The 230,686-nt window shown below is 37.7% G+C and carries 212 protein-coding genes, 1 tRNA gene, 1 other RNA gene, 17 pseudogenes and 1 riboswitch (2 of these 232 running past the window's edge); of the genes and pseudogenes, 103 read left to right on the forward strand and 128 right to left on the reverse strand.

Annotated elements, in window-relative coordinates; all coding sequences use genetic code 11:
• Nucleotides 1–1,101, forward strand: the end of a protein-coding gene (locus tag J0J36_RS04880; protein ID WP_165719031.1) for an excinuclease ABC subunit UvrA. 1,101 nt of this gene lie to the left of the window's left edge; only the last 1,101 of its 2,202 coding nucleotides appear in the window; its start codon lies beyond the left edge, outside the window; it ends in the stop codon at nucleotides 1,099–1,101.
• A 14-nt stretch (nucleotides 1,102–1,115) separates the two neighbouring features.
• A complete protein-coding gene (locus J0J36_RS04885) occupies nucleotides 1,116–1,451 on the forward strand; it encodes a DsrE family protein (RefSeq protein WP_019292332.1) in 336 nt (111 codons plus the stop codon).
• Nucleotides 1,452–1,568: 117 nt separating this feature from the next.
• On the opposite strand, the gene J0J36_RS04890 is transcribed toward J0J36_RS04885, so the two are convergent.
• Nucleotides 1,569–2,729: a hypothetical protein gene (locus J0J36_RS04890; protein WP_153924799.1), complete on the reverse strand. Its 1,161-nt coding sequence runs from the start codon at nucleotides 2,727–2,729 to the stop codon at nucleotides 1,569–1,571.
• A gap of 425 nt (nucleotides 2,730–3,154) precedes the next feature.
• Between J0J36_RS04890 and J0J36_RS04895 the strand changes: the two genes are divergently transcribed.
• The 10 genes from J0J36_RS04895 to J0J36_RS04935 all read left to right on the forward strand — a co-directional run bounded on the left by J0J36_RS04895 (nucleotide 3,155) and on the right by J0J36_RS04935 (nucleotide 9,628).
• On the forward strand, nucleotides 3,155–3,397 hold the full coding sequence (locus J0J36_RS04895) for a hypothetical protein (RefSeq protein WP_040087420.1): 243 nt from the start codon (nucleotides 3,155–3,157) through the stop codon (nucleotides 3,395–3,397).
• Nucleotides 3,398–3,599: 202 nt separating this feature from the next.
• A complete protein-coding gene (locus J0J36_RS04900) occupies nucleotides 3,600–4,907 on the forward strand; it encodes a PTS sugar transporter subunit IIC (RefSeq protein WP_153924803.1) in 1,308 nt (435 codons plus the stop codon).
• A gap of 54 nt (nucleotides 4,908–4,961) precedes the next feature.
• Entirely contained in the window at nucleotides 4,962–5,297 is a 336-nt protein-coding gene (locus tag J0J36_RS04905) for a hypothetical protein (protein WP_019292328.1), read from the forward strand.
• Between the two features lie 18 nt (nucleotides 5,298–5,315).
• The gene (locus J0J36_RS04910) at nucleotides 5,316–6,404 is read left to right on the forward strand and encodes a DUF871 domain-containing protein (RefSeq protein WP_153924806.1); all 1,089 of its coding nucleotides are present in this window, start codon (nucleotides 5,316–5,318) and stop codon (nucleotides 6,402–6,404) included.
• A 9-nt stretch (nucleotides 6,405–6,413) separates the two neighbouring features.
• Nucleotides 6,414–7,307 (forward strand): BadF/BadG/BcrA/BcrD ATPase family protein, encoded by an 894-nt coding sequence (locus J0J36_RS04915; RefSeq protein ID WP_029346179.1) that lies wholly within the window; start codon nucleotides 6,414–6,416, stop codon nucleotides 7,305–7,307.
• A gap of 143 nt (nucleotides 7,308–7,450) precedes the next feature.
• Nucleotides 7,451–7,699 (forward strand): VOC family protein, encoded by a 249-nt coding sequence (locus J0J36_RS10505; RefSeq protein WP_230318194.1) that lies wholly within the window; start codon nucleotides 7,451–7,453, stop codon nucleotides 7,697–7,699.
• On the forward strand, nucleotides 7,624–8,298 hold the full coding sequence (locus tag J0J36_RS04920; RefSeq protein ID WP_019292326.1) for a VOC family protein: 675 nt from the start codon (nucleotides 7,624–7,626) through the stop codon (nucleotides 8,296–8,298). Before J0J36_RS10505 ends, J0J36_RS04920 begins: the two co-directional genes overlap by 76 nt.
• Nucleotides 8,288–8,485, forward strand: a complete 198-nt coding sequence (locus tag J0J36_RS04925) for a hypothetical protein (RefSeq protein WP_019292325.1) — start codon at nucleotides 8,288–8,290, stop codon at nucleotides 8,483–8,485. Before J0J36_RS04920 ends, J0J36_RS04925 begins: the two co-directional genes overlap by 11 nt.
• 44 nt (nucleotides 8,486–8,529) lie before the next feature.
• A complete protein-coding gene (locus J0J36_RS04930; protein WP_019292324.1) occupies nucleotides 8,530–9,105 on the forward strand; it encodes a TMEM175 family protein in 576 nt (191 codons plus the stop codon).
• A gap of 103 nt (nucleotides 9,106–9,208) precedes the next feature.
• On the forward strand, nucleotides 9,209–9,628 hold the full coding sequence (locus tag J0J36_RS04935; protein WP_019292323.1) for an N-acetyltransferase: 420 nt from the start codon (nucleotides 9,209–9,211) through the stop codon (nucleotides 9,626–9,628).
• Nucleotides 9,629–9,663: 35 nt separating this feature from the next.
• Here J0J36_RS04935 and J0J36_RS04940 read toward each other — a convergent pair whose 3' ends face one another.
• Both J0J36_RS04940 and J0J36_RS04945 read right to left on the reverse strand, forming a co-directional pair.
• Nucleotides 9,664–11,139 (reverse strand): amidase family protein, encoded by a 1,476-nt coding sequence (locus J0J36_RS04940; RefSeq protein WP_040087423.1) that lies wholly within the window; start codon nucleotides 11,137–11,139, stop codon nucleotides 9,664–9,666.
• A complete protein-coding gene (locus tag J0J36_RS04945; RefSeq protein WP_019292322.1) occupies nucleotides 11,126–11,974 on the reverse strand; it encodes a transporter substrate-binding domain-containing protein in 849 nt (282 codons plus the stop codon). The genes J0J36_RS04940 and J0J36_RS04945 overlap by 14 nt, the downstream gene beginning before the upstream one ends.
• A 140-nt stretch (nucleotides 11,975–12,114) precedes the next feature.
• Between J0J36_RS04945 and J0J36_RS04950 the strand changes: the two genes are divergently transcribed.
• From J0J36_RS04950 to J0J36_RS04960, 3 genes are all read left to right on the forward strand, one after another.
• On the forward strand, nucleotides 12,115–12,561 hold the full coding sequence (locus J0J36_RS04950; protein ID WP_019292321.1) for an SACOL1771 family peroxiredoxin: 447 nt from the start codon (nucleotides 12,115–12,117) through the stop codon (nucleotides 12,559–12,561).
• Nucleotides 12,562–12,670: 109 nt separating this feature from the next.
• Entirely contained in the window at nucleotides 12,671–14,932 is a 2,262-nt protein-coding gene (gshAB, locus tag J0J36_RS04955) for a bifunctional glutamate--cysteine ligase GshA/glutathione synthetase GshB (protein WP_019292320.1), read from the forward strand.
• A gap of 201 nt (nucleotides 14,933–15,133) precedes the next feature.
• The gene (locus J0J36_RS04960; RefSeq protein ID WP_029346176.1) at nucleotides 15,134–16,291 is read left to right on the forward strand and encodes an MFS transporter; all 1,158 of its coding nucleotides are present in this window, start codon (nucleotides 15,134–15,136) and stop codon (nucleotides 16,289–16,291) included.
• 56 nt (nucleotides 16,292–16,347) lie between these two features.
• On the opposite strand, the gene J0J36_RS04965 is transcribed toward J0J36_RS04960, so the two are convergent.
• Nucleotides 16,348–16,878, reverse strand: a complete 531-nt coding sequence (locus tag J0J36_RS04965) for an HdeD family acid-resistance protein (RefSeq protein WP_014024733.1) — start codon at nucleotides 16,876–16,878, stop codon at nucleotides 16,348–16,350.
• A 145-nt stretch (nucleotides 16,879–17,023) separates the two neighbouring features.
• On the opposite strand from J0J36_RS04965, the gene J0J36_RS04970 reads away from it, so the two are divergent.
• From J0J36_RS04970 to J0J36_RS05010, 9 genes are all read left to right on the forward strand, one after another.
• Nucleotides 17,024–17,464, forward strand: a complete 441-nt coding sequence (locus J0J36_RS04970; RefSeq protein WP_019335830.1) for an Rrf2 family transcriptional regulator — start codon at nucleotides 17,024–17,026, stop codon at nucleotides 17,462–17,464.
• 88 nt (nucleotides 17,465–17,552) lie between these two features.
• Nucleotides 17,553–18,182, forward strand: coding sequence for an SDR family oxidoreductase (locus J0J36_RS04975; protein ID WP_019292318.1), 630 nt, complete (start codon nucleotides 17,553–17,555; stop codon nucleotides 18,180–18,182).
• 159 nt (nucleotides 18,183–18,341) lie between these two features.
• The gene (gene clpB, locus J0J36_RS04980; protein WP_019292317.1) at nucleotides 18,342–20,945 is read left to right on the forward strand and encodes an ATP-dependent chaperone ClpB; all 2,604 of its coding nucleotides are present in this window, start codon (nucleotides 18,342–18,344) and stop codon (nucleotides 20,943–20,945) included.
• A 141-nt stretch (nucleotides 20,946–21,086) separates the two neighbouring features.
• The gene (ndk, locus tag J0J36_RS04985) at nucleotides 21,087–21,503 is read left to right on the forward strand and encodes a nucleoside-diphosphate kinase (protein WP_019292316.1); all 417 of its coding nucleotides are present in this window, start codon (nucleotides 21,087–21,089) and stop codon (nucleotides 21,501–21,503) included.
• A gap of 109 nt (nucleotides 21,504–21,612) precedes the next feature.
• Nucleotides 21,613–22,830: an MFS transporter gene (locus J0J36_RS04990; protein WP_019293348.1), complete on the forward strand. Its 1,218-nt coding sequence runs from the start codon at nucleotides 21,613–21,615 to the stop codon at nucleotides 22,828–22,830.
• A gap of 128 nt (nucleotides 22,831–22,958) precedes the next feature.
• The gene (locus tag J0J36_RS04995; RefSeq protein WP_153924809.1) at nucleotides 22,959–23,690 is read left to right on the forward strand and encodes a bifunctional 2-polyprenyl-6-hydroxyphenol methylase/3-demethylubiquinol 3-O-methyltransferase UbiG; all 732 of its coding nucleotides are present in this window, start codon (nucleotides 22,959–22,961) and stop codon (nucleotides 23,688–23,690) included.
• Between the two features lie 112 nt (nucleotides 23,691–23,802).
• Nucleotides 23,803–25,752 (forward strand): sodium:proton antiporter, encoded by a 1,950-nt coding sequence (locus J0J36_RS05000; protein WP_019292314.1) that lies wholly within the window; start codon nucleotides 23,803–23,805, stop codon nucleotides 25,750–25,752.
• A 130-nt stretch (nucleotides 25,753–25,882) separates the two neighbouring features.
• Nucleotides 25,883–26,398 carry a hypothetical protein gene (locus J0J36_RS05005; protein ID WP_019293345.1) on the forward strand — a complete coding sequence of 172 codons (516 nt, stop codon included), beginning with the start codon at nucleotides 25,883–25,885 and terminating at the stop codon, nucleotides 26,396–26,398.
• A 94-nt stretch (nucleotides 26,399–26,492) separates the two neighbouring features.
• Entirely contained in the window at nucleotides 26,493–27,191 is a 699-nt protein-coding gene (locus tag J0J36_RS05010) for a TIGR00266 family protein (RefSeq protein ID WP_019292312.1), read from the forward strand.
• Nucleotides 27,192–27,226: 35 nt separating this feature from the next.
• On the opposite strand, the gene J0J36_RS05015 is transcribed toward J0J36_RS05010, so the two are convergent.
• From J0J36_RS05015 to J0J36_RS05025, 3 genes are all read right to left on the reverse strand, one after another.
• Nucleotides 27,227–28,783, reverse strand: coding sequence for an Nramp family divalent metal transporter (locus J0J36_RS05015; protein WP_153924812.1), 1,557 nt, complete (start codon nucleotides 28,781–28,783; stop codon nucleotides 27,227–27,229).
• A 71-nt stretch (nucleotides 28,784–28,854) separates the two neighbouring features.
• Nucleotides 28,855–29,550, reverse strand: a complete 696-nt coding sequence (locus J0J36_RS05020) for a metal-dependent transcriptional regulator (RefSeq protein ID WP_019292310.1) — start codon at nucleotides 29,548–29,550, stop codon at nucleotides 28,855–28,857.
• A gap of 148 nt (nucleotides 29,551–29,698) precedes the next feature.
• Nucleotides 29,699–30,412, reverse strand: a complete 714-nt coding sequence (locus tag J0J36_RS05025) for a GntR family transcriptional regulator (protein WP_019292309.1) — start codon at nucleotides 30,410–30,412, stop codon at nucleotides 29,699–29,701.
• A 177-nt stretch (nucleotides 30,413–30,589) separates the two neighbouring features.
• On the opposite strand from J0J36_RS05025, the gene J0J36_RS05030 reads away from it, so the two are divergent.
• The 9 genes from J0J36_RS05030 to J0J36_RS05070 all read left to right on the forward strand — a co-directional run bounded on the left by J0J36_RS05030 (nucleotide 30,590) and on the right by J0J36_RS05070 (nucleotide 40,937).
• Entirely contained in the window at nucleotides 30,590–31,930 is a 1,341-nt protein-coding gene (locus J0J36_RS05030; RefSeq protein ID WP_019292308.1) for a PTS sugar transporter subunit IIC, read from the forward strand.
• Between the two features lie 30 nt (nucleotides 31,931–31,960).
• A complete protein-coding gene (locus J0J36_RS05035) occupies nucleotides 31,961–34,585 on the forward strand; it encodes a glycoside hydrolase family 38 C-terminal domain-containing protein (RefSeq protein WP_019292307.1) in 2,625 nt (874 codons plus the stop codon).
• The gene (locus J0J36_RS05040) at nucleotides 34,563–35,882 is read left to right on the forward strand and encodes a glycoside hydrolase family 125 protein (protein ID WP_165719033.1); all 1,320 of its coding nucleotides are present in this window, start codon (nucleotides 34,563–34,565) and stop codon (nucleotides 35,880–35,882) included. Before J0J36_RS05035 ends, J0J36_RS05040 begins: the two co-directional genes overlap by 23 nt.
• 35 nt (nucleotides 35,883–35,917) lie before the next feature.
• Nucleotides 35,918–37,090, forward strand: coding sequence for an endoglycosidase (locus tag J0J36_RS05045; RefSeq protein WP_165719034.1), 1,173 nt, complete (start codon nucleotides 35,918–35,920; stop codon nucleotides 37,088–37,090).
• Between the two features lie 121 nt (nucleotides 37,091–37,211).
• Nucleotides 37,212–38,645 carry a glycoside hydrolase family 1 protein gene (locus J0J36_RS05050; RefSeq protein ID WP_019292304.1) on the forward strand — a complete coding sequence of 478 codons (1,434 nt, stop codon included), beginning with the start codon at nucleotides 37,212–37,214 and terminating at the stop codon, nucleotides 38,643–38,645.
• The gene (locus tag J0J36_RS05055; RefSeq protein WP_153924821.1) at nucleotides 38,645–39,517 is read left to right on the forward strand and encodes an ROK family protein; all 873 of its coding nucleotides are present in this window, start codon (nucleotides 38,645–38,647) and stop codon (nucleotides 39,515–39,517) included. The genes J0J36_RS05050 and J0J36_RS05055 overlap by 1 nt, the downstream gene beginning before the upstream one ends.
• Nucleotides 39,518–39,624: 107 nt before the next feature.
• Nucleotides 39,625–39,921, forward strand: a complete 297-nt coding sequence (locus tag J0J36_RS05060; protein WP_019292302.1) for a rhodanese-like domain-containing protein — start codon at nucleotides 39,625–39,627, stop codon at nucleotides 39,919–39,921.
• Nucleotides 39,921–40,244 (forward strand): rhodanese-like domain-containing protein, encoded by a 324-nt coding sequence (locus tag J0J36_RS05065; RefSeq protein WP_153924824.1) that lies wholly within the window; start codon nucleotides 39,921–39,923, stop codon nucleotides 40,242–40,244. The genes J0J36_RS05060 and J0J36_RS05065 overlap by 1 nt, the downstream gene beginning before the upstream one ends.
• A gap of 66 nt (nucleotides 40,245–40,310) precedes the next feature.
• On the forward strand, nucleotides 40,311–40,937 hold the full coding sequence (locus J0J36_RS05070) for a hypothetical protein (RefSeq protein ID WP_019292300.1): 627 nt from the start codon (nucleotides 40,311–40,313) through the stop codon (nucleotides 40,935–40,937).
• Nucleotides 40,938–41,068: 131 nt separating this feature from the next.
• On the opposite strand, the gene J0J36_RS05075 is transcribed toward J0J36_RS05070, so the two are convergent.
• The gene (locus tag J0J36_RS05075; protein WP_117517600.1) at nucleotides 41,069–42,427 is read right to left on the reverse strand and encodes an MFS transporter; all 1,359 of its coding nucleotides are present in this window, start codon (nucleotides 42,425–42,427) and stop codon (nucleotides 41,069–41,071) included.
• A gap of 352 nt (nucleotides 42,428–42,779) precedes the next feature.
• Here J0J36_RS05075 and spx point away from each other — a divergent pair, with 352 nt between their 5' ends.
• The 11 genes and pseudogenes from spx to J0J36_RS05130 form a co-directional block, all read left to right on the forward strand.
• Nucleotides 42,780–43,175, forward strand: a complete 396-nt coding sequence (gene spx / locus J0J36_RS05080) for a transcriptional regulator Spx (RefSeq protein ID WP_019292298.1) — start codon at nucleotides 42,780–42,782, stop codon at nucleotides 43,173–43,175.
• A 44-nt stretch (nucleotides 43,176–43,219) separates the two neighbouring features.
• A pseudogene (locus tag J0J36_RS05085) lies at nucleotides 43,220–44,317 on the forward strand (lactate oxidase).
• A 200-nt stretch (nucleotides 44,318–44,517) separates the two neighbouring features.
• Nucleotides 44,518–46,311, forward strand: a pseudogene (gene spxB / locus J0J36_RS05090) (pyruvate oxidase).
• A gap of 18 nt (nucleotides 46,312–46,329) precedes the next feature.
• Nucleotides 46,330–46,590, forward strand: a complete 261-nt coding sequence (locus J0J36_RS05095; protein WP_019292296.1) for a (4Fe-4S)-binding protein — start codon at nucleotides 46,330–46,332, stop codon at nucleotides 46,588–46,590.
• Between the two features lie 18 nt (nucleotides 46,591–46,608).
• Nucleotides 46,609–46,881, forward strand: coding sequence for a GNAT family N-acetyltransferase (locus J0J36_RS05100; protein ID WP_153924826.1), 273 nt, complete (start codon nucleotides 46,609–46,611; stop codon nucleotides 46,879–46,881).
• 77 nt (nucleotides 46,882–46,958) lie between these two features.
• Nucleotides 46,959–48,281 carry an NAD(P)/FAD-dependent oxidoreductase gene (locus J0J36_RS05105; protein ID WP_019292294.1) on the forward strand — a complete coding sequence of 441 codons (1,323 nt, stop codon included), beginning with the start codon at nucleotides 46,959–46,961 and terminating at the stop codon, nucleotides 48,279–48,281.
• 152 nt (nucleotides 48,282–48,433) lie between these two features.
• Nucleotides 48,434–49,417, forward strand: coding sequence for a LacI family DNA-binding transcriptional regulator (locus J0J36_RS05110; RefSeq protein WP_040087449.1), 984 nt, complete (start codon nucleotides 48,434–48,436; stop codon nucleotides 49,415–49,417).
• A 1-nt stretch (nucleotide 49,418) separates the two neighbouring features.
• Complete coding sequence (rbsK, locus tag J0J36_RS05115; protein WP_040087451.1) at nucleotides 49,419–50,327, forward strand: ribokinase; 909 nt, start codon at nucleotides 49,419–49,421, stop codon at nucleotides 50,325–50,327.
• A gap of 11 nt (nucleotides 50,328–50,338) precedes the next feature.
• Nucleotides 50,339–50,734 carry a D-ribose pyranase gene (gene rbsD / locus J0J36_RS05120; RefSeq protein ID WP_019292291.1) on the forward strand — a complete coding sequence of 132 codons (396 nt, stop codon included), beginning with the start codon at nucleotides 50,339–50,341 and terminating at the stop codon, nucleotides 50,732–50,734.
• Between the two features lie 25 nt (nucleotides 50,735–50,759).
• Nucleotides 50,760–51,647, forward strand: coding sequence for a ribose/proton symporter RbsU (gene rbsU, locus J0J36_RS05125; protein ID WP_019292290.1), 888 nt, complete (start codon nucleotides 50,760–50,762; stop codon nucleotides 51,645–51,647).
• A 179-nt stretch (nucleotides 51,648–51,826) separates the two neighbouring features.
• Nucleotides 51,827–52,216: pseudogene (locus J0J36_RS05130) on the forward strand (ribosome small subunit-dependent GTPase); the annotation flags it as partial.
• An 11-nt stretch (nucleotides 52,217–52,227) separates the two neighbouring features.
• Here the strand turns inward: J0J36_RS05130 and J0J36_RS05135 are convergent.
• Nucleotides 52,228–53,385 (reverse strand): annotated as a pseudogene (locus J0J36_RS05135) (IS3 family transposase).
• A gap of 107 nt (nucleotides 53,386–53,492) precedes the next feature.
• Between J0J36_RS05135 and J0J36_RS05140 the strand changes: the two are divergent.
• From J0J36_RS05140 to J0J36_RS05190, 11 genes and pseudogenes are all read left to right on the forward strand, one after another.
• Complete coding sequence (locus tag J0J36_RS05140; RefSeq protein ID WP_206886692.1) at nucleotides 53,493–54,683, forward strand: phage tail spike protein; 1,191 nt, start codon at nucleotides 53,493–53,495, stop codon at nucleotides 54,681–54,683.
• Nucleotides 54,684–54,716: 33 nt separating this feature from the next.
• Nucleotides 54,717–56,297 carry a phage tail tip lysozyme gene (locus tag J0J36_RS05145; protein WP_242520572.1) on the forward strand — a complete coding sequence of 527 codons (1,581 nt, stop codon included), beginning with the start codon at nucleotides 54,717–54,719 and terminating at the stop codon, nucleotides 56,295–56,297.
• Nucleotides 56,298–56,312: 15 nt separating this feature from the next.
• Nucleotides 56,313–57,257, forward strand: coding sequence for a BppU family phage baseplate upper protein (locus tag J0J36_RS05150; RefSeq protein WP_153924832.1), 945 nt, complete (start codon nucleotides 56,313–56,315; stop codon nucleotides 57,255–57,257).
• A 4-nt stretch (nucleotides 57,258–57,261) separates the two neighbouring features.
• A complete protein-coding gene (locus J0J36_RS05155; protein ID WP_206886693.1) occupies nucleotides 57,262–58,002 on the forward strand; it encodes a fibronectin type III domain-containing protein in 741 nt (246 codons plus the stop codon).
• A gap of 17 nt (nucleotides 58,003–58,019) precedes the next feature.
• Nucleotides 58,020–58,421, forward strand: coding sequence for a hypothetical protein (locus J0J36_RS05160; protein ID WP_153924837.1), 402 nt, complete (start codon nucleotides 58,020–58,022; stop codon nucleotides 58,419–58,421).
• A gap of 13 nt (nucleotides 58,422–58,434) precedes the next feature.
• Nucleotides 58,435–58,665: a hemolysin XhlA family protein gene (locus J0J36_RS05165; RefSeq protein WP_019292914.1), complete on the forward strand. Its 231-nt coding sequence runs from the start codon at nucleotides 58,435–58,437 to the stop codon at nucleotides 58,663–58,665.
• A 3-nt stretch (nucleotides 58,666–58,668) separates the two neighbouring features.
• Entirely contained in the window at nucleotides 58,669–58,929 is a 261-nt protein-coding gene (locus J0J36_RS05170) for a phage holin (protein WP_153924840.1), read from the forward strand.
• Nucleotides 58,926–59,975, forward strand: a pseudogene (locus J0J36_RS05175) (LysM peptidoglycan-binding domain-containing protein). The gene J0J36_RS05170 and the pseudogene J0J36_RS05175 overlap by 4 nt, the downstream one beginning before the upstream one ends.
• A gap of 122 nt (nucleotides 59,976–60,097) precedes the next feature.
• Nucleotides 60,098–60,634, forward strand: coding sequence for a Panacea domain-containing protein (locus J0J36_RS05180; RefSeq protein ID WP_052729032.1), 537 nt, complete (start codon nucleotides 60,098–60,100; stop codon nucleotides 60,632–60,634).
• Nucleotides 60,619–61,359 (forward strand): hypothetical protein, encoded by a 741-nt coding sequence (locus J0J36_RS05185; protein ID WP_046401295.1) that lies wholly within the window; start codon nucleotides 60,619–60,621, stop codon nucleotides 61,357–61,359. The genes J0J36_RS05180 and J0J36_RS05185 overlap by 16 nt, the downstream gene beginning before the upstream one ends.
• Before the next feature lie 648 nt (nucleotides 61,360–62,007).
• Nucleotides 62,008–62,081: transfer RNA gene (locus tag J0J36_RS05190), tRNA-Ile, on the forward strand.
• Nucleotides 62,082–62,353: 272 nt separating this feature from the next.
• Here the strand turns inward: J0J36_RS05190 and J0J36_RS05195 are convergent.
• The gene (locus J0J36_RS05195; protein WP_153924843.1) at nucleotides 62,354–62,536 is read right to left on the reverse strand and encodes a hypothetical protein; all 183 of its coding nucleotides are present in this window, start codon (nucleotides 62,534–62,536) and stop codon (nucleotides 62,354–62,356) included.
• Nucleotides 62,537–62,819: 283 nt separating this feature from the next.
• Between J0J36_RS05195 and proB the strand changes: the two genes are divergently transcribed.
• The 11 genes from proB to J0J36_RS10520 all read left to right on the forward strand — a co-directional run bounded on the left by proB (nucleotide 62,820) and on the right by J0J36_RS10520 (nucleotide 73,594).
• Nucleotides 62,820–63,644 (forward strand): glutamate 5-kinase, encoded by an 825-nt coding sequence (proB, locus tag J0J36_RS05200; protein ID WP_019292282.1) that lies wholly within the window; start codon nucleotides 62,820–62,822, stop codon nucleotides 63,642–63,644.
• Entirely contained in the window at nucleotides 63,641–64,897 is a 1,257-nt protein-coding gene (locus J0J36_RS05205; protein ID WP_019292281.1) for a glutamate-5-semialdehyde dehydrogenase, read from the forward strand. Before proB ends, J0J36_RS05205 begins: the two co-directional genes overlap by 4 nt.
• Nucleotides 64,898–65,058: 161 nt before the next feature.
• Nucleotides 65,059–66,000 (forward strand): alpha/beta hydrolase, encoded by a 942-nt coding sequence (locus J0J36_RS05210; RefSeq protein ID WP_019292280.1) that lies wholly within the window; start codon nucleotides 65,059–65,061, stop codon nucleotides 65,998–66,000.
• 52 nt (nucleotides 66,001–66,052) lie between these two features.
• On the forward strand, nucleotides 66,053–66,187 hold the full coding sequence (locus tag J0J36_RS05215; RefSeq protein WP_080569913.1) for a teichoic acid D-Ala incorporation-associated protein DltX: 135 nt from the start codon (nucleotides 66,053–66,055) through the stop codon (nucleotides 66,185–66,187).
• Nucleotides 66,188–66,199: 12 nt separating this feature from the next.
• Nucleotides 66,200–67,702, forward strand: coding sequence for a D-alanine--poly(phosphoribitol) ligase subunit DltA (gene dltA, locus J0J36_RS05220; RefSeq protein WP_040087459.1), 1,503 nt, complete (start codon nucleotides 66,200–66,202; stop codon nucleotides 67,700–67,702).
• Nucleotides 67,702–68,916, forward strand: coding sequence for a D-alanyl-lipoteichoic acid biosynthesis protein DltB (dltB, locus tag J0J36_RS05225; protein ID WP_019292278.1), 1,215 nt, complete (start codon nucleotides 67,702–67,704; stop codon nucleotides 68,914–68,916). Before dltA ends, dltB begins: the two co-directional genes overlap by 1 nt.
• 27 nt (nucleotides 68,917–68,943) lie before the next feature.
• Nucleotides 68,944–69,186, forward strand: coding sequence for a D-alanine--poly(phosphoribitol) ligase subunit DltC (gene dltC, locus J0J36_RS05230; protein WP_004257293.1), 243 nt, complete (start codon nucleotides 68,944–68,946; stop codon nucleotides 69,184–69,186).
• Entirely contained in the window at nucleotides 69,173–70,462 is a 1,290-nt protein-coding gene (gene dltD, locus J0J36_RS05235) for a D-alanyl-lipoteichoic acid biosynthesis protein DltD (protein WP_040087463.1), read from the forward strand. Before dltC ends, dltD begins: the two co-directional genes overlap by 14 nt.
• A gap of 353 nt (nucleotides 70,463–70,815) precedes the next feature.
• The gene (locus tag J0J36_RS10510; protein ID WP_242520573.1) at nucleotides 70,816–71,784 is read left to right on the forward strand and encodes a hypothetical protein; all 969 of its coding nucleotides are present in this window, start codon (nucleotides 70,816–70,818) and stop codon (nucleotides 71,782–71,784) included.
• 39 nt (nucleotides 71,785–71,823) lie between these two features.
• Complete coding sequence (locus J0J36_RS10515) at nucleotides 71,824–72,954, forward strand: Spy0128 family protein (protein WP_242520574.1); 1,131 nt, start codon at nucleotides 71,824–71,826, stop codon at nucleotides 72,952–72,954.
• Nucleotides 72,947–73,594: a Spy0128 family protein gene (locus tag J0J36_RS10520; protein WP_242520575.1), complete on the forward strand. Its 648-nt coding sequence runs from the start codon at nucleotides 72,947–72,949 to the stop codon at nucleotides 73,592–73,594. Before J0J36_RS10515 ends, J0J36_RS10520 begins: the two co-directional genes overlap by 8 nt.
• A 56-nt stretch (nucleotides 73,595–73,650) precedes the next feature.
• On the opposite strand, the gene J0J36_RS05245 is transcribed toward J0J36_RS10520, so the two are convergent.
• Nucleotides 73,651–74,316 (reverse strand): NAD(P)H-dependent oxidoreductase, encoded by a 666-nt coding sequence (locus J0J36_RS05245; protein ID WP_019292273.1) that lies wholly within the window; start codon nucleotides 74,314–74,316, stop codon nucleotides 73,651–73,653.
• 81 nt (nucleotides 74,317–74,397) lie between these two features.
• A complete protein-coding gene (locus J0J36_RS05250) occupies nucleotides 74,398–74,970 on the reverse strand; it encodes a TetR/AcrR family transcriptional regulator (protein ID WP_153924846.1) in 573 nt (190 codons plus the stop codon).
• A 265-nt stretch (nucleotides 74,971–75,235) separates the two neighbouring features.
• On the opposite strand from J0J36_RS05250, the gene J0J36_RS05255 reads away from it, so the two are divergent.
• The gene (locus J0J36_RS05255) at nucleotides 75,236–77,878 is read left to right on the forward strand and encodes an HAD-IC family P-type ATPase (RefSeq protein ID WP_019292271.1); all 2,643 of its coding nucleotides are present in this window, start codon (nucleotides 75,236–75,238) and stop codon (nucleotides 77,876–77,878) included.
• Nucleotides 77,879–77,953: 75 nt separating this feature from the next.
• On the opposite strand, the pseudogene J0J36_RS05260 reads toward J0J36_RS05255, so the two are convergent.
• Nucleotides 77,954–78,402: pseudogene (locus tag J0J36_RS05260) on the reverse strand (GNAT family N-acetyltransferase).
• A 191-nt stretch (nucleotides 78,403–78,593) separates the two neighbouring features.
• Between J0J36_RS05260 and asnA the strand changes: the two are divergent.
• The 6 genes and pseudogenes from asnA (at nucleotide 78,594) to J0J36_RS05290 (ending at nucleotide 85,421) form a co-directional block, all read left to right on the forward strand.
• Nucleotides 78,594–79,598: an aspartate--ammonia ligase gene (gene asnA, locus J0J36_RS05265; protein WP_019292270.1), complete on the forward strand. Its 1,005-nt coding sequence runs from the start codon at nucleotides 78,594–78,596 to the stop codon at nucleotides 79,596–79,598.
• A 343-nt stretch (nucleotides 79,599–79,941) separates the two neighbouring features.
• Nucleotides 79,942–81,980 (forward strand): annotated as a pseudogene (locus tag J0J36_RS05270) (ATP-binding cassette domain-containing protein).
• Nucleotides 81,981–82,053: 73 nt separating this feature from the next.
• The gene (locus J0J36_RS05275) at nucleotides 82,054–82,203 is read left to right on the forward strand and encodes a hypothetical protein (protein WP_019292269.1); all 150 of its coding nucleotides are present in this window, start codon (nucleotides 82,054–82,056) and stop codon (nucleotides 82,201–82,203) included.
• 90 nt (nucleotides 82,204–82,293) lie between these two features.
• Complete coding sequence (locus tag J0J36_RS05280) at nucleotides 82,294–83,124, forward strand: LPXTG cell wall anchor domain-containing protein (RefSeq protein ID WP_019292268.1); 831 nt, start codon at nucleotides 82,294–82,296, stop codon at nucleotides 83,122–83,124.
• Between the two features lie 948 nt (nucleotides 83,125–84,072).
• The gene (gene xerS / locus J0J36_RS05285) at nucleotides 84,073–85,134 is read left to right on the forward strand and encodes a tyrosine recombinase XerS (protein WP_019292267.1); all 1,062 of its coding nucleotides are present in this window, start codon (nucleotides 84,073–84,075) and stop codon (nucleotides 85,132–85,134) included.
• 65 nt (nucleotides 85,135–85,199) lie between these two features.
• Nucleotides 85,200–85,421, forward strand: a complete 222-nt coding sequence (locus J0J36_RS05290; protein ID WP_019292266.1) for a hypothetical protein — start codon at nucleotides 85,200–85,202, stop codon at nucleotides 85,419–85,421.
• A gap of 73 nt (nucleotides 85,422–85,494) precedes the next feature.
• On the opposite strand, the gene trmFO is transcribed toward J0J36_RS05290, so the two are convergent.
• The 7 genes from trmFO to J0J36_RS05325 all read right to left on the reverse strand — a co-directional run bounded on the left by trmFO (nucleotide 85,495) and on the right by J0J36_RS05325 (nucleotide 94,771).
• The gene (gene trmFO, locus J0J36_RS05295) at nucleotides 85,495–86,838 is read right to left on the reverse strand and encodes a methylenetetrahydrofolate--tRNA-(uracil(54)-C(5))-methyltransferase (FADH(2)-oxidizing) TrmFO (protein WP_153924852.1); all 1,344 of its coding nucleotides are present in this window, start codon (nucleotides 86,836–86,838) and stop codon (nucleotides 85,495–85,497) included.
• A 48-nt stretch (nucleotides 86,839–86,886) separates the two neighbouring features.
• A complete protein-coding gene (gene topA / locus J0J36_RS05300) occupies nucleotides 86,887–89,037 on the reverse strand; it encodes a type I DNA topoisomerase (protein WP_153925516.1) in 2,151 nt (716 codons plus the stop codon).
• A 188-nt stretch (nucleotides 89,038–89,225) separates the two neighbouring features.
• Nucleotides 89,226–90,095, reverse strand: coding sequence for a DNA-processing protein DprA (dprA, locus tag J0J36_RS05305; protein WP_019291673.1), 870 nt, complete (start codon nucleotides 90,093–90,095; stop codon nucleotides 89,226–89,228).
• 86 nt (nucleotides 90,096–90,181) lie between these two features.
• Complete coding sequence (gene budA, locus J0J36_RS05310; protein ID WP_019291674.1) at nucleotides 90,182–90,880, reverse strand: acetolactate decarboxylase; 699 nt, start codon at nucleotides 90,878–90,880, stop codon at nucleotides 90,182–90,184.
• Between the two features lie 145 nt (nucleotides 90,881–91,025).
• Nucleotides 91,026–92,750, reverse strand: coding sequence for an ABC transporter permease/substrate binding protein (locus J0J36_RS05315; RefSeq protein ID WP_153924855.1), 1,725 nt, complete (start codon nucleotides 92,748–92,750; stop codon nucleotides 91,026–91,028).
• Nucleotides 92,743–93,945, reverse strand: coding sequence for a glycine betaine/L-proline ABC transporter ATP-binding protein (locus J0J36_RS05320; protein WP_014024780.1), 1,203 nt, complete (start codon nucleotides 93,943–93,945; stop codon nucleotides 92,743–92,745). The genes J0J36_RS05315 and J0J36_RS05320 overlap by 8 nt, the downstream gene beginning before the upstream one ends.
• 205 nt (nucleotides 93,946–94,150) lie before the next feature.
• Nucleotides 94,151–94,771: a GntR family transcriptional regulator gene (locus tag J0J36_RS05325; protein WP_019291676.1), complete on the reverse strand. Its 621-nt coding sequence runs from the start codon at nucleotides 94,769–94,771 to the stop codon at nucleotides 94,151–94,153.
• 224 nt (nucleotides 94,772–94,995) lie between these two features.
• On the opposite strand from J0J36_RS05325, the gene J0J36_RS05330 reads away from it, so the two are divergent.
• Nucleotides 94,996–95,832 (forward strand): DUF368 domain-containing protein, encoded by an 837-nt coding sequence (locus J0J36_RS05330; protein ID WP_019291677.1) that lies wholly within the window; start codon nucleotides 94,996–94,998, stop codon nucleotides 95,830–95,832.
• 50 nt (nucleotides 95,833–95,882) lie between these two features.
• On the opposite strand, the gene hpf is transcribed toward J0J36_RS05330, so the two are convergent.
• The 18 genes and pseudogenes from hpf to J0J36_RS05420 all read right to left on the reverse strand — a co-directional run bounded on the left by hpf (nucleotide 95,883) and on the right by J0J36_RS05420 (nucleotide 113,703).
• The gene (hpf, locus tag J0J36_RS05335; protein ID WP_019291678.1) at nucleotides 95,883–96,440 is read right to left on the reverse strand and encodes a ribosome hibernation-promoting factor, HPF/YfiA family; all 558 of its coding nucleotides are present in this window, start codon (nucleotides 96,438–96,440) and stop codon (nucleotides 95,883–95,885) included.
• Between the two features lie 110 nt (nucleotides 96,441–96,550).
• Nucleotides 96,551–96,992, reverse strand: a pseudogene (locus J0J36_RS05340) (FMN-dependent NADH-azoreductase).
• A gap of 163 nt (nucleotides 96,993–97,155) precedes the next feature.
• Nucleotides 97,156–98,685, reverse strand: coding sequence for an alkyl hydroperoxide reductase subunit F (gene ahpF / locus J0J36_RS05345; protein ID WP_019291679.1), 1,530 nt, complete (start codon nucleotides 98,683–98,685; stop codon nucleotides 97,156–97,158).
• A 58-nt stretch (nucleotides 98,686–98,743) separates the two neighbouring features.
• On the reverse strand, nucleotides 98,744–99,307 hold the full coding sequence (gene ahpC / locus J0J36_RS05350) for an alkyl hydroperoxide reductase subunit C (RefSeq protein WP_019291680.1): 564 nt from the start codon (nucleotides 99,305–99,307) through the stop codon (nucleotides 98,744–98,746).
• Between the two features lie 280 nt (nucleotides 99,308–99,587).
• Nucleotides 99,588–100,961, reverse strand: a complete 1,374-nt coding sequence (locus J0J36_RS05355) for a Xaa-Pro peptidase family protein (protein WP_019291681.1) — start codon at nucleotides 100,959–100,961, stop codon at nucleotides 99,588–99,590.
• A gap of 67 nt (nucleotides 100,962–101,028) precedes the next feature.
• Nucleotides 101,029–101,310 carry a hypothetical protein gene (locus tag J0J36_RS05360; protein WP_019291682.1) on the reverse strand — a complete coding sequence of 94 codons (282 nt, stop codon included), beginning with the start codon at nucleotides 101,308–101,310 and terminating at the stop codon, nucleotides 101,029–101,031.
• A complete protein-coding gene (locus J0J36_RS05365; protein ID WP_019291683.1) occupies nucleotides 101,311–101,859 on the reverse strand; it encodes a DUF6036 family nucleotidyltransferase in 549 nt (182 codons plus the stop codon).
• Nucleotides 101,860–101,967: 108 nt separating this feature from the next.
• Nucleotides 101,968–103,122, reverse strand: a complete 1,155-nt coding sequence (locus J0J36_RS05370; RefSeq protein ID WP_019291684.1) for a cystathionine gamma-synthase — start codon at nucleotides 103,120–103,122, stop codon at nucleotides 101,968–101,970.
• A 147-nt stretch (nucleotides 103,123–103,269) separates the two neighbouring features.
• A complete protein-coding gene (locus J0J36_RS05375; protein ID WP_153924858.1) occupies nucleotides 103,270–104,628 on the reverse strand; it encodes an FAD-dependent oxidoreductase in 1,359 nt (452 codons plus the stop codon).
• 1 nt (nucleotide 104,629) lies between these two features.
• The gene (locus tag J0J36_RS05380; protein ID WP_004257197.1) at nucleotides 104,630–104,989 is read right to left on the reverse strand and encodes an iron-sulfur cluster biosynthesis family protein; all 360 of its coding nucleotides are present in this window, start codon (nucleotides 104,987–104,989) and stop codon (nucleotides 104,630–104,632) included.
• A 19-nt stretch (nucleotides 104,990–105,008) separates the two neighbouring features.
• A complete protein-coding gene (locus J0J36_RS05385) occupies nucleotides 105,009–105,581 on the reverse strand; it encodes a TetR/AcrR family transcriptional regulator (protein ID WP_014024790.1) in 573 nt (190 codons plus the stop codon).
• Between the two features lie 186 nt (nucleotides 105,582–105,767).
• Complete coding sequence (locus J0J36_RS05390; RefSeq protein ID WP_004257193.1) at nucleotides 105,768–106,607, reverse strand: undecaprenyl-diphosphate phosphatase; 840 nt, start codon at nucleotides 106,605–106,607, stop codon at nucleotides 105,768–105,770.
• A 13-nt stretch (nucleotides 106,608–106,620) separates the two neighbouring features.
• Nucleotides 106,621–107,499: a DUF4097 family beta strand repeat-containing protein gene (locus J0J36_RS05395; protein WP_153924861.1), complete on the reverse strand. Its 879-nt coding sequence runs from the start codon at nucleotides 107,497–107,499 to the stop codon at nucleotides 106,621–106,623.
• Nucleotides 107,496–108,116 (reverse strand): DUF1700 domain-containing protein, encoded by a 621-nt coding sequence (locus J0J36_RS05400; protein ID WP_153924864.1) that lies wholly within the window; start codon nucleotides 108,114–108,116, stop codon nucleotides 107,496–107,498. Before J0J36_RS05400 ends, J0J36_RS05395 begins: the two co-directional genes overlap by 4 nt.
• Complete coding sequence (locus J0J36_RS05405) at nucleotides 108,109–108,435, reverse strand: PadR family transcriptional regulator (RefSeq protein WP_014024794.1); 327 nt, start codon at nucleotides 108,433–108,435, stop codon at nucleotides 108,109–108,111. The genes J0J36_RS05400 and J0J36_RS05405 overlap by 8 nt, the downstream gene beginning before the upstream one ends.
• Nucleotides 108,436–108,680: 245 nt before the next feature.
• Nucleotides 108,681–110,717, reverse strand: a complete 2,037-nt coding sequence (locus J0J36_RS05410) for a copper-translocating P-type ATPase (RefSeq protein WP_153924867.1) — start codon at nucleotides 110,715–110,717, stop codon at nucleotides 108,681–108,683.
• 162 nt (nucleotides 110,718–110,879) lie between these two features.
• Nucleotides 110,880–112,847, reverse strand: coding sequence for an N-acetylglucosamine-specific PTS transporter subunit IIBC (gene nagE / locus J0J36_RS05415; RefSeq protein WP_153924869.1), 1,968 nt, complete (start codon nucleotides 112,845–112,847; stop codon nucleotides 110,880–110,882).
• A gap of 370 nt (nucleotides 112,848–113,217) precedes the next feature.
• A complete protein-coding gene (locus J0J36_RS05420; protein WP_019291690.1) occupies nucleotides 113,218–113,703 on the reverse strand; it encodes a TspO/MBR family protein in 486 nt (161 codons plus the stop codon).
• 284 nt (nucleotides 113,704–113,987) lie between these two features.
• On the opposite strand from J0J36_RS05420, the pseudogene J0J36_RS10685 reads away from it, so the two are divergent.
• Nucleotides 113,988–115,469 (forward strand): annotated as a pseudogene (locus J0J36_RS10685) (glycosyl hydrolase family 18 protein).
• Between the two features lie 31 nt (nucleotides 115,470–115,500).
• Nucleotides 115,501–116,135 (forward strand): annotated as a pseudogene (locus J0J36_RS05430) (lytic polysaccharide monooxygenase); the annotation flags it as partial.
• Nucleotides 116,136–116,199: 64 nt separating this feature from the next.
• On the opposite strand, the gene J0J36_RS05435 reads toward J0J36_RS05430, so the two are convergent.
• The gene (locus tag J0J36_RS05435) at nucleotides 116,200–116,928 is read right to left on the reverse strand and encodes an alpha/beta hydrolase (RefSeq protein ID WP_019291692.1); all 729 of its coding nucleotides are present in this window, start codon (nucleotides 116,926–116,928) and stop codon (nucleotides 116,200–116,202) included.
• A 406-nt stretch (nucleotides 116,929–117,334) separates the two neighbouring features.
• Between J0J36_RS05435 and J0J36_RS05440 the strand changes: the two genes are divergently transcribed.
• Entirely contained in the window at nucleotides 117,335–118,579 is a 1,245-nt protein-coding gene (locus J0J36_RS05440; RefSeq protein WP_153924872.1) for an S-layer homology domain-containing protein, read from the forward strand.
• A 59-nt stretch (nucleotides 118,580–118,638) separates the two neighbouring features.
• Here J0J36_RS05440 and J0J36_RS05445 read toward each other — a convergent pair whose 3' ends face one another.
• The 16 genes from J0J36_RS05445 to J0J36_RS05520 form a co-directional block, all read right to left on the reverse strand.
• On the reverse strand, nucleotides 118,639–119,439 hold the full coding sequence (locus tag J0J36_RS05445; protein WP_153924875.1) for a PhzF family phenazine biosynthesis protein: 801 nt from the start codon (nucleotides 119,437–119,439) through the stop codon (nucleotides 118,639–118,641).
• A gap of 141 nt (nucleotides 119,440–119,580) precedes the next feature.
• Complete coding sequence (gene alsS, locus J0J36_RS05450; RefSeq protein ID WP_019291695.1) at nucleotides 119,581–121,248, reverse strand: acetolactate synthase AlsS; 1,668 nt, start codon at nucleotides 121,246–121,248, stop codon at nucleotides 119,581–119,583.
• A 198-nt stretch (nucleotides 121,249–121,446) separates the two neighbouring features.
• The gene (locus tag J0J36_RS05455; protein WP_019291696.1) at nucleotides 121,447–122,688 is read right to left on the reverse strand and encodes a lipopolysaccharide assembly protein LapB; all 1,242 of its coding nucleotides are present in this window, start codon (nucleotides 122,686–122,688) and stop codon (nucleotides 121,447–121,449) included.
• Entirely contained in the window at nucleotides 122,688–123,869 is a 1,182-nt protein-coding gene (locus tag J0J36_RS05460; RefSeq protein ID WP_019291697.1) for an AI-2E family transporter, read from the reverse strand. The genes J0J36_RS05455 and J0J36_RS05460 overlap by 1 nt, the downstream gene beginning before the upstream one ends.
• A gap of 116 nt (nucleotides 123,870–123,985) precedes the next feature.
• On the reverse strand, nucleotides 123,986–124,603 hold the full coding sequence (locus tag J0J36_RS05465; protein ID WP_019291698.1) for a class I SAM-dependent methyltransferase: 618 nt from the start codon (nucleotides 124,601–124,603) through the stop codon (nucleotides 123,986–123,988).
• A gap of 26 nt (nucleotides 124,604–124,629) precedes the next feature.
• The gene (rlmD, locus tag J0J36_RS05470) at nucleotides 124,630–126,018 is read right to left on the reverse strand and encodes a 23S rRNA (uracil(1939)-C(5))-methyltransferase RlmD (RefSeq protein ID WP_019291699.1); all 1,389 of its coding nucleotides are present in this window, start codon (nucleotides 126,016–126,018) and stop codon (nucleotides 124,630–124,632) included.
• Between the two features lie 6 nt (nucleotides 126,019–126,024).
• Complete coding sequence (locus J0J36_RS05475) at nucleotides 126,025–126,789, reverse strand: HAD-IIB family hydrolase (RefSeq protein WP_019291700.1); 765 nt, start codon at nucleotides 126,787–126,789, stop codon at nucleotides 126,025–126,027.
• A 163-nt stretch (nucleotides 126,790–126,952) separates the two neighbouring features.
• The gene (locus J0J36_RS05480; RefSeq protein WP_019291701.1) at nucleotides 126,953–127,723 is read right to left on the reverse strand and encodes a Nif3-like dinuclear metal center hexameric protein; all 771 of its coding nucleotides are present in this window, start codon (nucleotides 127,721–127,723) and stop codon (nucleotides 126,953–126,955) included.
• The gene (locus J0J36_RS05485) at nucleotides 127,720–128,400 is read right to left on the reverse strand and encodes a tRNA (adenine(22)-N(1))-methyltransferase TrmK (protein ID WP_153924878.1); all 681 of its coding nucleotides are present in this window, start codon (nucleotides 128,398–128,400) and stop codon (nucleotides 127,720–127,722) included. Before J0J36_RS05485 ends, J0J36_RS05480 begins: the two co-directional genes overlap by 4 nt.
• On the reverse strand, nucleotides 128,393–129,037 hold the full coding sequence (gene nth, locus J0J36_RS05490; protein ID WP_004257144.1) for an endonuclease III: 645 nt from the start codon (nucleotides 129,035–129,037) through the stop codon (nucleotides 128,393–128,395). Before nth ends, J0J36_RS05485 begins: the two co-directional genes overlap by 8 nt.
• Nucleotide 129,038: 1 nt before the next feature.
• A complete protein-coding gene (locus tag J0J36_RS05495) occupies nucleotides 129,039–129,713 on the reverse strand; it encodes a DnaD domain-containing protein (protein WP_019291702.1) in 675 nt (224 codons plus the stop codon).
• Between the two features lie 238 nt (nucleotides 129,714–129,951).
• A complete protein-coding gene (locus J0J36_RS05500) occupies nucleotides 129,952–130,791 on the reverse strand; it encodes an aldo/keto reductase (protein WP_019335883.1) in 840 nt (279 codons plus the stop codon).
• Nucleotides 130,792–130,934: 143 nt separating this feature from the next.
• Nucleotides 130,935–131,378 carry a peptide-methionine (R)-S-oxide reductase MsrB gene (gene msrB, locus J0J36_RS05505; RefSeq protein WP_019291704.1) on the reverse strand — a complete coding sequence of 148 codons (444 nt, stop codon included), beginning with the start codon at nucleotides 131,376–131,378 and terminating at the stop codon, nucleotides 130,935–130,937.
• A gap of 238 nt (nucleotides 131,379–131,616) precedes the next feature.
• Nucleotides 131,617–132,318, reverse strand: coding sequence for a helix-turn-helix domain-containing protein (locus J0J36_RS05510; protein ID WP_242520576.1), 702 nt, complete (start codon nucleotides 132,316–132,318; stop codon nucleotides 131,617–131,619).
• 400 nt (nucleotides 132,319–132,718) lie between these two features.
• Nucleotides 132,719–133,996 (reverse strand): 2-hydroxycarboxylate transporter family protein, encoded by a 1,278-nt coding sequence (locus J0J36_RS05515; protein ID WP_017371074.1) that lies wholly within the window; start codon nucleotides 133,994–133,996, stop codon nucleotides 132,719–132,721.
• 17 nt (nucleotides 133,997–134,013) lie between these two features.
• Nucleotides 134,014–135,636 (reverse strand): malolactic enzyme, encoded by a 1,623-nt coding sequence (locus J0J36_RS05520; RefSeq protein WP_040087496.1) that lies wholly within the window; start codon nucleotides 135,634–135,636, stop codon nucleotides 134,014–134,016.
• 163 nt (nucleotides 135,637–135,799) lie between these two features.
• Between J0J36_RS05520 and J0J36_RS05525 the strand changes: the two genes are divergently transcribed.
• Both J0J36_RS05525 and J0J36_RS05530 read left to right on the forward strand, forming a co-directional pair.
• A complete protein-coding gene (locus J0J36_RS05525; protein WP_153924892.1) occupies nucleotides 135,800–136,693 on the forward strand; it encodes a LysR family transcriptional regulator in 894 nt (297 codons plus the stop codon).
• A 152-nt stretch (nucleotides 136,694–136,845) separates the two neighbouring features.
• Entirely contained in the window at nucleotides 136,846–137,499 is a 654-nt protein-coding gene (locus tag J0J36_RS05530) for a redox-sensing transcriptional repressor Rex (RefSeq protein WP_004257122.1), read from the forward strand.
• Nucleotides 137,500–137,554: 55 nt separating this feature from the next.
• On the opposite strand, the gene radC is transcribed toward J0J36_RS05530, so the two are convergent.
• The 11 genes from radC to J0J36_RS05585 all read right to left on the reverse strand — a co-directional run bounded on the left by radC (nucleotide 137,555) and on the right by J0J36_RS05585 (nucleotide 148,013).
• Nucleotides 137,555–138,238 (reverse strand): DNA repair protein RadC, encoded by a 684-nt coding sequence (gene radC / locus J0J36_RS05535; protein WP_019291707.1) that lies wholly within the window; start codon nucleotides 138,236–138,238, stop codon nucleotides 137,555–137,557.
• 99 nt (nucleotides 138,239–138,337) lie between these two features.
• On the reverse strand, nucleotides 138,338–140,155 hold the full coding sequence (glmS, locus tag J0J36_RS05540) for a glutamine--fructose-6-phosphate transaminase (isomerizing) (protein ID WP_153924895.1): 1,818 nt from the start codon (nucleotides 140,153–140,155) through the stop codon (nucleotides 138,338–138,340).
• Nucleotides 140,156–140,309: 154 nt separating this feature from the next.
• Nucleotides 140,310–140,948 carry a deoxynucleoside kinase gene (locus tag J0J36_RS05545; RefSeq protein WP_004257113.1) on the reverse strand — a complete coding sequence of 213 codons (639 nt, stop codon included), beginning with the start codon at nucleotides 140,946–140,948 and terminating at the stop codon, nucleotides 140,310–140,312.
• A 41-nt stretch (nucleotides 140,949–140,989) separates the two neighbouring features.
• Nucleotides 140,990–142,276: a folylpolyglutamate synthase/dihydrofolate synthase family protein gene (locus J0J36_RS05550; protein WP_117517892.1), complete on the reverse strand. Its 1,287-nt coding sequence runs from the start codon at nucleotides 142,274–142,276 to the stop codon at nucleotides 140,990–140,992.
• A 1-nt stretch (nucleotide 142,277) separates the two neighbouring features.
• Nucleotides 142,278–142,766 carry an NUDIX domain-containing protein gene (locus J0J36_RS05555; protein WP_019291710.1) on the reverse strand — a complete coding sequence of 163 codons (489 nt, stop codon included), beginning with the start codon at nucleotides 142,764–142,766 and terminating at the stop codon, nucleotides 142,278–142,280.
• Nucleotides 142,766–143,839: a dihydropteroate synthase gene (gene folP, locus J0J36_RS05560; protein WP_153924898.1), complete on the reverse strand. Its 1,074-nt coding sequence runs from the start codon at nucleotides 143,837–143,839 to the stop codon at nucleotides 142,766–142,768. The genes J0J36_RS05555 and folP overlap by 1 nt, the downstream gene beginning before the upstream one ends.
• A gap of 1 nt (nucleotide 143,840) precedes the next feature.
• Entirely contained in the window at nucleotides 143,841–144,890 is a 1,050-nt protein-coding gene (gene folE, locus J0J36_RS05565; RefSeq protein ID WP_019291712.1) for a GTP cyclohydrolase I FolE, read from the reverse strand.
• A 55-nt stretch (nucleotides 144,891–144,945) separates the two neighbouring features.
• Nucleotides 144,946–145,293, reverse strand: coding sequence for a dihydroneopterin aldolase (gene folB, locus J0J36_RS05570; protein WP_004257097.1), 348 nt, complete (start codon nucleotides 145,291–145,293; stop codon nucleotides 144,946–144,948).
• Nucleotides 145,286–145,873, reverse strand: coding sequence for a ribosome biogenesis GTP-binding protein YihA/YsxC (yihA, locus tag J0J36_RS05575; protein WP_004257096.1), 588 nt, complete (start codon nucleotides 145,871–145,873; stop codon nucleotides 145,286–145,288). The genes folB and yihA overlap by 8 nt, the downstream gene beginning before the upstream one ends.
• A gap of 184 nt (nucleotides 145,874–146,057) precedes the next feature.
• Nucleotides 146,058–147,296, reverse strand: coding sequence for an ATP-dependent Clp protease ATP-binding subunit ClpX (clpX, locus tag J0J36_RS05580; protein WP_004257095.1), 1,239 nt, complete (start codon nucleotides 147,294–147,296; stop codon nucleotides 146,058–146,060).
• A gap of 201 nt (nucleotides 147,297–147,497) precedes the next feature.
• The gene (locus J0J36_RS05585) at nucleotides 147,498–148,013 is read right to left on the reverse strand and encodes a dihydrofolate reductase (protein WP_019291714.1); all 516 of its coding nucleotides are present in this window, start codon (nucleotides 148,011–148,013) and stop codon (nucleotides 147,498–147,500) included.
• Nucleotides 148,014–148,513: 500 nt separating this feature from the next.
• Here J0J36_RS05585 and J0J36_RS05590 point away from each other — a divergent pair, with 500 nt between their 5' ends.
• Complete coding sequence (locus J0J36_RS05590) at nucleotides 148,514–149,017, forward strand: tRNA (cytidine(34)-2'-O)-methyltransferase (RefSeq protein ID WP_004257093.1); 504 nt, start codon at nucleotides 148,514–148,516, stop codon at nucleotides 149,015–149,017.
• Nucleotides 149,018–149,094: 77 nt separating this feature from the next.
• Here the strand turns inward: J0J36_RS05590 and J0J36_RS05595 are convergent.
• From J0J36_RS05595 to J0J36_RS05650, 12 genes and pseudogenes are all read right to left on the reverse strand, one after another.
• Nucleotides 149,095–151,203, reverse strand: a pseudogene (locus J0J36_RS05595) (MucBP domain-containing protein).
• Between the two features lie 290 nt (nucleotides 151,204–151,493).
• The gene (locus J0J36_RS05600) at nucleotides 151,494–152,795 is read right to left on the reverse strand and encodes a nucleobase:cation symporter-2 family protein (protein WP_019291717.1); all 1,302 of its coding nucleotides are present in this window, start codon (nucleotides 152,793–152,795) and stop codon (nucleotides 151,494–151,496) included.
• Between the two features lie 17 nt (nucleotides 152,796–152,812).
• Nucleotides 152,813–153,406: a xanthine phosphoribosyltransferase gene (locus J0J36_RS05605; RefSeq protein ID WP_014024832.1), complete on the reverse strand. Its 594-nt coding sequence runs from the start codon at nucleotides 153,404–153,406 to the stop codon at nucleotides 152,813–152,815.
• Between the two features lie 158 nt (nucleotides 153,407–153,564).
• Nucleotides 153,565–153,662, reverse strand: a riboswitch (purine riboswitch).
• 86 nt (nucleotides 153,663–153,748) lie between these two features.
• Nucleotides 153,749–154,465, reverse strand: coding sequence for a pseudouridine synthase (locus J0J36_RS05610; RefSeq protein WP_004257079.1), 717 nt, complete (start codon nucleotides 154,463–154,465; stop codon nucleotides 153,749–153,751).
• Nucleotides 154,452–155,021 carry an SMC-Scp complex subunit ScpB gene (gene scpB / locus J0J36_RS05615; protein ID WP_100205809.1) on the reverse strand — a complete coding sequence of 190 codons (570 nt, stop codon included), beginning with the start codon at nucleotides 155,019–155,021 and terminating at the stop codon, nucleotides 154,452–154,454. The genes J0J36_RS05610 and scpB overlap by 14 nt, the downstream gene beginning before the upstream one ends.
• On the reverse strand, nucleotides 155,014–155,754 hold the full coding sequence (locus tag J0J36_RS05620; RefSeq protein WP_019335889.1) for a segregation/condensation protein A: 741 nt from the start codon (nucleotides 155,752–155,754) through the stop codon (nucleotides 155,014–155,016). The genes scpB and J0J36_RS05620 overlap by 8 nt, the downstream gene beginning before the upstream one ends.
• Entirely contained in the window at nucleotides 155,751–156,461 is a 711-nt protein-coding gene (xerD, locus tag J0J36_RS05625; RefSeq protein WP_004257070.1) for a site-specific tyrosine recombinase XerD, read from the reverse strand. Before xerD ends, J0J36_RS05620 begins: the two co-directional genes overlap by 4 nt.
• On the reverse strand, nucleotides 156,436–156,900 hold the full coding sequence (gene cbpB, locus J0J36_RS05630; RefSeq protein WP_014024836.1) for a cyclic-di-AMP-binding protein CbpB: 465 nt from the start codon (nucleotides 156,898–156,900) through the stop codon (nucleotides 156,436–156,438). The genes xerD and cbpB overlap by 26 nt, the downstream gene beginning before the upstream one ends.
• 20 nt (nucleotides 156,901–156,920) lie before the next feature.
• A complete protein-coding gene (locus J0J36_RS05635; protein WP_004257065.1) occupies nucleotides 156,921–157,430 on the reverse strand; it encodes a metallophosphoesterase in 510 nt (169 codons plus the stop codon).
• A 35-nt stretch (nucleotides 157,431–157,465) separates the two neighbouring features.
• Entirely contained in the window at nucleotides 157,466–158,878 is a 1,413-nt protein-coding gene (racE, locus tag J0J36_RS05640; RefSeq protein WP_019291720.1) for a glutamate racemase, read from the reverse strand.
• 27 nt (nucleotides 158,879–158,905) lie between these two features.
• Nucleotides 158,906–159,145, reverse strand: a complete 240-nt coding sequence (locus J0J36_RS05645) for a YneF family protein (protein WP_004257058.1) — start codon at nucleotides 159,143–159,145, stop codon at nucleotides 158,906–158,908.
• Between the two features lie 120 nt (nucleotides 159,146–159,265).
• On the reverse strand, nucleotides 159,266–160,288 hold the full coding sequence (locus J0J36_RS05650) for a branched-chain amino acid aminotransferase (protein WP_029343514.1): 1,023 nt from the start codon (nucleotides 160,286–160,288) through the stop codon (nucleotides 159,266–159,268).
• Nucleotides 160,289–160,425: 137 nt separating this feature from the next.
• Here J0J36_RS05650 and J0J36_RS05655 point away from each other — a divergent pair, with 137 nt between their 5' ends.
• The gene (locus J0J36_RS05655) at nucleotides 160,426–161,172 is read left to right on the forward strand and encodes a mechanosensitive ion channel family protein (RefSeq protein WP_004257051.1); all 747 of its coding nucleotides are present in this window, start codon (nucleotides 160,426–160,428) and stop codon (nucleotides 161,170–161,172) included.
• Nucleotides 161,173–161,191: 19 nt separating this feature from the next.
• On the opposite strand, the gene J0J36_RS05660 is transcribed toward J0J36_RS05655, so the two are convergent.
• The 9 genes from J0J36_RS05660 to J0J36_RS05700 form a co-directional block, all read right to left on the reverse strand.
• Entirely contained in the window at nucleotides 161,192–161,953 is a 762-nt protein-coding gene (locus tag J0J36_RS05660) for a ribonuclease HII (protein ID WP_019291722.1), read from the reverse strand.
• Nucleotides 161,940–162,794, reverse strand: coding sequence for a ribosome biogenesis GTPase YlqF (gene ylqF, locus J0J36_RS05665; protein WP_153924904.1), 855 nt, complete (start codon nucleotides 162,792–162,794; stop codon nucleotides 161,940–161,942). Before ylqF ends, J0J36_RS05660 begins: the two co-directional genes overlap by 14 nt.
• A 94-nt stretch (nucleotides 162,795–162,888) precedes the next feature.
• On the reverse strand, nucleotides 162,889–164,142 hold the full coding sequence (locus tag J0J36_RS05670) for a site-specific integrase (protein WP_153924907.1): 1,254 nt from the start codon (nucleotides 164,140–164,142) through the stop codon (nucleotides 162,889–162,891).
• Nucleotides 164,143–164,220: 78 nt separating this feature from the next.
• Entirely contained in the window at nucleotides 164,221–164,469 is a 249-nt protein-coding gene (locus tag J0J36_RS05675) for a DNA-binding protein (RefSeq protein WP_138491699.1), read from the reverse strand.
• A gap of 57 nt (nucleotides 164,470–164,526) precedes the next feature.
• Nucleotides 164,527–165,384, reverse strand: a complete 858-nt coding sequence (locus J0J36_RS05680) for a hypothetical protein (protein WP_153924910.1) — start codon at nucleotides 165,382–165,384, stop codon at nucleotides 164,527–164,529.
• Nucleotides 165,385–165,509: 125 nt separating this feature from the next.
• Nucleotides 165,510–166,310, reverse strand: a complete 801-nt coding sequence (locus J0J36_RS05685) for a hypothetical protein (RefSeq protein ID WP_153924912.1) — start codon at nucleotides 166,308–166,310, stop codon at nucleotides 165,510–165,512.
• Nucleotides 166,300–166,953, reverse strand: a complete 654-nt coding sequence (locus tag J0J36_RS05690) for a hypothetical protein (protein WP_153924915.1) — start codon at nucleotides 166,951–166,953, stop codon at nucleotides 166,300–166,302. The genes J0J36_RS05685 and J0J36_RS05690 overlap by 11 nt, the downstream gene beginning before the upstream one ends.
• 2 nt (nucleotides 166,954–166,955) lie before the next feature.
• Complete coding sequence (locus J0J36_RS05695; protein ID WP_153924918.1) at nucleotides 166,956–167,135, reverse strand: hypothetical protein; 180 nt, start codon at nucleotides 167,133–167,135, stop codon at nucleotides 166,956–166,958.
• Between the two features lie 31 nt (nucleotides 167,136–167,166).
• On the reverse strand, nucleotides 167,167–167,598 hold the full coding sequence (locus tag J0J36_RS05700; RefSeq protein ID WP_153924921.1) for a hypothetical protein: 432 nt from the start codon (nucleotides 167,596–167,598) through the stop codon (nucleotides 167,167–167,169).
• A 165-nt stretch (nucleotides 167,599–167,763) separates the two neighbouring features.
• Between J0J36_RS05700 and J0J36_RS05705 the strand changes: the two genes are divergently transcribed.
• Nucleotides 167,764–169,029: a hypothetical protein gene (locus J0J36_RS05705; RefSeq protein ID WP_165719056.1), complete on the forward strand. Its 1,266-nt coding sequence runs from the start codon at nucleotides 167,764–167,766 to the stop codon at nucleotides 169,027–169,029.
• Nucleotides 169,030–169,096: 67 nt separating this feature from the next.
• On the opposite strand, the gene J0J36_RS05710 is transcribed toward J0J36_RS05705, so the two are convergent.
• The 5 genes from J0J36_RS05710 to J0J36_RS05730 form a co-directional block, all read right to left on the reverse strand.
• Nucleotides 169,097–169,678: a hypothetical protein gene (locus J0J36_RS05710; protein ID WP_153924930.1), complete on the reverse strand. Its 582-nt coding sequence runs from the start codon at nucleotides 169,676–169,678 to the stop codon at nucleotides 169,097–169,099.
• Nucleotides 169,675–171,396, reverse strand: coding sequence for a DNA methyltransferase (locus J0J36_RS05715; protein WP_153924933.1), 1,722 nt, complete (start codon nucleotides 171,394–171,396; stop codon nucleotides 169,675–169,677). Before J0J36_RS05715 ends, J0J36_RS05710 begins: the two co-directional genes overlap by 4 nt.
• Before the next feature lie 190 nt (nucleotides 171,397–171,586).
• On the reverse strand, nucleotides 171,587–173,275 hold the full coding sequence (locus tag J0J36_RS05720; RefSeq protein ID WP_153924936.1) for a GTPase domain-containing protein: 1,689 nt from the start codon (nucleotides 173,273–173,275) through the stop codon (nucleotides 171,587–171,589).
• A gap of 12 nt (nucleotides 173,276–173,287) precedes the next feature.
• Nucleotides 173,288–175,393, reverse strand: coding sequence for a GTPase (locus J0J36_RS05725; protein WP_165719057.1), 2,106 nt, complete (start codon nucleotides 175,391–175,393; stop codon nucleotides 173,288–173,290).
• A gap of 117 nt (nucleotides 175,394–175,510) precedes the next feature.
• Nucleotides 175,511–175,651: a hypothetical protein gene (locus J0J36_RS05730; protein WP_242520589.1), complete on the reverse strand. Its 141-nt coding sequence runs from the start codon at nucleotides 175,649–175,651 to the stop codon at nucleotides 175,511–175,513.
• Between the two features lie 125 nt (nucleotides 175,652–175,776).
• On the opposite strand from J0J36_RS05730, the pseudogene J0J36_RS05735 reads away from it, so the two are divergent.
• A pseudogene (locus J0J36_RS05735) lies at nucleotides 175,777–176,934 on the forward strand (IS3 family transposase).
• Nucleotides 176,935–176,964: 30 nt separating this feature from the next.
• A pseudogene (locus J0J36_RS05740) lies at nucleotides 176,965–177,938 on the forward strand (IS3 family transposase); the annotation flags it as partial.
• A gap of 459 nt (nucleotides 177,939–178,397) precedes the next feature.
• Here the strand turns inward: J0J36_RS05740 and J0J36_RS05745 are convergent.
• A complete protein-coding gene (locus J0J36_RS05745; RefSeq protein ID WP_019291727.1) occupies nucleotides 178,398–178,781 on the reverse strand; it encodes a VOC family protein in 384 nt (127 codons plus the stop codon).
• Nucleotides 178,782–179,126: 345 nt separating this feature from the next.
• Here J0J36_RS05745 and J0J36_RS05750 point away from each other — a divergent pair, with 345 nt between their 5' ends.
• Complete coding sequence (locus tag J0J36_RS05750; RefSeq protein ID WP_019291729.1) at nucleotides 179,127–180,578, forward strand: Y-family DNA polymerase; 1,452 nt, start codon at nucleotides 179,127–179,129, stop codon at nucleotides 180,576–180,578.
• Nucleotides 180,568–180,750 carry a hypothetical protein gene (locus J0J36_RS05755; protein ID WP_004257029.1) on the forward strand — a complete coding sequence of 61 codons (183 nt, stop codon included), beginning with the start codon at nucleotides 180,568–180,570 and terminating at the stop codon, nucleotides 180,748–180,750. The genes J0J36_RS05750 and J0J36_RS05755 overlap by 11 nt, the downstream gene beginning before the upstream one ends.
• Nucleotides 180,751–180,761: 11 nt before the next feature.
• Here the strand turns inward: J0J36_RS05755 and J0J36_RS05760 are convergent, their stop codons facing one another.
• A complete protein-coding gene (locus J0J36_RS05760; protein ID WP_019291730.1) occupies nucleotides 180,762–181,142 on the reverse strand; it encodes a VOC family protein in 381 nt (126 codons plus the stop codon).
• A gap of 295 nt (nucleotides 181,143–181,437) precedes the next feature.
• On the opposite strand from J0J36_RS05760, the gene J0J36_RS05765 reads away from it, so the two are divergent.
• Entirely contained in the window at nucleotides 181,438–181,836 is a 399-nt protein-coding gene (locus J0J36_RS05765; protein WP_004257024.1) for a phosphate-starvation-inducible PsiE family protein, read from the forward strand.
• A gap of 40 nt (nucleotides 181,837–181,876) precedes the next feature.
• Here J0J36_RS05765 and ppdK read toward each other — a convergent pair whose 3' ends face one another.
• Nucleotides 181,877–184,495, reverse strand: coding sequence for a pyruvate, phosphate dikinase (ppdK, locus tag J0J36_RS05770; RefSeq protein WP_019291731.1), 2,619 nt, complete (start codon nucleotides 184,493–184,495; stop codon nucleotides 181,877–181,879).
• A 200-nt stretch (nucleotides 184,496–184,695) separates the two neighbouring features.
• On the opposite strand from ppdK, the gene J0J36_RS05775 reads away from it, so the two are divergent.
• The 3 genes from J0J36_RS05775 (at nucleotide 184,696) to J0J36_RS05785 (ending at nucleotide 186,851) form a co-directional block, all read left to right on the forward strand.
• Nucleotides 184,696–185,328: a helix-turn-helix transcriptional regulator gene (locus J0J36_RS05775; protein WP_019291732.1), complete on the forward strand. Its 633-nt coding sequence runs from the start codon at nucleotides 184,696–184,698 to the stop codon at nucleotides 185,326–185,328.
• Nucleotides 185,329–185,337: 9 nt separating this feature from the next.
• Nucleotides 185,338–186,141, forward strand: coding sequence for a pyruvate, water dikinase regulatory protein (locus J0J36_RS05780; protein WP_019291733.1), 804 nt, complete (start codon nucleotides 185,338–185,340; stop codon nucleotides 186,139–186,141).
• Nucleotides 186,142–186,254: 113 nt separating this feature from the next.
• Complete coding sequence (locus tag J0J36_RS05785; protein WP_019335899.1) at nucleotides 186,255–186,851, forward strand: lipoprotein BA_5634 family protein; 597 nt, start codon at nucleotides 186,255–186,257, stop codon at nucleotides 186,849–186,851.
• Between the two features lie 74 nt (nucleotides 186,852–186,925).
• On the opposite strand, the gene J0J36_RS05790 is transcribed toward J0J36_RS05785, so the two are convergent.
• Both J0J36_RS05790 and J0J36_RS05795 read right to left on the reverse strand, forming a co-directional pair.
• Entirely contained in the window at nucleotides 186,926–187,405 is a 480-nt protein-coding gene (locus J0J36_RS05790) for a VTT domain-containing protein (RefSeq protein ID WP_004257007.1), read from the reverse strand.
• Between the two features lie 195 nt (nucleotides 187,406–187,600).
• Nucleotides 187,601–191,077 carry an LPXTG cell wall anchor domain-containing protein gene (locus J0J36_RS05795; protein ID WP_242520590.1) on the reverse strand — a complete coding sequence of 1,159 codons (3,477 nt, stop codon included), beginning with the start codon at nucleotides 191,075–191,077 and terminating at the stop codon, nucleotides 187,601–187,603.
• A gap of 176 nt (nucleotides 191,078–191,253) precedes the next feature.
• On the opposite strand from J0J36_RS05795, the pseudogene J0J36_RS05800 reads away from it, so the two are divergent.
• Nucleotides 191,254–192,411 (forward strand): annotated as a pseudogene (locus J0J36_RS05800) (IS3 family transposase).
• A 216-nt stretch (nucleotides 192,412–192,627) separates the two neighbouring features.
• Here J0J36_RS05800 and J0J36_RS05805 read toward each other — a convergent pair.
• Nucleotides 192,628–193,062: a universal stress protein gene (locus tag J0J36_RS05805; RefSeq protein ID WP_004256982.1), complete on the reverse strand. Its 435-nt coding sequence runs from the start codon at nucleotides 193,060–193,062 to the stop codon at nucleotides 192,628–192,630.
• A 245-nt stretch (nucleotides 193,063–193,307) separates the two neighbouring features.
• Entirely contained in the window at nucleotides 193,308–193,733 is a 426-nt protein-coding gene (locus J0J36_RS05810; protein ID WP_153924942.1) for a universal stress protein, read from the reverse strand.
• 220 nt (nucleotides 193,734–193,953) lie between these two features.
• Here J0J36_RS05810 and J0J36_RS05815 point away from each other — a divergent pair, with 220 nt between their 5' ends.
• On the forward strand, nucleotides 193,954–194,109 hold the full coding sequence (locus J0J36_RS05815; RefSeq protein WP_016170924.1) for a hypothetical protein: 156 nt from the start codon (nucleotides 193,954–193,956) through the stop codon (nucleotides 194,107–194,109).
• Nucleotides 194,110–194,294: 185 nt separating this feature from the next.
• Nucleotides 194,295–194,732, forward strand: a complete 438-nt coding sequence (locus tag J0J36_RS05820) for a DUF1398 family protein (protein ID WP_019292578.1) — start codon at nucleotides 194,295–194,297, stop codon at nucleotides 194,730–194,732.
• A 434-nt stretch (nucleotides 194,733–195,166) separates the two neighbouring features.
• On the opposite strand, the gene J0J36_RS05825 is transcribed toward J0J36_RS05820, so the two are convergent.
• A complete protein-coding gene (locus J0J36_RS05825; RefSeq protein WP_019292579.1) occupies nucleotides 195,167–196,042 on the reverse strand; it encodes a cation diffusion facilitator family transporter in 876 nt (291 codons plus the stop codon).
• Between the two features lie 216 nt (nucleotides 196,043–196,258).
• Here J0J36_RS05825 and J0J36_RS05830 point away from each other — a divergent pair, with 216 nt between their 5' ends.
• The gene (locus J0J36_RS05830) at nucleotides 196,259–197,002 is read left to right on the forward strand and encodes a hypothetical protein (protein WP_019292580.1); all 744 of its coding nucleotides are present in this window, start codon (nucleotides 196,259–196,261) and stop codon (nucleotides 197,000–197,002) included.
• Nucleotides 197,003–197,082: 80 nt separating this feature from the next.
• On the opposite strand, the pseudogene J0J36_RS05835 reads toward J0J36_RS05830, so the two are convergent.
• Nucleotides 197,083–197,217: pseudogene (locus J0J36_RS05835) on the reverse strand (YxeA family protein); the annotation flags it as partial.
• A 73-nt stretch (nucleotides 197,218–197,290) separates the two neighbouring features.
• Between J0J36_RS05835 and J0J36_RS05840 the strand changes: the two are divergent.
• Nucleotides 197,291–198,448, forward strand: a pseudogene (locus tag J0J36_RS05840) (IS3 family transposase).
• 193 nt (nucleotides 198,449–198,641) lie between these two features.
• Here the strand turns inward: J0J36_RS05840 and J0J36_RS05845 are convergent.
• The gene (locus tag J0J36_RS05845; RefSeq protein WP_019292335.1) at nucleotides 198,642–198,992 is read right to left on the reverse strand and encodes a YxeA family protein; all 351 of its coding nucleotides are present in this window, start codon (nucleotides 198,990–198,992) and stop codon (nucleotides 198,642–198,644) included.
• A 444-nt stretch (nucleotides 198,993–199,436) separates the two neighbouring features.
• Between J0J36_RS05845 and J0J36_RS05850 the strand changes: the two genes are divergently transcribed.
• From J0J36_RS05850 to J0J36_RS05860, 3 genes are all read left to right on the forward strand, one after another.
• Nucleotides 199,437–200,990, forward strand: coding sequence for a glycosyltransferase family 39 protein (locus J0J36_RS05850; RefSeq protein WP_040087534.1), 1,554 nt, complete (start codon nucleotides 199,437–199,439; stop codon nucleotides 200,988–200,990).
• A 110-nt stretch (nucleotides 200,991–201,100) separates the two neighbouring features.
• Nucleotides 201,101–201,640 (forward strand): DUF1440 domain-containing protein, encoded by a 540-nt coding sequence (locus tag J0J36_RS05855; RefSeq protein ID WP_206886694.1) that lies wholly within the window; start codon nucleotides 201,101–201,103, stop codon nucleotides 201,638–201,640.
• 105 nt (nucleotides 201,641–201,745) lie between these two features.
• Nucleotides 201,746–201,904 (forward strand): hypothetical protein, encoded by a 159-nt coding sequence (locus tag J0J36_RS05860; protein WP_165706996.1) that lies wholly within the window; start codon nucleotides 201,746–201,748, stop codon nucleotides 201,902–201,904.
• A gap of 93 nt (nucleotides 201,905–201,997) precedes the next feature.
• On the opposite strand, the gene ssrA is transcribed toward J0J36_RS05860, so the two are convergent.
• From ssrA to J0J36_RS05885, 5 genes are all read right to left on the reverse strand, one after another.
• Nucleotides 201,998–202,354: a transfer-messenger RNA gene (gene ssrA / locus J0J36_RS05865) on the reverse strand.
• A 45-nt stretch (nucleotides 202,355–202,399) separates the two neighbouring features.
• Nucleotides 202,400–203,149, reverse strand: coding sequence for a hypothetical protein (locus J0J36_RS05870; RefSeq protein ID WP_019292338.1), 750 nt, complete (start codon nucleotides 203,147–203,149; stop codon nucleotides 202,400–202,402).
• Entirely contained in the window at nucleotides 203,146–204,033 is an 888-nt protein-coding gene (locus J0J36_RS05875) for an ABC transporter ATP-binding protein (RefSeq protein WP_019292339.1), read from the reverse strand. The genes J0J36_RS05870 and J0J36_RS05875 overlap by 4 nt, the downstream gene beginning before the upstream one ends.
• Entirely contained in the window at nucleotides 204,026–204,214 is a 189-nt protein-coding gene (locus tag J0J36_RS05880; RefSeq protein WP_017370945.1) for a PLDc N-terminal domain-containing protein, read from the reverse strand. The genes J0J36_RS05875 and J0J36_RS05880 overlap by 8 nt, the downstream gene beginning before the upstream one ends.
• Nucleotides 204,215–204,238: 24 nt before the next feature.
• Entirely contained in the window at nucleotides 204,239–204,574 is a 336-nt protein-coding gene (locus J0J36_RS05885; RefSeq protein ID WP_004256834.1) for a putative DNA-binding protein, read from the reverse strand.
• Nucleotides 204,575–204,749: 175 nt separating this feature from the next.
• On the opposite strand from J0J36_RS05885, the gene J0J36_RS05890 reads away from it, so the two are divergent.
• Nucleotides 204,750–205,448, forward strand: a complete 699-nt coding sequence (locus J0J36_RS05890) for a response regulator transcription factor (RefSeq protein ID WP_004256833.1) — start codon at nucleotides 204,750–204,752, stop codon at nucleotides 205,446–205,448.
• The gene (locus tag J0J36_RS05895) at nucleotides 205,417–206,997 is read left to right on the forward strand and encodes a cell wall metabolism sensor histidine kinase WalK (RefSeq protein ID WP_019292340.1); all 1,581 of its coding nucleotides are present in this window, start codon (nucleotides 205,417–205,419) and stop codon (nucleotides 206,995–206,997) included. Before J0J36_RS05890 ends, J0J36_RS05895 begins: the two co-directional genes overlap by 32 nt.
• A gap of 39 nt (nucleotides 206,998–207,036) precedes the next feature.
• Here J0J36_RS05895 and J0J36_RS05900 read toward each other — a convergent pair whose 3' ends face one another.
• From J0J36_RS05900 to J0J36_RS05930, 7 genes are all read right to left on the reverse strand, one after another.
• A complete protein-coding gene (locus tag J0J36_RS05900; protein WP_004256827.1) occupies nucleotides 207,037–207,744 on the reverse strand; it encodes a GntR family transcriptional regulator in 708 nt (235 codons plus the stop codon).
• 90 nt (nucleotides 207,745–207,834) lie between these two features.
• Nucleotides 207,835–208,887, reverse strand: a complete 1,053-nt coding sequence (locus tag J0J36_RS05905; protein WP_019292341.1) for a BMP family protein — start codon at nucleotides 208,885–208,887, stop codon at nucleotides 207,835–207,837.
• Between the two features lie 171 nt (nucleotides 208,888–209,058).
• Nucleotides 209,059–209,451, reverse strand: a complete 393-nt coding sequence (locus tag J0J36_RS05910) for a cytidine deaminase (RefSeq protein ID WP_004256817.1) — start codon at nucleotides 209,449–209,451, stop codon at nucleotides 209,059–209,061.
• Nucleotides 209,438–210,100 (reverse strand): deoxyribose-phosphate aldolase, encoded by a 663-nt coding sequence (deoC, locus tag J0J36_RS05915; protein ID WP_004256814.1) that lies wholly within the window; start codon nucleotides 210,098–210,100, stop codon nucleotides 209,438–209,440. Before deoC ends, J0J36_RS05910 begins: the two co-directional genes overlap by 14 nt.
• A 71-nt stretch (nucleotides 210,101–210,171) precedes the next feature.
• On the reverse strand, nucleotides 210,172–210,366 hold the full coding sequence (locus tag J0J36_RS05920; RefSeq protein ID WP_014024941.1) for a hypothetical protein: 195 nt from the start codon (nucleotides 210,364–210,366) through the stop codon (nucleotides 210,172–210,174).
• A complete protein-coding gene (locus tag J0J36_RS05925; RefSeq protein WP_153925078.1) occupies nucleotides 210,366–211,658 on the reverse strand; it encodes a pyrimidine-nucleoside phosphorylase in 1,293 nt (430 codons plus the stop codon). Before J0J36_RS05925 ends, J0J36_RS05920 begins: the two co-directional genes overlap by 1 nt.
• Nucleotides 211,655–212,260, reverse strand: coding sequence for a class I SAM-dependent methyltransferase (locus J0J36_RS05930; protein ID WP_153925081.1), 606 nt, complete (start codon nucleotides 212,258–212,260; stop codon nucleotides 211,655–211,657). The genes J0J36_RS05925 and J0J36_RS05930 overlap by 4 nt, the downstream gene beginning before the upstream one ends.
• 233 nt (nucleotides 212,261–212,493) lie before the next feature.
• Here J0J36_RS05930 and coaA point away from each other — a divergent pair, with 233 nt between their 5' ends.
• Nucleotides 212,494–213,414 carry a type I pantothenate kinase gene (gene coaA, locus J0J36_RS05935; protein ID WP_019292344.1) on the forward strand — a complete coding sequence of 307 codons (921 nt, stop codon included), beginning with the start codon at nucleotides 212,494–212,496 and terminating at the stop codon, nucleotides 213,412–213,414.
• A gap of 116 nt (nucleotides 213,415–213,530) precedes the next feature.
• Entirely contained in the window at nucleotides 213,531–215,072 is a 1,542-nt protein-coding gene (gene guaA / locus J0J36_RS05940; RefSeq protein ID WP_017370164.1) for a glutamine-hydrolyzing GMP synthase, read from the forward strand.
• A gap of 214 nt (nucleotides 215,073–215,286) precedes the next feature.
• Here guaA and J0J36_RS05945 read toward each other — a convergent pair whose 3' ends face one another.
• From J0J36_RS05945 to J0J36_RS06000, 12 genes and pseudogenes are all read right to left on the reverse strand, one after another.
• Nucleotides 215,287–215,637, reverse strand: coding sequence for a YxeA family protein (locus J0J36_RS05945; RefSeq protein WP_153925085.1), 351 nt, complete (start codon nucleotides 215,635–215,637; stop codon nucleotides 215,287–215,289).
• 134 nt (nucleotides 215,638–215,771) lie between these two features.
• Nucleotides 215,772–216,197 (reverse strand): universal stress protein, encoded by a 426-nt coding sequence (locus tag J0J36_RS05950; protein WP_014024946.1) that lies wholly within the window; start codon nucleotides 216,195–216,197, stop codon nucleotides 215,772–215,774.
• Nucleotides 216,198–216,330: 133 nt separating this feature from the next.
• Nucleotides 216,331–216,924, reverse strand: coding sequence for a flavin reductase family protein (locus tag J0J36_RS05955; protein ID WP_019292346.1), 594 nt, complete (start codon nucleotides 216,922–216,924; stop codon nucleotides 216,331–216,333).
• Nucleotides 216,911–218,134 carry a VOC family protein gene (locus J0J36_RS05960; RefSeq protein WP_019292347.1) on the reverse strand — a complete coding sequence of 408 codons (1,224 nt, stop codon included), beginning with the start codon at nucleotides 218,132–218,134 and terminating at the stop codon, nucleotides 216,911–216,913. Before J0J36_RS05960 ends, J0J36_RS05955 begins: the two co-directional genes overlap by 14 nt.
• Nucleotides 218,135–218,173: 39 nt before the next feature.
• Nucleotides 218,174–218,868 (reverse strand): annotated as a pseudogene (locus J0J36_RS10715) (hypothetical protein).
• Nucleotides 218,869–218,889: 21 nt separating this feature from the next.
• Nucleotides 218,890–220,008 (reverse strand): 5-(carboxyamino)imidazole ribonucleotide synthase, encoded by a 1,119-nt coding sequence (purK, locus tag J0J36_RS05970; RefSeq protein WP_206886695.1) that lies wholly within the window; start codon nucleotides 220,006–220,008, stop codon nucleotides 218,890–218,892.
• A 122-nt stretch (nucleotides 220,009–220,130) separates the two neighbouring features.
• Nucleotides 220,131–220,616 (reverse strand): 5-(carboxyamino)imidazole ribonucleotide mutase, encoded by a 486-nt coding sequence (gene purE / locus J0J36_RS05975; protein WP_019292351.1) that lies wholly within the window; start codon nucleotides 220,614–220,616, stop codon nucleotides 220,131–220,133.
• A gap of 2 nt (nucleotides 220,617–220,618) precedes the next feature.
• On the reverse strand, nucleotides 220,619–221,851 hold the full coding sequence (purD, locus tag J0J36_RS05980) for a phosphoribosylamine--glycine ligase (protein WP_019292352.1): 1,233 nt from the start codon (nucleotides 221,849–221,851) through the stop codon (nucleotides 220,619–220,621).
• Nucleotides 221,852–221,954: 103 nt separating this feature from the next.
• On the reverse strand, nucleotides 221,955–222,647 hold the full coding sequence (locus J0J36_RS05985; protein ID WP_019292353.1) for a YjjG family noncanonical pyrimidine nucleotidase: 693 nt from the start codon (nucleotides 222,645–222,647) through the stop codon (nucleotides 221,955–221,957).
• Nucleotides 222,648–222,733: 86 nt separating this feature from the next.
• Complete coding sequence (treC, locus tag J0J36_RS05990; RefSeq protein ID WP_019292354.1) at nucleotides 222,734–224,344, reverse strand: alpha,alpha-phosphotrehalase; 1,611 nt, start codon at nucleotides 224,342–224,344, stop codon at nucleotides 222,734–222,736.
• A 19-nt stretch (nucleotides 224,345–224,363) separates the two neighbouring features.
• A complete protein-coding gene (locus J0J36_RS05995) occupies nucleotides 224,364–225,908 on the reverse strand; it encodes a PTS transporter subunit EIIC (RefSeq protein ID WP_019292355.1) in 1,545 nt (514 codons plus the stop codon).
• Nucleotides 225,909–225,920: 12 nt separating this feature from the next.
• Nucleotides 225,921–226,406 carry a PTS glucose transporter subunit IIA gene (locus J0J36_RS06000; protein WP_019292356.1) on the reverse strand — a complete coding sequence of 162 codons (486 nt, stop codon included), beginning with the start codon at nucleotides 226,404–226,406 and terminating at the stop codon, nucleotides 225,921–225,923.
• 129 nt (nucleotides 226,407–226,535) lie between these two features.
• Here J0J36_RS06000 and treR point away from each other — a divergent pair, with 129 nt between their 5' ends.
• Complete coding sequence (gene treR, locus J0J36_RS06005; protein WP_019292357.1) at nucleotides 226,536–227,252, forward strand: trehalose operon repressor; 717 nt, start codon at nucleotides 226,536–226,538, stop codon at nucleotides 227,250–227,252.
• An 85-nt stretch (nucleotides 227,253–227,337) separates the two neighbouring features.
• On the opposite strand, the gene J0J36_RS06010 is transcribed toward treR, so the two are convergent.
• Both J0J36_RS06010 and purH read right to left on the reverse strand, forming a co-directional pair.
• Nucleotides 227,338–228,945 (reverse strand): hypothetical protein, encoded by a 1,608-nt coding sequence (locus J0J36_RS06010; RefSeq protein ID WP_153925088.1) that lies wholly within the window; start codon nucleotides 228,943–228,945, stop codon nucleotides 227,338–227,340.
• A 365-nt stretch (nucleotides 228,946–229,310) separates the two neighbouring features.
• On the reverse strand, nucleotides 229,311–230,686 hold the 3' portion of the coding sequence (gene purH / locus J0J36_RS06015; RefSeq protein ID WP_019292359.1) for a bifunctional phosphoribosylaminoimidazolecarboxamide formyltransferase/IMP cyclohydrolase. It continues 175 nt past the right edge of the window; only the last 1,376 of its 1,551 coding nucleotides appear in the window; its start codon lies off the right edge, out of view; the stop codon is at nucleotides 229,311–229,313.

Here is a 230,686-nt window from a genome sequence, read left to right on the forward strand (position 1 = left end):
AAGCTGCGAGATAAAGGAAATACTGTGCTTATTATTGAGCATGATCCGGATGTCATCAAAATTGCTGATTGGGTGATAGAAGTTGGACCTGGTGCTGGTGTACATGGTGGTGAGATCATGTTTGAAGGAAGCTATGAGCAGCTTCTTCAGTCTGATTGTTTAATGGGGAAATATCTTTCTAAGATGACAACCATTAACAAAAAACCAAGACATCCAGTTCACTTTTATCAAGGAGAAATTTCAAACGCTAACAACCTTAAAAATGAACATCTTGATATTCCTCAAGGGCTTCTCACCGTTTTGACCGGTGTAGCTGGTTCAGGAAAATCAACACTTGTAGAGCATTCTTTACGATCAACTTATCCAGAAGCTATTATGGTGACACAAGCAAGTCTAGCTGCCAACAGTCGTTCGAATCCAGCGACTTTTATAGGCATTATGGATAACATCAGAAAAGCCTTTGCAAAAGTGAATGAAGTTAAGCCTAGTCTATTCAGCTACAACTCCGAAGGCGCGTGCCCCGCTTGTGAAGGTAGAGGTTATATCGAATCTAACTTGGCATTTATGGAAACAGTGAAACAAACCTGTGAAGTTTGTCAGGGGAAACGTTACAAGATGGAAGCTCTAGCCTTTAAATATCAAGGAAAAGATATTACGGAAGTCCTAGACTTAACGATTGAAGAAGCTTTGGATTTTTTCAAGTCTGCTCCAGCGATTAAGAAAAAAATAAAAGCTATGAACGAAGTAGGACTTGGTTATCTGACATTGGGACAGCCAACGAGTACTTTATCTGGTGGTGAACGTCAGCGCTTGAAGTTGGCTAATGAGTTTTATCAAAAAGGAAATCTTTTTATTCTGGATGAACCATCAACAGGTCTGCATCTGTCTGATATTAGCCGTCTGATGAAGATTATGAAACATTTTGTTGACCAAGGCAATACCTTGGTCGTGATTGAACATCAGTTAGATATCATTCGCCAGGCGGACTGGATTATTGATATAGGTCCAGAAGGTGGCTCAGCTGGTGGCCAAGTGATTTACGCAGGACCGCCAGCTGGGTTACGAAATTGCTCAGCTTCACTTACTGCCCAATATATCTAATAGGAGACATAAAGATGTTACAAGTTATTCTGCATATTGATGAAAACAACAAATGGAATACACTCCTCTCTAACGTAAAGAATCTCAAAGAATGGCTCACTCAGAATAAAGAACCAGGCAAGATTGAGATTTTAGTAAATGGAGAAGCAGTAGAAATGGTACTGAAGTCCTCACCAGTGGATCTTGTGGAAGTCTTCAAAAGAGACGTCAAAGTTGCCGTTTGCCAAAATTCTTTAAACATGAGAGGATACAAAGTAGAAAGCCTACAAGAAGGTTGTACAGTTGTGCCCGCTGGTATTGTGGAACTCGTCCAAAAACAGAACTCAGGCTTTGCATATGTTAAACCATGAGATATTTTACTTTCAATATAGAGCATAAAATCATTCCAAACTATCAGGATGATTTTTTTTAGCTATATAGTATATTTGAAATAAAAAAAGACCTCCTATGAGATCTTTTATTTTTAATTATTCAGCAGTTTTCACAGCAACTTCGCCAGAAACTTTAAATTGGTTAGCGGCATCCAATTCTTTGTATGCGTCCAATTGTTCTTGAGTTGCGAAGTAAAGGTTACCATTGATTTCAGATGGGATTGTTTTGCCATCTGTACCTTTCATATCGCGAGCTTTGATTGATGCATTTTCTGCAACGTAAACATCACCTTTAATGTTACCACCTTCGAGGTCAAAGCCAGGTGATTTAATGATCAAACGTTTTGTAGTCAAAGTAAATGAATCTGTGACTTGGTGTTTGTCGTTTTGGGCGATCAATGCCAATGTACGTTGAATTTGGCCGCTCTCGTTCATGAAGATACCATCAACAGTGATGTCTTTATCAGCCGCATCGATATCTGAGTTACCAGATACTAACCAAGCACCTTTAGCGCTCAAGCCTGAAGCTAAGACATCAGCTGCATCTGTACCAGTTGTTGCACCAGTTTGAGTATCAGGTCCGTTACCTTCAAATTCGTGAGTTACTTCACCGTGTTCACCAATAGTGATTGCACCCATAGGGAACTCAAGAACTTCACCTTCGACAACTTTAGTTTCACCTGTTACTTTTGGTTTTTGCTCATCAGGAAGTTTATTATAAGCATCCATGAGGTCTTGACTTGCAAAAGTCAAGTTACCGTCGATAGTTGCTTTACCTTCAACACCTTTACCGCTTTGTGCACCGAATCCAGGTGCGAAGACAGCTACATCACCTTTAATTGTACCATTAGAAAGCTTGAAACCAGGTGATTTTACTTCAACTTTATCAACAGTCAAAGTGTAACGGTCAGTCACAACGTGATCAGCATCTTGTGCGTAAGCTGCAAATTTACGTGCGATTTGGTTTTTGCTAGCATAAACACCCTCAACAGTCAAAGTTTTACCTGAAGAATCCATGTCTTTTGTGATTGCTGCCAACCATGAACCGTTTTTAGACAATCCTTTTTGTAAATCTTCGAAACTGTTTGCTCCAGCAGTTGCTCCTGTGAAGGCATCAGCTGATTTGCTGCTGTCAGATTGTTCAGTTTTCGCATCGTTGTTGCCGTTTGCTGAGTCATTGTTGTTGCCACATGCTGCAAGCAAGAAGATTGAAGCTGCTGACAAAGTTACGATTGAAGCCAATTTAGTGGTTTTCATTTAGATTCTCCTAAATAATAAATTTGAATTGAGTTTGAGAGTGGTTATGAAATCGCTCGCAAACCTCGACACTTTAATTCTAACTTAAAAAAAAATAAAAAGCAAGAATTTGCCGGTTTATTCACAAAATTAAAAAGTGCATCTTTTCCATACAAATTGTGAGATACGAATGACAATTACTGCATTGTATATCTTAATTTATGACATCTATCTGCAATAGATTGCTTAGGGTTTCTGTGTGTTTAATTGTTTTTCATCCTAAAAAATAAACCTTAGAAGAAGAGATAACATCAAAAATTTAATTGTGCTCAAATGTGGATGTCTCAGGGATGGGCCAACACTTTAATTCTATCTATTTAGACAGTAGAATTAAAGAATATTACTATAAGTTATGCCGATGTAGTCTAAAGAAATAAACAGAAGCGATGGAAACAGAAAAATTAAAAGACAGAGTTGAAAAGTTGGAGAGCAAACATAAAAAGATGACTATTGGATTATTTGTTCATGATATTATCCTGATTGCTTTATCTGTGGCGGTGAGTTACTTTTTTTTGGATGAAGGTAATTTCTATAGAAGAGAAAGTTTTAACAAGAGGGTTAAAGCTTTTTTATTAAAAATGTCATCCAGAGATAAAAAAGTGCAATCTTGGTTATTGATTGAAATATAATTTCAATTAATATATAATGAAAGGGTATTCAAAGAAATATTGTTCTGTTGAATAGACATGTACGTTTTGCTGATTTCCTAAAAGAAGGAGTCAATCGCTAGTGGCTGAGCCGATGAACGTGCGCATATTTTATTTAAACAAGTGATCATTATTAGCTGGATTTACAGTTGATATGAAATAAAATTTACTTAAAGGAGTAAACATGCAAAAATTTCTCAAGTGGATTGAAACAAGATTGATGCCACCTATGACCAAAATTGGGATGCAACGCCATATGGTTGCTATACGTAACGGGGTTATCTCTACACTCTCCCTTATCCTGATAGGCTCTTTCATAATGGTTTTCGCCAATTTTCCGATTCCGGCTGTGGCGGAATGGTTAGCACCACATACAGCCAACTTAACAATTCCTTTTCGAATTACAATGGGTTTAATGGCAATCTATGCCTCTTTTGCCATGGGGGATTCTTTGGCTAAGTCTTATGATTTAGATGGTGTCACAGGAGGCGTTCTCTCATTAGCAGCTTTTTTGACTTTAACAATCCCTTTAAATGTCGATACTGTACTGACTGAAGCAGGCGAAGCGGCGATTGGTTGGGTCCTGCCTATGCAATACTTAGGTGGTGCAGGAATGTTCTCTGCGATTCTAACAAAGATTTTCGCCGTGGAAATTTATCGTTTCTTCATCAAATGGGATATCACGATTAAAATGCCTGATGGAGTACCACCAGCAGTTGGTCGTTCATTCGGAGCATTATTACCAGGAGGATTTATTATTATCTTTCTCTGGATAGTACGTGTAATGCTCAATTTTGATATTAATGCCTTTATCATGAGCATTTTCAATCCAATTGCTGGTATGATGGGCAATAATATGTTTGGTGCTTTATTACCTATGATTTTTATCCATTTGCTTTGGGCGGCTGGTGTTCATGGAATGAACATTATCGGCTCCATTGTTCGTCCGATGTGGCTCATGATGCTCGATGCAAATATGGCTGCTATGGCAGATGGAACTCCGTTGACACAACTTCCTTATGTCGCACCAGAGCAATTTTATCAATGGTTTGTCACAATGGGCGGTGCGGGTGTAACATTGGTTCTTGTTTTCCTGCTCTTTACTTGTCGTGCCAAATATCTGAGAGATATGGCAAAACTGACCTTTGTACCAGGGCTATTTAATATCAACGAACCTTTAATCTTCGGTATGCCTTTGATGATGAATCCGGTCTTTACGATTCCTTTTGTTTTGAATCCCATAATCTTAACGATTGTTTCTTACAGTGCTGTCAGATTAGGATTGGTAAATGGTTTTGTGGCCAATGTGCCATGGACCTTACCTGCTCCAATTGGTGCTTATATGGCAACGGGGAATGACTGGCGTGCAATTATTCTTGTTTTAGTCAACCTCTTTATTGCTGGCTTAATTTATTATCCATTTGTAAAAATGTATGACAAGCAAATGCTTGAAGAAGAAAAGAAAGCAGCTGCTGAAACTGAAGGAGCTTAGATTTAAGTGCTCATTATTTAAATAAAAGTTCACATATAGAAATTGTATAGACTTATGTTATATTCGATTCTCTTTTTTATCGCTACAGTAATTGTTATCCTTCGCGCGCGCCATTTCTCTATCAAAGCAGAAAACTTTAAAAATAAATATTTGCGAAGCCGTTGGTTTTGGGGGATTATGAGCATGCTTGCTCTGGCAATTGGTATTTTACTGCTCCCAAGTTTCCTTGTGCTACTAAAAACCCCTCTTATCATTTTTGCGGTATTCGCAGCAATGGTTTTCTTTGAAATGACACGACATGCGATTGAACGGGCTATGACCATCTATAATAAGAAAAATATAAATACATATGACAGCAAAGATATTCACGAAGTGAACAGTTTGAATTAATTTTAAAAGGAAGAACATATGAAACGATTAGGAATCTCGATTTATCCAGAACATAGTACACTTGAACAAGATAAGGGTTATATTGACCTTGCCCATAAATATGGCTTTAGCCGTATCTTTACCTGTTTATTGTCCGTCAATGGCGAAAAGGAAGAAATTTTACAGAATTTTAAGGAAACGATAAGCTATGCCAGAAGCAAAAATTTTGAAGTGACGGTTGATATTGCACCACGTATTTTTGATGAGTTGGGGATCTCATATGATGATTTATCATTTTTTGCGGAGATGGGTGCGCATGGGATACGTCTAGATGTAGGTTTTACAGGTAAAGAAGAAGCCTTGATGACTTACAATCCCTATGGGCTCAAAATCGAGATCAATATGTCCAATGCGACAAAGTATATGGAAAATATTTTAAGTCATGTACCCAATCGCGACCTTTTAGTCGGCTGTCATAATTTTTATCCCAAGCGTTTCTCAGGGCTTTCTTATGATTTCTTTGTCAAATGCTCAAAAATGTATAAGGAAAACTACATTCAGACGGCAGCTTTTGTTAATTCTCACGATGCAACTTATGGTCCCTGGCCAGTGATGGAAGGTTTGGCAACTCTGGAGATGCACCGTGATTTGCCCATCGAAGTTCAAGCCCAGCATTTATCAGCTACAGGGTTGATTGACGATATTATTATTGGCAATGCTTATGCTTCAGAAGCGGAGATACAAAAGCTTGCTGCTCTCAACCGTCAGATGATGACTTTTGGTATTGAGCTTGACGAAGCAATTACAGAGTTAGAGCGTGTGATTGTAGAAGAAGAGCCGCATTTTTACCGTGGTGATATTTCTGAGTATATGATTCGCTCCACGCAATCACGGGTAAAATACAAGTCTGAAGCCTTCCCTAAAGGAAATACACGTGATATTAGACGGGGTGACATTATCATTGAGAACGAAACATATGGTCAATATAAAGGAGAGCTGAACATAGCACTTAAGGACATGAAAAATTCAGGTAAAACAAATGTAGTTGCCCGAATCCGGGAAGAAGAAATCCTTCTTTTGAATTATTTACAAGCTTGGGAAAACTTTCAATTTCAAGTTAAAGGATAATTGAAAGATATGAAGATTATTATTGGCGTGGATGCTGGTGGAACAAAAACAGAAGCTGTAGCTTACGATAGAGATGGAAATTCTATAGCGCAGGCATATTCTTCCTTTGGAAATGTATTGATTGATTTTGCAGCAGCTTGTCAGCATATTCAGCAAGCCATCAAAAGGTGCTTGAATGTATTACCTGATGCGGAGTTAGTTGCCCTTTCTTTAGGTGTGGCTGGAGTTGGTTCAGGAAAATATAACGCAGAGCTTCAGCAAGCTTTATCATCCTTTGGAGTTCCTATCCGGATAGAGACTGATGCACGTATCGCACATGCGGCCTATTTCCCTAAGGGTGATGGTATTTTGACAATCGCAGGGACAGGTGCTGTCAGTTTTGGTCACAGAGGAGAAAAGCAAGTAATGACTGGTGGTTGGGGGCATCTGATCGGAGCCGATCGTGGCTCTGGATATTGGATTGCTCTTCAGGCTATTGAAAAGATGGCAAACGACGAAGACCAAGGGAAACCTTTATCCCAACTTTCAAATGCGATTCTCCATTATCTTAACCTTCCTGATTCATTCGCAATAAAACGATTTGTCTACGGCGCACCTAAGAAAGAACTTGCAGCACTGACACCTATTATTGTTGCCGAAGCAAATAAGGACAGCTTTACAGCTCAAAATATTCTGAGAGAAGCAGGACAGTTTTTGGCACAGATAACAATTGATAACTATAACAAATTAGATCGGCCCCAAGACATAGGCATTGCCTTAAAGGGCTCTGTCCTTTTGAAAATACCTCAAGTGCAGACAACATTTATACAAGAAGTAAAGAAATTTGTGCCAACAGCCTCTATCATAACAGAAGAAGTATCCTCAACCAAAGGTGCCTTTTACTTGGCTTTGGCTGAATTATAAAAGAATATTTCGCAATATTCTTTGTGATTTAAAAAAACACTTGAGCAATATTCTCAAGTGTTTTTATTATACGTTCTTCTCAACATTTATTCTTGACATATCAAAAAGATAGGTTTACAATTGTAAACATAGGAGGCGGGCATATGGAACTACATCATATATCTCTACTTACAGCTGACTTTGAGCAGAATTTTGATTTTTATGTTAATATTTTAGGCTTGCGTTTGGTGAAAAACTCTATTAATCAAGGTAATATCTATATGCGACATGTGTATTACGGTGATTTTATGGGGACTCCTGGAACTGTAGTGACTATTTGTCCGGTATCCAATTCAAAATTCCTAAGGATTCTACTGAATACTGGGCGAAACGTTTTAAGAAGTTCGGCTTAGAATATCAACACACAGACAATACTTTACAGGTTCTTGATTTTGACAAGATTTTACTTGAGTTTATCGAAGTAGAAGAGCAAAATCAAGATGCCCACATCAATGTGCTGTCAGATGTACCTGCAGCTTTCCAAATCACAGGGCTCTGGGGGAGTCGTCTTTACAGCTCAAATCTTGAGCAGACAAGGCTCTTTCTCCAAGAGATACTTGGGAGTGAGGGAGGTATTACGCTTCTTCCCGCAACATCTAAAGAAGGCAAACGAGTCTGGGGGAGAGGGTCAATTGACCATATCGCTTTTGCAGTTCCTAACAGTAAAGCGCTCGATAATATATGGGAAAAAGCGCTAAGCTTAGGTTATGAGAGAGAATTATATGCGGATCGTGGTTATTTTCGATCGGTATATCTTAAAGAGCCAGGCGGTGTAAGGATTGAGTTTGCGACCCTAACTCCAGGCTTTACTCTGGATGAATCAATTCAAGATTTGGGAAGCGATTTAGCTTTACCGCCACGTTATGAAGCAAAACGTCAAGAACTCTTGCGCTATTATAAAAAGCAAGGTGTTCATTTTAAAAAAAAGAAAGAAGAAAATCATGAAAATTAAAGTACAACATCTTAACGGCCGTCAAGAAAGTAAAGAATTCGCTAACGTAGAAGAATTTGTTCTCCTCCAAAATCGTGAAATTCCTGCTTTAGAAGATTCAGCGAAAGTATTAGAACTCGAAATTGATGGTCAAAACCGCGAATTTGAAGGAAATATTGCTGCGCTTTATTTTGAATTGAGCAAATAATAAATTCCCGCCTGCTTGGCGATAATAATATATGGAGAAACAAAATGACAAGTGGACGTTTATCTGCATTTACAGATGGAATTGTCGCCATCTTAATTACTGTTATGGTTTTAAACCTGCGCATTCCTAAAGGTCCAAATTGGACAGACTTATTTGATATGGGATTTATTTTCTTAACCTATCTTGCAAGTTTTTACTTGTTGGCCATCTATTGGAATAACCATCATCACCTTTTCCATCTGGCTGAACGTGTTTCAGGAAGAATTCTGTGGTGGAATGTCGTGCTCTTATTTTTTATGAGTTTCATTCCCTTTACCACAAACTGGCTGTCTGAATTTTCAGGTTCAAAAACGCCTGAGATTGTTTATGCTGTAAATAACTTATTTATTGATATTATTTTCAATATCTTAAGCTACGAAATTTTTAAATCGAGAAATTATAAACTAAAGGACATGCATTGGGTTTGGAAAGGCGGTTTCTCCATCCTCATTTTAATGGTCGGAATTTTACTGACCGTTTTACTGCCTGTAGCTCAGATTTCATTAGTGGCAACAATCTTGAGTATGATTCCGTGGGTAATTCCAGATAAGCAGATTGAAAATTATGTCAATAAAACTTAAACAATCTATTGTCAAAAAAAGTGGCTCAACACAGTGTTTGGTCACTTTTATTTTGTTGAAAGAAACATAAATTGTGTTAAGATGAAGTGAGAGGAGAAGAAGCATGATCAGAAAAATGAAGGCTGAAGACCTGCAAAAAGTTGTAGAGCTTTGGCTGAGAGTTAATATTGCTAATCATCGGTTCATCAAGCGTGAATACTGGTTGAAACAAGCTGCAGCTGTTGAAGAAGCTATGAAAGATGCTGAAATATATGTTTACGAAGAAAACCAAAAAATCATTGCTTTTGTCGGTTTGATTGACCAATATATTGCAGGCATTTTTGTGAGTAATAGCAAGCAGTCTAAAGGTATTGGCAAATCACTTTTACAGCATATTAAAGCTTCAAGTCAAACGCTCTCTTTAAAAGTTTACCAGAAAAATGAAGGTGCTCTTCGTTTCTACCAAAGGGAAGGCTTTAAAATAGTGGCTGAAGGCTTAGATGAAGATAATAATGAAAAAGAGTTTTTGATGACTTGGAACTAAAAAGAACCATATTTTGGTTCTTTTTTGATTTTTACTCAATTGTTATAAAACTCAGGTAAGATGAACTGGTCATTATTTTCAAATTGTAAAGCGAGACTTAGCATCAATACTTCCGAGTTTTTCTGGCCCCAAAGTTGAACACCTTGTGGTAAATGTGTTTCTTCCTCCAAGTAAATTGGAAGTGACAAGGCAGGTTGTCCTGTGAGATTACTGATAAAGTTGTAAGGCGTGAAAGCTAAGGAGTTTTCGAATGCTTGTTCTATGGTTGAGATTTGTTCAGAAAAGTCGTATAACTCCATGTGTTTCATTTTTTCCGTAATGTTAGGATGGATGAGTTCTTCGTCCACTTTGGGGGCTGTTTTGGCTGTTGTCGGCGTTAAGAAGAGGTCAAAATTTTTGAAAATTTCTTCATCCAATGTGGCACATGCGCTATCCCACTTATTTAAAGCTTGAACATAAGAAGCAGCATCCGCATTACGACCAGCTTCTAACAAGGCATAAGTTAGTGGCTCTACATCACTGTTAATTATCTTGCGGTCATTAGCAATTTCCCAAGGTTTAAGCATAGCATATGTTTCAGCAGCATTCATTTGATAATATGTTTGAATCAAAGGGCGAGCATCGAAAGGAAAAGAAACCTCAGTTAGTTGATGACCTTGAGCATTTAGAAAGTCGACGGCTTTTTGAAGGGCGGCCTTAGAAGTCTCCGAAAGCATTATTCCCGATACCGGTGATTCAAAGGAATAAGCAATGTTTAAAGCTTTGTTTGGTTCTGTGAGATGATGCAGTGCCTTCTTATCTAATAACTCTGTTTGATAAGGATCAGCTTCTTGTTTAAGTTGCATTTCGGCCACAAAACTTGCTGTATCACGTACAGAAATAGTTAAAGCTCCAGTAGTTGCTGCACCTTGCCAACCTCGGTAGTTTCCTGGGCCCTGTGGCATAAGACCTCGTGTCATTTTCAAACCAATAAGACCTGAAAAAGAAGCAGGAATACGTATGGAGCCACCACCATCAGAGGCGCCAGCCATAGGGAAAATCCCAGAAGCTACAGCGGAAGCAGCTCCACCTGAAGAGCCACCAGAGTAATAAGCTGTATTCCAAACATTACGTGTGTCGCCATAAAGAGCTGAGTCTGTAATATTTTTAAAACCAAATTCAGGAGAATTTGTTTGTCCGAAAGGCGTTAAGCCAGCTTTAAGAGCAGCTTTGACAAAGTTATCGTCTGAATGGGCCATATTGTCTTCAAAAAGTTTTGAACTCGAAGTTGACGGAAGTCCTGCATGATCTTGCCCCAGCATCTTTAGTGGAAAGGGAAGACCTGCGAAATAACCGTTTTCTGTTTTTGATAAATCAGCTTGAGCCTGATGCAAGTCATAGGCAACGACGGCATTGTATTGCGGATTGATTTTTTCCAGTTTTTTTTGAGTGTTTTGGAGTAATTCAGTAGCACTGATTTGACCAGCACGGATTTTTTCTGCCCAATATGTAGCGTCTTTAATCTTTCTCATCTTTCATATCTTCCTCTCTAGGAGTAAAATCGCCACCGAGGTATTTTTCAGAAAGTTTTTTCATCGTTCCATTTTCTTGAAGTTTTACCAAGGCTTTATCGACTTTCTGTTGTAGGTCTTTGTCTTCTTTTTCCTTACCAAAAATGAAATAGCTAAATCCTGTATGTTTATCTGTCTCGCCTAAATCAATTGGTTCGACTTTTAAATTATAAGCATGTTGCTGGATGATTTGTGTGAGGGAAATTTGATCGTAAATCACAAAGTCACTTTTTCCTGAGTCAACATCAGCAACATAAGAAGCTAATGGATAGCTGGCGTCCATATATTTTAAATTCATTGCTTTGTCAGGATTTTCCTTGTTCCAGTTTTCCAGCATTGTTGCGACTTGAACACCAGATAAGACTTCGGTGGTTTTACCGGCTAAGTCATTCAAAGATTTGACTTGTAAATCAGGTTTAACTGCTACCGATGTTGCTGACTTAGATAGAGGTAGTGAGTAATTGTATTTTTCTGCACGTTCAGGTGTCCAAGAAAGAGCATTTGCAGCCATTTGAAAACGTCCATTATCAATTCCAGAAAGCACGGAATTAAAATCAATGACTTGGAATTTTAATTTGTATTCAGGAAGTTCTTTGAAAACAGCGCGTGCAAGTTCGACATCATAACCTGTTAACTTATTATCCTCCATATAAGTATTAGGTTTTGAGTTGGCATTTGTGGCCACGATAATTTCCTTTGGCTCAGGCTTAACGCTTTCTTTTTTGCTGCAAGCGGTCAAAACCCCAAAAGAAGTGAGAGAAAATAAGGCTAGACCTAAAACTAATTTTTTATTCATTTATATATATTGGGTTTTTGCAAACCCTTCCTTTCTGTATATTTTTATTTTAGCAAATTTTAAAAATTCAGAAGCTTTTTATGTTTGGAAATTTTTGGTATGATCAAAAAGAACAAAAGAATAGGATAGAGGAGATAAAAATGGCAAAACATATCTTTACATCGCAAATTAATTGGCCCGGTGGACGTAATGCTATCGGAAAGCTAGAGACAGGCGCTTTGCAAGAGAAAATTTCGATTCCATCTGTGATGGATGGTCCAGGTGTGGGGACGAATCCAGACGAAATGCTCTTGGGAGCTGCAAGTACTTGTTATACGATTACACTGGCAGCTTTACTTGAACGCAATGAGATTACAGTACTTGATTTTAAGGTTGAATCTGAAGCAACAGTTAGTGTTGAAAAAGGAGTTTTTGCTTATGAAAAAATTGTCCACGACCTTTATTTGAAAATTGATGAAAAAGCAGATTACGACAAGACTTATCGCCTTGCTCAATATGCCGAAACTTCTTGCATGATTTCGAGAGCCGTGCAAGGTAATGTTGCAATCGAAGCTAACATCCATCTAGAAAAGGAAAAAGCAAGTTAAGCAGATATTCCATTTTTATTTTGGTGGAGGGTAAGTACTAACATGATATAATAGCAGTAAAAGTTTCAAAAAATTCAATTCGAGAAAAAATAGAAATCTGGAAATAAAAATGACGATTGCTTATCCTAAAATACTCTCAAGCTCACAAGTAAAACCTTATCTTTTTCAAGCGCGGTTTGGCTTAGAAAGAGAAGGTCACCGCGTGGATTCATCGGGAAACTTAAGCCACTTAAACCATCCGGCAGCACTTGGTTCTCGGAGCTTTCATCCTTATCTTCAAACTGACTTTTCAGAAACACAAATGGAAGCCATTACTCCAGTTTTTGAAGAGCCAAAGCAAGCTCTACAATTTATGGAGGCTCTTCATGACGTGATGATTCGCTCTCTTGAACAAGATGAGCTCCTCTGGGCCCAATCCATGCCTCCCGCTTTGCCGGAAAATGAATCAAATATCCGTCTTGCCAATCTAGAAAAAAAAGAAGATGTCCTTTACCGTGAAGGTTTAGCAGAAAAATATGGCAAAAGAAAGCAAATGGTTTCTGGTATTCACTACAACTTTGAGTTCGGTGAGGATTTGCTAGAAGCCATGTGGAAGCATCAACGAGCGACTGATTTTAAAGCCTTCAAATCTGAAATTTATATGAAGCTCTCACGACAATATTTGCGCTATATGTGGATTATTACATATTGTTTAGGGGCTTCGCCACGTGCCAATGCTGGATTTTTTACTGATAGAAATGAAAAATTACAGGAACCTGTACGTTCTATTAGAAATTCTAAATTTGGCTATCGGAACACGCCAGATATTTTCGTAAGCTATCAGAGTCTTGAACAGTATTATGATGACTTGCAAACTTACGTTAAAAAGGGTGCACTCTCTGAGATGAAGGAGTTTTATTCTGCTGTTCGTTTACGTGGTGGAAAGCGGGCGGAAGAGTTGCTGGACGTGGGCGTTCAGTATGTCGAGTTTCGCAATTTTGACTTGAATCCTTTTGTGCGTGTCGGGTTGGATGAAGATACTGCTCGATTTATTCACCTTTTTAGCCTTTATCTGATATATAAAGAGGAAGAAGAGACGCCAGATGCTGCTCAAAGATTAGGTTATACAATAAATGATGTTGTAGCTTTAGAAAATCCTTTAGAAAAAACAGCTTATTATAATGAAGGCAAGCTCTTTTTCGATCAGATGCGCTGGTTTGCCCAGAACTTAGAGTTTGCCCAAGATGATTTGGCGCTTATTGATAAGTTTGCTCAAATGCTGGAAAAACCAGAAACCACAATTGCTGGACAGATGGAGCTGGCTTATCGTCAAGACAAAGCTTTTGCTTTGGACTTGTCTCGCAAATACCATCAGCAATCCTATAAACGTCCTTTTCAATTGGCAGGCTTTACTCATCTCGAACTTTCGACGCAAAATTTGCTTTTTGATGCTATTCAAAAAGGCTTAAAAGTTGAAATTTTAGATGCACAAGACCAGATGATTGCTTTAAGTTATAAATCTCATACAGAAATTATCGAAAAAGGGAATATGACTTCGAAAGATTCCATGGTCGCTTATGCCATTATGGAAAATAAAGTGGTCACGAAAAAGCTGCTCGGTCGGGCACATTTAAAAACCCCGCAAGGGCAAGAATTTAGCAATTTAGCAACTGCACAGGCTGCCTTTCCACTTTTTGAATCGGCCGCAATTGTTGTCAAGCCTAAATCAACGAATTATGGCATAGGAATTTCTATCTTTAAAAAACCAGCGACACAAGAACAGTTTTATAAAGCTCTAGAAATTGCGTTCCGAGAAGATAAAGAAGTTCTTGTTGAACGATTTGTTTCTGGTACCGAATACCGTTTCTTTGTGCTGGATGGCAAGACAAGGGCAGTCCTTCGCCGGGATGCCGCACATGTTATTGGTGATGGAGTATCCACGATCAGCCAACTGGTCGCACAGAAAAATGAGAATCCTCTACGTGGCCATGATCATCGTTTTCCCTTAGAAAAAATCCAGATTACTGCCACCGAAAAACTTATGCTGGACGTCCAAGGTTATACGGAACAGAGTATCCCTGAAAAAGATGTAAAGGTAAACCTCCGAGAAAATTCTAATGTATCGACAGGTGGAGACTCTATCGATGTCACTGATGAGATGCCTGAAATCTATAAGAACATTGCTGAAAAAGCTGCTGATGCTCTGCAAGTCAAGATCACTGGAGTGGATATACTGATCGAAGATCTCAATAATAGCTTGGGTGAAAAGTACAGCATTATTGAAGCTAACTTTAATCCTGCTATGCTTTTCCATCTCTATCCGTTGAAAGGGAAAGGTCGTCGGGTAACTATGGACGTTTTGCAATTCCTCTTTCCGGAAATTTTTGCCTAATAAATAAAATTCCTCTACCTATGAGGGATTTTATTTATTGTACGGTATTTATGAACATTTGATATGAAAAAATTGATAATAAATTTATACTTTTTTATTTTTGTGCAGAATATGATAGAATAGACTTAACAAATAGAATAGGATAAAAAGGCGGTTTCAAATTTTTGAATCTGTCTTTTTATCGGGTATTGGGGTATAGTTATGAAAAACAAACAATGGATGATTAACCTAGCAATTTCAAACTTATTGCTTGTGTTCTTAGGTGTAGGTCTCGTTATTCCTGTTTTGCCACAACTGAAAGAGCAAATGCATTTTTCAGGAACAACAATGGGAATGATGATTTCGATTTTTGCTATTGCCCAATTGATTGCTTCTCCGATCGCTGGGCATTTATCGGATAAGGTTGGACGAAAAAAGCTCATTGCTTTGGGTATGATTATTTTCTCCTTTTCTGAACTTTTATTTGGTTTAGCACAAGTTAAAGCTCTTTTTTACGTGTCTCGCGCTTTGGGAGGCATTGCAGCAGCTTTATTGATGCCTTCTGTTACAGCATATGTAGCAGATTTGACAACATTAGGCGAACGTGCCAAAGCCATGGGTAAAGTTTCAGCAGCAATCAGTGGAGGTTTTATCATTGGTCCTGGTGTCGGAGGATTTTTAGCGACTTTTGGTATAAGGGTTCCTTTTTTTGTGGCTGCACTATTAGCCTTTATCGGATTTATTTTGAGTATGACTGTGTTAAAAGAGCCAGAAAAAACAATGGATATTAATCCTGACACACCAAAAGCATCTTTCTTGGATATCCTCAAAAATCCAATGTTCACATCGCTTTTTGTCGTTATTTTAATTTCTTCGTTTGGTCTGCAAGCCTTCGAATCAATTTATAGCATCATGGCGACAATCAATTTTGGCTTTACTACAAGTGAAATTGCTTTAGTAATTACAGTAAGTGGTATTATCGCCCTTTTCTTCCAACTCTTCCTATTCGACTGGATTGTTGGAAAGATTGGTGAAATGCATTTGATTCATTTGACCTTCTTTGCAAGTGCGCTCTTTATTGCTATTATTGCTTTCACAGGTAATCGCATCACTGTTGCTATTTCTACATTTGTTGTCTTCCTCGCTTTTGACTTATTTAGACCGGCAGTAACAACTTACTTGTCAAAACACGCAGGAGACCAACAAGGAGCAATCAATGGATTGAATTCAACCTTTACAAGTTTTGGCAATATTTTAGGTCCATTGGCTGCAGGAGTAATGTTTGATATCAATCATTTCTTCCCTTACTATATCTCGGCGATTATCTTGTTTGGTACCGGTGTATTGTCAATGCTTATGAACCGTAAATCGAAAAAATGAAAAATTAAAAAAGAGTTCTTTAAGAAGAACCCTTTTTTATTTGGCATTCGCAAAGATTACCAAGTAAAGTAACGAATCAATTTGAAAATACCTAAGATAAGAACAACAACACCAAGAAGTGTCCAAAGTGCCATTGCACCCCATAAAGGTGTGAGCAAGAGCATGAAGCCCGCAACGACACTGAGAAGTCCTGAAAGAATTGTCCAAGGTTTAGATGGAGAATATGGAACAAACCCAAAGGAAACAAAGCCTTCAGTAATCCATGTGAAACCAACTAAAATACCAATGATGATAAACAAGGTAGCTGTTGCAGCTGCCAAGTTAATTAAAGAGAAAATCCCCGCAACCAAGTAAACCGTACCTAAAAGAAGATGTCCAAAGCGTGACCACGGATTTTCATTCATCAAGGCAAAGATAGAAACAAGATAAGAAACTCCAATTAAAATGAAGGAAATCCCAATCAAAACAGTTCCAACTTGTGCTGTACGTCCTGGCCAAAATAAAATGAGTAATCCAATAAGTGTGGAAATAAGACCATTAATTCCGACGTTGTTACGTAATTTTTTCGAAAAGTTTTCAGAAAACATATTTATACCCCTTTCTTTTCTGATAATTTAATTATAACTTATTTTGGAGAGAAGTGCCCATAATATATTTGCCTAGTTATTATAATTGACATTCTGAAAAAGGACATTTATACTTAAGGTAAAATGAGAGTCGAAGGAGAAAAAAATGCAAATATCAAGTCGCTTTACGATTGCACTTCATATTTTTGCCTGTATCCATACCTTTGAGGGAGAACATAAGATTACTAGTGATTTTTTAGCTACAAGTATTAATGTAAATCCCGTGATTATTCGAAGAGTATTACAGCAACTGAAAGCTAACGAATTAGTGCATGTTGTGCGCGGGAGCGGTGGAGCTGCAATCGCTAAACCAATTGAAGACATTAGTTTATTCGATATTTATAGTGCGGTTGAAGTCATTAATAAAAATGGCTTATTCCATTTTCACGAACATCCCAGCCCTGACTGTTCTGTCGGGAAAAATATCCATCAAGTACTGGATGATAAACTTGATTTAATTCAAAAAGCGATGGAAGACCAAATGAAGGCGATGAGTTTACAAGAAGTAATTACGGATATTGATCATTATGTGGCGATAAATCCTTAAGAAACCAAATCGTTGACATTTAATAAAAGCTTATGTAGAATTAGTTGTAACAAAAAATATTACAACGGAAAAGACATGGAGGTCTAATATGAAATTAGCAGTAGTAGCAGCAAATGGTAAAGCCGGTCGTCTTATTGTACAAGAAGCGGTAGACAGAGGCTTGGATGTAACAGCAATTGTTCGGGGCGAAAACAAAACAGTAGCTCCGTCTTCTATCGAGAAAGATTTGTTTGATTTAACTAAAGAAGACATCAAGGATTTTGATGTTATTATTGATGCTTTTGGAACATGGGCAGAAGATAGCTTGGAGCAACATACTACTTCAATCCAACATCTTGCTGATCTTGTTGAAGGTACGGACAAGCGCTTGTTGATTGTTGGTGGTGCCGGAAGTCTTTACCTTAATCCAGAACATGATTTAGCACTTTATCAATCAGAAGGTTTCCCAGACGCTTTCAAACCTTTGGCAACAGCTATGTCTGATTCATTAACTGCGTTGAGAAAACGTCAGGATGTGAAATGGACTTATGTAAGCCCTGCTGCAGATTTCCAAGCAGATGGTGAAAAAACTGGAGATTATGTTGTTGCGGGAGAAGAGTTTACGGTTAATGACAAAGGCGAAAGTGTGATTAGTTATGCAGACTATGCGAAAGCGATGATTAATATTGCACTGGAAGGAAATTATGTCGGACAACGTATCAGCGTTTTTCAAAAATAGTAAAAATAAGAGGGATTTTCTCAAGAAAACCCCTCTTATTTTTATATGTAAATTTATGAGCAAATAGTTTGACCTTTACTGACCAAAAGAGTATAATTAAGAGGTAGTAAGAAAAATGAGAAAAATACTACATTACTATGAAATGAATCGAGGTGCATTATGGACATCGAAAAAATGACAACAAGTATGCAAAAATCGCTTTATGAAGCGCAACAAATTGCGCAGACTCGCCATCATCAAGCGATTGAAATTCCACATTTATGGCGAATATTTGTGCAACCGAACAGTTTTGCCTTTAATTTTTACAAAGATTCAGAAATTAACATTGAAGAATTTACAAAAATTATTGAAAAAGAAATAGACAAGATTTCTTCTGTTGAAGGTAGCAATATTACCTATGGTCAAAATATTAGCGCAGATCTCTTTAATCTGTTCAATGCAGCAGATAAGATTGCCAAAGATATGGGTGATGAATATCTCTCAACTGAAATTGTACTCTTGGCCCTTTTTGAGTTAAAGAAAAATCCTTTAACAGAATATCTGGTTAGCCATGGAATGAATAAAGAAAAAACGAAATTAGCAATTGAAAACCTACGAGGAGGTGATAAAGTGACAAACCAAAATGCTGAAGATACATATAAAGCACTTGAAAAATACGGCGTCGACCTTGTTGCTCAAGTGAAATCAGGAAAACAAGATCCTGTAATCGGACGTGATGAAGAAATTCGTGATATTATTCGTGTCTTATCACGTAAAACAAAAAATAACCCGGTTCTAATTGGTGAACCTGGTGTAGGTAAAACAGCCATTGTTGAAGGACTTGCGCAACGTATTGTCCGTAAAGATGTACCTGAAAATCTAAAAGATAAAACAGTATTCTCTTTGGATATGGGGGCACTTATTGCAGGTGCTAAATATCGTGGTGAGTTTGAAGAACGTCTGAAAGCAGTACTGAATGAAGTTAAAAAGTCTGACGGACAAATTATTCTCTTTATTGATGAGTTACACACGATCGTCGGTGCTGGTAAGACTGAAGGTTCAATGGATGCTGGTAATCTTTTGAAACCGATGCTTGCACGTGGTGAATTGCATTTAATTGGTGCAACAACTTTGGACGAGTACCGTAAATATATGGAAACAGACAAAGCTTTGGAACGTCGTTTCCAAAAAGTTCTAGTTACTGAACCAACAGTTGAAGATACTATTTCCATTCTGCGTGGTTTGAAAGAACGTTTTGAAATTCACCACGGTGTAACAATCCACGATAACGCATTGGTTGCAGCAGCAACACTTTCTGATCGTTATATTACAGACCGTTTCTTGCCAGATAAAGCGATTGACTTAGTCGATGAAGCCAGCGCAACAATTCGTGTTGAAATGAATTCTCTGCCAACAGAACTCGACCAAGCAAACCGCCGCTTGATGCAGTTGGAAATTGAAGAAGCAGCGCTCAAAAAAGAACGTGATGATGCTTCGAAGAAACGTTTAAATATCATTCGTGAAGAAATTGCAGAACTTCGTGAAGAAAACAATCAACTTAAAGCCCAATGGGAAGCTGAAAAGAAAGAAGTGGGCAATATTTCTGATAAACGGAATGAACTGGAACGTGCACGCCATGAATTAGAAGAAGCACAAAATGAAGGTGACTTTGAAAAAGCAGCGGCCTTACGTTACGGTAAAATTCCAGAAATTGAACAATCACTGAAAGAGCTTGAAAGCAAAGCAAAATCAGATGATCTCAGTCTTGTTCAAGAATCTGTCACTGAAGAACAAATTGCGGAAGTTGTAGGCCGTATGACAGGTATTCCTGTGACAAAACTGGTGGAAGGTGAACGTGAAAAACTCCTTCATTTACCAGAAACTCTTCATCAACGTGTAGTAGGGCAAGATGAGGCAGTTGAAGCTGTGTCTGATGCTATTATTCGTGCTCGAGCAGGAATTCAAGACCCTAATCGTCCTTTAGGTTCCTTCCTTTTCTTAGGACCTACAGGTGTTGGTAAGACAGAGTTAGCTAAAGCCTTGGCCGAAAATTTATTTGACTCCGAAGAACACATGGTTCGTATTGACATGAGTGAATATATGGAAAAACACAGTGTATCCCGTCTTGTCGGAGCTCCTCCAGGATATGTTGGTTATGATGAAGGTGGTCAACTGACTGAAGCTGTGCGCCGTAACCCATATACAATTATTTTGTTGGACGAAATTGAAAAAGCACATCCAGATGTCTTCAATATCTTGTTGCAAGTCTTGGATGATGGTCGTTTGACGGATTCAAAAGGCGTTTTGGTTGACTTCAAGAATACTGTTTTGATTATGACATCAAATGTCGGATCACAATATTTGCTAGACAATGTTGATGATCAAGGCGAAATATCTGAAGAAACAACTGAAGAAGTGATGAAACAATTGCGGATGCATTTCAAACCAGAATTCCTCAACCGTATTGATGATACTATTCTCTTCAAACCATTGTCATTGAATAATATTAAAAATATTATTGTGAAGATGACCGGTCAATTGACACAACGTCTTGAAGAAATGTCTGTTGAACTAGAACTTAGTGAAGAAGTCAAAGCATGGATTGCAGAAAATGCTTATGAACCAGCTTATGGTGCACGTCCATTAAAACGTTACTTGACAAAAGTTATTGAAAATCCACTTGCTAAATTAATTATTGCAGGTAAAATTCCACCAAAAACTAAAGTTCTTGTTAAACTTGTCGACAATAAAATTGACTTTGATATCTTACCCATCGAAGAATAAGTGAAGAAAAAGAGAAAAGCCCGGGTTATCTCGGGCTTTTTGTATATAAAAATAGTGTTTTGTCGAAATTTACAGATAATTCTTGACAACTTATAGCTTTTAGATGTAAAATATAAACACGATATATAGGAGGAGTCAATCATGGAAAAAACTTTCTTTATTATTAAACCTGACGGCGTTCAACGTGGTCTTGTAGGTGAAATATTGAAACGAATCGAGCAGCGTGGTTTTCAACTAGAAAAACTAGAGCGACGTTCTGCTCCAAATGGAGACTTGATTGACAAGCATTACGAAGCATTAGTTGATAAAGATTTTTATCCAAATATTCGTTGTTATATGACTTCTGGACCAGTAGTTGTTGGTGTGATATCTGGTGTAGAAGCTATTTCTTGCTGGCGCACAATGATGGGGACAACTAATCCTAGTCAAGCTCAACCAGGGACTATTCGTGGAGATTTTGCTCAATCACCTGAAAAAGGTAAAGCCATTAAAAATATTGTCCATGGATCAGACTCACCGGAATCTGCAGAGCGAGAAATAGCACTCTGGTTTTCATAAACAGAAATAAGGTCAAGGACAAAGGCTTTCCATGGAAGTTTGAGCGACAAAGCTCCAAACATTAAAGGGAAGTCTTTTTTTGTTTGCTATTTTATTCAGGGAGAAGAATATGAAAGAATTTTGGGGACTTCATCCGACCATTAAAATTAGGTTAGTGATGAATTTTTTAGGAGCACTATGCTTTAGTACAGTTGGTGGCTCCATGACAATTTACTATAATAAATATATGGGTGCTGGTATCACAGGACTCTTGCTTATTGTGAGCTCTATTATGGTTTTTTTGGTTGGCCTTTATGCGGGACATTTGACAGATTTAAAAGGTCGTCGGCCTGTCATGCTTTTTTCAACTGCAGTAACTGCAGTTGGAGCAGCACTGGCAACTTTTTCTAACTCGGGATTTTACTTTAATCCTTGGACAACCTTTTTCGGATTTTTAATCGTGAATTTTGGTTTTGGCTTTTTTAATACAGCCAGTCAAGCGATGATTGTTGATTTAACAACAAGTGAAAACCGGAGAACAGTCTACAGTATTCAATACTGGATTATCAATTTTGCTATTATGATTGGTTCGGGACTTTCTGGTTGGTTTTTCCGTGATTATTTGGTCTGGCTTTTGCTGGTGATCACTATTGAAGAAATTTTGAGTTTTGTCGTTGTCTTGTTTTGGATTGATGAGTCTTTTGACCCGCATCAAGAACATCAAAAGAAAGCACCAAATATTATAAAAGCTTATTTCTTTGTGGCTAAAGACAGCATCTTTATGTCTTATTTATTTGCTTCGGTTTTTATTGCGATGATTTTTAATCAAATTGATTACTATTTGCCAGTACATCTAAGTGACAGTTTCTCAACAACACGAATTTTAGGGTTGGAACTTTATGGTCAACGGATGTTGACACTTTTCCTATTGATCAATACCTTGATTATCGTACTCTTTATGAGTAAAATGAATCAACTTACTAAAAATTGGTCGCGGAGCACAGGGATTACATTAGGAATTTTTCTCCAAGGTTTAGGTTTTATTATTGCCTTTTTAGGTCATAATTTAAGCTGGGAAGTTACAGCAGCAGTAGTTGCTACTTTGGGCGAAATGATTCTTGTACCTTTCTCTCAAGCTTTGAGAGCCGACCTGATGGAAGGTGATCATGTTGGGACTTATACGGGCGCCTTTTCAGTGACTCAGCCAGTCGCTTCCGTACTCTCAGGTGTTTTGGTTTCGCTGTCAGCACTCTATGGGAATATTGGCATGGCTATATTTATGGGAATAATTATCCTTTTAAGTATCCTTCCCTCACTGCGGGCTATTCGAATGCATGAAGCCTCATAGAATTTTAAAACGGTCCATGTTATAATAAAAAACAAAGGAGTAAAAATAATGTCAGAAGGAATTATTGCTCAAAAAATTGTTTCTACCCATGTAAACGTATAAATAAAATTTACATGGGAGAATAACAAATGAAAGAAAACAAATATAATAATCAAGAATTTTTTTCAAAATATGCTCAAATGGAGCGTTCAAAATCAGGGTTAGAAGCTGCTGGAGAATGGTCAGAGCTACGAAATATTTTACCTGATTTTCATAACAAAAAAGTTTTGGACCTTGGCTGTGGATATGGTTGGCACTGCAAATATGCTGTTGAAAATGGAGCATCTTATGTCTTAGGCACAGATATTTCGAGTAAAATGCTGGAAAGAGCGACAAGTAAAAACTCAGATGAGAAAATAACTTATCAGTGTATCGCTATGGAGGACTTATGTCTTGAACTGGATTCTTTTGATGTGGTTCTGAGCTCATTAGCCTTACATTACATTGAAGATTTGGCCATGCTTTTTTCCAACATATACATGTGCTTAACTACGGGCGGTCAGTTTGTGTTTTCGGTAGAACATCCTCTTTTTACTGCATCTGGCCTGCAAGATTGGATTTATGATGTAAAAGGAAAAAAAGAGTACTTTCTTGTAGACAATTATTTCTACGAGGGAAAACGTAAGGTGTCCTTCTTAGGAGAAGAAGTAACTAAATATCATCGAACTTTAACCACATATCTCAACACATTGCTACAACTTGGCTTTGAACTTCAACATGTGATTGAACCTCAGCCACCTGAACAAATGCTTGTATTTGAAGAAATGCATGATGAGCTGAGACGCCCGATGATGTTGATTGTTTCTGCAAGGAAAAAATAAAGAAAAGCTAGGAATAATTATTCCTAGCTTTTAATTTTCACACAGGAGGATTGTTTGTATGACGGAGTATGTGATATACTAAAGAAATAGAAAAAATTAGAAAAGGTGTTTTATGTCAGCCGTTAGTTTCATAGCTGTAATGTTGATTGGGGTCATTGCGGCAAATGTAATCAAAGAGTTTTTCCCAAAAATATCTGAAACCTTTATTTTGATCGGAGTAGGAATTCTTCTGAGTTTCTTACCAGAGTTTAGGCATTTTGAGTTGGAGCCAGAGTTTTTCATGATGTTAATTATTGCACCTTTAATGTTTAATGAAGGCAGTAAAACATCTTTGAAAGAAGTTAGAAAAAATTTCAGAGGAATATTCTTTCTCTCCATTACTTTAGCTGTTGTAACTGTACTCTTTGTTGCAGCATTGACCACAAATATTATGGGCAGCTGGATTTTCCCCTTGGCAATTTGTTTTGCTGCAATTGTTACGCCAACAGACTCTGTTGCTGTTAAATCTATTATTGCGGGTAAAAAAATGCCACAAGGCGTAAATGAAGCTGTCGAGTTTGAATCTCTTTTCAATGATGCATCAGGTTTGGTCCTCTTAAGTTTGGGGCTTTCGGTGCTGGAAAGTGGTCATTTTAGTATTTGGAGCGGACTTGGCCAGTTTGCTTTTGTTTCCATTGGGGGAATACTTATTGGATTAATTATCGGGACTTTCTTAGTTCGTATTCGCATTGCGATTAATCTTCGGGCAACAAATCCAGAAGCGACGATTATTCCGATTTCTATTTTAACGCCTTTTGCTCTTTATTTGCTTGCTGAGCATTTTGGCACCTCTGGAGTACTTGCAGTTGTTGCTGCAGGATTAATTCATAATTTTGAAGGCGATATGCTTAAACTTACGTCGACCAATGTTCAACTCACCAATAATACCATCTGGGAAATACTGAGTGGGATTCTCAACAATTTTGTCTTTATTTTATTAGGAGTAAGTCTCTTTGGTATTTGGGATATCTTTAAATCCTTAGGCTTAGAAGAAGCTGTTATACTCTTCTTTATCAGTGCTTTGGTTTACGTGCTGATGTTATTTATACGAAAATTCTGGACTAATCAAAGAGGTAATCGTTCTATCGAACATTTCTTCTCAAACGATAAGAAAGAGCGCGGTAAAGACTCCACTATTTTTGCTCTATCAGGAGCACACGGAACAATGACATTGGCAATGGCCTTCTCTTTACCCCTAAATACTGCTATTTTGAGCACTGAGAACAGAGAGATTATTATTAGTATGGCAACAATAGTCATTTTGCTCAGCCTTATTGTGCCTACCTTTATCTTGCCTAAACTCTTGTCACCAATGAAAGCTGCAAGTTCAGATGACATTGATAGTGTTCGAAATGATATGGTTGACTATGCTATTTTACATATGATGCAAGTGATAGAGGACAGTAAGGTGCGCAGTAGCTTAACAAAGCAATTGCAATCACAAAAAGGTTTGCAAATTCCTGATCATAATAAGAGTAGTCGACTCTTAGAAAACATTGTGACCTGGCAAGAAGCATTTTTGGATAGTTCAGATATTCAAGAAAATTTTTCAGCGAAAGCTATTGACTACTTCAGAATTTACTTGGAGAATAGCAGCAAGCGTGCCATGAGTAAAAAAATTAGAAGAATGTTTTCGAGAAGAAGTCGATTACGTGGAGCTGATCAAAGTGAGATGCAAGAATTCATAGCCGTAAGAAATGAACTTGGGCATTTAGAGGATGTTCTTTATGAGGCCACAATGGAAAAATTAAATCGTCTTGAAAGAGAACGATTTGAGAAGAAGGTTACTGATTTCAGCGACATTGAAGAAGTGAAGCGAGTCTTCGAAAATAGACATTACCGTATGCGAAATGAAATTCAAGAAGAAACAATCGTGCCTAACGAACTACTTATTGAAGCTTTCCAACTTGAATATCAGTATGTACTGGATCAGGTGAAATCGGAAACTATCTCAAAAGAAACAAGCAACAAACTCTTTAAAGAAATCAATAACGCGCAAGTTTTACAACTACAAAATCAATAAAAAGCCTTAAGGCTTTTTTATAATAACTTTCGCTTAAGAAAAGTACTGTAAAATAAAAAATAATAATTAAATTTAAAATGTCTTTGTGACAGACGGCCGTTTATAAGTTGCTCACAGATAAGGGGAGATTATGGTTTCAAGAAGATCAAAAAGAAATAAAAAAGGAATTTTGAGAAGATTAATTGGTTTTCTTGTTGGGCTTATTATCGTGCTTGCGCTTTTTGTGGGAGGTCTTGTTTTGCTTGGGCGTTATGCAATTGCCAATAATACGGATAATCTTCTGTCGAAAGTTATTCCCTATTCAGAAAGTTTGACTGATGCTTCAGGAAATATTGCTCCAGCCAGTCCAGAAGCGATTGTCTCAACACTGAATCAAAATGCCAGCAATATTGTGAGTCGTTCGCAAGGTTTTATTGATTCAGCCCAAGCCACAACAGATGGACAGACAGTAAAATATACAGTAAGTTCCTCTAAAATGAACGGCTTCCTATCTCACAGCATCTTAGCAACAAATGGTGATCAGATAGAAAAAGTTGCCGATAAAGTTTTAGAATCAATGAAAGCTTCTGGGGTAAATCATCCTCAACTTGTTGTGAATCTTACCGATGATCAAGGCAAAACAATTCAAACTATTGATTATAGATAAAGAGAGTAAAAGTTTCTTGACCTGAGCAAGAGGCTTTTTACTCTCTTTAATTTTATGTTATAATTAGAAAAAATGAGAAAGTAGGCCCAAATTTATGGAATATCAATTGAGCTCAACATCAGCTTTTCCACTTGTACATGTTACCCTGCAAGATAAGGAAGAAATTCAGATTGAGTCAGGAGCAATGGTTTACCACAACCCTTCAGTTACGCTTGAAGGTAAGATGAATAGCAATGGGAGAGGTGGTATTGGTGGCGCCTTGAAAGCTCTTGGGCGCTCAATAACAAGTGGTGAAAGTTTCTTTATCACTAAAGTCAAATCAAGCAGTGCTAATGGTCAAATCACTTTGGCGCCAGCTACTCCGGGTGCTGTGAAAGAACTTAATATTGGTCAAGAACAATGGCGTTTGAATACAGGGGCCTTCCTTGCAAGTGATGGGGATGTTCACTATACGATGGAACGACAAAAACTAAGTGGAGCTCTTCTTGGTGGAACTGGTGGTCTGTATGTTATGGAAACACAAGGAAGTGGCCGTATGTTAGTTAATGGCTATGGTGATATTGTCGAAATTGAATTAGATGGTACAGAAGAATATATCGTGGACAATCATCACGTCCTTGCATGGAGCAAAACGCTTGATTATTCAATCGAAGTCGCTTCTGGAACTTTTGGTTTTAAAACTGGTGAAGGGCTTGTCAACAAATTTAAAGGTCGTGGTAAAATCATGATTCAAAGCCGTAATATGGAGGCTTTTGCTGAGTCAATCATCCCTTTCTTACCAAGTAATGGTTAAATAAAAAAAGCTATCGGTGATAGCTTTTTTTATTTTTATGAATCTGATAGTTTTTGATTAAGCAGTGAGAGTTTTCTATTGCCTCGGTAGAGTTCAAATATAGTCCAAATGAGTAAAGCAATTACTAAAACAATAAGTAGAATTGCGGTTCCATCTGCAAGATAGGCAAGATTCTTAGGAAATAGACTTTCAATTTGATCTGGTAGACCAATAAGATTAAGGTAAGTCAACGCAATGACAGAGAACCAACCAAAGAGTTGAACAATCCAATTGTTTTTAAATTTACCCATTTCATTTTTACTATTTGTAAGCATTAGAAGAGGAATAATGGAAAAGGGCAGTGCAAATGCAAGAAAGACTTGCGAATTATTCATGAGATTGTTAATAGCTTCATGCTGTGCTTTTAGACTGTAGCCACGTGTCATCGTAACACAAATCAAGACAGGAACGACAGATAGTAAGCGCGTGATTAGACGACGCGCCCACATTGGCATCCGCATATGGATAAATCCTTCCATTATGATTTGTCCTGTTAAAGTCCCCGTGATTGTCGAATTTTGCCCAGAAGCCAGTAAAGCTACGGCAAATAAGGTAGATAAAGCACCTGTCTTAGCAACATCCGCAAGTACACCATTACTTAATAAATCTGGTGTCGAAAGGGCATCGTAAAGGCCAAAAAATGAAGGGTCGTCAATGACACCTGTCTTAAATACAGCAACACCCATAATGAGCAATAGCGAATTAACAACAAAAGCTAAAGTCAATTGGATATTAGAATCCCAAGTTGAAAAACGAACAGCTCGAGCGATGTCTTTATCGTCATTATGGTCAATTTTACGACTTTGTGAAATTGAAGAATGGAGATAGAGATTATGTGGCATTACAGTTGCCCCAATGATACCAAGAGCTCCTGTTAAAGGTGTCATTCCTGCAATAGAAGGGGAAGTAGCAAAGGTCCGTGTATTTGGAATAAAACCTTCCACAATTCCTTTCCAATCGGGATTAGACAAAGCAACTTGATAGGTGAAAATAAATAAAATCACTAATATTAGACACACAACAAGAGCTTCAATGTTTCTAAAACCTACTTTTGTGAGGAGCAAGAGTAAAAAGACATCAAAAACCGTAATGAAGACCGCTAGAATAAGCGGAATATCGAAAAGTAAATACAGTGCGATTGCTGCACCAATAACTTCTGCAATGTCTGTTGCCATAATCGCAAGCTCTGTAAGTATCCATAGGATGATTCCTAAAGTTTTGCTGGTACGTGCACGGATAGCTTGGGCGAGGTCCATCTGGCTAACAATCCCAAGTTTTGCTGACATGTACTGAAGGAGCATAGCAATTAGGCTTGACATCAAAATGACAGAAATCAGTAAATATTGAAAATTTTGTCCACCTGTGATTGAGGTTGACCAGTTTCCCGGATCCATGTAACCCACAGCCACTAAAGCTCCAGGTCCTGAATATGCAAGAAGTGTCCTAAAAAACTTACCATCTTTTGGAACTTTTACTGTGCCGTTAATCTCTTGAAGAGACTTTCCGTTTGTATGATAAATCAACTTATGTGGTTGATTTTTAAAATCATTCATTTTTACCTTCTCTAAGTTGAACTATATTCAACATTGTTTTTTAATATTACTGTTAATATAAGAGAAAATGACTAGGTGTTTTCGTTTTCTAAAGCAGAAGCAACGGTTCCAGTTCTTTGCATTAGTAAGATTTTTTCTTGTAAAAATTGAGGAATAACCGAAACTTGGCCATTGTCCTCTTTCAGAATAATTGATCCATCCTGAAGCCGCTCAATAATCTGAATAAAGTGCGGGATGTTAATGTTTAACTTTTCAAAGAAGGCTTGTGCTTCCTCGTTTAAAGTCGTGATATAGTAACTTTTGTTTTCCTCAGCTTGCTTGAGCGGAATTTCTACTTTATTTTTTTTCCAAAACACTTCTGAAGGAATGGTTGAACCATGTGGATCAACAGCAGGATAATCTAATAAAGCGTAGAGATATTCCACAAGCTTTGGCGAAGAGGCGTGTTCTAAATTTTCAGCTTCATCATGAACTTCCTCTGTAGAATAGCCAAGTTTGTCCACTAAGAAACTTTCCCAAACACGATGACTTTTAATAATAAAGCGAGCCTGAACATTGCCTTGCTCTGATAAATTTACACCACGATATGGTGCATAGTCTACAAGTTGTTTTTTTGCTAATCTTTTAATCATTTCAGTTGCACTAGGCGCAGCAACAGATAATTTTTTTGCAATAAGTTGTATACTGACAGCTGAATCATCTCCCGCACGTTCCAAGGTATAAATAGCCTTAAGATAATCCTGCTCATTTTTTGTTAGTTTTAACACCTGAGTTTCTCCTTATATTATAACAAGAACATTATAGCACGTCCTTATTTATTTTTCAATAATATAAGGGTAACCTAATGAGGAGGATATTTGCAAATGCAAATTAAAAAGCCACAAACATTTTTAAATTTGTGGCTTTTTAATCGCTTTAGTTCTTTTTGAGATGAATATCAAGTGCAAATTTGGTTTGGTTACTGATAAAGTAGGATTTAGAAAATTCAAAAGCATGTCCTTTTTGGTCGTAAGCAGTTTGCTCAATAACGAGGACGGGCGAATGACGTTCAATCTCCAAATTTTTGCTCACTTCCTCATCGGCTTGATCGGCGTAAATGACACGTTTAGCATCTACTAACTGTAGTTTTGCTTCCTGTCCCAGATAGTCATAGACAGAGCCTTCTAAGATTTCTTCGGTGATGGGAGCGATATAACTTGGCATGACAACATGTTCAAAACTATAAGCTTTGCCATTCAGAATACGAAGACGTTTAAATTCGTAAACCGGATCTGTTTTATTCAATAGAAGATGCTTTTGCTCTTCTATTGAAGGTAAACGCGCATCAAAAAAGAGTATTTTACTTTTAATCTCTTGATCACGATGCGAATAAGTTACACCAATCGGTAAATCTAAAGGTAGAAGCTCTGTGGTTTCTTCCACTCTCGGACGAATATAAGTTCCGGAGCCTTGTTTACTAAAGATTAAGCCTTCGTTTTCTAATAAAGTGAGAGATTTTTTTAAAGTAATACGTGACACATTATACTTTTCAGCAAAGAATTCTTGTGTAGGGAGAAGCGTTCCCGCTCGATAATGGTTGGTCAGGATGTCTCGTTTGATGTCAGCGTAAATTTCACGGTATTTGTACAATTTGTATACCTCGCTTTTTATGATTTGTATATATATTATATAACATTTTATACAATTTGTCTACATTAATTTCATATTCATCTTTACAAATTTTAAAAAATTGTATATAATAAAAAACGGAAGCGGTTTCTTTTTGATGGAAGTGGCTTCTAAAAAAAGAAAAAGGAAGTGCGTATTATGAAAATTGATGTGCAGAAGTTTCAAGAACCATTACTAAAAGTATCTGCTTGGGTGGAGCGGAATACGATTTTACAGGCCATTAAAAATGCCTTTGTAAGGACAATACCGTTCACGGTTGTAGGTTCCTTCTCTAATCTGATCAAAATGCAGCTTGATGCCCTTATTAAAAACCAAGATATTCATAATGCTTTATTGACGAATATCAGTAATCTGTTTGGTTATATCGGAAATGCGACCTTAGGTATTGTTGCACTTATTGTGGTCTTTTCTTCAGCATATTCTTATGCTTTCGAGCTAAAAAGAAATGAAAAAAACAGCCAACTTAATCCAATCATTGCAACTTTGCTAGCCTTTGCAGCCTATTTCGTAATGGTACCCAATAACGTTAATTATTTGGATCCGAAAGCGGATATTGTTGAAGGTTTTTCAACCTCATTTTTCAGCTATGAAGGGATGTTTACTGCCCTCATCGTTGGTTTAATTGCCGTGGCTTTATTTGCACGATTTACACGAAGTAAATTTACAATCAAAATGCCCGGCAATGTGCCACAAAATGTATTTGATTCTTTCTTCTCATTAATTCCGATTAGTGGTGTACTGTTAATCTTTGGCGCAATTCGGATTGCCCTACAATCATTGGGCTATGTGTCATTACTGCAAATGATTTCTGAAGTACTTATTAAGCCTTTGCTAACAGTAGGTACAGGATTACCTGCCATTCTCATCGTTATTCTACTCCAACAAATCTTATGGTTCCTCGGCCTTCATGGTTTCAATATCGTTTGGGGTGTCGTATCAGCTTTCTGGCTCCCTATTTTCTTAGAAAATGTAGCAAAATTTGCTGAAACACAAAGTTTTACTGGCATTTCTATTGCGCCAAATACAATGACCAACGTATATGCCATGATTGGTGGTTCAGGTGCGACCTTTGGTTTAATTATCGCAATGCTTATCTTTACGAAGAAAGGCGAAAAAGAACGTGAAGTGGCAAAACTTGCTTTAATACCTGGATGTTTTGGGATAAATGAACCGGTTATCTTCGGCCTTCCTATCGTTCTTAATCCGTTAATGTTTATCCCCTGGGTGCTTGTTCCAATGATTAACGCTGTGATCGCTTATATTGTAACATCGATTGGCTGGGTTGTTCCTCTGGTCGTCCTGAATTCAGGAAATGAACCTATCTTTATCAGTACCTGGGTTTTAGGAGCCTTCCATATTAGTCCGGTTATATTGACCCTTGTTTTGGTTGTCTTAGACATTGTTTTATATTCACCGTTTGTAATTCTTAACCAAAAACAAGAACGTGCTGAACAAGCAGCAATGCTCATTGCAGAATAGAATTTAAATAAGAAATAGAGGAAAGTACCCATGAAAAAAGTATATACTGTTGCACATACTCACTGGGATTTTGAATGGTATTTTACAAGACAAGAAGCTCGTGTGCAATTTATTTTTCACATGGATGAAGTTTTAGAAGCTTTGGAAAGTAATCAGTTGGATTTTTATACTTTAGATGGTCAAATGTCAATTGTCGAAGATTATCTCAGTCTCTTTCCTGAAAGAGAAAAACAGCTGAAAAAATTTGTCCAGGCGGGCAGACTCTTCGTCGGACCTTGGTTCACACAAATTGATGAAATGACAACTTCTGGGGAATCAATAGTGAGAAATCTACGTATTGGTATTCGTGAAGCAGAAGAACTAGGCAGTGCTATGAGAATTGGCTACTTGCCAGATTCTTTTGGTCAAAGTCAAGACATGCCGAAAATCTATCATGACTTTGATATCCAACATGCCCTTTTTTGGCGCGGGATGCCGAATGAAGCGAACACGCGCTACTTTTATTGGTCAAGTAATGATGGTTCAAAAGTACTGACAGCCAATATTAAAAATGGTTACTATGCGGGAGTTGATTTAGTAGAAAAGAATGATTTTTCAGACCTGGTTGAAAGAATATCAACACATACAAATAGCAACGCGCATCTTTTACCGGTGGGAGGGGATCAGCGTGCAGTTGATTTTAATTTAAAAACAAGGATCGATAAGGCAAATCAAGAAATTGAAGAATCAACAGTGTTTATTGAAAGTAACTACCCGCAATTTTTCAAGGCACTCGAAAAAGATGCCCAAGAATTTCTAGATATCAAGGGCGAGTTTATTGAGCCAATAGATTCCAAAATTCACCGTGGTATTTATTCATCACGTTATGACTTAAAACAAGTCTATGATCAACTTGAGCGTCTCTTAACTTATCAGTTAGAACCAATGTCTGTTTTAGCTGCACGTTATGGCATTCCTGTTAAACAAGGTCTAATAGATAGCTTGTGGAAGATAGTAAGCCGCGGTCAAGCACACGACAGTGCTGGTGGTTGTAATAGTGATAAAACTAACCGCGATATCTATATGCGTGGGATAAATGGCCTACAGGAAGCTCAGTCTTGTATGGACTACTTGCTCAGAAAATTAAGTATTTCACTAAATAGGAATCAAGAAGACAGTCTTTTCATGTGGAATCCTCTTCCTTTTGAGCTTAAAGTGATAAAGAAAGTCAAACTTTCTACACAAAATAAACATTTTTCACTCACTGACGACAGGGGAGAGAAGGTAGCTTTTGAGATTATTGAGCAAGTAACAGAAAATGCAGCATTACTTCGCAGAAATCCTGAGGAAATGCTTGATGAATCTTACTATGTTAGTACAATAGCAGTAGAATGCACTTTACCAGCCATGGGCTATGTACATTATCATGTTAGTGCCGAGGAAGAAAAGCCTCAAACACTGCTAAAGGCAACAAGGATTGAAAATGATTTTTATCAGATTGAGTTTACTGAGGGAAAGTTCAATCTTTGCCTTAAGAAGAATGGTAAAAAATATTTAGATTTTCTATCTTTTGAAGATGGAGGAGATGAAGGAGATACCTACGATTATTCACCAGCCTTTGCGGATTGGATCTTAAATCTGAACTTTAATAACAGTCAAACTTCTCATGTGGAACAAGGAAAATTACTAAGCCGAATAATTGTAGAAGGCGAATGGAAACTTCCTTATAACCTGGGATCACGGAAAGAACGACAACTTGATGGACAGGTCACATATATATTAACTTTAGAGCTTAATAAGCAGGATAATCGGATTCAGCTTAGACTAAATGTGAATAATCAAGTGCTTGATCATCGTTTACGCCTAGTACTTAAAACAGATGTTCAGTCTGAGTTTTCGACCAGTGATACACCTTTTGGTATTATCAATCGACCGATTGAAGAAAAGCACTTGCAAGATTGGCGAGCAAGAGGATATAAAGAAGAACCCACAAGCATGCGTCCGATGATTCACTTCGCCAATCTTCATGATACGAAGACAAGTTGGAGTTTCTTAAGTAAAGGAACAAAAGATTTCCAAGTTCTTAATAAGGAGCAGCAAGAGCTTGCCATTACCATATTTAGAGGCGTGGGTTACCTAGGAAGACCAGATACACAAAGACGACCAGGAGATGCTTCTGGTTTGCAAACCAGAGAGGTTGAAACACCTGATAGCCAACTTTTAGGGGAAGTTTTCTTTGAAGGAAATATCGTGATAGACACTGATTTTAATGCTGCAGCTCTCCAAAATCAATACCTACTCACTACACAGGAAAATATATATTACCAAACACAGACAATCAATCGCTTTAGCACACCAATAGAATATTTCCCTATAAACAAGAAGAAGCTAGAATTAAAAGAGCAACAGGTAATAGCTTTAGCAAACAGTGAAGTAGCCTTCAGCAGTATGGAAACTAGTATCGATCAAAGAGGTATACAATTACGGCTCTATAATCCCTGTGATACTGCCCAAGATATGCCGGGAATCATCAAACTTCAAGAGCCAGCAACAATTAAGCTGTTAAACTTGGAAGGTAAAATTATTGGCAATCTTGAAGATTCTGCCGAAGAGCTCATAATGGAAGAATTTAGACCAGGTGAAATTAGAACTTATGGTATCTTTTTCAAAAAATAGTAGGAGGACAAAGGAGTTGATAAAACAAGAAGAGTTAATCTCCAAGATTAAAAAACATGCAGAGACAATTCGTCTATGGGATGACCGAGCTACATCACTTTTTCAAGATGCCATAGTGGATACTATTTCAAACACCGTTTCAGTACGTGAAAATGGGGAAATATTTGTGGCCACAGGTGATATTCCGGCAATGTGGTTAAGAGATTCTACCTTTCAAATACTCCCATATTTGGAAATGGCGGATTCTATTCCGGAGATAACATCTTTGGTTCACGGTGTGTTGAGGCAACAATTACGCTATATTAATCATGACCCTTATGCCAATGCTTTTAATAAAGAACCAACAGACAATCACTATAGTCAAGATGTCTCTAATGTTCAAATATCGCCTTTAGTCTGGGAAAGAAAATTTGAGATTGACTCCTTGTGTGCACCCTTATTCCTGGCTTATCAACTCTACAAGCATACAGGCTATAGCGAACACCTTAAGGAAGATTATTGGGCAACAGTTGAACTTGTTCTCGACATTTTTATTACGGAGCAACATCATGAAAGCTCAGACTATATTTTTAAAAGAACAAATTGCCCGCCATCCGATACACTATCTCATGAAGGACGTGGAGAACCAATTGGTTATACAGGTATGGTCTGGAGCGCCTTTAGACCGAGTGATGATGCGTGTAAGTACGGTTATTTTATTCCAGGGAATTGCTTTATCTTAGTGGTTTTGGGTCAACTTCTAGAGCTGCTTCCGGACCATCACTCTCCAAGATTAAAAAGAAAAATAAAGAAACTGCAAGAAGAAATAACAGAAGGAATTCAAACTTATGGTCTAGTTTCGTCTGAAAAAAATCCTTATTATGCCTATGAGGTTGATGGTTTAGGTAAACAACTCTTTATGGATGATGCAAATGTGCCAAGTCTACTTTCCTTGCCTTTCCTCGGCTATTGTGAAACAGAAGATCCGCTTTATACAAAAACGAGAGAAAAATGCTTAAGTGAAGAAAATCCTTATTATTATGTGGGACAATATTTGCATGGCATCGGTAGCCCACATACGCCGCCACGTTATGTATGGCCAATAGCTTTAGCTATGGAAGGATTGATAACAAACGATATAGACAAAATGAAAAAACAGATAGAGACAATCGTTGCTACAGATGGTGGAACTGGTCAGTGCCATGAGGGGATTGATGTGGACAATCCAAATAATTACACTCGCGAATGGTTCTCTTGGTCAAACATGACCTATTGTCAATTGGTTTTTCGGTACTTAAATTTTAGTCAAAACAAATAAAATTTTTAAAAATGTTTTCTTAAGGAGGAGGCAAGATGAAAAAAATGAAACGCTATATTTTGGGTTTGCTTACAGTTGGACTTGGTATGCTTATTTTTGGTCCAATCTCTGCGCAGGCACAAGAAGACAGCCAGCAAGCGAAAACTATGGTCTACTACCGTGCATGGCGTGATAAGGAAATGAAAGGTGTCAATACCAGCCTTACAGACGAAAATTGGTTAAGCATGGATGATATTCCTTATGGAATTGATATTGTCAATGTTTTTAGCTATGTCCCTCAAGGTCAAGAAGATGCCGCTGCCCCCTTTTTTGAAAAGCTTAAAAAGTCTTATGTCCCCAACTTACATGCTCGAGGTGTAAAGTTGACTAAGGCAATAGATTATTCAGAGCTTTTAAAAATTCCATATGCAGGCAACCTTCCAACCCCAGAAGAATTTGATGCTTATGCGAATCAATTGTTAGACGAGCATGTACGCCAATACGGACTTGATGGCTTAGATATTGACATGGAAACGTATCCAAGTACTACAGATATTGCTCTGTCAAATGGTGTTATTCGAGCATTATCAAAATATATTGGGCCTCTCGCAAAGAACGGAACCGTATTTGTTTATGATACAAATGGCTCCAATCTCAATCCTTTGAAAGACGTTGCTGACAGTTTTACATATCTTGGTTACCAACAATATGGGTCAGATGACACACGCACAGCCAGAGCAATAAAAGATTATACCGGGGTAATTCCAAAAGAACAATTTATGCCTGGTTTAGCCTTTCCGGAAGAGCAAGACCGTAATAGATGGTACGATGCTAAAGAACCTTACGAAGAAAGTAATATTTACAAAGTAGCAAAATATACAGCAGAAAATAAACTGTATGGCATGTTTCTTTATGCCTTAGACCGTGATGGAAGAACATATAACAATTTTGATCTAAATCATATTGTGCCTTCTAACTTCCTTTGGACGAAAACAGCCATTTTACAGGCCAAAGGCTTTACTCTCCAAGAGACAAAAAATATAGCACTACATCATTGGGAGCGTGTTGGACAAGGGGCAGAGAATTATCAAACCGTTTTAAATAGAATTAATCAAGCTCGGTCAATTTATGAAGTTAATAAAGTCTTGCTTGGATCAAGCGATAACTTTGCCAATGACGGTGTAAGTCCTCAATATGACCCAATGTATGAATTACAACTCATGAAGTAGACTTCCGTTTTTGAATAAAAAATAGATGAGATTCTAGGAAATTTTACTTTTTCTAGGGTCTATTTTTGAAAAAGTATAAATCCTTCTATTTGAGAAGAAGGAAAGTAGAAGGAGCAGAACAATGAAAATAGAATTTCCAAAAGACTTTTGGTGGGGCGCAGCGACAAGTGGTCCACAAACTGAAGGACGTTTCAAGAAAAAACACGACAATGTTTTTGATTATGACTTTGATCATTTTAGTGAACGATTTTGGGGCTCAATTGGTCCAGATACTGCCAGTAATTTTTACAATGATTTCGAAGAAGATATCCGTTTGATGCAGAAAGCTGGACTCAACAGTATTAGAACAAGTATTCAGTGGTCCAGACTTATTGAGGATTTTGAGACTGGGAAGACTAATCCTCAAGCAGTGGCATTTTATAACCGCGTAATCGATACTTTCTTAGCTGCCGGAATTCGGCCCATGATGAACTTACATCACTTTGATCTGCCTGTAGAGCTTCTCCATAAATATGGCGGATGGGAAAATAAAAAAGTGGCGCTACTCTTTGCTCAGTTTGCGGAGCAATGTTTCCGCTTATTTGGCGACCGAGTAACGGAGTGGTTTACACATAATGAGCCAATAGTAGTTGTTGAATGTGGCTATCTTTTAGGTTTCCATTATCCCGACCTTAAAGATGGTAAAAAAGCAGTTCAAGTTGCCTATAATCTGCAGTTAGCTTCCAGTTTAGCGATTGAAAGATTTAGAAAAATTAATAAGAATGCCCAAGCTCAGATTGGGATCATTCTCAACTTAACGCCTAATTATGCTAAGGACGAGGAAATACAGAACCTCAGAGCGGCTCACTTTGCTGATTTATGGCAAAACCAACTGTTTTTAGATGCTTCAGTAAAAGGACATTTCCCACAAAAACTCGTTAACATTTTAGAGCGTGATGGTGTATTGTGGGAAAGCACTACTGAAGATCTTGAGGTGATAAAGCACAATACGGTGGATTTTTTAGGCGTCAATTATTACCACCCAAGTCGAGTCCAAGAGCCAGAGTTTTCAAGTGACAGTTTGGCTCAGGATTGGTTACCTGAAAAATATTATGCATCCTTTAACAAAAGAGGCGTGCGTATGAATGCAGACAGAGGCTGGGAGATTCACCCACAGACGATTTATAAAATAGCAAAAACGATACAAAAGGACTATAATAACATTCCTTGGTTCATCTCCGAAAATGGAATGGGTGTTGAAAATGAAGCGCGTTTTGAGGATACAAGTGGTGTTATCCAAGATGATTATCGTATTCAATTTATGACGGAACATCTTTACTATTTACACCAAGCAATGGTCGAAGGTTCAGCTTGTTTAGGTTATCATACATGGACACCAATAGATTGCTGGAGTTGGCGTAATTCCTATAAAAACCGCTATGGATTAATTTCTCTAGATATTCACAGACAGATTAAGAAACTAAAAAAATCAGCACATTGGTATCGTAAAGTTTCAGAAAGCTCAAGTGTTGACATTGAAGAAGCACTGTTACAAAAACTGAAAGAGGATAAATAATGGCACTGATAACAATTGATATTGGTGGAAGCAGCATTAAATATAGTCTTTTCTCTGAAGGGAAATTAGGAGAAGTCAAGTCGAAGCAAACCCCCGATAATCTCGAAGATTATTACAGCTGTCTGAAGGATATTGTGAGTGAAATGAGACAAGAGAGGACAAATATTACTGGTGTTGCGATGAGCTCTCCTGGAGCGGTGAATCAATCAACAGGCTATATTGAAGGATTCAGCGCATTGCCTTATATTCACGGCTTTAATATCCAACACGCATTAGAAGAAAAGTTAGGCTTAACTTTGACTATTGAAAATGATGCCAATTGTGCTGCTCTTGCCGAAGTTGCTTTTGGAGCAGCAAGGCATCTAAAAAATGTACTTTTTCTAGTACTTGGCACAGGAGTAGGTGGAGCTGTTGTTCTCAATGGGAAAATTCATCACGGGAAACATCTTTTTGGTGGTGAATTTGGTTTTATGTTGATGGATGAAAAACATACTTTTTCGGAACTGGGAACAGCAGTAAACATGGCAAAGCGTTACAATCAACGGTGTAGTACAAATGTGACAGGACAAGAAGTCTTTAGACGAGCAATACAGGAAAAGGATATTCTTGCACAAGAGGAGATGGAACGCTTTACATTTAATGTTGCTAAAGGTATTTATAATCTCCAATATGCTTTTGATCCTGAACTCATTGTCATTGGTGGGGCAGTTTCACAAGCGGAGTGGCTGGTTCCAGAACTTAACAAACAGCTGAACAAAATAATTAAGACTTTAGAAATACCGACTTTTTTGCCTGAGATTAAGGTTTGCCACTATCGTAACTCAGCCAATCTCATAGGTGCAGCCGTAAATTTTCAACAAAATAAGAGATAAAATAAAAGACATAGAAAACTATGTCTTTTTTAATAGAAGCATTAAATTTGATTATATACCCAATAGGGTATATAATGGTGTTATAAACAAAATAAAGGAAATAGTAAATGCGAACAATTACAATGCAAGAATTAATAGAAGTAATGAAGGACAAAGCTGATATTATTGATGTGCGAGAAGCTTATGAATATGAAGCTGGACATGTACCAACAGCACGTAATCTCCCCATGAGTGAAATCGAAAACCGTATTGCCGAAGTTAATGTTGGAAGCTATATTATCTGTCAATCGGGTGCTCGCTCAGCACAGGTGACACAATGGCTCGCTGCAAATAATATCGACGCTATTAATGTCTTGGGCGGTACAAATGCTTGGGACGGTTGTTTGGCCAGTAAGGAGAACTGATGTTTGGATTATTTACTAAAATTAAAAGTATAACAACAACAGAGCTTGCTACACATCTGAGAAATAATCAGACAAAAGAAGAAGTTATTGATGTGCGAGAACCTTATGAATATAAAAAAGGGCATATTAGAGGAGCTATAAACATCCCTTTAGGGCAAGTTTCTGGTGCATCACTAGTATCCGGCAAAAAGTATTTTGTGATTTGTCAATCAGGGATGAGATCGAAAAATGCCTCTAAAATACTTTCAAAAATGAACTACAACGTAACAAACGTGACCGGGGGAATGCTGTCATGGCATGGTAAAGTGACACGAAAAGATTAAAAAGCTAAAAGCAGAAAAGTTCAGAGGGATTAACAAGTCTCTCTCTTTTTTTGATATAATACATTTATGACTTATCAAGTAAAAATAATATACCCTAAAGAAGAAGCTCTTGAGAGCAATAAATTAACAGAACGTACATTTAATGAATACATGGATGACTTGGAAGCAGAAGAAGTCATTAAACAGTATGAGCAACTTCTAACTGAAGGTTATTCTATTTCAGTTAACTTTTTCCCGCCACAAGTAGACAAAGAAGGTAGTGAACAAGATCCATTTAAAATTGCGGAGAGTTTTGAACTTGCTGGTATAACTTACAAAGCAACGTTGAAACTCAAAGCTTCAGGAACTTATGAAGATATGGTAAAAATTGCTAAAATGATTGAGCAACAAGGCTATGATTACAGCATCACTGTCAAACTTCAGATTAATGAAAATTCGCCCGTCGATTTTGAGAAAGAAAGTTCATGGTTTGATTCCGAATATGCAAAATATACGGTATTGCCTAAGGCAAGTAGCCAAGACATTTCAGATCTCCGCTCACTTTATGATATCTTATCCGAAGAACACTATAAGGTAAGCATCAATCTTAAAGCTAAAGTCAAAAAAGATGATGACGATAGCTTCGCCAGTCAGTTGGCAGCCTATCCTGCAGAAACTTTAGTGACCTTTAAATTGTCGGATGCTACAGTATAATAATTATTTTACATAAATAAAAATATGTAAAATAAAATTAAAAAGTGTCTGGGCTTAAGTCTTAATAATTAGTTAGATGGTCTTTAGATTGTTTTACATAAATAAAAAAAGAGCACAGGAATGCTCTTTTTTTAATTTTTCTTATTTTTCAATGCAGAATAACTTGCAAAGAGTCCCAGAATTACTAATACGAAGAACATAAGTAGAATGACTGATGTCCCAAATTGAGTGCCTTCTTTAAACCCTTGAGCGTGTTGAAAGACAGAGAGAATGTTGGCTACCAAAGCAGTTGCAATGGCTCCGATAAATTGCTGTGATGTATTAACCAATGCATTTCCGTCTGAGAGCTCTTCCGATGAAAGTGTGCTTAAACTGCTGGTCATTAAGTTGCTGTAGGAAACACCCAGCCCAAGCATCATAACGATATGCGCAATCAATAATAAAATAAGTGATTGCGTTGGTAGGAAAACAAAAAGTAAAATGATACCAAAGCTTGCAGTTAATAAACCAAAGGTGATTGGTTTCTTCGCACCAACCTGATCCAAAATTTTCCCAGAAATCGGAGCGAGGATTGCTCCAACAAGAGCTCCTGGAAACATAAAGAGTCCAGCCACAGCTGAGCTATATCCCGCAGAAACTTGGATAAAGTTAGGTAAAATAAAGGATAGACCTAAAAGAAGACCTTGATAAACCAGAAGCGTAAAGAGAAGTGCAACAAATTTATGATGACGTAATATAGCTAATTCGATCAGTGTTTCTTTACGATTATAATAAACAAAGAGTAGGGCACTTAAAATACCAACAATAAAGAGAATTACAAAGGTCAGAATTTGTTCGGCACTTAGGGCAGAAATGAAGACGAAAAACATGACAGAAAGTGCCAAAACTGGTCGAAGTGCCAGTTTTTTTGTCGTTTGTTTTTTCTCTTCTGGAAGTGAAGAAAGACCAATAATTAGGGATACAACGATTAATGGAAGTAAAAAGATGTAAATATAGCGCCAATCCAATGCGTTTGAGATGATACCACCATAAGTTGGCCCAATGGCCGGTGCAATTGATGTTGTCACTGTTCCTAATCCCATCATCATGCCACGTTTTTCAAGCGGCGCCTTGGTTAAGATAAGGTGGAACATTAAAGGCAAAGCAATACCGGTTCCGACACCTTGTAAAAGGCGTCCGGCTAGCAAGAGGGGAAAGTTAGGTGAAAAGCAATTAATCAAGACACCAAGGAAGAAAAGAAGATTCCCAGATATAAAGAGCTTACGAGACGAGAAGCGCTGATTAAAGTACGAAGACAAAGGAATAATAATCGCAATTGCTAATAGGTAAATAGTGGTCACCCACTGTATCTTGGAAGTACTTAGCCCAAACTCAGTAATTAATTGAGGGAAGGTCACGTTCATCGCTGTTTCGATTAATACACCTGAAAAAGACAAGAGCCCGGTAGCAATGACAGCACCTAAGAGATGAAATTGTTTGTTTTTATTCATGCAGTTAAATGTCCTCCTAATTTAAACAAAAAGAGGCGAAATTATTATCCTAAAATAATAATTTCGCCTCTGTATAATATCAACATAAATCTATGTTATCTGTACGAAAGTTATAACTTTTCTATTATAACTTCTATGATAAAAAAATGCAACTGTAAATATGAAAGTCAAACCCAAGAAATCTAATTGAAATTTTTTTGTTATTTAACTATCAAAAATTTAACCTGTATTTATTACTTAATTATTGATATTTTGAGGAAAAGGAGTTATTATATAGTTGTGTTTACAAACGTAAACAATTCGAGCAAGTGAGTTTCACTTCCTACAATAGAAATAAAATGGAGAAGACAAGATGATTAAATTTTACTACACTCCCTCATGTACCAGCTGTCGGAAAGCAAAAGTTTGGTTAGAAAACCACAATCTGGAATACACAGAGCATAACTTATTTGCTGATCCTTTGACAGAAGAGGAGATTGGTGAATTGTTAGCTAAAACAGAAAACGGCACTGAAGATCTCATTTCAACACGTTCACAAGCATTTAAAAATTTAAACGTCAATGTAGAAGATATGACTGTTAAAGAGTGGACAAAATTCATCTCACAACATCCGGAGCTTCTTCGCCGACCACTTTTAGTGAAAGGTCCACAGCTCCAAGCTGGATTTAATGAAGATCAATTGCGCAGTTTCTTTTCGAGAGAATATCGTCAAATTGAATTACAAGAAACAAAGAGCGCAGTAGCTTAAAGTACAAACTTGAAAAAATAATAGAAAAGAAAGAGGAAATAACCATGGCATATGTTACTAGTAATGATGAACAAAAAGTAGAAATCGTAAATATTGCTTCGCTTGAGAGACGTGTAAAAGATCGTATGGAAGCTCAAGGGAATAAAGGTGCCTTTGGTTATATTCGTGGTGGCGCAGAGGATGAGTGGACAATGTGAGAAAACACAGCTTCCTTTAATACTAAAACAATCTCTCCTCGTGTGTTACGGGGAATTGATTCTGCAGACTTGAGAACCAGCATTTTTGGAATTGATCTTAAAACACCGATTATACAAGCTCCGGTGGCTGCACAAGGTTTAGCTCATATGGAAGGAGAGGTTGATACAGCTAAAGCCATGGAAGAAATGGGATCACTTTTCTCTATTTCAACTTATGGTTCAACATCTGTGGAAGATGCAGCAGCAGCAGTTAATGGAGCACCGCAATTTTTTCAACTTTATATGAGTAAAGATGACCAATTTAATCAGTTCTTGCTTGAAAAAGCTGTAAAATCTGGAGTTAAAGCGATTATCTTAACTGCTGACTCTACACTAGGTGGATATCGAGAAGAAGATGTGATTAATCATTTCCAATTTCCACTTCCAATGCCAAATTTGGCAGCATTTTCTGAGTCGGATGGCGTAGGAAAAGGTATTTTTGAAATTTATGCGGAAGCAAAACAAGGTCTCGTTCTCTCTGACATTCAAAAAATTAAAAACTGGACAAATCTTCCTGTTATCGTGAAAGGTATTCAAGATCCAGTTGATGCGATGGAGGCTATTGCAGCTGGTGCTGATGGTATTTGGGTATCTAATCACGGAGGTCGCCAACTTGATGGAGGACCAGCTTCCTTTACCGTCCTTCCAAGAATTGCACAAGTGGTCAATAAACGTGTCCCAATTATTTTTGATAGTGGTGTACGTCGTGGGGAGCATGTCTTCAAAGCTTTAGCTAGTGGTGCAGACCTTGTTGCTATTGGTCGTCCCGTACTTTACGGCTTAAACTTAGGCGGGAAAGAAGGTGTTAAATCAGTGTTTGAACATCTTAATAAAGAATTATCGATTACCATGCAGTTAGCTGGTGCTAAAGATATTGAAGCTATCAAAAATACTGACTTACTTTAAATTTGAGTAAGTTAAATCAAAAAGTGTATCGAAAATCCTCTCTTAAAAAGTTATTTTTCGGGTATCTTTACCTTTTCAGACTATTTCGTAGTATAATTAAGATATATTGAAATGAAAAGGCTTTCGCTAGAGAGCAGCAATTCGTCATCTAATTTTCGGTCACTCATATTTTAAGTTTTTAGAAATGAGAGGAAATAGTAATGGTAGAAACAATAAAAGCTGGTGTTGCAGCAGTTAAAGTTCTTGAAAATTGGGGAGTAAAAGATATTTATGGTCTGCCAGGTGGCTCCATTAATTCTTTGATGGATGCCCTCTTAGAAGAAAAAGAGCGTATTCATTTTGTTCAGGTCCGTCATGAAGAAGTGGGTGCGATGGCTGCAAGTATGCACGCTAAATTTACCGGACATATCGGTGTAGCCTTCGGTTCTGCAGGACCTGGCGGAACGCACTTAATGAACGGTTTATATGATGCAAAAGAAGATCATGTTCCTCTGTTGGCAATTATTGGTCAATTTGGCACTACTGGAATGAATATGGATACTTTCCAAGAAATGAATGAAGATCCTATTTATGCTGATGTTTCAGTCTACCATCGTGTGGTCATGACCGCACAATCGCTTCCTCATATTATTGACGAAGCGATTCGTCAAGCCTACAGCAAAAAAGGTGTGGCTGTAGTTCAACTTCCTGTTGATTTAGGTTGGCAAGAAATTGAAAAAGATTCATAGTTTGATGCAAGTCAAGCTTATATCCAACCGGAACTTGCTGAACCCAAGCAAGAGGCTATTGAGCAAGCGATGCAAATTTTACAAAATGCTGAACGTCCTGTCATTTTCTCTGGTATCGGGATGCGTGGCGCAGGGACTGAACTTATGGAGCTTTCAAAAAAAATTAAAGCCCCAGCAATGGTTTCCGCACTGGCTATTGATATTGTGGATGATGACTTTGAGGCTTTTCTTGGATCGCCTACTCGAGTTTCAAGAAAACCAGCTAATGATGCTATTGCAAACGCAGATACGGTTTTAATGCTGGGAACGAATCAACCTTTTATCGATGTTACGAATATGTTTGAACATGTGAAACACGTGATTCAAGTAGATATCGATCCTGCAAAACTAGGCAAACGACAACGGACAGAACTCGGCATTTTAGCAGATGCTAAAAAAGTTGTGAAAGCCCTCTCTCAGCAAATGAAGGAAAAAGAAGAGACACCTTGGTGGCGTGCTAATGTAAAAAATATCGCTAACTGGAAAAATTATACGCAGACCCTTGAAGAAGATAAAGAAAATCCGTTGAATCTTTATCAAGTCTATCATGCTATTAATAAAGTCGCGAAAAAGGATGCACTTTTTTCAACTGATGTTCGAGATGTTACGATGACGTCTGTTCGTCATTTGCATATGGGTAAAGGTCAACTTTGGCGCACTTCTGGTTTGTTTGCGACAATGGGTGTTGGGCTTCCCGGTGCGATTGCGGCCAAGTTAGATTTCCCTAATCGTCAAGTGTGGTCACTTTCAGGTGATGGTGCTTTTTCAATGGTTATGCAAGATTTAGCAACTCAAGCTCAAGAAAAGTTACCAATTATTAATGTCGTTTTCTCTAATCAACAGTTTGGTTTTATCAAAGATGAGCAAGAAACGACTAATAGAGGTTATCTTGGGGTGGAATTTACTGGGATTGATTTTGCAAAAGTTGCTGAGGCAATGGGCGTTCATGGCTTTACAGTTAACAAAGTCGAAGAGTTGGACAATATTTTTGCCCAAGCAATGAAGTTGGTTGAATCAGGCTTACCTGTACTTATTGATGCTAAAATTACGGGTGAAAGTCCTATTCCAGTGGAACGTCTGCAGCTTGACCCTAAACAATATCCACAAGAAACTATTGATGCTTTCAAAGAACGTTTCCATGCTGAAGAATTACAACCTTTTGCTGTTTATATGGAGGAAGAAGGTTTAGTTGAGGCAGGAAAGGCGACAGATTTGGGAGGCTTCTAATCACATTAAGGGGGGAAAATGGACAATTCAAAAATTAATAATCAAGCAACAACTGATGAAAACTTGGAGCAAGCAGGTTACCGACGTTATCGTGGTAAGGAAATGGATATCTATTATAATGCTCAAATTTGCGAGCATGCAGGAGAATGCGTACGTGGTAATGCGGCTGTCTGGGAAGTGGGGCGCAGACCATGGATTATCCCAGACAATGGAGAAAAATTTGATAATCAAGAGATTATCAATCGTTGTCCATCTGGTGCACTAAAATTTATCAAGTAAAAAGAAAAGAGGAAGACTATGAAAACTGTTGAAGAAGACAACAACATTATCTTGTACAATGACAATAATGAACGCATCGGCGAGATGACATTTATGAGAATGGGCAATAATATTGTTATCACTCATACAGGTGTTGCTATTAAATATCGAGGCCAGGGTCTTGCTCAACTACTTTTAAAAGCAGGTATCGAGAAAGCACGTAAAGAAAATCTCAAACTTCAAGCGACTTGCCCGTATGCGGCAAAGTATTTTAGAACCCACAAAGAAGAATTACAAGACGTTTTAAAATAGGAAAAACAAGTCAAAACATTCGCGTTTTGGCTTTTTTCCTATTATGATGGATTTAAGAGAAAGTTGGAGGAGCAGATATGGAAAAATATGACTATATTATTATCGGTGCAGGACCTGGAGGGAATGCACTAGCTTATGCACTCAAAGAGCAGGGAGCATCTGTCCTAATTGCGGAAAAGGATAAATGGGGCGGAACGTGCCCGAACTATGGTTGTGATCCCACAAAGATTATGATGGCACTTGTTGAAGCAAAGTACAGAGCAGAAAATCTCGTATCCGCTGGTTTACACGGTAACCTTAGAATTGATTGGCAAGAGATGCTAGCTCGAAAAAGAGCATACAGTGATGGCATTCCTTCAAGCACTGAACAAGGATTGAAAAGCGCAGGCATTAAGACTGTTTATGGCTCGGCAAGTTTTCAGACCGATGGACATCTAGATGTCGGGGATAAGGCATACTTTGCGGATAACTATATCCTAGCAACTGGTGCACGACCAAGGGTTTTGGATATTCCGGGTAATGAGTATTTACTGACTTCAAATGACTTCTTAGAGCTAGAGGAACTTCCCAAACGTCTTGTTTTCTTAGGTTCGGGTTATGTCTCACTTGAATTAGCGCAAATCGCTAATGCAGCGGGAGCTGAGGTTTCTGTTCTCACACACGGAGCACTAAAAATTCGAGGTTTCGCGGATGAATTTGCAGCCTCGTATATTAAGCAATTACAAAAGGAAGGCATTTCCTTTATTGATAATTTTTCGCCTGAAAGGCTTGAACAAACTGACTCAGGAATCAAAATCACTAGTGAAGACAATCGCAAAGTCACTGCTGACGGTTTTATCTCAGCAGTCGGGCGTATTCCAAATATTGAAGACCTAAATCTGGACGCTGTCGGTGTAAAAACAACGGCTAAAGGTATTGAAGTCAATGAATTTTTACAAACTAATAATCCAAGTATATATGCTATCGGAGATGTTTTAGATAAAAAGCAGCCCAAGCTAACCCCTGTTTCAGGTTTTGAAGCTAGATACCTTGCACGTTATTTTGCACAGGACGGTCAAAATGAAGGTATCAAATATCCGGCCATTCCTACTGTTATTTTTGGATCTAGCAAACTCGCCCAAATTGGTCAAACCAAAATTCTTGATAAAGAAAATGAGCGAAACATAGATATGACGGATTGGTATACCTATAAACGCATAGCTGATCCTCTTTCAAAAATTAATGTTATTGTAAATGATAAAAATGAAATTCTTGGAGCGACACTTCTCTCGACAGTGGCAGAAGAACTTGTAAATATCTTGAATTTCTGCATTAATCAAGCTATTAATTTGGACAAATTTCAAAATATGATCATGGCCTATCCCACAATTGCTAGTGATTTATTCTATCTTTATGACTAAAAAGCAGAAAGAGCCAAGGTTGAGGCTCTTTTTTTTGCGTTTTTTAATTAATCTAATAATTTTTAGTTTATGCTTGACATATTTACAGCAAGCGATTACAATAGTTAAGTAATATGTGAGAACGTTTCCACATTATGTCACAAGGAGGTCTATTGGCTACAATCAAACAGGTTGCCTCGAAAGCTGGCGTTTCCGTGTCTACAGTTTCAAGATATATCACACATAACGGATATGTTAGCGCAGAAGCAGAGGTAAAGATTAAAAATGCGATTCAGGACTTGAATTACTCACCAAATATCTCGGCTCAGTCTCTAAAAAGTAAAAAAAGTAACTTGGTTGGTCTTTTATTGCCTGATATCTCTAATCCCTTCTTTCCAATGTTGGCGAAAGGAGTGGAAGAATTTCTTAGAGAAAAAGGCTACCAATTAATTTTAGGGAATGTTAGTGAAGATCGTGAAATAATCAAGTCCTATCTTCAGTTTTTAGTTCAAAGCAATGCTGCTGGTGTCATCACAACGGTTGACTTTAAGGAAGAATTTCCTGAGTTTGATTTACCTGCAGTAACTGTGGATCGTGTAGGTAAGAAAAGTGAATTTGGTGTCTTCTCTGACAACAGCCACGGCGGATTTCTGGCTGCCAAGGCTGTAGTAGAAGCAGGAGCACAGCAGATTGCAGTTGTTCGAGGACCATTGACAACGGATAATACGAATGAACGCTTTAGTTCTAGTATTACCTACTTAAATCAAGCAGTGGTGGACTATCAAGTTTTTCAAAGTATGAGCTATGATTTTTTGGAAATCCAAGCGGAAGCAGAAAAACTTCTCAAAGAACAAAACACTCTTGATACGATTATTCTGCCTTCTGATGTTCATGCGGTTGCATATATGCAGGAGATTCATCGCATAAATAAACGTATTCCTGAAGATATCCAACTGATTGGTTATGATGATATTTTGATGAGCAAATACGTTTATCCCGCTCTTTCAACAATTCATCAACCCGCTTATGAAATGGGGCATGAAGCGGCCCAATTAATTTATAAAATGGCAAACCATCAGCCAATTGACCAAAAACAGATTAAACTTAAAGTTTCTTATGTTGAACGTGACAGTACAAGAAAAATAAAGGAGAACTAAAATGAATAAGATCACAATTATTGGCAGTATCAACCTAGATACAACTTTGAGAGTAAGCAATATGCCGAAACCAGGTGAGACTTTACATGCTAAAGAACATTTTACTGCCGGTGGCGGTAAAGGTGCCAACCAAGCGGTAGCAGCAAAGCGTTCTGGCGCTGATACTTTCTTTATCGGTGCCATTGGTAAAGACGGTGCTGGACAAATGATGCGTGAGCTTTTAGAGTATGAAGATATAGATACTTCAGCTGTCCAACTCTTAGAAAGCCAATCTACAGGTCAAGCCTTTATTACCGTGGATGATTCTGGTGAAAACAGCATTATGATTTTCTCAGGGGCGAATAATGCATTTACACCGGATCACGTTGAAAACTCAAAGCATATTATTGCCAACAGCGATTTTTTGATTGCCCAATTTGAAAGTACCCTTGACAGTACAGTTACTGCCTTTAAGCTTGCTAAAGAAAATGATGTTAGAACTATTCTTAATCCAGCACCTGCGAGAACGGATATTCCACAAGAGCTCTTAGCTACAACCGATATCATTATTCCCAATGAAACTGAAGCTGAACTCATAACTGGAATAAAAGTAGAAGATGAGCATAGTCTAAAAGCTGCTGCTGATTACTTCCACAATCTTGGTATTGAAGCAGTGATTATCACCTTAGGAAGTAAAGGAGCTTATTATGATATCAAAGATGGCAAGTCTGGTATTATTCCTGCTTTCAAGGTAGCGGCTGTCGATACAACAGCTGCTGGTGATACTTTCATCGGTGCTTTAAGCACTGTTTTAAAAGCTGATTTCAGTAATATTGAGGATGCTATTCTTTATGGCAGTAAAGCTTCATCACTGACTGTACAAAGATATGGCGCACAACCCTCTATCCCTTACAAAAATGAACTGGATTAGGAGTATTTCAAATGAAAAAAACAAAAGTTATAAATTCTGATATTTCACGTGTCATTGCTCAAATGGGTCACTTTGACAAGCTTAGCATTGGTGATGCTGGGATGCCAGTTCCAAGAGGAACAGAAAAAATTGACTTGGCTGTAGATAATGGTATTCCAAGCTTCATGGACGTCTTAAATAACGTGTTAGAAGAACTTGAAGTTCAAAAAATCTATCTTGCTGAAGAGATAAAAGAAAATAACCCAAAAATTTTAACTCAAATTACTGATCGCTTACCTAATACACCTGTCGAATTTATTCCACATAGCGATATGAAGGCAGAGTTAAATAACTGTCATGCCTTTATCCGTACAGGAGAAATGACACCTTACGCAAACATCTTACTAGAAAGCAATGTCGTATTTTAAAGACAAATAGGAGAAAAACAAAAACATGAATACAACAGCACTATTAATTGGCCTTGGCCCGCTTCTTGGTTGGGGGCTTTACCCAACAATCGTTTCAAAAATTGGTGGGAAACCCGTCAACCAAATCCTTGGTTCAACTTTAGGTACTCTAATTTTTGCCCTAGTTTTTTCCATGTCACAAGGCATTCATTTAGCTTCAGGGATGGATTTATTTCTCGGTATTTTATCTGGAATCGGTTGGGCTGCAGGGCAAATCGTAACTTTTTACTGTTTTAGTTTGATTGGTTCTTCTAAAGTAATGCCAATTACGACAGCTTTCCAACTCTTGGCTGCATCACTTTGGGGTGTTGTTGCTTTGGGAAACTGGCCTGGTGTTAGTGCTAAAATTTTGGGAGCTTTCTCTCTTATACTTATTATTTTTGGCGCGAGCTTGACTGTTTGGTCTGAAGAAAAAACGCCTGCAAGTACGGGTCTTTTGAGAAAAGTAGTTATTTTCTTAGCGCTTGGTGCGATTGGGTATTGGGCCTACTCTGCTGCTCCTCAAGCTAGTAACTTGTCAGGTCAAGAAGCCTTTCTCCCACAAGCCATTGGTATGCTCTTGACTGCCCTTATTTACAGTATTGTTATCTCTTTCAAAGAAAAGTCTAAAATGGCAATCTTTGAAAGTGTATCATACAAACATATCATCTCCGGTTTCTTCTTTGCATTTGCGGCCTTAACTTACCTCATCTCTGCTCAACCTGATATGAATGGTTTGGCGACTGGATTTATTCTTTCTCAAACATCTGTTGTTTTAGCAACATTGACAGGTATCTGGTTCTTAAATCAAAGAAAAACAAAAAAAGAAATGCTCCTAACAATTATTGGTCTGGTCTTAATCATTATTGCAGCCTCAATAACTGTTACAATCTAAAGAGAAATACAGCTTTAAAGGCTGTATTTTTTTATATTAAGATATGCTATACTTAAAGTAAAAGAAAGGAGCAATTATGCACGTAAATAAGGAAATTGTAAGACATGGGGAGGCACTTGCTCACGTCTGAACCATATTGTCTCCCAATAAGTCACTAAAACTTTTTGGAGGAACAAAACATGAACACAAACTATAGATTAAATACATTAGGCTTCACAGAAAAATTTAAAAAAGAAGCTATGAATTATCCAGATTTTTATCCCGGACGAGTGATTGAACAGAATCGCAATCAATACATCGTCGCAACTCAATCAGGTGAAGTCAAAGCAGAAGTATCGGGGAAATATCGTTTTGAAGCATTAGAATCACTTGACTTTCCAGTAGTCGGCGATTTCGTTCTCTTAGATAGAGAAACAGATTCTACTGGACGAGCACAAATTCAGCACTGTTTGCCACGCCACTCAGCTCTTATTCGTAAAGCAGCTGGAGAGACACATGAACGCCAACTTATGGCGGCTAATATAGATAAAGTCTTGATTTGTATGTCGCTTAATGAAGACTTTGGACTAATGTCAAATATTTAGACACAAAATGAGCTATATTTTCTTAAAATAGTTTTCTTCTTTCTGATTTGGAGTTAAACCATTGTTTGCGGAATGAGGATTATAGTTGTTATAAAACTGTTCGATGTATTCAAAGCAAGAGAGTTGAACTTCTTGAATGGAGTGATAAGTTCTTCTGTTTATTTCCCGTTGTTTGAGGTACTTGAAAAAGGCCTCAGTGACAGCATTATCATAAGGATATCCAGGTTTGGAGTAAGAAGCAAGCAATTGATGCTCATCTAATATTTTTCTAAAGGAAGCTGATTTAAATTGGCTACCTTGATCCGAATGAAAAATGATTGGTTCCTTAGGCTTCCTCTTATTTATAGCCATCCCTAATGTGTCACAGGCAAGTTTAGCATCAATCCTGTCACTTACTTTCCAAGCAATACATTTTCTAGAGTAGAGGTCAAGGATGGCGCAGAGATAAACATGCCGTCTATGTCCTATAGAAATATAAGTGAAATCAGTTGTCCATACTTGATTCGGGGACTTAGGATTAAATTCTTGTTTAAGGAGATTATCAGAAGAAAATGCAGGAGAGTGTTTTGATTTAACTCTAGGTTTAATCGTTGACATTTTAGGGAGTGTCATAGACTTGAGAAGTCTTAAGATACGCCCCTCAGAAATATTAACGCCATAATCACGCAGGAGAATGATTTTAAAAGCTCTCGTTCCAATTCTTTTCTTGGCTTTCATATAAATCTCAAGGAGTAATTTTCTCAAGCGTTGATTTTCTATTTCACGTTTTGAGGGCTTCTTGTTTATGAAGTTATAGTAGGTGGAACGATTGACATGTAAAACACGACAGAGCATAACTGTCGTGTGTTCAAATCGGAGTCTATAGACTGCTTTTAATCTCACTTGGAGTTTTGCATGAATATGGCACTTGCTTTTTTTAAGATAAGATTTTCTTCTTCGAGTTGGGCATTCCTTTTTTGTAATTCTTGAATCTGTTTAGCAGTCAAGACCGTATTATCTTCAAGACGAACTTGAGAGTACTGCTTGATCCATTTTGCAAGTGCAGAAGGGGAGACACCATAGTCTTTACAGAGTTCGGATTGAGTTTTACCTGTTTGGTAGAGATTAACGAGAGATTGCTTAAATTCCTCGTCGTAACGTTTAAAACCTGACATAAAAGTCCTTTCATTTTTGTGTCTTAATAGACAGATTATAACACACAATTTTCTGTCCACTTTTATAGTATAGCTCCAAACATAACTAAAATAGAAATAGAGCCGAGGTGGCAAACGAAAATATGAAACCAGTTTTATATGAGCCTAAGGCAACGGATTTTGAAAATGATGGTGGACTTTGCACCCTTTCAGATTGTCGATCTTTGAAAGTAACAGAAGAAGCAAACGGTTCTTATATTGTAGAACTTACATTTCCAATTACAACAAAATATGCGGAATATTTAGAAGACGTGAACTATCAAATCAAATGTAAACCAAATGATTTAGATAGCTATCACGTTTTTTATATTTACACGCATTATAAAGATATGGCTACCGGACTTTTATATGTGACTGCAAAATCTCGCACAATGAAGTTAGGTAATCGTACCGTAAAAAATGTAGTTATTGACAGTAAATCTGGAATCGAAGCTATGGCTTTACTTCACGATGGAATGGATTTGGAAAGCGATATTGAAATGTTTAGTGATATCACTACCGTTTCTTCAACCAGTTTTGAAGTTGCAAATCCTCTTGAATGTATAAAAGGTATTGATGGCTCTCTTAATCAAAGATACGGTGGGGAAATTAAACATGAACCCCATCGTATTTCTTTACTTAAGAGACGTGGAAAAGATAACGTTACAATAATTCGATATCGAAAAAATTTAGAGGGTTTAAAACTTGAGTTTAACTGGGATGGACTCATTACTCGAATTTTTCCTTATGCAGATTTACAGAATGAAGAAGGCGAAACAGAACGTGTTTATGGCACAAAAGTTGATTCTAAGTTTATAGGGAACTATGATGGTGAAGTTTATGCAAGACACATCCAATTTACTGAAGAACAGGGGGTATCAGATGTAAAAAGCTTAAATACAGTAGCTTCAAAATATTTTACCTCAATGAATCCTGGTGTAGATAAGCCTAAAGTTAGCGCTGAGGTAAATATCCGAAAACTAGAGAATCATGCAAAGTTCAAAAACTTTAGGCAACTTGGTATTTTCGATACGTTTACCGTTTATCATGAGCGCTATAATATTAATCTTGAATTAACAGTCAATAAAATCGTATACGATGGACTTCTAGAACAAGTTGAATCTATTGAAGCTGGCGATCCCAAGTTTACATTTTTTGAGGAACAACAAAATCAATTTTCTGAAGTGATGAAAAAGGTTCCTACAAAAAATTACAATAGTTCTTTTATTGATTATGTGACAAAAATTATCAGTGGTAACGACGGAGGGAATGTTATTTAGTGGCCTAAAAATAGACCAACAGATTTATTCTTTGTGGATGGAGAAACTTTAGAAGATTCTAAAAAAGTTCTCCGTATAAATAAAAGTGGCATGGGATTTAGTTCTAATGGATGGAAAGGTCCTTTTAAAACTGCTTGGACTCTTGATGGTGTTTTCATTGCAGATTTCATTAAAGCAGGCATACTGTCAGGTATTCTTGTTCAAGGTAGTGTGATCAAAACAGCAGATAAAAACGATAAATATCAGGTTGTCTTAGATGGTGGGAGACTTTCTTTTGAAGAATTTAAAGATGCTACAGGTCCTGATGATGCACACGGGAAGACACTCAGTGAATTTTTCGTTTCTTATGATGCAGAAAGTAATAAAGTTAATGGAACTGCCATTGTCCAAAAACCTGGATACATCTTTTCAATCAATTCAGGTAAAGCAAACGGGAATTCACAAGCTGTTATTCAAATCCCTGAAGACTCAACCGGAGATAATAAAAAGTTAAAACTATTTGGAGATGTTTACGTTGAAGGACGATTATTCATTAATAAGCAACAAGTCATACCTGGCTCTGGAGGTTCTGGAGGTGGATACCTTCCAGGAGGATTCCCACCAGAAATTGTTACAGATCAAGAAAAGAATGCTTGGATAGTTTGGCAGTTCTTGAAATCAAAAGGCTACACTGAACAAGCTGCCGCAGGTATTCTCGGGAATATGGAGCAAGAGTCTGGTGTGATGCCAGATACAGACCAAGTTGGCGGTCCTGCTTATGGTTTGGTACAGTGGGACGGCTCCGCTTATCCTCTGGTTCCTCCTGCTACATGGAATGGACGTGAATATGTCCAAAACTTGATGCGTGCCGCAGGAATTTCTGGAGATTACCGCATTGCTAAAACACAATCTCAACTCTTAGAGTGGTGTATGTTTAATGGGCAATATATTAAAACAAGCGCCTATCCTTATTCTGTTGCTCAGTTTAAAGGATTGACAGATATTTCTACAGCTACAACGGCTTTTGAAGCGAACTTTGAGCGCCCTGCAGTGACTCATCCAGAACGTGTTCAGCTTGCGATTAAATGGTATAACAAGCTTCACGGCTTGAAACCACCAACACCGCCAGATCCAGGAGGAAGCTTAAAAGAGCGATTGGATAAATTCTACAATACCTATAAAGAACGTTACGTTCAGAATGGGCAGTGCGTAGGATTGACAACTGCATGGATGGCAACACTCACCGCAAATAAATACGGCATGACACCGTGGAATTCTCAATCTACTAATCCAGATGGCTCTCCAACTTCTGGAAATCCACGCTGGAATTATGAAATTAATATCGGTGATGGAATTTCGGCTGCGACAATCGGCACATTTGCACCGCCTCCAGGCTGGACAAAAATTATCCCTCATAGTGCAGAAGATTGCAAAGCGGGGGATATTTTCTATGTCGGAACAGACAGTGGAATATCTACAGGACATACGGGGATCGTCTTTGAAGATGGGAAAAATGGAAGAGTTCCAACACTTGACCAGAACTTTCTTAACTCTCCTGTCAGATGGTTTGATGGTGGTCCAAGTAGTTCATGGGGGCTTTATAACTGGTTCTGTATTTGGAGAAAGAACACATAAGGAAAGGAGAAACAATTGAAAAAATGGAATGTCATACTTTCCACAACGGAGCCTGACAACTATGTAGGGATCATCAATGTCCGTCAAGGAAATGTCAACAGTGAGGTTATAGAAGCACAAATTGTGCAAAATGGTTTACCATTGGATCTCACAGACTGTACGGCAACTTTTCAAGCATTTCTAGGTGGAGAACACGTTGTGGAGCGTTCTTGTAAAATTATTGATTACAAGAAAGGAATTGTGCAATATACCTTTGATGAATATACTCTACAATCTCTACATAGACAGAAAGCCAATATTGCTTTTTACAAAGGTGAGGAAGAGATTGCGACCACTCAAGATTTTACTTATTTTGTCATTCATGCTGTATCCAAAACTCCAGGGGAGATGAGTTCTTATTGGCAAACTGCAGAGGATTTGATTAATGACATGAAAGACTACCTCAATGCAGGAAAAGGAGACTTTGAGGATTGGTTTAAATCAATAAAAGATATTTTGGAATCTATTGATCCAGGTGGTAAATTACTTTCTGAGGTTTTGGATCTCAAAAAGATTGTTTATCGTAAGGTACCGAGTGGTTTTAATGTTGTTATTGAGCATGATTCAGAGTATCAACCGGATGTGAAAGTAACTTATTACAAAAATTCAATTGGAACCGAAGCGAATGGTTTTGACAGTGGTCCAGTATTTGGCGGAGAGCGAATTTATAACCTAGCTTATTCATTAAGCTATATCAGAAATAAAGTCAATGTTGAGCTTCCGTCAGTTTATACTATGGACGGAGAAGTTGTAAATAATGGTAACGAACTATTGTTAATCAACGGAACTGAAGTTATTCGTTTTGTTATTGAGGGGGCAACAATCACCAAAGGCTATGTTGAAAAAGTAAAGACACCAACTAATCTAACTGTTTCTGATGTCACTTCTTCAAGTGCTAAATTTTCATGGGAAAACGGGTGATACTATGGCAGATAAAAATTATTTACATACCGCCTATTCCAAAAGCGCAAACGGTGCGGACGGTTTCACTACTGTTTATCCTAATTTGAATTTGTTGAAAAACACAAAATCACAATCATACACTTCTACTGGTACGGCAACTAATAACTCATCTAATATATATCCATTAGATGGAAATGTAGCTGATATATTAAATAAGCCAATTACTATTACTTATGATTATACGATTACAAACTCATCAGGAACTTGGTCAGGTTCAATTAGACCTACTTATGGTTTAGGAGTTACAAATCAAAGTGTTAGTAGCACTAAACTGAGCGGCACTTGCAAAGAGACAGTAACTTTAACAGCGGTTAGTCAAAGTTCGTATGGAATCTTAACATCAGGTTTACCTACAGGATCAAAAGTCACAATTACAAATTTAAAAGTAGAATTTGGTTCAACAGCCACTCCATACATATCTTCAGCTAGCGAAGTCACAACTGCTGACTGGCCAAAGTACGTAGGAACTTACGTTGATACTAACCTGGTTTCTAGTACGGACCCAAGTAAGTATGTTTGGGACGAAATGAAGTATCGGGTTTATTTAGATGGTGTGCCTGTAGGTGGAAGTAAACTTCTGTCATTTGATTTGGAAAATCTAAAGGCGGGCACAACATACAATGTTCAGGTTAATCAAATTAATGGCAATGTTGAAAGCGACAAGTCAGAAAGTGCTGTTTTTAAAACAACACTAACCCAATAATAGAAATAGGAGAAAAAATGGCAAAACTTAAGAAAATCTATCGGGGCATGCAAAATGGTGCAGAGACAATTAATGATAATTTTGAAACTTTGACAAGGGACACAGGATGGAAAGATATAGAAGTGATGAATGGTTTTAAGTCAGGAACCTTCCCAGCGCAATATCGTATTTTAAATGGTTGCCTTTACTTGAGAGGACGTATAATTACAGTCACTACTACTTCAGGAACAGGCGTTCAGTTTGGAAAAATTCCAGTTTCTATTAGTCAACAACATGAATGGCTTGGAGGGATAATTGGTTCTGATACTACGGTGCGTATGAGTCTTTCCACTAGTGGGGCTCTCACTCTGACACCTATAGGAGATATGGGGAATGCCTATCAGATAGTAGGGTTTGATACTAGTTTTCTAGTAGATTAGAAAGGGAAAAAATTTGGAAGAAAAAGCATGGCAAGAGGTCCTAGAACGCTTGGCCAGAATTGAAACTAAACTTGACAATTATGAATTGTTGAGAGAAAAAGCGGATAAAGCTTACTCAGTGGCTTTGCATAATGAAGAGGCAATTAAAGAAATCAAATCGAATAACAAATGGGCTTGGGGCTATATGATTGCTCTAGGTCTTGGAGTAGTGAGTTATTTTTTAACAAAAGGAATCGGAGGATAATCTGTGAATAAAATTAATTGGGAAGTACGACTTAAAAGTAAAACGTTTTGGCTGGCAGCTGTGCCGGCTTTTCTTTTACTCGCACAAACTATTGGAGCCCCATTTGGTTATAAATGGGATTTTGTAGTATTGAACCAACAACTGGCAGCAATTATCAATGCTGCTTTTGGTTTGTTGGCAATTATTGGCGTTGTGGTTGATCCCACAACTGCGGGAATTAAAGACAGCCAACGTGTTATGGAAAAATTGGAGGGCAACAAATGAAAAAAATTATTAAAGCCACGACAATTGGAATTCTAGCTCTGACGAGTTTCGGTGCAACAAGCCAAGCATTTGCGGCAGTAGGAGACCAAGGAGTGGATTGGTCTGTTTATAACGGCTACCAAGGGAACTTTGGTTATGCCAGTGATGAATTCTCTATTGCACAAATTGGGGGAACCTATGGCGGGTATTACGTGGACCAGTTGACTTATAATAGTCAAGTTCAAAATACTCTGGCACAAGGGAAACGTGCGCACACTTATATTTGGTATCAAGTGGGAGGCTCCACTGAACTTTCAAAAGGTGTGCTTGATCGATACTTGCCACAAATTGCTACACCTAAAGGCTCTATTGTCGCTCTTGATTATGAGAGTGGTGCGAGTGGAAGTAAGCAGGCGAACACAGATGCTATTCTTTACGGAATGCGACGTGTGAAAGAAGCAGGATATACACCTATGTATTACAGCTACAAGCCTTATACAATCGCAAATGTGGACTACAAACGCATTATTAAAGAGTTTCCTGGATCCCTTTGGATTGCGGAATAGCCAAACTATGAAGTAACTCCAACACCAAACTGGAATTTCTTCCCAAGTATGGATGATATTGGTATTTTCCAATTTACTTCCACTTATGTGGCAGGGGGATTGGATGGTAATATTGACCTTACAGGTATCACGGATAATGGATATGATGGAAAAGTACCTGATCCAGCACCAACACCAAATCCAACTCCAAGTCCAAGCAATAAAACTCACATTGTACAATATGGTGACACGTTGAGTAGCATTGCTTACAGTTGGGGTACAAGCTGGCAAGAATTGGCCCGTCAGAACGCTTTGAGTAATCCTAACCTTATTTATGCAGGACAATCAATCAGCTACTCAGGTGGCTCAAATGCAGCAACAGGCGGAACTTATACCGTACAATACGGAGATAACCTCTCCGTTATTGCACAACGTTTAGGCACAACTGTACAGCACCTTGTTTCAAGTAACGGAATTCAAAACCCTAACTTGATTTATGCAGGGCAAAACCTAAATTATTAATATAAAAAGGAAGCTCGGTCTCTTGACCGGTCTTTTTTGTATTTACGAGGAATAATTAGTAATTAGGAGTTATGATATAGTATATTGACTAAACTCATAAAATATTATAAGGAGGAAGTATTATGGAATTTGAAAAGCAAACACCAATGGCCGTTGCGAATTACACTATTACATACGCAAAGGAAAATAATATACCTATTTCAAATTTACAATTACAAAAAATATTATATTATTTACAAGCAGCCTTCTTATATGAATATGACCAGGAACTTTTTGAAGGAAAATTTGAAAGATGGGACTATGGACCTGTTCAACAAGACGTGTACAATGCATACAGAGACTGTGGAGCTATGTTGATTGAAGCTCCAGCCCCTCGATATTCTTTTGAGGCAGGACGTTTCGATGTATCTGCTCCAGAAGAAATATCACAATCTGTATTAGATGATACTAAAAAAATAACGTTTCTTAGAGCATCATTGAATAAGTTACTTACTTATAAGCCATGGGAGTTAGTCAATAGAACTCATAAGCAATCGCTTTGGACTGATTACGAAGAGCAAATAAAATTGCACTCAGCTCCACAATACGATAATGAAGAAATAAAAGCATTTTTTAAAGCAGACGATAACAAAGAGGAACGCTTGTGGCAGCAGGTATAAATAAAGAACACTTTATTGGTGAATTACTACATGATTTAATTTGCGGTGTCAATGATGACGGCATGCTTGGGAGATTTACATATTTTATACAGCAGGATATCTATAAGAATTATGATATTATTGCTCTGTATATTTATAAAATGTCTTCTGAGGACTTAATGAAGCTAGAGTCATTTTTTAAAGATAATAAAGATCAAGGCTCTACACCGTATGGTATTTTCACTCAAGAATTATTTCAAAAAAAACTCCTAACTTATGAGGTAGAAGTTTGGAAGAAGCTTGGAGGATTTGAGCGAAATATTAATCTATCCATGATTCAAAGGGAATTTATCTTAGACAATGTAAAACATGCAAATGAAGAAGCAGAGAAAGCTAAAAAAGTTGCTGAGACTGCAGGTGAGATAAAAACTAAAATATACTCAGAATTTCTTGGAATACTTGCCATTTTTACAGCATTAACATTTTCAATGATGGGATCAATTCAACTTTTAGGTAATGTGTTTAATAGCGTTAAAGGTTTAGACGACGATGCTCTAGGATTCGCTATGATAACAAGTTCAGTTTATTTGTTAGTTATTTATTTACTTATTATAGTTATGTTTGTTGGGGTAAAGAAAATTATAGGAAATGGTAATGACTATGAGTTTAATCCAAAAGTTACAAAGTTAGTTTTTGGAGTAGTTATAGTGTTATTTTGCTTAGGATTATGGTTTAAAACTTTTTAAATGAATTCGTCTAAGACGTCTACTTTATGTAGGCGTTTTAATTTCTTTACAGATATTTTTTAATTAAGGCTACTTCTGCCAGTTGTAGGAGAATTTTGTGTGCTATAATAATAAAGGCAAAAAATTAATAAATGAATTAATATGTATTTGTAAAGTCACGCCTTGCCAGCGTGGCTTTTTTTGTTTTTGTTAATACCCCACTCTATAAGTGATTTATGATATATTTAAAAAGGCAAAATAAAATGATCTAAAACCTTTTTATTTCTATACACACTAGCTTCGCCTTGCCAGCGGGCTTTTTATTTGCGTATATTCAGAAGTAATGATAAAATATTATTTATATTTTTTTCATAAAATTTACTCACTGTCCTCAACCTTGGTTGGGGATTTTTTGTTATAATAAAAATGTCGGACACAAACCTTTTACCAGATTACACACGTCTGACATCGTTCCCTTACGAGATTGTGGGAGCTTTTTTTCATAAATATAAATATGATATAATAATATTAGTCGATAAGGTGTCTGTGCGCAGCCCTTTGGGGAAAATCTTAAATGATTTATCAACCTTGGTTTAGGCCTTGGCTGTTTTTATGATATAGACCGTGTTTCGCCTCTGCTTTGCATGCGTACCAGTACGCGGTCGTCAAGGTTCTTTAGCTTAGTTGGTTAAAGTCCTCCGCTCATAACGGAGTTAGCGCTGGTTCGAATCCAGCAAGAACCATATGAAAAGATTTGAATTTATTTATAAATTACTTGCGACTTTGTTTATTGTATTAGCGATATTTCTTCAGTATTTTACAGAATATAAACCTGTAAGTCGTATAATACTGGTCGTTATTTTAATAACTGTTTTGATTCGGTCATTTTTTCCGAACCATGAAAAATAAGGTTTATGCTATAATAAACGTCTGTTCTTAATAGGTAAGTCCCTGCTTCGGTGGGGATTTTTTTGTGCTAAAAAAAGAGCTTATAAAGCTCCGTAATATATTAAAGTCACCATTCTTCATCATAAGAATCACGATAACGTTCATCTATTGAATCTTTAATAAGCTGTTCTTCAGTAAATTTCTTTAGAGCCTCAGTCAGCTCTCCAGTAGCAAATGCACTCCACTTCATCATTCCTCTATCATGGTAATTACGAATAGATTCATAAGGACTATAAGAACGATCAACCATAAATCACTCCTTTACAAAAATATTGATTTATTCAATATTATATATGAAAAAACACTAAAAATACAATGATTAAAATTGGGTTATCCAATAAATAAAAAAATAAAAAAGCCGTATATATTTAATATACAGCGCCTTGCCTGATAAAAATTAGTTACGTTTTTTACTACGTTTTATATGAACTCTATTGAATCCTATTGAACCTCGTTTATTCATAAATCCTAATAGACTGCGTTTTATGAACTTTATTTGACTTTATTGATATACTATGTAACAATTAAGCATTATGACAAGAAAAAATATACTAAAAGCACAACGAATCGTAGTAAAAATTGGTACAAGCTCGTTGATTTTACCGAATGGGAAGATAAATTTATCAAATATAGATGAACTGGCTTTTGTGTTGTCCGATATAAATAATAAGGGGTATGAAGTTATCTTAGTAACTTCAGGAGCTATCGGAGCAGGGTTAAACGTCCTTGGGATGAATGAACGTCCAAAAGATATTGCACAGCAACAAGCCTTAGCAAGTATTGGTCAAGTAGAGTTGATGAGTCTTTACACGCAAATGTTTCGTCGTTATTCTCAAAAAGTGTCACAGCTTTTATTAACACGGGATGTTACCGATTTTCCACTGAGCTCAAATAATGCTGAAAATGCCTTGAAGGCGCTGCTCTCTCTGGGAATCATCCCTATTATCAATGAAAATGATGCTATAGCTGTCGATGAAATGGATCACCAAACAAAATTTGGCGACAATGACAAGCTGGGAGCGATTGTTTCAAAGCTTGTGGATGCTGATTTACTCATTATGCTTTCTGATATTGATGGACTTTATAATAAAAACCCCAATATTTATGATGATGCTAAAATATTTAAAGAAATCCATGACATTACGGATGAATTACGACAAATGGCGGGCGGAGCCGGGAGTCGTTTTGGTACAGGCGGGATGACCTCTAAGCTTGCCGCTGCAGAAATTTTATTTGAGAACAAGCAGGAGATGGTTCTGACCAATGGTGAACGCATCCGTGAAATAAAGGATATTATTGCTGGACAGGAAATCGGGACTTATTTTCACCAAAAAATTGAGAAAGAAGATGCAAGATGATTGAAGATTTAGGAGTAAAAGTCAAAGCGGCGAGCAAAGAAGCAGCAAAACTATCTGCTGCAACAAAAAACAACTTTCTGCTTTTCCTAGCAGATACTCTCATTCAAAACACAAGCCGGATTATTTTTGAGAATGAGAGGGACCTACTTAAAGCAAAAGAACATGGCATTTCGGATATTATGGTAGATCGTTTACGATTGACGCCAGAAAGAATCTCGGATATGGCACTTGGGTTACGTCAAGTGGCAGACTTACCTGATCCTATCGGCCAAGTTTTACAAGGCTTCACAAATCTTGATGGGCTAAAAATTGTCCAAAAACGTGTGCCACTCGGTACGGTTGGGATGATTTTTGAGAGCCGCCCAAATGTGACAATTGACGCCTTTTCACTTTGTTTTAAAACAGGGAATAGTGTTCTCTTACGCGGTGGTTCAGACGCCATACATTCTAATACAGTCTTAGTTGAAATTATTAAAGAAAGCTTACGTAAGCAAGGAATTAACTCCAGTATCGTAGAGCTTCTCACGGATACCAGTCATGCAGAAGCAGAAAAGATGATGCAGGCTGATCAATTTTTAGACGTACTTATTCCTCGAGGTTCTGCTCGATTGATTAACCGTGTAAAAGAAAAAGCAACAGTTCCTGTTATTGAAACGGGAGTTGGAAACTGTACCATTTATGTTGATGAAACTGCTGATTTAGACATGGCTACAAAAATAGTCGTCAATGCTAAAACACAGCGACCAAGTGTTTGTAATGCCGCTGAAAGTCTCGTGGTACATGCACAAATCGCTGCTGAATTTTTACCTAAATTGCAGAAAGCTTTGAAAAAAGCACATGAGGTTGAGTTTAGAGCGGATGAACGTGCCTTGAAAATTCTCCAAGCTTGTGCTGGAAGCTTAGCAATTACCGTTCAAGAAGAAGATTTTGGTACAGAGTACTTAGACTATATTATGTCAGTTAAAACGGTTGACAATTTAGATGAAGCAATTGAACATATTAATCAATATTCGAGTCGTCATTCAGAAAGTATCGTAACTAAAGATTACTTTAACGCTCAAAAATTTCAAGAGGAGATTGATGCAGCGGCAGTCTATGTAAACGCATCGACACGATTTACAGATGGATTTGTCTTCGGACTTGGTGCTGAAATTGGGATATCCACTCAAAAACTCCATGCACGCGGGCCAATGGGACTAGAAGCTTTGACTTCAAGTAAATATCTAATTGACGGAAATGGTCAAATCCGCTAATATTTTTAACTAAAGAACGGTCTTCTAGGACCGTTCTTTTATTACAAAAAAGTAAGGAATCAGTTAAGCAAAAAAAGATAAAATAGAAAGAAAAATGAGTATAAGAATTTGATATTTCTTAGCTCGAGAGATTGAAGCTTGCTTAAATATAAGGAGTACATATGAAAAAAAGAGCGCAGAAGAGAAAGAAAGGAATCGATATGTTAGGTGTGACATTTTTTGTTTTTATTGCTGCGGTAATTGGAGTTTTATGTGTTGCTTTATATTATCAACAGACCAAGGCAAGCCCTGGCGAGCCAAGTACGCGCGTGATTAAAAAAACAGAAGAGCAACTAAAGTCAGAGCTTACCATTTACCCAACACTGTATGTTACTGGCTCAAGTGGCAGTCCTAAAAACAACATCAGTCATTTAGTTCAAGCAGTAACCAATAAAAATAATGCCGCAAAACCAGGCCTCACTGTAATTGCAGAAACAGGAAACAAATATAAATTAAGAATTACTGGAAAAATTGATGCTAGTAATAAATATCCAGCTATTGCTGTTGGGACAGATCATGGAACAAATAATCACGAAATCTATCAGTATGCGATAAAAGCTACAATAGAATATCTAGCGGCACACTATAATGTCCCTTGGTATAATATTTTAGGCTATTCTTCGGGAGCAGGTGGAGCTATGCGGTTTTTGATCAATTACTCGCAAGATAAAAATTTACCTCCCGCTAAAAAGTTTGTTGCCTTAGATGGTGAATTTAATCGCAAAGAAAAATTAAGAGCCAACGAGACCATGGAAAGCTTGTATCAAAATGGTCCCGAAAACAAAAGCGCTGATTATAACTATTTTGAGAAAAATTATTCAAAAATGGATAAGGGCATCCATGTCTATCTCATGGCTTTAGATACGCCTGTCGGCTCTGACTTTGATGGCGTTCTCCCGTGGTCGGATCTCTTTTCTGTTTATAACCTCTTTGAAAAAAATGACAATATAACGGAAAAATTCACCTATACAAATAGCCCAGGAGAACGCTATTCTCACGGTTCGATTTGTAAAATGCCTGCAGCACAAGACTATATCGAGAAGGTTTTCTACCATTCAACTTAACTTACCAAAATGTAAGTTTACAGACAATTTAATTATAGTACAATCATATATTATGAATAGAAAATATAAAAAATTATTCATCTTTTTGAGAAAGACACTGTTTTACTTCGTAGTTATTTTAATTCTACTTTATCTTTATTCTTATAGTAAAACAGGAGGCGCACACTTTATCTACAACGAATTTTAGAAAGGAGATGTCATGAACATTTTTCACGAAATTTTATCCGGAGCAACAAAATATCCGGAGCGTTTAGCGATAGTCGAACACGACCAAGATTATACTTATCGTCAATTGCTTGATGCAGCATCACAGGTAGCTCAAAAAATATCTGCAATGCCCATCTCCCAACGTCCAATTATTGTATTTGGTAAAAACGGATTTTTATCATTAGCTACACTACTCGGTGTTTCACTTACAGGGAGGGCCTATATTCCTGTAGATGCCCATACACCTTTTGAGAGAACGCAGCTGATTAAACAAGCCGCAAACCCCTCTTTAGTCATACATACAGTGGAACTTGAAGAGAAGTTTTCCCAACTTTTTACATCAAGAATATCTTATACTGAATACCAAGAAAATATCGATTTCGATTTTTCACAGATTGACAGTCGTCAAGCTGTGAGCGGAGAGGATATTAACTACATTATCTATACTTCGGGCACAACGGGACTTCCAAAAGGTGTCGCAGTAACACATAATAACTTACTTAGCTTCACTAAATGGATGAATAAGGATTTTTCTATAATCGAAAATAATCACTTTCTGTCTCAAGCACTATATAGCTTTGATCTATCAATTTTCAGTTTATATCCTAGCTTGACAACAGGTGGGACCTTGATTTCACTTAGTCAAGAGGAGACAACGAATTTCAAAAAACTTTTTGAACGACTTAATTCAAGTACAATCAATACCTGGGTTTCTACTCCATCCTTTATCGAAATATGCCTGCTTGATCCATCATTTGTCGAAGAAAATCATCCAGATTTACAGCAATTCATTTTTTGTGGCGAGGAATTAACGCACAAAACAGCATCGAAGCTGCTCGACAAGTTCCCACATGCAAAAGTTTGGAACACTTATGGACCAACCGAAGCTACAGGTGCTATTACAAGTATTCAAGTTGATAAAACAATCCTTCAGGACTATAAGCGCTTGCCTATTGGCACTGCAAAGCCAGGAGTTGAAATTCAAATCATTGATGATGAAATTATTATTATTGGGGATTCTGTAGCACAGGGATATTTTGAAAATTCGGAGAAGACAGCAGAAGTCTTCTTTGATTATGAAGGCAAGAAGGCGTATCATACAGGAGATTCAGGCTATTTTGATGAAAATTCGGTCCTTAACTATAATGGTCGTATCGACTTTCAAATAAAATTCAATGGTTTTAGGATTGAGTTGCAGGATATTGAAGCTCATTTATATGAAATTGCTGAGATTGAAAAAGCATTAGTGGTGCCTCAAGAAAATGCTGCACATAAAGTAACAGGATTAATAGCGGTCATCCATTCTTCTTTAAGTTTTGAAACTAAGGCTGAAGAACGCGCATTTAATAAAAAAATCAAGGCACAACTTTCAAATACAATTATGGATTATATGATGCCAACTAAATTCATTTATCTTGATGATTTCCCGCTTACTCCCAATGGAAAAATTGACCGAAAGGCCTTAACCAAACAAGTCCTTGGAGGTAAGAACTAGTGGAACCATATGCAACACCTTTTTATTTTGTGATTTTAGGGTTAGCACTGCTTCCACTTGTCATGGCACACGCCTACGGAAAAAAATGGATGGGCTATCAAGTCATCTTGACCATTGCTTTTCTCTGGATCAGTTTCGGCGGTAAAGTCAGTCTTTGGTCCCTTCTGGGTTTTGGGATTTTTGAAACAACTTTAATCAAGCTTTACGAGCACTATCGAAAACTCCAAAACAAAACTTGCGTGTTCGTTTTAGCAGTGATTGCATCGTTACTACCTTTAATAATCGTTAAGGTGACACCCTTATTGGACCCGATGCACCCACAATCTATCCTTGGTTTTTTAGGAATATCTTATGTGACCTTTAAAACTGTAAGTGTAATTCTTGAGTTACGCGATGGCCTGATTAAAGAAGTTCCCTTAAAGGAATATCTCTATTTTCTATATTTCTTTCCCACCATTTCGTCAGGGCCAATTGATCGTTTCCGACGTTTCCAAAAAGAGCTCGAAGCGCCACTGACAGATAAGTATTCAGAGTATTTAGGAAAAGGAATTTTCTATATTTTCCAAGGTTTCCTATATAATTTCATCATTTCTTATCTGATCTCACATTATTTTCTGCATGATTTAGCGATAAAAGCAACATTGCATCCCAATTTGTGGAATATGATGGGGAGCATGTACGCTTACGGTTTTTATCTCTTTTTCAACTTTGCAGGTTATTCTCTTTTTGCGATGGGCGTTTCTTTGATTATGGGATATAAAATTCCTATTAACTTCAATAAACCCTTTCTCGCAAAAAATATTAACGACTTTTGGCAACGCTGGCATATCTCTTTATCATTCTGGTTCAGAGACTTTGTCTTTATGCGTTTAGTAAAGTGGATTATGGTTAAAAAATGGTCCAAAAATATGGTAACCATCTCAAACGTGGGTTACTTAGTAAACATGTTCATTATGGGATGCTGGCATGGTTTAACGTGGTACTATATCTTATATGGTGTTTATCATGCCTGCCTGATGATCATTTATGATGCCTGGAAGCGAATGAAGAAGAAACACAAATGGAATATTCCTGATAATATGTGGACACGTGGAGCTGCAATATTTATCACTTTTAATGCCGTTATGGTCAGTTTCCTTATCTTTTCAGGAATCCCTAATTATGCTATAATGCATGCAATCAATGGACTTGGTAGTCCTTTACCTAATTTTTAGACAATAATAGAAGAAAGAAGAATAAATATGAAAAATGAAGTATTAAATATCATTGAAGAAGTTGCTGGCACAGATGAGTTTCGTGAAGATTTAGATATGGATCTTTTTGAAGAAGGCATTCTTGACTCTATGAGAGCCATTATGCTTATTGTCGAGCTTGAAAATGCCTTTAGTTTAAGTTTACCACCTTCTGAAATGGATCGTGACGACTGGAATACAGCAAATAAAATTGCCGATCGTATCAAGGAAAAGATGGATGAAGAAAGATAAGGTACTTCAAGAACTCGCGCCTTTGGTTGCGGCCCTTACTTTGCTAGCGATACTCATCTTTTCTCCTCTCACTGTTTTCCCTAAGTTTAATAAGCATGAACTTGATGAGTTTGCGACTGATCCTAAGAATCGGACAGGCTTTGTAAGCTATGCGATTAAATCACAAGCATTCTCTAATCCGCATTATCTGCCAATTTTAGGTTCTTCTGAGCTGGAACATATTGATCCTTTTCATCCAAGTAGTTTCTTTATGAAAAATAATAAAAGTTTTACGCCTTTTCTAGCAGGTCAACCCGGAACCCAATCCTTAACACACTTTTTCTATCTGAATTCTGTTGAAAAGCAATTGCATAACCGTAAGATTGTTTTTATCATCAGTCCACAATGGTTTACACGTAAAGGTATTGGTACACCTGAGTTAAGTCAATTTGTTTCTAAAGGTGAAATATATGCGTGGTTACAATCTGCCTCACCAAAAGATGTCGCGACACAAAAACTCGCTCAACGCCTCTTGAATTTCAAAGATTTTCCTGAGGATATTGTTGTTACTCATGCACTAAAAGCTCTAGCAAATGGTAAAAAAATCGACAGTATAAATCAGATTTCAATTAAACTTGCAAATCAGTTCTGGACGAAACAAGATTCTCTTTTTACGGGCTTATCAAAGCTCAGCGGTAGGCAAGAAAATTCATACGAAAAGATAGAGCGAATCAGTAAACAATTACCAAACACAAAAGATTTTGAAAAACTGGATCAAGCAGCATACGAACGAGGAGCTGCAAATTCAGCAAATAATGAATTTCAAATTGTTGACCATGTGTGGTCAAGAAATCTTCAAAAGGTCTTTAAAGAACGTAAAGGTGTGATGAAGGAAGTGAGTTACCTGAGAAGTCCGGAATATCTTGATTTTCAACAGCTTTTAAATCAATTTGCAAAAAATAATAATGATGTGCAGTTCGTTATTCCACCTGTAAATGGAGCATGGTACCAGTATACAGGGCTCTCTTATGACATGTTACAGGAGTTTAGCGCAAAAATTAAATATCAACTTAACAGCCAAGGTTTCCATCACATTTATGACATGACAAATAAATTCAACGAAAAGTACTATATTGGAGACACTATCCACTTGAATAATCGTGGTTGGGTGGCTTTAGATAAAAAAATCGAAGAATTTATGAAACATCCGACTAAAACAGAATATAAGATCGACAATGCTCAATTTTTTAGCACAGAATGGGCCAATGGAGATAAGGAAGTTTCTCTTAATAGATAAAAAATAAATTAAAAAACGACAATATTCAATTGTCGTTTTTTGTTTGTCCGATTTCTTGGACATGTTCTCATTATTTATGACAGAAAATGCTTAATTTACTCTATTTTATTTTATGGAGTTAAAAATCGTCTACTCAATCTAATATTAAAAACATTTGGACTTATCCCTCTATCTTTGTATTATTAAATTAGGAGAAAGAGAAAAAATTTAAAGTAATTATCATTTTACTTTAATGTTTAATCTTTTTTAAACTAAAGAAAAAGGAGGGAAACGAAATGTTGCAAACAAAGTGACATCTATTTTTGATTTTTTCTAAAAAAGTTCATTAATTCAAAATAAAAAGGAGTAGAAACATGAAAACTTTAAGACAAGTATTGAAAGGGCTTGTGTTGGCGATAGTACTTTCGGTATTAATTATCTCCGGGATGCGATTAAAAAATACCTTGAGTCGAGTGAGTGCGGATAGAGTTGATAAGAAAACAGATCAAAAAGTGGCACCCATACGAGATAAGAATAACAACACAGCTCAAATTTTAGAAAAAGAGGCATGGTGGACAGATCAAGAAGCTTATGAAGCTAACTTACTTTTAAAAGTGAACGGTTCAAGTCTCTCTGGGCCGATGGATGTCGTTTTTGTTTTAGACCGCTCAGGTAGCATGGACATGACTTATACCGATAATGCTAATGCGACAGGTTATGAAGGATATCCTTTATTCTCCAGCTCTTGCTTAAACCAGGAACATTTCTACCTTGAACCACTTCATGAAGGACAGGAACCCGAAGCAAACGCAGATAAATCAAAAGTTTATGAGAATAGTGATAACACCCTCACAGTTTATAACGCGGATGTTGATAAATGGGAAGTGATTGGGACTACACCGGTTCATCTTTTTGAGCAATTTACTCAAAGTACAGCCAAGTATATTCCTTACCATTTCAAGAAGGAAGGTGAAAAATTTGTACGTATCAGTCATTGGGATGCTACAGCTAAAGTAGCTGGGAAAGCACTGCCTGGTGTTTGGGTACATGGCGATGAAGATGAAGGTTGCTATGATCGATGGATGCTATCAAAAGAAGCTATTTCGGAAGTGACCGATAAGTTACTCCAAGAACATCCTGAAAATAGAGTGGCTCTGGCACCATTTTCAATTCGAGATTCATCAATGGTTACCCATTTAAATTATAATTCACAACGAATGAAAAATTTTAGAGATAATCTTGTTTTAAAAAATAATGAACATGGCTACTTTGGCCCAAGTACGGGAACAACCATTGAAGTAGACGACTCAATCGGTGGCAACTATAATTCTACTGTCGGTTAGAAGGATAATATTGCTGAAAATAGAGCAGCCATTGATGATATGCTTCCTCGTCTGTTTACAACACCCCAAACAGACTATCAATACGGATTGAGTATGGCATATAATTTGCTTCAATCACGCAGTGATGAAGCTAAGGCAACAAAAGGTGCGATGGACGTTTTCTTATCAGATGGTGTTCCACAAAGTACTGCAACAATGCGAGCTGGCTGGTCAGGTGGCGGTCCCATTGTATCTTTTGGGCAAACAGATGGTAGAATTCTAGCAATGTCCGCAGCTATTACAAGTGATGAACCTGTAGAAGTAGAAGGCGCACCAACAGGGACATATCAACGTCACGATATCGACCCCAATTATCTGAAACTCATTGAGGGAACAACCTATGAAGTTGCTGGAATGGGCGCAGAAATGCTGACAGTAGATTATATGGCTAACAGTGCCATCTTAAAAACAATGGCAAACGACCCACAAAATTATTTTGAGGTTCCAGCTGATAATGTTGGTGCAGGAAAAACGTACTTGACTGATTTGCTGCTTAATTCTACGCTCTTCCCAGGTGGGCGTGATTCTGTTCTTAGAGATAAAGTGAGTCAATATTATTATGTCCCAGAAAACGCCACTCTGCCTCAAGGTGTCACGATTGAAGGAAACTATGAGGACAAAGGTGAAGAACAGACGATTGTCTGGGAGTTAGGCGATCTTTATGATTATAGTCCTGATGGCTACCCATCTGTAAATATTCCGCTGGTATTAAAAGAAGAATATCGTCAGGTTTCACAGGATACTTACTACCCAACAAATGCAGATACAAGCGATAAAGCCAAGGATATTTTGGATCCTGAACGAGGAATTGACGATGAAGATACAGGCGCAAAGCTCTATTATACAGACCCTCATAATCAAAAACGTTATGATACTATTGGCACACCAAAGCTTGCTGTTAAGCCGGATACAGTAAAAAGTACTCGTTACCAAATCCAAGCTGAAAAACTATTGAGCGGACGTTCTCTTTTAGCGGGAGAGTTTACTTTCGAGTTGCTAGACAGTGCAGGAAAAGTTATTCAAACCGTACACAATGATGCTTCAGGCAAAATAGAATTTTCACCAATCACTTACACAAGTACGGGAGATTATGATTATACAGTGAGAGAGAGGGGGGGGGGGGTTGGATAAGACCATTGACTATGATGCTGCCAATTATAAAGTTACTGTTAGCATCAAGGAAGAAGCAGGGATCCTTGTTGCTACAGCTACAGGAGATGCAGCGATACAGTTTAAAAACAGTTATCAACCACTTGGTACAGAAATTCATTTGCAAGCAACCAAAGAACTTGTCGGAAAGAAACTGACAGATCAGGAGTTCACGTTTGAATTAGTCAATGCTTCAAATCAAGTTATTCAAACGGCCAAAAATGATGCTTTAGGACAGATTCGATTTGATAAGCTAGCTTATACAAAAACAGGAAGCTACGATTACACGATTCGTGAAAAGGCTGGAGTAGATCCTCAAATTACCTACGATACTAAATCCTATAAGATTCATGTTGAAGTAGTAGACCAAAAAGGAAAATTTGTTGCATCTATAAGTTACAAACAAAAACCACAGTTTAAAAATATCTATCTTGAAGAAAAAAAATCATCTTCTAAAGATGATGGAAACAAGAACTTGGTTGAAAAGGTGGAACCACAGAAAAAAGTCTTACCAAAAGCAGGAGAGTTTAACAAGACAGCTGCTATTGTCACTGGGCTTGGTTTAATTTTAATGGTATTGGCAATCTTCTGGGCAAGAAAATTTAGAAAGAATAGAAAATAGAAATGTGTAAAAAGACTAGTATTAACTAGTCTTTTTTATATTTATTATGATAAAGATTATTCTACAGTTTCTACAATCTCACTCAAACTTTGACGCTTTTTATTAGGAATTTCCGTTGCTCGATAACCAAAACCTGCCATATATGCGACACCAAATTCTTCTAAATCAATTAGTCCTTTTTCAGATAAATAATTTTCAACAGCATCGATATTAAAACCTTCGATAGGACAACTATCAATGCCTAGAAAAGAAGCAGTAGTCATCATATTTGCTAATGGGATATATGTTTGTTTTACCGCCCAATCATATTTTGCCTTGTCATCAGATAGTTTAAAATCTTCTGCCTGAAATTTTTTGAAAAATTGGCTTTGGGGTGAGTTTTCAGAATAAGGGAGCTCTAAAACATCTTCAACAATATGTTTGACATGGCTACTGTCATAAGAAACCCCTTTTTTAGCTAGAGCGATAATAAATTTATCTGCTCCATCTAGGCTATTTACTGCTCCCCAAGCCCGGCTTTTCAAGTCTTCCCGTATTTCTTTGTTCTCGATGACGAGAAATTTCCAAGGTTCATAGCCAAATGAACTTGGAGATAGACGCGCAGCCTCAAGGATTGTTGCCCAATCTTGAGCAGCAATTTTTTTACTTCTATCGAATTTTTTTGTTGCAAAACGATTAGTGTGTGCCTTTAATATCATATTTCTTAATTGTTCTTGATTCATTTTTGTCTCCTTTTTGAGAACGATTGTTCTCATAAAACTAAAAATATTAATACTCCGAATCACTCAGAATATTTTTATATTTTATAGAATTGATAGTGTTGTTTTAATAATATTTTCAAGCTCTGTCCGGCTCGTCTCGGAGCGTACAAGTACCCGAATGCCAATTAAAGCATTGTTTAAATAGCTTGCTAAAATACGTGTATCAATATCAGCAGCTAATTCACCTTTTTCCTTCGCTTGATTTAGCAAAAGCACAAAAAAACTTTTTGTCTTTTCTAAAAAATGTTGAACTTGATCAGCAATATCACCATCACGTAAGGCGAGCTCAATTGCCGAATTTACAAAAAGACAACCTTTACGACATTCTTCTTTTGGAAATGCTGAGTCCTTAAAAATTGCTTCAAACTTTTCTCGAATACTAATACTTTTAGCAGTAATCAAAACATAATTTTGACTCATATCTTGATCATACTTATTTAAGATTTTGAGATAAAGTTGGCGTTTATCACCGTAAGTATCATAAATACTTCTTCGATGGATACCTAGATGATCAACTAAATCTTGAACAGAAGTATGTTCATAACCTTTTTCCAAGAAAATATCTGTTGCTCTATCTAAAATCACATCGTAGTCAAACTCTTTGGCTCTAGGCAAAATATTCTCCTTTCTATAAATAGTAGAACGTTCATTCTAATAATAACAGAAAGATATATCTGATGCAAGTTTGTTGAATTTTTGCATAAAAGATAAAAATTTTAAGACTAAAAATAAAAGTCAAAATGGTATATTTTTCAATAAAATAATACAGAGAATATTATTTTATTATGTTTTAAATAGTTTGCATGATAAACTAGTAATAAGTACTCTTAAAAAAGATAAGTATTTTAATAAAAACTAAAAGAATTATGGGGGAATTATAATGAACTGGTTTCAATTATCAAAAGTAGATATATTAAAGAAGCTCCAAGTAGAAGAGGATGTTGGATTAGCAGAAGAGGAGCGCAAAAAAAGATTATCAGAAAATGGTTTTAACTTATTATCTGGAGAAAAAACTGAGGGAAAATTAAAAAAGTTTTTCAAACACTTCAATGATTTATTGATTTATGTATTGCTCGTAGCTGCACTACTTAAAGGAGTTAGTCAAGACTATATCGATATGTTTATCATTTTAATCGTTGTGGTTATAAATGCATTGATTGGTTATATCCAAGAGTCAAAAGCAAGCAACTCCTTAGACGGCCTGACGAGTTTAATGGGAACAGAGGCGACAATCGTCATTAGCGGTGAGAAAAAAGTTGTTTCGACCGATTCTTTAGTAAAAGGTGACATTGTTTTACTGAACTCAGGAGATATTATTCCTGCTGACGTAAGAATTTTAGAAGCGTATAATTTAGTTGTAGATGAAGCAATGCTAACAGGGGAATCAACCCCTGTACAGAAAAATGCTGATTCCATATCAACGGAAGTAGACTTAGCAGACCGTGTCAATATGGGCTATTCAGGTTCTTTAGTGAACAGCGGAAGTGGTAAAGCGGTTGTTGTTGAAACAGGTGACAACACAGAGATAGGGAAAATTAGTGTCCACCTGAAAGAGGTTGGTGTGACAGAAACGCCTTTAATTAAAAAGATGAAATATTTGAATAAACAAATATTTTTTATACTTTTAATACTCATCGTTTCATTAGTTGTTTTCAGTTTCTTTCACCGGGATTTCACGTTTGAAGAAGCAACTTCCTGGATTATTTCACTGGCAGTGTCCTCAGTACCTGAAGGATTGCCAGCAGTCCTTTCAATTATTTTATCTCTGGGTGTCACGCGCATGTCTGCAAAGAAAGCCATCATTAAAAAGATGCCAGCAGTTGAGACATTGGGAAGTATGGAAATTATCTGTTCCGATAAAACTGGTACCCTGACTAAAAATGAAATGTCAGTTTTGACAGTCCTGACTAAGAAAAAGATATTTGAAAAAAATCAAACGGAACAATGGAAAGATGACCTTAATATCTTTAATGAAGATTACCAACTCAAGAAGCTGGTTGAAACTGCTATTTATTGTAATGATACAAAAATCGATTATCATAATGGGCAAAGGACTGTGATTGGTAATCCGACCGAAGCAGCCTTACTAGAGTGGGCTTCTCACATGGAAACTACTCAAGATGAAAAGGTGCTGTATAAAATTCCGTTTGATTCCTCATACAAATATATGGCGACTCTAGTTGATGTAGATAATCAACGCTTTATTTACTTAAAAGGAGCACCAGATGTTTTACTTGGAATGGTAGATTATCAATTTGGCGATAACACAACAGAAAAAATTGACCCCAAACTATGGGATAAAATGATATCGAATCAAGCCAAAAAAGGTCAGCGTATACTCGCTACGGCTATGAAAGAAGTTTCTTCGAATCAAAAAACAATTACACATGAAGATTTGAAAGAGAATATGGTTCTTGTTGGAATGTATGGTATCATTGACCCACCAAAACCATCTGCAATAGAAGCAATTAAAAAGAGCCACCGTGCTGGTATTTCCGTTAAGATGATTACCGGAGATCATAAAGATACAGCTGTTGCAATAGCGAAAGAAATTGGTCTAAAAAATACGGACAGAGCCATTACTGGTAAAGACATCGAAACGATGACAGACCAAGAGCTATCCGAAGTTGTACTTAAAAATGATGTTTTTGCGAGAACTACGCCAGAACATAAATTGCGATTAGTAAGTGCTATAAAAGCGCATGGCAAAATTGTTGGTATGACAGGAGATGGTGTGAATGATGCTCCAGCTCTTAAAAAAGCAGACATTGGTATCGCAATGGGGCAAAAAGGAACACAAGTTACAAAAGATGCTGCAGATATGGTTTTGGCAGATGATAATTTTGCTACCATTTCAGATGCAGTACGCGAAGGAAGACGTGTCTATGATAACTTAAAAAACACAATTTACTTTTCTTTACCAACAGCATTTGCTCAAGGTTTGTTAGTTGTGGTATCCATATTAATTGATCGTCCATTACCATTGACGTCAATCCAAATTCTGTGGTTAAATATGGTCACAACAATTACACTTTCTTTTGCATTAGGTTTCGAAAAAGAAGCCCCTGATGTCATGGACAAACCTCCTCGCGATCCAAATGAAAATATTTTAAGTCGTTATGCTATCTTTAGAATGTTCTATGTTTCTATACTCTTAGCTGCTTTGGGCTTTTTAGTCAATAATATTGTTATATCTATGGGTGCAGCAACACCTGTAGCCCAAACTACTCTTTTAATGACCCTCGTTTTCGGACAAGTGTTTTACATGATAAATTGTCGAAGTATATCCAAGTTCTCTATCGACCAAAACATGTTTAAAAATCGTGTGTTGTGGTTATCATTGTTTATTTTATTGGTGCTACAACTTGCTATTGTCTATATCCCAACAATTAGTAACGCTTTAGGTACGACAAACATCGGGATTCATAATCTTCTTTATGCATCCTTAGCTGGATTAACAGTTTTCGTCGTAGTAGAGCTAGAAAAATTTATTTCACATCGTCTCTTTAGAAATTTAGCATAGAAAAAATTTATCACTTTCGATGAATATCAAAATAAAAAAGCTAGTGAATAACTCAATTCATTAGCTTTTTTTAGACTAATCTCGCTTCATGTATAACAGTGGATAGGATTTCCTTGCTCATCGAACTCCGTTCTCTTATAGACTTCAAAGCCCATATATTCATAAAACCCTCTTGCGCGTGGATTTTGTTCATTCACAGCAAGATCATTAATGGAGTATTTAGTGATTCCATATTCGAGGAGTTTCTTGCCAAAGCCTCTATCTCTTTCACCAGAGGCAATAAAAAGCATCTCTAGATGATGATCGACAATACCCATAAAACCAACTGGCGTATCTTTATCGTTTTTTAAGAGAATTAAACGAGGGATTTCCTTTAGTGCTTGAGGCACATACTTTTTAATATCACTTATTTCATTATCTGAAAGGAAGAGGTGTGTTTCTTTTACAGAACTTTCCCAAATCACCAATAACTTTTCTACTAAATCTTCAGTTCTATCTTTTAAATCAATATCTATAACTTTCAATTTAACTATGCTCCTTAATACTTTACTAAGCTAATCCTAACACATGAAGTTCCTTATTTCAATTTATGGCATGACTAGAGTCTTTCTTTAGAAGATGTTTTTTGTGTTCAATTATATTATATATATTTATACTAATTTTTATATTATGGTATAATATTCAATAAGATTAAAAAATAGGAGTTCTTGAAATTATGGAAAAAACCTTTATCCCAAAAGACTACAAATCAATACTGGATGTTTATGATACTCAAACAGCTATTGGATTTATTAAACGTTGTTTTGAAGAAGCGCTAACAGGAAGTTTAAAACTAAAAAGAGTATCAGCCCCACTTTTTGTTGATGATCATTCGGGTTTAAATGATAACTTAAGTGGAAACGAACGGCCTGTAAAATTTGATGTACCAGTTTTAAATTATAATGGAGAAATCGTACATTCCTTAGCTAAATGGAAAAGAGCCGCTTTAAAACAATATGATTTTCATGTTGGCAACGGGCTTTACGCAGATATGAATGCCATTAGACGTGACGAAGAGTTAGATAATCTTCATTCAATTTATGTAGACCAATGGGACTGGGAGCGAGTGATTTCAAGAGAACAACGAAGCCTTGATTACCTAAAAGAAACCGTTCAAAATTTAGTGAATGCTATCGCAGAAACATCAAGTCGTTTACATACCAAATATCCAAAAGTAGAAACAGTCATAAATACAAATGTTTCCTTTATTACAAGTCAAGAATTAATAGATCTTTATCCCAAATTAACAGCAAAAGAAAGAGAAAATGTTTACGTTAAAGAACATCCGACTACCTTTATCTTACAAATTGGTGATATCTTAAGCCACGGTGAACCACATGATCAGCGGGCACCAGACTATGATGATTGGTCTTTAAATGGTGACTTACTTTTCTGGCATGAACCTTTAGGATGCGCAATGGAATTATCGAGTATGGGCATTCGTGTAGATGATAAAGCTTTACTTACACAATTGGAAAAGGCCAATGCCAACGATCGTTTAGCATATCCTTTTCATCAGCAAATACTCAATAATGAATTACCATTAACCATTGGTGGAGGTATTGGACAAAGCCGTATGTGTATGTTATTACTGAGCAAAGTACATATCGGTGAAGTACAAGTTTCTTTATGGGATGAAGAAACACTTAATGCTTGTAAAGATAAGGTCTTTTTACTATAAAAAAACACCAAGTGGTGTTTTTTTAGTTTGTAAACAAAAATACTCATTTTTTAAAAAACAACAAATATAAAGCGAAAAACACCAAAAAAATATCGAAAAACAACAAAAAGATATTGACAAGCATTTTCTAATAATATATAATACAAAAATAAAGTAAAGGAGATCCTAAAATTAGTATTTATATATTTTATATATAGAGAATTTACTAGTTAAAAGTTAAAAATAAATACGCGAGGAGAGTAAGTTAATTATATTTTCCACAATAGAGAAGTATTTACATATAAAGCTCCCCCGCCAAAGGTATATACCTAAATAACAGATATAAATATAAAGGAAAAATAATATGCATATATTAGAATTAAGAAACATAAAGAAATCTTATTTTCTTGGTAAAGAGGAATTCCCTGTTCTAAGAGGAATTAATCTAGATTTTGATAAGGGTGAATTTATTAGTTTACTTGGTGAGTCCGGAGGTGGTAAATCCACTTTGATGAATATAATTGGAGGGCTAGATAGAAACTATGATGGAGATGTTATTGTTGACGGTATCCCTCAAAAAAGAAAAAAAGAAAAAGATATGGATAGCTATCGCCGGGATACGATAGGATTCATCTTCCAATCTTTTAATCTGATTAGCTATTTAAATGTTCTAGACAACATCCTCATTAGTCTCAAGATGACGACCCTTTCTGAAAAAGAAAGACATGCTCGAGCTGTTGAATTGACAAAACAAGTTGGGTTATATGACCACCGCAAGAAGACCCCTTCTCAACTTTCGGGAGGTCAAAAGCAACGGGTAGCAATTGCTCGTGCATTAGCATCGGATCCTGAAATCATCCTTGCAGATGAACCAACTGGCGCTCTCGATTCACAAAATACTAAAGAAGTATTAGCTTTATTAAGTAAAATTGCAAAATTAGGAAAGACTGTTATTGTTGTGACTCACTCACAAGAAGTTGCTGATTTTGGTACGCGTATTATTCGTTTGGCCGATGGGAAAATTATTGGCGATGAACGTCTGAAAGATTCTTATCCTATTGAAAAGAAAAGTCATATACAGTCGAAAGTCCTTTCCAGAAGCGAAATATTTAAAACAGCATTTAAACATTTCACACACACATGGAAATTAAATTTACTTATTGCGATAGGGACAGCCATTGGTTTATTCTCCGTCATCTTTTTCCTGGGATTAGGCAATGGTGTCAGAAACTATATGAATCATATGATGACGTCAAGTATCAATCCAAATGTTGTAACAGTATTTAAACGTACAACGAAAGATGATAAATTAAGCAATGATGATGCACTAAATGAGGCACAACAAAACATTGGAACCTCTAAAGGAAACATGGATTCTACTTATATTGATATATTGATAAGTTGAAAAACAATGATAATATCAAAAAAGTAGAACCAACCTACTCTATTCCAAGCAAGGGTTCTCTTCAATATAGAGACAAGAGTAAAACGGGCCCTCTCTCACTTTTGAGCTGGACAGAATCCAATGCAAATGATAAATATAGTGTGGGGAGGAAGCCAGATGAGGGAGAAATTGCACTCTATGGAACGGAAGCTAAGCTTCTCTCTCCAGACTATAAAGCCCTTGTAGGACAAACAATTCACTTAAATTTTGAAGCAAAATCAAAAGAAGGAGCCACACAATCTGTTTCGGCTGATTTAAAAGTATCCGGAGTTTTACAAGATGCATCTACAAGTGATTCAAATAGTGTAACTGTATCAAGTTCAACTGAGTCAAGTGGTGAAAGTAACATTATAGTATCTTATTCAACTATGGCAACTCTCCTTTCTTCTGCGGGAGCAGACAGTAATCCAAATTATGCTGTAATTACTGTAAATGAAGTCAAAAATGTTAAAGCTGTCACTGAAACTGTTCAAAATGCAAAAATTGATGGAAGTAAAGCTTTTATAACCTATTCAGCCACAGGATTCCTAGATGTTTTTACGAACATAACAAGTATCGTGAGTTATCTTCTCGCAGCGATTGCAGGTATAAGTTTAATTGTCTCAATATTTATGATTATTGTTACAACTTATATGAGCGTTGCGGAGCGCACAAAAGAGATAGGTGTTATTCGAGCATTAGGTGGTCGAAGAAAAGATATTTCTCGACTATTTACGGCAGAAAGCTTTATCCTAGGACTTTTATCTGCAACTCTTGCAATTGTTATTGCTTACTTAGGTGAGTTTATAATTAATTCAGCTTTATCTAACTTATTGGATAGAGCACGAATTGTTGAAATCAGTACAGGAAATATAATCTTTGCGGTGATAATTGCAGTTTTGATAGCATTGCTTGCAAGTCTTGCACCAAGTAGTCGTGCAGCACGGCTTAACACGATTGAAGCATTATCTGCAGACTAAAAACCCTAAATTATATTATGAACTACTTAATAATATAAAAATTTTTTGAATAAAATGAGTGGAGCTCAAAGTTATGTTTAATAATTTAAAATTAGAGAAACAAAGCAAAGATATAAATGCTGATCTTAGAAATATTCTTAGAGATAAATATTTAGAAAAATATAAAATTGAACAAGACATAAAACTTCTTAAAGCAAATATAAGCGCATGGGAAAATATGTAAAAATCGGCAATTGAAAAATATAATATGTAATTAATTAACCCAATTGCCAAAAAAAAAAAAAAAAAACGAAGAATAGGAAGACAAAGTAAAATGAAAAAGACACTCATTGCTGGGCTTATACTTGTAACAGTTTCAATAGGTGTACAAGCCTCAGCAGACTCAATCAATGGGTATCAAGTAACCCTCACAGACTCAAATACTGCGATTGGAAAAAACGGTCTGATATGGCATAATGATGGAGGCACTTGGTATGCTGATGATGGCAGTGAGAACGGCTTCATTGCCCCAGACAAGCCTGAAATACCAGCAATTAAAACACCGAAAATCCCAGAAAGTACGGCAAAACCAATAGTACCGCATAAAGTACTCCCTGAGCAAAAGATACCAACTAAACTTCTGACTGTTGATACGACAGACAACATACCTGGAGAGGTGGTAAACGTACCTCAACATATAGAACAGTTGACACCCCCAAATCCAAACGTAGGGGCCCACCTTGATGCACCTCAACATATAGAAAAAGCACCGAAGCCTATTAAGCAAAATATACCAGAACCTATAGCGGTAAAAAATTTGACAGAGAAGCCAAAAATTAACAAAAACAGTTCATCAACTGTCCGAATCATAGAACCGAAAAAACTGGATAACTCAGTAACTCATTATAGTATTCCTTCAGACACCGAGCAAGAAATCAAAAAAGCTAAAAATGATACACATGTAGCTACACTGACACCCAAAACCCAAGCTGTATTGACAACACTAGGCACAGGTATGAAAAGCTCACCTACTAGAACGTATCAAGCAAAGGGCACACCACTACCTGCAACAGGTGAGGATGATACGATGACATATGTAGTTTTGGGTATGAGTTCGATTGTAGGCGCTGCAGTACTTGCACTATATTTACAACGTAATAGTTAAGGTTACTCATACCTGAAATTCTCTCAAAAATAATAAAAGATAATTTATAATCCCCATAGAGGTTAGTAATCTCTATGGAGATTATCTTTACTTAATAACGGGAATTTATATAACTTTCTTTTATAACTTAACATCTAATTTTAACATATACTTTCTCTGATGTTCCGATGTATAGTATCGTTCCAAATTTTATTATCTTAAGCAGAATCTAATCTAAAATATTTCTTTCCTTTGGTGCTTGCATACTCTTCGCCTTTGCAAAAATATCTTACCCACTCATTTAGCATCAATATCAGTCACAAAGTTATGTAAGTAAAAGAAGAAGCACATCATTCCCCACCTATCCTTCTCTCCAACAATATAGCAGTAGCAATAATATTATTTGTTTTTTCTCTAGAATAGCTTTTATCTTATTCGGTAATGTTTCATTGTTTTTTTCCAACTTTATCCGTCCAATGCATTCTTTACATAAGAATTAGAGTTAAAATTAGCACAAAAGAATTACAACGCAAGTTTTTCGGAAAGATGTCTGATACAAGATTCTATTATCATATGTTTATCAGCAATAACCCCAGGAAGAATAAATAAAATGAAGACAATCCAAGCTTTACACGTCAATGGATCAAATAAAAACTCCACATTACGGAGTTTTTTCTATGAGATTTAATTGGTTTAAAGAATGTTTTCTTTCAATTTAGTGTTATTCTTATAAACCTTTTGTTATACTGAGCCAGATAAAAAATTACTTTAAAAGGCTCAACAGTCAAGTTCAAACCTATTTATAGAAGTTATGATATAATTATATTCGAAAAAATAAATAAATAGAAAGAATTTATTAAACTTACTGAGTATATAGTTTAGAGAGATCTTGGGATATCCTATGACATCTTTCCGAAAAACTATAATATTCTTGAAAGTTTTATAAATTTATGGTATACTTAAAAAACCATGAAACGTGAACTTCTACTTGCAAATATTGACAGCATAAAAAAACGTATGCCCGACTTCGTTTTGGAATATTATCAATCAAAGCTTAGTATTCCTTATAGCTTGACTACGCTCTATCAATATCTTTTAGAATACGAGAGATTTTTTAATTGGCTTATTGATAGTGATGTCAGCAAAGCAAAAAATATTTCTGGTATAGATTTAGATACATTAGAAAATCTAGCACGTTCTGACATTGAGGGTTATATCCTCTACTTACGTGAAAAACCACGTCAAAATAATAAGTCTGGACTAACACAAAACTCAGTAAAACGTACTTTAGCTGCACTTTCCAGCCTTTTTAAATATCTTACGGAGCAAGCTGAAGGCGTAAATGGCGAGCCATACTTTTACCGTAATGTTATGAAAAAAGTGCAGATTCAAAAAAATAGAGAAACTTTGGCTTCCAGGGCTGAGAATATTAAAGGAAAACTGTTTTTAGGCGATGAAACACAAGGTTTTCTGGATTTTATTGATAATGAATACGAAAAAAGTTTGTCTAATCGAGCACTCTCTTCTTTTAATAAAAATAAAGAACGTGATTTAGCGATTATTGCGCTGATGTTGGCTTCTGGCGTACGTTTGTCTGAAGCTGTTAATATCAATATAGCTGATCTGAATATGAAGACTCTAGTTGTGGAAGTTACACGTAAAGGGGGCAAACGGGATGCCGTTAATATTGCAAAATTTGCTGAGCTTTATCTACTCAACTACTTAGAGATTCGTGAACAGCGTTATAAACCAGAAAAAAGTAATAAAGCCTTCTTCTTGTCTATTTACCGAGGGCAAGCTTCTCGGATTGATGGATCAAGCATTGAAAAGTTAGTCTCTAAGTACTCGCAAGCTTTTAAAGTAAGAATAACACCACATAAACTTCGTCACACCTTAGCGACTCGCCTTTACGCACAAACCAATTCTCAAGTTCTGGTAAGTCATCAGCTCGGACATTCTTCAACACAGGTTACAGACCTCTACACCCATATTATTAGTCAAGAACAGAAAAATGCACTTGACGAACTATAAGCAAGACTGGTAAAATTTAAGTAGACTATTAATTTAAGATAAAAACTATAAGTGGAAAGAATCGAATGAATAATACTACTCTAAAAATGTCACAACAAGAAATTATTTATGAATTGAAATATGCTTGGAGCAGACAAAAATCCGTTAGCATACGCTTTTTGCAAAATTCACAAGAAACTACTTCTCAAGGTAAAATTTTTGGTATTGACTATGATTTACTTTATATTAAAGAAGAGAACTTGGTGCGGAGAATCGCCTTAGATGATATTTTAAGCATAAATATATAACATTTTACATAATTAATTTTATGTAAAATGCACTCGATAATAAAAACCTCTAAATTAATAGAGGTTTTTATTATTACATTTTTTCAATGATTTGGCTTAAGTCTTCTAATGCTCGCTCAGCAACCTTCGTATAACGTTCCTTTTTATCACGGATACGCGGACCTTCAAGTTCTTTGACAATACCAAAGGTCACATTCATAGGTTGGAAATGTTTACTGTCTGTATGTGTGATGTAATATGGGAGAGCACCAATAGCTGTTGTTTGCGGGAATATGATTTCTTCTTCACCCTTAAAAAGACGAGCAGCGTTTATTCCGGCAACCAAACCACTTGCTGCTGATTCAACGTAACCTTCTACACCAGTCATTTGACCGGCAAAGAAAAGATTTTCTTGTTTTCTTGATTGGAAAGTTTGCTTGAGTAGGTTAGGAGAATCCATGTATGAATTTCGATGCATTACACCATAACGTACAAACTCAGCATTTTCTAATCCAGGTATCATTTGGAAAACACGTTTTTGCTCCCCCCACTTAAGGTGAGTTTGGAAACCTACGATATTATACAAAGATGCCGAAGCATTATCCTGGCGCAACTGTACAACGGCATAAGGCGTTTTAAAATCACCATCACGTGGACCTGTATATGTATCAGGATATTCTAATCCAACAGGTTTCATTGGACCAAATAACATTGTTTTATAACCACGTTTAGCCATTTCCTCGATTGGCATGCAACCTTCGAAAACTTTTAGATCTTCAAATGAATTGAGTGGAGCCTCTTCAGCAGTAATTAAAACTTGTTGGAAATTATTGAATTCTTCCTTTGTCATTGGACAATTGATATAGTCCGCTTCTCCTTTATCGTAACGAGATTTTTTATAGACTTTATCGTAATCTATTGTATTCGCATCAATAATCGGAGCTGCAGCATCATAGAAATAAAAGCCATCCCCACCATTAAATTCATGAATTTTTGCAGCTAAAGCATCACTTGTTAAGGGACCCGTTGCAATAATTGTAATTTCTTCATCTAAGTTAGGTAAATCTGTAATTTCACCGCGGATTACCTCAATCAAAGGGTTTTCTGAAACAGCTTGAGTAATAAAAGCTGAAAACTCTTCACGGTCAACTGCTAAAGCTCCGCCAGCTGGCACTTGTGTTTTTTCGGCAGCTTGCATCATGACAGAATCCAAACGACGCATCTCCTCTTTCAGTAGTCCCACAGCATTTGTGAGTGCTGCTCCACGGAAAGAATTTGAACAAACCAACTCGGCAAATTTGTCTGTTTTATGCTGAGGCGTAGCTTTAACGCCACGCATTTCGTAAAGTTTTACTGGAATGCCACGTTTTGCAATTTGGTAAGCAGCTTCAGAACCCGCAAGACCTGCGCCAATAACGTTTATATGTGTTTTATTCATTTTAACTTTCTATATTATTAAACATAAAATTAATTATGTAAAATGACTTTATTTTTGTTTTTCCTCTTTGTAGTCACAAGTTTCATTACTACATACTACTTGTTTGCCACCGCCACGTACTTTCTTTTCTACCAAATAGTGCTCACATTTTGGACAAGAACGGCCAACAGGTTTATCCCAGCTTGTAAATTCGCACTCAGGGTATCTGTCACAACCATAGAAAAGACGATTTTTCTTTGTCTTACGTTCAATGATTTGCCCTTTGTGGCAACTTGGACAGGTTACGCCAATTTCTTTTACAATGGCTTTGGTATTGTGACATTCAGGGAAATTACTACATGCATAGAATTTGCCATATCGTCCCAACTTAATTACCATTGGATGTCCACAAACGTCACAATCAAAACCAGCTGGTTCGTCTTTAATGACGATTTTTTCCATTTCAACTTCGGCTTTTTCAAGTTCGACGGCAAAAGGTTTATAAAATTGATCAACGACATCAACCCAACGGCGCTGGCCTTCTTCTACTTTATCCAGATCTTTTTCCATTTCGGCTGTAAATTCAGTATTTACAATATTCGGGAAAAATTCAACCACAAGTTTATTTACAATTTCGCCTAGTTCAGTTGGTTCAAAACGTTTGGCCACTAAACGGGCATAATAACGTTTTTGGATTGTTTCAAGAGTTGGTGCATATGTTGATGGACGACCAACTCCATTTTCTTCCAGAACTTTAATCAAAGTTGCTTCACTGTAACGGGCAGGCGGCTGAGTAAAGTGCTGTTCTGGTTTGAGATTTGCCTTCTTAACAGCATCTCCAGCTGCCATATCAGGAAGCATGTTGTTTTTCTCAGAGTCGTTATAGATAGCTAAATAACCATCAAATTTAACTTGTGAGCCATTGGCAATGAAAATCACACCATTTTGTGAAAGATTGACTTTCATCGTATCAAAAATAGCAGCTGTCATTTGGCTTGCCACAAAGCGATTCCAAATTAAAGTGTAAAGTTTTAACTGATCTTTGTCTAAATATTTCGCAATTGCTTCAGGGGTATTAAGGACATTAGTGGGACGGATTGCTTCATGGGCATCTTGAGCTCCGGCTTTATTAGAAACTTTTGACGAATGCTTGCTATACTTAGCCCCAAAACGCTCTGTAATGAAGTCTGCAGCTACGCCTTGCGCCATTGGAGAGATACGTGTTGAATCGGTACGCATATAGGTAATCAGCCCTTGGTGGCCTTGTGCACCTAATGTGAGCCCCTCATATAGTTGTTGGGCAACCATCATGGTTTTCCGTGTACGGAAATTAATTTTATTGGCCGCATCTTGTTGCATTGAGCTAGTTGTGTATGGAAGTGGTGAATTTCTACGACGTTCTTTTTTCTCTACTTTATCAACATCGAAATCTGGACCAGACAACCGAGACAAAACTTCCATCACATCATCGTTGTTATTTAGTGCACGTTTCTTACCATCAACACCCCAGAAAGCAGCTTTAAACTTTTTAGCTCCTTTTTTAAATTCGCCATCAATTGACCAATATTCTTGAGGGATAAAAGCATTAATTTCGTTTTCTCGATCAACAATGAGTTTGAGGGCGATAGACTGGACACGACCAGCTGATAATCCTTTTTTAACTTTTTTCCAAAGAATTGGACTGATTGAATACCCAACTAAACGGTCTAAAATACGTCGTGCTTGTTGTGCATCTACCAAATCAACATCAATACTACGTGGTTCTTTAAATGCATTTTTAACAGCATCTTTAGTAATTTCGTTAAAAACAACCCGATTTTTATCTTCCAAAGGAAGACCTAAAATATGTGCCAAGTGCCAAGCAATGGCTTCTCCTTCTCGGTCCGGGTCACTTGCTAAGTAAACAGCTTTTGCTGCTTTAGCCTCTTTTTTAAGAGAATTGATCAGTGGTGCTTTTCCACGTATATTAATATATTGTGGTTCATAATCATTGTCAATGTCTACGGACATTGTTGATTTTTTCAAATCACGTATATGCCCAACAGAAGCAACAACTTTGTAGTTTCGTCCTAAATATTTTTCAATTGTTTTTGCTTTAGCAGGTGACTCAACAATTACGAGATTTTTGCCTTTAACAATTTTTGTTTTCTTTTTACTCGCAGTTTTCTTACTGCTCTTTTTCTTTTTTGTAGTTGTTTGTTTTTCACTTGCTTTCGCCATATATTTACCTATTTTTTCAAATTTCAATAGTCTAATAATATAGGCTTTTAGGTCAGATGTCAAGCAATAAAACCAAAAGTGTTTTTCTTATAGGAGAATTAAACATTTATTAAAAGAAAAAAAGCTCTGTCAGTCCTTGGTTTTACTAATTTTACATAGATTTATAAATTTTCAATTTTTATAAAAAATTAAGGAAAGAAATTCCCTTCATATAAATAAAATTCATCTAAAATATCTTGTCCATGAGTGACAAGCTTGGCTGCACCTTGTTGGATTAATTGATTACAGCCAGAAGCATTTCTATTCAAAATATCTCCAGGTACAGCAAAAACTTCTCTATTACCCTCTAAAGCATAACGACTTGTGATAAGGCTACCACTACGTTGTTTTGCTTCCACAACGACAACTCCACGGGAAAGACCAGCAATGATTCTATTTCTCTCTGGGAAATGAAACTTGAGGGGTTGCTCTCCTACAAGGTATTCTGATAAAACTAATTCATGTGCTGCTAAGTATTCTTGTAATTTACGATTTTCTTTTGGATAACTAATATCTAACCCATTACCAATGACAGCAATGGTTGGAGTTTTTTGTTTTACAGCTGCTACATGGCTTGAGGTGTCAACACCGCGTGCTAATCCGCTCACAATAACAAAGTTTTGCTTTAATTCCTCAATAAGCTTGTGGATTATTCTTGGTGCTTCCTTAGACATTTCACGACTGCCTACAAACCCAAGTTTAGGAAGACTAAGCAATTTAAGATCTCCTCGGTAAAAAAGGAGGGCAGGTGGATTATATGTTTCTCTCAGCCATTCGGGATAAATGTCATCTAAAATGGAAAAGGAGGGGAAAATTTTGTATTGCTCACGAAGTCGTTTCACATCTTGACTCTTATAACTCTCAATAAAATTAGGGACAGTTTTGACCTCTGCAATCCGCGATAACTGGCGTAGAGTGAGTCTTGCTTCATGCCTCCTCTGATAATCAATCAGTTTCAAAATCCCTAAATTAGACATTCCTGCTTTTTTCAAACGTAATATTTCAAAGTTTTTAATCATGCAGCCTCCATTTTTGGTGTTATTCAATAATTAATACGCAAAAAATAGAAGCTGTTCACATAAAAAACTGCATTTCTGCAGTTTTTTTATTCCGCTTGTTCAATATCTTTTTTGAGTTGATCAAGATTAAATTTGGCTTGGAGGAAGTTTTGAGATTTTGTTGGGAAGTTTTGCTCTAAGGCATCCACTTGGCCTATTTCTACTTTACCGGAAAAGCCAGTAAATCCTAAAATATGGCCACCAAAATTGCATGAATCAGCAAGAAAATGCAGATGGTATCCAGCGACACTTACACCATGAAACATTTCTGGAGTCCAAAAACCGACGATAGTTCCCATGACGTTCTCCTCTTTATATTCGGGTTGATTTTCTGCTACTTTAGCAAAAGGTTCACCTTCTGCTGCGCCTGGAGCCATGCGCACATGCATCATATCAAAATCACCAGTCATTTTAATTGTATAAAAGGTATTTTCGCTATTAAACTCATTTTCAATTTTTTTGAAGAGTTCTTCGCTGGCGATTTTTTCTTCTTGTTGGAAAGAAAGTGTTGCTTCATGATGAGATACTGCAGCGTATGGGACAGTTTCATTGTCTTCTACTTGACGTACTTTTTTGTCTCCTGTTGCAATATAAGCTTTGCCATCCAAGACAATCAACTCACCATTGATACCTGACAAGGTTCCAATACCAAAGTTGCCTTTTTTCAAAAGCTCTCCAATCGTTAAGGTTCCTTCATAAAGTCCTGACATCAAAGCTGCAAGGGTGTTGTGTTGAAATAATTTCATTTTTCTTTCCTTTCAAATTTTGTAATTTTCAATACTCTAATTTTACCATATTATTACTGTCATGATAAAAATACGGATTGTTTTTTTAAGGCATTTTCTAAAAAAAAAACTAAGCAATATTGCTTAGTTTTTGATTAATTATGTATTAGTCTTCAAACCATTTATCAACTTGTTCTTTATGAGATTTAATCCATGTTGCTGCTGCTTGTTCTGGTGTTTTACCATTTTGAACATCAAGCATTACAGATTCCATATCTTTTTGAGACCAGTTAAACTTGTCTAATACTTTATAAGCTTCAGGATTATCTTCTTTAAGTCCTTTACGTACAATAGTATTGATGTCTTCAGCTTTACCCATTGAGTTTTTAGGATCTTCTAAATATTTCAAATCATACTTATTAAACATCCAGTGAGGTGACCAGCCAGTGATTACGATATCTTTATGTTGCTTGATAGCTTCACCAAGGGCAACAGTCATCGCACCTGAAGACGATGGTACTAAGTTCCAATCTTTCAAGTTATCATAATCTTTCAGAGCCTTCTCTGTTGCGGCCATAACACCAGCACCAGGTTCAATACCGATAATTGATTTATCTGCTTGATCCTTCAGATCTTCGATAGAATTTGCTTTCATGTAGCTTGGTACGACAAGACCAACTTTAGCTCCTTTAAGGTTAGGGCCAAGTAATTCAACGGACTTGCTGAACTTTTTCCATTGTGTTTCATGAGTGTTTGGGAGCCAAGCAGAAACCATACCGTCAGCTTGACCATTTGCTACAGTTTGCCAAGCAACTGTATTATCTAAAGCTGTCTTCTTAACGTCAAATCCATGTTGCTCCATAGCTTGACTTAATACGTTAATAGATGCAACTTCTGAGTCCCAGTTCATATATACAAGCTCAACATTTTTATCTGTTGCTGTTTTCGTAAGTGTAACACCAGAAATACCACCAATGATAAGAACGATAAGGGCTACTAACGCTCCTCTTTTTTTCCATTTCTTAAGTTGCGGATTGCCTTGTTTTTCAGTTGGGGCACCATTAAGTTTTTGAGTGAAACGGTCAATGATAATAGCTAAAATAACTAAAGCAATACCGTTTACAAAACCTTTACCGATATCCGCAGATTGAACAGCAGCTAAGACGCCACGTCCAAGACCAGGTGCACCGATCATTGAAGCAATAACGACCATTGAAAGTGCCAACATAATAGTTTGGTTAACACCTGCTAAAATTGTTCCTTTTGCTAACGGAAACTCTAACTTAAAGAGCTTTTGTCTTGGTGTTGACCCAAAAGAATCTGCTGCTTCGACCAATTCAGTAGAAACTTGACGAATACCCAAGTTTGTCATACGAACTGTTGGTGGCAAAGCAAAGATAACTGAGGCAAATACACCAGGGACCACACCGATACCAAAGAAAGCAACGGCCGGAATCAAGTAAACGAAACCGGGCATGGTTTGCATGAAGTCCAAAATGGGCTGCACAATCTTAGCAACAAGTTCGGACTTAGCCATCCATATACCTAAAGGAATACCGATAATAATAGAAACTAAACTAGAAAGCAAGACCAATGTTACTGTATTCATCAAGTCTGTCCATAAACCTTGATTGGCAATAAGAACTAAACCTAAGAATGTAAAGATAGGGAAGGCAATTTTACGTCCAGAAACTAAAACTGCCAAGAAAGTAACAACAATAATCATTAACCAAAATGGTACAGCTGTAAGTCCCGCAGTTACTGTATCCATAATTGCTGTACCAGCTTTTTGAATAATATCAAAACCAGCACTTAGATTGCTTGTAATCCAATCTGTTGCAGTCGAAACCCAATCTGCTAAGGGTATCTTACCTATTGCTAACTCAATCATTATTTACCTCCTCATCGTCTACATCTGCTAAAGCTTCAAGTACTCGTCCGCGAATAAGAATACCTTTGAGGAATCCTTCGTCATCTACCACGGCAACAGGCGTTGGAGAGTCATATATGATAGGTAAGATATCACTTACTAATGTTTCTTTACCAACTTGTCCAACATCTGTCATGAGAACTTCGCGAAGAGATTTATTCGCTTGTTTTGCTTGAACTGCTGCTTCACTGGTAATAACACCATAAAATTGACGTTTTTTATCGACAGCCATTAAAGAACTTACTTCTTCTGTCTTCATCTTTTTAAGCGCAACACTTGGACCATCAATGTCAATGTTAGTTGTTAAGGCAGGAATCATAATGTTCTCCGCTGTGATAACTTTTGCACGATCGACATCTTCTACGAAGGTTTTAACGTAATCATTAGCAGGATTAGTAAGAATTTCTTCACCTGTACCAATCTGCATTATTTTACCATCTTTCATAATGGCAATACGGTCACCGATACGTAATGCTTCATTCAAGTCATGCGAAATGAAAATAATTGTTTTTTGGAATTTTGCTTGAAGTTCCAAAAGTTCATCTTGCATCTCACGACGAATCAATGGGTCCAAAGCTGAGAAAGCTTCATCCATCAGAAGAATTTCTGGGTCATTGGCTAAAGCACGCGCTAAGCCGACACGTTGTTGCATCCCTCCTGAAAGTTGATTTGGATATTGATTTTTAAAATCAAGTAAGTTAGCATTGTCTAAAGCTTTTTCAGCACGCTTGCGACGCTCTTCTTTTGGTACGTTTTGTACTTCCAAACCATACTCTGTATTCTCAAGAATCGTTCTATGAGGGAAGAGACCAAAATTTTGGAAAACCATACTCATCGTTTTGCGACGCACTTTCAGCAAATCTTCTTTATTTAACGTAGCAACATCTTCACCGTCAATGAAAATCTTACCGCTTGTTGGCTCAATCAAACGATTAAGCAAACGTAATAGTGTGGACTTCCCTGAACCAGAAAGTCCCATAATAACGAAAATTTCGCCTTCATTTACTTCGAAGTTGGCATCATAAACACCGACACTCGCACCTGTTTTTCTTAAAATTTCGTTTTTCGAATCACCCTGCTCGACCATTGCCAAAGCAGTTTTTACACGTTTACCAAATATTTTGGTTAAGTGCTCAATTTTAATTTTTACTGGCAAAATATTCTCCTTTACTCTTAATAATTAAATACATTTCATTATTTAATGTTCATCAAAGTGACCATTCCATAATAACAAGGTATTGTCACTTTGTCAAATAAGTAAACTTACAAATATCTTAAATTGCCTAAATTTGAAAAAAATCCTCCTATAGCGACAGTTCCTATTGCCTGTCTCTATAGAAAGATATTTCTCAATGTCAAAACTAATTTTTATAAAAGAAATTTTGAATAATTTGTAAAGAATCTGCTCCACCAACAAAATACAAGGTATCATATTGGTTCAATGTTGCATATGGACCCGGCGAAATAATTAATTCGTCATTCTGTAAGATGGCAATAACGGTTGCACCTGTATTTTGCCATAAGTTCATTTCTCCGATAGTTTTACCTAAGTTTTCGGAAGGTTCATTAAGCTCAAGTTCAATCGGAGTCATTGGATTGGATTTTTGAAAGTGTGCTGTTTGTCCAACGAGTTTATCTAAAGTCGATGAAAAATTGGCAAGTTCCTTTTGTTGGCGAGCGACACTTTTCAAAATATCAGCTTGTAAATCCTGAATTGATTTAACTTCTTGATGTTGAGTCAAAAACTCTTGAGCTTTTTGACGTGAAGCAATAACGACGCCACTTCCATGAATTGAATCCACAATCCCTAAATCACTAAGAATGCTTACTGCTTTTCGTGCTGTTTCGGGAGAAACACCAAAAGTTGTTGCTAAGGTCGATCTTGCATAAATTTTTTGACCGATTTTTAATTCGTTGCGTACAATATTTTCCGCAATTAATATAGCAATTTGCTGATATTTCGGTTGTCTAACCTCTTTCACTTTTTCCTCCTTTTTTATTTATCCGTATACTATCATCATATAAAAATGCATTATGCCTTCTATTTTAATGTAAAAATACAAAAAAAGATAGTAAAATTATTTTTAAAGTGTAAAATTTCGAATATATCCTAGTTTGTATTTTATCGACTTGTATGATAAATATGTTTCGTATAAGTAATCTATGATATAATAGTCGCAAAAGTTTAAAAATAGAAAGTGATAATATGAACTGGATTTTTCGATTGATTAAAGGAATGATTATTGCTCTTGGCTTCATTCTTCCTGGTGTTTCTGGCGGGGTTCTTGCAGCCATTTTAGGGATTTATGAACGTATGCTCCATTTCTTGGCTCATATTCGTCAGGATTTCAAGAAGAATTTTCTTTTCTTCCTTCCTGTTGGTATTGGTGGGATTTTGGGCTTAGTTCTCCTTAGTCGACCTCTTGAGTGGGTGTTAGCGCATTATCAGATAATTGTATTATGGGGGTTTGCAGGTGCAATTTTAGGAACACTCCCTTCTCTCTTTAAAGAAAGCACACGTCAGAAGGCTCGTGATAAAAGTGATACCTTTACTTTAATCCTCACATTTGTTTTGTCAACACTTATTTTATATATGTTACCTGCCATTGCAGGAACGGTTCCGGCAAACTTCTTTGGTTTCTTCCTTGCAGGTATTTTAATCGCCTTAGGTGTTTTGGTACCTGGACTTAGCCCCTCAAATCTTCTTTTAATTCTTGGACTTTTCTCTCCAATGCTCGAAGGTTTTAAAAACCGTGATATTTTCGGTGTGTTTCTTCCTATTGCCATTGGTGGATTATTTGCTCTAGTAAGTTTTTCAAAATTAATGGAGAAACTTCTTATTAATTTCCATTCTAAAGTTTACAACTTTATCATTGGTTTAGTACTCTCAAGCACATTGCTGATTGTAGTACCTACACAAAGTGCCGAAGCCATCAATTATGCAGGTGCAACTCTCTCAACCTTCTTTATGAGTGCTCTACTCTTTGTAATTGGACTTGTATTAGGTCTATGGATGAGTAAGTTAGAAGAAAAATATAAATAAAGATTAATATCATAATAAAAAAGACTGGATATCAAACCAGTCTTTTTGTCTTAATCTGTTTCAATTAAACCAATATTTTTATCGGCACGTCGGTAAACAACACTCGTACGATTAGTATAGGCATCCAAGAAAACATAAAAATCATGGCCAAGCATATCCATCTGAAGCACTGCCTCTTCCGCATCCATCGGTTTAAGATCAACACGTTTCGTGCGGACGATTTTCACAGTATCTTCTTCAATCTCATCAATGGCATCTAAAGGAGCAAATTCGTCACCAAAGGCTAAGCCAGTTGGGACATTTATTTTTGATTTGCGGTTTACACGCGTTTTATATTTGCGAATTTGTCGTTCTAACTTTTCTTCCACTAAATCAATAGCTGCAAGTACATCTAGAGCAGTATTTTCTGCTCTTAAAGTTACATTTTTAGCTGGCACAGTTACTTCAACCTTATTACGCTTATCGGAATAAGACTTAATATTCACGTAGGCTGTGACTTCATGTCCATCATTAAAATATTTATTTAATTTACCGATTTTATCTTCGATATATGAACGAATTGCATCTGTAATTTCCACATTTTCAGCACGAATACTAAATTTAATCATAAGGTTGTTCCCATGGCATTTCAAAGAAATGCTCTTTCTTTTATTTATTTCTTATTTAATTTTAATATAAAAACAAATATGGGTCAACTAATATCCGAGATTTACCAGAATTAAAACTCTTGTGCTGCAGTTTCTACTTTACCAAGGAATTCAGCCAAAAATTCTTCAGCTTTTTCAGGTTGGTAAGCATGACCTTCAACACTAAGTGAAGAGAAGTCTGTACCAATAAATTCAAAGATAGTCTTCATGTATTGGCTACCTGTATCTTGACCATTGTACATACCACCGCTTGCTTGCAAGTGCATAACTTTCTTATCTGTTGCCAAACCTTTTGGTCCTTCTGCTGTGTAACGGAAAGTTTTACCAGCAACATTGACTGTATCAATCCATTTTTTTAGGCTAGCAGGAATCATAAGGTTCCACAATGGGCTCGCAATGACTACCTTATCTGCTGAAAGGAACTGTTCTGTATACGAAAGTATCCAAGCCTTTAATTGAGAAGCTGTCTTCAGCTGTCAAAGGATGTCCTTTTACAACAAGTAATTTAGTCATTAATAAATCCTCCAAGATTTTGTTTATTTACATTTGTAAACAATTTTTACTTTAATATTATAGCAAAAACATTTTACGAATGCTACAATTTTAGTACGTGAAACTTAGCACAAACTTAAAAGATAATAAAACCACCTCGAAATGTTTCAAGATGGTTTTATTTTTAATGACGAATGAGATAGTCAAAAGCACCCAGAGAAGCTGTTGCACCACTTCCCATAGCAATCACAATTTGTTTATAAACTGAATCTGTACAATCCCCTGCAGCAAATACACCAGGTACATTAGTAGCCCCTTGCTTATCAACGATAATTTCGCCTCGAGAGTTACGCTCTACTACTCCCTCAAGCCACTCTGTGTTGGGCACAAGACCGATAAGAATAAAGACACCTGATAATTCGAGGTTTACTTCTTTTTGAGTATCACGCTCGACATAATCTAGACTTTCAACTTTATCTGTACCATGAATAGCCTTCGTTTCTACATTGGTCAGAACCGTAACATTATCCAGTGAATAGAGTTTTTCTTGTAAAACTTTATCTGCTTTAAGCTCTGGTAAAAATTCTAAAACAGTCACATGTTCAACTACACCAGCTAAATCGATGGCTGCTTCAATCCCCGAGTTTCCTCCCCCAACTACGGCAATTTTTTGACCTGCAAAGATCGGTCCATCACAATGCGGACAATAAGCAATTCCTTTATTTTTGAATTCTTCCTCACCTGGAATACCAAGTGAACGCCAACGTGCTCCTGTTGATAATACAACCGTTTTAGACTGTAGGACAGCTCCATTTTCCAGAGTCACTTCAAGCAGGTCGTTTTTCTCTAATTTCACTGCTTTTTGTGTTTTCATAATATCAGCTGGATAGGCTTTGACATGTTCTTCCAGTTGAGCAGCTAACTTTGGTCCTTCAGTATAAGTCGTCCCAATCAAGTTTTCAATGCCTAGAGTTTCTAATGGCTGACCACCGAATTTTTCTGCTAAAATACCTGTGCGTATCCCTTTGCGTGCTGCATAAATAGCCGCACTTGCACCTGCTGGACCACCGCCAACAACAAGAACATCATAAGGATCTTTATCATCAAATTCTTCACTTCCAGCTTGACCCACGAGTTTATTTAATATTTCTTCAAGACTCATGCGCCCACTTGAAAATTCCTCACCGTTAACAAAAACTGTTGGCACAGCCATCACACCACGAGATTTGACTTCGTTTTGGAACATGCCGCCTTCAATCATCGTATGCGTAATATTTTCGTTAAGAACACTCATGATATTCAAGGCTTGGACAACATCTGGACAGTTATGACAAGTCAAACTTACATAAGTTTCAAAATGATAAGGTTTATCGATAGCTTGAATTCGTTTTTTAAGGTCTTCTTCAATCTTTGGTGAGCGACCACTTACTTGTAAAAGCGCCAAAACAAGCGAGTTAAATTCATGACCTAAAGGAATACCAGCAAAAGCAATACCTCTCATTTCTCCCTTGCGGACAACAGAAAAGCCAGGAGCTTTGACTAACTTAGCTTCTTCAACACTTATACGTGGTGACATTTCAGCAATTTCATTAACAAAATCACGTACTTTTTTACCGTTAGCATCTTCAGGATCTGCCTTAACGCGTAATGCGATATCATTTTCTAGAAGCTCTAAATATTGCTTGAGTTGTGCTTTAAGATTTTCTTCTAACATTTTATCTTTCCATTCTTTTTAGCTTAAAAAGGCGAGTAATCTACTTCGCCTCATTAAATTAAATTTTACCAACTAAGTCTAAACCTGGTGTTAGAGTTTCCGCATCTTCTTTCCATTTAGCTGGGCAAACTTCTCCTGGATTTTTACGGATATATTGTGCTGCACGTACTTTATCTACTAATTGGCTTGCATCACGACCAATACCATCTGCAGTTATTTCGACAGCTTGTACAATACCATCTGGGTCGATGATAAATGAACCACGTTGTGATAAACCAGATTCTTCATCCAATACATCAAAAATACGAGAAATCTTTTGTGATGGGTCAGCCAACATTGGGTATTCTACCTTACCAATAGCTTCACTGTGCTCATGCCAAGCAGCATGGACGAAATGTGTATCCGTAGAACATGAGTAAACCTCTACGCCTAAGTCTTTAAGAATACTGTATTGCTCTTGTAAATCTTCCAATTCTGTTGGACAAACAAAAGAGAAATCCGCAGGATAAAAGACAATAACATTCCATTTTCCTTTAAGATCATCTGAATTTACTGTCAAGAACTTGCCGTTTTGATATGCTTCAGTGACGAAATGTTCAACTTCTTTTCCGATTAAGGACATGATTTTTTCTCCAATTTTTCTATTATTTTTTATGCTTCTTTAATAATTATCACAAAATGAATAATGTTAGTCAAAAGATATGTTCAAATTTTCGAAAGAAAATAAAGCGCTTAACACTTTTGAATTATTACACTTTAGGTTTATGACTCTAAGTAATCCCGTTCAGCCTAATACAACATTCTTTCATAGTTTTAAAATGTTCATCAAATAATATATTGTTTTTTTAATTGAAAAAAGTCTCAACTATTACGATTTAATAAAAAAAGCCAAATTCGGCTTTTTATTTTGCAGTCAAAGCTAACGTCTTATCCAACATAAAAGGACGTAAATAGGCTGTAGCACTGCTCATTGGAAGAATTTCGTCACTGAGTGCAATCCCTAATTCATTTTGAATATAAGCTCTTCTGTTTTGCACGCGCGTCCAAATGTCAGGATATTCTTCCTGTATCTCTTTTCTTAACTGCGCATCCGCTAGGAAGATACCGCTCTCACAACTTACACCGCCGTACCCAGGAACAGATGGAATAATATCAATCTGGAACAGCATGCCACTCTCGATACTTTCTGTTGACTGCGGATAAACTGGTGAGCTCATCCATTCTTCATCAGCGGAGAGATGGCCAGGATTAAGAGTCCAACCGTATTTTTCTTGTGGCAAAACTTCTTCTATTTTGTTATATAGCTCTTGCCCTTGTATACCAATCTTGATTGTTTCCAGCCAAGTTTTAACGGCATTAAAATAAGGTTTTACAATAGCCGAAAGATAATCTTTCTCTTCATCTGGAAGATCAGAAACTTGACTTACTGCATAGCCTCCTCGGCTTTGGAGGCCTCCTTTATACCCTGTCGTTAGGGAAAGTTTGTCTCCCTTTTTAATGACTTTATCGTTTGGATAGATATTGGCCTTTACAAAACGTTCGCCTGTTGCCATTATTGTAACGACATTATGTGCTTGTCCAAGGTCTGATAATTCTCTTGCAACTTCCATTTCACTTTTTCCAAGCTCTATCTGATTCATCGCGTTTAACATGCATCGTCCTGCCAAAGCAGCACCAAATTCATAATGGGCAAATTCGTTTGCATTATTTGTTGTGCGAACACCATTTTCCCCGATAAAAAGACGTGTAGCATTTTCTAGTATGGCTTTTGGACATAAACTTTGGACAGCGTGAACTAAGAAATGAGGTAAATCGAAAAGCTGATAATTATCCTCTTTTGTGCTGGTAAAGTTTTTCCACCCCACTAAACCAATCTTTTGAGTATGCTCTAGGTCACATTGACTTAAGATTTCTTCAACTGTTTCTTGAGTATTCATAGGCTGATTAGGTAGAGAAAGATGTGGCATATGTACAGCTTCTGCTTTTAACCTTGCCTTATCTGCTTTATTTAGGTTTTCATTACCTAAAACAAGATAAGCTTTGCTATCCTTATGAAGTACAAGCAGGGCTTCTTCAAAACGCGGGAGAAAACCTGTAAGATACTCAAAGTTACTTCCATGTTCTAGGTCCGCATAGATAATTAAGCAATCAAAATTATCTTGGGTCATTTTATCAAGTAATTCCTGCCTTCTCTGCGCCATTGTATCATCTGTCAGTCCAACTGGTCTTAAGTTTTCTTCAAGCGTTGGGGGGTTAAATTTCGTGAGTTGAATCATCTCTTGCTCCTTTTTGTCAAAATAAGAACTGCCGCTTCAGCAATTCTTATTTTTTTTCTATATTTTATTAATTTTTTAACTCTTGGGCGACGGCTTTCAAGCGTGAAAACTGAGCGGGTTCGGATAAAGAAACAGTCATTTCCCAAGCTTTGCTTCCTTCCTCAACCGCTAAAGTCAGGAAAAAGCGCTGAAAATAGGATAAGCGATCCGACTGTCGAAGATATTCAATATCGTCATGTGTCAAATAGATTTGATCACGTTGGATAGCTTTATTTAAATAGCGGAGCCAGAGCCTCGCATTTCCTCTTGATTTTTGAGCCGCAGCTTCAAAATATTCTTTCCAATTCATTTATAATAGCCTCAAAAGTTCAGGATTTTCTTTTAAATAATTTTTTAATGCTTCTTGGCCGTAAGCGAGACCGTAAGCTTCTAAAACAACCGCAGGATCAGAAGTCCCTTCTGAATAGCTGTTGAGCAAGTCAAGGAGTGTATCTGGACGTTCAATGTTTAATTTCTTCATAATCTGAGCAATGTCAGGAATATCCTTGGCTCTGCCCACTTGAATTTTGTCAATCAAAACTGACTGCAAGGAAGACAAATAGACTTCGAGATGACTTGCCTTGAAGATTAAAACTTTATCTTCATCAGAAAGTGACATGATGCGACCGATAGAATGGCTTAACCAAGGTTCATTAGCCGTTCCGACATGAAATTCTTGCCCAATCTCAGCAATAATTTCCTCAACTTTCGCAGTTGATTCATAAAAGGCATCGATATCCTCTGTAGCTTTTAGACCATGATACTCCAAGACAAAACCGCCTACGCATTGTAAGCTTAGGTGGATATCATTTTCTGCTAATTTTTCATTCAAACGCGTAAACAACTTATTATAATTCATAAATTATATACTTTCTCTTGAAAACTCTCTTCTTGATTATAGCATACCGTGTCTTATAAAAAAAGAGTTTTTCCTCTTTTTACATAATAAAAAACACCTAGTGGTGTTTTAAGAGTTAATTTTCGCAAAGGCTTGATTCAAGTCTTCCAATAAATCTTGGATATCTTCGATACCGGCAGATAGGCGAATCAGGCCATCCTTAATACCAGCTTCTTCACGAATCTTTTTCGGTATTGAAGCATGGGTCATCACTGCAGGTACCTCAATCAGACTTTCCACACCGCCGAGTGATTCAGCTAAAGTAAAGTATTCTAAAGCCTCGACAAAGTCTTTGACTTTATGTTCATCCTTAAGTTCAAAAGAAAGCATTCCTCCAAAGCCAGACATTTGTTGTGAAGCAATCTCATAACCTGGGTCTTGCGGAAGTCCTGGATAATAGACTTTGCTTACTTTCTCTGACGCATCAAGAAACTCTGCAATTTTTTGAGCATTTTTAGCATGGGCCTCCATACGAAGTGCTAAAGTTTTGATTCCTCTTTGAACTAACCAGCTGTCTTGAGGACCTAAAACACCACCGATTGAATTTTGCATGAAGGCGATACGTTCAGCTAATTCTTCTTTATCTGTGGTGACAAGTCCAGAAACAACATCGGAATGTCCACCAAGATACTTCGTACCCGAATGCAAGACAATATCTGCCCCCAAACTTAATGGACGTTGGAAATAAGGTGTTGCAAAAGTATTATCAACGATTGTCAGTAGACTATTTTCTTTAGCAATATCTGCAAGTTTTTGGATATCTAAGACAGTCATCAAGGGGTTAGAAGGTGTTTCAAAATAAATTGCCTTAGTTGATGCTTTAATCTTATCTTTTAAAGCATCAATATCTGTTAAATCTACCAAGTCATATTCCAAACCAAAATTAGACATGACTTTATCCATGAGGCGGAAAGTTCCCCCATAAACATCATTACCTAGAATCAAGTGGTCCCCTGATTTAAAAATAGAAAGAACGGCATGAATGCCAGCCAAACCTGAACCAAAAGCAAAGCCTTGGACACCACCCTCTAAGTCGGCAATAAGTGTCTCTAAGGCATGACGTGTTGGGTTCCCCGATCTCGAGTATTCATAAGCTTTGGGCTGCCCGAGACCATCTTGCTTATAGGTCGATACTTGATAGATAGGAACAGAAACAGCACCTGTTGTAGCATCTTCACTGATACCACCATGAATCATCTTCGTTTTTAATTTCATTTCACTCATACTTCACCTCTTTTTAATTGTTTATTTATTATAATGCAGATTATCTATTGTTGACTTTGGGTAATCCTATATCCGACTTTTAATTTTTTTATATCTAAAAAAACACAGAATTTATAAGAGAAAAACCCTTTAAATAAGGGCCTTTTCTTATAGTTTCACTTCATTTACTGGAGCAAAAAGATCATTTAAAGCTTCACTCATGGTTGGATGAGTGTAGATATGATCTCTTAACATGGTGTAAGGTAATTTTGCTTTCATCGCAAGCGATAAAATATTTATCACTTCATGTGATTCTTCAGCATAAAGAGTTGCACCTAATATTTCTTGTGTGTCAGGATCAACCAGCGCTTTAAGTAGCCCTTTACTTTGTCCAAGTACTGCAGATTTTGGAATAGATGTAGCTTCTAAACGGAACAATCGGTACTTGGTACCTTGAGCTTGAGCTATTGTTTCTGTTAAGCCTATATTAGACAGAGTTGGTGTGATAAAAACACTACTTGCTAACTCGCCTCGATTACTTAATGTGCGAGATTTGTCGCCATAAAGTTGACTTTCAATGATACGAAAATCATCCAATGATGCATAAGTAAATTGAGGACCACCGTGAACATCACCTAAAGCCCAAATATTTGGAGTCGAAGTTTCAAGTTTTTCATTCACCAAAATATGCCCGGCCTCACCAACCTTAATTGACGTATTTTCTAAGCCCAATCCAGATGTATTAGGCTTACGCCCTGTAGCAAGAAGAATCTTATTCCCCTGCACCTCTTCTGCCTGACCGTCTCTTGTAATATTGAGGATGCTTTCTTCATCACGGTCAAAAACACCATTTATCTCATAGCCAAGTTTGAATACTGCACCAGCATCTTCTAAATCTCGCTTCACGCGCTGCGCAACATCTCTATCTTGACGCGGCAAAAATATATCGTGTGAGTCAATAATCGTTACCTTTGATCCATAAGACAGAAACATGGCTGCAAATTCAAGTCCGATATATCCAGAACCCACAATCAGAAGGTGTTCAGGTTTTTCTTGTAAGTCCATCAACCCTGTCGAGGTCACAAGATTTTTACTCTCCGACATACCAAGGATTGAGGGCAAAATAGCACGCGCGCCCGTATTAATAAAAATACGTTCAGCTTGAACCAGCATTATCGGCTTTCCTTCTTCTGAAATCTCCACCTCATGATCTGAAAGAAATCGTGCTTTACCATCAATTACAGTTGCATTGGGCTCATCCGCAATCATATGGTAATTCTTTTTATTCAGCTTTTCAACAAGGCTGAATTTTTGAAGGACTGCCTCAGTGAAAGCTTCACCTTTTTGGCCATTTACAATTAGAGATTTAGACGGAATACAGCCGATATTAATACAAGTTCCCCCGTACATCCGCGTAGATTGCTCGACGATTGCTACTGATTCCCCTTTATTGGCCAATGATTTAGCAAGGGTTTTCCCTGCTTTTCCAAAGCCAATAATCAGATTCTTAAATGTCCTTCTCTCCATATTAAAGCTTGCCTCTATAGTCTACGATGAGAAGATTGTGGCTCAAATATTCTCCGTCTGTTTTCAAAGCAATAAGGTTGTAGCTGCCTTCTACTTTAGCATGTAAATCTTGGGCACTCCAGAACATTTCTCCCCATTTTTTGAAGTAAACAGGGCCAAATTCTGAATCCATATGTGCATCAAAAGCCTCTGGCAACTTGCCTTTGTCTATAGCAAGGATACGGTAACGTGAGATGCCGCCCGCACATGCGTCAATAGCTTCATTCTTTTCACTCAACTCGTGGTCGAAATCCAATACAAAATCTGCATTTTCAAATTTTGCTAATTTTTCGCTTACTGTTTTGTCAAATATAATTTTCATGCTTGTTTCCTCCTATGGTTTAAGCAAGTGCCTTAATTTCTTTTCCTAATTGATCCAAGCCGTTTTCAAAAACTGACCAGTCTTGTGTAAGTTTCAGTAGCAAGAGACTCCCCTGTATCGTTGAGATGATATGCTGAGCTTGCGTTTTAGAACGCGCTTGAGTCCAACCTGTGATTTCCATAATCCTCGCTTGAATCAATGCTGTCCACGTCTCCATGAGCTGTCCCAACAACTCACGAAAATCTTTATCCTCACTCGCACCAAGTTCAACGACGAGGTTTCCTACAGCACAACCATAATGTTGTGTTTCATCCTCATGCACCTGAATTTCCCAGTTTAGCATTGCAAGCAAAGCTTGTTTGGGGTCCTCCATCTGGCGCAATAGCGGATCAAAACATTGTGTTTCCCAGTCGTTACTGTGAGAACGAATCACTTCTAAGCAGATTTCTTTTTTTGATAAAAAATAATGATAAAGTTGTCCTTTTCCAGTACCTGAGTCCTCGAGAATATCTCGGATAGAAGTTGAGGCATATCCTCTTTGACAAAAAAGTTTTTTACTGCTCTCAATGATTTTTTCTTTTGCTTCTGACACTTTACACGCTCCAATCATTTTACCTACCGCTTGGTACAATATTAATATACCAAATTATGGTGCCTTGACCAAATAATTGAACTGGAAATTTTTGTTTCTATCTCAGCTTTAAAAAATCCCAAAACAAAAACCTACTCTGTTTAAGGCCATATACCTTAAGCGGAGTAGGTTTTTCTGATATGTGTTTTAAATTACACCAACAAGGATGAAGAGGATAACGATAATCCCAAGTGCAATACGGTACCAACCAAATATTTGGAAGTCACGGCGTTTGATGTAATTCATCAAGAATTTAATAACGAAGATAGATACAACATAAGCAACAACCATTCCAACGATAAGGGCAATCACTTCTGAGAGACTAAAGTGAAGGCCGAATTTCAAGAGTTTGAAGGCTGAGGCACCAAGCATAGTTGGTACTGCAAGGAAAAAAGTAAACTCAGCAGCAACGACACGTGAGACACCGATGAGCAAAGCACCAATAATTGTTGCGCCTGAACGAGATGTACCTGGAATCATTGAGAGAACTTGGAACATCCCGATGATCAGTGCAGTTTGATAGGTGATTTCTTTCATTGTATTGATTTTTGGTACACGTGTTTTATTCCAACGTTCAATCACGATAAAGGCGATACCATAGACAATCAGCATAATGGCAATTGTCAAGGGTGTCCCGAAATTTTCTTCTAAGAAATCATTCAAGAATAAGCCAAATACAGCAGACGGAAGGAAGGCAACGACAACCTTAACCCACATGTTAAAGACAGAGCGTTTGATGCGCACACCTTTACCTTCTACATTAACAAAAGGATTCATCTGTGACCAGAATTCCACAATAACCGCAATAATTGCGCCTAATTGAATGACAACAAAGAACATATCTTTGAAAGATTGTGTCATGTCGGTATGGATGAAGGCATCCACTAAAAGCATATGCCCTGTACTTGATACAGGTAACCACTCTGTAATTCCCTCGACGATGCCGAGAAAAATAATTTTCAAAAGTTCAATAAAATTTAAATCCATTTTTCCTTATATCCTATTCATTAATGAGGTAGAAACTGCCATCTGTAACTTCAACCGTCAAAGCTTTCTCTTGATTTCCTGTCTGATAAGGAAACTCTTTTTTGACATGATTTACATAAAGTTCTTCTGCCTCTGCATTTAAGCCTGACCATTGACTGTTTATCATTTTCAATTGACCATCTTTTTTAACAATTTTGCTGCGCTCTTTCAGACGAAGATTTTCAAAAATAGTTGCACCATCATTTGAAGCAAAATCCATACTTTGTGCTGTCACACGTTTTAAAACAGACGCACCGTCATTAGAAGTTACTCTCAAATGTCCCGACAAAGTCACATCTCGCAACTGCCACGCAGCATCACTAATATTCATGGTGAGCTGGTTTCCTTTAACTTTTTCTAAGGCAAGACCTCCATCTCGAAGATTGATTTTGAGGCTTTCAACTTTCAAGTCACGTAAATTTTTTTGTCCCGAAGTACCATCAATAATAATTTTTTGGAAATCCATATCTTCTGTTACAGTTACAATTATTTTTTCCTGACTCATTTTACCAAAATTAAGACCTAAATTGAAGTCAAAGGCGCTTTTTCGAGCTTCGATATTTAAAGTTTGGTCTTGGAGTCTAAGCTCAGGCTTTTGATCAAGCAAGTGACTCTCCACCTTTAGACTTGATCCAGCGATAATTTCTAAATCCGCATTTTTACTGTTGACAATCAGATTTTTTACTTTATCTGAAGCAAAAGTCTGTTGTGTAGAAATAAGGTGAGAGATTTGAGGACGGCCTTCTTTCCATACAAGACTCGTTTTACCTCCAGTAGCTAAGCCAATACCTAAAAGAATGATGCCAGAAACAATCATAATGAGTGCGGCTACTATGGTTCTTTTATTTTTCACAAGACGACTCCTTTCTGATTGCGTTTGGTTCTTTGAGTTAACTTACGACCTAGCCATTTAATCATTCCTAGAAAACGAAGGCACAGCCATTTTGTGAGGAAAAGAATAAAAGGACTGATAAGAATTCCCAAACCAAAAAGTAAAAGACCAAGGCCACTAAAGGCAAGTGTTGTACTTGGACTGCTGAAGACTACTCCTAGCCCAGATACGAGCGAGAATAAGCCACCAAATACAAGTGAAACATCAAGCATGTACAGGCTAAAGAGGAGAGCCAATAGCGCTATTAATAATGCGAGAATAAGCAAAAGAACAGCAAGAGCCAAAGGCACCAAAAGCGGTGAGGCAAAAAGACCAAGTACAATAAGCCAGACCAGTTGGAGACGGGATTTGGCAGGTATACTTTTTTCTTCTTCTTGCGCGTGATCATCTTGATCTAAGAAATAACTGAGTTTAAGCTTAGTAGCAAATTGTTTAGGTGTCCCATACTGTGCTTTTATTTCTTCAAGTGTTAGATTTGACTCAATAAAGTATTCTTGATAATAAGCAATTAAGTCTCCACTTTCTTCTTGAGGTAGCTCTGTCAGATGGGCTTGCACAGCCTCTAAATAACTATTCATCGTTTTCGAGTTCTCCTTCCCCTAAAAGTTTATCCATGGCATTACGGAATTGCTGCCAGTCAGCAGTTATTTTTTGAAGCTCTTGGCGTCCATTCTCCGTTATCCGATAATAACGTCTCATGCGTCCTTCATAAGGCTCATCATAATTTTCTAAAAGCTCATGCTTTTTTAAACGTCGTAAGACGGGGTACATGGTTGACTCACTAATCGGAAGTTGCGTTTGTACTGTTTTTGTCAAGGCATAACCATACATATCTTTCTTATTCAGCAAAGAAAGCACTGTCCCGTCTAGAAGTAAGGTTGGAATTTGGATATCCATAAACGTCCTTTCTTTTCAACATATCATATTATATGTTGTATAACATAATACTATATGACATATAATAACATATAAAATATTTGCTGACAAGTGTGAGCCAATAATTTCAAAAGATATACTAAAATACATTAGAAATATACGGTTGGGAATTTATTGGCTTTGTTCAAGCTGAAGATGAGGATGAGGACGAGAGATTACGGATGTATTCTTACCAAACCTAAAAAAACTCCTATTTAGGAGTTTTTTTATTTTTCTTGTGGTCTTTCATATTTTAGTCCCATCGCATTGATTGACACAATCATAGTTGAGATACTCATCAATACTGCAGCTGCCAGTGGATCAATAGAGATACCAAAGGTTGGGTAAAGAATTCCTGCCGCAACAGGAATGGCAATGATATTATAACCTGCCCCAAACCAAAGATTTTGTTTCATTTTGCGATTAGAGCGTTTTGCAATCTCAATCAGTGCTAAAACATCACTCGGATGTGAATTGACCAAGACAACATCTGCTGTATTGATGGCGACAGATGTCCCACCTCCGATTGCAATGCCGAGATCACTTGTAGCAAGCGCAGGCGAGTCATTGACACCGTCACCAATAAAGAGAACACCGCCTTTTTCTTGATAATCTTGAACAATATTTGCTTTATCTTCTGGTTTTAATTCAGCACGGTATTCAGCAATACCAAGATTTTTTGCAATTTTTGCTGCAGTGGCTTCATTATCTCCGGTCAGCATTACAGGTGTGATATCACGTTTTTTCAACTCTTCGATAAAGAATTTCGCATCTTCTTTTGGTGAATCACCTAAAGCAACAAAGCCGTAAAGTGTTTTATCCGAAACGAGGAAGGAAACCGTTAAGCCTTGATCAAAAACCTTTTGAACTTCTTCTTCATCAATCGTGATGTCATTTTCTTTGAGGTAAGCGTAAGAGACGATACTGTAATTTTTCCCTTGGACTGTCCCTTTCAAGCCCACACCAGGAATGTTTTCCAGATTTTCTGCTTCTAACTTCAAATCGTCAACAGCATTGACAATGGAGAGGGCAATAGGGTGTGTTGAGCCACTTTCTAATGCGGCCATAACTTGTAGTATATCTACCTTATCCTCCTTAGCCAAATCGACAACTTGACGTACACTAAATTTTCCGTCTGTTAATGTACCCGTTTTATCCATCAGCGCATATTTTATTTTACTAATAGATTCAAGGGAGGTACGATTTTGAATCAATAAACCATTTTTAGCCGAAAGATTGGTTAAGCGTGCCACGACTAAAGGCACAGCCAATCCCAGGGCGTGAGGACAAGCAATGACAAAGACGGATACCGCAGTCATGAGTGCAAAGCTCAATGAAGAAGTCATCGTCCAAATGATAAAGGAAGCAAGACCCACGCTCAATGCTGCCCAGAAAAGCCAACCTGCCACACGATCAGCTAAGTTTTCACTGGCAGATTTTTGCTTTTGTGCCTTCTCTACCAATTGCGCAATTTGCGCCAGAAGAGAATCTTTTCCTAGTGAAGTCACTTTCATTTCAAAAGGGAGGTTCTGGTTTAGAGAACCACCGTAAACTGTATCTCCTGCTTCTTTTGCGACCAAACGCGATTCACCTGTGATCATCGATTCATCGATAGACAAATGAGTCGTTTCTGATGTCACAATACCATCAGCTGGAATACGTTCGTTTTCTTTTACGAGAAGAATATCGTCCACTTGGAGCTCAGAGATGGCCACATCTTTTCCGTCTTTCAGATGTGCTTTTTTAGGAATGAGGGATGCGAGGTCCTTAAGAGCATCGCCTGCACGACTCACTGCCCGCATCTCTATAATGTGACCTGCCAGCATAATAACAATCAGGGTCGAGAGCTCAAACCAAAAGTCCATTGCCTCCCCACCTGTCCATAATAAGACCGTAGCATAAACAGAGTAAGCATAAGCCACGACAATCCCCATCGTAATGAGCATCATCATCGCCGGTTTCCGGGATTGAAATTCACCACGTGCGCCGCTAAAGAAAGGAGTGCCACCATAGAAGAAAATGATAGATCCTAAAATAAGTCTGACAATCGAATCGCCTTGAAAGCTAATCAGCTGAAATCCGGCAATACTTGAAATAGCAAGCAAAGGCACCATGAGCGCAATGCTGACCTTCAGTTTCTTGCCCATATTACCCATGTGCATCATATGCCCTCCATGGTTCATCATATCGTGTCCGACATGATGGTCCATTTCTGCCATATCATGCATCTCGTGATGCATATGCTCTTTATGTTCATCTTTCATCTCAACCTCCTTAAATTTTTCTGTTCTTTTAATAACTCTACACCTATAGTTTACATATGTAAATTCATAAAGTCAAGTAAAAACTTAAAAAGTTTCGAAAGAGGAAGCTCGCTCCTGCTGTTTTGCGTAAAATAAAAAGTGGAAATAATTCCACTTCTCTCTTTATTTACTTGTCACTTGACCAATCACCAGGTTGGCAATGACATTCCCCGTTTTTGTAAGGTCGATATTTTCTAAGCGCTCCGCATTTGTAAAAGCAACAATAATTTCTGTTCCTTTACCTGCAGCTTTAATTTTTTGCAGATCCATATCCGCAATCTTATCGCCTTTTTTAAGCACTTGTCCTTCAGAAACAGCCAACTTAAATGGTTCGCCCTTGAGTTCAACCGTATCTAAGCCCATATGTAAAAGAACTTCTAAGCCTGATTCTGTTTGAATCCCCATCGCATGTTTAGTTGGGAAGATATTTGTTATTTTACCTGAGAGTGGTGCAAATACTTCTTCTTTTGTTGGTAATATCGCAAAGCCATCTCCCATTATTTGGGCTGAGAAAACTTGATCCGGTACTTCCGTGATTGGCATAACTTTACCTGTTGCGACAGCAAATATTTCTTGCGTAATTGCTTTAGTTTCTGACTGAACAACCTCTTTTGCTGTTTCTACAATAGGATCCGGAACTTCTCCTGTTTGTTGAATTTTTTTCAATTCATCCGCTACAAATTGGACTTCTGTCCCTACGATAACTTGGACATTCTTCTTATCTAAAACCCGCACTCCAGGTACACCAGTTGCTTTAATTGCAGCTTGATTCACTAAGTCAGAATTTTCGACAGTCAAACGTAATCGTGTCGTACAATTGTCCACAGTTTTAAGATTATCTTTGCCAAGTCCTTGATAAATACGGCCGGCAAGGTAAGCAAATTTTTCATCTGCAGAAGATAAATCTGGATCTTCTTCCCCTTCACCGCCTTCTTCACGACCTGGTGTCATCATGTTAAATTTCTTAATGACAAAGTCAAAAGTAAAGTAATAAACGACTGCCATAACCAAACCGAGTACGAGAAGCATATAAGGTTGATTCGCAATAGGCACGCGTAAGCTCAAGATGAAGTCGATGAGCCCTGCTGAAAAGTTAAAGCCGGCAGTCCAATGGAAAAGCGCGGCAATAAACATCGAAATCCCTGTTAATACTGCATGCACAACATATAGGGGCCAAGCCACAAACATGAAAGAGAATTCCAAAGGTTCAGTTACACCAGTGAAAAATGAAGCAAAGCCGGCAGCAAGCATAAGTGAAGCCGTCGCTTTTTTCTTTTCGGGACGTGCATTACGATAAATAGCATATGCCCCTGCAGGCAAACCAAACATCATGATAGGGAAGAAACCTGCTTGATAACGCCCCGTAATCCCTTGGGTTCCTACGTTTTTCCAGAAATTACCAATGTCATTGATACCCGCAGCATCAAACCAGAAAACATTATTGAGCGCGTGGTGCATACCTGTTGGAATTAACAAGCGGTTCGAGAAACCGTAAATCCCAGCTCCTAAAGGACCAAGGTTAACGATAGCTTTACCAAAAGTGGTTAAGCCTCCGAAAACAGCTGGCCAAAGGAAAAGTAAAACAGCTGAAAGTGCAGCCATGATAACCGCAGTAAGTATGGGCACTAAACGACGTCCACTAAAGAAAGACAAGGCCATCGGCAATTTCGTATTGCTGAACTTATTATAGACTGCCGCTGCGATGAGGCCCGCTAAAATCCCTATAAAAACGTTCCCGTTATTAATCTTAGTGAATGCAGTATTCACTTTTTCGACATCGATTCTTTGCAAAAGCGCCACAGAATCAGGATTGAGTAAGGTCATAGGCACAAGGAAAGACACTATCCCAGCCAGAGCTGCGGAGCCGTCTTTGTCCTTAGACATTCCAAAGGCCAGTCCAACAGCAAAGAGTAAGCCTAAGTTATTCAGAATCGTTTGTCCGGCTTGAATCATAAAGGCTGCCAATACATTATTGGCGCCCCAGCCTGTAGGATCGATCCAATACCCAATCCCCGTAAATAAAGCTGCAACAGGTAAAGTCGCAACCGGAAGCATGAGCGATCGGCCCATCTTCTGCATATATTCTTTCATAAATCCTCCAAGAATAGAAAATTAAATAATTTACCAAAATGGCACGTACCAAAATCTCTGCTTTTAAGTCTCCGTATCACTACTTCTTATTTCACTAAAGGTAAGATTTAACTTTGGTTGACATATAAAAAGGCTATTGCCAATGCTTACACAATCGCCTTGTTTTCTTTACGTCTTCAACCTGTTAAAATTTAGGATATTTTTCACTTAATAGGAGTAAATTTATTTGTACAGTATTATTTTAACATCTTCTTGGTGATTTTGGGGACTATATATGTAGAGGGGTGTATGGCCTGTTAATATAGGACTTGATTTTTGCCTTTAGACTTTGCATCATAAAGTTTCTCATCAACAGTATTCTTCAATGCTCCTAATTCAAAATAGCAACAGCCAAGCTCAAATAAGTTGCAAAGAGTATCCAGACAAAGTAGGGCAAGAGTAGGATTCCTGACCATTGGTTGATTTTGAAAAATTTCTTAATACAAAGATAGACCACAATATCAAGAACAAGGATAACAAGTACTCCAAACCAGAAATAACCCTTGAAAAAGATAATGCTCCAGATAAAGTTGAGGAATAACTGGATAACATAAAGCATGAGGGCTGGCTGGGCTTCACTCTTTCTTAATTTTAAATTTTGAAAAACTATAAAACCTGCTACAGCAATCAAGCCATAGAGAATCGGCCAAACAATACCAAACAGATAATCTGGTGGCGCCAATGGCGGAAGTTGTAAGTTGTTATAAATCGATTTGATATCACCAGCTAATATTCCTGATAAACTCCCAATTGCTTCTACCACAATGATAAACAGCCCAGCAAGTAATATAGGTTTTAGTTTATTAGAATGTTTCATAATTCTCCTCCTCTTTTTCTAAGTTAACCGTTTTCTTTAGTATTTTCTTAATTTTACCACATCCCCTATTTTAAAGGCAGTTATTCGTTTGTAAATTTTGCCCCCCGTTGGTTTGCCTAGAAAGCTTTATTTATACTCTTTGCTCTATATCTTCCTTTGGCTTTACCTTATTTTTATTTTTTTTAATTTCCTTTTTAATTGAATCGAAAATTAAAAATTGTTATAATAATTATAGCGCTTACATGATTAGTCCGGACATAGTCTTACCACCAACAGGAGGAACTATGATCAAAAATGGAAACACACGTTACTTAAAGATAGCCATAGCGACATTGGCCTTGGCTACACTTGGTTTTACTGGTGCGCATGCTCAAGCAGATGCCGCCGATGAAATGGTCAATCCCACCGATAAGGTTTTAGTCGGTTATTGGCACAATTGGAAATCAACAGGTAAAGATGGTTATAAATACGGAACCTCTGCTGATTTTGACCTTTCACAGACACAAGACGGATACAATGTTATTAACGTATCTTTCATGAAAACCCCTCAAGGAAGTGCACTTCCAACATTTAAACCTTATAATAAGACCGATGCTGAATTCAGAGCTGAGGTTGCAAAACTCAATGCAGAAGGTAAATCTGTATTAATTGCACTAGGAGGTGCGGACGCTCACATTGAACTCACTAAAGCGCAAGAGGATGCTTTTGTTAATGAGATTATCCGCCTTGTTGATACTTATGGCTTTGACGGTTTGGATATTGATTTAGAGCAATCTGCCATTGATGCAGCTGACAATAATACCGTCATCCCGTCAGCTTTACGGAAAGTCAAAGCGTATTATCGTCAACAAGGTAAGAACTTTATGATTACGATGGCCCCAGAATTTCCTTATCTTACGACTACAGGGAAGTATGCGCCTTATATCAATGGTTTAGAAGGTGATTACGATTATATTAATCCTCAATACTACAACCAAGGCGGCGATGGATTTTGGGATTCTGACTTAAACATGTGGATTTCCCAATCCAACGACGAGCAAAAAGAAGCCTTCCTCTATGGCTTAACACACCGTCTCGTCACTGGAACCGATAATTTCATCAAAATTCCAGCAAACAAGTTTGTGATTGGCTTGCCTGCAAATGAGGACGCGGCAGCAACAGGTTACGTCAAAAATCCTAAAGCGGTCGAAAATGCCTTAAAACGCCTAAAAGCTTCTGGTAATGAAATCAAAGGCTTAATGACCTGGTCCGTCAATTGGGATGCAGGTAAGAGCGCAACTGGCTTAAATTATAACAATTCCTTCGTCAACACCTATGCTCCAATGCTTTTTGGGGACACTGGGGGCGGAAATGAAGCAAAACCAACACTTCCAATAATCACAGTTTCTGATCTTACAGAAACCAGTGCTACAATTCATGCAAAATCAACAGACACATCTGGGATAGCCAACTACGAGATTAAAGTTGGGGGAAAAACTTATACAAGTAAAGATGGATTGCAAGATATCTCAGGCCTTAAAGCTGCAACGACTTATACCGTTGAAGCCGTCGCAATCAATAATGCTGGCATTCGTTCTGATAGTGCAAGCACGACTTTTAGCACGGCAGCTGACACAGTAACTCCTGAAAATACATAGCTCAAGGATAAAGAATATTGGACGGGTGACCGCGTCTACTACAATGGAAAAGAATACGAAGCAAAATGGTGGACCAAGGGTGATCAGCCTGACTTGTCAGGTGCTTACGGCCCTTGGAAAGAAATATGATGTGCTTTAACAAGCAGAAAGGAGCAAAGTTATGAAAAAAATGTTTATTGGGTTTTTAATCACTTTAGGAGTATTGGGCGCTTCATTGGCTTTCAATACTAAAACGGTCTTGGCTCACGGTTACGTTGAGAGCCCTCCTGCACGTGGTTATCAAGGAAAGCTTGATTATGAAAAATATGGCTGGACAACAGCTTATAATCTCTATGGAAATGTCATCACAAATCCTCAATCACTTGAAGCCCCTAAAGGCTTCCCTGAAAGCGGACCTGTAGATGGACGCATCGCCTCAGCTAATGGCGGTCTAGGACAAATCGCTGACTTTGTCCTAGATAATCAAACCAGCGACCGTTGGAAAAAACAACAATAAACACAGGTGTCAAACAGTTCACGTGGAAATATACAGCACCACATAAAACAACCAAATGGCACTATTACATGACCAAAACAGGTTGGGATCAAAATGCGCCACTCAAACGTTCGGAGTTAGAGCTCATTGGTACTGTCAATCATGATGGCTCTACTGCTTCTAACAACTTGACACACTCTATCACTGTCCCAAGCAATCGTTCAGGCTACCATATCATCCTTGCTGTTTGGGATGTTGCTGATACACCAAATGCTTTCTACAATGTTATTGACGTCAATGTCCAAAATAATAATATGCTCTTTGGACCATTTGCTGCAGTTGAATAAACAGAAAGAAAAAGAGCACTTCTCAAAGTGTTCTTTTTTACTTTTCGGATGTTTGGAGCCATTTGATGAGTTCTGCGGCGATTTCTTCTTGTTGTTTCTCATTTGAGATGTCCGCTTGGTTATCACCTTTTTGAGCACCATAGCTGCCAAACCCGGCATGATTACCGCCATCCAGTGTGACATTCACCGTTTGTTGTGGCAGATAGGCTTTTGCCTTTTCATATGAAGACTGGTTGAGCACACCATCTTTTGAACCTACGAGTGATAAAACTTTTCCCTTGTAACCTTTCAAGCTTCCTTTTTGATCAGGATAACTTGCCAGGAAAAAGACACCTTCTAAGGCTGAATTATCTTGATGGCCTGCTGCAAAGCGACTGGCCATAACTCCACCTAGAGAATGACCCCCAACGATATATTGGGAGAGATGTTCATCCTTGATTACTTTATCAGCCAGATCAGGATTAAAAATGGCAAGATTCAGAGGCTCTTTGAGAAGGTAAACAGAATATCCAGATTCTGCTACTTTACTGGCCCAAATACTATAGCTTACATTATCCACCAAAGCGCCTTGATAAAAGATGATACTGGGCTTATCTGGATTGCCTTTAAAGACCAAAGCATTATCCAACTTCTCGGCTTGACTTGCACTCTTTGTCGCTTGAGGAGTAGGATGATACGTGCTGGACTTTATGTAGATAAATCCTGCAGCCAGAAGGACAAGCAAAATACTTACGATCCAGAGGGCTATTTTTTTGAATTTTTTCATTGGATTTTCCTTTTTAAAATGTTTTTCTTTTTATTTTAGTGAATTATAGTGCTTTGTTCAACTATTTTAATCAAACTAAAAGCCCTCAAAGAAAGGACTTCTAAACATTATTTAAAATTGCATTGAGGAAAAAATAAATTAAAATATATAGTTTATCGAAAGCCTTTATTGCAAGTGAGGACAGAAGCCTCATGCCTCTCGATTTCTGTTTATTTATTCTGTCATCAATTCCATCCTTATTTTATCATTCTTATGAGTAGAATGCTTTAATTCTGCTTATAATATTTATTTTAATTCAAAATTCCTTAAAAAAAAACTAAATCATATGTTATGATTATAATATGCTAAAAAAGCAAACAAATAATGATTCTAAGAGATATGGTAAATAAGGAGGAGATATTTTATAGTGAAAAAATATCAAAAGGTTTTAATGCTGAGCGCAGTTTTTCTGTCGTCGACGCAAGGAATAATGGTAAGTGCGAGTGAGCTCACAGCCGTAAACAAGGAAAAAAATGAGCCAATAGCTTCAAGCATCGAGGAAAGTAGCACTTCTACTTCTGCAAGTACTTCTGAAACTTCCACTGAAAACAAAAGCACTGAAAGTAGTGTGGTAGATAAAAGCAGCTCAAGCTCAAGTACTGAAGCAGCGATAAAGGAACAAGATACAAGTGCTGAAACGGCGGAAGTAGCAAGTACGACCGAGCAGCCTGTGGTACAAGCTCGAAGTGCTGTAACTTATCAGCAACCTCTTAATAGTGGGACACTACCAAAGGTGCCCGTAAGCTTAGAAAAATTACCTATCAAGCATTCAGGCAATCCTTTTAAAGACGTTTCACAATCTTTATATAAGAATTATATTAGCTGGATCTATAGTCGAGGGATTACCACAGGTTATACACCAACGACATATAATCCAGATGGTTACGTGACACGTGGTGAAATGGCTGTCTTTCTTCATCGTCTCGCGGGAGCTCCAAGTTATAAAGCACCATTCAATGTCTATACAGATGTCAACCAGTATAAAAACCAGATTCTCTGGCTGACAGCGACAACTGTATCCAATGGAACTGCGCCCCACTACAATCCAAACGGCAATGTGACTCGTGGGCAAATGGCTGCCTTTCTCCATAGAATGGCAAAGGTTTCAGGAAATGCTCCTACTTCAGGAAAATATAATACGAAGTTCGTGGATGCCAAAAATCATATGTTTGCCAATGACATTGGCTGGTTGAGTTCAAAAGGTATCACTACGGGTTACACACCAACAACTTTTAGACCTGATGCAAATGTTACACGTGGGGAGATGGCAGCTTTCCTCCAACGTTTCTATAATGTCACTTCCCAGACCAATAAACAAAACCCCTATCCTGCAGGACAATGTACAGCTTATGTTTGGGACTATTCCAACGGAAATATTCCACTCTATACCGGCAATGCTAAAGAATGGGCTAGATATGCGAACAGCACGGCTGCTGTAGGAACGATTGCTGTCTTTCCTCCAGGAAATCAAGGCGCTGGAGATCTTGGCCACGTTGCCGTTGTTATTTCGGTTTCCGGCTCTAAAATGAGAGTAAGTGAAGGAAATTATAACGGTGGCTGGGGCACTGAACGTGACTGTTCAACAGCCGGTGTTAAATTTATTCGCCCTTAATATTCAAGAAAACCATACTAAAAAGTGCTGGACAGATGTTCCAAGCACTTTTTCTATTCTTATATATCATCGTTGTGAATGACGATATTTTCTTGTTCTAGAACAGTCTGACCAGAGATTTTAACTATTTCTCCCTCAATTTCACAAGCAATCAAGCCACCACGATTAGAGAGTTGTTTGGCGATGAGTTTTGTTTTCTCTAGCTTTTCTCCCCATAATGGTGCCAAGCGTGTATGTGACGAACCCGTCACGGGGTCCTCATCTACACCACCATGAGGTGCAAAATACCTGGATACAAAATCAACTTCTGCTCCTTTTGCTGTGATGGTGACTGCATGAGGAGCTAATAATTTAATGATAGCTATCTGTGGTTTTGCATTATTTACTGCTATTTCTGAATCTAGTACAAGCACAAGGTGATCTTTTTCTTGAGTAGTATAAGCTTCTTGAATGATTGCTCCTGGGAAAGCTGCTTTCATTTTTTCAGTGATCGGTTTTGGAAAAAGCTGTTGACTTGGAAAGTTTAAGATAAATTGATCATTGTCCATGGCGACGGTCAATTTTCCAGATTTAGATTTAAAGATTAAAATTTCACGCTCTTTTTCTAACTTCTGCTTGATGAAAAAAGCCGCCGCAATCAGACCATGCCCACATAGTAAAACTTCTCTTTTAGGACTGAACCACTGGATTTCCCACTCTTCCTCTACATTCTTATAAATAAAGGAAGTTTCAGGCAAGGCAATTTCAGAAGCAATCTTTTGAAGCTGCTCTTTTGGGAGTTGTTGGGTTAATATATAGACTGCTGCGGGATTTCCTAAACTCTCCTTGCCGGTGAAGGCGTTGATAATGTCGTAGGGCATGAATTACTCCTCATAGTACTGGTTTTAAGTGTACCTTTATTATAATACTATAAATTACAATAGGGAGCCATATGAATTAAAAAAACTTGATAATATCGACATTATCAAGTTTTTACTTATTTTATTCTTTATCTGTCATTATCAATAAAATTCCTCAGGCAAAAGCGTATCCGCCAATTTGATATTGTCAGAGTAATCGATAGGAACGTCAATAACTACTGGTCCTGTGCTGTCAGGGATTGATTCCAAGAGTTCTTTCAGTTCTTCTGCGCTGTGAACACGATAGCCTTTGGCACCCATAGCTTCCGCATATTTCACGTAGTCAACGCTACCGAAGTTTACACCTGCTGCACGGCCGTATTTTTTCTCTTCTTGGAATTTAACCATGTCATAGTGACCGTCATTCCAGATGATGTGGATCAAGGGCAAGTTAAGGCGAACGGCAACTTCAAGTTCTTGTCCGGTGAAGAGGAAACCACCATCACCAGAGTGAGAATAAACTTTGTGTCCTGGGCGGAGCAAGCCGGCTGTAATACCCCAAGGCAAGGCCACACCTAGTGTTTGCATACCGTTTGAGAAGAGCAAGTGACGGGGTTCATATGAACGGAAGTAACGTGCCATCCAGATATAGAGTGAACCGACGTCAACAGTCACCGTTTCATCATCTTTAACAACTTCTTGGAAAGTGCTTACCAAGTCAAGTGGGTGCAAACGTCCTTCTTCAGCTGCTTCAACGTCAAATTCGTGTTGGTTAATGACGTCACGCAAACCTTTAAGGTATTCAACTGAACCTTCTGGCAAGTTGTAGCCACGAACTGCTGGCAAAAGGTTTTCCAATGTTTGAGCAATATCACCAATCAATTCACGTTCGGGTTGGTAATAGGTATCAATCTCAGCAATGGCGTTGTCAATAACAACAATACGGCTATCAATTTCAGCATTCCAGTTGCGTGCTTCATACTCGATAGGGTCATAACCAACGGCGATCACTAAGTCTGAACGTTTGAGCAACATATCTCCTGGTTGGTTACGGAAAAGACCGATACGACCAAAGAAGGTATGTTCAAGATCACGCGAAATCACACCTGCACCTTGGAAAGTTTCAACGACCGGAATAGAGACGTGTGAAAGCAAGTTACGCAAAGCTTTGGCCACTTTTTCATCTGAACCACCAGCACCAACAAGGATAACAGGTAATACAGCATTTTTAATCGCTTGCGCTAAATAGTTGATGTCATCAATTGAGGCATTACCCATCTTAGGATCTGACAAAGGTTTGATGGCATTCACAGAAACTTCTGAATCTGTCACGTCTTGTGGGATAGATAAGAAACTTGAACCTGCACGACCGCCTTTAGCGATACGGTAAGCATTGGCTACTGTTTCAGAAATTGTGGATGGATCCAAGATTTCTTGTGAATATTTTGAAGCAGGCGCCATCATTTGAGCGTTATCCATAGATTGGTGTGCACGTTTCAAACGATCAGCGCGTTTTACTTGTCCACCAATTGCAAGAATCGCGTCCCCTTCAGATGTTGCTGTCAAAAGTGGCGTTGCCAAGTTTGATACACCAGGTCCGGAAGTAACCAAAACAACACCAGGTTCCCCCGTGATACGTCCCACAGCTTGGGCCATAAAAGCAGCACCTTGCTCATGGTGAGTAATGATTAATTCTGGCGCTTTTGGATCATGCTCCAAGCGGTCGAATACGCGGTCAATTTTGGCGCCGGGAATACCAAAAACATATTTTACATTATGGTTAATTAAACTATCTACAACTAAGTCTGAGCCGAATTTTTTATCAGTCATTTCTTCTCCATTTCAATTAAGATTCACAATCTTCACAATCAATTTTAGCAGAAAACATTTTAATTTACAAAAATCGGGCTTGAAGAATGTATATGTAGTCTGCTTTCACAAGATATCTGCACCTAAAACGCTTACATCTTCTCCTATGAAATATTACAGACTTTGTCATCTTACTTCAATAAAAAAACCATTGCTCGATTACTCGAACAACAGTCCTCTCATTTCTTCATCTTCTGGAACAAGCTCCAGATATTGTTTAATATAGGTTTGTGCCTTCTCATTTTGTCCGATTTGCAAAAGGAAATCAACATAATCCTTTAAGAAATCTGGATTATCAGTCAAGGCAGTCGACAAGAGCTCTGTATAGAGCGCTTCTGCTTGTGCATCATTTTCCAGCTCTTTATGGGCTTGTGCAAACAACCACTGCGCCAAGAGATGTTCTTCTTCTAACAAATCTTCCAAGCGAATTACAGCTTCAAAGTCTGACTCGTTGAAATAAAGGTTTGCAAGGAGGAACACTGTTTCGTCATGGAGCTCCGCAACATTCAGCGCATCCATCAAGTAACGTTCTGCAGCTGCTTGGTCCTTTTGACTGTAAGCCAGCTTCGAGAGAAAATGCAACAGTAAAGCCGAATTCGGATTTTTCAGTAAACCTTCTTGCGCCACACGGGCAGCTTCATCAAACTGACGGTCTGCTTCCAGTGTTTGGGCATAGGCTAACTCGTAATTGAGCAAATCTGTATTATAGTCTTCTAACTGTTTAAAATAGCTAATCGCACGGGCTTGATTGTCCAACTCGCTATAAAGTAGCGCAATTTTGTAAATCGTATCGGCAGTTTTATCAAACTCAAAAGACTTTTCTAAAAAGGCAATCGCATTTTCAAAATTCCCTAGATGTGCGTAGGATTCACCGATACGCTGATAAGTAGAGATTTTAGTTTGCTGTAGAATTTCACGTACAGAAAGCTTGGCGTAGTTCTGGATAGCATCCTGATAAGCACCCTGCTCGTAATAACTTTCCGCAAGCGCAAAAGTAATCAGGGGTGAGTCGGAAAGTTCACGTGCTTCTTCAAGCTTGCTAATGGCCGTCTCAAAGTCGCCTTCAAACTGGTACAAATCCGCAATTTGAATCAAAGCAGCCACATAGTTTTCGTCTCCAGCAGGAATTTGATAGAGATAGTTTAATGCATCGTCAATTTGCCCATCATCCTCTGCAATCTCCGCCAGATTAATCAAATAGTCGGTACTTTCAGGATTGTCACCCAGAATCTTATCATAGACCTGATGGCTCTCATCAATAAAACCCACCATTTGCAAATACTCTGCTAAATCCGCAAGCATTTCTTCATTATCATGCTTGAGCGCATTGCTCAAAGCATTATGCATCCCAATCAAATCACCTTTATGTAGAAAATCAATAGTATCTTCTGAATAAGACATTAGCTCTCCTCTATTTTTTCAAGTTCACTTGTATTGTCTAAATCAACAGGTTGATAAAGTTCTGAAATTTCACGGTACCAATCATAGATATGTGTGATAATTACTTTGGCTGCTGCATAGAAAGGAATTCCCAGCAGAACACCCCATAAGCCAAAGACTTTCCCGGCCGTTAAGAGCACAAAGAGAACTGTGATCGGGTGAATGCTCAACTGTTTACCTAAAACTAAAGGCGAAACGAAACGTCCTTCAAGTGTTTGTTCAATGATATAGACAATCAAGACTTTAAGCAACATGATTGGTCCACCTGTTGCTAAACCGATAATCATAGCCGGAATGATGGCCAAGTAGAATCCAAGGAATGGAATCAAGTTAAAGAGTCCAGACAAGATAGCAAGTGTGATCCCGTAACGCAAACCAATGATTGGTAAACCAATCGCAAGCATCAAAGCAACTGCAATCGCAACAATAACTTGACCACGTACGTAGTTTGCAAGTTGTGAGTTCATCTCCGTCAAGATTTTTGAAGTATCTTTGCGCCAGTTTACAGGTAAAAGATGTGTGATATAGCCATTCAAATTTTTCCCGTCCCGTAAAAGATAAAAGAGGACAAACGGGAAGATAACCAGTGAAATAAAGACACTTGCTGTACGTGTAATCACATCAGTGATTGAGCTAAAAGCAGCAGTTGAAAAGTTTTTCGACCAGTCCACGATATTATTCCCGAGGGAATCCATGAAATTATCCATTTGTGGGCGGAATTGCTCAAAATGACGATTGGTCAAGAGTTTATTTACTTCTTCTTGCATTTGTTCGACATAGTTTGGCACGTGCTTAGAGAAACTTGCCACACTGTTTGAGATAGAAGGAATGGCATAAGCCAGACCCCAAACTAACAAACCAGCAATGAGTATAAAAAGTACAATAATACTGGCGATACGTGGCACGCGTTTCTTTTCAAGATAATCAACTATCGGATTAAGCAAGTAATAAAACACGGCTGCTAAAACGACAGGCAATGAAACAATGGTCAGAAAATCGGCAATTGGTGCAAAGATAAAGTTAACTTTGCTGAGTAATAGAATATTAAGTAATAAAAGTAAGACCACCAAGAGCGCCGTCACGACTTTATTATTTACAAACCATTTGAAAAAAACAGAGGATCTGAAATTTTGTTTTTCCATAGGATTTTTTCCCCTTCTAATGTGTAAAATACTGTTTAAATTATAACATAATCCCAATAATATTGACATAGAAGGCTCTTCGTTTACATAATTTTATTTATGTAAAAAAGCTGTGTTCACAGCTTTTGTAGTTCATAATATTGAATTTGAAGAAAAATTTTGTGATTTACAATTTTCCAGCCTTTTTCTTGAAAGAGGCTTACCAGCTCTTTAGGTTGATAAACCTTGACATCACCTTCAGTTGAAAAGCGGTTCAGTCGCCAATTATAAAGCTTTGTCACTACAGGGATATGAATTTCCACGATGACTAATCTGCCGTCCTGTTTTAACAAACGGCTGGCCTCATCTAAAAAGCGATCGGGATGAGGGAAATGATGAAAACTGGCCGAACAAGTGATAATATCGAAATCATTCTTCGGAAATGGAACAGCTTCCGCACTACCTTGCTTAAATTCAAACTGAGGATGACGTTGGCTGGCAACCTTAACCATTTCAGAAGAAATGTCTAAACCTGCCCCCGAAATATTTGTCTGCTTACTGAGCATGGACAGAAGAGTGCCATTGGCACAGCCGATATCAAGAATACTGGCATCTTTGGGCACTTCCAAATGTTTGACAATAAACTTTTTGAAAAATGAAGCAAGGAAACCATCAAAGGAGTGGTCAAAATGCTGGGCGATATTATCATAGAATTTTTCTGATTCTTTTTCGTAATTGTGATTTTTGTGTGGCATTTTTGGGTTCTTTTTGGAATTGAGTCTTATTTTTTCAGCAACAATCCCACACACTCCACATGCTTCGTCTGTGGGAAAAGATCAACGGGTTGTACTTTCTCCAAAAGATAGCCTTCTTCTTCAAAGCGGACGACATCACGCGCAAATGTCGCTGGATTACATGAGATATAGACCACGGCACGTGCTTGGGTTGCTGTGGCGGCTTTGATAAAGCTTTCGTCTAGACCCTTGCGAGGTGGATCAACGAAGATAACATTAGGTTGGATACCGTCTTGTAACCATTGTGGCATTACTTCTTCTGCCGGTCCTACTTCGTACTGCGCATTTGTAATACCATTCAGCGCTGCATTTGTCTTCGCGTTTTCAACTGCTTCTGGTATGATTTCCATACCGTAAACTTGTGCAACCTTATCTGCCATTCCAAGGCCGATTGTACCGATACCGGAATAAGCATCAATCACAACATCTTCAGCTTTCAAATCTGCAAAATCATAAGCCAACTGATAGAGTTTTTCTGCCTGTGCTGTGTTGACTTGATAGAATGCACGGGCCGAGATTTGGAAGTCTTTACCTAACATGCTGTCCGTTATATAATCTTTACCTGAGAGCAGTTTGAACTTAGAGCCAAAGATCGCATTCCCTGTTGAGGTATTAATACTGAGCTGGAAAGAGTCCACTTTATTGCTGTATTCAGCCACAAGTTCTGAAAGCCCCGCGAATTTCTCTTTAGTCACAACCAAAATCAGCATCATTTGGCCGCTGTGATGACCACGACGAATCACGATATTGCGTACAATGCCTCGTTTTGTTTGCTCATCATAAGGCGGAATATTGAGCTTGATTAAACTCTCCCGCACCTGATTAACCAACTCATCAATTTCTGGATTTTGGATGTAAAAATCACGAATTGGCACTAAATCGTGTGAGTTTTTTCGGAAAAAGCCCGTCTCTGTTTTACCATTGATGCTACGGACAGGCACCTGTGCTTTATTGCGGTATTGGCTTTCTTGTTCCGCACCTAAAGTGTCAAGAACCGGAAAGTCTGGCTTGTGTGCGTTTTTACGCAGTACATCAACAACTTGTTTGTGTTTAAAGTGAAGCTGGGCTGGATAGGTCATGTGCCCAAAGTCAGCTATCCCTGTACGGAGATAGGTCATATTGACATCTTGTACACGATCTGGTGATTGGCTGAGCCATTCTTCAACCTTACCGAAGCCGAAATTCTTTCCGACTTTTAGGACTTTCATTTTTATCTCTTCACCGGGTAAGGCATTTTCAACAAAAAAAGGGAAGTTATCTGCTTTGATAACTCCTTGCCCTTCATGTGTTAAGTCAAGGACTGTTCCTTGAATCACTTCATTTTTCTGGAATTTTTTCATGCTTTTATGATAGCATACCCGCTTGATAAAGTCCAATGTCTTTCATCCTCTACTGTCAAGAATCAACTTCCCCAAAAAAGCAGCAATTTTTTCACTCTCTGCTGGTAGATGCTCGTGGCTCACCTGAAGGACTTCTGGGTTATCGCCTACAGAAATTGCAAGCTTGGCATGTTGGAGTAGTTTTACATCATTTTTATCATTACCAAAGCCGATATAGTTAGTCTGTCCCATGACTTCCGACAATACCTGATATTTATTGATGTTTCTAGCCGTAATCACCAATTCCTGCACATCAGAATGGTATAAAACAGCCAGTTCTTCATCTGTATTGAATTCCTGATAGAACTTTGGTGTAACACCAAATATGATGATTTTAATCACATCTTCATAACTCAAGTCGACGTTTTGAGCTTTGTGAGCGGTATCCAATTTATTAAGTATGTTTGTTTGAGCAGAAACTTTTGCACTGTAATTCCAATCATAATCTATGACATACTCTAGCCCTCGCAACTGTATAAAAGTTACAATTTTTTCTACACTAGTGGGTGTGATGGTTTGTGTGGGGGAAATGCCTTGCTTCATACGAACAATACTGCCGTTTCCGCCAATCAAATCATTGTCTGGGAAGTCTTCTAAAAGCGGCAGCATATCGCGTACAGGACGAGCTGAAGCAAAAATTATTTTGACCTTTTCATCCAGTTGACGTAATTTTTCAAGGATATTTGCTTCAATTTCGTAACCATTAAAAACAATTGTCCCGTCCAAATCAAACACGAGTGCATCATAACTTTCTTTCTTAAAATTCATTCTGTTTCTCCATCATTGTCTCTCTCAACTTATTTTAACAGACTTGAGCTTTATTGAGAGCTATGCGAAACCAGATGCAACTTTTATCCGGAAAATGGTTCGGAATTTGGGTTTATAAAATGAAAAAACTTCATGACATGTAAAGTATCATAAAGTTTTGAATTTAAATATCAAAGAAGGGATTGGTATTTTCTTTGCTTTCAATGATTTCAACATCTGTACCAAAGCTGGCTAGTTTTTTAGCAACTTTTGGGATAAAGAGATGTTCCAAGTAATGACCAGGATCCAGTCCAATAAGCCCCTGCGAAAGCTGGTCATGACCAACGTGATAATATATATCACCCGTAATATAGAGATCTGCTCCTTTGGCTTGAGCTTCTGGCCAGAATTTTCCACCGCTGCCCCCACAGATAGCCACACGTTGAATAGTCTGGCTCAAAGAGCGATCATAAGTCACCAAACGCAGATGATCTAAAGCAAAAGTTTGTTTCATTTTTTCTGAAAAGTCTGCCAAGCTCATCGGTGTGATATTTCCGACACGACCTAAACCTTCCGCTGATAAGATTTCCGTATCTTTAATGTCTAAAAGATCACAGAACCAATCGTTAAGGCCACCATCCACAACATCAATATTGGTATGACTTGTATAAACTGCAATGCCTGCTTTTATCAAATCAAGGACGATTTTTTCCTGACTGTCCGCATCTGTCAAGTTGGCTAAAGGCCGAAAAATAACTGGATGTTTTGCTAAAATCAAATCCACATCCATTTCAATGGCCTCTAAAACCGTTTGTTCACGAATATCTAGTGTCACCAAGACCTTTTTTACTGGAGCATCGAGCGAGCCTATCTGTAAGCCAACAGGATCGCCTTCAACTGCTAAATCTTTGGGACAAAATTCTTCATACAAGGCCATGAACTCTCTGATTTTCATTGGAGGACTCCTTCTATTTTTTCTTTTTCTGCTTGAACTGTTACCCGTTTTTCATGATTTTCAGGAAGTCGCTCAAGTATTTTATTTAAAGTATTGAGCTCTTTATGCCACTTTTGACGGAAGACTTCTGATTTTTCTTGGGACAAATATGGTCCAAATTCAAGCTCTGTTTCATTCAGCTCGGCTGTGCCGTGTTCTGCCACAATAATTTCGTAGATTTTTCCTGCTTCAAGAAGTATCTTTTCAGAAGTAATTACAAAATTATGTGCCATAAGCCAAGAACGAAGGCTCTCTTCATGATTATTGGGTTGTAAAACGAGTTGCTCCACTTGGCTCAATTTGTCTTTTCCAGCTTCGAGGATTTCGGAGATTAAAATCCCTCCCATACCAGCAATCACGATACTTGTAATAGCATCACTTTCTTCAAAGGCAGCCAGACCATTAGCTAATCTGACTTCAATCTTCTCTTGTAAGTTCTGCTCAGCCACGTGATTTTGGGCGATTTGATAAGGGCCTTTAACCACTTCGCCTGCGATTGCAAAGTCAATCTTTTCTTGCTGAACCAAATAGGCAGGCAAATAAGCATGGTCGCTGCCCACGTCCAGAAGACGGCTATTGGGCTTCACGAGATCTGCAACAGCTTGTAGGCGTTTCGAGAGTTTTATTATTTCATTCATTTAAGTTTTTCTTTCCAAATTTACAGTATTCAAGCACAGGACATTCCTCACACTTTGGAGCACGTGCTGTACAATGATAACGGCCAAAAAAGATGAGATGGTGATGACTTTCCACCCAACGTTCTTCAGGAATCAGCTTCATCAACTTCTCTTCCACCTCCAAGACGGAGGCTTTTTGTGGCACAATATCCAAGCGTTTTGAAATACGTTCAACATGCGTATCAACAGCTATTCCAGGAATACCGTAGGTTTCTCCCAGAACAACATTGGCCGTTTTCCGTCCTACACCCGGCAAGGTTTGTAATAACTTTTTATCTCTGGGCAGTTCACTGTTAAAATTTTCTACCAACATTTGCGAAGTTTTGACAATATTCTTCGCTTTTGTTTTGTAAAGTCCAATCGTTCGGATACATTGTTCGACATCTGCGATATCTGCCTGTGCCAAGCTTTCTGGATCAGGGTATTTAGCAAAAAGTCCTGGTGTCGCCTTATTAACGCCCTTATCTGTAGCTTGTGCAGATAAAATGGTGGCAATTAAAAGTTGAAAGGGTGTTTCCCATTCTAGCTCACCATGTGCTTCAGGAAACATAGCGACAATGATATCTAAAGCTTCTAAAAATCGTTTCTTACTCAGCATATTATTTTCCGTTCCAGGGCCCATCCATCGGGATATAAAAATTAGTATTTTTATGGTTTTGCGTGGCTTCAGTACGCTCTTCCTTGCGCTGCTCCACAGCTTGGGTACTCATCAAGCCATCATTGCGCCAATTGCGTAAAATGGCTTTGATGTAGTTGAGCGAAACCTTACGGTTCACCACTGCTTCACGCAAGGCAAGTTTAATGAGCTCAAAGTCGTACTTATCTTCAAACAAGAGAATACGAAGCTCTTCGCTTTGCATCGGAGTAATCATGCCCATTTCCGCTTCGAAAATATGGACTAATTCTTGCAGCTGGCTCTTGTTTTGTTGTGTTGGTGCAGTTGTTTCTGCATGCTCTTCTTTAGCTAAACCCTCTAATTGGTCTAATTTTTTTAAAGCTGGTGTGACATCAAAGATGGTTTCCATATCTCCAGCAATTCCGAGTAAAGTAACCTTTAAAGAGCCGAATTCTTGAAGATTGTCAATACTGCGGTTCACATCGGCAAGTTTTTTTCCTATTTTAGTTGCAATTTCACTTGGCGCTATATCACGATTTTCATATAAATAAAGCCAAACCAAAAAATCCTCTGCTGAAGGAAACACTTGAGCAAAATGCTCCAGCATAGCATGAGGAAGTACAATGTGTCCAGTCATGTAATTTTCATAGTAGGTCATAGTTCTATTTTATCATAAATGCTTCAATCAACCACAGATACATCATCATTGAGATACATATTTAATTTTTAAATTTTTTGACATACACAAGACGCTCAACAAATGCAAAAATAATAACGATAATTACTGCAAGTGTACCATGAGAAGCAACGGTTCCTAATACTTTTACAAAATATGATATGGAATAAAAAAAGAAACTCTCATTACTAAGAGTTTCCTTTTTTATTGGTTGCCAATTTTAATCAAATTCTTCATATTCATTCGGATCTTGACCATCAATACGTCCGTCTGGTTTTTCCAGCGTATTAATCTGCGCTACCTCATCTTCAGTTAATTCAAAATCAAAAATTGCTAGATTTTTTCGTTGATGGATTAAATTTCTGGATTTTGGAATAGGAACAATGCCACGTTCTACATGCCAACGTAGCACAATTTGACCAGCTGTCTTCCCATACTTTTCAGCAAGACTTGTGATAATAGGCTCTTCAAGGGCATCGTTTCCTCGCCCTAATGGACTCCATGCTTCCGTAATGATGCCGCGCTCAGCATTTGCTTTTACCATATGCTCTTGCACCCAATAGGGGTGAATTTCAATTTGATTGACGGCTGGAGTAACGCCTGTTTCAGTAATAATTTTGTCTAAATGCTCGGGTTCGAAGTTGGAAACACCAATGGAGCGTATTAAGCCCATTTTTTGAGCTTGAATTAAAGCCTTCCAAGCTTCCACATATAGTCCACGTTTTGGCAGGGGCCAGTGAATCAGATATAAATCAAAATACTCCAAGCCCATACGATAGAGCGATTCTTGAATCATGCCCAAAGCATCTTCATAATGATGATATTTTCCCGGTAACTTCGTCGTCACGAAAAATTCTGAACGCGGAAGACCTGAACGACGAATGGCTTCACCGACTATCCCCTCACTGTCATAGTTGGTTGATGTATCCAAAAGACGGTAACCACTCTGGATAGCTGTCAAAACCTGATCCAGACCTTCTCCGCCACGGATCTGATAGGTTCCTAGACCCACACTTGGTATCAAATGGCCATCATTCATCGTTATTAAAGGTGTTTTCATTCGTAAATCCTCCTTATAGTTGAATTTCCACAGAAAATAAACACATATTCTCTATATTTTCATTCTAACATAGGACAGAGTGGAAGAAAAAATACCTGTTTATTAATTTTGGGCGATAATTTTTTTAGGTTTTCTTTCCCAAATTATCCTTTGCCAAACAAGGCTTTGTATTCGCCATAGCCCTCTTCTTCTAATTTTTCAACCGGAATAAATCTTAAAGCCGCAGCATTTATACAATAACGCAATCCTCCCTGATCTTGTGGTCCATCATTGAACACATGTCCTAAGTGAGAATCAGCCTCCTTACTTCTTACTTCCACACGATGCATGCCTAATGAGAAATCAGCTTTTTCTTTGACACCACGTTTTTCTATGGGGTGAGTAAATGACGGCCAACCACATCCAGCATCATATTTATCCGTTGAGCTAAAGAGCGGTTCCCCGCTGACAATATCAACGTAAATTCCCTCTTGATAGAAATCATCGTATTTTCCTGAAAAAGGACGTTCCGTTGCATTTTCTTGCGTCACTGCATATTCTATATCAGACAATCTTTGCTTGAGTTCTTCTTTTGAAGGTTTTTCCATGATAAACACCACCTTATCTGTTTTTCTCCCTTTATTATAGCACTCTCCCCATAAAAAGTAGCTGGTTCTGTCTGTAATTTCTCCTTAAGCTTTCTTGTTATATTAGCATAAGGCATACCACTTATCTAAGTGGTGTTTCTTCATTTTTGAACCCTACTTTTTAGCAATGTAATGCGCCTCACAATGACATTTTTTAATTTTATCGCGCCCACATTATCCATCACTTCGAGGCAAGCTGTTATAATTTTTCGCCATTACTTCGACTTTCGAAAGCGTATATATAACATCCTTTTAAAACACGAGCAATCGCCTTACTTGTCAAATCCGATTCCACAGTGAGACTATTCAACCGTGATAAAACAATCCCAGCTTTTGTATCACACTCTGCTTCAATAAATACTAATTCAGCCTTGATCAAAATATTAATCAGCAATGCACGGTATTCATGAAGTACCTTTAAGTATTTAAAAAATTTTTTATTTTTAAAAAATGTCTCGATAATATTCCAGATCAAATTTAGATTGAGCTGTTCCAACGTGTGGATGAGGATATATAACTCATACTGCCCCCAAAGTGGTCCTACTGATAAAAGAGATTCCACTTCTTGGATTTCTTTTTCCGACAGCTGAGTGTACGTTGCTTTAGCACTTAAAGCAATCATATAGGTAGATTCATTCTCATATTCTAGGTTTTTTTCATACAGATATTGGAGCTCTGCCTCATCTTGATTATAATATGCATTTTCAATATTTTGAAACTGTGTAATAAAATATTCAGGTAAGCCGTTATTTACAAGCAAGGAATAATCTAAAATAGTAAGATTCATACTTTCTAGAAGCGCTTCAAGTTTGTCAAAAGATACTAAAGATTTACCGTTTTCAAACTGTGAAATCGTTGCTTTAGAAACACCACTTAGTGTATTCAACTCTGATAGACTCATATTTTTTTGTAACCTTAGGTTGTGGAATATTTTTCCATACTTACTATAAATCATTTTACACTAAACCCACTTTCGAGCATCCAAAGACAGATAAGTTTTATCATTATCTACTTCACAAGCTCTCACTTTCCAAGATAAAATTATATCTTTTTTGTTCTTAGGAGTATATACCAAACAGGATATGTTTAGAATTCTAAACATATCCTGTTTGGTATAGATTTTTTCTTGTCACTGGAGGCGTCTTTTTGTTATGATTGAAAGTTATTCGAAAAGAATTTTGTTTTCTACTATTATAATGGTAACCCTTTCTCTTTAAATGCAATAAAAAAACGAAGTTTTGCTAAACCTCGTTTTAATTCATTATTATTTTGTTATTATATTACTTTGATTGGAGGATCAATTAGTAAAAGAAGCGAATGAGTATACCACCCATGATGAGGACAATGGCACCACACAAACGGTTGGCCATTTGTGCAAAGGCAATCATTTCCATACGATCAGAGGCAGAGAGAACGGCAATATTACCTGTTCCACCCATAGAGTTATTAATCATACCAGCACCGATAGCTGTTTCGACAGGGTACATACCTAAGGCAAGTCCCAAGAACCAGCTTGTCAAGCCCATCGCGATAACACTTGTCAGACAGAGCACAATAAATTGCCATGTCAAAGCAGAGCCTAGTGTGGTCAAATCAATCAATGCCAAACCAATACCTGCCAATACCGCATGTGTAAGATTGGTCATGATGATTTGGTTAAACATCACAACCGATTCCTCCAACTCTTTTGGTACAGCATCAAAGGCTTTGAGAACAAAGACGATGATAATCATAAAGGCGTATTCATGGATATTTGGGAAGAATTTATTCAAAATCACACCCACCATGAGTAGGGTAAAGGCATACAGCATACCGACACCAATTTTAGTGGCATCAAATTCAATTTTAGGTTTTGCAAGTTCTTCTTTTGTTGCAGAAACTAAGGTGCCGTGACCATTGTATTTTGATTTCGCAAAGATTTTAGAAATGGAAAGCGCCCCAATGATGGCAATAATATTCCCAAAGGTTACTGCGGGAGCAAGTTGAGAGAAAATTGCGGTTTGGTTACCATTGGCTAAACCATCAGCATAGATTTGTGATAAAGGTGTAATTCCGGCTCCCATACCACCAGACATCATAGGCATTGAAACATACATGACAGAGTCTGCAAAACCATTGCCAAGCAAGACACCCATACCACCAACAGCGAAGAAACCAACGACCATTGTGACCAAAGCAACAGGGATAAATTTCGCCGAAGCTTTGACAAGCAAACTTCTGTTCATTCCCAAGATTGATCCACAAATCAAGGCTGCAATATAGAAATCAAGAAAACCAAATTGACCGCCCATAAATTTGCCTACTGCATCAATCACATTTGCAGGAATGATATGGAAAAAGGATAAGAGAGTTGCACCTAATAAAGTGAAAACTGATCCACCACCCAAATATGAATTCATAATGGGTAATTTTTCACCAATAAAGTAAAGCAAGTGCCCCAACAGTACTAATAGGAGAGTAATACCCACCATGTTAAGTGGTAATTTTCCTAAACCTATTGTCACTGCCAACACAATCATAAAAAAGGCATAGAGAGGAAGACTTATTCCTGAAATTTTTATTTCTTTTAATTTTTTCATTTTAATCCATTAACCTCTTAGTATTTTGGATACCATTTCATCTCGCGAACGGCTTTCACCATATCTTTTTCTTGAGCTTGTGCCAAACCTTGTTCTTGAGCTTTTTTAGCTACTGCTTCTGCAACTTTGATTGAAACATCAGCAACATATTCAAATGGAGGAAGAACCGGAGCACCAGCAGCGCCTGGATCAACAAGACCACTCAATGAGTGCGCAGCGGCACCAATCATTTCATCAGTAAGAAGTGATGCTTCTGAAGCCAACATACCAAGTCCCAAACCAGGATAGATCAAAGCGTTATTTGCTTGACCGATTTGGTAGTCGACACCTTTATAAGAGACAGTTCCTGAAGGAATACCTGTTGCAACAAAGGCTTTACCATCAGACCATGTAATCACTTGTTCAGCAGTTGCTTCCAATTTTTTAGTTGGATTTGAGATTGGGAAAATCACTGGGCGTTCAGTGTTGGCACACATTGCTTCAACAACTTCTTTTGTAAATGCACCTGCATCAGTTGAAGTACCTACCAAGATAGTAGCTTTAACTGTTTTGATAACATTGGCTAAGTCCGTCATATCACCAGCATTTGCAAAATCTGCACGTTTTTTAGCAAATGGTTTTTGTGCTGGAGTCAAATCTTCCATATCATCAAAGAGCAACCCTTGTTTATCCATCATAAAGAAATGGTTGTAGGCTTCTTCTTCTGAAAGTCCTTCACTTACCATCTCCGCATGAACACGATCAGCAATCCCTGCACCAGCAGAGCCACCACCGTAGCAGAGGTAAACTTGGTCTGTTAATTTTTCACCTGTGATATCAAGTGAACCGAAGATACCACCTAAAACAACAATACCAGTTCCTTGGATATCATCGTTGAAAGTTGGAATTGCTTTTTTGTATTTGTTCAAGATATTTGCAGCATTTGAACGTCCGAAGTCTTCCCAGTGCAAATAAAGTTTAGGGAACATTGCTTCAGCAGTTTCCACAAACTGGTCAACAAAGTCGTAATATTGGTCCCCATAAACACGGGCGTGACGATTTCCAAGATACATTGAATCTTCCAAGAGTTCTTTACGGTTAGTCCCTGCATCAATAACGATAGGAAGAACTGATGCTGGATCGATACCGGCTGCTGCAGTATAAACCATTAATTTACCAACAGAGATATCAACACCTTGTGTTCCCCAGTCGCCGATACCGAGAATTCCTTCAGCATCTGTCACAACAATCAGACGGATATTGCGATCGCCCGCTGCATTTTTCAATGTTTCTTGGATATTTTCTGGATGGTTAATATCAAGATATGCAGCATATTGTGGATCTACAAATAGACGGCTGTAGTTTTCGATTGTTTCAGCAATAACTGGATCATATACGATAGGATTAAACTCTACGATATGTTGGTTAAACAAATAGTAGAACAAAGTACGGTTTGTATTGAAGATTTCCATCAAGAAATGGCGTTTCTCTAAATCAGATGGTTTTTCCAAGTAATGTTGGTAAGTTTGTTCTGCTTGTTCTTCAAGTGTTTGAACATAAGGTGGCAAAAGACCAATTAAGCCAAGTTCCTTACGTTCTTCCATAGTAAATGCTGTTCCTTTATTTAAAAAAGGATTGTTTAAAATTTCATGTGCACGCATTCGTACGTCCTCCAAATTTATTATTCCTATAAGAAATTCTTACAAAATGTATTTTAATACTTATAAAAAATTATAGTCAAACCTTTGGGTTATAATAAATATTATTTATAACAAATCGATAAACTTGTGATAGAATATAAGGGTCAAAGGAGCGTTTAAACTAATGAATTTGCATGATTTCGAGTATTTTAATGCCTTAGGGGACTTGTTGTCTTTTACTGCTGTTTCTAATCATTTTGGGGTAAGTCAGCCGACAATTACCTACGCTGTAAAGAGATTGGAACAATATTATAACTGTAATTTAATATACAAAGATCCTTCTCACCGAACAGTTGTCCTAACAGATGAAGGGAAAATATTGAAAATTCATATCGAAAGTATTTTGGAAGAGTTGGCACTCACGCAAAGAGCCATCGAGCATTCTAAAAATCATCAAAATCATATTGGTTTCCCCCCTATTATTCGAGCAAAAATTCTGGCTCAACTCATAAACGATAAGGAGGCGATTAGCTTTTTATCTAAGTTTGATTTAGTATCGGGTGGCTCGGAGGAACTTCTGGCCAAACTTATCTCCGGCTCAATTGATTTTAGCCTTATAGGCAGCATTGCTCCCCTGATGCACCCCAACCTTTTTGTGAAATTACTTTACCAACGCGAATTTTATATCTTTGTCTCTAAAGATAACCCACTTGCCTCACGTCAAGAAATTTCATTTAAAGAAGCCTTGGATTATCCTTTTATCCTGCTTGATGAAAGTTTTGTGCATATGGAAGCTTTCCAAAATTTGAATGAAAAATACAAGAAAAAAGCAAAAGTTCTTTTTAATTTTTCGGATATCCATACTATTGGCCAACTGGTCAACTCAAATGTTGGCATAACCTTGATGACCGATTTTCTTCCCTTTGCCGATATGGATAGTCTTATAAAGATACCACTAATACCTGAAGATAAGCAAATTTTTCATGTTCAATATGCTTATTTAAGAAGTACACTTCTCAATGCGGACTTGAAAGAATTGATTCGCTTACTGGATGAGCTAAATGAAAAAATAAATTGAAGAGAAAAGAGATTTTTTCTCTTTTTTCTTTGTTAAATTTTCTCCGTTTTTTTCACAAACTTTCGCCAACCGCATAATTCCGGAAAGAATTGTTTGACAAGCCCCACTCAAAAAAGGTAAAATATTCACAAAGACTATGTAAAGGAGATAACATGGCTGGCTCCCAAGTTAATAAACAACTACCCAAGGCAACGGCAAAACGTTTGCCTCAATATTATCGCTTGTTCAAACTTTTAGTTGATGAACAAGTAACACGCACAAACTCACAACTTATTTCGGAAAAAATTGGTGTGGATGCAGCGACGATTCGTCGCGATTTTTCACTCTTTGGTGAGCTGGGACGTCGAGGCTATGGTTATGAAACACGCGCTTTACGTGATTTCTTTGGAGAATTACTCGGACAAGATCAAGAAACGCATATCGCACTCGTAGGAGTCGGTAACCTTGGACGCGCCCTTATTAATTATGAATTCCAAAACCGCAATAAAATGCGCGTTACCCAAGCTTATGATGTTCCAGAAAATCCACTCGTTGGTACAACAACTTCTACAGGTGTGCCTATCTACGACATCGCTGACTTCTCTAAAAATATTAAAGATTCAAAAATCAAAACAGCAATTATTTCTGTCAATAAAGAGAACGCTCAAGAAGTCGCAGATATCCTAGTTAAATCAGGTATCAAAGGTATTCTTAACTTTTCACCCTTGCGCTTGCAAGTTCCTGAAGATGTTGTCGTTCAGTCAATTGACTTAACGAAAGAACTTCAAACCCTCTTATTCTTTATGTCAAATAAAGACATCAAATAAGTTGAGAGCTTAAAAATAAAAAAGTACATAGGAAGGTTGACTTCCTATGTACTTTTTATTCGCCCAATAAACCTTCTTCTCTAAAGCTCAAATAAGAAGCCTGGCCTGTAATGATATGATCTAAAAGTTGTATACCTAAAGCATCGCATGCTTGCTTAATCTTCTGTGTGAACAGCTTGTCTTGTTGACTTGGTTGGGTAATCCCGGAGGGATGATTATGTGCAATGATGATCCCTACAGCTAAATTTCTTACCGCATGATGTAAAATTTCCCGGGGATTGGCAATGGAATGGTTCACAGCACCAATAAAAATCGTTTTTTTCTGAATAATGCGATGCTGTGCGTCTAGGTAGATTGCGACTAAATTTTCCTGTTCAAAATCAGACATCTCATCTGCTAAACTCAACCCAAATTGGCGAGATCCTATTACTTGTCCGTATCTTTTTCTTTGGGTCGTATGGATTCGTTTACCCAGTTCAATCATCGCCCGAATTTCCAAGGCTTTGATAGGCCCAATACCGGAGATTGCTTTCAACTCTGTTAGAGAAGCCCGACGAAACTCTTCTAAACTGCTAAAGGTTGTCAAAACCCGTGCAGCAAGTTCCATAACATTTTCTTTTTTACTGCCTGTTCGGAGTAAAATGGCTAAAAGTTCTTGTTCACTCAGCTTTTCTGGTCCAAAAATGTTCAATCTTTCTCGGGGTCTCATCGGATATTGTTCTTCTTTAATGTGATACACGACTTTCTCCTTAATCATTTATACGAAAAAAGAGTGTAGGTATCACTTTTTTAGAAAATAAAAAAGTGGATTTTTATAACCCACTTTTTTATTTCGTTTTTATTCCACTGTTACAGCTTTGGCGAGGTTACGTGGTTTATCAACATCCAACCCTCGTTGGACAGTTGCGTAGTATGCAATAAGCTGTGTGGGTACCACCATTGATATCGCTGAAAGATAAGGATGAACGTTATTGATAACGATATCATCATCTTCACGCGCTACAGCTTCTTCGACAATCGTAATTGCTGAAGCCCCACGTGCCACTGTTTCTATAACGTTTCCACGGGTGTGTGCCGCAACTTCTTCATTATTTGAAATAAGGGCAATAACAGGTGTACCATTTTCAATCAAGGAAATTGTTCCGTGTTTGAGTTCACCAGCAGCAAAGCCTTCACATTGGATATATGAAATTTCTTTTAATTTTAGACTGGCTTCCATAGAGACAAAATAATCTTGTTTGCGTCCGATGTAGAAGGCATTTCGTGCTTCTGGTAAAAGCTTGGCTACAACATCGGAAATCAATTCCTTCTCTGACAATGTAGATTCGATAGATTGTGCCACGAGTGAAATTTCCTTAACCAAGTCAAAAGCAAGTGACTTAGGATTTTGGTCTGCATCACCTACAGCTTTTGCTAGGAAGGCGAGCGTTGCAATTTGTCCAGTGTAAGCTTTTGTAGAGGCCACCGAAATTTCAGGCCCCGCACCAATCAGCATTGTGTGTGTTGCTTCACGTGACAATGTAGAGCCAGGAACATTTGTGACCGTTAAACTTGGATGACCAAGCGCATTTACTTTTACCAATACCTGACGGCTATCTGCTGTTTCACCGGACTGTGAAAGGAAGATAAACAAAGGATTTTTGCTTAATAGTGGCATACCATAGCCCCACTCAGAAGCCACGCCAAGCTCAACTGGTGTATTCGTCAGCTCTTCAAGAATTTGTTTTGAAGCATAACCTGCATGAAGCGATGTTCCTGCCGCAATAATATAAATACGATCTGCTGCTTGAACAGCTTTAACGATATCCGTATCAACAGTTAATTGCCCGTCTTGATCGGTATAAGTTGAGACCAATTTACGCATTACCGTTGGTTGTTCATCAATTTCTTTGAGCATGTAGTAAGGATATGTTCCTTTACCAATGTCAGAAAGGTCAAGTTCTGCTGTGTAGCTTTGGCGCTCAACCTTATATCCTTCATAATCCATGACTTCTGCCTTATCTTTAGTTAAGATAACCAGTTCTTTATCATGAATTTCCATAAATTCAGATGTTTCACGAATCATCGCCATCGCATCAGAACATACCATGTTGTAGCCATCCCCCAAGCCAATAAGTAAAGGCGATTTGTTTTTCGCAACATAGATCACGTCAGCATCTTCAGCATCCATAAGAGCAAAAGCATAAGAACCTTCAATAATAGAGAGTGCCTTTTTGAAGGCTTCAAGTACAGAGAGTCCTTCTTCTTCTGCAAACTTAGCGATGAGATGAACAGCCACCTCTGTATCTGTTTGACCTTTAAATGTATCCTTAGCAAGATATTCTTCTCTGATTTCTGAGAAGTTTTCAATTACACCATTGTGTACTAAAACGAAACGTCCTGAAGTAGAAGTATGAGGATGCGCGTTATCTTCGGTTGGTTTACCATGGGTCGCCCAACGTGTATGACCAATCCCTGTTGATCCTGTAACGTTATCACCTGTTTTTGCCTCTAAATCTGCAATGCGTCCTACAGATTTCACAAGATTCACTTGACCTGCGCCATCAGCAACTAAAATTCCTGCTGAATCATAACCACGGTATTCAAGTTTTTCAAGACCTTGCATTAGAATGTCTGTTGCATTACGATTTCCGACAACTCCTACGATACCACACATATTAATTTCTCCATAAGCTAATTGGTATAGTTAGCTTTTTCTTTATTTTTTCGTCAATAAGAATATGATAATACAATGTTTTGTATTTGTCAAGAATAATAATTCTTTAATTGGTATAGTTTGTTAAGGAGTAAAAAAAAATAAATCTTCCGATTTACTTTAATTGTAATTTTAATAATGCTTTATCTATTTCTGTAAGTACCTTTTCGAGGTCTTCTGTATTATTTACGAAGTCAAGTGCATCTCCATTAATCCGAATTTTAGGGGATACATCATAGTTTTCATACCAAGCGGGGTATTCTTCATGGACTTGATGGTAATATGCTTTTAATTCAGGTTGATCATCAATCTGTTCAAAACTACGCCCACGTTGTGCAATTCGGGAAAGCATTGTTTCAAAACTCACATCAATATAGACCAGTAAGTCAGGACGCTTTTTAGGCATTCCTTCCATTTCTTCGAGCATATTACTGAGCAAGTTCTGATAGATTTCTAATTCTGTTTTAGTGACATTGCCATTTTTATAGTTTAGAGTTAAGAAAAGTTCGTCTTCAAAAATTGAGCGATCAAGGACATTATTCTCTTGAGTATAAGCCATTTTGATTGATTCAAAACGCTTGTTCAAAAAATAGATTTGCAACAAGAACGCATACTTTTTCGGATCTTGATAATACAAGTCAAGAACCGGATTATTATCTACGGCCTCGTAATACACATCTGTTCCAAGATGCTCCCCTAAAGCCTTTGCTAAGCTTGATTTTCCAGCTCCTATTGTTCCTGCTAAAACAATCACAGTTTTCATCCTCCTCAAGTCCAGCAAGGACCTTATTTTTTTTATTGCTCTGACGCTAAGATGTATGCTCTAATTTGAGACATGAAATACAAAGAGCCTGTCATTAAAAGTACATCGTCTTCATGTAAATTTTCTTTTAATGCTGCATATGAGCTCTTCCAATCTTCTGCCAGCGTCACATTTTCTTTCTCTAAATAAACAAAATCTTCTAATTTTAAAGCTTTCGGATAATCAAAAGTGGTTAAAATTAGCTTCGAATTATCAACGGTTTGCATCATTTTAATCATCTCTGTAATATCTTTTGTGACCAGTGCTGAAAAGAGAATCGTAATTTTACGCCCTGAAAATTCATTTTTTAAGTTTTCCAAGAGTCGTTGCATGGCATGTACATTATGAGCGCCATCAAGTAGTGTTAAAGGTGCTTGACTGACTTCTTCCATGCGCGCCGGCCAAAATGTTCTTCTTAAACCCACTCGGATTGCTTCTTCTGAAAGTGATAATCCTATTTTATGTGCGTAAACCATGGTAAGTTTAACCGCAAGTGCTGCGTTGTCTATTTGATGTAGACCAAGTAAAGATTTTTCTAAGTTGAGCAAGTGAATTTCATCATCCTTGTAATTAAATCGCTCATTTTCAAGGATTTCTACCTGATAATCGATACTGTATTGATAATGTTTCGCTTGATTTGTTTGAGCTGTTTCCGCAATAACAGCTAGGGCTTCGTCCGCTATTTTCCCTGTCACCAAGGGTGTGTACGGCTTAATAATTCCAGCCTTTTGGGCAGCTATCTTCTCTAGTGTATCCCCTAGGATATCCATATGATCCATGCCGATAGTTGTAATTGCAGTTGCTACAGGTTGAATGACATTAGTACTGTCTAAAAGCCCCCCTAAACCTACTTCAATCAAAGCTACATCAACGTGTTCATCTGCAAAATAGCGAAACGCCAGAGCGGTAATAATTTCAAATTCTGTGATCCCTGCAAGTCTTTCGTCTTTGTCCATTTCCTCTACTAATGGTTTCAGTTGCTCGACATACTTGATAAGTTTTTCATCAGGAATAGGATGGCCATTAATCGCCATCCGTTCGCCAAAAGTCTCAATAAATGGACTGGTAAATGTAGCTACAGTCAAGCCCAACTGCTCCAAAATACCTCGGGTAAAAGCAACAGTTGAGCCTTTGCCATTTGTACCAGCAATGTGAAGCATCGACAACTCTTTTTCAGGGTTCCCGAGCAATTTAAGTAAGGCTTCAATTCGTGTCAATCCTGGGCGGATATTAAATTTAAGACGAGAATGTATCCATTCTAGTGCTGTTTCGATAGTCATATTAGGCTTGTTTCCCTTCTAGAAAATACTTTTTAAATTCCTCGGGTGCCTCTGTTTTTGAAAGCAAAAAAACAGGTAGCTCTGCCCGTTCAGAAGGCTCATCCCGCAATTTAAGAAGATAACGAAAATCAATATGCTGATGTGCTTTTTCTTCCTTAACTGCATTATAGGGAATATTAATAAGATTCACATCTATAAGACGTGGCGCACCAGCTGTCAAACCTGTTTCTTCATGGAATTCACGTTCTGCCGTCTTATGGGGTTTTTCCCCTTCTTCGACATGTCCAGCAGGAAGTAAGAGTTCTTTTTGATAGGGATGCTCGATAAAATACATCTTCTCCCCTTTAAAAACGACAGCAGACGCCGACAGTTGCAAATCCGGATTCTGTTTTCCCTTAAGTCCTTTTTTGCTGCGTAAAAGAGCAATTACCTGTTCTTGTTTTTTAGAACTTTCTAAAGCTGAAAGTTCACGTATCAAATTATTATACATTAGTATTTTTGGTATATTTTAAAATTTTCAATTAAACGGCGTGTTGCTGCAACATCATGTACACGTAGCACACGTCCACCATCCATCATCATTTGATTTTCAAGAATCAATGTTGACAAAAGGCGCTCGTCTACTTCCATATTCAGAAGATTGGTCATGAAAGATTTACGGGAGATTGCAATCATCACAGGCAAACCTAGGTTCGTCAATAGTTCGGTCGTTTTTACGCGCTGTAAAGAGTCAATCCCTGTTGCTCCACCTGAAAAACCAACGCCTGGGTCTACACATATTTGTGCATTAGCAATATCAAATTGGTTTAATTCTTTTTGTTTTTCTGTAAAATAGGCCGGCAGTTCTTGATAAACGTTATCTGCGTAATTCATGCCCGCTCGCCCATTATTCATGGCAACCAAAGCCGGTTGGTATTCTTGCATCAGCTGTAATTTTTCAGGTGTATCAAAACCATCAATATCATTAATAATATCTGCACCTGCATCCAGCACACGCTGCATAACATAGGCTTCATCAGTGTCTATAGCAATAACAGCCTCGGGAAATGCTTGACGAATATTCTGCAAGGGCTGAGCGAGACGTTGCCATTCTTCTTCTGGCGAAATATCTGCATAACCTGGGCGAGAAGACTTACCTCCAAGTTCGATGACCTGTGCCCCCTCTTGCAAATCCTGTTCCACTCGCTGTAGGATAAAATCCAAATTCAGATTTTCTTCTGCGCCATCGTAAAATGAATCAGGTGTGACATTGACAATAGAATAGACAATCGGATCCAAAGTCAAATCAAAAGAAAAATTCTGTCCTGACCAAATAATCTGATGGCGTTTAAAAATACGCTCCAAAGCCAATTTTTCCTGAGAAGCAGGCCAAATCTTAATCAAATCTGCCAATTCATAAATCGTCAAAAAAGTCAGCAAATCATGCTTGTCTACGAGCGTTTTTGCTCTTACACGGTACAGAAGATTGTCCAATTTGGCTTGTTCTTGACTGCTCATTTCGGTGAAACAGATAGAGATATGCTTCAGAGAAAAGCACTCTGTATTTTTTTCAATGATTTTCATTTCAATTCAAGCTTTCTAAAAATTCAAGACGTGTTTCTCTGTTTTCTTCAAATTCTCCCATAAAGAAAGAGGTTTTTGTTTGAGAATTTCCTTTTTTAACACCGCGCATTTCCACACACATATGACGTGCTTCGACAACAACCGCAACACCTTTGGGCTCTAAGATGTCATTTAAAATTTCCGCTATGTCTCGCGTAATGTTTTCTTGCACTGAAAGTTTATGCGAAACATAGTTGACCAAGCGTGGAATCTTGCTCAAGCCTATAATATTACCGTCTTTAGGGATATAGGCTACGTTGGCCTTACCAAAGAAAGGCAACATGTGATGTTCGCACATCGAGTAAAAGGGAATATCCTTGATTAAGATAGTTTGATCCTGGTCTGTTTTTTCAATCTTAAAGAGTTTATACTCCTCAAATTGCGTTAATTTTTGTGAAGAGAGTATCTCTTCATACATTTTGGCTACACGCTCTGGTGTTTCTAATAGACCTTCCCGATCAGGATCTTCACCTACAGCAGAGAGAATTTCTCGTACAGCAAACTCAATACGTTTTCTAGCGGGCTTTTCCGTCGGAAGCTCTACTATTTCTTGTTCTGTATTTTTGAGTTTTTCAATGGCTTGTTTCACTTCCTGTTCGTATGAGAAACCCGGCTCTAAAATTTCCAAAAGGGGGACAAGAACAAAAAGACGATTAAAAACTTCTTTATGTGGAACAATCAAATCTTCCTCTGAGATCTGATCGTTGCCGTAAAATAAGATATCAATGTCTATCGTACGTGGGCCCCAATGAATCTTGCGTACACGCTTTAATTTGGCTTCAATTTCATGAATAAACGCCAATAACTGCTTCGCTTCAAGTGTCGTTGAAATCTTCACTGCCATATTGACAAAGTCATCTTGTTCCACACCCCCAACAGGTGAAGTTTGATAAAACTTTGACTTTTTATCTATTAAAATAGCCGAATTCTGCCCCAATAAACTTACTGCATCTTGTAAATAAGCTTGCTTATCTCCGATATTACTCCCTAAACTCAAATAAACCGTTTGCATCACTTTCTTGTTTCCCCCTTAGAAAGTCGTAAATATTCTCTAAAAGTTAAATATTTTAACCGACCATTTCAATTTCGACATTGTCAAAGATTCCTGCAATAGGTACAGCCAATTTTCGGACATGTACTTCTACTGTTTCCACTTTGTTGTTTTCTTTAATGGCTTGAATGATATCGAAAGCCAATTTTTCAATCAAATCTGCACGTGAGACTTCAATTATTTCCGCAATTTTTTCATAAAAAGCAACATAGCTCAAAGTTTCATCAAGTTCATCTAAACCCGAATAGGAAAAATTCGTGGTAACAATCAAGTCAATTTCTAAATTTTGTCCCAAAATCTTTTCTTCCGGTAAAACTCCGATATGCGAAAAGAATTTCATATTATTAATCTTAATCTTATACATATTGTTCAATGGCTTTCCAAGCCTCATCAATTCCTGTTTTATCAAAGCTTGAAAAGATCACAAAATCATCTGTGCTGTCAAATTGCAATGCTTTTTTGATTACTGAAACGTGCTTGTTCCACTTGCCACGTGGAATTTTATCAGCCTTCGTTGCAACTAAAATTACAGGAATATCATAGAATTTCAAAAAAGTATACATCAGTTTATCATCTTCAGAGGGTTCGTGACGCAAATCAACGAGAGCGACAACAGCTTTAAGATTAGGTGCTGTTGTGAGATACTCTTCAATCATTTTACCGAACTTTTCACGCTCTTTTTTCGAAACACGAGCATAGCCGTATCCTGGAACGTCTACCAAATGAACCGTATCGTCTACATTGTAAAAATTAAGGAGCTGTGTTTTACCTGGAGAACTTGAGGTACGGGCAAAGTTCTTACGGTTTAATAAAGTATTGATAAAGCTTGATTTTCCAACGTTGGAGCGACCAGCAAGAGCAATTTCCGGCATATCTGTCTCTGGATACTGCTTGGCAGAGGCTGCTGAAATCGTCAGTTGTAAATTATTAGGGTTTATTTTCATTATTTCTCTCTTTCCTTGTGTGTCAACCTCTCTTTAGATAGCTGCGCAAGGTTTATTTAAAGTCTTTTTTGGGGGAAGAAGGAGCATAAATCGCTTCACTTCCTGCCTATTATCATTCTCATTTGCTAAGGCAAAATCAATGATAATAACAAGAAAACCATGAGCACTCATGATTTTCTGTTTTTTATTTTTGAATATAAATGATTTCTGCTTCTGCTTTATCACGCACAGCTGCTTCCGTAATAATCACTTTTTCAATATTATCATGACTTGGTATTTCAAACATGATATCCATCATCACTTCTTCAATGATTGAACGTAAGCCACGTGCACCTGTTTTACGTTCAATAGCTTTTTCAGCAATGGCATGCAAAGCTGCATCCTCAAATTCCAGTTCCACATTGTCATAGCTTAACAACTGCTTGTATTGTTTGATGAGAGCATTTTTAGGCTCAGTCAAAATACTGATAAGATCAGCTTCTGTCAAACGTTCAAGTGCAGCAACTACAGGTAAACGTCCAATAAATTCAGGAATCAATCCGAAAGTTTGAATATCTTCAGCAATGATTTCCTGCATATATGATTCATTGTCAGCCAAGGCTTTATTATTTGTTCCAAAGCCAATAATTTTCTCACCTAAGCGTTGTTTGACAATTTCTTCAATACCGTCAAAGGCTCCGCCCACAATAAAGAGAATGTTTTTGGTATCAATTTGAATCATCTCTTGGTTAGGATGTTTACGTCCGCCTTGTGGAGGGACACTCGCAACTGTACCTTCGATAATTTTCAAGAGGGCTTGTTGAACACCTTCACCGGAAACGTCACGAGTGATAGAAACATTTTCGGATTTTTTAGCAATTTTATCAATCTCATCAATGTAGATGATACCACGCTCCGCACGCTCAATATTGAAATCGCTGGCTTGAAGCAGCTTGAGCAAGATGTTTTCGACATCTTCACCGACATAACCCGCTTCCGTCAAACTTGTTGCATCAGCAATGGCAAAAGGAACATTAAGCGATTTAGCTAAAGTTTGTGCCAAAAAGGTTTTCCCTGAACCTGTAGGACCAATCAATAAGATATTAGACTTTTGGAGTTCAACTTCTTCGTCATCTTTACCTGTAAAATTGATGCGTTTATAATGATTATAAACAGCAACAGCAAGCGCACGTTTTGCACGCTCTTGTCCGATAACGTAACCATTAAGATGATCCAACATTTCTCTTGGGGTCATTACAGGAGTAGTTTCAAATTCTTGAGCCATTTCCTCTCGCATTTCTTCTTCAATCAAATGGCTCGATAGTTCCACACATTCGTCACAAATATAAACACCAACACCGGCGATAAGTTTCTTTACTTCTGGTTGGCTCTTGCCACAGAATGAACAATATATATTTTCGTTTTCTTTTGTATCGTTAGACATTTATTTCTCTTTTTCTAGATTTTAAACATTTTTAGGAAAATAAAGTTCCAAAAAAAGCATGAATGGAATTTACAATATTCGTAAAGGCATTAAGAAGAAAAATAGTTCCTAAGCCCCAGCGCTTTTTGCGGAAGCATTGCAGTGCAAGGATTACACAGATTGCGCATAAAACAGCTGTAAATAAGCCAAAAATAGATTTTGTCACTGCTTTTGTTTCTCCTTCCGCTCATATTTTTCAACGGTAAAGTCATAAGGATTTTGCGCGTCTTTTTTGTGATAATCCGCTGACACTTTTACATACTTCGAAAAATCAAACGTATCAGGGAAATAAGTATCCCCTGCAAATTCTCCATGAACAACCGTTTTATAGAGCGCTGATAGCTCATTTTCGAAAAGAAGGAACATCTCTGATCCGCCAATGATATATAAATCACGCTCTTGATTATTATACCATTCTACAACTTCGGATACACTATGCATGATTAGGACACGGTCGTTATCTTCTTTGGGATAAGTTTCATCTCTTGTAAGAACGATAGTGATACGTCCAGGAAGCACACGCTTATTCATGCCTTCAAAGGTTTTACGGCCCATCAAAATTGCTTGATGATACGTTGTCTTTTTAAAATGTTCGAGTTCCGCAGGTAAGCGCCAAGGTAAATGACCATCGATGCCAATTACTTTTTTCTCGTCCTCTGCCCAGATTGCGTAAATCATTTTATTTCACCTACCTTGCTTTTCTTCAATTGTTTGGAAAAGCCAGTCATCCTCTTAAACAAAGATGTTCCTTTCTTTTGGGATTTTAAGGCCAACTCTTTGATATTCTTTAATACACAAATAGCTGACAAAATTCATAAAGAATTCTTCAAAACCTTATTTATTAACCGTTTGAACAGTTAAGTTCTCGCTGTTCTCTCAGAAGCTTTTTCTCTGCTTTGAGGGATAGAATTACCTTTCCTATTATACCAAAAAACACCTTTTTTTACTTTAATTTTTCTTATTCGGAAAAAAATGTAAAAAATTTCCATTATTTCCTTTACTTTTCCTTAAAGATGTGTTAAGATTACTCTATCAATTAATTTGTTTCAATCAACCCTGTTATGATTAAAGCAAATTAGTCCCCCAACTAGGCTGCTCGCTGAGACCATACTCCGAGCTACCTAGTTTTTATTTTTGTAAAAATGTAAAACCCTTACAAAAACGGAATGGAGAAAATTATGAATCATATTGCACTTTTTGAACCACGCATCCATTTTAACACTGGAAATATTGCGCGGACTTGCGCAGCTACTAATACTACCTTACATTTGATTGAGCCTTTTGGCTTTGAAATTACCGACAAAAATCTCAAAAGAGCTGGATTGGACTATTGGGATCAGGTCAACATTGTCTATCATAAAAATCTGGAAGATTTTATCAACCATGTGGATGGAAAACTCTTCTTAGTGAGCAAATTTGCAGATCAAGTATATTCAGATGTTGATTATACGGAAACTTCAGAAGACTATTACTTCCTCTTTGGACGAGAAGATACTGGTTTACCAGAAGACTTTATGCGGGAAAATGCTGAAAAATGTATTCGCATCCCAATGAACGATGAACATGTACGTAGTCTCAACCTTTCTAATACTGCGTGTATGATTGTCTATGAAGCGCTTCGTCAACAAGAATTTGCTGGTTTGGAACTTAAGCATACTTATGAAAATGACAAACTTAAATAAATTTAGTTTTTCTTCTCTAAAAGAGGAAAGAAATATACATCAAAACGGAAGTTACATTATGTAACTTCCGTTTTTTATTATTTCTTGATTTTCTTAATACGAAGTGTAAGTCCAAACAGGGCTAAGGCCAAGAAAGTAAGTCCTAAAATAAAACTAATTAGAGTCATGCCTTCATTTTCGCCTGCCTTAGGCAAAAATTTTTGCTTTGCTGAAGCGCTTTGATCTTTTTCTCCACCTTGAGGAGTTGCAGTTACTTGAGAAATCGACTTATTTTTTGTATAGACATAAGTGACAGTCTGTACTTGGTTTGTATAACGACCTGCAACATTACCACGCACTTCTTTGAAAGTGTAGCCCTTAATATCTTTCTTTTCAGTGCTATAACCTTCTCCAATAGCTCCTGATTTTACAATATCTTCCGAAAGTGAATGGCCATCCGTATCTATATATTTGACAAGGACTGTTCCACTCACATGGGGAAGTTCATTCTTCGTATAAACATAAGTTACAGTTTGAGCTTGAGCAGTGAACTTACCTGATGCATTACCTTGAACCTCTTTAAATGTATAACCCGGAATATCTTTTTGCTCTGTTGTATACGCTTCACCAATATTTCCTACTTTTACCACATCATCAGAAATTTCAATACCCTCTGTATCCACGTATTTGGCAGTAATATCCCCACCTTTTACCGGTTGAGCTTCTTTTACAGTAACTGTAGCAACAGCAGAATATGTCCCTTGATTTTTAGAGTTTGAAAATAAATTAGGTACAAATCTTGTATACGTGACTTTGTAAGTTCCTGCTTTTGCCGTATCGACTTGCCCTTCAACACTTATATCTGAAAAAGGAACCGTATTGCCATAATAATCTGTAGCACTGTCAAAGTTATCTTCTGGCTGCCATGCCTCACCAACTGTTAACTCTGAATCGTGTACAATAACTGTTGATTGGTCTTTAGCCCCTTCATAAACATACGTCACTGTTTGAGGTTGATCTGTAAATTTACCGGATGGATCACCTTGAACTTCCTTAAAAGTATAGCCTGGAATATCTTTTTGTTCTGTTGTATAAGCTTCACCAATATTTCCTGATTTTATGACATCATCTGCAATAGGCGTGCCTTTTGTATCGACGTACTTCACAGTCACATCGCCTGCGGATATCGTGTAAGGCTGCCATACATAGGTATCGTTCTTCGCATTCGCATTGAAGCTTTGAGTGAGTTGCTTACTTGTCCAAACATCAGCTCCTTGCGGATGCGTAAGCGAACCTGTACCAACATTTTGCCACTTCCCTGTATATTGATTGTTTGCTGAAATTTCTGGAAGCTCCACGTTCACACTATCCGTAACCCAAAAACGGAATTTATCGCTAAGTTTTAGCACCTTTAAAGAAGTTGTATTTTGGAAGAAACGCGACATCTCATAACCTGTTATCCATGAATTTTCAAGTTGTGTCATATCAAAACCTGAAAGATCAAGAGCTTCTAGAGAAGAATCTCCCATAAAGACACCTTGGGCAGAATATAAAGGGGTTAATCGCCATTGAGACAAGTCAAGTTCCTTTAATTTGGGCATTTCCTAAAAAGCATAAGTAATTGCAATCATATTCGAAACATTCCAATTAGAAACGTTTAACGATTCCATATTTGTCGCACCATTAAGAAAAGAAAAAATTGTTGTAACATTCGATACGTCCCAAGAAGTCAAGTCAAGACTCGTCAAGCTCGCACAACCGCCAAACACCCGTTGCATCTCAGTGGTATGAGAAGTATTAAGCTTTTCAATACCTTCAATATGAGTGACATTTGCTAAATAATCAAATAGATTACTGAGTAAATTTCCAGCAATAACATCACCTTCAAAACGGATACTTGTTATCTGTTTGCTCCATTGATACCAAGGACTCATTCTTAGTCCGTTTTGGTTAACTGGGGTGTCAGAAAATGTTCCAGATCCAATATGTAACACACCAGATGAATCAACTCTCCATGGTGCTGTCCCAAAAGTTCCTGATGCAATGTCATTAGAGTCCGCTTGGACTTCAACATTTTCTGAAGAAAGCTCTGTGGTTACTGCTGGTGATTCTGCGATTTTCGGAGTTTCAGCAATAACTTGTAATGTTGGTGAGAGAGCTCCCAATAATATCGTGCTTAAAGCAATGGCCTGAGTCATTTTTTTCATTATTCATCCAATTTCCCTTGATATTTCGTTTGCGCGAAAAAGTACGGTTTGTTGGAAACAAAAAACCTCGATACTCCCGGGAATAATGCTTTTCTAACCGGTCGTTTCCTATAGGAAATCATTTATGGGCTATTGCACAGACAAGAAAATAAAGGTATAATAAAGATGTATCGGTTATGTGAAAAGAGATGTGTTAGAAAAACCGTACTTTTATTGAAATATGCTTTTTGAACCTCAGAATAGTAAAAAACAGCTCGTTATAACGGGCTGTTTTTCTTATGTTCTTTATTTTACTGTGTGAATTCTGTTGAAGTTAAGTTGACTTTTGATTTACGCTCTGAATTTAAAACGAGATTAAGCAAGATAGCTGAAACAGTACTTACAACAATTCCATTAGAAAGGAAGATTTGTGCCCAACTTGGTAGACTTACAAAAAGGTTGCTTGAGTTAAAACCAACGCCCATCCCAACTGAAACAGCGACGATAAGCAGGTTTTGATTATCTTTGTAATCTACTGTTCCAAGCATATTCACACCTTGCATGGCAACCATTCCAAACATGATGAGCATGGCTCCACCAAGTACGGGAACTGGAATAAGTTGAGCAATTGCCGCAAACTTAGGAATCAACCCTAAAACAATCAGGAAACCAGCAGTGAAATAAATAGGCTTACGGGATTTAATACCTGACAACTGTACTAAACCAACATTTTGTGAGAAACCTGTGTAGGGGAAAGTATTGAAGATTCCGCCAAGCAAAACAGCAAGGCCTTCTGAGCGATAGCCATTACGCAAACGTTTTTCAGATAGTTCCTCACCCGTCAAATCAGACAAAGCCAAGTAAACACCTGTTGATTCAACCATTGAAACAATGGCGATAATAATCATCATCACACAGTCCACCAGATAAAAACGTGGCATTGCCATGCGGAAAGGAATAGGCAAGTGTGCCCAAGGTGCTTGATTGATCGCAGAGAAGTCCACCATATGTAAGCTGGCGGCTAAAATTGTTCCTGCAACTAGACCAATCAAGATAGCAATAGAACGAATGAAGCCTGTGGCAAAGATATTTACCAAGACAATGACTAAGATGGTAAATCCCGCAAGCAAGAGACTGTTGGCTGTAGGAGATGCTTCGTTATTTCCCATATTTCCTACCGCAACAGGAATTAAAGTTAAACCAATCGTGGTAATTACTGAACCAGTCACAAGTGGTGGGAAGAATTTACGAATTTTAGAGAAAACACCTGCAAAAGCGATAACGAAAATACCTGAGGCAATTAAGGCACCAAACATCGCACCATCACCATGCTTTTGGCCAATAATAATCAATGGCGCAACGGACTGAAAAGCAACACCCAAGACAACTGGAAGACCAATCCCAAAGTTTTTGGTCATCTTTAATTGCAACAAAGTCGCTAAACCACACATAAAAATATCAGCTGAAATTAAGTAGGTTAACTGCAAAGCACTATAATTTAAAGCTGAGGCAATCATGATGGGTACTAAGATTGAGCCCGAGTACATTGCAAGTAAATGCTGCAAACCTAAAACTGCAGCTTGACCGTTGGCTTGTCTTTTTGTATTAAACATTTCTTCCCTTCTCCTTCTTAATCCCAAGCAGCATCATCTGCTGGTGCAAAGACGACTTGACCTGACTCAAACTTTTCAATACGGGCTAGAGAAGTCACGGTTAAGCCTTTCTCCATCAAGAGGTCGCGTCCTGTTTGGAAACTCTTTTCAATGACAATACCGATACCGGCAACTTGTGCGCCCGCTTGTTTAATCAGCTCTTCGAGACCAAGCGCAGCTTGACCATTTGCCAAAAAGTCGTCCACAAGTAAAACAGTATCTTCAGAAGAAATAAATTTACGAGAAATTGAAACTGTTGAAGTAATTTGTTTTGTAAATGAAAAGACCTCTGTTGTCAATAATTCTTCGTTCATTGTGATATTTTTGGATTTTTTAGCAAAAACCATGGGTACACCAAGTGCTTCTGCTGCATAAAGCGCCGGTGCAATACCGCTTGCTTCAATCGTTACAACTTTAGTGATATTTTTATCTTTGTAAACTTCAGCAAAGCGTACACCAATCGCTTTCATCAACTCATAATCGACCTGATGTGTAAGGAAGCTGTCCACTTTTAATACTTGGTCTCCCAAAACTTGCCCATCAATTGCGATACGATTTTCCAATAACTTCATAACTTCTCCTATAACATTTATCACTCAAGACTGGCTTTAGTTTTAATACGCACAAAAACTCTACCTGATAAGGTAGAGTATTTCTAGACGACAAAAAGAAGATATTATTTACGACCTTTAAACTTAAACGATGAAAGTTTCTATTTAAAGATAAAACTGCACAAATAGAATCCTCTTATTGTCCTGCCTTTACGGTGCAGGGTAGAAACACTTAGCCATATCCTAAGCATAAATAAGATTTTTAATATTGATACAGTATATCGCATTTTATTATTTTTAGCAAGAAAATATCGAAATAAATAAAATTTTTTCAAATATTCATCAGAATTGTTCGGAAATTACTTATTTTTTAGCTTCATTTACCAATTGTGAAACTTCTTTTTTGGTTAAGCGACGGTAGCGACCAGGGACTAATCCATCTAAACTTAACGGTCCGTATTGAACACGGCTAAGTTTTTGGACAGGTAAACCAACTGCAGCAAACATTTTCTTCACTTGATGATTTTGTCCTTCATGGATGGTCAAGCTAACAAGCGAGCTGTTTTTCGCCTTGTCCTGTTTCATAATCTCATAACGTGCTGGGCTCACCTTTTTACCCTCGATGGTCATGCCTAGGGTCAAGGGACGCAAGTTTTCCTTATTGGCTTGTCCCTCAACCTTAGCGATATAAACCTTTTCAACACCGTGGCGCGGATGTGTCATCAAGTTTGTAAATTCTCCATCATTAGTCAGCAACAAGAGACCACTTGTATCCCAGTCTAAACGTCCGACAGGGTAAATGCGTTCCTTTCCTGAAGGGAGCAAATCCATAACGGTTTGACGGCCCTTATCATCGCTTGAGCTAGAAATATAGCCACGCGGCTTGTTCAGCATATAATAAACAGGTTCTTCGTTATAAACAGCAACACCGTTGACCTCAACACTATCTCCTGACTCTACTTGATAGCCCAGGTTGGTCATTGTAACGTTGTTGACAGAAACTTTTCCTGATAGAATAAGTTCTTCTGCCTTACGTCGACTGGCAACACCTGCATGTGCCAAAAATTTATTGATTCTCATTTAATTCCTCATTTTCGTTAAATAATACTTGTTTTTCGCCAATAAATTGGCTTTCATCTATTTCTGGTAGCTCTGACAAGTCATTGATACCAATATAATCTAAAAAGAACTCTGTTGTGCCATAAAGTCCTGGACGACCAACGACTTCAAGCGTGCCTGTCTTTTCTACCAAATCATAAGCACGCAGTGTTGAGAGCGTTCCACTAGAGTTGACACCACGTAATTGATCGATTTCCAGGCGCGTAATCGGCTGTTTATAGGCAATAATCGAAAGTACTTCTAAGGCAGAACGTGAAAGACTTTGATTGAGGGGTGTCTTCGCATAGTTTTTAAGGATGTCTGCAAAGATATCTTTCGTTGCTAATTTATATTTCCCAGCTGTTTCGATAATGGTTAGCGCAGATTCTTCATCGCCTTGATATTTCTCAATAAGGCGCTCAATTTGTTGTTCACAAGCAAACTTACTCATACCCGAAAGCTCTGATAATTGGTTTAACTCCAGCCCTTCTTCACCCGCAACAAAGAGTAACAGTTCCAAAGTGGCTGTCTTATTCAGATTGTTCATCTTTCGTTTGTCCTCTTTCTAATAGAATTTCACCAAAAACTTTTTCTTGTTTAAACGTTACTTGTTGTGTTTTTATGAGCTCTAACAAAGCCATGAAAGTGGTCAGAAGCTCTTCTTTCGATGTCTTCTTCGAAAATAAAGAACTAAACTTGCACGTCTTTTTCTTTAAAAAGTAACGGGACAACTCCACTATTTTATCGGAAATTGAGAATTGCTCTGCCTCTATTGTTGTATTTTCATCTGTGAAGGACTGTTTTTGTAAGGCTAAAACATTGCTGAAGGCCAAAAATAAATCTAGACTGTTATGATCTTGTAAAAGTACCGCATCTTCACCAATAATTTCCGTTTTAGCTTTGGAATAATACTGGCTACGTGCCTCATGCATCTGAGCGATATCTTGGGATAAAGCTTTATATTTTCGATACTCATCGATTTGTGCCAGCAAATCTTGTTCCAGCTGTTCAGTATCTTCGATGAATTCTTCAGCAACTGTAGGCAAAAGACGACGGGATTTTATCAGCATTAACTGACTCGCCATGACCATATATTCACTGGCAATTTCTAACTCCAAGGTTTTCATAGCCTTCAAAAAGTTCAAATATTGCTCAATGATTGGAACCAAAGGTACCTCAAAAATATCAACTTTATATTGCCCAACCAAGTGCAAAAGTAAATCTAAAGGGCCTTCAAAATCATTGATTTTTATCTTTATTTCTTCACTCATTTATAGTATTTCTCTAAAGTAGTTGTTGTAGATAGCCCTAGAGCTTCTGCTAATTCGTATACAGTTTTGCCCAGCCGCACTTGCTGTAAGATATATTGTTCGCGTAATTCTTTTGCTGTCAAATCCGTATATTTTTTTAGTTCTAAATAAAGAAATTGACGTGATTTGGTAAACAATTCATCCGCGTTGTTTATTCTTTGGGTATAGAGTGCAAACTTATCACGTATTGGTAAGACACGCTTTAATCCAGCCTTCTCAACAGTAAGAATTCGGAATTTCCAGTTGAAATTTTCCCACCGTAAGTGCTGTATTTCTGAAAAAGTTAAACCAAACTCAAGGATTAAAAATGCTAAGAAATGACCAGGAGAAGTCACCGGTTTATAAACGGATGACATATTCTTGATTTCTAATTTTTTCTTTACTTCTTTCTTTGGCGCATTTACCTGCTGAATTTTATGATACTCTTTCAGTAAATTTTTATCATAAAGATAGAGTAGAAACTGATTTGCACTTGATATCTTGCGGCGTTGTGCTGCCACAGCCAATTTTTTCAAAGATTGGCGATAAAGCATGAGCGACTCACGAGAAATTGTTCTTTTCTCAAAAAACTCGGCAAAATTTCGTAAATCATAAAGATAATTTGATTTGGTATTTTCTGAAAAATTTTTGCTCTCTAAAAAATTAGGAATTTCGTTCGATAATATCATATTTTTTACTAAATTCATGGGCAAAAGCGTTAATGGCTTTGAGAATTTCTTGACGTGCAATAATCCCCACAAACTCAGTTCTTTTTACCACAGGTAAGAAAGGCTCTTTGACCAATTTATGCAAGATTTCTTCCAAAGGTGCTGAAGGGGATACTGTTTCTATTTCAGTGTCCACAATCTCCGCTATAGGTGTATTCATCGATTTTTCATAAAAGAAATCTTCACCCATCTCAAATTCGACAATATCTGCAAGCCCTAAAACGCCTACAAACTCTTTATCTTTAGTGAGGACAGGTACTCTAGAATATTTATACTGACTGAGCAATAATTTTGCATGAGAAATATTGTGTTCGTCACATAAAATAGCTACGTCATCAGCATCTTTTATAAATGTTTCGCTTTGTTCTAAGAAATATTTTTCAATAGCTTTATCAATCATTTTCACTCTACCTCTTTTTTCTAAAGCTCAAAAGTAAATTGTAGACCCGGAATTTCCTGATGCTCTAAATCGTGATAAGAAACCTTATAGCCATCTTCTAATACTGTGACAACGGCGTACATTTTTATATTGATATTTCCTCTAGGTTGACTTACTGAACCAGGATTAATATACAAAGTGTTTCCTATCATTTGTGCAACAGGCTGATGGATATGGCCAAAAAGTGCAATATCCGCTTCTTTTTCTTCTGCAAAGTAAGAATAACGATCAAGCCCTAAGCCAACATAAAATTGGTGGCCGTGCGCGATAAGGACTTTCTTTCCTTCGACATCCACCATTTTTATCTCAGAATAGCCTTCATCGTAATCGCAATTTCCTGCAACTACATTGATCCCTTGCCATATATCATCATTACTTGGCAATTCAGAATCACCGCAATGAAACAAAGCTGATGCTGTGCCTTCATATCTTTTTTTGATTTTTTTAATTACATCACGATCAGTGTGTGAATCACTCATTACAACAAACATTGAAGACTCCTTTTAGCTAACACTCATGCCTCGTTTTATTTTTTAATGTGCTCCAGCCATTCTGGGAGTTCTGTCATTAATTTTTGTAAAGCTTGACCACGATGTGAAGCTGTATTTTTTTCTTCAGCACTAAGCTGAGCAGCAGTTCGGTCTGATGTTCCCACCAAAAAGATAGGATCATAGCCAAAACCATTTTCTCCTTGCGGCGTAAGGCCAATACGACCTTGCCAGTCTGCTTCAACCACCAAACTTTCATGGCCTGGGTAAGCAGCAACTAATGTCGTATGGAAATGCGCTGTCCGGCGTTCCGGCGTGATTGCCGTTGAGGCTAACTCATGGAGAAGTTTGGCAATATTTTCCTCATCCGTTGGATTAGGTCCAGCAAAACGATGACTCCAGACACCAGGCAAGCCCCCTAAAACATCTACACATAAACCAGAATCATCACCGATAACAACTTCGCCAGTAATTTCAGCAATTTGTTCTGCTTTGAGACGTGCATTTTCTTCAAAAGTCATGCCAGTTTCAGCGATATCTGGTAACTCAGGATAATCTTTAAGATTTTTAATTTTGTAGCCAAATTCTTCAAATAGACGTTTGAATTCCGCGGTTTTCCCGTCGTTACGTGTGGCGATGAGCAGGGTTTTTTCAGCAGATAATTCCGTGTGCTGTGCAATAATTTTCCCAGAACCAAGCCATCTGTCCGCAATTGCTTGGAAATCTTCTGCCTTACCTGTTGTATAAAAACGGTGATGGAGACTTTGACGTTCTTCACCGTTGAGATCAAAATAGTTGAGTAAAACAGTGATATCGCGTACAGTTTCAGAACCACTGTCAATAAGCTGAACATTTGGCCCCATTTCTTTTTGGATGAGTTTGCGCAAAAGAGGATAATGTGTACAGCCCAAAATCAAGGTGTCTACTTTACCAACCATTGATTTTAAAGCCTTCGCTACTATTTCTTGAGCCTCTTCCGAATCCGCACCGTTGGATTCAACCAGTGGTACAAACTCTGGGCAAGCCAAACTATGCACATCAACACTTGATGATTTGAGCTGAATAACTTTACGATATTGATCAGAATTAACCGTTGCTTGTGTCGCAATTACGCCGACTTTCTTGGTGATTGTTTTTTGAATCGCACTTGAAGCACCTGGTAAAATCACACCTATGACAGGAATATCAAGAGCTGCTCTTACTTCTTCAATTGCAACTGCTGTCGCTGTGTTGCAAGCGAAAACAATCATTTTTACATTTTTAGAAAGCAAAAAATTGACCATATCCCAAGTGAAAGCAGTAATCTGCTCATTTGAGCGTGGCCCGTAAGGCGCACGTTGCGTATCACCGATATAGACAATTTCTTCGTTTGGTAATTGACGGAGAATCTCGCGAACAACGGTCAAGCCTCCAACTCCTGAATCTAGTAAGCCAATAGGTCTGTTGTCCATAAATACCTCCAAAATTTACTTTTTATCTTATTTTTTCTTAGTGTCTGCTTGTTTAGCTGCACTACGAATTTGACGAAGCACTTGTTGTACTTGTGCTTCAGATGGTTTGCGTCCCATGGAACCCATCATCATACGTACTGCATCTTCATTCAATGGTGGGTTATCCATCAAGAGCTTTTTAGTTTGTTTTTGTGTAAACCAAGCGCCCCCAGCAAAACCAGCAATGGCAAAGACAATCATAAGTAAAATTGCAACAAATAAATTCATTAATACTCTCCTACAAGAAAGCTATAAAATCGCTTTCGTAATTTTTACTCCTTATTATATCAAATTTAGACACATTTGTCAGCTGCAGATTCCTCTCACAATTTTTGAATCTCTTATTTATTATTCAAGAGTATAAATCCAACCTTCTGGGGCTTCCTTATCGCCAAATTGAATACCAATAAGTTCATTGTATAAGCGTTGCGTCACTGGGCCGACTTCTGTTTCTGAATAAAAAACATGGTGTTTATCTTGATCATCAATAGCACCAATCGGTGAAATGACTGCAGCTGTACCACAAGCACCTGCTTCGACAAAATCATCTAACTGATCCACAAAAACGTCACCTTCAATAGCTTTCATTCCCAAACGCTCTTCAGCCAGTTGTAATAAAGAATATTTCGTGATAGAAGGCAAAATTGAAGGGCTTAACGGCGTGATAAACTCATTATTCTTGGTAATCCCAAAAAAGTTTGCTGCACCCACTTCTTCAATCTTAGTGTGCGTGGCAGGGTCAAGATAAATTACATCAGAATAGCCAGCTTCATGTGCTTTTTGTCCTGGTTCAATCGAAGCGGCATAGTTCCCCCCGACTTTTGCCGCACCTGTACCATGTGGCGCTGCACGGTCATAATCACGGGACACGAGGAAGTTTGTTGGCACAAGACCACCTTTAAAGTAAGATCCTACGGGAACTGCAAAAATTGTAAAGATATATTCATCTGCTGGTTTTACCCCAACAAGGCCGCCCACACCTATTAATAATGGGCGAAGGTAAAGCGTAGCTCCAGTTCCGTAAGGAGGGACGAAGTCTTCATTTGCCTTAACAACTTGTTTTACGGCATCGATAAACTTATCTGTTGGCACTTCCGCCATACGTAAGCGACGTGCTGTAGCTTGTAAACGCTCAGCGTTGCGATCAGGACGAAAAAGATTTATTTTTCCGGATTTTGTACGGTAGGCTTTGAGCCCTTCAAACCCCTGTTGACCATAGTGAAGCGCTGGTGAGCCTTCCGAAAGGTGCAAGGTTGCATCGCCTGTAAGTTTTCCATCATCCCATTTTCCATCTTTAAAATGTGAAATATAGCGGTAAGGCAACTCTCTGTATTCAAAACCTAAATTTTCCCAATCTAATTCAACTGTCATTCTTTTTCGTCCCCCATTTTTATCGACATCTTTTTCCATAAAGCCAAACTTCATGGTATTTGTTATAATTAATTATTATAAGCTATTTTGAATGTGATTTCAACATAAATTCAGAAAATTATAGAAATGGAAATAAAATGAATATTCTTAGAATAAACTTTCAAGAACTCGGACAACTCTTGTTGGATAAATTAATCTACGTCTTTTTAGTCAGTCTTTTGTTTTTTATTTTATACCGGATCAGCGTCCGCATCGTAGAAACGCTTTTCAAAAACTACAGCAATCGTTCTTGGGCAGACGCTTCTCGGATAATGACTTTAGCCCGCTTAACTAAAAGTGGTTTAACTTATCTGACAGCTTTTCTCTGGATCTATACTACCCTCTCTATTCTTGGTGTTCCTGTAGGAAGTGTGCTTGCCGGTGCTGGTATTCTCGGTGTTGCTCTTGGTTTTGCGGGGCGTGATCTCGTCGCCGATATCATCAATGGCTTCTTTATTATCGTCGAACATCAGATTAATGTGGGCGATTGGATTCGCTTTGAAAATCTAGGTATCGAAGGGGAAGTCACTGCTGTAGGTATTCGCTCAATCACTTTAATTTCAGATGATGGCGCTACAGCCTTTATCCCTAACCGTAATATTGAATCCTTGAAAAATTTCTCTTACAAAGACCGGACGATGAACTTAGATATCCCAGTTACAGCCGAGAACTTAGAAGCGATGAAAGCTCAAATCCTTCGTGTGAACGCTGAATACCCTCAAGTCGTTTACAATGGGATTATCACACGGGACGAGAGCATTTTTATACGGAGTTTGCTCACGGCGAATCTCAGCGAAATAAATGGTTTACGGATGGAAATCATGAACAAATATTATACAAAATAAGCAGATCATCCTGATCTGCTTATTTTTCTACCATTGATTTGATGGGTTCATAAGATTTACGGTGAATCGGTGTAATGCCGAAGTTCTTTAGCCCCTCCAAATGCTTGGCCGTGCCATAACCTGCATTATGTTCAAAGTCGTAATGGGGGTATTTGTGGGCATACTCCGCCATCATTCGATCTCGCGTCACCTTTGCAACAATACTTGCTGCCGCGATGCTTGAGGACTTGGCATCACCTTTGATAATACTGACTTGAGGGATATTAATGTCTAACTTCATCGCATCGATGAGGAGACATTCTGGCTGTATTTCTAATTTTTCTACAGCTTGAAGCATCGCAATTTTAGTCGCCTGATATATGTTCACTTGGTCGATCGTTTCGTTGTCAACTAGACCAATACCTATAGCAAGCGCTTTTTCTTGGACTTCTGTAAAAATGGCTTCATGTTTAGATTTTGAAATTTTCTTACTGTCGTTAAGACCTTTAATCTTACAATTTTTAGGTAAAATAACGGCTGCAGTCACAACTGGACCAGCTAATGGACCACGTCCAACCTCATCTATACCCGCAATTAAGTCCAGCCCTTGCGCATATGCTTGTCGCTCAAAGTTCAGCATCATTTCTAAGCGTTCATCTTCCGCTTGTTCTGCTAAAATCTCTTTTTTCCGACGTTTAATCGCTGCTTGAACGCCGGCACGACTGTCTTCTAGAAAAGCCTCCACTTCGACCAGTGTATTTAAGCCATTCAGTTGCTCTTTTATTTCTTTAATCGTTGACATAGTCACTCACTTTATCCAAGCAATATTCGCCCATTCTGCCATCACGCACATCCTTAACAAACATTTGATAAAAACGGTCATAATCATCACGGAAGCCAAAACGTTGGGTCAATTCCATGATAAGATCGGGGATCTCTAACTCTAGGTCTGCTTCTTTCATACGCAAACGTTTCATGGTTGCTGCTTGGTAATTTTCAAGGAAATACTGCAAACCAAAGATTGTCACATCATCCATAGGCAAAAGTTGGTCCTTGATAGCGCCTGTTAAAGCAAGTTTTAGACCAACTTGATCATCTTCAAATTTTGGCCACAGTATCCCTGGTGTGTCGAGAATTTCCAACTCTTTATTGGTACGCAACCATTGTTGCCCTTTAGTTACACCGGGTTTATTTCCTGTAACAGCTACTTTTTTTCCTGCAAGACGGTTCATCAGTGTTGATTTACCCGCATTAGGAATACCGACAATCATCGTACGTAAAGAACTGTTCTGGATGCCACGCTCAGCATTACGCGCAAGCTTATCAGCCATCAAAGTTTTCGCTGCAACAGTCAAACGTTTGGCAGTATGTGCTTCTTTTGAATTGATGGCTAAAGCAATGATGCCTTGTTTTTCAAAAAACTCCACCCACGATTTCACCGCATTTCTGTCAGCTAAATCGGCCTTGTTTAAAGCGATAAGACGTGGTTTATCCCCAATAATTTTATCCAACATGGGGTTACGTGAACTGATCGGCAAACGTGCATCTACCAACTCAATCACAAAATCAACATATTTTAAATTTTCTTGAACTTGACGACGCGCTTTGGACATGTGTCCTGGGAACCATTGAATTGTTGCCATAACTTGTAACTCCTTATATATCAAGGCTCGACAGCTCTTGAAATTCTATTATTTATATTTTAGGGGCAAAATAGGGGCAAATTTCAACTCTATGCTAGATTCCCATTTTGATTCCCAATTTTTGAGCGAAGCGACTAATTGCTTCAACTGATTTTTCTTGGTCATGCGTCATCAAATGCGTATAACCGTTTGTAGTTTCCTCTTGAACGTGTCCGACACGCTCCTGAACCTCTTTGAGTGGCACAGACGGGTCATCTCGTAAAACTGAGATATGGACGTGACGGAAACTGTGAGGGATTGCGTTTTTCGTCCACTCAAAACCATATTTTTCTTGACAATGATTTGAGAGATAACGATTTACACGCATTAAAATTTCTCGAAAACTGTGTGAAGTAATTGGTGCACCATACTCAGTACGAAAAAGAAAATCGAACTTCCGAAAAGTGTCGTGAGGGGACTCATCACAATGTTTATCAAATGCCTTGTTTCGTTCAATCACGCGCTTTATCGCTGCAATTACAAAATCAGGTAGCTTTTCCACTCGTTCGCCTACTTCGGTTTTAGTCGTATCCAGATAAAATTCATCAACCCTTAAATCATGGGCTTGCAAAGATTTTTCAATCGTCACAAGTTGATTTTCAAAATCAATGTCCTTTTCCGTCAGTGCTGAGGCTTCCCCAATTCGGCAACCAGTTCCAACCAAGAACAAAGCCAAATCATAATAATTCAGATTCCGTCGCCGTTTCAGCTCAGTAAGCAAAACACCAACCTCACGCTCATTCAAAAACTTCTTTTCAAGGCGGTCTTTCTTAGCGTGTTTTTCTCCGATTGTAGCGTTTAATTTAATCACACGCGAAGGGGAAAACGGAATTGCATTGTGTAAGACACCGTAATCAAAGATTTTATTGAACGTGCACTTGATGTGTTGCATAGTTGAGTGCGTTGATTGATACTTTTCACGGTAGTCATTTAGGACATTCTGAATCAGTAGTGGTGTGATTTTGGTTAGTAAAATATCATCAGCAATGATTTTAGATAGTCTATCAATCACGAGCTTTTCCCGACGCACAGTTTGAGGTTTGACAGTTGTGACCCATACATCAAACCAAGCCGTTTTCAAATCAAGAAACGTCCTCATGGATTGACCTGAAAACTGCCCTTGCCGTTTAGCAATAATTTTTTCAATCTTTTCGTCCAATTCACGAGCAGCCTGAGCACGTCCGCGACTGGTATTTGATTGAAAGGTTACAGCAGCCCGTTTAGGCTTTTCAGTTAACGGGTCTATATACCTTTCAATCGCTTTATAGTACACCTCGCCGTTTTTACGTTTTAATTTTTCAAAATACATATTTTATCCTTTCATGTCATGATATGAAAAATGATAAAATAGAATCTGATTAGCAATTCCATTTTACCATTTTTTCAGTTATTTTGCCTTAATCCTTGGATATCCGTGTTGTTTCCAATAAAGGAAATCTTGGAAGACTACAAAATTTATCCAGACAAGCTTGTGAGTTGGGTTTATTACGCCATCTCTGAATTGCTTGCTATTACGCATTTCTGAAAGCCAGCGGTTGAGAGTGTAAATATTAAGTCCTTCATATCGCTTTAGGATAGCTTCTTTGTTCCCCCATTGGGCACGACTATCAACAACAGGCACAAATTTGATCTTCATATTATGTACCTCGTAGATAATTACATCAAACAATGCTATAATTATCATACAAATCTATTATTGGAAGCTCTGATTGCCGTCAGAGCTTTTTTCTTGTTTTAGTTTATACAATGTTTCTGGTGGCTGTAATTGCATCATCTCCCCATCTTCAGTAATATCAATTTGATAGATTGAAACTTCTTTTTCAAATGGTTCTCCCAAAGACTCTTTTCTTCCTACCACGAAAGACGGAAGAAAGCTTTCAAAATACTCATCCGGTAAATCTTCGTAAGTAATTTCAGGCTGTTTGAGTCCTCTGCTCACAAAGTATCTGGGCTGATGGTAGGCTGAGGGTGTACGAATCAAATCTTTGGTAATGTATTTTGTTATGTATGAAGAAGCCTTTTCTCTATCCTGAATCATCGAAACAGTTGAAAAGCCATTTTTCCATTTTGGGGCATTATAAATTTGGATTCCGTTCTTCTTGATTAGACGTTTATTATTGGGGTACCGCGCTTCAATAAGCGGGGGACTGAATCCTTGAGTAACTCCATGGAAATGGATTCTACCAGATTTATGCAGCTCTGGAACAAACAAGAAACCAAACCTCCCATACGTCTCACGCATATATTTGAGCCATGATTGCAACCTTTTTCTTGAGTATTCATAATTCATAGCATTGACTTTTTTATCATTCAAGGTTAATGTCCAAAAGAGGTCAAAGTTGTTTGCTAAACAGTAATACTTGATTTTGCGCTTAATTCGATAAGCCTGTTCCATAGCTTGACGTTCTTTGTATTCTTCATCATCTATGTTCATCCTAGCATGATTGTTGCTCTCATCCTTTTCATTTGGCGCTCTTTGCATATTCCCACCGTATTTGATAATTTCGATACGATTATCAAATAGGATAACTTTTGAGTTGTAATTTTGCATTTTTAACCTCCTCTTTGGCAAAGAAATCAGCTCATCTTGCCTGTATGTCAAGTACAGGCAAGAACATTTTTTCAAGGTATCTAGTATTGGACAGACCGCTCTTGTGCACGGTCTGCCCAATTTTGTTATTGATAATACTGTTTGTGCATATATTTTTCTAACAGCCCCCTGACATCAACGTTTTTCCCTAATGTTGGCGTTAGTGCTAATTTGACCTTTCCAGCTTCCCCTTGTATGTACAACCAAAATTTCCCGTTTTCTGGTGGCATAGGGAGTCCCTTAAACGTATTGAAAAGCATAATCGCACCTTGTTCATCTGGTTCCTTGCCTACATCAGCAAGCAGGATTTTGCTCATAGTGGAACGGGTAACACCGCCACCAGGGAAGCTGCCAACGTCTGCCCTGATTGAAGTGCAAATCATGAAGACACCTAAAGCCCTGCCCATCGTCAAAATCCGCACAGTTAAATCGTTCAAGCTTTTATAGAGCTTAGAGTCTTCCGCCTTGGCACGTGTTAGCGTCTCAATCGTTTCGTCCCAAATTACCCAGTAGGGCTGCAAACCAAGGCTTCTGAAGTCTGTGTCCAATGGCAGGGATTTGTTATCAAACAGCTTAGTACGCTTTTTAATTTCTTCAACAGCATTTTTCAAAATTTTTTCTGCCTGTTCAGGTGTTGCTGCAAAATTCTCTTTCCCATCAAAGGGGAAAGAATGACGGAGCGAATAAATCAAATTTTGCTTAGAATCTATGACATTTAGTGACTTATAAGCCTCTAAATTGTCTGATTTATCGGCCTTTTTTGAAAGCTCTTTTGAAATTTCCAAAATTAACAAATTCAAGAAAGTTGATTTTCCAGTCCCTGATACACCTTGAATCAAGTAATGGAAGTCGTTTAATTCTACTGTATCGCCTAGTTTAATTTTCATTTTCATAGTCCTCCAGATCTAAAATTGAACGGTTTGGCGTTTCTCCAAAAACTGTCAAAACATAGCCTGCCCCAATTTTTGTGTCTTTAATATATGTCCAACAGTCTTTATCACTGCCAAGACTTTCAGAGATTAGATAGTCTTGAATCAGTTCAGATAGCTGCTCTTTGAGCCCATCACGCACAAATCCAGTCGTAAAAACTTTTATGTAAGTATCTGTACCACTTCGCCAAAACTCGATAGGTACGCCATGAAAAGCTTCATCAGGAATCTTTTTCGATAGATTTGAAATTTCCGTAGTGAGGCCTTGTAATAGTCGCCGTAACCGATACATTGGGACAAAAGAGCGTTTTGAGAAAAGATACTTGAAGAATCCCCAAATTGATAATAAGAGTCCCAATCCACCTGAAATCATAAGAAATTTATTCCCTGTATGAAAGTGATATATGATAACCTTATCAGATAACCTAACTGTATTATCATGAGTAACAAACCACAGCGCTAGCGACAACATAAATGAAACTATTATCACCAAGAGAAAAGAACTACGATTTTGAAAATGAGTACCCTTTTGAACCCTCTCTTTTATAAAATGATGAGTTTCATTTTTAGGATTGAACTGCGTTAGTGTTTTCAGAAACATTTTTAGACCTCCAAATCATCAATTTTATCTTCAACAACATCAAGATATAGCTTGATAGTCGCAAGAATCTTTTTAGATTCGGAATCTTCAAGAATTTGAGCGAGATTGTAAATTTCATCTCCGATTTTATCAAGCTCATTGCCTATAAGTTTCATCGTGCGATAGTTTTTATCCAAAATCATAATTGTCCTTTCCTGATTTTATGCGAAGGGGTTATTTAGCCCCTTGATTTTGAGTTTGTACCACTTGGAGGCTTTCGAGAACAAGTTTTAAACCGCCCCAGCTGCCAGATTGTCCGCGACTAACCCAACGTAGCGCCACTTTAGCTGAACGTAAGTCAATCAATTTCCCCATCAATGTTTCTGGAGTATGTTGTTTTAACATGTTTTCAGGTCCGACTACATCGACAATAATCCGAGCAAGGTCTGAAATATCTCCACCCTCTCGAGCGATGGTTTGGTAAGTTTTAAAGTTAATGACTTCGAGAGCAATTTTAGCGGCTGAACCACTGATAGGCTCGTTGTTTTCATCACGTTTAGCTGTCACGCGAGCCGAAACCACTTGCCCCACTTGTGGGACTGCGAATTGGTCGGCTGGAAAGCGGAGTTCGCCAAGTTTTGTTGAGTTAAGAGAAATTTTATCCATTTGATGTTCCTCACAGGTATCACGTGCTACCTGTTTTCTTTTATTATTTTGTCTCGGTAACGTCTTACCTTTTGACACTATTTATTATAGCATGACGATTATAGTGTGTTTTAATATATTTTTGTGGTATAATGTTTATGCAAAATACACTAAAGGAACAATAAAATGAAAACAGACTTCTCAAATACAATCTCTTTTATCTTTGAAATGGCTGCTAGCCGTATGAGTCAAAGAAAGAAATCTCTTAATTTAACAAATGAAGAGATAGCTGGGTGGAAAATAGGACAAGAAGTTATTCAAGAGGGTTACGTTGACCCAACGGGACAAGGCGAAGATGAGCCAGAAATAACTAAAAAAGCTGTCTTTGAAAAAACTCAATTCACTCCACAGATGATTTCAAGAATCCTAAACGCAAACATTAAAGCCCCTAAAGGCCGAAATTCTCCCAATCCATACTTGTTCCCTACTGCAAAAAAAGGGAATAAAGGGTATTTAGAGCAAATCAAGGAGACATTAAAATTTACCTCCACAAGTGAAATAATGTGGGGTAATCATAACTCAAACGATGACTTTTATTTCGGACTTTTTTGCGCTTTAATTGCAGACTTAAAAGATACAGAGCATTTTTCAACAATACAAGAATGCTTGAAAGATTTTATCCCATACTCAAAATTTCTGGCATACAGTGAAACCACTGATACATCTGTACCCCTTGAATACCTAATAGGCTACTCAAAATTTGAGCTTGATTATTTTCTGAGTGATTCTGAAAAAATAGCCATCTATCGTTTATTTGAATTTATCAAATATGATTTTATTGACGACTTTCAGGAATTTATTTCTTATCCAGTAAAAATCAAAAACTACCAAGACTGGACTTTTAAGTTTATTAAAAAATATCTTGAAAAATTTACTTCAAAATATTTTATTCCCCTCCTAGAAAAAAATGTCCCAGAGTCAACTTCTCTGGGATTGCGGGTGTATTCCATTGCAAAAGATGACATTGCTCAATCAGACTTTATTGATTGGGCATCTCTGAGCCGTTCCCCTGAGTCAGCTGGTCATTGGTTGACGGCTGGGGAAAAAGACGATGTTGAAGTTTCTGATCAGCTGCTTTCGGCTAGTAAAGAATATATTGATAAATTAGAAGAAATAGAAATTGATTTATTTGGCGATTTCAAAGAGCAGTACAAAAAAGCTTATCCAGAAAATCTTTTGATGGAGGACATAATCAGATTAGAAGATGAATTTCAAAAGGAACAACTTCAAAAAATGGAAGATGAGATTGAACTGCAAGAAGAAATTGACTATCAAGAAAATCAAGAGCTCGAATCTTTTTTGGAGCAACAAGCTGAGCAAGATAAGATGATTGAGGAGCTTGAAAAACAGTTATCTCAAGATGAAGATAGCAAAAGTCACGGAACTCAGTGATCCGTGACTTTTATTTTCTCATACTCAAATCTTTTGACCCATTACTTTTTCAAACAGCCAGCTCATGCTAATTATGAAACCACCGAAACTTGAATATTTTTTTCAACTCCTTTAGCTGCTGCTTATTTTCTGGATAATGCTCTACTTTTTGAGGGTCATCTGCAAAAATATATGAAAAATATTTATAAGGGTATCTAAACAAAGGACTCTTGATATAGAATATCATTCTATATGTCGTGTCATCTCCATTTTCATCAATAAACTTAATGTTTTTATATGGAATAACCCCGACACAAAATATTTTTATTTTTCGCGGAAAACCTAAGTCAGCTTCATCAACTCCACAGATAACGTGGACACCATCAATTCCAGCACCTTGAAGTTCTCCTCCGTTTAGAGTGTAACCAAGTATAAAATTAGGCGTATTTTTATTGAGAGACCGATAGGTACTATTGAAACGTCGTAAATTGTAAAACTCTATTTTCTTGTTACGGCATTCTTTATTGTTCCGTTTGATGATTTCCTGTATTTCTGCCTGATGATTTTTAGTTTGCTCATACGATATTTTAGATTGAAGTCCATAAATTAGAAAGGCTATAATGGTACTTACAATAATTGAAACAATCCCTATCCAGTTATCAAGAGTCATTTTGTTTTCTCCTGATAGAGTTCAATCAGCTTAGCTACGCGTTCGACTCGTTTTGGATTTTTAAGACCATAAAGTGAATCAACTAGTTTGTCATTTTCCTTGTGAGCTTTGCGCAACTTCTCTGGCATATACATTGGGTCATACATATCAGCTAACGAATCGCCTCTGGCAATAAACTCTTGTCTGACATCTAGGATATTTTTAGCACTTTGTCTGAGCTTAGTAATATCTGTATCTGTCAAATCAGGCAGTACAAAAGTGTTATAAACCAGTTGATTAGTGTAACTGTAATCGCCTTTCAGTCTCCCGCCGACAGTAACAAGCCAATCCATGTGAAGTTTGGAGTGTATCAATGCAAACAATTCTAAAGTGGCGTCAATCACTTGAAATGCGGAGTCAGAAATAATAGTGTCTTTATCAAAAAATAGAACGGGCGTATATTCTCTACGCCCAGAAGAACGTAACGGGACAAGCAAAACATCAGACTCCCGATACATATCTTTTTGCCATTTGACAGGATTATCTTTCAGAACCAACATGTCTTTAGAATTGAACTGTCCTCTGAAATCTTTTACTTGCTTTAAGCGTTCTGTGACAAGAGGGTTTTTCAGAATGGCGATTGGTGCTTTTGTTAAATACAAAATATAACGGTCTTCGTTATGCAGAGCTTCTCTTGAGCCCACAAATAGTTTGATAAAATCTTCCAGTTCTGGATATTTTTGTAAGGCCTCGTCCTTTTCATCTGGTGTCAAAACGAGAAAACGTCCATCTTTTGGAGATGAGCCAATCGTCATGGCAGGAACGTCAGAAAGTGGCTTAGTTTGTTTCTCCACAAAAATAATAGGTGCTGGTAATAAATATTGATTGATATTTTTTCCGTCAAATTTGACGGAATCGCCTTTGATGTCATCATAGACAAACAGATTTTTGACAGGTCTGTCAAATTTTGCAAAGCCAATAATGACCACAAATACAGAGACTCCGTTATTGTCCCACATAAAGGTTTGGTGTGCAAAGTTGATTTTGATAGAAAATTGCTCAAATAAAGGTTTCCAAATATCATTCGCTTGGACACCTTGCACCACAGAGTTGGTCGATACCAGTGCGACTTGTAGTTTTGGGTTATCTTTTATCATCTCGCCAGCTTTGAAATACCAACCAGATACAAAGTAAATACGTTTTGATTTTGTATAGAGCTTCGTCAAATTTGATAGAACTTCCTTTTGGTCGGCAGACATGGTTTGAAAACCAATAAAAGGAGGATTCCCGAGTATAAAATCAAAATGATTAGTTCTAACAAAATGAATATCATCAGACGCTTTTGAAAGTTCCGCCCAACGGTCATCATCTTTTTCAGAAAGATTCTCATAAACAATTTTTTGACTGTCGTTAAAAACTGTCAACCAATCAACTTTCAAAGCATCAGCATTGACGACATTCCCGCCATTGTGTAGAGGGAGGCGGGCATAGTAAGCGCCAAAGAGGCTGGTAGCTTCGAGGTTCATGATATGATCCATGAGCCATAAACCAAGCCTAGCCACAGATACCGCATAAGGGACAATTTCAATCCCATAGAACTGCGAAACCTCAACTTTTATCATATCTAAGATTTCAAAAAGCGACATGGTGCCTTGTGTTTCTTCAAAAATCACATCATGCTCTAACCGACGAAGTTCGCGATAAGCTACGATTAGAAAGTTCCCATTGTAATAGTACAAAGGGCAGTTTGTAAAAGTATCGGCTAGGGGGGGCGCACACTTTTACAAAGTGGTGGGGGAGTTTGTAAAAGTATAGCGGTCGTTGTGAGTTTATGTGGGTTTAAGAGTATGAAAAAAGGCATCATGCCAGCAAGTTTGATCTTGCTAGGATGATGCCTTTTTGGGGGAGTGGGCTATAGTTCTACCGTACTCATAAACTATGAATTTTAGAAATTTCGAGCTTTATTGCGGATGCATTCTTCTCCAACATTTCAAATTCGGCTGATTTTTGTTGTCGTGATTCATTGATGCTTGATATTTGAGTATCAATGTCTCTTATTTCAGGTAAGTAATACTTCTCAATATATTCACTCAACATCGTTAAAAAATGATTTTTAACTTCCGATGCCACATCATTGAAACCGGCTCGAAGTTTTTCACGGCTGACACGCATCTCTTTTTCTCGATTGTCAGAGTCCACATCTTCTTTCGCCTGCATACCCACAGACAGTACCACCCCGAAGATACCTACAGCCTTTCCAGCAAAATTTATTCCCTTAGTCCATTTCACTGCTTCCCAGGGTTTAAAGCTTTTGCCAAAGTGATGTCCTATATTAAGCACCCACTCATGCACATTACTACCAGAAAAAACTTTTAGTCCGTTAGCACCAGCCTCACCAACTGTATTTTCTATGACCTTTTGTCCGACTTGTGTAAAGATGTCAGATTTAAATATCCGTTTAACAAATGGATTCCCAGCGGCATTCTTTTCTTCTAGCCTAAACTGCAGTTGTGTTGAAAAATCACGATTATAGAACTCATCTAACTCATTTGACAATCTCCCATTATTTTCGGTAATGGCATAACTTACCTTGTCAACACACTGATCGTAGATGTAGTTCACATCATCATAGGCTTTCTGAACCGCTTCGTTAGCCTCATCTTCATTTGAGTAGTCATAAATTGTATTTGCAATGTCACGCCCCTTTGCTCGAATTTCAGAAGCACTCTTTTCCACAATAGAATTAACAGTGTTTTCAATCATACGCTTGCTATCAGAGATAATTCTTCTCTTCTGATACAGTTGTTCTTCAAAAGCGTCTACGTCAGAATCTCCGGTAGATTCCTTATTTCCCTTAATTGCCTGATTGATGTCATCAAGTACTTTATATAAGGGGGTAGTCAACCTTGATGAAATACCTTTCTCTTGAATAAAAGAATTGATTTCTTCCACTATCCCTTCGTAATTACTCCGTTCATACAGTAGAAATGTGATTTCATCATCCGTTTCTTGCTTACTATCAATATACGATTTAGCATCGATAAATACAGTCCTCAAATCTTTTGGAGAATATGGGGTGGTCACCTTAACCAGATCGTTCATCTTTATCCTCTGGTTTTTTTCAGTGTTACCGATGGTTGCCATTTTATTGACGACTAGCATCATCTCTCCCGCTTTATCTTGGTCTATAAGTAGTTTCCTAAAGTTGGTACCGATATTATCATCAAAAAGTTGTTGAGTAACAACGTAGATTAACAAGTCAGCATTTTTGATTTCTTCATATGATTTTTCGTCATGGTCAGGACGTAATGTGGTATGAATCCCTGGTGTATCTATTATCCTAAATCCATTCCAACTGTACTCATGTGCTTCTTGAGTTGTAATCCCAGCGCCAATTGCGATGTCTGAAATACCTGTGAGCATCTTAATAATCGATGATTTCCCAGCGCTATATTGACCAGCAAAAACTAAGCTTATCGGTTTTAACTCGGAGGTCGATTGATTCGATACCTTGCTAAAATCATAGCCAACTTGTTTTAAACCATCTTGTGCATTTTTTACGATTTCATCAACCTCACCGACTATACTCGATATCTTGATTTCATCTAACTTCTCCATTATGTAGCCTCCCTATTTCATAAAAATCAATCCTGTGAGTTGTTGTGCCAACCGAACCCTATTTTTGGACATTGAATCTAACCCAACGTTAGTTTTAAGATGTACAATCCTATCTTCCTGATTCAACTTTTCAATACGTATATTTTCTCTAGAAATCCCTCGGCCAATTGCCTGTGAAATCAAAGATATATTACTTTCTGTTGAGAAAACAAACCAAACCTTCTCCTTTAGCAGATCAGAGAGGAATTTCTTAGCATCATCAGGAAATCTTTTCCCAGTATCAATCACTATTATCAAAGCATATCCGGGAATTCGTGCCACTTCGTTGACGTGGTACTCAAGTCCTTCAAAACCACCATATTTCAATGCTTGAACCACAAGCGAATAATTGATTTCTTTAACATTAGTATTTAGCGAATTAGCTAAGCTTTGCTGTGTTTCAGAAAGTGAGAATACCGAGTCTACGATCGCATCAATGGTTTTGCGCATAGGTATTAGTCGCCCTCGCATGATTTGCTCAAAGAACATATCCTTCATCTGAGTAGCCAGTGATTTCAAGTACTTGTCGATATGAGAATTGAGTTTGTGCTCTAACTTCGCCCTAGCCTCTCTAGCTTTTTTATCACGATCCTCGAAGAGAAAAGACCCTAACCAGCCAATAATACCCACTGCAACACCCGCCCAGATAATTGGTCCACCAACAAAGAATCCAGCGATTGTTAATGCACCACCCAACAAAGTTGTAGTCCAATTCCAAACTCGCTTTCCATCAATTATTTTGTGCATATTGATAGACTTATCAGTAGCTATTGAATGATTAAACTCCATCTCGTTTTTTATTTCTCGGCTGATTTCTCGCAACTCTTCTTTGCAATCCTCGTCCAATTGCTTCAATAGATTTTCAGCTTTCGTTTCTATGTGATATTCCGCAACTAAGTCTTTCCATTTTTTACTCGCATTTGAGTCGTCATAGTTCATTTCTGCGAAATTTGATATTTCTTGTTTCAAATCACTGGATAGGGTTGAAATAAAGTAGTCAATCCTCCTGTTACCATCAATTTTGAAATTATCTATCCACGACTGCAACTTTCTCCTCTTCGAAATCAAAGTCCTTCCTTGATTACTATTCAAGGTACTTTGATTAAAAAGCATTTCAAGGGATTCAATAACTGGTACAGTAACCAAATCAGAGTATGCTTTTATTTTGTAAAATGGTCCATTAGAAATTACTTCCTTGACAAGCAAGTTATCAACATAGTCAAACCTTGATAAATGGTAAAGATCCTCACTGACCGTGGAGAATTCGTCTTGCTGAGCTAGAAAAGCTGACTTTAAATGGACATATGCGAATCTTATCTTATGCCAATCTTGCCCGTATTCGTGTCCGAAATCCCAAAACTGCTTTTTTATCGCAGCAAGTTCATCCTGATACATACTCTCACGCAAATCTCGTTTAAAGATTTTTATTTCAGATGGGTCTGATATGTCAGCGAAAACATTAATAAGACATATTACCGGTTTTCCAAGCGCCAAAATATTATTCAAGCATTCAGCTTCACTCGCTTGTGGGGCGTCATTAGTGATTAAAAAAATGATTAGATCACTCTTCTTTGCTGCTTCAAATGCAATGCTTTCATCTTCTTCACCTTCGAAGGCTGCAATTCCTGGTACATCTGTTACAAAAAGCCCTTTATACTCATAAGTTCGAACGTCAAGTGTAGTTCTTTGAGCGCCCAGACCGATACTTTTACCATTACCATGTGTCAACACCTCCATAAGCGTTGATTTTCCAGCCATCGTCCTTCCGAAAAGAGTAATAGAAAACTTCTTTTGGTTTAGGGAATCAAGTTCTTCGTCTAGTCGTTCTGGTAATATCTCGAATTTTTGGCCGATTTCTTCGAGTTGACTCGCTAAACCATCGTATATTTCATTGTCAGAATAATTTGTTTCTCGTAGCGTAGTAATTCTGTCATCTAGCTGCTCAGTTGCCTCTTTAACTATCCTCTTTAATAACTTAATGGAGGATTTCGCATCTTTGTACGCATATTTTGCAAACTTTTCGCTTTTTTGTAGAGCTTCAGATAAATCATTTTGCTCGTTATTTGATTTAAATATCATGCATTTTTCGCCCCACTTTCATACTGATTTATGAAATATATTATATCACGAAATCTCTTTCCAAAAGTGATGGACAAACACTCCAGCCATAAATCAAGAGTGCCTCAATACTTTTTCTTAGCCTTCCACCTCAGACCCATCCTTGAACCGCACCATGACCTTCTCTCTCCCCACCTCAATACTTTCAACTAGACTGATGAACAGCTCATCATCGAACTGCTTGACCACACCGACTTTTTCAAGTTCTTTCAGGAACATTTTGATTTGTTGCCCTCGTGCCTGGCGTTCGGTGATTTTGGAGCTATACTATAAAAGTGGAAAAAGTGGACAGAAAATTGTGTGTTATAATCTGTCTAAGAAGACACAAAAATGAAAGGACTTTTATGTCAGGATTTAAACGTTACGACGAGGACTTTAAGCAATCTCTCGTCAACCTCTACCAAACTGGTAAAACTCAATCCGAACTCTGTAAAGACTATGGCGTCTCTCAAACAGCACTCTCTAAGTGGATTAAGCAATTCTCTCAAGTTAAACTGGAAGACAATACAGTAATGACTGCCAAGCAAATTCAAGAATTACAAAAGCGAAATGCACAATTAGAAGAGGAAAATCTTATCTTAAAAAAAGCGAGTGCCATATTCATGCAAAACTCCAAGTGAGATTAAAAGCCGTCTATCGACTTCGATTTGAACACACGACAGTTATGCTCTGTCGTGTTTTACATGTCAATCGTTCCACCTACTATAATTTCATTAATAAGAAACCTTCTAAGCGTGAAATAGAGAATCAATGCTTGAGAAAATTACTTCTTGAAATCTATATGAAAGCCAAGAAAAGAATCGGAACAAGAGCTTTTAAAATTATTCTCCGGCGTGATTATGGCGTCAATATTTCTGAAGGCCGTATCTTAAGACTTCTCAAGTCTATGACACTCCCTAAAATGTCAACTATTAAACCTCGTTTTTATTCAAACAAATCGCCCGAATTTTCTTCTGATAATCTACTGAAACAAGAATTTAATCCGAAGTCCCCAAATCAAGTGTGGACAACAGATTTCACTTATATCTCTATAGGATCTAAGCGACATGTTTATCTCTGTGCTATTCTTGACCTCTACTCAAGGAAATGTATTGCGTGGAAAGTAAGTGATCGAATTGATGCCAAACTCGCCTGTGATACCTTAGAAATAGCTATAAATAAGAGGAAGCCTAAGGAACCAATTATCTTTCATTCGGATCAAGGGAGCCAATTTAAATCAGCTTCCTTTAGAAAGTTATTAGATGAGCATCAATTGCTTGCTTCTTACTCCAAGCCTGGTTATCCTTATGATAATGCCGTCACTGAGGTCTTTTTCAAGTATCTTAAACAACGAGAAATTAATCGCAGAACTTATCACTCCATTCAAGAAGTTCAACTCTCTTGCTTTGAATACATCGAACAATTTTATAACAATTATAATCCTCATTCCGCCAACAATGGTTTAACTCCAAATCAGAAAGAAGAAAATTATTTTAAGAAAATATAGCTCATTTTGTGTCTAAATATCTGACATTAGTCCACTGCTAAACAGATTCAAGAATTACAAAAAAGGAATGCCCAACTCGAAGAAGAAAATCTTATCTTAAAAAAAGCAAGTGCCATATTCATGCAAAACTCCAAGTGAGATTAAAAGCAGTCTATAGACTCCGATTTGAACACACGACAGTTATGCTCTGTCGTGTTTTACATGTCAAGCGTTCCACCTACTATAACTTCATAAACAAGAAGCCCTCAAAACGTGAAATAGAAAATCAACGCTTGAGAAAATTACTCCTTGAGATTTATATGAAAGCCAAGAAAAGAATTGGAACGAGAGCTTTTAAAATTATTCTCCTGCGTGATTATGGCGTTAATATTTCTGAGGGGCGTATCTTAAGACTTCTCAAGTCTATGACACTCCCTAAAATGTCAACGATTAAACCTAGAGTTAAATCAAAACACTCTCCTGCATTTTCTTCTGATAATCTCCTTAAACAAGAATTTAATCCTAAGTCCCCGAATCAAGTATGGACAACTGATTTCACTTATATTTCTATAGGACATAGACGGCATGTTTATCTCTGCGCCATCCTTGACCTCTACTCTAGAAAATGTATTGCTTGGAAAGTAAGTGACAGGATTGATGCTAAACTTGCCTGTGACACATTAGGGATGGCTATAAATAAGAGGAAGCCTAAGGAACCAATCATTTTTCATTCGGATCAAGGTAGCCAATTTAAATCAGCTTCCTTTAGAAAAATATTAGATGAGCATCAATTGCTTGCTTCTTACTCCAAACCTGGATATCCTTATGATAATGCTGTCACTGAGGCCTTTTTCAAGTACCTCAAACAACGGGAAATAAACAGAAGAACTTATCACTCCATTCAAGAAGTTCAACTCTCTTGCTTTGAATACATCGAACAGTTTTATAACAACTATAATCCTCATTCCGCAAACAATGGTTTAACTCCAAATCAGAAAGAAGAAAACTATTTTAAGAAAATATAGCTCATTTTGTGTCTAAATATTTGACATTAGTCCAGTTCCAAAAGATCCACTATTACAAACAGGATAATCAAAAATTTTACAGTAAAACGAAAGATTTTTCTAGATTTAGTAGAAAGTACTCCGCGCTTTTTATGGTATGTCATAAAACCATTATAACAAAAAGTTACAACTTTTTTACGAAAATGATAGTGGCTTTTCATTAGCCAATACATATACTTTTTGCAACTCATCCAGTTCTGCCAGAGTGTAAGTATACTTAAAGCGTTCTCAAGAACAACCTCAACCTTGTAATCACAATGGTCGGTGTCCCACTGCTCAGCAACTGTATCATAAACACTAGAAAACCAAAATCCCTCTTGATAAAAGATTACATTAAATTGTAAATGGAGTCCTGCTCTTTCATACGAGGTATAAAGCAACAAAATAATCTTACTTTCTACAACCGACTTTTAGTTTCATGTTGCCCTCTCATTCATTATTGTATGGTTACAGGATACCATGCAATTTCAATCCTATTTTCGTCCGGGTCAAGGACGGTAAAACTGAGATATTCATATGGTGAGTCGGGCGTATCACAAAGCTTATCTATTATTTTCGCGCCCATATTCTTTATCTGCTCATAATCTTGCTGTATGTTGTCGGAGTAAAAATTGAGAACGCCGTTGTTGCCAACTGCACGGCACTGATTAATCTCTGCGTCACACAATAGTCCGAAGTGTTTGTCACCTTGATAAAAATCCGCCCAGCGATTGGCTTCAACATGGGTGGGACTTATGCCCAATAATTCCTCGTAAAACTTGATTGATTTATCGAGGTCTGTAACCGTGAAATAAAATCCTTCTATGGTAATCATGTTCATTCACTCCTAACTTCAAACTCAATCTTCGTCTTTGCGTGCAGCAATGTGGTCAAGCTGACCACTGAAGCTATCTTTAACTTACGACCGTACGGTGTCTTTTTTTGAATGATTAAAATTTTCATAGCTCTTTCTTTTATTACATTTTCGTTACTTTCATTATAGCATTCCCATTCCTATTTTTACTAAAAATTTGAGAATCTCATGTGTTTTTCTATTACATTTTTTTATAAAACATCATTTAGATTACATAAAGAATAAATATTGAATTTATAATTATTTTTCTTTGTTTTATTCCTTTTATAGGTATATAATATTGAATAAATCAATATTTATTGAGGATATAATATGTTTATTGACTATACGTATGAACCACGGCGCGCAATTTTTTTTGAGGATGTGAAATCGAACTATGCCTCAATCGAATGTGTGGAGAGAGGGCTTCATCCTTTAAAGAGTTCTCTTTGTGTCATGAGTCGCTCAGATCACTCCTATGGCCTTATCTTAGCTTCAAGTCCAAAATTTAAAGAGGTTTTTGGAAAATCTAACGTCAGTCGTGCGGCAGATTTACCTTTTTTACTGGAAAATAGGAAGTTTAACTACCGGCGTTGGTATGCCAAACATACTGACATTTACGGGCAACGCACAGAACCCTCAATGCAACATGTCGCTTTTATTGAAAGTTGGGCTAAGCGCACACTTATCGTTCCCCCGCAGATGGCCCTTTATATTGATAAGAATATCGAGATGCAACAACTTTTGGCTAACTATACTTCTTCTGAAGAAATTCACTCGTATTCTATTGATGAGTCCTTCCTTGATGTTACAGAATCCCTGAATCTTTTCTACCCTGACATCAAAGATAAATATGAGCAAATGGATTTGTTAGCCCAGGATTTACAGCATAAAGTCCTTGAGCAAATGGGCCTATTTGTGACCGTTGGAATGGGAGATAATCCCTTGCTGGCTAAGTTGGCGATGGATAATTATGCCAAGCACAGCGCAACTATGCGGGCACTCATTCGTTATGAGGACGTCCCTAATAAAGTTTGGACACTTCCCAAAATGACTGATTTTTGGGGGATTGGAAGACGAACAGAGAAAAGATTCAATAAGTTAGGAATTTACTCTATCAAGGATCTAGCCCATGCAAACCCTGATAGGATTAAACGCAAAATGGGAATCGTTGGTCTTCAACAATTTTTTCATGCTCATGGTATTGATGAAACCAATGTTCGCGAGAAACACCACAAAAAATCAGAAAGCTACAGCAACAGTCAGATTTTGCCACGTGACTATGTACAGCAAGATGAAATAGAGCTAGTGATTAAGGAAATGGCTGAGCATCTTGCTATTCGACTTCGAAAAGGGAAAAAGCTTGCGGGCGGTCTCTCGCTCTATGTTAAACCTTCCTACAAAGAGGACTCTTCTTCAATAAAGACAGCCAGTAAAATTGAACCCACTCAAAGTACGACGGATATTCAATCCGAGTTTTTGCGCCTCTTTAGAGAAAAATATCATGGTGAAATTGTAAGAGAAATCGGTATCGGCGGTTTTGATTTATCTAGCGAAAATATTAAGCAACTTAATCTTTTTGAAACAATGCTCCCCAATGAATCTCAGGTCATCACCCATCAAAAACAGGAAGCTCTGCAAGATGCCATCGATGAAATACGTGATAAATTTGACTTTACAGCCATTCAAAAAGCCAGCGTTTTGACAGCTGGCTCTAGAGTTTTAGAAAGAAACAAAATGATTGGCGGCCATGCAGCCGCAGGAGGAGAAAAAAATGACAGTTGATCGCTCATATAGCCCTTATGAATCCATCCGTAACTATCATGACAGAGGCATGATGAAATGGGGAGCTTTCGCCACCGGAGAACTGTCTGAGGCACAGCGGAAATTGCGAGAGAAAGAGGAATTAGAAAATGAAACATTCCCAAAGAAAGCAACTTCAAAATTAGACGATTAAGATTTTGCACATCATTCTGGTAACTCAGACTGTGCAAAGGCATAATAATTGCCATCCGGATCTTGGAAGTTAAAGTTCACCATACCTTGGAAATCATTGATTTCACTCACTGTATCCGTTGCTTCAGCAACACGCGAGTGCCACTCTTCTAGGTTATCTACAGTAAAGAGCATTGAGCCTTTCATGTCCGCCACTTCTGGTGAATTTTGACGAATAAAATCCAGATTCCATAATTGAATACGTGCGCTTGGCGCATTCGCATCCACTGCAAAAATCACCGTTTCTTGTGAGCCTGAACCTTGACGGCGAAGTTCTTGCAAACCGACTTTCGTCCAAAATTCTGCGTGCTTTGGGACATCTGAAACATAAAGCATATTACAAAGATTAATCATAGTATTTTCTCTTTTCTATAAAGTAAACAAATGGCGGTTTGTTATAAACGCACCTTCTTCTTATACATTGATTATCCCACAGTCTAAGGCAAAAAACAATTTAGAAACTCTGGAATACCGAGAGGGATAATTTATACATTTAGCCAATGTAATAAGAAAATGCATCTTTTTAATAAGAGTTCTCTTATTTTCAAATATTCAGTTAATTTTTCCAAGTCTAATTGCTCCTCAAAGCCTATGTTCCTGTGCTATACTAGAATTATAAAATTACGCGACTAATCACGGAGGTTCTCATTTGATTCAATTTAATTTTTTATCGAAAACTTTTAATGTCATCATAAAAGTCTGTTTAAGTTTACTCGGGTTGGTTATTGCCTTCCTTATGTTTAAAGAGATTTGGGTCCTTCTCTCCTCCTTCACTACTGGATTTATTGATTACAGTTTCTACGATATTATTGACCGTATCTTAACTTTTTTCCTCTTTTTGGAATTTTTAGAACTCATCATTCACTATCTTTCGGATAATGATCACCCAACAATCAAGAAATATATCTATATCGCCGTTGCTTCGATCGTTCGACTTTTGATTTCAAATCACGAAACTTCTCAACTCAGCCTGTTCCTCCAATGTTCAGCCATTTTGGTCCTCATCATTGGAACTGTGATGCTCAACCTTTGGGGAGATTTAAAATAATAAAAACCTTCGCTTATTGTCGAAGGTTTTTTACATCCTCTTACTTAATACTCATCTGTGCAACCGTAAGAAGAACTGCAGGAACGCGGTATGGTGAACATGATACATAATCCAAACCGATGTTTTGAAGAAAAGCAACGGAGTCTGGATCGCCTCCCACTTCACCACACACCCCAAAACTAATATCCTTATGCCGCGGTTTGACAAGCTCTATTGCTGTTTTCATCAAACTGCCCACGCCTTTCTGATCCAAATGTTGAAAAGGATCATCTTCTAAAATCCCTTTCTCAATGTAGTCTGGCAAAAATTTGACCGAATCATCACGAGAAAAGCCATAGGTCAGCTGTGTCAAGTCATTGGTACCAAAGCTGAAGAACTGTGCCGAAGTCGCAAGCTGGTCGGCCGTCAAGCAGGCTCTTGGAATTTCAAGCATTGCACCGATTTTATATGTCAGTTTCATCTTGTGTTTTTCAAAGACATGTTGAATTTTGTCTTCCAACATCTTTTTAAGATAAGACAATTCTTTTTCTTCAGCAACTAAAGGAATCATAATCTCTGGTTTGACCTGCTTTCCTGTTTTAGCAAGCTCCAAAGCAGCTTCCATTATGGCTTCAACCTGCATTTCATATATTTCAGGATAAGTTATGGCTAAACGACAACCACGATGCCCCAGCATTGGATTGAACTCTTCAAGATCTTTCCCTCTTTGCATGATAAAGTCAACCGTTTGACCGCATGCTTCAGCCACTTGTTCATATTCTTCCTTCGTTTTAGGCATAAATTCGTGAAGCGGCGGATCCAAAAGGCGAATCGTACACGGCATTCCCTCGGTGAGATTCAAAATTTCAGCAAAATCTTTTTTCTGGAATTCTTTGAGTGTTTCAAGCGATTGCTTACGCTGCAGTTGATCTTCTGAGAGAAACATTTTACGCATTTCCAAAATTCGTTCTTTTCCAAAAAACATATGTTCTGTACGCGCCAAGCCAATACCGCTCGCACCAAACTCTAACGCAGCTCTGATATCTTCAACAGTTTCAGCATTTGCTCTGACCTGCAACTTCCCTATGTGAGAGGCCCATTTGAGCACTTTTACTAAAAGATCGAGATCTTGTGCCTTATCAAGTTTAATTTCACCCCGGTAGATTTTTCCTGTTGTACCATCTACTGAGAGTAAATCACCTTCATTTATGGTATGTGTACCATCGTATGCTTGTTTGAGTTTTTCATTAATCGTTAATTGTTCACATCCAACCACGCAGCACACCCCCATACCTCGTGCTACGACAGCCGCATGAGAGGTCATTCCTCCACGAGATGTGACAATGGCCTCACTCACAACCATACCTTCAATATCTTCTGGTGAAGTTTCTGTTCGAAGAAGGATAACTTTTTGTCCCGCCGCGTGTGCGTTTTGCGCATCCTCTGCATGGAAATAAACTCTCCCAGAAGCTGCACCAGGGCTCGCAGGTAATCCTTTTGCTATAGCTTGACTCTCCGCCAACATTTGTTCATCAAACACAGGATGAAGCAGTTGAGTAATCATGGAAGGCGTTAGGCGTTTCAAGCTCTCCTCCTTACTTATTACGCCATCTTCTGCCATTTGAGTCGCAATTTTAAAAGCGGCCTTTGCTGTTCGTTTCCCGTTACGTGTTTGAAGAATGAAGAGTTTTCCCTCTTCTATGGTAAACTCGATATCTTGCATATCTTGATAATGCGCTTCCAACTGATGGCATATTTTTTCAAATTGCAAATAAATCGCGGGTTGGTCTTGTTTCAGCTCTTGTATTGGACGCGGTGTCCGAATCCCTGCAACAACATCTTCACCTTGAGCATTCAGCAAAAATTCGCCAAAAACACCGGCTTCTCCTGTGGCGGGATTACGTGTAAAGGCAACTCCTGTGCCACTATTCCCGCCAGTATTTCCAAACACCATTTCTTGGATATTAACAGCTGTTCCAAGTTTATCGGAGATTTCATGGATACGACGGTAAGTTACAGCGCGCGGATTATTCCAAGAAGTAAATACCGCTTCTACTGCAGCATAAAGCTGTTTAGATGGGTCTTGGGGAAAGTTTTCACCAACCTCTTTCAGATAGATTGTGGTAAATTGTTGGATAATCTCCTTCCAATCTTCCGCTTTCATCTCAATATCTGAGCTGTAACCATGTGCTGCTTTATATTGCGTGAGCGCTTCTTCAAAAATGTTTTTATCCACGCCTTTAACCACATCGCCAAACATTTGAATTAAACGACGGTAACAATCATAAGCAAACACAGGATTCCCAGTCTTGCGGGCAAAAATTTCAACACTCTGATGGTTTAAACCTAAATTCAAAATGGTATCCATCATACCCGGCATTGAAAATTTTGAGCCACTTCTGACCGAAACTAAAAGTGGATTTTCCTCATCTGCAAATTTCTTCCCCGTTTCATTTTCTAGCCTCACAATATGCTCTTTTATTTCCTTAACCAACTCAGACAATAATTTTTTTGAATCCAGATACTCTAAGCAAGCTTCTGTAGTTATGGTAAATCCTCTGGGTACGGGTAAACCAATCCCAGTCATCTCTGCAAGATTTGCTCCCTTTCCTCCCAAGAGAGCCTTTTGTTCTTTTGAACCTTCTGTAAAGTTATAAACCCGTTTTTTTGCTCGTGACATTCGCGTCTCCTTTATATGTGACATACTATTTGGTGAATAAACACATTATATAGTATGTCACATTTATTGTCAAGCGTTTTGTAACCGTATTCTTTTATGGCTTATTTACCTTATATATAGCAGATTTCCTTTTATAAATTGCTTTTAAAAGATAAAACACATATAATATATAGTATGTCTTATTTATTAAGGAGTGGCACTTGAAACTGACAACAAGACAAACTGAAATAATTAATATCGTAAAAGCAGAACAGCCCATAAGTGGTGAAAAAATTGCACAAAATTTAGGTTTAAGTCGTGCAACTTTAAGGAACGACTTGTCTATACTAACCATGACGGGATTACTTGATGCTAAGCCAAAGGTGGGCTATTTCTATACGGGGCAAAAAATGCAGCCTCTTTATATTGAAAGCTGCTACTCAAAAAAAGTAGCAGACGTTATGACTTCGCCCCTGATTGTTGAGCAAAATATGTCTGTTTACGACGCTGCGACAAGTCTTTTTCTCTATGATATTGGCAGTATATATGTCAAAAATGAAAATGGCGATTTAGCTGGCCTTCTTTCTCGGAAAGATCTTCTCCGCTTCGCTATTAGTGGCAACAATCTGGAGAAAACACCCGTTGCTGTCATAATGACACGTATGCCTAATATTCATACTATAACTGCCGACAAGACTTTACTTGAAGCTGGGAATATTCTTTCCCAATACGAGGTTGATAGCTTACCTGTGCTTGAAAAAGTAGACTCGAAAAAAATCATCGGTAAAATATCCATCAAACACATCATGAACGCTTTCATCCAAACAGGAAATGAAATGCAAGGCGAAGATTAAGGGGACAAAATGCAAAATATAAAAATTTATCTCATTACTGACTCTGTCGGTGAAACAGCCAAAAAAATTATTTCTGCTGTTGTGGCACAATTTCCAACTGTTGATTTATCAGATGTTCAGCTTTATCCTTTTACCAATGATAAAGCTTCCCTATTAGAAATTTTGAATGATGCCAAAAAAGAAAATGCACTGGTTGCCATCACTCTCGTTGATAAGTCTTTAGTAGCTTGTGTCAAAAAATTTTCAGATACACATGATTTGGCCTATGTGGACTTTATGTCGCCACTCATGCACCTTATTGAAGAACGCTCAGGGGAGCAACCTACACAAGAGTCCGGCAGTGTTCATCGGTTAAATCAAGCCTATTTTAATCGTGTAGCTGCTATCGAATTTGCGGTAAAATATGACGATGGCAAAGATCCTAAAGGCTTTTTAAATGCCGATATTGTGCTTCTGGGTGTCTCGCGAACTTCAAAAACACCACTGAGTATGTACTTGGCCAACAAAGGTTACAAGGTAGCAAATCTCCCGATCATTCCAGAGGTCGAAGTGGCTAAAGAACTTTATAAAGTTGATCCGCGTAAGATTATCGGCTTAACCAGTACTTCTGAAAGTTTAAGTAATATACGAAGCTACCGAGAACAAACGCTTGGGCTTAAAAAAAAATCCATGTATTCTGATGAAAAGCGTATTCTTGAAGAGTTGGCTTATGCAGATACACTCTTTGAGCAATTGGGCATCGAGACAATTGATGTCAGTAAACGTTCAATTGAAGAAAGCTCAATGCTTATTGAGAATCTTATCCAAAAATAAAAAGCACACAAGTGCTTTTTTTTTTATCTTACAGAAGAGTAAGTTTTTGAATCCTAATTCCCTGATAAAATAAATAAAGAAATAAAAAAACTTTAGAAAAGGACAACACTACATTGACAAAGAAACTTTGGATTATTCCAGCACTCATCTTGTTTATCGCAGGAGGCTACTTTGCCGTTAGTAAAGTTATCTCTTTATTCCACCAGCCTGTTCATGGCATCATTCTTTATAGTTCTGACAAAAAAGAGCTCGAACAAAGCTTAAAAGACAACCAATCTTACATAAAAAACAACATCACTGTGGAAGGAAAATATATCACTGAAACGGATACTTTAGTATTAGATGCTGCTTCTGCTGAGAAATTGATTCAAGCAAAAGCTGTCAACACAGTAAGCAAAAAGGGAGACGAATTTAACTTTAAACATGTTACCTCACTTCCGAAAACTCCTGCTTTATGGACAGCTGATACACAAGTAAACACTATCGAAGATGAAAAAGGGCAACGTTTTACTGCTGCAACAACGGAATATGTTGTCTTAGGTGAATCAAGCATGACGAAAAAAACACTTGTTCTTGACAAAGAAGCCTTCAAAAAGTTCCAAGCTCCTGCCAAATATGTCAGCATGATTGAAGAAAAAAGAGATGCTGCACATGCTTTAACAGAGTACAAAGCCGATAAAGCACAAATTTTTAATTTTAAACAAAAATAAACACAACCAAGGTTGTGTTTTTTATATTGCATCCATATTTAAATAAAAAATAAAATATGAACAAGTTCCTTGTGTTATGCATTAGGTTTAAGTTTTTTCACTAAAAATGTCCCAACACTCCAAAGTAATAATACGATAATAACAAAAAGAATCAATAAGCCAATTGAGCCATTAGCAATCGAGCGGAATAAGGTCAGGCCTCCTGCAGCGTAGACAAAGCCCCAAGCTAAATAGCCTGGAAGGGCTACAAGTGTGTACTTGCTCCATTTCCAATCTAACATGCCAGCCGCAAGCTGTACGACAGTTTGAAAACCAACTGTCAAGAAACTCAAAGGTATAACAGGCCATCCATATTTTTGAAGAGCGAGCATTCCTGCTCGATTTTCTTCGGATTTCTCTGCCTTTTTACCCCATTTTGTCTTCAATATTCCCATATGAATGAGTTTTCCTAGACCAAAGGTCATCTGTGCTCTAAAGAAAACAACAATAAACAAGAACAAGGTGGCTTGCCAGAGGGGCAAACTTGCCACCCAATTCAGCATCTTTTCAACCATCTGTTTCACTCCTCTTATTTTACATAAGCTTAATTATAAAGCTCTCTACTATTGAAACATAATATATTAAAAAGTCAAATTCTTTTGTTTTACATAAAATATAAACTAAAAGACTGCAACTTCTTCTGTAATAAAAAGCAAGTACCTTAGTACTTGCTTTATTTTATTCCTTCCTAAATATTTTTTTGTTTGTTCTTAAGCTTTTTTCTTTTTCTTCTTACCAAGAGCTGCTGCGCCTATTAATCCTAAGCCTAGCATACCTAAGCCAATAGAATCCTTATCACCAGTATGTGGCAATGTGCTCATGTGTTCTGAATTTCTTGATGCTAAAGATGTTGATTCAGATGCGCTTAGTGATACTGAAATTGATTCACTTGACGATACAGATGCTGATTCAGACATTGACGATGAGGTTGAAAGTGAGTCTGAATCACTTAGTGATAGAGATGTTGAGCCACTCTCCGATGCTGATTCTGAAACAGATTCTCTGTTTGAAGTTGATATCGAAGTTGACTCACTCGCTGAGTCACTTGTGGAGTCACGACTTGATTCAGAAGTTGAAGATGAAACAGAGACTGAATCACTTGTGGATACCGACAGAGAATCACTTGTCGAACCAGATTGACTCACTGAATCGCTGAGAGAATCGCGTTCTGAAGCTGAAATCGATGTCGAAAGGCTGGCAGAGTCACTGACGGAATCGCGGTTTGATTCAGAGAGTGATGACGATACAGAGACTGAATCACTTGTCGAAACTGACAGGGAAGCACTTGTCGAAACTGATTGACTCACTAAATCGCTGAGAGAATCGCGTTCTGAAGCTGAAATCGATGTTGAAAGACTGGAAGACTCAGACACTGACTCACGTCCTGAAGCAGACACTGAATCTGATACAGAGACTGAATCACTTGTAGATACGGACAGAGAATCACTTGTCGAAACAGACTGACTCACAGATTCACTGATTGAATTTCGGTTTGAATCAGAGAGAGAGGTCGAATCACTTAAGGAATCAGACGCTGAACCTGATTCTACTGGTTCAGACTGAGAAAGTGAATGTGATACTGAAGTTGACTCGCTCACGGATTGAGAAGCTGAACTTGATGTTGAAGTTGAGCTTGATGTTGAATCAGAACCACGGTCAGAATCTGACTGAGAGACTGACACACTATTTGAACTGCTTTCAGATGAAGACTCTGAGCTTGACTGCTCGCCTGAAACAGATGCTGAAGTTGATTCTGAAACGGAGGTCGAAACAGATACAGAGATCGAATCTGAAACTGAATCACTGAGTGATTCACGTTGCGAGTCAGAAAGTGAATCAGATATGCTATTTGAGCTACTTTCAGATGAAGACTCTGAACTTGAGGCCTTACCTGATTCTGAGGCAGATACTGAATCTGAGACAGATAAGGATGCTGAAGTTGAAACAGAGGTTGAAATAGACTCACTCAGCGAATCACGTTCTGAAGTTGAATGAACGATTGATTCACTTACTGACAAACTATCTGAAGCTGATTCTGAACTTGAAGCTCTACTTGAATCCGATGAGGATGCTGAGGCTGAGAGTGAAGCGGAACTTGAGCCTGATAAAGATCCTGAGACAGATTCACTTAAAGAGTCTCTTTCAGATGCTGAGGTGGATACAGATCCACTCACAGACACACTTTCAGATACTGAGTCCGAGCTTGAAGCTTGCTCTGAACCCGAAATAGAGAGTGACTCAGAGGCTGATGTTGATACTGAATGTGAGGCAGAATCTGAAGCTGAGTTACTTGCAGAGTGAGTATTAGAATTTGAAGCTAATGATTCTGAAGATGACTCTGAAGTAGAGTTACGGTTCGAATTTGATACAGATAGGCTCTCTGAACTTGATGTTGATAAAGATGTCGAAAGTGAATCACTGATTGACACCGATGTCGATACCGAATCAGAAAGAGATTGGCGCTCTGAACTTGATGTTGATATGGAAACAGACACTGAATCACTTTGCGAATGATTTACGGACTCAGATGCAGAGCTTGATTGGCTGCTAGATGCACTCTGTGAACCTGAAAGTGATTGGGAAACACTTATGGATTCTGAAGCTGAAAGTGAGGCAGAACCTGAAGCGGACTGTGAACCAGAGGTTGATTGTGATACCGACTCACTGCTTGATTGAAGTGTTGACATTGAAGCTGAAGTACTTTCTGAGCTTGAAGCATTGCTAGAGTCTGAAAGGGATTCGCTTACGGAACTTGATGATGAGAGACTTTCAGAAGTTGATTCACGACTTGAATCTGAGAGCGATTCAGGAATGGATTCTGAAGCACTCACTGAGTCACGCGCTGAGTCTGAAAGAGAACGACTTTCTGAACTTGACTCAGAGGCTGAACTTGATGTCGAGAGACTCATTGATGTCGAAAGCGATGCAGACTCGGAAGCTGATTGACGGCTAGAATCTGAACTTGAGCTACTCTCTGAACTTGAATCTGAAGCTGATTCACGACTTGAAATAGAAAGTGAAGTACTTTCAGAAGCTGATTCGCTGCTTGAGAGTTTGCTTGATTCACTTACAGAAAGGCTATCTGAATCACGTTCTGAGGCTGATGTTGATGTTGAAGCACTTGATGAATCTGAGAGAGAGTCACGACTTGAAGCTGAAACTGAGAGTGAAACAGATGTCGAATCACTTATTGATTCAGATACAGATTCACTTACAGATACAGAGGCACTCGTTGAAGCACTTGCTGAATCACGCTCTGAGCCCGATGTTGATGTTGAAGCACTCACTGAGTCAGAAACAGATTCACGTGAAGAGTTTGATGTTGAAACTGACTCTGAGGCCGAAATACTATCAGACTGTGAGTGTGAATGACTTACTGAGACTGACGTACTGTTTGATTCACTATTTGAATTCCGATTCGAATCTGACATAGATGTTGAAATGCTCAATGAATCAGATTCTGACCCTGATTCAAGAGGTTCAGAATGAGACAGTGATTGTGACACCGAAGTTGACTCACTCACAGACTGAGAAAGTGATGTTGAGCTAGAATCAGATGAGGAGTCGGATTCGGATTGACGTGATGAATCAGACTGGGAACCAGATAAACTGTTTGAAACACTTTCTGATACGGATTCGGAACTAGAACTGCGTCCTGAGTCCGAAGTTGAGACTGATTCAGAAACAGATTGTGAGCTTGAGCTAGATGCAGAAGCCGAGCTTGACTCACTTTCTGAATCACGGCTAGAGACAGACTGTGAGTCTGAATGACTATTTGAACTGCTTTCAGATACGGATTCGGAACTTGACGCTTTTCCAGACTCTGAGCTTGAGCTGCTTTCTGAGCTTGATGTTGAAGTTGAGTGAGAACCCGATGTGGAGCTTGATTCGCTCATAGAGTTTGTATCAGAGTTAGAAGCCAAAGAATCTGAACTTGAGTCAGAAATTGAATCACGGGTTGAGTCTGAGCTTGAAGTGCTTTCTGAGCTTGAATCATTACGCGAATCAGAAAGTGATTCACTGATTGAGCTTGATGTTGAAAGACTCTCTGAATGAGATTCACGCGCTGAGTCAGATAATGATTGTGAAGCTGATACAGAATCGCTGACCGAATCACGACTTGAGACAGAAAGGGAGCTGCTCTCAGAACTAGAACTACTTCTTGACTCGGATTGTGAAACACTCATCGAGCTTGATGTTGAATTTGATAAAGATTGAGAATCACGACTTGAGTCTGAGAGAGAGCTACTTTCAGAAAGAGATTCTGACAGCGAATCACGGCCTGTGGAGCTATACTATAAAAGTGGACAGAAAATTGTGTGTTATAATCTGTCTATTAAGACACAAAAATGAAAGGACTTTTATGTCAGGTTTTAAACGTTACGACGAGGAATTTAAGCAATCTCTCGTTAATCTCTACCAAACAGGTAAAACTCAATCCGAACTCTGTAAAGACTATGGTGTCTCCCCTTCTGCACTTGCAAAATGGATCAAGCAGTACTCTCAAGTTCGTCTTGAAGATAATACGGTCTTGACTGCTAAACAGATTCAAGAATTACAAAAAAGGAATGCCCAACTCGAAGAAGAAAATCTTATCTTAAAAAAAGCAAGTGCCATATTCATGCAAAACTCCAAGTGAGATTAAAAGCAGTCTATAGACTCCGATTTGAACACACGACAGTTATGCTCTGTCGTGTTTTACATGTCAATCGTTCCACCTACTATAACTTCATAAACAAGAAGCCCTCAAAACGTGAAATAGAAAATCAACGCTTGAGAAAATTACTCCTTGAGATTTATATGAAAGCCAAGAAAAGAATTGGAACGAGAGCTTTTAAAATCATTCTCCTGCGTGATTATGGCGTTAATATTTCTGAGGGGCGTATCTTAAGACTTCTCAAGTCTATGACACTCCCTAAAATGTCAACGATTAAACCTAGAGTTAAATCAAAACACTCTCCTGCATTTTCTTCTGATAATCTCCTTAAACAAGAATTTAATCCTAAGTCCCCGAATCAAGTATGGACAACTGATTTCACTTATATTTCTATAGGACATAGACGGCATGTTTATCTCTGCGCCATCCTTGACCTCTACTCTAGAAAATGTATTGCTTGGAAAGTAAGTGACAGGATTGATGCTAAACTTGCCTGTGACACATTAGGGATGGCTATAAATAAGAGGAAGCCTAAGGAACCAATCATTTTTCATTCGGATCAAGGTAGCCAATTTAAATCAGCTTCCTTTAGAAAAATATTAGATGAGCATCAATTGCTTGCTTCTTACTCCAAACCTGGATATCCTTATGATAATGCTGTCACTGAGGCCTTTTTCAAGTACCTCAAACAACGGGAAATAAACAGAAGAACTTATCACTCCATTCAAGAAGTTCAACTCTCTTGCTTTGAATACATCGAACAGTTTTATAACAACTATAATCCTCATTCCGCAAACAATGGTTTAACTCCAAATCAGAAAGAAGAAAACTATTTTAAGAAAATATAGCTCATTTTGTGTCTAAATATTTGACATTAGTCCAAATACAACAAGATTTTCTCTTTCTTCGCTTCCTTTTTTCCTCCTGACTTATGGTTGTAGGTCAAATAGAAGATAGGTGATTTGAGGCTATGGTTTAAAAATCAAAAAAAGCCCTCGCAATACGAGGACTTGGGAGTTTTATGAAAAATTTTGGAACAAGTAAAGTATAACCCTTTTTTCTTAAATCAAACAAAGAATACTATTTTTTAACCACGATGACATTGCAAGGTGCGTGATTAATAACATAATTTGTGGTTGAGCCTACCAAAAGTCGGTCAAACATATCTGTTCCCGTTGCACCAATGACGATTAAGTCAATATTTTTATCTTCTTCTTCCGCAAAGTTAACAATTCTTAGTTTCGGTTTGCCTGCGATTTCATAAGTTTCATATTCAACTTGTTCGCGGATAATATCTTTGCAGTTTGCTAAAATATCTTGCGCAAGTTGATCCAATCCTGGTGTTTCTACAATACCTTTATGAACAGCACCGTAATATTTATTGATATCTTTTACTGTCAGAACATGTAGTTTTGCATGATTGAGACGAGCAATGCGTATCGCTTCATCTACTGCTTTGTAAGATTGTTCAGATCCGTCCACAGGAACCAAAATATTTTTATAATAGTCAGTCATAATCATTCCTCCTTTTATGTCTTTCTCTACTTCTATTGTACATTTTCTTTCCCTAAAAACGAAATCATTTCCTTAAAAGCAACACTCAACCGAAAAAGGAGTAAAAGAAATACGCCCACAATAGTGAGCGTATTGAAGTGATAAGATAAACATCTTACTGGAATACTTGTATTATATCTCCTTTGTCTTAAGCAATACTAAAATTAAAGCTTTTAAAGAAGTCAATGACAAGCTACTTTTTGTATCTATTTAACGACCAAGACATTGCATGGTGCATGATTTACAACAAACTGTGTGGTTGAACCTAACATGAGTTTATTAATCATCCCTGCCCCAGTTGCGCCAATAACAATCAAATCCATCTTCTTGTCTCCTGCAAATTGGACAATCAAATGTTTGGGCGCACCAACAATTTCATAACTGTCATAAGGTACTTCATCACCGATAATCTCCGCTGCTTTCTTCAAAATATCTTGTGCCATCATATCAATTTCAGGATTTTCGACGATACCAAAACCGGTCATTCCGTAATGATGTTCCATATCCTTAACAGTCAAAACATGAAGTTTTGCATTGTTTCTCTTTGCCAAAGTAATTGCCTCATGTACGGCATTATAAGATTGATCTGAACCATCTAGTGCAACTAAAATATTGTGATATTGTTTTTCCATTATTAGTACCTCCGCTTCATTCTTTCCTTAAGTCTATTATCGCTCTTTCGCTGCAACATTTCAAATATTTCAGTGAAAAGTTAGAACAAATATTTAGGATTACTTTTAAAAGTAGCTTTTTTGTACTTTTAAAAAGAATGTGTTACAATAATTATGGAATTTCGTTATGTACGTTATAGTGTCCTTTCGTCGATATCATATAGAGAAAGGAGAATGCATTATGACATTCACTAACAAAAACAAAAATTTCAAGTATACTGTATCTTTGGATACTTCAAAAGATATTTTTAAAGTATTTTTGGCTAATGATCCAGCGGTTTATGGGCTTGGTCGTACCATTGAAGAAGCAATGCACAACTTGGAAGAATTAGCATAAGGAGCTCATAGCAATGGATGATTATTCCTCGTGATGGTATCTACTTCACACGTTTAAGTAGATGCCTTTTTTTGTACTCAAAAAGCTAATTTTCCTCCCCCAAATATATCCTCAAAGATTTACTTCTTCCCTAAATTATGATTTAATGGCATCATAGATATCTGAATAGAAAAGAGATTGTACACATGATTTCAAAAAATATTCAAAGAGCGATGCTCAAAGCAAACCATGTCGGTGCTGAATCTAAGGGCTTCCCCTATCTGGCCGAATGTTTAAGACAGGAAGGAATTGTAAAAAATATATGGCATCTTCCTTCTGGAGACAGTTTTTATTTTTCGGAAACGGGCTCACTCGTAAACCCAGGAAACCCTTTAATCGGGCGTGTTGGGCCTTGCCCAGATTTTGATCAAATTGCTCTGGTCCAAAACATTCGTGCAAATCAAGCCGGTAAAATTTCCTTCCCTGAATTCTTGGCGTCGCTTTGGAAAGCGGGAGTCATCCGATATGAGGTGGATTTCACTACACGGCAGATGAGTTATTTTGGAGCATTTGACCAAGTTTATCAAGAAAGCTACCCCAGTGTTGCTATTGATGTTTCATCTACCGAATCTTTTCTTCCCTAATTAAAAAGACTTTGAAATATCAAGGTCTTTTTAATTAGGGAGTGTGCAGCGCATGATATATTTTATCTCTTCATAAGATAAACTATTATCACAGAAGTTTTGCTTCTCCTTGCCATTTTTGTTAAAATTCATCTATGTTAAAAATTTATTTTAAAGCATTAATTCAAGCATTGCTTATTTTGGCAGTATGCCTCTTTCTTCTTATTTATATAGGCACAAAAATGCTGGCCTTTATTGCTTAAAAAGTTCTAATCTTCTTTTGCTTATCTTCTTTCTTTTTGATAGAATTAAGGAATGGTTAAAATTTTATTTACCTCAATTATTAAAGTAGCAATTGCACTTTTCATCATTATTTCTTTTGGAATGATGATGTTCACTTCTCTCTTACCTATCATGTAAGCAATAAAAAGTACCGGAAAATGACCGGTACTTTTTTAGTCGGAAAAGGGTTCAACATGGACGTCGACATCAAAAACTTCAAACTTTTCGGACAGCTGCTGCTCTATTTCTTCAGTAATCAAGTGACTTTCCGCAACCGAAAGTTGAGCATCCACATAGATGACGATGTCTAGAAAAATATTGGCACCATAAGTTCTTCCTCTAAGAAAAGGGACACCTCTCACACCAGGAATTTCTAAAATATAATTCTTATACTTTTCCAAATCTTCTTCAGGAAAACCATCCGATAACGTAAAACTACTCTCTCTGAAAATATCAATAGCCGTTTTGATAATAATAATACCAATAATAAAAGCAGCTATCGTGTCTAAAATATAAAAGTGAAGATAAGAAGCGGCGATTGCTACAGCCGCACCAATTGATGTATAAGCATCACTTAAATTATCCTTTGCTGCTGCCATCAAGGCTTGCGAATTAACTTTTTTCGCTAATCTGCTGTTATAGATATACACAGCCACCATGATCAAAGCAGAGCCGATACCGACTAACGCAGATAAGGGATTTGGTGGTGTAAAAGAATTATTTACAATCTTTTCAAAAGAAGAATATAAAACTTCGAGCCCAACCATAAGCATGATAAAAGACGTAATCATGCTCGCAATATTCTCAAATTTCCAATGCCCATAACGATGATCATCATCCTTTGGTTTTCGGGCAAGTTTCAGTCCTATAAGTACGGAAATTGAGGCAATCACATCTGTAAAGTTGTTCAAGCCATCCGCACGCAAGGCCTCCGAGTTTGCAAATATTCCCATAAATATCTTTGTAAAGGCTAAAATGATATATGCTGAAATACTAATCCACGCGCCTTTTTCAGCGATTTTCAGTTCTTTGTATCTCTTATTTTCCATATCCTTCTCCTTCTGAAAAAAAGTAACCTTTCTATTGTATCATCGACGATTGTAAAAACAAAATAAAATGTTGTTTTTATTTAATCAAGCGAAATTAGAACATTATTGTTTGAATTGCTCCTCTATTTCTACTTTTCTTCTATTAAATGACTTTCTTACAGTAAAAGAAAGCGTACTCTTTTCATCTATGGTATACTATAATTAGGAGATTAATTTATGAAAAAAATTATATTAGCATTTATTCCACTACTTTTACTTGTTGGTTGCGGAGCGGATAAAAAAGAGAACACTGCCAATTTTGCTCAAGATAAGCAGTCAAGTACTCACACTTCCTCCTCAACATCTGCCCCTAGTTCTTCTCAGGATACTGTCGCATCAAGTGAACAGCCAAAAAGTTATCCTGTAGCTTTAGAACAGTTTTCCAAAGGAGACTATTCAAACTTTCATGGACTCTATAAAAACAGCAGCAACGATATTCTAATTATCACAAAAGACCATATTGAATATTATTCTCATACCGGAAAAGATATTGGCTCTGTCATTATCAATGAAAGTACTTTTAAATCTAAGACTGAAAATCAACCCTTTAACCAAATTTATCTTTTTAATCAAGGACAAGTAGAGATCAACTTTAATGCAACAGCAGATAAGATTGAAGCAATTCAGATTACAGATAATGCTGGTACTTCTTCTGATTTTACTTTAGCAGCCCAACTTGACAGCAATAATTTTACTAAGGATACTGTACTTAATTATTTTAAAAGCTATCTTTCCAATCCAGAGGATTTTTATTTTGATGCTGTGAACACGCAAGATTCTTTTGTAATCCAAGTTTTTTCAAAAGAAATGCGAGCAAATGGTGGAAGCGGAACCGTTGGTTTATACAAAGTTTTACCTGATGGCACCATTTACCTTGTTACTTATGACGTAGCAACAAATACGTATCCCAAGGCCGAATAACCCCTTGTCGAATTATTTCTATATTATAAATTCAAAAAATCTACGTTATATATACGTAGATTTTTTTATAAGTATATTTTCTAGATTTTATTCAGTGCTTTTTGAGGAACATCTTGCTTCTGGACTTCTTCCCAGCTCGTGACTCCCTTCTTATCGTTATATACGAGTCTTAAATAAGCATCGTGTCTAAGATTATGATCTCCAGTGAAGTGGAGCTATACTATAAAAGTGGACAGAAAATTGTGTGTTATAATCTGTCTATTAAGACACAAAAATGAAAGGACTTTTATGTCAGGTTTTAAACGTTACGACGAGGAATTTAAGCAATCTCTCGTTAATCTCTACCAAACAGGTAAAACTCAATCCGAACTCTGTAAAGACTATGGTGTCTCCCCTTCTGCACTTGCAAAATGGATCAAGCAGTACTCTCAAGTTCGTCTTGAAGATAATACGGTCTTGACTGCTAAACAGATTCAAGAATTACAAAAAAGGAATGCCCAACTCGAAGAAGAAAATCTTATCTTAAAAAAAGCAAGTGCCATATTCATGCAAAACTCCAAGTGAGATTAAAAGCAGTCTATAGACTCCGATTTGAACACACGACAGTTATGCTCTGTCGTGTTTTACATGTCAATCGTTCCACCTACTATAACTTCATAAACAAGAAGCCCTCAAAACGTGAAATAGAAAATCAACGCTTGAGAAAATTACTCCTTGAGATTTATATGAAAGCCAAGAAAAGAATTGGAACGAGAGCTTTTAAAATCATTCTCCTGCGTGATTATGGCGTTAATATTTCTGAGGGGCGTATCTTAAGACTTCTCAAGTCTATGACACTCCCTAAAATGTCAACGATTAAACCTAGAGTTAAATCAAAACACTCTCCTGCATTTTCTTCTGATAATCTCCTTAAACAAGAATTTAATCCTAAGTCCCCGAATCAAGTATGGACAACTGATTTCACTTATATTTCTATAGGACATAGACGGCATGTTTATCTCTGCGCCATCCTTGACCTCTACTCTAGAAAATGTATTGCTTGGAAAGTAAGTGACAGGATTGATGCTAAACTTGCCTGTGACACATTAGGGATGGCTATAAATAAGAGGAAGCCTAAGGAACCAATCATTTTTCATTCGGATCAAGGTAGCCAATTTAAATCAGCTTCCTTTAGAAAAATATTAGATGAGCATCAATTGCTTGCTTCTTACTCCAAACCTGGATATCCTTATGATAATGCTGTCACTGAGGCCTTTTTCAAGTACCTCAAACAACAGGAAATAAACAGAAGAACTTATCACTCCATTCAAGAAGTTCAACTCTCTTGCTTTGAATACATCGAACAGTTTTATAACAACTATAATCCTCATTCCGCAAACAATGGTTTAACTCCAAATCAGAAAGAAGAAAACTATTTTAAGAAAATATAGCTCATTTTGTGTCTAAATATTTGACATTAGTCCATAACCTCCACCGACAACAATCAATACAAGTGCCACAATTCCCACTAATACTTTTTTCATATTTCATACCTCATTTATTTTTCTTCTATAAAACTATTTTACTGTTATTTTTACTGTTATAACTTACATTTTCTTAAGAAAGTAATTTTCACTCTTCATTAAATGTGAAAAATCCACTATTCCTCAAGCTTATTTAGTGCTGTTCGAGGGATTTCATACTCTTGCCTTGTTTTCCAGCTGTTTGCATCCTTTTTATTGGCCGCATGAATTTCCAGATAAGTTCCCACATGTATTTGATGATCTGTTTTAAGATGAAGCTCTCTAACATCTCCTCTAGAACTGACTCCCCTTACCGTATAATTATATTGACCGTCTAAAGTCCCATCCGTGTTCTTAAGTATTTTCGTATTTACCTTCCCTTGCACATGGGCAAAGTAAATCGTTTGTGTATAGCTAATATTTTTCCAAAAAAAGCCAATATCTAAAATTAAGAGCACGCCTAAAAAACCAAACAATATTTTTTTCATTTTATTTTTCCATTCAACACACAACATTAAGTTGTTAGCATTATTTTACTCCGAATTTGTCTAAAATATTCTTACATTATTGTAATAATCAAGCTTGAGTCTTCTTAATATTTGGACTGCGTTAACTCTTTCTTATTCTGAGCTTTATTGGAACAGGGCGAATTCGCCCTCCCAAACTCCTGATTTTATTTAAGATTCTGTCATTATTTCTTCTATATAATTAGCCCTCTTTAGTGTCTTTATTTTAGAAAATATTTTTTAAAAATTATCAAAAATATGCAACTTTAGTTGTATAAAAAATTGCATAATCAGTGTTTTTTATCTATAATACAGGTATAAAAGCCCCAAATTAAATAGACAGAAAATATATTTCTTTTTATCTAGAAGAAAAAATTTTTATTCACTTTAACTTCAGGGCCACTACACTTAGAGGAGTAAGCATTCTTGATAAAGAATTCCAAAAAAGCAATCACTAAAAAAAATTTTCTATATGAAGCACTATTTGTAGTAGCCTTTCTCTTGAGTTCTTTTTGGCTTTTCAGTGCTATTCGTTCAGAAAATTTTTCTTTAGAGCAAATTTATTCAAAAAATGGAGCTTATATCTTCATCCTTAGTTTAATAGCATTGATCGTATCTTATCTGAATCGCGATAAATTAAAAGATTGGTTATCATCTGTTATAAGATTTTTAGGTAACAATATTGTCGCAGTATTTGGGATTATGGTTCTCTTTCAAATAGTTACCCTTTTATTTGCTTCTGGACTCTCAGGATACGATGTTTATGGAGTCTATCATGCTGCTATGGGCGATATAAATTCTCAGAAGTGGATCTATCTGCAGAACTATCCTAATAACTTTTTACTTTTCTTATTTATGAGAGTTGTTCATAGTCTAACTCTTTTACAAATTTTAAATATCATCGCAATAGATTTTTCTATAGCAATGTCATATTTTACAGCAAAGCATCTTTTCGATAAACAAACCGCTCGATACAGTATCTTACTTTTTATAGCAACACTCGGTTTTAGTCCTTGGTTTTTAAACACATACAGTGATACTTTTGTGTTACCCTTTGTCAGTTTAGGTATCTTCTTTTTGACACAATGGAGTCAAGACAATATTTCCGCTCACTACAGACTTATATCTTTACTCTCTGCTGGTTTTTTCAGCTCCATAGCTTACTATCTGAAGCCCTCTGCAATTATTTTTGTGATAGCATACTTTTTAATTTCTATGCTTAAGCTAAGAAAACTCAAACCTTTCTTTATCTCCTTTTTAGTCTTTATTATTGGTGCTTTAGTGTTTGCAATGCCTTTTACACTTTATAAAAACAATCAAAACTATGTTCAATTTGATAAAAATAAAGCGTTTCCTATGACTCATTTTTTGATGTTAGGTATCTCTAAAAATGGCATGTATAATGTACCTGACGTGCGACTTACCAGATCAGCCAAAACTGCTAAGGAAAAGAAAGAGGTAAATATTGAGGTCTTCAAGCAAAGACTAAAAGAATTAGGAACTCTAGGATATGTCAAATTCCTATATGGAAAGTATTGTAAAACTGTCCGTGATGGTGCCTATGCTTGGGGCGCAGACGGTGCAGGTAAAACTGGTTTTCTTGTCACACCTAATCTCAATCCAAGCGAAAAACTCTCACCTTTTATTCATTCAAACTTCGGAAAGTTTTTAAGAAGCTTTATTTATACTGATAGCAATGGTAAAGGTTATGCCAATGGAAAAAATACTTTTTTCTACAGATTCTTTGCTCAAATCATCTATATTATTATGATTTTTGGGATTTTACTTTCAACTTTAAAATCAAAATATGATTTTAAAGTTATGTGGTTACTCTTATCTATGATTGGGCTTATGCTCTTCTTGCTTCTCTTTGAAGGTGGGAGAAGTCGCTATCTTATTCAAGCCTTGCCTGTATTCGTTATCTTAGCAGCTTATGGCTATCATTCAAAATTTGCCTCTCAAGATTTAAAGAACGGATAAAAAAGCAAACAAAACTCCTACGGTGTAGGAGTTTTATTTATAAAGTTTTAACACACAATCTTGCAAAGTTTTTTTGTTAAAATATAAATTACAATAAAAGGAGTTATTCTATGTTTTCATTCACTATCCCTAGCGCTTCTCTTCAAGAAATAATTTTTCTAAGTATCTGGTATGGCTTTATTTCAGGCATGATTTCTGGAATGGTTAAGATTAGTTGGGAAGCAATTCTACCACCAAGAACTTCTGAAAGAAATGCCACGAATCCACCCCAGCGTATGTTGGAGCAATTTGGAGTACCCTCTTCACTTACGCATGCTTATGTTTTATATTCACGTGATCAAAAAGTATATTGGTTTTCTTTAATCTTACATTTTAGTTTTTCCATATTCTTTGCTTCATTATTTATTTTTATTGCACAATATTGGCCCTGCATTGCCCTTTGGCAAGGAGCTGCTTATGGAATCATCATCTGGTTCATCTGGCACATCGTTTTATTGCCTGTTATGAAAACCATTCCTGCACCTTGGAAACAGCCGTTTGCTGAACACTTCTCAGAGTTCTTTGGACATATCGTTTGGGCCTGGTCGATTGCTGCCTGTCTTTATTATTTAATATCAAAAGATAGCAGTGGAATTTTAACGAACATTTAAGTAAATTAAATTTGTGTTTTAAGTTTATTGTGCTACAATAAAAATAGAATTTCGTTATATTCGTTATAGTGTCCTTTCGAATAGAAACAAGAAAGGGGAATGCATATGACATTCACTAATAACACTAAAAACTTCAAATACACAGTATCTCTAGATACTTCAACGAATTTATTTAAAGCTTCTCTGGTAGACCCTACTTCTTCATTAAGTAGTATCGGCAACACCATTGAAGAAGCCGTGTATAATTTAGAAACGATAGCATAACTGACAGCGCCTATTTGAATGGGCGCTTTTTTTGTATGAAAAAACCGCTCAATAAAGCGGTTTTCTAGTCTATAAGAATCTATATAAACTGGTATATGGAGGCGAGGGGAGTTGAACCCCTGTCCAGACACCTTGCTACATCAACGTCTACAACCATAGGACTTTCTCTAGTTTAACAAATTTCCAAAGCCAGTCTCAAACAGCAGAAATTTGCGGTGCTTTAAAATCTCTTTTTTTATGTAAAGCCACCATAAAAACGTATCCGACTGAGGTTTAGAGCTTCAGGCCGCCATCGGCGAACGATCATCAGCTACGCAAGCTGGTGTTTAGGCAGCTAGTGCGTAAGAAGTGTTATTTTTAGCAGTTATATTTATCTGCGATGGATTTAGGTGACATCACCACCAGTTGCAGTTCATGCGCGACAATGCCTGTCGAATCCGTAACGCCCCCGTTACGGTGGAATAACTTCCAGACATTAATTATAGCACAAGTCACCTAATATTTCACGCGCAATGGTCGTACTAAAATGGCCATAATCGAAAGGACTATAATGCCAACACAAATGCCAACAGTGACTAAATTAACTTGGCCTGGCGCATTTAACACGTTGATTGGAGAAAGCAAACTGAGGGGCAACCATTCGGAAATATCACTCAGTGTCTGAATGATCGAACTCACTACCATCAGTACAATTGTAGAAACAACTGCTAGAAACGCCTTCCGTGTCCAAACAGTAACAGCACTGCCAAATATGACCAAGGTAAGTAGAGCTAGGTTTTGAACCAAACTCGACGAGAGTACCCTGCTCAACTCAATTTCAGGAAAGAAAACCCAGGTTACATATGTGGCACTTGCCACACCTACCAAGTTACTCACTAGAGTGACTAAAAAGGCAAGGAAAAGCTTAGGCGTCCATAGGATAATCGAATTTCGGGCTACGGTTGAATAATAAAGCCCGAGTGAACTCTCCTTTTTCAACTTAAAAGTATCCGCAGTAAAGTAAACCAAAACAAAAAGGCCAATCTGAGAAATATTACTAAAATACGACTCCATCAAAGCTTTCCAATTGGGGTCTGGCATGAGAATAATCGTCCCTTCTGTCCCTCCAAAAGTTGCAAGAAATTCCTTCATATAATAAATCAAAACGGGTGAGGTAATGCCAAAAAAAGCAAATAAAAAGAAAAGAATGAGGAGACGGCTATTGCGCCACCACATTTTCATTTCCAAAAGAATTAATCTTCTCACTGTTCTCCTCCTGTAATTGCACGCTCAAAAGCCATCTCAAGACTGTTGCTTGTAGCACGATAAGTACTTATTTTTTGCCCAATATCCGGGAAAATTTGTAACAGTTTCTCTGTATATTCACTCTTAATCATCAATTTCCCCGTAATTTCAGGATAGAATTCAATATCATTTACCTGAAGAATATCCATGACTTCCTGTTTGACTTGCTCACTTTTAATCTCTAGTTCTGCAAACTCGTCCAACTGGCTGCTTTCAATGAACTGATAAAGTGTGCCTTGAAAAATAAGTTCGCCATGATTTAAAACAAGGAGGCGATCGGCAATGTTTTCAATATCTGCGAGAAGATGACTGGAAACAACCACCGTTTTTTCCTGTGATACTTTAGTAATCAGTTGCAAAATCTCAATGCGACCAATAGGATCTAGAGCACTTGTTGGTTCGTCTAGAAATATCAAAATTGGATCAAGTAAGAGCGCGACTGCAATTCCCAAACGTTGCTTCATCCCCCGTGAATAGCCACCAACTTTCTTATTGGGATACTCTGACAAACCGACTTTTTCGAGGGTTGCCTCAATTTGTTGAGGCTCTTCTGCTTTTTCGTTCAAGGCGCAACTTTGTTGTAATACCTCTGTTGCGGTAAGGTAGGCAGGAAATTCAGGTGTGTCCGGACAATAGGCCAAAGCTTGATTAGCAAGCTTAATTTCACCCTGACTCGCTTTATGTTGTCCTAAAATCGCATGAATTAAGGTTGTCTTTCCTGCACCATTAGGGCCAATCAAGCCAATGATACCTGGATCTGCACTGATTGAGCACGTCACGTTTTTTAAAGCATCAAAATTGCCGAAAGAAACCGTCAAGTCTTCTATTTCAATGATTTTATTCATATGTGTCCCTTCCTACAATAAAATAAAGAATTCCGCCTAAGGGAATCGAAATGATACAGACAAGGGCCCAAGCCCATTTTGGCAGGTGTTTAACATGCGCACTTTTAAAAATACTGTAAAAGCAAGCCCCTAAATAGAGACAAGCCAGTAGAATCAATGGAACAATGATACGGATATCCATTTTGTACACTCCATTCTTTACCTTTTAAAATTCATCTTCATCAATTTTTTGAATTTCACGCAATTGTGTTGTTAAGTGTTGATCAGATGCGTATTCTGCTAAAAGCTCATCGATCAACTGGTTGCGCACCACATAATTAGAAAAAAGATGCAACTTCTCCTCATAGCCTTCTAATACTTTTTCTGTCCGCTTAATATTATCATATACAGCTTGACGACTAACATTAAATTCCTCAGCAATCTCAGCTAAGCTATAATTATCCGCATAGTAAAGTTCAATATAATTCATCTGTTTGTCCGTCAAAAGTGTCGCATAGAACTCAAACAAGGTGTTCATACGATTTGTTTTTTCGATTTCCATAATTTCCTAATATTCTAAGAAAACAACTGATTTTTTAATCTTTGTTTTCATCCTTATTCATAACTTAATTGTCCGTTATCTTTTATAATTTTATCATAATTATCGTTATAATCATAAGGACATCTTTCCAGATTTTAGGCTTTGTTTTCAGATAAAAGCTTGTTATAATAGAGGAATGAAAAAGATTTTAATTGCGGATGATGATCGTTCGATTTTAACCTTACTTTCTTATAATTTTAGACAGAGCGATTTTGAAGTTACAACTGTCAGTGATGGCAAACAAGCTCTGGATAAGGCTAAGAGAAATCATTACGATTTAATTTTGCTGGATTTAATGATGCCCGAACTCTCTGGTATTGAAGTAACGGAAATTTTGCGAAAAAAGCAAAATTTCACACCTATTTTGATACTCACTGCGCGTGATGACGAAGAAATGAAACTGACTGGTCTTAATTCAGGTTCAGATGAATACTTGGACAAAGCAACACCTATGAAAGAAATTATTGTCCGAGTAAATGCGCTCATTCGACGCCACCAGCACTATAATAAAACGATTGAAAACGAAAAATCCGCGGAAAAATCTGGTATTAAATTTGACCGATTGGAGCTTGATTTCACTAAAAAAGTTTGTATCTTTGATGGACAACCTTTAGAGCTAACTAAACGTGAATTTGAAATTTTAGAACTTTTAATTGAGCGCTCAGGCGATGTGATTTCGCGTGAAGAATTGCTGCAGCACTTTTGGGGGATTTCTTCCGCTGCCGAAACGCGAACTATTGATGTTTTAATCAGCAAAATTCGTAAAAAGTTAGACAATCAATTTATAAAAACAAAACGAGGATTTGGGTACTACTTCTCTGATGAAAAAGATTAAGCTAAAAAATATTGTCCTCTCGACAATCATTTATCTTGTTGCGACTGTGATTCTGCTTGTTTTTCTCAACATTCAGATTCTAAAAACAGATACCAATCGTGTCTTGCACACCATTGATACTACGAAAACGCTCCTCGCAGAAAATCCAAATTCTGCGCTTCCTAACAAGTTTCAGTATCTTCCTGCAGGTACACACAACCAAGAAACCGCAAAGATTGAAGAGGGCGCAGACTATGCACAATCTGTTAGCCGTCACTCTATTGAAATTACAAGCCCTATCCGTGTTGACGGTGTGATAACAGGTTACCTTCACGCTGAAGACAGTCGCACTTCACCTTGGTTTACCAACATGATGGTCGGTGGCTTTGCTTTGATTGTTTACCTTGCCTGTGCTTCTTACGTTTTTGTTCATGCCAGACGTAATTATCTTTTCACTCAAGATATTGTCGCTAAAATCAAAAACATCGAGCGTAGCCCTCTCACGCAAAGTTATTTGATGAGCGAAAACGATGATAAAGTAACTCTAGCGCTAAATTCTCTGGGCGAATACATCCAAAATCAAATTTTATCGCACAGTGAAAAGAAAGAGAATATTTACGAATTCATTGAACTGTTCCAATTTCCTATTTTCATTTACAATGCTAAAGGAAAAATTCGTAAAACAAACGCTTCGTTTAAAAATGAATTTGCGGATACACACAACCTTGATATTTTCAGCCCTTATGCTGACTTTTTGAGTTTCTTAGTGGATAAGATGCTTAATCCGACCACACAAGAGAAGAACTTTTACTTTGAGAACATTAATGCTTATTATCAAGTACGTATCTCACCTTTACCAGACTTGGACAACCGCTTCTTAGTCACTTTACTTGATATAACAGCATTTAAGCGAACACTAAATGCCCATAATGAACTGATTGCTAATGTCAGTCACGAACTGAAGACACCTTTAACTTCAATTAAAGGATTTGCTGAGTTACTGAAAGATGACACACTTTCTGAAGCAGACCGTCATGAGTTTTCCCACATTATCAGTAAAGAAAGCTCACGCTTGATTGCACTCGTTCAAGACACGCTTCTTTTAACCAAACAAAATATTCATATCGACAAGAAGAAAATTAATCTTGCCACACTTGTCGAGGAGATTTTAAACACTTCACAACCCTTGCTTGATGAAAAGCACTTGTCACTTCAGACAGATATTGCTCCCATCTCTCAAGTTACCAACCGTCAGATGGTGCATAGCATTTTTGAAAATTTAATTGAAAATGCGATTAAATACACGGATGATCATGGAAAAATCTACGTTGGCCTCCATCAAAACAAGAAAAAAGTTGTTTTCACCGTCACAGATAACGGTCCTGGTTTAACAGAAATTGAAAAATCACGTATTTTTGAACGTTTCTACCGTGTAGATGAAAGCCGTACCCAAGTCACAGGAACTGGTCTAGGCTTGTCTATCGTGGACAAAAACGTCCGAGAACTTCAAGGACACATCGAGGTAATCAGCGTTCCGGGTAAAGGAACGACATTTACTGTTACTTTATAAAAAGAAAAAAGACTTCTATAAAGAGAGTCTTTTTTCTTTTTAACGTTCCAAATAAAACTCAAATCGATCTCCAACATACTGAGACAGGACGTACTCAAATGCGCGACCATCGGCCAAATAAGAAATTTGGGTAAGTCCTAAAATAGCATCGCCTGACTTAATCTTAAGATATTCAGCAACTTCGGTACTGACTTTTTTAGCGGAAATAATCTGCTGACTACGCTCAATTTCATAGCCTGCTTGTGTCAGTGTGTTAAAAAAGTTAGAGGTAATATTTTTCTTTTCAAAAGATTTTACCACATCATAAGGAATACTTGCAACTTCATAACAGATGGGGACTTGATCTGCATAGCGCACACGTTCCATCCGGATAATCGTTTGTTCTTTCGAAATTTCCAGCTTCTCGCACTCGACTTCGTTAGGCAAAGTTTTGAGGTAACTTAAAACTTCAGTTGACGGTGTTTTTCCCTGTGCAGTAATAATTTCTGTAAAGGAGGTTGTACCCCGCATCTTTTCGCGCACCCGACGACTAGCAACATACGTCCCACTCCCCACACGGCGTTCCAAGATTCCTTCCTCGACAAGCGATGTTACTGCTTGCCGCGCAGTCATCCGACTTACGCCAAAGCGCTCAGCTAAATCTCGTTCACTCGGCAGCCGTTCACCAATCTTCCAAACTGCTTTTTCAACTTCTTCTTTGATTGCATCATGAATTCTTATATAATTTGGAACATTGCTTCTTTGCATGGTGTCTCCCTCTGCCTTGTTTTTTTATTATTATATACCAATTTCAAATAAAAAACCAGCTATAATAGCTGATTTATATAATTGGTATAATTATTTTGCAGGGACTGTGATCTCACCATTGATGATTTTTTCTTTAGCAGTTTCAACAGCTTTCCATGCTTCATCGGAAGTATTGTTACGTGCGAGAGCTACACCTGAGTTTTTCAAGTCGTACTTAAGAATTTCACCACCAGGGAATTTGTTGTCTTTAGTTTTGTTTGAAACGTCTTTGACAACATTACCTACTTCTTTAAGTGTAGAAGCTAAGACGAAGTTAGATTCTTTACCATCTTTAGATTTAAAGTCACCTTCAGATTCTTGGTCACGGTCTACACCGATAACCCAAACTTTGTCTGCTTCGTTCTTTGTTTCGTTAAGGACACGTGCTTCTGTGAATACACCAGTACCTACACCACCAGCTGCTTGATAGATAATATCTGCGCCGCCAGAGTACATTGCTGAAGCGATGGTTTTCCCTTTACCTGCATCGCTAAATGAACCTGCATATTGCACATCTACTTTGATGTTTGGATTAACAGATTTAACACCTTCTTGGAAACCAACTTGGAAGGCTGTGATGATATCTGATGCAATCCCTCCGATGAATCCAACATGGTCAGTTTTTGTCGTTTTGGCTGCTGCAACACCGGCAAGATAAGCTGATTCTTGGTCAGCAAATGTTGCTGAAACAACGTTTTCTTGATTTTCAATCACAGAGTCAATAATTGCAAATTTAGTGTCTGGATTATTTTTAGCAGCTTGTGAAGTTGCTTCTTGGAGGCCGAATCCAATACCGAAAACTAAGTCATATCCACCAGATACAGCTGAGTTGAAGTTCGCTGTGTAGTCAGAAGCTGAGTTAGATTGGAAATAGTTGATACCTTTACCTCTTGAAAGGTTGTTTTCTTTACCCCATGCTTGCAAACCTTCCCAAGCTGATTGGTTGAATGAACGGTCATCAACACCACCAGTATCGGTAATCATCGCTACATTGAGATCTGTTTTGGCTTCACCACCTGAAGCTGCGTCACGTCCACGGCATCCTGCCAGAACTGCTACTGATGCAAGTGCAAGAGCACCAACTGCGAAAATACGTTTATTCATGGAAACGTTTTCCTCCAAATTTAAAAATTTTTAAAACTCTCGCAAGTAAGAGTTTTTATGTATAAGTTTATTTTAAGATATTTTGCATATTAATTCAAGTCAAAAAGAAAGATGTAGCATTTATCCACATCTTTGTTCGGAAATAGCTTTTTTTCTGTCAATTTTAGAATTTTATTCCAGTTCTTTAAAGGAATAAGGCAACAATTGCCCCACTGATGTCTCTTTAACTTCCCCCATTTTTGAAAGAAGATAAACCGGCATATCAGCCTCACAAAATTCAGATACGACTTGACGGCATGCACCACAAGGACTGATTGGAGCAGCCGTTTCTCCATAAATATACAGACTTGAAAATTCCAAATGATCTTCGGACACAGCCTTAAAAATAGCTGTTCTCTCTGCGCAATTGCTCAAGCCAAAGCTCGCATTCTCAATATTACATCCTTGATAAACTTTACCATCCGTAGTGACTAGCGCTGCACCCACAGGAAAATTGGAATAAGGGACATAAGCATGACTGCTTGCTTCGCGTGCTGCTTCAATGAGTTCTTTAGTAGCTGGCATTGGCAGTTTCACCTTCCATGATAGCGACACCTGAAGAACAGCCCAAGCGGTTTGCGCCAGCTTCAATCATGGCTTTGGCATCTTCAAGATTACGGATACCACCTGAAGCTTTGACACCCATATCTGGTCCAACGGTTTCACGCATCAATTTTACATCTTCAACTTTGGCACCAGCTGTTGAAAAGCCTGTTGATGTCTTAACAAAATCAGCGCCCGCACGTTGTGCAGCTTGACAAGCTTTGACTTTTTCTTCATCTGTCAAAAGACTTGTTTCGATAATAACTTTAAGGATACGACCATCCTTAACGGCATTAACTGCTGCAATATCACTTTCCACTAAGTCCCATTTGCCGTCTTTAGCTGCACCAATATTAATCACCATGTCTACTTCGTCTGCACCTTTTTTGATGGCATCTGTGGCTTCAAAGGCTTTGACTTCTGAAGTATTTGCTCCGAGAGGGAAACCGATAACTGTACATACTTTTGAAACTTCATCTTTAAGTTGTTCAGCAGCAAAAGCTACCCAAGTTGGATTGATACACACACTAGCAAATTCGTATTTTTTTGCTTCATCAATGATAGCTTGAACTTTTTCTTGTGTTGCATCTGCTTTGAGGATTGTGTGGTCAATGTATTGATTGATTTTCATTTTTAGGTCTTCTCCTAGTTATTATTTATTATGCGAACTTTTAAGTACGCTTTAGTTGTGAACGTTAAAATCTATTTGGGCTTGCGACTTTTAAGGTAAAGCATACCAATAATCGTATAAACCGAGATAAAGATAAGAATAAAAAGTGTAACTTTGAGCAGCGTATTCTGGGCCCAAAGATTCATTCCAATTGCGCCAAGTACAGCGGCTGTTACACTTTGGAGTGCTTTTATTCCGTTAGGAATAGGGGGAAGTTCATTTTTCATCAGCGAATAATTTCCAAAATTTCAGGGGCATGAACTTGCTGGTCAGAAATTTCGATATTGTCCTTAAACTCCGCAATCAAATCGGAAGAAATGGCACGATTGCTATAAAGTGTAGCAATAAGATCACCTTTTTGGACGGGGTCACCCACTTTTTTCGCAAGGTTAATACCTGCTTCAAAATCGATTGTATCTGTCTTGGTCGCTCTTCCAGCTCCTAGCTTCATCGCAACAATACCGACACCCATTGCTTTTTCTTGTGAGATAAAACCTTCACGCTCAGCATAGATCTCAACAGTATGTACCACATTTAATTCTGCAGTCAAATGCTTAAATGCTGTTGCATCTCCGTGTTGTGCTTCACACATAGCAAGGAATTTAGCATAAGCTTTACCATTATCAAGGTTTTCGATGATTTCTGGAACAGTTTTTTCTACACCTGCTAACGCAAGCATAATTTGAGCCAGTTCCGCGATAAAGTGACGGAATGCCGATGTACCTTTTCCATTTAGCGTATTCACGGCTTCCGTAATTTCATTACGATTACCAATAGCATGTCCTAACGGCTGGTTCATATTGGTCAAAACTGCTACTGTTTCACGTCCAACAGCCTTGCCTAAGTCTACCATCGTGCGGGCTAAGAGGCGCGCATCTTCGATACTTTTCATGAAAGCACCATCGCCGACAGTTACATCAAGCAAAATAGCATTTGAGCCAGAAGCAATTTTCTTAGACATGATAGAGCTTGCAATCAATGGAATAATATCAACTGTGGCTGTCACATCCCGAAGTGCATAGAGAAGTTTGTCTGCTTTAACCAACTCATCAGACTGACCAATCACAGCGATTCCTGAATTCTTTACTTGGGCAATAAAGTCTTCTTCTGTTTTTTCAATTTCAAATCCGGGAATAGACTCTAACTTGTCTAAGGTTCCACCGGTATGTCCCAAACCACGGCCGGACATTTTAGCGACAGGGACATCAAAGCTGGCTACTAAAGGTGCTAAAATAATCGTTACTTTATCACCTACACCCCCTGTAGAATGTTTGTCTACCTTCACACCAGGAATGGCTGACAAATCAAATTCTTTACCTGAGACAACCATGGCCATGGTCAAGTTGGCTGTTTCTTCTGTCGTCATACCTTTAAAATAAATCGCCATAGCTAGTGCTGCCATTTGGTAATCCGGAACTTCGCCCGTTGCATAACCAGAGATAAGCCAATCGATTTCAGCCTTCTCAAAGTGGCCGCCATCACGTTTTTTTTGAATCAGGTCTACCATTCTGTAGGTCATAGTTTCTCCTTATAACTTCTTAAAATGTAATATCCTTTATCTTTAGCGACAATCTCGCAATTGCCAAAGACATCCTTCATTTTCTTTTGTGCACTCGGTGCTCCCTGTTTTTTCTGAATAACGATCGTTAAATGCCCGTCATCATTTAAATGCTCATAGGCGTCGGATAAAATAGTGTGGACCACTTCTTTCCCCGCACGAATAGGGGGATTAGAAATAACAGCATCAAACTTTCCTTCAACATTATCATATATGTTTGATAAAAAAATACCATTGACTTCTATATTATTTTTATCAGCATTTTTCTTAGCTAAATCAAGGGCGCGGCTATTTACATCTACAAGTGTGGCTTTCAAGCCATATTTTTTTGCTAAAGTTAAAGCTAGGGTACCATAACCACAACCGACATCGAGCAAAGTCTTCGCTCCTTCTGGTTGAAAATTATCCAGTAAAACACGTGAACCGTAATCAATAGCGTTTTTAGAAAATACACCTGCATCTGTCAGAAAGTGGAGGGGAAGCCCTAAAAGTTCAACCGATAGTTCCTGCACGTCATGTGCTAAATCTCGATTGTCTTCATAATACATATTTGTTTTTACCATTACAGTTTATTTTATCACAAAATATTTCATTTTTTCTGGGAAAACCTTTACAGATAGAGAGGAAGGATTAGAAAACCCTTACATTCTAATCTTGTTTTTTCAAACAAGTCGGAGCTTCCTAGCTTGGATACTGCTTAGGTTTAGGGCTTTCTTGATAATTTTATAAAGTTAATCTTGCTGTTAAAACAAGTCTCTAAACACAGCCGACAAGCAAAATATGCTAAAATATCTTTATGAATAAATTCATCAATTATGATGAAATTTCGCGAGAAACGTGGCAAAATCTCTACCTTTCTTCAATCGTGCCTTTGACAAATAAGGAGCTCGATGCCATTCGTTCACTCAATGATGAAATTTCACTCCAAGACGTTATCGATGTATACTTGCCTTTAATTTATCTGGTCCGCCTCTATAAGAAAAATATTGAAGATTTAAGCTTTTCAAAAGGCTTATTTTTACAAAAAATTGTTAAAACGCCGCCATTAATTATCGGAATCTCCGGTTCTGTTGCAGTTGGAAAATCGACTGCAGCTCGCCTTGTTCAACTTCTTTTATCCCGTGAATTTAAAAAATTAAGCGTAGAACTTGTGACAACCGATGGCTTTCTTTATCCTACAGCCGTTTTAGAAGAGCGAAACATGTTAGACCGTAAAGGATTCCCTGAAAGTTATGACATGGAGCACCTCTTGAACTTTCTTTACCGCGTAAAGAACGGTGAAACATGTGAGATTCCGATTTATTCCCACGAAAATTACGATATCCTCAAAGATCAAACCCAAACGATCGATCAACCTGACATCTTAATTGTCGAAGGGATAAATGTTCTCCAAAATCCACAGAGCGAGCATCTATATGTTAGTGATTTTTATGATTTTTCTATTTATGTCGATGCGGATGAAGCTGTGATTGAAAGATGGTATTTGGAGCGTTTTGACAGTCTACTCAAACTTGCCGAAAATGATCCAAATAATTATTATCACCAATTTACAAAAATGCCTTACGATGAAGTGATGCAGCTAGCGCGTCAGACTTGGGCCAATACAAATTTGCCTAATTTGCGTGACTACATTGAGCCCACTCGCAATCGTGCGGAAGTCATCTTACACAAAACAGAGAATCATTACATTGATAAAATTTATTTGAAAAAGTTTTGAAAAAGCATAACATTAATTTACTCTTTAATTAAAAATGCTGTATTTTTGTATCAAACGTTTTTATAATCTGTTCTTTTATGATAAAATATTTTAATATTAATTTTTAGGAGGCCCACTTGTCTGATAAACAACTTGAAAAAATTATCGTTCTTGACTATGGTAGTCAATATAATCAATTGATTGCGCGTCGCATTCGTGAAATCGGTGTTTTCTCAGAGCTGATGAGTCACAAAGTCACAGCTCAAGAAATCCGTGAAATAAACCCTTTGGGGATTGTACTTTCTGGGGGTCCTAACTCTGTTTACGACGAGGGTTCATTTGATATTGATCCTGAAATTTTCGAACTTGGATTACCTATTTTAGGTATCTGCTATGGTATGCAACTGATTAGTCACAAATTAGGTGGTAAAGTTGAGAGTGCTTCTGAAAGCGAATATGGTGTTGCACCTATCGAACTTAAAGCAAAATCTGAACTTTTCGCTCATACTCCTGAAACACAAGATGTTCTCATGAGCCACGGTGACCGTGTTGTTGAAATCCCTGAAGGCTTCCATGTGGTTGCTACTTCTCCAAATAGCCCATTTGCAGCGGTTGAAAACACAGAACGTAACATTTACGGTATTCAATTCCACCCTGAAGTACGTCACTCTGTATACGGAACAGATATGCTTCGCAACTTTGCTTTAAATATTTGTGGCGCTAAAGGTGATTGGTCAATGGAGAGCTTCATTGACATGCAAATTGAAAAAATCCGTGAACAAGTGGGAGACAAAAAAGTCTTGCTTGGTCTCTCTGGTGGTGTAGACTCATCTGTAGTTGGTGTGCTCTTACAACGTGCTATCGGTGACCAATTGACTTCAATCTTTGTGGACCATGGTTTCCTTCGTAAAGGCGAGGGTGATCAAGTGATGAACATGTTGGGAGACAAATTCGGCTTAAATATTATCCGTGTTAATGCTGAAGAACGTTTCATGAATAAGTTAGCTGGTGTGTCTGATCCAGAGAAAAAACGTAAAATCATCGGTAACGAATTTGTTTACGTCTTTGATGATGAAGCTTCTAAACTTAAAGATGTTAAATTCCTCGCTCAAGGTACCCTTTATACAGATGTCATCGAGTCAGGAACAGATACTGCTCAAACAATCAAATCACATCACAATGTTGGCGGCTTGCCAGAAGATATGCAGTTCGAATTGATTGAACCTTTAAATACTCTCTTCAAAGACGAAGTTCGTGCCCTTGGTACAGAACTTGGTATGCCTGATGAGATTGTATGGCGTCAACCATTCCCAGGACCTGGTCTTGCCATTCGTGTTATGGGTGACTTGACACCTGAGAAAATCGCGGTCGTCCGTGATTCAGATGCTATTCTTCGTGAAGAAATCGCTGCTGCTGGATTAGACCGTGATGTATGGCAATATTTCACTGTTAATACTGGCGTTCGTTCAGTCGGTGTAATGGGCGATATTCGTACTTATGACTATACACTCGCTATCCGTGCCATCACTTCTATCGATGGTATGACAGCAGAGTTCGCCAAACTTCCATGGGATGTTTTACAAAAAATTTCAGTACGTATCGTTAATGAAGTGGATCATATCAACCGCGTCGTCTACGATATTACCTCTAAACCACCTGCAACTGTTGAATGGGAATAATTCCTAGGTAAAACAAATAAAATAGAAATAAAAAATCGCTCAACAGAGCGGTTTTTCTTTTGTCTGAATCGTTAAATTTGGCACAAAATAATCCCCCAACCTTATTGCTGAGGGATAGAGTTTATTATTTTTTACACTGCTATTATAACATCAAGAAAGCGTTATCGCAAGTGTTAAATAATTTTATTTTATCAAAGAATTAATGCAAATTAACTTAAGCTTTTTCAAGTTCGAACAGGGGGTTTTTAGGAATTTCTTGCTTTTTAACTTCTTTCCAACTCAAAACGCCTTTTTTCTTATTGGTTACGACTTTCAAATAGTCATAATGTTTTAAACTATATTGTGCCGTAAGCTTTATTTCTTGCGATTTTCCTTTTTCATCAAATCCAATGACGGAATATTTATATTTTGTAACGTGACCATTATCCGATTTTTTCATTTCAATTTTTTCACCTTCTTGAATTTTCACGAATAAATTCTTGCCACCATGCTCTGAATTGTGCCATACAGAATTTCCAACTATTAAAACTATAATTGCAACCAGGCCAAATACAACTCTTTTCATTATAAAATCCTTTTACTTATTTTTCCTGTAAAAACTATTATATAATGCTTCGCCCTTTTTTTTAAGGAAAACGACTCAGAATTCAGAAAAAAATTTTATAAGCAAAAAAGCTCTCCTGAGGAAAGCTTTTTTGCTTATTTGACAACCATAACGTTACAACGCGCATGATCAATAACATATGCTGTTGTAGAACCAACTAATAAACGGTCAAAGGCGCCTTTACCAGTAACACCAATAACGATTAAATCAATATCATTTGCTTGAGCAAAATCTACGATTTCTTTTTTTGGGGAACCTTCCACTCGATATGCCTTAAACTCTACCTGTTTCTTGATAATTTCAGAAGCTCTTTCAATGATTGCCCGTGATTGCTCTTCTAAATTTTCCAAGATAAGTGGTACACCATAAGCTGAACCATAAAGTCGCACATCGTCTTTGACATTCAAAACAAATAGCGATGTTTCATTGCGTGCTGCAATTTTTACAGCTTCACGTACTGCTTTGTCAGATTGTTCTGAACCATCAACAGCTACCAAAATGTTTTTGTATTTTTCTCTCATAAAAAGCCTCCCTTTTCTAAAATTATCAATTTAATTCCTGTATAATTATATTTTAAATTAAAAAGAGAGAAAAAGATAATAATATGGTTGGAAAATTAAAGAAAAATTTAGTTTCTACTTTAATTAGAAGCACTTACTTTGTTGGTCGTGTAATTTCAAATGTATGACCTAAGCTTGTATAGGCTCTCCCTGACAAGCGCGCAATGGGATCAAGTTCTTTCGCTTTAATATAGAGTCTTTCCTCATCAATGACAGAATCATCCATAAGAATATTTTTTACTTCTAAGAGCATTAATTGGCTTGTTTTTCCTACTGGAATATGCTGATGGAGCACAACCTCTAAACGGGCTTTAGCATTTTCTATAGCAGGTACTTTTACTTCTTCTGATGCTGTAATTTTAATGTCGAATTTTTCAATTTCACTTTCTGTAGCAGTGAGAGGTGCTGATGTTTGATTCATGGCTTCAACATTATCCATATTGACCAGATGGATGACACCTTCCTTTGTTTCCAAAAGGTTTCTAACAGAATCTTTCATCTCTGTCATAGCAATGGATACAATGACTGGATCTTTTGATACGACGTTAAAAAAACTAAAGGGCGCTGCGTTGACAAGCCCTGTAGAATTTTGGGTTGTCAACCATGCAATCGGTCTTGGAATAACGAGTCCTGAAATTAATTTGTAAGCATCAGTACTGCTCATATCTTCTGGTTTAAATACTTTCATTCTTTCTCCCTATACGACGTTCTTTAATTTTTTCCATAGTCCACAGTGGTTCTAATTTTCTATCTCGAAATGCATCTGACGTATCCAAACGTCGTAAAGCAGCTGCAGTTCGTGCCTTTTCCGCTTCTGCTCCTGGAAAGAGATGCGGAGGCAAACTTAGTGAGAGACCTGCCTCGTCTGAAGTCTCATCTATCCAAAAGCCTGAGGTTACGAGCGCTTCTTCGTAACTATCAACCTTGGCTTGCCCGGATTGTACCATATCTAAGGCAGCAATACCCGGAGTATCTGTAGCGATTTCGAAAAGCACACCGGGTGCAACATTTACATATTCACTGGAAAAATAAAAACGTTCTACTAATCCCGAGTGAGGCATCATATAAGATTTGACACGCTCAATCCAATATCTAAGGGTATCAGGATTAGCTGTACGAAAAGCGACATGATGAACCGTGCCATAGCCTTGATATGCTCTCTGTGCTTCTTTATCCTGATCAATGATAATAGAAGCACCATTGCCCCCCTTCGCTACCTCAAAAAGAGTGAAATTATTTTCAGTAGCACTCTTGCGAAATCCAAAAACTTCTGCGAGCAATTGATGAATAATATTTACTTCTGCGAGCTTAATGAAAACAGGTCCTAAGCCTACAATAGCATGCTCAACTTCTACATTTGAAAGTTGCCAAGGTTTACCTGGAGCAAGGACACCTTGATTTTTTTCGTCGGAAATCAATTGGTACCGCTGACCATCAAAATCCTCAAACTCAAGATATTTTTTACCAAAGCGTTCTGCCACCAAACCATGTGGCACAGCTGCCGCTTCAAATCTTTGATGCCAGTATTCTAAAGATATATCTTGAGCAACACGAAAAGAAATACGGTCAATGCTATTGATACCGTGGCTACCGGCACCTATTCCAGGGAAATCAAAAAATGTCATATCCGTACCAGGATTTCCCTCTTCATCCGTAAAATAAAGGTGATAGGTGTCGTAGTCATCCTGATTAACGGTAAGTTTTGCCAGTCGCAGTCCTAAAATATTTGTAAAAAAATCATAGGTCTTTTGGGCACTTGAAGTAATCGCCGTAACATGGTGTATCCCTCCCAGTGCAAATTCCGAATTTAGTTTTGTCATAATTATTTTCCTTGAGTTAGTGTTTACACTTGTAAATCTTATCTTCATTATATCATGTCTTACATAATTTTCAAACAACTTGCATTAAAAAAATGCCTCTCTTCAGAGACACATTTTCTATATTTTAAAATAATTTAAGAGGAGCTGACAAAAGTACAGTTCTGTTAAGCTTCCTGCCACTTGTTCTTGCTTTATCTTTTTAAGAAGCTCGTTGAGTACTTCTGCTTTTTTATAAGAAGATATTGTATCGATTCCTTTTTGAAAAAGCTCCTGGTCTTCAGATATAGGGATACTTTTCGTTTTTTCTAAAAGAGCAACAACCCTAGAGGCCTGGTTTCTTAAGTCAGTGTGTCGCGTAACATTGCTAAAGATTTCTTCTAAGTGACTGGCTGCCTCGATACATAGATTCTTTCCCATCACTCCATTTAAGTTTGAACGTATTATCCCTTGTTCCCAAAAGTTTAAAACTCGTGCTGCAGCTGAAGTGAAGAGCAGACTAAACTGACAAATTTCCTCTGTCCGTAAATAAAAGATATAAGCCATCTGTAATGTATACGCTAACTGATAAAGTCATGTGAAGCCAGCGGTACAAATAAAGTTGCCTGCATAGCGGAATGTTGTAGCCAGAAAGTTGTCTCTCCTTGAAACAAGAGACCAAGCTTCGTTTTCTCTTGCTCTTCTAAATAACTTACCAGTCTATCTTTGAATATCCTGCGAAAAATAAGTGTCCATTCAGGATTTATTTCTTCACTCAGCGTTTCGATTCGAAAAATTGTTTTTCGACTTTCCATCGACAGCCTGATTGTGTGCATCCTCTTCTTCCTTCCTGTAAATCATTCCCATATTTTTAAACGGGATATTTCTTTCAGACTTTCTGTAAAATCATCTGTCAGTATCGTCACATGCCCCATTTTTCTATCGACCTTCGCTTCCAACTTTCCATAATCATGGATATGCCATTCAGGCCTTTTATGAGCTAATTGCTCCATTTGAGGAACATCTTGTCCCAGAATATTGAGCATAATGGCTTTTTTCAATAGGCGAGGTTGCGGCAATTCCTCGCCGAGAATTCCCTTGATATGTAAGTCAAATTGTGAAAAATCACAAGCCTCTATTGTATAGTGTCCCGAGTTATGGGGACGTGGGGCAAGTTCATTTACATAAATCTCGCCCGCTGCTGTCAGAAACATTTCTACACAAAGTGTCCCTGAAAGCTGGAGCTCTTTAGCTATCGCCAGCGCCAAACCTTTAGCCTTTTCGCTGACCTCAAGAGGTACGGGAGCAGGAGCAATGGTACGGTGTAGAATATTATTAATATGTTCATTTTGACAAAGGGGGAAGGTCACAAAATCCTTACCATTCCCACTAATAATTAAAGAAATCTCACAATCAAAATCAACAAATTCCTCCAGTACACATTCTGCACTCTCTGCTAACTTCATGGTCTCTTTCAAATCCTCATCAGATTTCAAAACAACTTGACCGTGTCCATCATAGCCACCCATTGTTGTTTTTAATACTTGTTTTTTTGTTACTTGCTCTGGAAGATTTTGAGCATTTTCTACGAGTTTCCACGGGGCTATTTTCACGCCACATTGTTCTAAAAACTCTTTTTCTAACCGACGATTTTGCGTGATTTCTAATAATCGAATGCCTTGCGGAATAGCGACACAGGCATCAAGCTGATGTAAAGCGCTAGCCGATACATTTTCAAACTCATAGGTTATCAGATCACAAGCATAAGCTAGCTTAAGAAGCGCATCAACATCATCATATTCCGCAATAATCAACTCATCCGAACACTTTGCTGCGGAACAGTTCGGATTTGGATCGAGTGTAATCACTTTATGGCCCATATATTGTGCAGAAATAGCCATCATTTGGCCCAACTGCCCACCACCAATAATTCCAATTGTTTTTTTCTTATGTTGCATATTCTTATTATAGGCCATTTTTCTTTGTTCTCCCTATTCTTTTCGGATAGTTTAAAAATAAATCCGCATATTATCCGGATTTTTGTTTACTAAAATCAAAATATTTTTACAAATATTACGCTCGTTTTTAAATTAAAAGTTTACAACAATTCTTTAGTTGAAGAGACTGATATATCGGCTGCTTCTTTTCTATATTTTTTCAATTTTTCTACTAAGCTTTTATCAGCAAGTGCCAAAATCTGAATAGCATAGAGAGCTGCATTTTTGGCTCCTGAAGTGCCTATAGCCATACTAGCAACAGGAACTCCACCTGGCATCTGGACGATGGAGTAAAGGCTATCTAAGCCAGATAAGGCACGTGACTGAATAGGCACACCAATAACAGGAAGAAGTGTCATTGCAGCAACCATTCCAGGTAAATGTGCCGCACCTCCTGCGCCAGCAATTATGAGCTTATAGCCTTGTTGCTCCGCATTTTTCGCAAAATTCATCATAATTTCTGGTGTCCGGTGAGCGGAAATGACCTTTTTATCAAAATCGATACCGAACTCCTCCAAAATTTGAGTCGCTTGTTTCATTGTCTCCCAATCTGAAAGTGATCCCATAATTACTGCAACATCTGCCATTTTTATACTCCTTTATTTCCAATGTCTTTACGATAAAACATCCCTGTATTGTCTAACTTATCTAATTTCTCGTAAAGTGATTTTTGAATACTTTTTATCTCTTTGCCGGTTTCGGTAACCATGTATATGCGTCCCCCTTTTGAAAGGAGCTGACCATCTTTTCTTATAACACCAGCATAATAACAGTTCAAATCCTGTAGCTCTGGTAGAACAACACTCTTTGTTGAAGCATCGGGATAGCCCTGATTTGCTACAACTACTCCTAAGGTAACTTCTTCGGTATTACAGATCAAGTTTGGCTCTCGTCCTTGTAAGATATCCAATATATTTTCAAAAAAATCACTTGTAATAGTTTCTAGAACCACTTGCGTTTCTGGGTCACCAAAGCGAGCATTAAATTCAATCGTTTTGACACCTTCGGATGTCAATATTAATCCGGCATAAAGAATACCAGTAAAAGGCTTATTCTCCGCCTCTAACCCAGCCACAGTTGGCTGAACAATTTTTTCTATGGCTTCTTGTACTACAGCATCTGAAATATGAGGTACAGGTGCATAAGCACCCATCCCCCCTGTATTTGGCCCTCGATCGCCATCAAAGGCACGTTTGTGATCTTGCGCAATAGGTAACGGGTATATCTTTCCATCATGTACTAAGCTAAAAAGTGAAAACTCTTCGCCATCAAGGTATTCTTCTACCACAACTTTTGCTGCTTTTGTCTGGAAAATATCTTCTAAAGCAGCTTTTGCTGCTTCTAAATCCATGGCAACTGTGACGCCTTTTCCTGCAGCTAAGCCATCTGCCTTGATAACAATAGGTGCACCTTTTGTCTCAACGTAATTTAGAGCCTTTCCGAGATCCGTAAAACTCTCGTAGTCTGCTGTGGGTACGCCGTATTTTTTCATTATTGACTTAGCAAAAGTTTTACTGCCTTCGATTTGAGCAGCTTCAGCTCTCGGTCCAAATATAAGCAACCCTTCGTCTAAGAAAGCATCCACAATGCCGTTCATCAATGCTGTTTCTGGACCAACAAAAGTCAAGTCTACTTTTTTCTTCTTCGCAAAGTCTACCAATAGATGATTTTCAAGTTCGGAAATAGCTACACTTTCCAGCTTTTCCTCCGCCATACCCACATTTCCTGGGCAAATAAAAACTTTCTCTACTTTTTCACTTTTTGCAAATTTTCGTGCAAGTGCATGTTCACGCCCACCTGAGCCAACAACTAAAACCCTCATATTTTCTCACTTTCTTCTCACTTCTATCTTAAGATATTTAGAGAAAAAGAAAAAGCCCCAGGGGGCTTTTCTAAATATATTCTTATTCCATTGTTCGGAATTATCAAGCGAGGACAGGTAGAGAAGGTATTTCTAATAAATCTTCGATAACACAATCTGGTGTTAAATCTTTTTGCGCCTCTAAGTGTTTAGGATTATACCAAATTGTTTTAATACCTGCATTTTTTCCGCCTAGGATATCCGTAGCTAAGGTATCACCAACAATCGCAAAATCTTTATCCGCAGCATGATCGATATGTTCAAATACATAATCAAAGAATTCTTTTGATGGCTTGTGTTTTCCAATTTCTTCACTGATAAATATTTCTTTGAAATATCCGGCAATGCCAGACTCTAAAATTCGTGGACGAGAAACTTTTGATGTACCATTACTAACAATGTACATTTCTGTTGCTTCTTGCGCCAGGCAATCCAAAAGTTCCATAGCGTGGTCCATCAATTCATGACCTTGAGCCAAGTGAAGTTGGTAAGCTGCATCAACAGCCGAAGCATCGTAAGTTTCTTTAACTCCCAAAGCTCTAAAAGCATTAGCAAAACGTGTAGAAAGAAGCTCTTCACGACTGATTTCTCCTGCTTCATGACTTCGCCAAAGTGCTTTATTTTCACGTGAGTAGATGGCTCTGTTTTCTTTTGTATCTTCAATATGGTATTGCTCAAAGATTTTGCCTAAAGCCATGTACTCTGCCTTATCAAAATCAAGAAGTGTGTTGTCTATGTCAAAAAGTAATACAGTCATTTTCATCTCTTTCTAAAAATTTATGATAGCTCTAGTTTAACGATTTCATCGTATTTTTTCAACAAAAGAGACTTTTATAACGGTCACTATCTGGCTAATAAAGCAACCGACTGATAAGGTGCCAGTGTTTCAGACTTATATGAATCATAGTTATTAACGAAGACTTCTGCATCTTCAAAACCCTGTGGCAAAGTAAAGTTCACGCTGTGATTGGCAAAGTTATTCAGTACAAGTAAAAGTTGGCCTTTATATTCACGTACAAAAGCATAAATGTGCTCTGAATCTTTAAGTGCAGCTTTATAATCTCCCTCAGAAATAATTTTTTCCGTTTTTCGTAAACGAATCATTTCTTTATAGAAATTATAGATTTCTCCGTTTTTATCTCTTTTCAGATTAATGTCGGTATGTTTGCCCAACTTCAGCCATGGCTCTCCTTTGCTAAAGCCCGCATTTGCGCTATCGTCCCATTGCATCGGTGTTCTTGAATTGTCACGTGATTTACTGCTGATTATTTCAAACGCTTCGGATTCTGTTTTTCCTTGTTTCAAAAGTCTTTCGTAAGCATTCAAAGCTTCTAAGTCTTGGTAATCGGCAACAGAATCATAATCAGGGTCAATCATACCAATTTCTTCACCCATATAAATAAAAGGTGTGCCACGGCTGAGGTGAATCGCAGCAGCTAGCATCGTTGCTCCTTTTATACGGAAATTTTTCACATCCACAAAACGATTGAGTGCTCGAGGTTGATCATGATTATTCCAAAAAGTAGCATTCCAGCCGCCACCTTGTGACATTTTTTCGCCCCATTCATGGAAAAGCTCTTTGAGCGCTTGAAAATCAAAGGGAACTTTGGTCCATTTATCACCATCTTTGTAATCTGTTTTTAGATGATGGAAATTAAAAACCATACTGAGTTCTCTTCGCTCCGGTTGTGTATAGAGAATACTGTTTTCGATGGACGTTGAGCTCATTTCTCCCACAGTTATGGCATGTTCATCTTGGCCAAAAGTAGCAGCATTGAGCATTTTCAAATATTCATGCGTGATTGGTTTATCAGTATACTCAAATTTCCCATCAAATTCTGGATTGTTTTTAAGTATTTCGTCTTTTCCAATAACGTTAATCACGTCAAAGCGAAAGCCTGATATACCTTTCCCACGCCAAAAATTGACAACTTCAAACAGTTCTTTGCGAACATTGGGATTACGCCAATTTAAGTCGGCTTGAGAAATATCATAAAGATGAAGATAATATTTACCAGTATCGCCAAATGGCGCCCAAGCATTGCCACCAAATTTCGACACCCAATCCGTAGGTTCATCTCTAAGAATGAAGAAATCTTGGTAATATTTATCACCGGCAAGTGCTTTTTTAAACCATTCATGTTCTGTTGAAACATGATTCAAAACCATATCCAACATAAATTCAATACCTAACTCTTTACCACGTGCCACCATTTGGTCAAAATCTTTAAAATCACCAAATACTGGATCTATATTAGTATAGTCAGAAATATCATAACCATTATCTCTTTGCGGGCTGGGATAAAAAGGATTAAGCCAAATCATATCGATTCCTAATTCCGCCAAATAAGGTAATTTTTCCGTTACTCCTCTGAGATCACCAATACCATTTCCTGTAGTGTCTAAAAATGATTTAGGGTAAATTTGATAGATGACTTTTTCACTCAATGTCATAGTTTTTTCCTTTTGTTTCTTATTTATTTACGGCTGATTTAAAGACGTTTTTCTTTTCGAGTCCTGTTCCCATTGTATCTGAATCTTTAAAGCCAAAGAACCAAACCAAAGTCATGGATACAACAATACAAACAGCTGTCGCAATCCAAAAGTAGATAAAGTTGTTAGGGTTACCTGCAGCATGAGTCAAAGGATTTGTCGTTGCAGCAAAGTTAGGGAAACCAATAAGTGAGCCTGAGAAGCCGTACATATGCAGATCAAATAAGCCAGCAACCGCAGCGCCTGCAGCTGCACCAATCGAACTCATAATGAAAACACGAATATATTTCAAGTTAATCCCATACATGGCTGGCTCAGTTACCCCACAAAAAGCCGAAATCGCTGCTGGTAAAGCTAACCCTTTGAGACTTTGTTGGCGTGTTTTGAGAAAGACAGCTAGAGCACCAGCACCTTGTGCCAACATTGTAAAGGAAACAATCATATTAATGTTTGATTCTCCTGTTGTTACGATTTGTTGCGTCAAGATAGGAATAACCAACCAATGGAGACCAAAGATAACTAGAACTTGGTAAAGTCCACCAATAATTGCTCCTGCTATTGTGAGATTAAGATTAATCAAGCCTGTAATGACTGAAGCAAGCGCAGAGGAAACAATACTAATTACGGGTCCTACCAACAAGAGTACTAATGAAGCCACAACAAAGAAAGTAATCATCGGTACAAAAATCGAACGAAGCGCTAAAGGCATGTGCTTCTTAAGCCAAGCACCGATTGGTTTAGCCATCCAAGCTGCTACAATAATCGGGAAAATAGTATAAGCATAATTTGGCAAGCTAACAGGAATATTAAAATAACTTGTATTAAAAGTTACGCCAAATAATTCCATGACGACTGGTGCTTTTCCAGCTACAATCTCTCCTTTCTCAATAACATTAGGTGCTGCAACTAAGCCTTGTAAAGCAGGGTGAATCATAAATCCACCAACTGCAGCCACGACAAATGGGTCTGAACCTAACTGTTTAGCAGCAGCATAGCCGACCAAGACAGGAAGAAAGTAGAATGGTGCCATCGCCATTGTTGAAATAATAATATAGGTTGGATCTGTCGGACTAATAAGTTCAAAAATATGGTTTCCTTTAACAAACATGTTAAGAATCCCATTAATCATACCACCAGCAGCTAATAAACCAATAATCGGCATCATTGACCCCGTAATTGTTCCAACTACAACTTGAAAAGCACGAATGATTGGATTTTTAGAAACTTTTGTTTCCTCGACTTCTTCACTACTTTCACCATCCACGACACGACTGCCCAGCTGGGCCACAATTTCGTCATAGACATCCTCAACAGCTTGACCGATAACGACTTGGTACTGCCCCAAATTTGCATTGTAGACAACCCCCGCTACACCATCCATTGCTTCAAGTTTTTTATCGTCTGCTTTTTCTTTGTCGACTAAATAGAAACGTAAGCGTGTGATACAGTGAATCACCTTTGTGATATTTTCCTCACCACCAACAGCAGCAATAATTTCTGTTGCTAATTTTTTGTAATCTGCCATGATTTCTCCTTTTTATTTTGCAGTTGCTTGGCCCAACAGATCGCCTGCTTGAGCAATTCCTTTTTTAACGGTAAGACTATCGAGCTTTTCATTTGTATTTGTAATTAAAACCATACTCGTAAGTGGTAAACCCGCTGCTTCCACTTCTTTCCAATTGACCTGTCCCAGAGCATCGCCACCGTCGACTATATCACCCACCTTAACCTTAATCTGAAAAGGTTGTCCATTTAAACTTACTGTATCAATTCCTAGATGAAGCAACACTTCTAAACCATCTGCGCGCGTGAAGCCGATAGCATGTCCTTGTACTAGACTGACTTCTCCTGCTACTGGACTAACAATGTCATTACTTGTGGGTTCAATAGCATAACCATCTCCCATAACTTTTTTGGCAAATACAGGGTCGGAAACCTTTTCCAAATCAATAACTGTACCCGCTAAAGGTGTATAAAGGTTCTTGTCCTCACTTACACTTTTTTTCTTTCCAAAACCAAACATTTTTATTCTCCTTTAATAAAAATAAACTGCAACTTGTACGTACAAGTTTATAATAGCAAAATGAAAGCGGTTTTGCAAGCGGTTATATTTTTACTTTAACTTAAAGTGCTTTTTTGTTACACTTAGGTTATGAAAAAGTACGAAATTATTCTTCGGGATTTGGAGAAAAAAATTCATGAAGGAAGATATCCCGAAAATGAGCTCTTGCCCAGTGAAAACCAGCTTACAGTGCTCTATCAAACAAGCCGTGCAACGGTACGACAAGCGCTCAAAATCTTGGAAGAAAACGGGATTATTCAACGCCGTCACGGCTTTGGCTCCATTGTTATTCCAAGAGAGAGATTGATGTTCCCCATTTCAGGGTTAACTTCTTTCAAAGAGCTCAAAGATTCTTTAAACTTCAGCTCAACCACTGAAATATTAATTTTTGAAAAAATAACTGTAGATAAAGACCTCTCAGAACTTTCTTTTTTTGAAGAAGGCTCTCAAGCTTTTCATATCCTCCGCCGACGAAATATTGATGAGCAGTTCGTTATCCTAGACCGCGACTATATTTTAGCTTCTGCAGCACCTGATATGACCAGAGAAAAAGTAAAGGCTTCTCTATATGCTTACCTTGAAGATCATGTTCATCTTGATATTTCATATGCTCAAAAAGAAATCACAATTGATTTTGTCAATGATGAAGATAAAACTTATTTGGATTTGAACCCTAAGGACCGCCATGTCGTCAGTGTGCGCAGTCATGTTTATCTCGCCAATAATAATGTTTTCCAGTATACGGAAAGCCGACATCAGGTAGATAAGTTTCGCTTTACTGAATTTTCGAGACGGCAGAAGCATTGAGATGAGGTTGTGGGATTTCCTAAAAGAAGTTAGTACATGTAAAAACTCGAGAAAATGTAATTCTCGAGTTTTTGTGCATGATAGTTTATTGATGGATGATAAGGACAGGGCGGACTCCCCCGTAGGCTGTGCTAAGGTTTACGCCACCATTGCCACGCAACTGACCAACATAAATGCCAGAGTTCACGAGCCAAGCATTGCCGGGAGCACCAGGGGTACGTAGCCACCACCACCTGTTATTAAAACCTACACGACCAGCATGGTCTGGGAAAGCTAAGTCAGGTCCTGACAAGCGTGTCACATCAGCAAGCGATAGGGCAACGGCACGCTTGACGCCATCTGGCACAACTCGTGTTATATCTTGATGAACATCTTGGTTGCTCAAGGCCACAAGATTAGAAGGCAACCAGCGTGTACCTCCTGTAAAATTAACAGAACCATCGATGACATTTCCTGTCATAAAGCTAGAAGCTACAGGAGCCACAATATCTCGAACCTCTGGTGCAAGAGCCCCATACCAAGTCGTTAATTCGCCTTCTTGTTGAGCGAAAGAACGCTCACGGATAGGCTCGTTACGAATAATCATATGGTTGCCACTACCCATATCTTCCAAATAACGGTACTGCTGACCCGCCATAGTAAAGATACGTCCCGGTCTCATGATTGCAAAGTTGAATGCGCTAGGTGGTGAATTTCTATTCCAGCGTGGGTTGCCATCGCCTGCGACAACTTCCAGAAAGTCCGCTAAGCGTGTATCGTGGTGCCCTTGGTCATCATCTTCTAAAAACCTGTCAATGGTTAGAGGCGAGATGACTTGACTATCCACATGGATGGCATAATAGTAGGAACCATTGACAAAACTTCTTCTGACTACTTCATCTCTTACTACAGCTGCGTCAAGCAGGTAAGAGGTTGCCTCGTCTTGTTCCAACAATTCTGCCCAATAAGCCCATCCTGTATTGTGGTCCAGCACCCAGAAGTTGCCGAATCTTTGGTTAGGGTTTAATTGTTCCCATTGCTGAATGGTCATTGGTGGACGCTCTTGTCGGAGGTGTTGTTTTGTCTCTTGCATAATGGCTGCGCCCGGCCAAGTCCCTGTGTTCGTATAGGAGCTATTTGGACCAGTTTCAGTCCAGTAAGTATCTGTTCCATCTCCTGGATGTGTGGTGCCATCTGTTTCGCCATCCTTGGCACCATCCCCTTGGATATAGTCACGGGCATGGCCTGCGGCTGCTGTTTTCAAACTCTCAAGTTCATGGTTAAAGGTGGGCATATACCAAGGTGCTTCTTGCCCTGCACGCTGCCAGCCAAAAGTGAGGTTGATATAGTCATTGAAGGCTAGCGAGTCTCCTGTACGTACATTGATATCATTTTGTGCTGATCTGTAAGGTGTCCATGTCCGCTTATCATCACGTTCTGAATGTTCAACCACAGGGATGAAAACATCTTCGCTACGTACCATAATAGGCTCCTCTCCCTCGGCATCATGTCCGTAGTTTTCGGCAAAGATGTCCTTGTTGCCTGTATCTCTATTGTAATAATCATGAATACGGCCAGGAGCGTGGCTTCTGAAAGCATTAGCACGGTCATTGAGCGCCTGTTGGTTAAAAGCAGTATAAGCAAAGGTACCACCAATAAGTAGAGCTAGAGCCAATATAGCTATGGTTATCAACTTTCTTTTTCTTTGTCTCATTTCTCCTCACCTCGCTTTACTTGCTTTTTATTAAAGAACGAGCGGATACGGAAAAAACGCCTATTTTTACAGGACGTTTTGATGTATGCGAAAAAGAACAGAAAATTACCGCCTGTGCTGTGCTGTGCTGTGCTGTGCTGTGCTGTGCTGTGCTGTGCTGTGCTGTGCTGTGCTGATAGATTATAGTCCATCACAATTCCTCGTCAAGTATTTTGTTGTTTCAGAGTAATACTAATATAATTATATTGTAATATATCGAACAGTAATATTAAAATAAAATGAGGGATAAGTTATTCTAAAATTCTTGTACAAAATCTTCATCTTTTCAGCAAAAAAAGTCCTACTTACTAGCAGAACTTCTTTTATCAATGACGGAAATGTCTCACACCTGTAAAGATCATCGTGATGCCATACTTGTCACAGGCTTCAATGACTTCTTGATCACGAACGGAACCACCTGGTTGGACAATCGCTTTGATGCCAGATTTGGCAATCTCATCAATATTATCTGCAAAGGGGAAGAAAGCATCGGAGGCAAGCACAGCATTATCTAGATTTTTTTCCTGTGCTGCTTCAATTGCTATTTTCACTGAAGCTACACGGTTTGTTTGACCAGGTCCAACCCCAAGTGTTTGATGTTCATTTGTGACAATAATACCGTTAGACTTCACATATTTGACCGCTTTCCATGCAAATTTCAGCGCTTCCCATTGTTTTGTATCTGGTTGAGCTTGCGTTGCTACTGTCCAACTTTCTTCTTGTTCTGCAACAACATCTTGCTCCTGTACTAAGACACCTCCAAGTACACCTGTAATCATCGCTTCTTTTTCTGATGCACCAATTTGTTCAAAATCAAGCGTAAGCAAACGGATATTTTTCTTTTTCGTTAAAATTGCCAGAGCTTCATCAGAAAATGCTGGTGCAATAATGATTTCTAAAAAGATTTTGCTCATTTTCTCAGCTGTTTTTTGGTCAACTGGGCGATTTAAAACTACAATACCTCCGAAGATTGAAACAGGGTCTGCTTCATAAGCATAATCCCAAGCTTGCCCAATCGTCTCCCCTTGACCAATGCCGCAAGGATTCATGTGCTTAAGCGCCACAACAGTTGGTTGCTCCGTAAAATCACGCGCAATTTGCAAGGCTGCATCTGCATCACGCACATTGTTGTAAGATAATTCTTTACCGTGCAATTGCACACTTTGCCCAATCGAATAAGCAGTTGGAAGGGCATTTTCATAAAAATCTGCATCTTGTTGTGGATTTTCACCATAACGCATCCCTTGTTTTAAATCATAGGTCAGTGTCAACTTTTCAGGTTTTTCCTCATGTTCAGAAAACTTTTCTGTTAAATATTGTGCAATGAGTGCATCATAAGCAGCAGTATGTCGAAAAACTTTGGCAGCCAAACGTTGACGAAGCTCTAAGCTGGTTTCCCCAGCTTTTTCGAATTCTTGGAGCACTGCAGCATAGTCTGTGGGATCAACAAGAACAGTAACGTCTGCATGATTTTTTGCTGCAGAACGTAACATTGAAGGACCACCAATATCAATATTCTCGACAATTGTTTGATGATCAGCTCCTAACAAGAGTGTCTCTTTGAAAGGATAAAGATTGACAACAACCAAGTCAATGGGTGTAATATTGTGCTCTTCTAAGGCAGCTAGATGGCTGTCCAAATCACGTCGTGCCAAAAGTCCACCATGAATCATTGGATGTAATGTTTTCACACGTCCATCCA

Origin of the sequence: Lactococcus sp. LG1074, from assembly GCF_017309525.1 — a bacterium.
In the GTDB taxonomy this organism is placed as follows: domain Bacteria; phylum Bacillota; class Bacilli; order Lactobacillales; family Streptococcaceae; genus Lactococcus; species Lactococcus petauri.

Bases quoted from the DNA above. Each gene is read 5' to 3' on its own strand.
- J0J36_RS04885 (WP_019292332.1), top strand. From the start codon at position 1,116: ATGTTACAAGTTATTCTGCATATTGATGAAAACAACAAATGGAATACA.
- J0J36_RS04890 (WP_153924799.1), bottom strand. From the start codon at position 2,729: ATGAAAACCACTAAATTGGCTTCAATCGTAACTTTGTCAGCAGCTTCA.
- J0J36_RS04895 (WP_040087420.1), top strand. From the start codon at position 3,155: ATGGAAACAGAAAAATTAAAAGACAGAGTTGAAAAGTTGGAGAGCAAA.
- J0J36_RS04900 (WP_153924803.1), top strand. From the start codon at position 3,600: ATGCAAAAATTTCTCAAGTGGATTGAAACAAGATTGATGCCACCTATG.
- J0J36_RS04905 (WP_019292328.1), top strand. From the start codon at position 4,962: ATGTTATATTCGATTCTCTTTTTTATCGCTACAGTAATTGTTATCCTT.
- J0J36_RS04910 (WP_153924806.1), top strand. From the start codon at position 5,316: ATGAAACGATTAGGAATCTCGATTTATCCAGAACATAGTACACTTGAA.
- J0J36_RS04915 (WP_029346179.1), top strand. From the start codon at position 6,414: ATGAAGATTATTATTGGCGTGGATGCTGGTGGAACAAAAACAGAAGCT.
- J0J36_RS10505 (WP_230318194.1), top strand. From the start codon at position 7,451: ATGGAACTACATCATATATCTCTACTTACAGCTGACTTTGAGCAGAAT.
- J0J36_RS04925 (WP_019292325.1), top strand. From the start codon at position 8,288: ATGAAAATTAAAGTACAACATCTTAACGGCCGTCAAGAAAGTAAAGAA.
- J0J36_RS04930 (WP_019292324.1), top strand. From the start codon at position 8,530: ATGACAAGTGGACGTTTATCTGCATTTACAGATGGAATTGTCGCCATC.
- J0J36_RS04935 (WP_019292323.1), top strand. From the start codon at position 9,209: ATGATCAGAAAAATGAAGGCTGAAGACCTGCAAAAAGTTGTAGAGCTT.
- J0J36_RS04940 (WP_040087423.1), bottom strand. From the start codon at position 11,139: ATGAGAAAGATTAAAGACGCTACATATTGGGCAGAAAAAATCCGTGCT.
- J0J36_RS04945 (WP_019292322.1), bottom strand. From the start codon at position 11,974: ATGAATAAAAAATTAGTTTTAGGTCTAGCCTTATTTTCTCTCACTTCT.
- J0J36_RS04950 (WP_019292321.1), top strand. From the start codon at position 12,115: ATGGCAAAACATATCTTTACATCGCAAATTAATTGGCCCGGTGGACGT.
- gshAB (WP_019292320.1), top strand. From the start codon at position 12,671: ATGACGATTGCTTATCCTAAAATACTCTCAAGCTCACAAGTAAAACCT.
- J0J36_RS04960 (WP_029346176.1), top strand. From the start codon at position 15,134: ATGAAAAACAAACAATGGATGATTAACCTAGCAATTTCAAACTTATTG.
- J0J36_RS04965 (WP_014024733.1), bottom strand. From the start codon at position 16,878: ATGTTTTCTGAAAACTTTTCGAAAAAATTACGTAACAACGTCGGAATT.
- J0J36_RS04970 (WP_019335830.1), top strand. From the start codon at position 17,024: ATGCAAATATCAAGTCGCTTTACGATTGCACTTCATATTTTTGCCTGT.
- J0J36_RS04975 (WP_019292318.1), top strand. From the start codon at position 17,553: ATGAAATTAGCAGTAGTAGCAGCAAATGGTAAAGCCGGTCGTCTTATT.
- clpB (WP_019292317.1), top strand. From the start codon at position 18,342: ATGGACATCGAAAAAATGACAACAAGTATGCAAAAATCGCTTTATGAA.
- ndk (WP_019292316.1), top strand. From the start codon at position 21,087: ATGGAAAAAACTTTCTTTATTATTAAACCTGACGGCGTTCAACGTGGT.
- J0J36_RS04990 (WP_019293348.1), top strand. From the start codon at position 21,613: ATGAAAGAATTTTGGGGACTTCATCCGACCATTAAAATTAGGTTAGTG.
- J0J36_RS04995 (WP_153924809.1), top strand. From the start codon at position 22,959: ATGAAAGAAAACAAATATAATAATCAAGAATTTTTTTCAAAATATGCT.
- J0J36_RS05000 (WP_019292314.1), top strand. From the start codon at position 23,803: ATGTCAGCCGTTAGTTTCATAGCTGTAATGTTGATTGGGGTCATTGCG.
- J0J36_RS05005 (WP_019293345.1), top strand. From the start codon at position 25,883: ATGGTTTCAAGAAGATCAAAAAGAAATAAAAAAGGAATTTTGAGAAGA.
- J0J36_RS05010 (WP_019292312.1), top strand. From the start codon at position 26,493: ATGGAATATCAATTGAGCTCAACATCAGCTTTTCCACTTGTACATGTT.
- J0J36_RS05015 (WP_153924812.1), bottom strand. From the start codon at position 28,783: ATGAATGATTTTAAAAATCAACCACATAAGTTGATTTATCATACAAAC.
- J0J36_RS05030 (WP_019292308.1), top strand. From the start codon at position 30,590: ATGAAAATTGATGTGCAGAAGTTTCAAGAACCATTACTAAAAGTATCT.
- J0J36_RS05035 (WP_019292307.1), top strand. From the start codon at position 31,961: ATGAAAAAAGTATATACTGTTGCACATACTCACTGGGATTTTGAATGG.
- J0J36_RS05040 (WP_165719033.1), top strand. From the start codon at position 34,563: ATGGTATCTTTTTCAAAAAATAGTAGGAGGACAAAGGAGTTGATAAAA.
- J0J36_RS05045 (WP_165719034.1), top strand. From the start codon at position 35,918: ATGAAAAAAATGAAACGCTATATTTTGGGTTTGCTTACAGTTGGACTT.
- J0J36_RS05050 (WP_019292304.1), top strand. From the start codon at position 37,212: ATGAAAATAGAATTTCCAAAAGACTTTTGGTGGGGCGCAGCGACAAGT.
- J0J36_RS05055 (WP_153924821.1), top strand. From the start codon at position 38,645: ATGGCACTGATAACAATTGATATTGGTGGAAGCAGCATTAAATATAGT.
- J0J36_RS05060 (WP_019292302.1), top strand. From the start codon at position 39,625: ATGCGAACAATTACAATGCAAGAATTAATAGAAGTAATGAAGGACAAA.
- J0J36_RS05065 (WP_153924824.1), top strand. From the start codon at position 39,921: ATGTTTGGATTATTTACTAAAATTAAAAGTATAACAACAACAGAGCTT.
- J0J36_RS05070 (WP_019292300.1), top strand. From the start codon at position 40,311: ATGACTTATCAAGTAAAAATAATATACCCTAAAGAAGAAGCTCTTGAG.
- J0J36_RS05075 (WP_117517600.1), bottom strand. From the start codon at position 42,427: ATGAATAAAAACAAACAATTTCATCTCTTAGGTGCTGTCATTGCTACC.
- spx (WP_019292298.1), top strand. From the start codon at position 42,780: ATGATTAAATTTTACTACACTCCCTCATGTACCAGCTGTCGGAAAGCA.
- J0J36_RS05095 (WP_019292296.1), top strand. From the start codon at position 46,330: ATGGACAATTCAAAAATTAATAATCAAGCAACAACTGATGAAAACTTG.
- J0J36_RS05100 (WP_153924826.1), top strand. From the start codon at position 46,609: ATGAAAACTGTTGAAGAAGACAACAACATTATCTTGTACAATGACAAT.
- J0J36_RS05105 (WP_019292294.1), top strand. From the start codon at position 46,959: ATGGAAAAATATGACTATATTATTATCGGTGCAGGACCTGGAGGGAAT.
- rbsK (WP_040087451.1), top strand. From the start codon at position 49,419: ATGAATAAGATCACAATTATTGGCAGTATCAACCTAGATACAACTTTG.
- rbsD (WP_019292291.1), top strand. From the start codon at position 50,339: ATGAAAAAAACAAAAGTTATAAATTCTGATATTTCACGTGTCATTGCT.
- rbsU (WP_019292290.1), top strand. From the start codon at position 50,760: ATGAATACAACAGCACTATTAATTGGCCTTGGCCCGCTTCTTGGTTGG.
- J0J36_RS05155 (WP_206886693.1), top strand. From the start codon at position 57,262: ATGGCAGATAAAAATTATTTACATACCGCCTATTCCAAAAGCGCAAAC.
- J0J36_RS05160 (WP_153924837.1), top strand. From the start codon at position 58,020: ATGGCAAAACTTAAGAAAATCTATCGGGGCATGCAAAATGGTGCAGAG.
- J0J36_RS05180 (WP_052729032.1), top strand. From the start codon at position 60,098: ATGGAATTTGAAAAGCAAACACCAATGGCCGTTGCGAATTACACTATT.
- J0J36_RS05195 (WP_153924843.1), bottom strand. From the start codon at position 62,536: ATGGTTGATCGTTCTTATAGTCCTTATGAATCTATTCGTAATTACCAT.
- proB (WP_019292282.1), top strand. From the start codon at position 62,820: ATGACAAGAAAAAATATACTAAAAGCACAACGAATCGTAGTAAAAATT.
- J0J36_RS05205 (WP_019292281.1), top strand. From the start codon at position 63,641: ATGATTGAAGATTTAGGAGTAAAAGTCAAAGCGGCGAGCAAAGAAGCA.
- J0J36_RS05210 (WP_019292280.1), top strand. From the start codon at position 65,059: ATGAAAAAAAGAGCGCAGAAGAGAAAGAAAGGAATCGATATGTTAGGT.
- J0J36_RS05215 (WP_080569913.1), top strand. From the start codon at position 66,053: ATGAATAGAAAATATAAAAAATTATTCATCTTTTTGAGAAAGACACTG.
- dltA (WP_040087459.1), top strand. From the start codon at position 66,200: ATGAACATTTTTCACGAAATTTTATCCGGAGCAACAAAATATCCGGAG.
- dltC (WP_004257293.1), top strand. From the start codon at position 68,944: ATGAAAAATGAAGTATTAAATATCATTGAAGAAGTTGCTGGCACAGAT.
- dltD (WP_040087463.1), top strand. From the start codon at position 69,173: ATGAAGAAAGATAAGGTACTTCAAGAACTCGCGCCTTTGGTTGCGGCC.
- J0J36_RS10510 (WP_242520573.1), top strand. From the start codon at position 70,816: ATGAAAACTTTAAGACAAGTATTGAAAGGGCTTGTGTTGGCGATAGTA.
- J0J36_RS10515 (WP_242520574.1), top strand. From the start codon at position 71,824: ATGCTTCCTCGTCTGTTTACAACACCCCAAACAGACTATCAATACGGA.
- J0J36_RS05245 (WP_019292273.1), bottom strand. From the start codon at position 74,316: ATGAATCAAGAACAATTAAGAAATATGATATTAAAGGCACACACTAAT.
- J0J36_RS05255 (WP_019292271.1), top strand. From the start codon at position 75,236: ATGAACTGGTTTCAATTATCAAAAGTAGATATATTAAAGAAGCTCCAA.
- asnA (WP_019292270.1), top strand. From the start codon at position 78,594: ATGGAAAAAACCTTTATCCCAAAAGACTACAAATCAATACTGGATGTT.
- J0J36_RS05275 (WP_019292269.1), top strand. From the start codon at position 82,054: ATGTTTAATAATTTAAAATTAGAGAAACAAAGCAAAGATATAAATGCT.
- J0J36_RS05280 (WP_019292268.1), top strand. From the start codon at position 82,294: ATGAAAAAGACACTCATTGCTGGGCTTATACTTGTAACAGTTTCAATA.
- xerS (WP_019292267.1), top strand. From the start codon at position 84,073: ATGAAACGTGAACTTCTACTTGCAAATATTGACAGCATAAAAAAACGT.
- J0J36_RS05290 (WP_019292266.1), top strand. From the start codon at position 85,200: ATGAATAATACTACTCTAAAAATGTCACAACAAGAAATTATTTATGAA.
- trmFO (WP_153924852.1), bottom strand. From the start codon at position 86,838: ATGAATAAAACACATATAAACGTTATTGGCGCAGGTCTTGCGGGTTCT.
- topA (WP_153925516.1), bottom strand. From the start codon at position 89,037: ATGGCGAAAGCAAGTGAAAAACAAACAACTACAAAAAAGAAAAAGAGC.
- dprA (WP_019291673.1), bottom strand. From the start codon at position 90,095: ATGATTAAAAACTTTGAAATATTACGTTTGAAAAAAGCAGGAATGTCT.
- budA (WP_019291674.1), bottom strand. From the start codon at position 90,880: ATGAAATTATTTCAACACAACACCCTTGCAGCTTTGATGTCAGGACTT.
- J0J36_RS05315 (WP_153924855.1), bottom strand. From the start codon at position 92,750: ATGATTGAGTTAGCAATAGGTAAGATACCCTTAGCAGATTGGGTTTCG.
- J0J36_RS05330 (WP_019291677.1), top strand. From the start codon at position 94,996: ATGAACTGGATTTTTCGATTGATTAAAGGAATGATTATTGCTCTTGGC.
- hpf (WP_019291678.1), bottom strand. From the start codon at position 96,440: ATGATTAAATTTAGTATTCGTGCTGAAAATGTGGAAATTACAGATGCA.
- ahpF (WP_019291679.1), bottom strand. From the start codon at position 98,685: ATGTTAGAAGAAAATCTTAAAGCACAACTCAAGCAATATTTAGAGCTT.
- ahpC (WP_019291680.1), bottom strand. From the start codon at position 99,307: ATGTCCTTAATCGGAAAAGAAGTTGAACATTTCGTCACTGAAGCATAT.
- J0J36_RS05355 (WP_019291681.1), bottom strand. From the start codon at position 100,961: ATGATTCAACTCACGAAATTTAACCCCCCAACGCTTGAAGAAAACTTA.
- J0J36_RS05360 (WP_019291682.1), bottom strand. From the start codon at position 101,310: ATGAATTGGAAAGAATATTTTGAAGCTGCGGCTCAAAAATCAAGAGGA.
- J0J36_RS05365 (WP_019291683.1), bottom strand. From the start codon at position 101,859: ATGAATTATAATAAGTTGTTTACGCGTTTGAATGAAAAATTAGCAGAA.
- J0J36_RS05370 (WP_019291684.1), bottom strand. From the start codon at position 103,122: ATGAGTGAAATGAAATTAAAAACGAAGATGATTCATGGTGGTATCAGT.
- J0J36_RS05375 (WP_153924858.1), bottom strand. From the start codon at position 104,628: ATGGAGAGAAGGACATTTAAGAATCTGATTATTGGCTTTGGAAAAGCA.
- J0J36_RS05380 (WP_004257197.1), bottom strand. From the start codon at position 104,989: ATGAAAATTATATTTGACAAAACAGTAAGCGAAAAATTAGCAAAATTT.
- J0J36_RS05390 (WP_004257193.1), bottom strand. From the start codon at position 106,607: ATGGATTTAAATTTTATTGAACTTTTGAAAATTATTTTTCTCGGCATC.
- J0J36_RS05400 (WP_153924864.1), bottom strand. From the start codon at position 108,116: ATGAATAGTTATTTAGAGGCTGTGCAAGCCCATCTGACAGAGCTACCT.
- J0J36_RS05405 (WP_014024794.1), bottom strand. From the start codon at position 108,435: ATGGATATCCAAATTCCAACCTTACTTCTAGACGGGACAGTGCTTTCT.
- J0J36_RS05410 (WP_153924867.1), bottom strand. From the start codon at position 110,717: ATGAAAGATGAACATAAAGAGCATATGCATCACGAGATGCATGATATG.
- nagE (WP_153924869.1), bottom strand. From the start codon at position 112,847: ATGAAAGAATATATGCAGAAGATGGGCCGATCGCTCATGCTTCCGGTT.
- J0J36_RS05420 (WP_019291690.1), bottom strand. From the start codon at position 113,703: ATGAAACATTCTAATAAACTAAAACCTATATTACTTGCTGGGCTGTTT.
- J0J36_RS05435 (WP_019291692.1), bottom strand. From the start codon at position 116,928: ATGAAAAAATTCAAAAAAATAGCCCTCTGGATCGTAAGTATTTTGCTT.
- J0J36_RS05445 (WP_153924875.1), bottom strand. From the start codon at position 119,439: ATGCCCTACGACATTATCAACGCCTTCACCGGCAAGGAGAGTTTAGGA.
- alsS (WP_019291695.1), bottom strand. From the start codon at position 121,248: ATGACTGATAAAAAATTCGGCTCAGACTTAGTTGTAGATAGTTTAATT.
- J0J36_RS05455 (WP_019291696.1), bottom strand. From the start codon at position 122,688: ATGTCTTATTCAGAAGATACTATTGATTTTCTACATAAAGGTGATTTG.
- J0J36_RS05460 (WP_019291697.1), bottom strand. From the start codon at position 123,869: ATGGAAAAACAAAATTTCAGATCCTCTGTTTTTTTCAAATGGTTTGTA.
- J0J36_RS05465 (WP_019291698.1), bottom strand. From the start codon at position 124,603: ATGCCACACAAAAATCACAATTACGAAAAAGAATCAGAAAAATTCTAT.
- J0J36_RS05475 (WP_019291700.1), bottom strand. From the start codon at position 126,789: ATGAATTTTAAGAAAGAAAGTTATGATGCACTCGTGTTTGATTTGGAC.
- J0J36_RS05480 (WP_019291701.1), bottom strand. From the start codon at position 127,723: ATGAAAATCAGAGAGTTCATGGCCTTGTATGAAGAATTTTGTCCCAAA.
- J0J36_RS05485 (WP_153924878.1), bottom strand. From the start codon at position 128,400: ATGAATGAAATAATAAAACTCTCGAAACGCCTACAAGCTGTTGCAGAT.
- nth (WP_004257144.1), bottom strand. From the start codon at position 129,037: ATGCTGAGTAAGAAACGATTTTTAGAAGCTTTAGATATCATTGTCGCT.
- J0J36_RS05495 (WP_019291702.1), bottom strand. From the start codon at position 129,713: ATGACCTACTATGAAAATTACATGACTGGACACATTGTACTTCCTCAT.
- J0J36_RS05500 (WP_019335883.1), bottom strand. From the start codon at position 130,791: ATGAAAACACCTTTAATAACGATGAATGATGGCCATTTGATACCAAGT.
- msrB (WP_019291704.1), bottom strand. From the start codon at position 131,378: ATGGAAAAACCTTCAAAAGAAGAACTCAAGCAAAGATTGTCTGATATA.
- J0J36_RS05510 (WP_242520576.1), bottom strand. From the start codon at position 132,318: ATGAGTCTATCAGAGTTGAATACACTAAGTGGTGTTTCTAAAGCAACG.
- J0J36_RS05515 (WP_017371074.1), bottom strand. From the start codon at position 133,996: ATGAAAAAATTAAAAGAAATAAAAATTTCAGGAATAAGTCTTCCTCTC.
- J0J36_RS05520 (WP_040087496.1), bottom strand. From the start codon at position 135,636: ATGCGTGCACATGAAATTTTAAACAATCCTTTTTTAAATAAAGGAACA.
- J0J36_RS05525 (WP_153924892.1), top strand. From the start codon at position 135,800: ATGAATTTGCATGATTTCGAGTATTTTAATGCCTTAGGGGACTTGTTG.
- J0J36_RS05530 (WP_004257122.1), top strand. From the start codon at position 136,846: ATGGCTGGCTCCCAAGTTAATAAACAACTACCCAAGGCAACGGCAAAA.
- glmS (WP_153924895.1), bottom strand. From the start codon at position 140,155: ATGTGTGGTATCGTAGGAGTTGTCGGAAATCGTAATGCAACAGACATT.
- J0J36_RS05550 (WP_117517892.1), bottom strand. From the start codon at position 142,276: ATGACTATCGAAACAGCACTAGAATGGATACATTCTCGTCTTAAATTT.
- J0J36_RS05555 (WP_019291710.1), bottom strand. From the start codon at position 142,766: ATGTATAATAATTTGATACGTGAACTTTCAGCTTTAGAAAGTTCTAAA.
- folP (WP_153924898.1), bottom strand. From the start codon at position 143,839: ATGAAAATCATTGAAAAAAATACAGAGTGCTTTTCTCTGAAGCATATC.
- folE (WP_019291712.1), bottom strand. From the start codon at position 144,890: ATGCAAACGGTTTATTTGAGTTTAGGGAGTAATATCGGAGATAAGCAA.
- folB (WP_004257097.1), bottom strand. From the start codon at position 145,293: ATGTATAAGATTAAGATTAATAATATGAAATTCTTTTCGCATATCGGA.
- yihA (WP_004257096.1), bottom strand. From the start codon at position 145,873: ATGAAAATAAACCCTAATAATTTACAACTGACGATTTCAGCAGCCTCT.
- clpX (WP_004257095.1), bottom strand. From the start codon at position 147,296: ATGTCTAACGATACAAAAGAAAACGAAAATATATATTGTTCATTCTGT.
- J0J36_RS05585 (WP_019291714.1), bottom strand. From the start codon at position 148,013: ATGATTTACGCAATCTGGGCAGAGGACGAGAAAAAAGTAATTGGCATC.
- J0J36_RS05590 (WP_004257093.1), top strand. From the start codon at position 148,514: ATGAATCATATTGCACTTTTTGAACCACGCATCCATTTTAACACTGGA.
- J0J36_RS05600 (WP_019291717.1), bottom strand. From the start codon at position 152,795: ATGTTTAATACAAAAAGACAAGCCAACGGTCAAGCTGCAGTTTTAGGT.
- J0J36_RS05605 (WP_014024832.1), bottom strand. From the start codon at position 153,406: ATGAAGTTATTGGAAAATCGTATCGCAATTGATGGGCAAGTTTTGGGA.
- J0J36_RS05610 (WP_004257079.1), bottom strand. From the start codon at position 154,465: ATGAGAATCAATAAATTTTTGGCACATGCAGGTGTTGCCAGTCGACGT.
- J0J36_RS05620 (WP_019335889.1), bottom strand. From the start codon at position 155,754: ATGAGTGAAGAAATAAAGATAAAAATCAATGATTTTGAAGGCCCTTTA.
- xerD (WP_004257070.1), bottom strand. From the start codon at position 156,461: ATGATATTATCGAACGAAATTCCTAATTTTTTAGAGAGCAAAAATTTT.
- cbpB (WP_014024836.1), bottom strand. From the start codon at position 156,900: ATGATTGATAAAGCTATTGAAAAATATTTCTTAGAACAAAGCGAAACA.
- J0J36_RS05635 (WP_004257065.1), bottom strand. From the start codon at position 157,430: ATGTTTGTTGTAATGAGTGATTCACACACTGATCGTGATGTAATTAAA.
- racE (WP_019291720.1), bottom strand. From the start codon at position 158,878: ATGGACAACAGACCTATTGGCTTACTAGATTCAGGAGTTGGAGGCTTG.
- J0J36_RS05645 (WP_004257058.1), bottom strand. From the start codon at position 159,145: ATGAATTTATTTGTTGCAATTTTACTTATGATTGTCTTTGCCATTGCT.
- J0J36_RS05650 (WP_029343514.1), bottom strand. From the start codon at position 160,288: ATGACAGTTGAATTAGATTGGGAAAATTTAGGTTTTGAATACAGAGAG.
- J0J36_RS05655 (WP_004257051.1), top strand. From the start codon at position 160,426: ATGAATATTCTTAGAATAAACTTTCAAGAACTCGGACAACTCTTGTTG.
- J0J36_RS05660 (WP_019291722.1), bottom strand. From the start codon at position 161,953: ATGTCAACGATTAAAGAAATAAAAGAGCAACTGAATGGCTTAAATACA.
- ylqF (WP_153924904.1), bottom strand. From the start codon at position 162,794: ATGGCAACAATTCAATGGTTCCCAGGACACATGTCCAAAGCGCGTCGT.
- J0J36_RS05670 (WP_153924907.1), bottom strand. From the start codon at position 164,142: ATGTATTTTGAAAAATTAAAACGTAAAAACGGCGAGGTGTACTATAAA.
- J0J36_RS05675 (WP_138491699.1), bottom strand. From the start codon at position 164,469: ATGAAGATCAAATTTGTGCCTGTTGTTGATAGTCGTGCCCAATGGGGG.
- J0J36_RS05680 (WP_153924910.1), bottom strand. From the start codon at position 165,384: ATGCAAAATTACAACTCAAAAGTTATCCTATTTGATAATCGTATCGAA.
- J0J36_RS05685 (WP_153924912.1), bottom strand. From the start codon at position 166,310: ATGAAAATTAAACTAGGCGATACAGTAGAATTAAACGACTTCCATTAC.
- J0J36_RS05690 (WP_153924915.1), bottom strand. From the start codon at position 166,953: ATGTTTCTGAAAACACTAACGCAGTTCAATCCTAAAAATGAAACTCAT.
- J0J36_RS05695 (WP_153924918.1), bottom strand. From the start codon at position 167,135: ATGATTTTGGATAAAAACTATCGCACGATGAAACTTATAGGCAATGAG.
- J0J36_RS05700 (WP_153924921.1), bottom strand. From the start codon at position 167,598: ATGGATAAAATTTCTCTTAACTCAACAAAACTTGGCGAACTCCGCTTT.
- J0J36_RS05705 (WP_165719056.1), top strand. From the start codon at position 167,764: ATGAAAACAGACTTCTCAAATACAATCTCTTTTATCTTTGAAATGGCT.
- J0J36_RS05710 (WP_153924930.1), bottom strand. From the start codon at position 169,678: ATGACTCTTGATAACTGGATAGGGATTGTTTCAATTATTGTAAGTACC.
- J0J36_RS05720 (WP_153924936.1), bottom strand. From the start codon at position 173,275: ATGGAGAAGTTAGATGAAATCAAGATATCGAGTATAGTCGGTGAGGTT.
- J0J36_RS05725 (WP_165719057.1), bottom strand. From the start codon at position 175,393: ATGATATTTAAATCAAATAACGAGCAAAATGATTTATCTGAAGCTCTA.
- J0J36_RS05730 (WP_242520589.1), bottom strand. From the start codon at position 175,651: ATGTTCCTGAAAGAACTTGAAAAAGTCGGTGTGGTCAAGCAGTTCGAT.
- J0J36_RS05745 (WP_019291727.1), bottom strand. From the start codon at position 178,781: ATGAACATGATTACCATAGAAGGATTTTATTTCACGGTTACAGACCTC.
- J0J36_RS05750 (WP_019291729.1), top strand. From the start codon at position 179,127: ATGTTTATTGACTATACGTATGAACCACGGCGCGCAATTTTTTTTGAG.
- J0J36_RS05755 (WP_004257029.1), top strand. From the start codon at position 180,568: ATGACAGTTGATCGCTCATATAGCCCTTATGAATCCATCCGTAACTAT.
- J0J36_RS05760 (WP_019291730.1), bottom strand. From the start codon at position 181,142: ATGATTAATCTTTGTAATATGCTTTATGTTTCAGATGTCCCAAAGCAC.
- ppdK (WP_019291731.1), bottom strand. From the start codon at position 184,495: ATGTCACGAGCAAAAAAACGGGTTTATAACTTTACAGAAGGTTCAAAA.
- J0J36_RS05780 (WP_019291733.1), top strand. From the start codon at position 185,338: ATGCAAAATATAAAAATTTATCTCATTACTGACTCTGTCGGTGAAACA.
- J0J36_RS05790 (WP_004257007.1), bottom strand. From the start codon at position 187,405: ATGGTTGAAAAGATGCTGAATTGGGTGGCAAGTTTGCCCCTCTGGCAA.
- J0J36_RS05795 (WP_242520590.1), bottom strand. From the start codon at position 191,077: ATGAGTGTTTCACAATCCGAGTCAAGAAGTAGTTCTAGTTCTGAGAGC.
- J0J36_RS05805 (WP_004256982.1), bottom strand. From the start codon at position 193,062: ATGACTGACTATTATAAAAATATTTTGGTTCCTGTGGACGGATCTGAA.
- J0J36_RS05810 (WP_153924942.1), bottom strand. From the start codon at position 193,733: ATGGAAAAACAATATCACAATATTTTAGTTGCACTAGATGGTTCAGAT.
- J0J36_RS05815 (WP_016170924.1), top strand. From the start codon at position 193,954: ATGACATTCACTAACAAAAACAAAAATTTCAAGTATACTGTATCTTTG.
- J0J36_RS05820 (WP_019292578.1), top strand. From the start codon at position 194,295: ATGATTTCAAAAAATATTCAAAGAGCGATGCTCAAAGCAAACCATGTC.
- J0J36_RS05825 (WP_019292579.1), bottom strand. From the start codon at position 196,042: ATGGAAAATAAGAGATACAAAGAACTGAAAATCGCTGAAAAAGGCGCG.
- J0J36_RS05830 (WP_019292580.1), top strand. From the start codon at position 196,259: ATGAAAAAAATTATATTAGCATTTATTCCACTACTTTTACTTGTTGGT.
- J0J36_RS05845 (WP_019292335.1), bottom strand. From the start codon at position 198,992: ATGAAAAAAATATTGTTTGGTTTTTTAGGCGTGCTCTTAATTTTAGAT.
- J0J36_RS05855 (WP_206886694.1), top strand. From the start codon at position 201,101: ATGTTTTCATTCACTATCCCTAGCGCTTCTCTTCAAGAAATAATTTTT.
- J0J36_RS05860 (WP_165706996.1), top strand. From the start codon at position 201,746: ATGACATTCACTAATAACACTAAAAACTTCAAATACACAGTATCTCTA.
- J0J36_RS05875 (WP_019292339.1), bottom strand. From the start codon at position 204,033: ATGAATAAAATCATTGAAATAGAAGACTTGACGGTTTCTTTCGGCAAT.
- J0J36_RS05880 (WP_017370945.1), bottom strand. From the start codon at position 204,214: ATGGATATCCGTATCATTGTTCCATTGATTCTACTGGCTTGTCTCTAT.
- J0J36_RS05885 (WP_004256834.1), bottom strand. From the start codon at position 204,574: ATGGAAATCGAAAAAACAAATCGTATGAACACCTTGTTTGAGTTCTAT.
- J0J36_RS05890 (WP_004256833.1), top strand. From the start codon at position 204,750: ATGAAAAAGATTTTAATTGCGGATGATGATCGTTCGATTTTAACCTTA.
- J0J36_RS05900 (WP_004256827.1), bottom strand. From the start codon at position 207,744: ATGCAAAGAAGCAATGTTCCAAATTATATAAGAATTCATGATGCAATC.
- J0J36_RS05905 (WP_019292341.1), bottom strand. From the start codon at position 208,887: ATGAATAAACGTATTTTCGCAGTTGGTGCTCTTGCACTTGCATCAGTA.
- J0J36_RS05910 (WP_004256817.1), bottom strand. From the start codon at position 209,451: ATGCCAGCTACTAAAGAACTCATTGAAGCAGCACGCGAAGCAAGCAGT.
- deoC (WP_004256814.1), bottom strand. From the start codon at position 210,100: ATGAAAATCAATCAATACATTGACCACACAATCCTCAAAGCAGATGCA.
- J0J36_RS05920 (WP_014024941.1), bottom strand. From the start codon at position 210,366: ATGAAAAATGAACTTCCCCCTATTCCTAACGGAATAAAAGCACTCCAA.
- J0J36_RS05925 (WP_153925078.1), bottom strand. From the start codon at position 211,658: ATGACCTACAGAATGGTAGACCTGATTCAAAAAAAACGTGATGGCGGC.
- J0J36_RS05930 (WP_153925081.1), bottom strand. From the start codon at position 212,260: ATGGTAAAAACAAATATGTATTATGAAGACAATCGAGATTTAGCACAT.
- coaA (WP_019292344.1), top strand. From the start codon at position 212,494: ATGAATAAATTCATCAATTATGATGAAATTTCGCGAGAAACGTGGCAA.
- J0J36_RS05945 (WP_153925085.1), bottom strand. From the start codon at position 215,637: ATGAAAAGAGTTGTATTTGGCCTGGTTGCAATTATAGTTTTAATAGTT.
- J0J36_RS05950 (WP_014024946.1), bottom strand. From the start codon at position 216,197: ATGAGAGAAAAATACAAAAACATTTTGGTAGCTGTTGATGGTTCAGAA.
- J0J36_RS05955 (WP_019292346.1), bottom strand. From the start codon at position 216,924: ATGAAAGTATTTAAACCAGAAGATATGAGCAGTACTGATGCTTACAAA.
- purK (WP_206886695.1), bottom strand. From the start codon at position 220,008: ATGGCCTATAATAAGAATATGCAACATAAGAAAAAAACAATTGGAATT.
- purE (WP_019292351.1), bottom strand. From the start codon at position 220,616: ATGGCAGATGTTGCAGTAATTATGGGATCACTTTCAGATTGGGAGACA.
- purD (WP_019292352.1), bottom strand. From the start codon at position 221,851: ATGAGGGTTTTAGTTGTTGGCTCAGGTGGGCGTGAACATGCACTTGCA.
- J0J36_RS05985 (WP_019292353.1), bottom strand. From the start codon at position 222,647: ATGACTGTATTACTTTTTGACATAGACAACACACTTCTTGATTTTGAT.
- treC (WP_019292354.1), bottom strand. From the start codon at position 224,344: ATGACATTGAGTGAAAAAGTCATCTATCAAATTTACCCTAAATCATTT.
- J0J36_RS05995 (WP_019292355.1), bottom strand. From the start codon at position 225,908: ATGGCAGATTACAAAAAATTAGCAACAGAAATTATTGCTGCTGTTGGT.
- J0J36_RS06000 (WP_019292356.1), bottom strand. From the start codon at position 226,406: ATGTTTGGTTTTGGAAAGAAAAAAAGTGTAAGTGAGGACAAGAACCTT.
- treR (WP_019292357.1), top strand. From the start codon at position 226,536: ATGAAAAAGTACGAAATTATTCTTCGGGATTTGGAGAAAAAAATTCAT.
- J0J36_RS06010 (WP_153925088.1), bottom strand. From the start codon at position 228,945: ATGAGACAAAGAAAAAGAAAGTTGATAACCATAGCTATATTGGCTCTA.